Consider the following 175,138-nt stretch of genomic DNA (forward strand, 5'->3'; position numbering starts at 1 on the left):
CCGCCTACGCACCCTTTACGCCCAGTAATTCCGGATAACGCTAGCCCCCTACGTATTACCGCGGCTGCTGGCACGTAGTTAGCCGGGGCTTCCTCCTCAAGTACCGTCATTATCTTCCTTGAGGACAGAGCTTTACGACCCGAAGGCCTTCATCGCTCACGCGGCGTTGCTGCATCAGGCTTTCGCCCATTGTGCAATATTCCCCACTGCTGCCTCCCGTAGGAGTCTGGACCGTGTCTCAGTTCCAGTGTGGCCGATCACCCTCTCAGGTCGGCTACTGATCGTCGCCTTGGTAAGCCGTTACCTTACCAACTAGCTAATCAGACGCGGGTCCATCCTGTACCGCCGGAGCTTTGATATAAAAGCCATGCGACTTTCATATGTCATCCCGTATTAGCATACCTTTCGGTATGTTATCCGTGTGTACAGGGCAGGTTACCCACGCGTTACTCACCCGTCCGCCGCTCTCTTCCGAAGAAGATCGCTCGACTTGCATGTGTTAGGCACGCCGCCAGCGTTCATCCTGAGCCAGGATCAAACTCTCAAATATAATTTAAAAAGTTGTCCAATTGCTCAGCTAATCATTATCTGAATATCTGGCTTGGTTGTTTGTTGTTTAATTCTTTAAAAAGAATTTTTATAATTAACCTACTGTTTAATTTTCAAAGTTCATTTTGTGTTTTTCGTTTTGCCCTTTTCTTAAGGACAAGTAATACTATACTATCATTTTAATTCTAAGTCAATACTTTTTTAAATTTTTTTTTAATTTTTATTATTATTTCTTTTGCAAATGTAGAATATACATAAATTCCATTATTTTTTAGTACCTCTTGTTATATTGTTGCATTCTAAAAAAGTAGACTAAGGCAAATTCCCCTTAGTCTACTCATTCATTTTTAAATATTAATTAAATATTTCATAATCATTATATAAAGGATATTTATTAGTTAAAGCTATTACTTTCTCTCTAGCTTCTTCATTTTTATTATAAGTCAAACATAAATCTATAGCTTCTGCAATTTCTATCATATCTTCTTCCTTCATACCTCTCGTAGTTACAGCTGGAGTTCCTAATCTTATACCACTAGTCACAAATGCTCCATTAGGATCAAATGGTATAGTATTTTTATTTGCTGTTATATATGCTTCATCTAGTCTTATTTCAGCTTCTTTTCCTGTTATATTTTTATTAGTCAAGTCTAATAGTATTAAATGATTATCTGTACCTTCTGTAACAAGTTTAAAATCTCTTTTTATTAATTCTTCTCCTAACTTCTTAGCATTCTTTACTACCTGATGTTGATATTCTTTGAATTCAGGTTCTAAGGCTTCTTTAAAAGCAACTGCCTTTGAAGCTATTATATGTTCTAATGGTCCACCTTGAGTACCTGGGAATATAGCTTTATCTATAGCCTTTGCGTATTTTTCTTTACAAAGAATTATTCCTCCTCTTGGTCCTCTTAAAGTTTTATGTGTAGTACTTGTTACAAAATCAGCTACGTCACAAGGATTTTGATGAAGTCCAGCAGCTACAAGTCCAGCAATATGAGCCATATCAACCATAAGCATAGCTCCTACTTCATCTGCTATTTCTTTAAACTTTTTAAAATCAATTTCCCTAGGATATGCACTAGCTCCAGCTACTATCAATTTAGGTTTTATTTCATTAGCTTTTTTTCTTATATCTTCATAGTCTATTCTCCCATCTTCAGTACTTACTCCATATTCAGTAAACTCAAAATATTGTCCAGATATATTAGCAGGTGATCCATGTGTTAAATGCCCACCTTGAGATAAGTTCATTCCCATAACTTTATCGCCTGGCTTTAATATAGAAAAATATACTCCCATATTAGCATTAGCCCCAGAGTGTGGTTGAACATTAGCATGTTCTGCATTAAATATTTTTTTCAATCTCTCTATCGCTATCGACTCTATTTCATCTATGTGTTCGCACCCACCATAGTATCTTTTATTTGGATATCCTTCTGCATATTTATTAGTAAGATGGCTACCCATAGTCTCCATAACTGCCATAGATACTATATTTTCTGATGCTATTAATTCTATATTTCTTTGTTGTCTAACTAATTCTCTTTCCATACTTTCATAAATTTCTTTATCAATTTTCTTTAAATTCTCAAACATATTATTCATCCTTCCTTTGTATATAAATATGTACTAATTAAATTTTTCTTACGCTCTTGATATTTATATATTATTTTTATTTGGACAATATACCCATTTTCACAATTTTTTAAATTTATTTTAATATCTAGGCATACTAAATAATGCTATGTATTGTAATCAAATATTTGATATAATCTTTATTATTATATTTATTGTGGAGGTGTAACTTTGGATAGAGATTTAAATGTAGCTCAAGAAAAAAAGAAAAGTATCTTTAGACTTGCACTTTTTGCAGGCGAACTAATGCTTAGAAATGGAGCTGAAACCTATAGAGTTGAGGATACCGTTCTTAGAATTTGCAACTCTAGAGGGTATGATCATGTAAATGTTTTTACCTCTCCTACCGTTATAATCATTTCAGATGAAAGATTTGATGGTATAACTTTTATGAAAACAATTAAGAGTAGAGGTATTAACCTAAATAAACTTGATCTTTTAAATACATTTTCTAGGGAGTTTGTTTCAAATAAAGACTTATCTATAGAAGATGCTATTGCAAAACTTAAAGATATTGAAAAGGTTAAATCTTATAACCAATGGGGGGTTTATATAGGAACAGGACTTGGGTCAGCTTGTTTCTCTGTCTTATTAGGGTGTACCCTTTTAGATTTTGTACTTACATTTATAACTTCTATATTTGCAGTTATAATTTACGATAAAATGTTTGGAATAAGTTCAATTCCTTCATTTGCTACACTTACTTCAGCAATATTTATAGCTATAGTCGGAACCTCATTATCTAGTATAGGCCTTCTTAGCCAGCCTAATACACTTATAGTAGGTTCTATAATGCCTTTACTTCCTGGTGTTTCTCTTATAAAAGGACTAAGAGATTTAATTGCAGGAGATTTAATTTCAGGTGTCGCTAGAGCTTTTGATGCTACATTGACAGCAGTTGCAATTGCTGTTGGAGTAGGTTTTATACTTGAAGTATGGCTTAGATTTGGAGGTGTATTGTAATAATGAGTAGTATGTCACTTTCTCTACATTTTGTATTTAGTTTCTTTTGTACTATAGGTTTTTCAATTTTCTTAAGTGCACCCAAAAGATCACTTCCTTGTGCTGGTCTAATAGGTGCTATAGGATGGGTTTTATATGTGTATTTATTTAGATTAACTAATAACCCTATACTATCAAACTTTGTTCCTGCTGCAATTGTAGGTATATTAAGTGAAGTATCTGCAAGATATTTAAAACAACCAGCTATAGTATTTGTTATACCTGGTATAATACCTTTAGTTCCAGGGCTTGGAATGTATAATACTATGCTTTATTTAGTCCAAGAAAATTATGAGTTAGCCGCTTCTACAGGTGCTACTGCATTTTTAGTAGGTGGTGCAATATCACTTGGAGTATTACTTGTAACTTCTTTTGTTAAAACTATAAATAGAATAAAACTAAATAAGGCTATATCTAGTTTTAATCATGTCATAACAAAAAAAGATTCTGGTTACGAAAATAACATTATGTCTGAAGATGCAAGTATAGATTTAGATGATAATAATAATGATAATGGTGATAATGATAAATAAATAAATATTAAAATAAAAATGAGATAATCACTAATTGGTGATTATCTCATTTTTATTTTAATATTATATATTTATTTGGTTAACTACCTTAGTTATTACTGGAATATATTTTCTACTTTTTCTAAATTCATTATCTTTCTTTTTTATACATACATAAGATAAAGCAGTTAGACAAATACCTACAATTGCACTTATTAACTCTTTATTAAAAGATATATTTATATATTGTAATATGCCATAAGATACAATTGTTCCTCCTAAAAGAGCTACTAATGGTACTATATATACAATAGATGCAGCTTTTACAACATCTACTGCTTCCATATTTACTTCTACATAATCTCCCACTTTTGCTCCAATAGTATTATCCACTTCCACAACTATATCTTTTTTGTCTGTAGATGATGCACACTTTCCACATGATGCACATGCAGAATGTTTCTGCATTTTTATTTTTGCAGTTATATTGTCTACTATTTCTACTACATATCCACGTTGATTCATAATGTCCCCCTATTTAGTAAATTTATTTATCGTCTCCATCAACTCAGAAATTAGTTCTTCTGATTTTTCTACTTCTCCATTTTTTATAGAATTTGATACGCAACCTTTAATGTGATTTTCTAAAATAATATTACCAACTTTATTTATAGCAGATCTTATTGCTGATATTTGAACCAAAATATCAACACAATACCTTTCTTCTTCTACCATTTTTTGTATACCTTTTACTTGTCCCTCTATCCTATTTAATCTTTTTATAAGCAACTCTTTGTCATTGTTGCTAGATAACTTTTTCTCCATATATCAGCCTCTTTTCATTCATATATTATATTATATACTATTTTGGTATAAAAAAATAAATACTGTTGAATTATTCAACAGTATTTATTTATTAATGTACTATTCTTCTTCTTTTTTATCAACTTTTATATTTAATTCCTCTAATTGAGATTCCTCTGCAACTGCAGGTGCATTAGTCATAGGACATACTGCACTTTGGTTTTTAGGGAATGCTATAACATCTTTTATGTTAGTAGTTCCTGCAAGTATCATTATAAGTCTATCTAGTCCAAATGCCATTCCTGCATGTGGAGGAGTTCCATATTTAAATGCATCTAATAAGAATCCAAATTTTTCATGAGCTTCTTCTTCTGTGAACCCTAATGCTTTAAACATTTTTTGTTGTACATCAGCGTTAAATATTCTAACACTTCCGCCTCCAACTTCATATCCATTTATAACCATATCATAAGCCTTAGCTCTTAAAGATGCCTTATCATCACCTTCTAATCTATCTATATCCTCATCTAATGGAGATGTGAATGGGTGATGCTTAGCTATCATTCTTCCAGTTTCTTCATCTTCTTCAAATACCGGGAACTCTGTTACCCATAACATTTTGTAAGTTGAATTATCTAATAAGTCTAATCTTCTAGCAACTTCTAATCTTACTTGTCCTAGCGCATCAAATACTACATTATTTTTATCAGCTACAAATAATAATAAATCTCCTGCTTTAGCATTCATTTTATCTAGTATAGCTGTCATTTCTTCTTCTGTAAAGAACTTAGCTATAGGAGAAGTAACTTCTCTGTTTTCTCCAACTTTCATCCACGCAAGACCTTTAGCTTTATAAGTCTTAGCATGATCTTCTAATTTACCAATTTGTTTCTTACTAAATTCTTCAGCTTTACCTTCTATATTTATACCTCTAACACTCATACCATCTTTAGTAGCATTAGCAAATACTCCAAATCCACAGTTAGCCACAACCTCAGATATATCTGTTAATTCGTATCCAAATCTAGTATCAGGCTTATCTGAACCATATCTGTTCATAGCTTCAGCGTAAGTCATTGTAGGAAGTGGTAATTGCACCTCTACATTTAAAACTTCTTTAAATATTCTTTGTACCATTTTTTCCATTATAGCCATAACATCTGCTTGCTCTACAAACGACATTTCGCAGTCTATTTGCGTGAACTCTGGTTGTCTATCAGCTCTTAAGTCCTCATCTCTGAAACACTTAACTATTTGGAAGTATCTATCCATACCACTTACCATTAATAATTGTTTAAATAATTGTGGAGATTGTGGTAATGCATAAAATTTACCTTCATTAACTCTACTTGGAACTAAGTAATCTCTAGCTCCTTCTGGAGTTGGTTTTATTAAGAATGGTGTTTCTATTTCAAAGAAGTTATTTTCACTTAAGTAGTTTCTAACTATGTTAGCTACTCTACTTCTTAACATTAAATTCTTTTGCATAGAAGGCTTTCTTAAATCTAAGTATCTATATTTAAGTCTTAATTCTTCAGAAACATTATCATCATCTTTTATGTATATAGGTGGTGTTTCTGATTTATTTAGTAATCTTAATTCAGTTGCAAATATCTCTATATCTCCTGTTGGTAAATTAGGGTTTTTAGAAGATCTTTCTGCAACTTTCCCTTTAACTGCTATAACATATTCAGATCCTAACTTTTCAGCTTTTGTAAAAGCCTCTTCATTTACATCTGTATCAAATATTATTTGACATAATCCACTTCTATCTCTTAAGTCAACAAATACTAATCCACCTAAGTTTCTTTTCTTTTGTACCCATCCCATAAGTACAACTTCTTCACCTATGTTACTTTCTCTTAAGTCTCCACAGTAGTGAGTTCTCTTTAATCCATTTAGAGTCTCCATAACTTGCCCTCCATATTATTTTGCTGTTGATTATAATCTATTTTTTAATTCTTTTACTATTTCACTTAGTTTTATAGTTGTTTGCTCTGATGTAGCCATGTCTTTTAACTTAACTTCATCATTAGCTAATTCATCATCACCTATAACTATAGTATATTTTGCATTTAGCTTATCTGAATATTTAAATTGAGCTTTTAAACTCCTATCTAAATGATCCTTATCTGCACTTATGTGATTTTCTCTTAAATCTTTTAATATCTTAAAACTCTTAGTCTGAGCATTTTCTCCTATAGTTGCTATAAATATATCTGTAGCTTTAGGGTTTGGTATTTCTAGATTATTATTTTCAAGAGTTAATAATAATCTTTCAACTCCTAGTGCAAATCCTATACCACTAACACCTTTAGGTCCTCCAAGTTGTTCTACTAGACCATCATATCTTCCACCACCACAAACTGTACTTTGAGCACCTATATCTGTTGATATTATTTCAAAAGCAGTTTTTTTGTAGTAATCAAGACCTCTAACTATAGTTTTATCAACTTTAAAGTTTATACCCATCTCAGTTAAGTACTCTTGAACTTTTGCAAAGTGATCCTTACATTCATCACATAAGTGATCTATCATATATGGTATATCCACTAAGTTTTCTTTACAAACTGGATTTTTACAGTCTATAACTCTCATTGGATTTTTTTCTTTTCTTTCATTACAAGTTTCACAAAGCACATCACTTTTAGCATCTAAGTATGCTTTTAATATTTCATTATACTTTGCTCTACATGTTGGACATCCTACTGAGTTTATACAAGTTTCTAAGTTATTTAATCCAACTTCATTGAAAAACTGTACAGCTAAAGCTATAACTTCTGCATCTATAGAAGGCTTATCACTACCTAAAGTTTCTATTCCAAATTGATGGAATTGTCTTTGTCTCCCTGCTTGTGGTCTTTCATATCTAAAACATGGAGTTTGGTAGAATAATTTAGTCGGCTGAGTATCAGCATACATTTTATTTTCTATGAATGCTCTTACTGCCCCAGCTGTTCCTTCTGGCTTTAAAGTTATACTTCTATTTCCTTTATCTTCAAAAGTATACATTTCTTTTTGAACTACATCTGTAGTTTCTCCAACACCTCTTTGGAATAACTCAGTGTGTTCAAATATAGGAGTTCTTATTTCTTCATATCCAAATAATGCGCAAACTTCTCTAAATTTATTTTCAACATAATTCCACTTATATGCATCTTTTGGAGTTATGTCTTTTGTTCCTCTTGGAGCTTTAGTTAACATTTTTATATACCTCCTTTTCCTTTCTTGATATCATTTCATCAACTCTATCTATGTATTGTTCTACATTTTTAACATTGTCAGTTCTTTCTATTCTATCTTCATCAACATATACATACTTACTTATTGCACCTGCACCTACTGCAAAGTTACTTTGTTTTTCTTCCATTATTTGAATATTATATATACATTCAAATCCTTCTTTTGCATATCCAATATTTTCTAGGTTGCCAAGCATATGTTTTTGTCTATACATATAATATGGATTTAATCCCATATCCTTTGCATATTCCATTGATAAATTTATCATATTTATCATTTCTTCATATCTTGTAAGTTCATATTTATCAAGGTTTTCTTTTAAAGTCGAAGCTCTTTTTATAGCTAAAGTATGTACTGTTAAACTTTCTGGAGAAAGTTCTTTTATCTTCTCTAGTGTATTTTTAACCATATCTACATTCTCATCAACTAAACCTAAGATAATATCCATATTGATATTATCAAATCCTAATTCTCTAGCCATATTAAAACACTCTACTATATCATTAACATTATGATCTCTACCTATTTTTACTAAAGTTTCATCATTCATAGTTTGAGGGTTTATACTTATTCTACTTACATTATGCTTTTTCATAACTTCTAACTTTTCTCTAGTTATAGTATCTGGTCTTCCAGCTTCAACAGTAAATTCTTTTATTTTACTTAAATCTAATTCTTTAAATAAAGATTTAATTAGTTCATCTAACTGACTAGCCTCTAATGCAGTTGGTGTTCCTCCACCTATATATAGAGTTTCTATTTCTTTATTAGTATCTTCTAGTATTTTAGCTAATCCTTGTATTTCTCTTATAAGAGATTTTACATAGTCTTGTCTTAGATGTCCAAATTGCTTCATAGGATTAGCAGGGAATGAGCAGTATACACATCTTGTAGGACAAAACGGTATACTTACATATAAAGATATCTTATTTTTATCTATTGGGTATATAAACACTCTTTCTCTTTTTGCTATATCTAAAGCTAAATCTATTTTTTCATCTTTTATGAAATACTTATCTTTAAGAGTTTGTCTTATTTTCTCGTCACTTAATCCTTGGTCTAACAAATTATGCACTATCTTAACCGGTCTTATTCCAGTTAAAATCCCCCAAGGAACATACGTGTCAAATAGTTCATCTAAAACTTTAAATATACTTCTCTTTATAGTTGTTTTAGTTCTTTTTTTAATTTCTTCACTATTTAAAGATTTTATATCTACAATCTCTTCTTTAGATATTTTCAAATTATCATCTTCATAATATTTTGTTGTACTCTTGATTTCATTGTCAGTTATAATGACTTCATTTATTATATTATTTTTAAATTCATCATTATTATTTTCAAGTCTAAATTGAGTAGTAAATAACTTGCATAATTCTGCAACTTCATACTTGTAGTCATGTCCTTTTAACTCAATACCTAACATTTACACTACTCCTTTTTTATTGATCGTGACAAAGACTCTTATACAAGATATGGATTTGTAGCCTTTTCGATACCCATAGTTGTATTTGGTCCATGTCCAGGATATACAATTATATCATCTTCATAATTTTTTAATCTATTTAACGATTTTTTCATTTGTTTATTATCACCACTAAATAAATCCGTTCTACCCATACTACCTGCAAATAAAGTATCACCTGAGAACATATGATTTCCAATTTTTATACACATACATCCCTTTGTATGCCCTGGTGTATGTATAAATTTAAGTTTTAATCCTCCAAGCATCAGTGTATCTCCATCATTTACATATCTATCTGCATCAAATTCTGTTGCTCCACAATGCATTCTATAACTTAAATTTTTCTTTTTATCTAATAATATTTCTTTTTCATCAGTGTGCGCTATTATTTCTGCATTTGTAGCTTCTTTTAGCTCCGGAACACATCCAATGTGATCTCCGTGTCCATGTGTAAGGATTATATATTTAACATTTATAAAATTATCTTCTACATATCTCATTAAATCCTTTATTTCTCCACCTGGATCTATAACAGCACCTTCTCTTGTATTTTTATCTGCTATTAAATATGTGTTCTCACCAAATAAATGATCTGTAAATTTTTCTATTATCATAATTCAATCCCCCTTAAAAAATTTTTTCTGAATCTATAAGCATTGTAACCGGTCCATCATTTGTTAGCTCTACCATCATATGAGCTCCAAATTTCCCTGTTGATGTAGTTATATTTTGCTTTTTAGCTTTCTCTATAAATTCTTCATAAAGTTTATTTGCTAAGTCAGGCTTTGCTGCATTAGTAAAGTTAGGTCTTCTACCTTTTTTACAATCTCCATATAATGTAAATTGCGATACTACTAAGAGTTCACCCTCTATATCCTTAAGTGATAAATTCATTTTTTCATTTTCATCTTCAAAAATTCTTAAGTTTACTATTTTTTCTAATAAATAATCCACTTCGGCACTAGTATCTTCATGAGTTACTCCAAGTAATACTAGTAATCCTTTTTTTACACTTCCAATTGTATTTTCATCTACTGTAACTTTAGATGATGATACTCTCTGAACTACAGCTCTCATCATTGCCTCCTTAATTTATAACTCTATAAATATCTTCTACTCCAGGTATAGCTTTAATTTTTTTCATTAAAAAGTTTAAAGTTTCAATGCTTTCTACTTCTACAAGTAAATTAACATTGACAATATTGTGTTTTCCTTTTCTAGCATTTATTCCATTTAAAGATACTTTTTCCATGACAACTATATGAGTTATATCATTTATTATACCTCTTCTATCATCGGCTTTTATTTGTATCTCTGCTTCAAATTTAGCATTATTAGCTGTTTCCCACGAAACTTCAACTAGTCTATTTCTAAAATATTCATCTTCTAAATTAGAATTAGGACAATCTTTTCTATGAACAGCAACACCTCTACCTTTTGTTATATATCCTATAACCTCGTCTCCAGGAATTGGATTACAACACTTAGCAAATCTAATAAGTATGTTATCTACACCTTTTACTCTTATTCCTTGTGGAGATGATTTTTTTCTTTTTTTAGTAAATTCCTGTTCACCTATATTGTGCTTATTTATATCATCTATAACTTTTGATTCTGCAGATTTTTTTATATAATCCTTCTCATACAGTTCTTTAACTTTAGGAACTACCTGAGATGGCATTATTCCACCATATCCTATAGTAGCTACTAAATCTTCAACTGTTGGTTGGTTAAATTTTCTAGCTATTTGAATCATATATTTTTCAACTATAGAATCCTTAGTAGGAATATCATATTTTTTAAATTCTTTCTCTAATATAGCATTTCCTCGTTCTATATTTTCTTCTCTTCTTTCTTTCTTAAACCATTGTCTTATTTTAGACTTGGCATTAGGAGTTTGTACTATGTTTATCCAGTCTCTACTTGGCCCACTCGAATTTGCTGATGTTAGTATTTCTACTATATTTCCATTTTGTAATTTGTAGTCTAGTGTAACTATTCTTCCGTTAATTTTGGCTCCTACACATTTATTTCCTACATTTGTATGAACTCTGTATGCAAAATCTATCGGAGTAGATCCTGCTGGCAACTCTATTACATCTCCTTTTGGAGTAAATACGTAAACTTGGCTATTAAATACATCGTCTTTTAATGCATCCATAAACTCTTGAGGGTCTTTTAAGTCTTTTTCCCACTCCATCATTTGTCTTAGCCATTGTAATTTTTCTTCTAATTTATCTTTTACGTTATTTTTTCCTTCTTTGTATTTCCAGTGTGCTGCAATACCATATTCAGCTATGTTGTGCATTTCCTTAGTTCTTATCTGTATTTCTACAGGCTCTCCATCTGGACCTACAACTATAGTATGAAGAGATTGATACATATTAGGTTTTGGCATAGCTATATAATCTTTAAATCTTCCAGGAATCGGCTTCCACAAAGTATGTACCATACCTAAAACTGCATAACAATCTTTTACAGAATTTACAATTATTCGAACTGCCATTAAATCGTATATCTCTTCAAAATCCTTATGTTTATTCTTCATCTTTCTATATATACTATAGAAATGTTTAGGTCTTCCATATATATCACACTTTATATTTACCTCTTCAACTTTTTCTTTGAGAATGTCTACAATTTTTTCTATATAAGCTTCTCTTTGACTTCTTTTTTTAGCTACTTTTTCTACTAAATCATAGTATCCTTCACTATCAATATATCTAAGTGCAATATCTTCTAATTCCCATTTAACTTTATATATTCCTAATCTACTAGCGATTCCACCATAAATTTCTAATGTTTCAGTCGCTTTAGATTTAGCTTTTTCAGGAGGCATAAACTTTAAAGTTCTCATATTGTGTAATCTATCTGCTAACTTTATAAGTATAACCCTTATATCTTTTGACATTGCCAAAAACATTTTTCTTAAATTTTCAGCTTGTGTCTCTTCTTTTGACTTATACTTTATTTGTCCAAGTTTTGTAACTCCATCAACAAGATCTGCGATTTCTTCCCCAAAATCATTTTTAATATCTTCATAAGTATATTCTGTATCTTCTACGACATCGTGTAATAAACCTGCTGCTATAGTCTGCATATCTAATTCCATATCACAAAGTATATTTGCAACAGCTATCGGATGTATAAAATATGGCTCCCCAGATTTTCTTAATTGGCCATCATGTGCATTTTTCCCATAATAATAAGCCTTTTCAATTAAATCTATATCTCCGTTAGGGGCATATTTCTTTATTTTATCTATTAATTCTTGTAATTGCTTATCTTGCATAATACCACCTATTTTATAGTATAAATTTTGATATATATGAAAATAGTTGGCTTTTTACCAACTATTGAACTTTTCTAATATTTTATAAGTGAGTTTACATGATAGTTAGATAATTTTTCTTTACCATTTAACTCTTCTAATTCTATTAAAAATTGCATCGAAACAACTTCTCCTCCTAGCTTTTCTATAAGCTTAGCAGCAGCTTCCATAGTTCCACCTGTAGCTAATAAGTCATCTACTATAGCAACTCTTTGACCTGGTTTTATTGCATCTTTATGGATTTCTAATGTATCAGTTCCGTATTCTAATCCATATTCATACTTTTCTGTTTCTCCTGGTAATTTACCTGGTTTTCTAACTGGTACAAATCCTATACCCATACCATAAGCTACTGGTGTTCCCATTAAGAATCCTCTAGCTTCTGGTCCAACTATAACATCAACTTGCTTGTCTTTTAGATCTGCTATTATCTCATCTACCGCAAATTTAAATGCTTCTCCATTATTTAATAAAGTTGTTATGTCTTTAAATCCTATACCTGGTTTTGGGAAATCTTTAATCTCTCTTATTGAATCTCTTAAGTTCATCTAAATCCTCCTAATAGCTCTGCTTATATTTATCTTTAAGTTGATTTAACCCTTGTAGTAATTTACTTGATGTTAAATCTATCTTGACACTTGGTCTTGGCATCATTTCCATTATTAAAGTATTATCTTTGTAATTTGCATTAAAGTTAATTAAATCTAACTCTTTAAATACGTTTAACATAGCAAATAACTTAATAGGTGCTATGTTTAATTTCGATTTAATATCTAATATATTAAGTTTAACTTCTTTATACTTAGATATTAATTTATATAAAGTTATAAATTCTTCTCTACTTGGAATTACATTATTTACTATGTTTTGTATATATAATAAATCTTTTTTATCATAATACTTTATAATTTCACATTGATTGTTAGTATATTCATATAAACGCGAATATTCTTCTACATTATATAAATAATCATAAAGAATAATATTATTATATCTTTTTAAATCTATTTTATCAATATAAGGAAGGAATATAAGTTGAACTTTGTCATTTATACCTTCTATTATATTGTAATTTATATCAAATTCATATTCTGTAAGTGATACATCTGATATAGCTCTAAAAAATCCATTTATAGAATTAATAATAATTAAGCTTTTATCATTTATATAATCAAATATATTTATATTTTTACTTCCTTTAGTATCTATATCTTTGTGTATACTTATTTCTTTATTTTCTATGCAGGGTTTCATATTTTCAAACAAACGTATACAATTTATATTTTTACTTGTATCCTTGGGATATGCAAGTCTTATATCCTTTAATAAAAATTGTATTTTCCTATTCCCCATATAATTATTTTCATCTAACTGAAATAAAATATCTACCTTATCTCCTACATCATAATTTTCTGATAAGTAGGCCATATTAAATCCTATACATTCATATATTTTATCCTTTTCTAGATTTAACTTTAAATGGTTTTTTTCTTTTCCTAATCTAAATATTCCTCTTATCTCCATGTCTCTTATGATAAACCTAGGACTTGGATTACTCATTCCAAATGGCTCCAGGCTATGTAATTCTTCTATTAAATTAAAATCAATAGATTTTTCATTTAGTTCAAACTCTACTGAAATATTTTCAATCATATCTTCATCTGTAAGATTGTAATCAGCTATTTCATTAACTCTAGATCTTAATTCTTCTACATTTCCTTCATCCATAGATAATCCTGCAGCTTGTTCATGCCCCCCAAATCTTCCTAATAAATCAGAACATTTGACTAATGTATCAAATATACTAAATCCTTTTATAGATCTAGCCGAACCAGTGGCTTCTCCATCTTCTATAGTTAAAAGTATAGTTGGCTTATAATATTTTTCAGTAAGTTTTGAAGCAACAATACCAATTACACCATGTTGCCAACCCTTATTGGCAATTACTAACACTTTATCATTCATATACCTATCATCATTATTTATTATTTCTTCCGCTTCTTGATACATTTTAGCTTCTATCATTTGTCGCTCATTATTTTTTTCTTCTAATAAATTAGCAATTTCTATAGCTTCTGGTTTTGACTTTGTCGTAAACAATTCAACTCCCAAATACGAATAACCTAACCTTCCAGAAGCATTTATTCTAGGTCCTATAGAAAACCCTACATGAGATGATCCTATTTTATCATTATCTATCCCACATACATTTATAAGCTCTTTTAGTCCTAAGTTTTTACCTTCTTTCATTAGCTTTAATCCATTTTTTACTATTATTCGATTTTCATCTACCAATGGAACTATATCACAAATAGTAGCTAAGGTTACTACCTCTAAGTAATTATACATTGAACTTTTAAACTCTTCTTCTGGGGTAAGTGCTTGTATTAATTTAAATGCTACTCCACATCCACATAACATATCAAATGGATAATTACAATCTTCTTGCTTAGGATTTATAACTGCATATGCATTTGGTACCTGGTCTTGAACTTCATGGTGATCTGTTACTATAACATCTATACCTAATTCATTAGCTATATCTACTTCCTTAACTGAAGTTATTCCGCAGTCTACACTTATTATTAAATCACACCCCTGCTCTTTTAGCAGTCTTATTGCATCTTCATTTATTCCATACCCTTCCTCTAATCTATTAGGAATATAGTATTTCACTGGATATCCTATAGAATCAAAATATATACATAGAATAGACGTTGATGATACTCCATCTACATCATAATCTCCATATATCCATATATTTTGATTATTTTCTATAGCATATTCTATCCTTTCAACTGCTTTTTTTACATCTTTCATTAAAAAAGGATCTCTTAGGTACTCTAATGATGGATTTATAAAAATTTCTGCATCATCTTTATTATTTATACCTCTATTTTTCAGTATTTGTCCTATTTCCGGGGAAATTTTCATTTTTTCGCTCAAATCATACTCTTCTATTATTCCTTTATATTTAAGGTTCCATTTTTTATTAAACATTTAGTTCACCCCCTATTTCTTTATGTACTCAGATCTTATTATCTTTATAACTAGTAATATACCTACTAAAAATGATACTACAAATCCTGAAAAAGCCAGTATCTTAACCCAAAAACTACTATTTACATTTGGAGAAGATATTATTAATGATGATCCAACTAATAAAGCAGCTAGTACCAAACTCAACGATAATTGAGTTGCTAAATCTGTAATTATCTTCTCTAATTTAGAAAATTTGACGTCTTCTATATGGATTTTTATATTATTCTTTTCTATATTTCTAAGTATACCTTTTAATTGTTTTGGTATAACTCTAACATCAGCTATAGCTTCTTGCACTCCTTGTTTTGACTCTTTCAATATATTTTCGGGATTTAGCCTATTTAGATAGTAATATTTCATAAATGATTTTCCTGCAACAGTTATAGAAAAATTAGGATTTAATTCTCTGGCTGTTCCCTCTAATGTTATTAAAGATTTTACTAGTAATACCATCTGAGGAGGCAATGCTACTTTATAATTTCTACAGAACCTAAATACTTCATTTAATATATCTCCCAAATTCAACTTGTCTATAGGAACATCATAGTAATAGTGCATTAAATATAGTAAATCTTGTCTTAATCCACTTACATTTGTATCATAAGATATTACATCTAATTCCATAAGTAAGTATATTATTCTATCTATATTTCTATCTACAGCTGCTAAAGTAATTGAATTAAGTAAATTCAACATTTTTTTATCTATTATTCCTATCATTCCAAAATCAATATAAGCTATACAGTCTTGATTTATAACAAATATATTTCCTGGATGTGGGTCTGCATGAAAAAAGCCATATTCAAATATTTGTTTGAATAAAGATCTAATTCCAATTTCACTAATCTTCTCTGTATCCCATCCAAGTTTTTTCATTTTATTTATATCACTTAATTTGACTCCAACTATTTTCTCTAATACCAAAACTTTTTGAGTTGTATATTCCATAAATACCTTAGGTATATAAACTTCATTACTATCAGAAAATATATTTTGAAACTTTAGGGCATTTGTAGCTTCAAAATTGTAATCCAACTCTCTTAATAGTTGTGTTTCAAAATCTTCTACTATGCCTTCTATATCTACATTTAAATCTTTATTAAAATCTTTAATCGCACCAGCTATTGCCTTTAAAATTTCTATGTCAGATTTAATTGTGTTTTCTATGTTAGGTCTTTGAATTTTTATAATTACACTATCACCAGTTTTTAGCTTAGCTTCATAAACTTGTCCTAAAGAAGCTGCTGCTATAGGCGTATCATTGAATTCTAAGAATACATCATTTATATTCGTATTAAGTTCTTCTTCTAATATATTTATAGCTATATTGGTATCAAATACTTCTACATTATCTCTTAGCTTTACTAGTTCATTTATAATATCTTGGTCTAATAAATCTTTCCTTGTACTTAATATCTGACCTAACTTTACATATGTTGGACCTAGCTCTTCAAAGGCTCTTCTTAACCTTTCTCCAGTTGACATATTTTTTATCTCTGCTGGTGGGTTAGTTATTGGTATTTTATATGCTACACCTTCTATATTAAGTTTTTCTACTACAATACTGAATCCATATTTCAAAAGTATTTGAACTATTTCTTTGTATCTTTTTAAATGCCTATAACTTACTTTCATTTTATACACCTAGCCTTAGTTTAGATAATATTATTTATAAGATAAGAAAGGACAATATAATCAATATTGCCCCTTTCTATAGTCTATTTATAATTATTTGCAGTTTCTACATATTTTAATGCAGAATTAACAAGATTTTGTTTTTCTTCTTCAGTAAGCTCTCTTACAACTTGAGCTGGCGATCCCATTGCAAGTACACCAGATGGTATTTTTTTGTTAGGAGTTACTAAACTACCTGCACCTATTAGAGTGTATTCTCCTATTTCAGCTCCACCTAATATAATAGACCCCATACCTATTAAAGTATTATCTCCTATTTTACATCCATGGATAAGAGCTTTATGCCCTACTGTTACATTGTTTCCTATTATAGTTGGTGAATTGTATTCTATATGAACAACACTTCCATCTTGTATGTTAGTATTTTCACCTATTACTATAGAATTTTCATCTCCTCTTAGAACTACATTGTACCATATATTAGCATTCTTACCTATTTCCACATCACCTATAATATCTGCTGATTCTGCAACAAAAACACTTGGGTCAATTTGAGGTTCTTTTTCTTTATAGCCTCTTATCACTATACCTACTTCCCTTCTATCATTAATCTTGCTTGTATCATTATAGAACATTCAGTACGTTTCTTTTGCATTTCACAACCTAATTCATAAGGTTTCATTACATCTCCATTAAAGTTTACTGCATTTGCATGACATCCGCCTGAGCAATAAAACTTATTCCAACAATTTTGACAATCTTCTTTACTATATACGTGAGCATTTTTGAATGTATCTGTTAACTCTCTAGGAATTATTATTTCTTCATCATTTATGTTAGCAAGTTTATATTCATCTTTTCCAACAAATTGATGACATGGATATATATCTCCATTAGGAGTTATTGATAAGTACTCATTCCCTGCACCACATCCTGTTATTCTTTTTATAACACAAGGTCCTTGGTTTAAGTCTATCATGAAGTGGAAAAATTTAAAATTCTCTCCATTTAATAATCTATCTGAGTATTTAACAGCTAGTTTTTCATACTCATTAAATACAGTTTCCATGTCCTCTTTTCTTAATGCAAATGGATTACTCTCATCATCTACAACCGGTTCTACTGATGTAAGTTCAAATCCTTCATCTGCAAAATGAAGTACGTCTTCTGAGAAGTCTAAATTTTCTCTAGTGAAAGTACCTCTTATATAGTAATATTTATCTTTAGGTCTACTTTCAACTAATTTTTTAAACTTAGGCATTATTATATCGTAACTTCCCTTATCATTTAATGTAGGTCTCATTCTATCATTAACTTCTTTTCTTCCATCTAAGCTTAAAACTACATTATGCATATTCTCGTTTATATATTTTATCTTTTCATCATCTAATAATATACCATTTGTAGTTATTGTAAATCTTATATTTTTATTATTTTCTTTTTCAATACTTCTACCATATTCTACAAGTTGTTTTACTACTTCAAAGTTCATTAGTGGTTCTCCACCAAAGAAGTCTATCTCTAAGTTTCTTCTATTTCCTGAATTAGCTATTAAGTAATCTATTGCTTTTTTACCAACTTCAAAACTCATTATTTCTTTTGCTCCACCAAAATCACCTTGCGCTGCAAAACAGTATTCACACTTTAAATTACAATCATGTGCAACATGTAAACATAAAGCTTTTACAACTTTCTTTCTATCTATAAAGTTTGGATGGTGTTTATATGTATCTTCTGTATATAACAATCCTTCATCTTCTAGTGTTTTTATTTCATTATATGCTTCTCTTACTTGCTCTTCTGTATAATTTTCCTTTAATATTTCTATAACTTCTTCTAAAGTTTTTTCTTTATAGTGGTCTAATAAATTATATGCAACTTCATCTACTACATGTACTGCTCCACCATTTACATCTAAAACTATATTATATCCGTTCATTGAAAACTTATGTATCATACTCATAATCTGTCCTCCTCGTTTGTTCTATCTATATATTATCATATAAATAGGCTTATAGCCTACCTATCTTTTCTCTCCCGTTTTTTAAAGTTTACTCAAAAAAAGCAGCTATGTAAGCTGCCTTTCTTTGTTAAATAATAAATTTATTATCTCTCGCACTCTTGGTTTGCAACTGTACAAGAAGTTTTACAAGCAGATTGACAAGATGTTTGACATTCTCCACATCCACCTTTTGCCGCACTTTCTTTTAAAGTAGCTTTAGATAAAGTTTTTATATGCTTCTTTTCCATTTTAACTACCTCCTATCTTAATAAACCTCTAATGATTATATCATAAAATTTACATATGTGGAAATTTATTTAAAGTTAACCCCTAAAACTCCACCTATTCCTCCTGCTAAAGATGTAAGTATAATTTTATATAAAGTAGTCATTTCAAATACAAATGAATCATTTGCTAAAAATACAACGATCATTAAGCATAATATGTAAAGTAATCCAACTGAAACACCATATAATAACCCTTTTTCTTTTATTTTCATAGATGCATAAAATCCTCCAATAGCAGCAGATATTGTAGTTATTATCGATGTAGCTACTGCTATGCTATTAGCGGACATACTTGTAAATGTAAGCATCAAATTATATATTAGTAGACAAGCTAAGGTTATTATATATGCATATCCTAAACCTTTAAAAATATTATTTGATTTTTCCATAAAAAAACCTCCCCTCTCATATAAAATATATTCAAGGGAAGGTTTTGTAATTACAAATATTATTTATTTTCTTTTGTTTCAGTTGAAGCTATAGCCCATTTTTCAAATGGTACTTTAGTTCTACTTGGTCCTATTTCTAATACAACAACATCTTCTTCAACTTTAGCTACATTAGCTACTATACCACCTATAGTAACAACTTTATCTCCTACATTTAAGCTTTCTCTCATAGATTTAAGTTGTTTATCTTTTTTCTTTTGTGGTCTTATTAAAAAGAAATAAAATATTGCAAAGAATACAACCCACATAAGTATACCTGTTACAGCTTGCATAGTTCCTTGAGGCATATCTCTCACTCCTTTATACATTCATTAAACCCTTAAGTTTTTATTCATAATAATCATTATAACTTAAAACGTTTATAATTCATAGCCATATTTTTGGAAAAATTCTCTTCTAAAGTCTAATAATCTATCTTCCATTATAGCTTGTCTTACCTGTTTCATTAAATCTAATAAGAAATGTAAATTATGAGTAGTTATAAGTCTAGCAGCTAATATTTCATTAGCTTTAACTAAATGTCTTATATATGCTCTTGTGTAGTTTTTACAACAGTAGCAGTCACAATTAGGATCTAATGGTGAAAAATCTCTTGCATATTTTGCATTTCTAACTACAACTTTACCTTCACTTGTCATAGCTGTACCATTTCTAGCTATACGTGTAGGTAATACACAGTCAAACATATCTATTCCTCTTATAACACCCTCTATTAAGTCGTCAGGACTTCCTACACCCATTAGATATCTTGGCTTATTTTCAGGCATTAGAGGCACTGTGTAATCTAAAACTTCATACATAAGTTGTTTAGGTTCTCCAACACTTAATCCTCCAACTGCATATCCTGGTAAATCTAACTCTAATATTTCCTTTGCAGATTGTTCTCTTAAATCCTTATACATTCCACCTTGAATTATACCAAATAATGCTTGATTTTCTGTATTCTTATGTGCTTCTTTACATCTTTTTAACCATCTTGTTGTTCTTTCTAAAGAGTTTTTAACATACTCTCTATCCGCTGGATATGGTGCACATTCATCAAATGCCATCATTATATCTGAACCTAATGCATTTTGTATTTCCATAGCTTTTTCTGGACTTATAAAATGCTTTGATCCATCTATATGAGATCTAAAGTGAACACCTTCTTCAGTTATTTTTCTAAGTGGACCTAGACTAAATACTTGGAATCCTCCACTATCTGTAAGTATTGGTTTATCCCAATTCATAAATTTATGAAGTCCACCTGCTTCTTTAACTAAGTCATGTCCTGGTCTCATGTATAAATGATAAGTATTACTTAATATTATTTGAGATCCTATTTCTTTTAACTCTTCCGGTGTCATTGATTTTACAGTTGCTTGAGTTCCAACTGGCATAAATATTGGAGTTTCTATTACTCCATGTGGAGTGTGTAATCTTCCTAATCTTGCTCCACTTTGCTTACAAGTTTTTATAAGTTCATATCTTATTGCACTCATGATGATTCTCCTTATTTTTATCTATTGTTTATCTTGAAAGTTTAAAGCTTGTTCTAAGTTCCTCTGATGACATTCGCAATCTTCCTCTTCGCAATCTTCATAGTGAATACTAGTAACATTCATTGCGCTATTATCATCTGTAACTAAATATTTTCTTATTGCAAATAATCCAGCTATTGCCATTATCCCTAACAGTAAATCAAACATTCCTTCTGTCTTAGGTAATAATAATAACTTTCTTGCTATTGCATATAATAAAACTTCTATTAACGCCCCTGGAATATGTAGTGATAACATTACTACTAACTCTACCCCTATAACCAATAATAGTATTTGACCTAATAAATCGTTAAATTGGGCATATTGCACAGGTGTTTGATATTCTACAATATATGAATGCCATATCATTCTTAAAACATCAATTGTACCTAAAAATACTGCTAATAATACAACCATTGCTAATAGTGATTCAAATATATACGCTATTTTTAGCGCTAAACTTTTTTCAGCTAGTTTTTTCATATTAGCCCCCTATTATTTTTATTTTATTATCATTGCATCTCCAAAACTAAAGAATCTATATTTTTCTTTAACTGCAGTATTGTATGCATTTAAAACAGCATCTTTTGAAACTAATGCACTTACTAGCATTATTAATGTAGATTCCGGTAAGTGGAAGTTTGTTATCAGTCTGTCTACTATTTTAAATTTATATCCTGGGTATATAAATATATTCGTCCATCCACTTGATTCTAATATTTCTCCATTTTCATTACTTGCTGACTCAACAGTTCTACAACTAGTTGTTCCAACACATATAACTTTATTTCCATTTTTCTTAGCTGTATTTATTTTATCAGCAGCTTCTTTCTCTACCATATAATACTCTGAATGCATTTCATGTTCTAATACATCATCAACTTTCACAGGTCTAAATGTACCTAATCCAACATGTAATGTTACAAATGCAATATCTACACCTTTTTCTTTTATTTTCTCTAAAAGATCTTGAGTAAAGTGTAGCCCCGCTGTTGGTGCAGCAGCAGATCCATTATGTTTTGAATATACAGTTTGATATCTTTCTCTTTCTTCTAATCTTTCTGTTATATATGGAGGTAGTGGCATATTTCCAAGTTCATCTAGAACTTCTTCAAATATACCTTCATAATAAAACTTAACTAATCTTGATCCTTCTTCTGCAAGCCCAACTACTTCACCTATAAGTTTTCCATTTCCAAAAGAGAACTTAGTTCCTACTTTAGCTCTCTTTCCTGGTTTAACTAATGCTTGCCATATATCTTTATCTGTTCTTTTTAATAATAAAAACTCAATTTTACCACCAGTATCAACTTTTTCACCTATAAGTCTTGCCGGTATAACTCTTGTATTATTAAGAACTAAGCAATCCCCTGGATTTAAATAATCTATAACATCTTTAAATATCTTGTGCTCTACTTCACCTGTTTGTCTATCTAAAACCATAAGTCTAGAATTAGATCTATCTTTTAGCGGTGTTTGAGCTATTAATTCTTCTGGTAAATCAAAGTAAAAATCACTAGTTTTCAATTTAAACGTCCTCTCTATATTTTAGTACAGATTACATCATAACAAAAATAATAATATTTTTCTATATTAATGCTGTTTATTCCATATCTTCTTAGTATAACAAATTATTTTTTTGTAGGGTATGGAATATTCAAATGTTCATATGCTAATGGCATTGCTATTCTTCCTCTAGGGCCTCTATTTATAAACCCTAACTGTAATAAATATGGTTCATAAACATCTTCTATTGTATTTCTATCTTCTCCTATAGAGGCTGCTAAAGTATCTAAACCAACTGGACCGCCTCTAAACTTTTCAATAATAGTATTAAGTAATTTTTCATCTACATAATCAAGTCCTAAGCTATCTACTCCTAGCAATTCTAAAGCATCATTTGCTACTTCATCAGTTATATTCCCATCAGCTCTTACTTGAGCATAATCTCTAACTCTCTTTAGCAATCTATTAGCAATTCTTGGTGTACCTCTAGATCTTCTAGCTATTTCTGTAGCTCCTCCAATTTGTATTTCCGCTCCTAATATGCTCGATGATCTAATTACTATTTGTGCTAATTCTTCAACCGTGTAATAATCTAATTTACATATAACTCCAAATCTATCTCTTAAAGGATTTGTTAACATCCCTGCTTTAGTAGTCGCTCCTATCAGTGTAAACTTAGGTAAATCAAGTCTTATACTTCTAGCTGATGGACCTTTTCCTATAATTATATCCAAGCAGTAATCTTCCATAGCTGAGTATAATACTTCTTCTACAGTTCTACTTATTCTATGAACTTCATCTATAAATAAAACATCATTCTCATTTAAATTTGTAAGTATTGCAGCTAAATCTCCTGCTCTTTCTATTGCAGGCCCTGATGTTATTCTAAGGTTAACACCCATTTCACTTGCTATAATAGATGCTAATGTAGTTTTTCCTAAACCTGGAGGTCCATATAATAAAACATGATCCAATTGTTCATTTCTTGCTTTGGCTGCTTCAATAAATATTTTTAAAAGTTCTTTAGCTTTATTTTGTCCTAGATAATCGTCTAGGCTTTTAGGTCTTAAATTATTTTCTATATCTACATCTTCATTTTGCATTGCAGATGTTATTATTCTATTTTCATCTTCAAACATAACATTCCCCCCTATCTAAGAGACTTACTCATTATATAACTTAAAGATTTTTTTATTATATCTTCAGTGTTCATACCTGTTTTTTTACACTTTTCAACTGCTTCTTTAGATTCTTGTGTTGAATATCCTAATGCTATAAGTGCATCTACAGCTTCATCTTTAGAGACAGATATAGGAGATTGAGATAAAAGAGTAGGTTCAAACTCAATATTATTTTTATCTATTTTATCTTTTAGTTCTAATATTATTCTCTCAGCTGTTTTTTTACCTACACCTGGAGCTTTCGACATTTTTGCAACATCTTCACTTACTATATAAGCTCCTATTTGCTTTGGAGTTGCAAAAGATAGTATTCCTAATGCAACTTTAGGTCCTATTTTAGACACTGAGTTTAACATTTCAAACATATTAAGTTCTTCTTTAGTTGCAAAACCACAAAGACTCATATCATCTTCTCTTACTATTAACTTCGTGTATATTTTACACTCATTTCCTATTTTTACATCTGCTAATGTGTTTGAAGATACATTAATTTTATATCCTATATTATTAGCTTCAATTACTAAGCCATCTAAATTTATTTCTTCTATAATTCCTTTTATATAACTATACATATTGCCCCCCTATATTCTTTAGTGTTTTTTCTAGTTTATTCGAATGACAATGACATATTGCAACTGCTAATGCATCTGCAACATCATCTGGTTTAGGAATAGCCTTTAGATTTAAAAATGATTTGACCATTTGTTGTACTTGAGCCTTTTGTGCTCTTCCATATCCTACTACACCTTGCTTTACTTGAAGTGGTGTATATTCATAAACTGGCTTATTATTATGTGCACATGCAAGCATTGTAACACCTCTAGCTTGAGCAACTGTAATAGCTGTTTTAACATTTTTATTGAAAAACAGTTCCTCTATTCCAACCTCATCTATATTGTAATTTTTAATAAGCATGTCTATGCCTTTGTATACAAGCTCTAACCTTTTTAATATATCCATATGAGCAGGTGTAGTTACTGCTCCATAATCAATAACTCTAAATTTATTATTTTTATATTCTATAATACCGTAACCCACTATTGCAATTCCTGGGTCTATGCCTAAAATAATCATATTTTAAATAACTCCTTCTAAGAAACTTACGTTCTGTATTAATATATAATACCACATTTCTTAGTAAACTATAAAGAGATGAAAAGTTTCCTTTCCACCTCTTTTATAATTTAGCCTCTTTTAAGTTTTTAATTATTAACTTCCAAAATCCTCTAAATTAGAGTATATTTCATCTTGAGTTTCAGCTACTATACCTGTTTTTACTTTATCTTGTACTTTTTTAGGTAGCGATTGTGTTTCTATTTGAGTATTTTCTAGTAATTCTCTATTCCCATTTTCATCATATTTACAAACTATTATAATGCCTTCACTATCCTCTATTGTAAATTGATTAGCTTTCTTAGGATCATTAAAGCTATACTCTTCTAACAAAGTTATTTCATATTTATCTAATTTTTTTATTGTTCTGCTGGGATATTTGTCACTTAGATATTTTGTTATTTCATCTTTAGATTTACCTAAAAGTTCACTTGGTACTGTTCCTATCATAGTAGGAGCTTCTTTACTAGGTGTGCCATCTTCATTTACTTTTTCTACCCAAATTTCACAATCTTTGCTTAAATTAAATGCATTTTTTGTTACTTCTTCTTTCTCTTGTTCCTTTTGCAATTCTACATTATTTTCTTTAGAAACATCTTCATCTGATGTTTTAAAGCCTACATAAATTCCTCCAGCGAGAACTACTATGCCTATTGCTATAATAATTGGTATTCGCCAAGGAAATTCTTTTTTCTTTTCGAACATTAAAAACAACCTCCTTATAACGGTTATTTTTTCCAATTATATTTTTTTCATACATATTCTAATTTTATTTGTTTATTATTTAAAATTATTTTTATCTAATCGTTCCATTTATTGAACATTTTTCATAAGATAGTCTATAAACCTAAAAAAGGAGATGATTTTTTGAATATAGATGCTAATTTATTATCAAGACTTGAATTTATAGAGTTCAAACAACAAGTCCTTTTATTAAAACAACCTAATCACAGAGTAAATGTTTTTGCAAATTTATCATTAATAGATTTCTTAAATATAAAAGAATATGTAAAAAAATTTGAAGGTACAATGTTAGAATGTGAAGCTTATTGTTTTAAAGATTTCGAATTAGGATTATATGAAATTTGTCCATTGATAAAAACTTATCCAGGAAGTTCTATATTGATAGCTAGAATATTGATGAGTTTAGAAAACTATGATTTACTATTTTCATCTAATAATTAAATGTTTATAGCAATATAATGGATTCATTAATCTATTTATATTGCTTATTTTTTACGCTTAAGGAGTTTATGATTAACGGATATCTGTAAATAGGTTATAAAGTATAATCACACCAACATCTTGCTGAAAGTAAAAAAAGTTTTTGAACAACGGATGAAGTCATTTACGATATAAACAAAGTGAATTTTTTATTTTACATATATATTTTTTTTTAGGAAATACTTTTAATAGATTACTATTAAAGGAGGTTTATTATGGGTAAGATAAATTGTAATGTATGTAATTGTTCTCATAATAATAAAAATATTTGTTATGCAAATAGAATAGATGTTCAAGGTGTAGAAGCTAAGACTATAGAACACACTGCTTGTGCTTCATTCTTAGAAAGTTTTGTATATAGTGATTTAACTAACAATACAAATGACAATGGACCTTGTTCTTGTGTATGCTGCAAGGTAAATACATGTACTTATAATACTAATAATTTATGTACGTTAGACATTATCAATGTTTCTTCAGATACAAAAAGACCTAATATGTATTCTGAAACAAGCTGTGCTAGTTTTAAATGTAAATAAAAAAAGGAGATACTTTTTAGGTATCTCCTTTTTTATTATTCTTCTATTTCCCAGTTATGAGCTATAGATTGTACATCATCATCATCTTCTAACATATCAACTAATCTGTTCATGAACTTTAATTGTTCTTCTTCAGTTAATTTAGTTGTTGTTTGAGGTAATAATTTTACTTCTGCAGATATAAAAGTATATCCTTTAGCTTCTAATTCATCTCTAACTGCTTGGAAATCTTCTGGTGTAGTTACTACTTCAAATCCGTCCTCTTCAACTATTAAATCTTCTGCTCCAGCTTCTAAAGCAGTTTCCATTAATTCGTCTTCTGATACTTCATCTGTTGCTTCTATTAATATTTGTCCTTTTCTATCGAACATAAAAGATACACATCCGCTAGTACCTAAGTTTCCACCGTTTTTATCAAAGTAATATCTAACGTTTCCTGCTGTTCTGTTTTTGTTATCAGTTAATGTTTCTACTATAACTGCAACTCCACCTGGTCCGTATCCTTCATAAACTATAGTTTCGAAGTTTTCATTAGCTCCACCACCAGCACCTTTAGCTACAGCTCTATCTATATTATCATTAGGCATATTATCCGCTTTAGCTTTATCTATAGCTGTTTTTAAAGCTGCATTGTATTCTGGGTTTCCTCCACCCTCTTTAGCTGCAACTGCTATTGCTCTAGCATGCTTTGTAAATATTTTTGCTCTTTTAGCATCTTGTTTACCTTTTTTGTTAATTATGTTTCCTATACGTCCCATAATTCCACTCCTTGCTATGTAAATTATTTTATCTAAATAAAATTGCGTTATGCTTATATAGGTATTGTTAATACGAAATATAAATTAATATAAATTAATATTAATTTATACTATATACACACCGTAATTTTAGCACAAAACTCTAATTTAGTAAATTAGAACTTAGGAGGAGCTGCTGCAGTATGTCTTTTATGCTCACTTATCCTGTGTAATCTTGCTATTATTTCTTGATCCTTTTGAGGAACCTTATCTAATTCTCCTTTTACAACAGAATCTATCATATCATAAGTAGTTCCCATCTCATTTTCATCAGTTTGTCCTTCCCAAAGTCCAGCAGATGGTGCTTTATTTATTATATCTTTGTGAACCCCTAGCTCCTTAGCCCATTCATAAACCTCTCTTTTTGTTAGATTTGCCAATGGAACTAAATCCACTCCTCCATCACCGTATTTTGTAAAATATCCAGTGTGAATTTCAGCTGCATTATCTGTTCCCACAACTAAGTATCCCATATTATTAGCAACAGTATATACTGTACTCATTCTTACTCTTGCTCTTAAATTTGCATCACTCATTCTATCATTTTCTTGATTATATAAGTTTTTATTTTTTAATCCATCTGTAACTTTTCTATATATACCTTCTTGTTCTTCTGTTAAATCTAGATCTAAATATGTTATATCACATCCCTCAATAACCTTAAGTGCATCTAGTCTATCTTGAGGGTTACTTTTTATACTCATAATTACTCCCATTGAATTTTCTGGAAAAGCTTTTTTTATCAAATATGCAACTACTGCAGAGTCTATTCCACCCGATACCCCAACGATAAGTCCTTTAGTATTTGACTCCTTAACTTTTTCTCTTAACCAATCTACTGTTTTACTTATTTTTATATTTATATCTTTCATCTCGACCGCTCCTCCTTACATTTTTTGGATAACCCAATTATATCAGATATTTTTATTTTAATTAAATATAATTTATGCTTTATGTGAAAAATAATTCAAGAAGGTGATTATTATGAACAAAAAATATTTTAACTTTAATATTAAGAACTCTTTTATAGGTTCTATGACCGGATTTATAAATGGAGTTTTCGGTTCTGGGGGTGGAACTCTATTAGTTCCTATATTAAATAATATATTAAAAGTTGAGGAGCATAAATCTCATGCTACAGCTCTAGCTATAATAGTATTTTTAACTACTGCCAGTTCTGTTGTATATGTATCTAAAGGTACTTATGACTTAACAATTACATTTAAAGTTGCTTTAGGTAGTGTTATAGGTGGTGTTATTGGAGCTAAAATTTTATGTAAATTAACTAGCAGATTCTTAAGAATTTCATTTGGTCTAATTATGATTATAGCTGCATTAAGGATGGTGTTTTAATGTTATTTGTTATATTAGGATTTTTTGCTGGAATTATAGGTGGTATGGGGATGGGTGGTGGAACAATTCTTATTCCTGCTCTCATATTACTATTAAATGTAGATCCTAAAATAGCTCAGAGTGTAAATTTATTATCTTCTGTTCCTATGACTATATTTGCTTTAATAGTTCACATAAAAAATAAAAATGTTATATTAAATTTAGTTATACCTATTGCCACTTTTGGTATATTAGGAGCTGTATTAGGATCCTTAATCGCTAATTATATTTCTTCAGAGATGCTAAGAAAAGTTTTTGGTGTATTTTTACTCATTGTTGGTGTTATGGAAATTAAAAATGGAATCTTTAATCCTAATTCCGGAAAATGTAAAAAATAAAAAGAAGACTCAATTATATTTTTCATAAAAATTGAGTCTTCTTTTTATTTAAAGAATTACTTGTCCATCTTTTTCCGATAAATAAAACTCTTCTCCTAAAGTAATATTAGCAGTTGCACTAGTTATATTAGTTATTTTTTCTATAAGATTGTCCATTTCATTTTTTCTAGAGTATACAATTATTTCTACATTATCCTCATAAATAGTATCTTTTATAAAGTATCCCATATTCATTATTTCATTTTGTACTTTTCCAAGTTGATTATAATCTATCTTTATTTTAATTTCTTGATACATAACTTTTTCTATTATTTTAGCTGATTCAAGACCTATTTTCGCTCCTTTAGTATAAGCTCTTACTAGACCTCCAGCGCCTAATTTAACTCCACCAAAATATCTTGTAACAACAACTACTACATCTCTTAAATCTTCCTTTTTTATAACTTCCAAGGTAGGTATGCCCGCTGTTCCTTGAGGCTCTCCATCATCACTGTATCTTTGTATATTCATACTTTTACCCACAGTATAAGCCCAAACATTATGTGTTGCATCTTTATGTTTTTTCTTTATTTCATTTATAAATTCAACAGCTTCTTCTTCCGTTTTTATAGGTTTTGCATATCCAATGAACGTAGATTTTTCTATTATAATCTCGTCCATCCCAAATTCATGTAACGTTTTATACATATATGTCCTCCTAAACTTATTTATATACTAATTATATTCATAAAAATAGAACAAGGCAAATTCCTTGTTCTATCTTTTCTAAATTAATAGATATTAAACTTCTAAATTATGCTTTTTAAAATCTTTATACTTTCTGTAGGAAATATCCACAAGAGATTTTTCTCTATTATGAGTTAACATATCTATAGCATCCTTAACTTTGAAAAAGCCAGCCTCTACAATATTTTCATCATTTATGTTATATACCGTATTATTCGTTTCCATTATATACCACATAATAGCATTACATACTTTCTGCTGTCTACTTTTCGAATAGAATTCATACATTGTATCTCCTGCCATATCTAGTACTTTAGCCTCAACCTCTACTTCTTCTTTTACTTTTATTGGAGCTGCTTCACTCGGGATATCACTATCACTTATTTTACCTTTAGGTATAGTCCATTCTCCCTTATCATTTTTTATTATTAATACTTTGTTTGCATAAAACACTATGCCCCCTGCACAACGTCTTAATATCATATTAAACGCCTCCTACTTAACTATATTTTCACACCAAGCTATGGAGCTACATTTATAAGTAATTTCTTTTGTTAATCCATTATATGTGAATTTTTTTATGTTTATGTTATATAATTAAGTAGTTTTTTCTAAAGCATCTATAGCTTCATCGTATGCTCGTATGACATACGGTTTTTCATCTATTTTTTTAAATCTAAGTCTTTTTATCATTTTTAAACTATTAGAGTTTCCAACTTTAGATAATGCTTTAGCACAATATTGTCTTGTTTGAGCATTTGAATCATATAGTCCTCTTTGAAAATAATCACGACTTTCGGTTGAGGAAATTTTTCTAAGTGCAGAGTATGTTATACGTCTAACATCTGAGTGTCTATGTGTGGTTAATGGATGTAAAATCCCTAAAAATCTATCATCATTTAATTCTCCAGTTGCCCAAATCAATATCATAAGATCTTCAGCATTTTTTTCTACAAGAATTCTTTTATACAATTTCCTTTTGAACTCCAATAATCTTTCATCATTTAATGTGTTCATAAATTCAAGTCTTTGGTCTTTATTTTTTTCTAAGAATTTATCAAGTATATCTTTTGATAACTCTAATTGGTTTCTTAATAATGATTTTATTTCCATTTTAGCTTTTATTAAATGTTCATTTACTTCTTGTATTTCAATATTTCTTATTTTCCCTATTTGAGATACTGTCTTAGATTCCTTGTATAGAAGATATGTTATAAAATAGTCTTCTAAGTTCTCTATATTCTCCCAAGATATATTCATTTTTCTACCTACTCATTTATTATATAGTTTTTATATATATTATAATCTTCATCATCTAAGCTTACATTTAATTCTATTCCATTTTCTACATATTCAAACTTCTCAACATTATATTTATTTTTTAGTTTACTAAATATATCACCTTTATCATATGGTAATAATAAATCTACATTATGAGTATCTTCCATAACAGCTTCTTGTATCATATCTATAAGTTTATCCATATTTATGCCTTTTTTAGCTGATATGTAAACTGTATTTTCTTGATTTTTTGGATATATATCTAATTCTAGTCTATCTATTTTATTATACGCCATTATTGTTTTTTTATCTTCAGCATCTAATTCTTTTAATACCTTTTTAGTAGTATTTTCTTGAATTTCAAAACTTTCATTTGTAGCATCTACAACATGAACTATTAAATCAGCATAGTGAACTTCTTCTAAAGTAGCCTTAAATGCTTCTACTAAGTCATGAGGAAGTTTACTTACAAATCCAACTGTATCTACAACTAAAAATTCTTTTTTATTAGGTAGTAATGCTTTTCTAAGCGTTACATCTAATGTTGCAAACAGCATGTCTTTTGATAAAACTTCTTTTTCTTCACTATAATCTTTATGAGTTTTTATAAGTTCATTAAGTAGTGTAGATTTACCTGCATTTGTATATCCTACTAATGCTACTATAGGCATATTAGATTTTAATCTTTGAGCTCTTTGAGTTTCTCTATTTTTTTTAACTTCTCTAAGCTCTTTTCTTATATCTGCCATCTTATTTAATATATGTCTTTTATCTACTTCTAACTTTTGTTCTCCTGGTCCTCTTGTTCCTATACCTGCTCCAGTTCTACTCATTTCTCCACCCATACCGTATAGTCTTGGTAATCTATATTTTAATTGGGCCAATTCAACTTGTAATTTACCCTCTTTGCTTAATGCCCTTTGTGCAAATATATCAAGTATTAGTGTAGTTCTATCTATTACTTTTCTTTGAACTAATTCTTCTATATTTCTTATTTGAGCTCCTGATAATTCATCGTTAAATACAACAACTGTAGCATCTAAAGACTCACAATATGCTCTTATTTCTTCTACCTTCCCTTTTCCTATGTAAAATGCTGCTTCTCTTGCAGGTCTATTTTGTATTATACTACCTACTACTTCTGCACCAGCTGCTTTAGCAAGTTCCTTTAATTCTTCCATAGATTCATTAATATCTATATCATCAACTTTTTTTATATTAGTAGTTATATTAAGTCCTACTAATAATGCTCTTTCTACGATTTTTTCCATTGTAACACCTCATTTAATGTACTTTTTTTTATTATACCACTCCTATAAATTTTTAGTATAATTATATTAAAGCTCTAAATATTTTAGGAGGTATAATTATGTCTGAAAACTATAAGTTTTTTAGTAATGATAAATGTGAATATTTTCCTTGTCATAAAGTAAGTAACCCTGAAAATTTTAATTGTCTATTTTGTTATTGTCCCTTATATGCATTAAAAGAAGATTGTGGAGGAAATTTTAAATATACCGAAAATGGCATTAAAGATTGTTCTAATTGTTTAGTTCCTCATAACAAAAATAGCCATGACTATATAATGACTAAAATAGGCGATATCATTAACTTAGGCAAAAAATTATAATATTTATTTATAAATTAAAAGGAGTAGAATTCTACTCCTTTTTTATTAATAATTTATATATAAATATACATATAATACTAAATATAAGTATTAAACTTAATATTAATATTCCAGCGTGAAGAAAAAATTCTGCTGGAAGAATGTTTATAACTGGATCAATACTTGGATCAAATATCCAATAATCATTATCAAATAATATTTCATGGAATATTCTAAAACTAACTTCAAAATTCATTATAATTGGAATCATCAAAAACAATGGGATTGAAATTAGAGCTATTCCTATATGCTTTAATATTTTAATATTTTTCTTTTTTATACATATAAATATACCTATTATAGAAATTATTCCAGTTATAAGATTTATGAGTTTTATATTTTGAAATATTTCTCTAACTTCCTCAAAATGAATTTCACCTTCTGTTGAAGATTTCAATGTAGGTAATTTAAAATCAAGTTCTCTATTACTTGTATTATATTCAATTAAATAGTCATAATTAAGCTTTATATCTTCCTTTGTCATATTACTGATTTTTGGTATGTTTAAATAGTCAATATCAAAATAATATAATGTTTTACATTTCACTGTAAAGATAACAATTGAAGTAATTATAAATAAGCTTATTGACAGTGAAATTATAAATTTCAAAATTTTACTCATAGTTATCCCCTATAGTTTTTTTATACAATTTTAGTTGTAAAATCTTCTATATTCCATACATCATCAACTATATCCATATAGAACTCTGGTTCATGTGATACTAGTAAAACAGTTCCTTTAAACTCTCTTATAGCCTTTTTAAGTTCATCTTTAGCTTCTACATCTAAATGGTTTGTAGGCTCATCAAGAACTAAGAAATTAATCTTTTTTAACATTAGCTTACATAGTCTTACTTTAGCAGCTTCTCCTCCACTTAGTACTCTCATTTGACTAGTTATATGGTCATTTGTAAGCCCACATTTTGATAATGCTTGTCTTACTTCAAAATTAGTAAGTCCTGGATATTCAGCCCATACTTCATCCATAGGAGTATTACTATTTTCTCTTGAACTTTCTTGTTCAAAATAACCAACTTCTAAGTAATCTCCTAATTCAACTTTACCATCAAATGGTTTTATTATACCTAAAAGAGTTTTTAATAAAGTTGATTTACCTATACCATTCATACCTCTTAAAGCTATCTTTTGATTTCTCTCTAAAGTAAAGTTAAGTGGCTTAGTTAAAGCTTCATCATAACCTAACACAAGGTCTTCTGTAGTAAATACAAATCTGCTTGATGCTCTTGATTCCATAAAGTTAAATGTTGGCTTTATTTTTTCTTTAGGTCTTTCTAATATTTCCATTTTGTCAAGTTTCTTTTGTCTACTATTTGCCATACCTCTTGTTGCAACTCTAGCTTTATTTCTAGCAACAAAGTCTTCTAATTTTTTTCTTTCTTCAACTTGTTTTTCATAAGCACTTTCTTCTTGTCTTTTCTTTATATCTCTAAGTCTTTCAAACTCATCATAGTTTCCTTTATATCTGTTAAGTTCCCCATTTTCCATATGATAAATTACATTACATGTATCATTTATAAATGGTATATCATGTGATACTAATATAAAACTATTTTCATAATTTTGTAAATATCTAGTTAACCACTCTATATGCTCTACATCTAAGTAGTTAGTTGGCTCATCTAGTATTAATATTACAGGATTTTCTAATAATAATTTTGTAAGTAAAACTTTAGTTCTTTGTCCACCACTTAAGTCAGTTACATCTTTGTCTAAACCTATTTCACCAAGACCTAATCCATTAGCTACCTCTTGGATTTTTGCATCTATCATATAGAATCCACTATTTTCTAATATAGTTTGTATTTCAGCAGTACCTTCCATTAGCTTAGCCATTTCATCTTCATCAGCTTCACCCATTTTATCATACATTCCTATCATTTCTTGTTCTAGGTCAAACATTGGCTTAAAAGCATCTCTAAGTACTTCTCTTATTGATTTTCCTTTTGTTAATACTGTATGTTGATCTAAGTATCCTACAGTTACTCTAGATGACCATTTTATATTACCTGCATCAGGCATAAGTTTTTTTGTTATTATATTTAAAAATGTAGATTTTCCTTCTCCATTAGCACCTATAAGAGCTATATGCTCACCTTTTCTAAGTCTAAATGACACGTTCTCAAGTATAGTTCTTCCACCAAATCCATGGCTAACATTTTCAACTACTAGCATCTAAACACCTCTTCATTATTTTATTATCTATACCATAATATCTTCTTTCTTTAATCAAATCAAGTAATACAAATAATTTCATATAATATTTAATAATGAATAAAAGCTCTCTTTTAATAAAAGAGAGCTTTTATTCATTATTAAATATTTCTTCAAAAAACATTAACATAAATCCAGCCGATGTTTTTTGTGCTAATGGTAAACACTTAGTTCCTAGCATATAAAATTTATTTTTTAAACTTGTTACATTTTTATACATATTATCATAATTTATTGCATGTGTAGAATTGTAAACCACATATTCTTCAACTGTATTTTTTCTTACTAAACCCTGTTTTACTGTCAATCTAGGTATTCTCATATAATTATTTTTTATATATACTTCAAACTGTCTATGATTATCTAGTAACTTTCCTTTTGCATGTTGTGGAATTGTCATATCTTGAACTATGTGGCATGCTACTCCAAAGTAAAAAAGCCCTAGTTCAAACTTATCTAAGTTAAAAAATTTTACAGCTTTATTATAATATTTTGTAGCTACAGTTAATGCATTTTCCTCATAACCAAACTTACCTCTTTTTAAATTAGGATTATAAAAATGATGGTAACTTTTAAAATCTTGATCAGCCCATATTAACCCTTTATTAATTTGAGGTAAATAACTTTTAAAAAAATTAGCTTCCCTTACATATCCTTCATTTTTTAATATTTCAATAGCGTTAGCTTGTATAAATACATGAACTTCACAATCAGTATTTATAATACTTTTTTTTACAGGATTTACAACTTTAAAAGTTCCCGTTAAAGCTTTTCCATAAGCATTTTCTAGTTTTTTTCTCATAATAATCACCTAATAGTTGTATTTACAACTTAATTTTAATTTCACTATTACCAATATATTACTTTTTGTATTATTTGTTAACCTCTATATTTATTTTTAATTGTTATTTTCCCTATCTTTTAGGTATATTTCTATACCATCTGCTACACTTTGCATCATTTTTCTTTGATATTCAGGGTTAGACATCATTAAATCTTCATTGTAGTTACTCATAAATCCCATTTCTATTAAAACCACAGGTACTTTTGACCAATTAAATCCTGTTAAATCTCCTCTTTCAAATATTCCATTTACTTTTATATTCATTCTTTCTAATTCATTTTTTATTAAATCAGCACATTTATTGCTTGATTCATAGATTGTGCTAGTATACTTACCATCCTTTTGAGGAACAAGTATACTAGCTCCAGTTTTAGATGAATTGTCTAAGCTATCTGCATGAATCCTTACTACCATATCTGATTTTTTTTCATTTCCAAATATAGCTCTTTCGGAATTACTAATATTAACATTATGACTTTCTCTAGTCATAACAACATTGTACCCTTTACCTTCTAATATATTTTTTAAAACTATAGATGCTTCTAAGTTTAATTTATACTCCGGCTTTTTAGTTGCTACTCCAGTTGTTCCAGATGATACTCTAGCTTTTTTTGAACTTGCCCCTGGTCCTATAGGCTCTAAGTTAGAATCTCCTTTTTCTTGGTGTCCTGGGTCTATGCAAATTGTGTAATTCTTATTATCTGAATTACTATCCTTATCTTTATTTATAAAATTAGTTGATTTATATAAATTAACTATTGGATTAGATGTTCCTATAAATATAATGCCTATTGCTATAATACCCATAACTAATATTTTATAATTTTTCATTGTTTTTCTCCTTCCTATTTTTGTCTATATATAATTTAAACAACACCCTTAATTTTTATGTACGTTTATATAAAAAGCCGTTAATTTATTTTATAGTTGTGAGTACTTAGTTTCTCTCATATATATTTATTAAAGCTTTAATTCTTTGGAGGTTAAAATGCCTAAAGTTCGTAAACATAAAGCAATCCATAGAAGTAATAATAAAAAATCTAGGTTATGTTACTTTGGATATGTAGATTATTTAGTTCTTGCATCTACACTAGCTGTAGCTATATCAGAAGAAGTAAGCTCAACCGATTTGAGTATCCTATCTACTTTTTTTGCTGTACTATCAGATGAGTTGGCTCTAATAGAATCGGTTAAGGATTGTTCAGAATCCACCGATTCTGATAATGATGATTCTTTTGTATTTCCTACACCCGTTCCTAGTACATCTTCTTCTCGCAACAAACCAAAAGTCAAAAAAATTAAAAAAATTAAAAAACAAAAAAAAAGATAAAATGGTATTAATTAATATCATTTTATTTTTTTGAAAAGTATGGTTTTATTGTGTCTGTTTTCTATGGATTAAAATTTTTATCCTGCACAATCTATTATTAAAGAAGCACCATTTAATATCATCATGAATTTGTCAGAAAGAAGGTGTTTTAGTGAAATTAAGAAACTGTATTGTATTATCTTTGTTTCTGTATTTTTTCTCAATAGGATTTATTTATGCAGAAACAAATCCATATTTTAAAGATAAATACTTAATACCAATAGGAAATGTAACTCAAATTGATGCTGAACTTCAATCTTTAATGGTTAAAAATACTTTTGAAAATTCTCCTTTTAAAGTGGGAGATTCCTTAGTATCTATAAATAGTAATAAAATAAATACTTATGCAGATTTTTCAAATTTATTGAATAACCTAAGTCCAAATAGTTCTTTAACAGTAAATATATTAAGACATAATGAAAATTTAAATTTAATAGTGAAAAAAGAAATATTAGAAAAAACCAATTTTAATAATATTGTTTCTGGATTTGCAACTTTAACTTACATCGATCCCCAAACTAACAACTTTGGAGCCGTTGCTCATCCTATAAGTGTAGGATCTAATAAAAATTTATATATTAGAAATGGTTATTTATCATCTACCTCTAATCTAATAATAGATAAGTCATATAGAGGTTCTGTTGGATGTATAAATGCTCAAAAAGATGAATTTATAGGAAATTTCAATAAAAATACTGATTTTGGAATAAAAGGTAATATTCACAAAATAGACTTATCTAAATTTAAAAAATATAAAGTTGCAAATTTAGATGAGGTTAAAACAGGTAAAGCTTCAATACTTTTACAAACATCTAATAATTCATCTAAGGAATATGAAATAAAAATATTAAATGTAAAAAATCAGAAAAATCCAGAGTCAAAAACTTTTAAAATAGAAATTGTAGATAAAGAATTGTTAAAAATCACCGGTGGGATAGTTCAAGGAATGAGTGGTACTCCTATAATACAAAATAATAAAATAATCGGTGCAATATCTCATGCAGTTGAAAATAACCCAGCTATAGGGTATGGAGTGTATATAGGATGGATGTTAGAGGGAGAATAAGCTCCCTCTTTATTTTAATTCATCTGTACTTATATCTGGTATTACATTCATCATATCTTTTTCAGGTACATTTACATAACTTTGTGGAACATCTCCTACAATTATAGTTTCACATATAGGTATTTGAGTTTTTACTTCTTTTGTAGATGTTGTAAGTGGAACTACAACTTTCACTTCAGTTTTAGCTTTCAAGTAAATTCTATGTCTAGTTTGATTTATTCCTGATGATTCAAAGTCTGTTCCAAAATCTACATATACATTTCCAATTGGTTCTATAGAAACTTTAATTTTTGGTCCATATTTTGCTAGTAATGGACTCCCCAAAGCTGTTCCTATTGGTATATATGTTGATGTAGTTTTTATTTTTTTCATTTCATCTTGTATTTCTAAAGCTACTTCAGAAGCTATTTCATTCATCAGTACTGAATTCGCTTGCATCATAGTTATTTTTCCATTTTCGCCTGTTTTTACGCTAATCAAATCTTCATACTTTATATTATTATCTACTACATTTGATACAGCTTTATTTATAGATTTATTCGCTAGCTCTTCTGCTTTTGTCTCAGCTATTAAAGTAATAGTAGGTCTAAGTTTATTATCTATATATATAAAACTACCTATAAGCGTTGATATTATAAATATTATTAAGAAAATTAATATATTTTTTTTTATAATATCTTTTCTTTTTTGAATTAGTATTTTTTTCATGTAAAAGCCCCCCTTAACATTTTATGTAAGGAGGGCTTGTATTTAATTATTTAATTATTAATTTTGCAAATTTTCTTTTTCCTACTTGAATTGTATCGCCATCTTTTATAGCAACCTTATCAGCTTCTAACTTCTCTCCATTAAGTTTTATTCCACCTTGCTTTAATAATCTTCTAGCTTCACTTGTAGATGGTGATAATTTTAATGTAGCTACTAACTTAGGTATAAAGAATAATCCATCTTCAGAATCTTCTAAAGATATTTCCATCTCTTGTATATCTTCTGGCATATTTCTTTTTTGGAATACAGATTTAAAATATTGTTCTGCTTCTTCTGCCTTTTCTTCTCCATGGTATAATCTTACTACTTCTTTAGCTAATTTCATCTTTAAATCTCTTGGATTTACTTTATCTTGCTCCATATCATTTTTCATAGCTTCAATTGAATCTGGATGCTCATCTGTAACTAGTTCAAAATATCTTATTATTAATTCATCTGGTATAGACATAGTCTTTCCATACATATCATTTGGAGCTTCACTTATTCCTATATAGTTTCCAAGTGACTTACTCATCTTTTTAACCCCATCAGTTCCTTCTATTATAGGCATTAATAAAGCAACTTGTGGCTCTTGATCGTACTCTTTTTGAAGAGTTCTACCCATTAATATATTAAACTTTTGGTCTGTTCCACCCATTTCTATATCAGCTTTTATAGCTACTGAGTCATATCCTTGCATTAATGGATAGAAAAATTCATGTATTGATATTGATTGATTAGATGCAAATCTCTTTTTAAAATCATCTCTTTCTAACATTCTTGCAACAGTATATTTAGATGCTAAGTTTGCAACATCCATAAAGTTCATAGATTGAAGCCATTCGCTGTTAAACTTAACTATCGTCTTATCTCTATCTAATATTTTAAATATTTGTTCTTGGTAAGTCTTAGCATTTTCTAAAACCTGTTCATGTGATAATTGTTTTCTAACTGCTGATTTTCCAGTTGGATCTCCTATCATTCCTGTAGCATCACCTATTATTATTACTACTTGATGTCCTAAATCTTGAAATGCTTTCATTTTTCTTAAAACTACTGTATGTCCTAAATGGATATCTGGAGCAGAAGGGTCTAACCCTAACTTTACTGTTAATGGTTTATTTTCTTTTGCAGACTTTTCTAGTTTCTTAACGATATCTTCTTCAGATATTATTTCAGCTGCACCCTTTTTAATTATTTTGACTTGTTCATTTATTTCGATCATATGTACACCTCACACATATTTTTTTGATACTTAGTTAAAAATAATTAATATTTTATCATAGTTATATTCTAAATTCAATCAAACCAAACTATACAATGTAAATTAATTACATAATATTCATTTTTATCTATAAAATACAAAATTATTCTTAATTATGATATAATATATTCTTAATATAAGGAGGTTAATAGCATGGGAAATGTTAACAATGACAAAAATAAAATCCGTAGAAAAAAAATTAGTTCCTCTAGTTCTAAGCCTGCTCCCTCGTCGAAAAAGACAGTCAAAAGTAGCAATAAAAAAAGTACTAGCAGGTCTAATAAAAAAGATAAATTTAAAGTATTAAGAGCTATAGGAGTAACACTTTTAGTTGTACTAGTTTTAGGTGTGGCTGCCTCAACAGCATTAGTTTTTGTAGCATTAAAAGATGTACAACCTATAACTAAAGCTTTACTAGACAAAAAAGTTAATACAGTAACTGAACTTCTATATTCTGATGGAACCTTAATGGGTAATCCTCCAACAGACAATAAAAAAGTGCCTATATCTATAGAAGATATGCCAGTCCATCTTCAACATGCACTTGTATCTATAGAAGATGAGAGATTCTATGAACATAAAGGTGTAGATTTTAAAGGACTTGCAAGAGCTGCTGTAGCAAATTTATTTACATCATCTTCTCCTGGTGGAAGTACTATACCTATGCAGGTATCTAAAAACTTATTAACTTCTAAGGAAGTTTCTGTCGTTCGTAAAATTAAAGATATCTATTATGCATTAGAAATGGATAAAGAACTATCTAAAGAAGAAATACTAGAGCTTTATTTAAATAGTGCTTACTTCGGTAGAGGAGCTATAGGTGTTGAAGCTGCTGCCAATACTTATTTTGACAAGCATGCAAAAGATCTTTCAGTTGCAGAATCAGCTATGATTGTTGGTATAACTCAAAACCCAAATAAATATTCAGCATATAATACTGCTAAATTAACAGGAAATGAAACTAAAGAAGATCTTGAAGGTAAATTAAAGTTTTATGCAAATACACAAAATGATAACTTTGATGATCCATCTCAAGTTGAATTAGAAATGATAGACAAGATTCATGCATGGGGTCTTTTACCTGATCCTGATTATTATAGTCAACTAAAATCTGGAGCTATGGTTTGCAGAAAAGTTGAATTAAATCCAGAAGCTAAAAAAAGACAAGAGACAGTTTTAATGAAGATGTTAGAACTTGGTTACTTAACTCAAGAAGAACATGATAAAGCTGTTGCTGAGAAAATAAATATTAAATTACCTAAACCAACTAAAAAACCAGCTTCAACAGTTGAGGACCTTATAGAAGAAGACGTTATAAACAGTCTTATAGCCCAAGGTTATACTGATTCAGAAGCTAATAGTTTATATTTTAATGGTGGTTTAAAAATACGTACTACAATTGATAAAAATATGCAAGGTAACCTAGAAACTGAGTTTAATAATAGAGAAAACTTCCCTGGTACTATAGAAGGTTCTGATGGAATACCTCAACCACAAGCTGCAATGGTTGTTTTAGATTATAGAACAGGTCAAGTCAAAGCTCTAATTGGAGGAAGAGAGATAAAAGCTAGAAAAGTCTTAAATCGTGCTACTTCTCCACATCAACCAGGTTCTACAATAAAACCACTATCTGTTTATACTCCAGCTATAGATAATGGTCTTAATCAAGCGGATACATTTAGTGATGTACCTGGCGGTTACAAATTTGCTCAAAATAACAAATGGGATCCAAATACAACTACAGCTGGAACAGGTAGTATGACAATGCGTAAAGCTTTAGCATATTCTTCAAACTCAATTGCTATCAAAGTTGCCGAAACTCTTGGTGACTCATATGAGGAATGTGTAGATGTAATGCTTGATTATCTAAAGAACTTTGGATTATCAGACTTAAAAGATGGTCCTGGTGGAGAAGATAGAACATTCCCATCACTTACATTAGGTGGTATGACAAAAGGAGCTTCTCCTCTTGATATGGCTGCAGCTTATGGTACTTTAGCAAATGGAGGTACTTATGTTGAACCTATTACATTTACTACTGTAGAATCTTCTGACGGTCAAACACTTATACAAAATACGCCTGAAGAGCATAAAGTGGTAGATGCAGATGTTGCATATGTTCTTACAGATATGATGCAAGCTGTTATAACAGAAGGTATAGGTGGAGCTGCTAGCATTGGTGATATGCCTGTTGCTGGTAAAACAGGAACTACAAATGGAAATAAAGATGCTTGGTTTGTAGGATACACACCTTATTATGTTGGATCAACTTATATAGGTGATGACTATAGAGTAGATCCAGATACTAAAGCTACTATACCTCGTAGAGGTGTTGTTAAAGGAAGTTCTACTTCAGCTAAGTTATGGGCTAAGGTAATGAAAAAAGTTCATGAAGACCTAAAGCCTACAGACTTTAAAAGACCTAGTGGTATAGAGTTCTATAATATAAATTTATTAACTGGTGACATAGTAGGTAAAGGTGCTTATAATTCTGCAACTGCAGCATTTATAAAAGGTCATACACCTAGTAAAAGTTCCTATACTCCTTCTCCAGTTATACCTGAAAAACCAGCTGTAGAAGAGAATAACACAAATACAGAGAATTCAAATACAGAGACTAAACCTCCTGAAAATCCAAATCCAGGAGATAATAACACAGGTACTGACGGAAATACTGGTAATAATACAGGAGATAATAATAATAATACTCAAACTCCTGATTCTGGAAATAATACAGGTGGAAACAATGGTGGAGCAACTACTCCAGATACTGGAACAGGTGGTGGAGGAACAGTTCAGCCTCCAGTAACAACACCTACAAATCCGACTACACCACCTGCTAATAATCAAAATCCAGCTCCGGCAGCATAAAAAAAAAGAACTATATGATAAATCATATAGTTCTTTTTTTTATGGTTTTGCTTTTGGAGTAAATACTACTGCCATAACATATCCAAAAAATATAGCTGCTGCTACACCTCCAGCTGTTGCTGTTATTCCTCCAGTAAATATTCCTATAAATCCATCCTTTTCTATTCCTTTTATAACACCATTATAAAGAGAGTATCCAAAACCTATTATAGGTACTGTAGCACCTGACCCTCCAAAATTTACTATATACTGATAAATACCTAAAAAGCTTAGTACTACTCCACTTGTCACATATGTAACCATTATATATGGAGTTTGAATTTTAAAGTAATCCATCATTATTTGTGCTATTAAGCATATTGTCCCTCCTACAAGAAAGACTTTAAAATATTCTATTAACATAATATATTAACACCTCTTATTCATTAGCTATTATGACCGCATGTGCTATACTTGGTATACTTTCCTTTTGCAATGTACTTGTTGGTGATAATAATGCTCCTGTTGATACTAACATAACTTTATTGAATTTTTTTTCTTTTAACATTTTAAAAATATATCCATTAAAAACTGTAGCTGAACAGCCACATCCACTCCCACCACAATGTACATCTTGTTCTTCTAAATTAAAGATTTCAACTCCACAGTCAGTATACACCTTTGATATATCTAAACCTTTTTCCTTTAATAAATCTATAGTTATTTTCATTCCTAGTTTACCCAAATCACCAGTAGCTATAATATCAAAACTATTTGGATCATCATTGGTATCTTTAAAGTATGAATAAATAGTATCTATTGCTGCTGGTGCCATTGCTGCTCCCATATTATTTGCATCACTTATACCCTCATCTATAACTTTTCCTATTGTTACATATTTTACCTTAGGACCATTTCCTTTACTAGAAAGTAAAGAACATCCGGCACCAGTAACTGTCCATTGTGCAGTCATAGGTTTTTGATTTCCTAATTCTAAAGGAAATCTAAATTGTCTTTCTGCTGTACAATAATGACTAGAAGCACTAGCTACTACTAAATCTGCAAATCCTCCATCTACTATCATAGATGACATACATAAAGATTGAGCCATAGTTGAACAAGCTCCATAAATCCCTAAAAAAGGTATCTTCAATGATCTAGCTGCAAATGAAGTTGATAATAATTGATTTAATAAATCTCCTCCTACCATATAATTTATATCATCTATAGATTTATTAGATTTTTCTATAGCTTTTTTTACAACAGTCTCAACCATTTTACTTTCTGCAAATTCCCAGCTCTTTTCACCAAATAAATCGTCTTCTATTTTTATGTCAAAGTACTCACTTAGTGGACCTTCAGCTTCTTTAGGTCCTACTATAGAAGCTGTTTCCAGTATTACTGGTCCATTTTCTAATTTAACAGTTCTACTTCCTATTCTTTTCTTAGCCAACTAATTCTCCTCCCTTACTTAACTAAATTTACTACATAATATATAAATCCACACAAAATAGAAGATCCTATTCCATATACTAATACAGGCCCTGCAATTTTAAATAAATTAGCTCCAACACCTAATACATATCCTTCTCTCTTGTATTCCATAGCAGGAGATACTATAGAGTTTGCAAATCCAGTTATAGGTATGATTGAACCTGCTCCTGCTCTTTTTCCAATTAAATCATATACACCTATTCCAGTTAAAAAAGCACCTATAAATATTAAAGTCATTGATGTAGCACCTGCTGCTTTTATCTTATCTAGACCAAAGTTCATGTAAATATCATTTATAGCTTGCCCAATACAACATATTATTCCTCCAACAATAAATGCTAAGGTGTAGTTCTTTGCATATTTTGGCTTTGGACTAATCTCATCAACATATTTTTTGTAGTCTTTATCCATTTAATTACCTCCTATATAAATAATCTCTATAGTGTTATTATTTTACAAAACAAAAAAAATAAACCCTTAATTTAAAGGGTTTATCCTATATATGTTTTTAATTTTGAAAGAACTTTCTTCTCTATTCTGGATACCTGAACTTGAGATATATTTAATAGTTCTCCTATTTCACTTTGAGTTTTATCTTCAAAGTATCTAAGCATTATTATTTGTCTTTCTCTTTTTTCTAGTTTTCCTAATACCTCTTTTAGTAATAAATTATCTATAACTTTTTCTTCTTCATCTTCTCCCTTTAAGCTGATTTTATCAATCAAACATATAGGAGATCCTTCTTCTTCATGTATAACTCCATGCAAATATTCTACAGAGAAGTTTGATTCTAAAGCCATAACTAACTCTTCTTTGTCAACTCCTACAACTTTAGCTAGTTCATCTATAGTAGGCTCTCTTCCTAATTTTTTTGTTAAAATCTCAGTTTGGGTTTTAGCTTTAATTGCAACTTGTTTTAATGATCTCGATACCTTTATCATTCCGTCATCTCTTAGATATCTTTTTATCTCTCCTAAAATCATAGGTACCGCATATGTAGAAAATTTTACATTGAATTTTGGATCAAATTTATAAATAGATTTTATTAATCCTATAGATCCTAATTGAAATAAATCATCTCTTTCATATCCTATATTTAAAAATTTAGATACCACACTTCTTACTAATCCTAAATTACTTTCTATTAGTATTTCTTTTGCTCTTTCATCTCCATTTTGTACAAGTTGTATTAATTTTAAAGTCTCTTCATGGCTAAGCAATCCCTTTCTTTCTTCCTTATTGGTAGTTATCCCCATAACAAAACCTCTATTCTATATTAGACGAATCTATTTTCTTTTTCATGATGACCTTAGTTCCTTCTCCTTTTATAGAAGTTACCTCTATGTTGTCCATAAAACTTTCCATAACTGTAAATCCCATACCAGATCTTTCTAACTCTGGTTTAGAAGTATATAAAGGTTGCATCGCCATATTTAAATCTTCTATTCCATTTCCAAAATCTTCAACTGTAATTATTATTGTTTTATCATCTATTTCACATCTTATATGAACAAATTTGTTTTCATCCTCATCATACCCATGTATTATCGAGTTTGTTACAGCTTCAGATACAGCTGTTTTTATATCAGCAATTTCATCTAATGTTGGATCTAATTTAGATGCAAACGATGCAACAATTACTCTCGCAAAACTCTCATTTTCTGATTTAGCTGAAAACTTAACTTCCATAATATTATTCATTTGTTACCCCTCCTAAAAAAGAACTTATAGCGTCTTCATAAGTGTTATGTATACCTATGATTTTATTCATTCCTGATAATTCGAAAATCTTTTTTACTCTTGGATTTATATTTATTACTGCAACCTTTCCACCTTCGCTAGATATTTTTTTATATCTTCCTATAACAACACCTATACCCGATGAATCCATAAAATTCATATTTTTAAAATCAAAGACTATATTTTTCACTTGCTTTTCTTGTATTACATAGTCTATTTCTTCTCTAACTTCATTAGCTATATGATGGTCTAACTCTCTAGTTAAAAGCTCTATTTTTAAGTTTTTATTTTCTAATGAATAATTTATCATTTAGTTTCCCTCCCTACATTTTTAAAAATGATACTTTTTATTCAATTCTATAAATTAAATTATTATCCTTCAATGAAATTCAAATACTTTTGTTTTCTTGTATCAAAAAACTGTTTAAATAAATATTATGTACTATACTAAATTTACCTTGGAGGGATAATAATGGATTTTATCGACAACAAAGTATCAAACCGACTTGGAGGTCCTTCTTTTTTTGAAAATAATAATAAACTGTATAAGTTTGAGAAAATAAAAAAAATAACTCGTGAAGTTAAATCTAAACATCCAAATAAGAAACTAATTGATATGGGTGTAGGTGAACCTGATAAAATGGCTAATATGTCTATTGTTGATATATTAGCCATAGAGGCCCGCAAACCTGAAAATAGATTTTATGCAGATAATGGAATAGCTGAGTTCCAAGAAGCTGCTTGTAGATATTTATATAATATCTATGGATTAAATAATATTTCTGTTAAAAATATAATCCATGGAATTGGATCTAAGCCTATATTAGCAATGCTTCCTATTTGCTTTATAAATCCTGGCGATATATGTCTTATGCCTAGCCCAGCTTATCAGGTTTTAGGAACATATTCAAAATTCCTAGGTGGAGATATTTATAATATGCCATTATGCGAAGAAAATAATTTTTATCCTGATTTAGATAGTATTCCTATTGAAATAAAAAAACGTGCTAAATTACTTTATTTGAATTACCCAAATAACCCAACTGGTCAAGTTGCTACTAAAGAATTTTATGAATATGCAGTTAAATTCGCTAAAGAAAATGATGTATTAATAATCTCAGACCTTGCGTATGGAGCATTAACTTATGGTGATTACACACCCCTTAGTATTTTGAGCATAGATGGAGCTATGGATGTTTGTCTAGAGATACATTCACTTTCTAAATCATTTAATATGACAGGATGGAGATTAGCTTTTGTAGTAGGATCTGAAAAAGCTATAAATGTTTATTCTACAGTTAAGGGACATACTGACTCTGGCCAATTCAGAGCAATTCAAAAAGCTGGGGCTTATGCTCTTGATAACTATAGCTTGATATTAGAAAATAAGGAACGATATTTAAGACGTTTCAAACTATTAGTAAATGTCTTAAATGAAATTGGATTTGATGCCAAAATGCCTAAAGGTGGATTTTATTCATATGTTAAAAGTCCTATAGGTATAAAAAATGGACTTAAATTTGAAAATGCTGAACAAGCTAGCCTTTATATACTTTCAAATGCATTAGTATCTACAGTTCCATGGGATGATTGTGGAAGCTTTTTAAGATTTTCAGTTACCTATGATGCAAATTCAATTTCTGAAGAAATCCAAGTAATGCAAGATTTAAAACAAAGATTATTATCTTTAAACTTAGAGTTTTAATAACTTAAAAAGGGATTCCTGAATTAGGAGTCCCTTTAGTTTATCTATAAATCACTTTCTTTTATCATCTTTTTTATTTCATAAACTGCAGCTTCTATGAGCCTGTCTATTTCTTCTTCATTTAATTTACCATTCGTAACTTGTATAAGTTTGTCTACTGCTAACTTTTTCTTTTCTTCACCTATTAAGGTTCCTTGAGTTTGTTCAATGCTCATTACTATAGTTTTTGCTATTGAATAATATTCTTTTAACTTTGTAGTTCCTATAGCTCTTTTTAAATAACCTACTAAATATCCTCCAACTATTGTAATAACTAAACTAACTATACTTAGTAGTAACTCAATTACAGTTTCAGACATAAAAACACCTCCTTTTGAATGTCTATTATAATTTATTCAAAAGGAGGTGAACTTGTACCTAATTTATGCTCTTTTTCTTCTATTGTTAGCTTTTTCTATATTAACTTTATTTCCTTTTATCTTTATGTTCTTCATTTTATCAAGAACTTTTCTAGCATGCTTTTTCGGAACCTCTACAAATGTATACTTATCGTATATATCTATTGTTCCTACTAATTTACCAGGTATACCAACTTCTCCAGCTATAGCTCCAACTATATCTCTAGCTTGAACTCTTTGCTTTCTTCCTACGTTTATAAATAGTCTAGTCATACCAGATTCAGCACCTGTATCATGCTTTTCTTCTATTATTTCTTCCTTAGCTTCATCACCTAAAGCTAATTTTATTAATGCTGCTGCTATATCTAAAGTATCATAATCTTCTTCTTTACAGAAGTTTTCTAACCACTGTACTTGCTTAGTTAAATGACCTTCTTCTATAGTAGATTTTACTTGTTCAAAGAATGCATTAACTTTCTTTTCTTCTACATCTGCTATAGATGGTATATCATGCTTTTCTAACTTTGATTTAGTGTATCTCTCTATATCTTTCATCTTTCTCTTTTCTTTTCCGAATACAAAAGAGAATGATATTCCATTTCTACCAGCTCTACCAGTTCTACCGATTCTGTGTACATAATACTCTTCATCTTGTGGTAAATCATAGTTAAATACAGCCTCAACATCATCTACATCTATTCCTCTAGCTGCAACATCTGTAGCAACTAGTATATCTATAGTACCACTTCTGAACTTATCCATTACTATATCTCTTTGAGTTTGCTTTAAATCCCCATGTAATGCATCTGCAAAGTATCCTCTAGCTTGTAAGTCACTAACTAATTCGTCTGCCCCTCTTTTTGTATTAGTAAATACTACTGAAAGTTTTGGATTATATACATCTACTAATCTACATAAAACTTCTAATTTATTTGCTGACTTAGTTTCTATATAGTATTGTTTTATATTTGGAACAGTAAGCTCTTTTCTAGCTATTTTAACATGCTCTGGATCATTTTGGTATTTTTTTGTTAAGTCTAATATTCCTTTTGCCATAGTAGCTGAGAAGAAAGTAGTTTGTCTATTTTCTGGAGTTTTATTTAAAATCATTTCTATATCTTCTCTGAACCCCATATCTAACATTTCATCCGCTTCATCTAATATAACCATTTTTACATTATCAAGTTTTAAAGTTTTACGATTTATATGATCTATGACACGTCCTGGTGTTCCTATAACTATTTGTACTCCACCCTTTAAAGATCTTATTTGTCTGTCTATAGGTTGTCCTCCATATACAGGTAAAGCTTTTATTCCGTGCATGTACTTACCTATTTTTCTTATTTCACTTGAAACTTGTATTGCTAATTCTCTTGTTGGACATAATACCACAGCTTGTAGACTCTTGTCTTCTTGGTCTACCATCTCTAATATTGGTATACTAAATGCTGCAGTTTTTCCCGTACCAGTTTGAGCTTGTCCTATAACATCTACCCCTGTTATTATTTTTGGTATTGCTTGTGCTTGTATTGGAGATGGCTCTTCAAACCCCATTTCTAATACAGCTTTTTTTATATTTTCATTTATTGGTAAATCATCGAATTTAACTATATTCATATATTATTTCCTTTCCGTAATCAATTTATTTAACTTCATCAATTATATATTTATTTTAGATATTATGCAATTAATATTTTATCCTCATTACAAATAAGGTATTCATTACAAATAAAAAAAAGGTGTAGTTTTATACACCTTTTTTCTAAATATATGTAAAGTATAAAGTTGTTATATAACATATATATGTAGCTAGCATAGCAATCCCTTGCCATCTAAAAATTTTTTGCTTAATAAATGTAGGAATTATTAATATTAATAAAAGTAATATCATAAATGGAAAGTCAATCATTGATGTTTGTTTAAGTATTGGGATGTCATTTATAAAAGCTGAAAATGCAATTACCGAAACAATATTTAATATATTTGCACCTAATATATTACCTACAGATATAGCATTATGATTTTTTCTTATGGCAGTCAAGCAAGATACTAATTCTGGTAAAGATGTTCCTAAAGCTATTACAGTTAAACTTATTACAGATTGTGGCACTCCTATGAATTGCGCAATCTTTATTCCATTGTTAACTAAAAATCTAGATCCAATAACCATCATTGATATTCCTAATATAAAATACATGGTTGTTTTAACCCATTCTTTAGAACTATAACTACTATTTAATTTTGATTTTCTACTAGTTTTTGTATTTGACTTGGGTATACTCTTATAATTATTTATCATATATATACCTAAAAGTATTATAAGTACCATGGAATCCACTCTATTTATACTCCTATCAAATCCTAGAGCAATTAAAACTGTTACTGATAATAATAATAATATAGCTTTTGAGTTAAAACTAGATTTACTTACCTTAAATGGTTTTATCATTGCTACCAGCCCTAATGCTAATCCTGTGTTACATATTATAGATCCTATTGCATTTCCTAAACTCATAGTAGTATGTCCCTCAATAGATGCAAATAAAGAAACTGTTAATTCTGGAAATGTAGTTGCTAGACTAACTATAGTTGCACCTAGAACAATCTCTGGTATATTAGTTTTTTTAGCCACAGAGATAGTCGATTCAATAAAAATATCGGCTCCTTTAGTAATTAATATAAACCCCAGTAAAAATAAAATTATTGTACTTATCATTTTTTCACCCCCATATAAATAGATATTCAATAATTTTATTTTTATATGTATTTTTAATATTAAAATTATTTTTAAAATTATTGTTTATTACTCATTTTATAGGGTAATATATTAATATACAAAAGATGTCAAAAAAAATCAGCATTACTCAAAATGTTGTATACAAAATACTAATTCTGTGTTATGATTATATTGTTTAAAAAATATCTAGCTAGATTTTATTTTATAAATATAAATTTAAATTGAACACACAAAACTTAAGGAGGCTATCAACATGAATGCATGGCAAGGATTCAAAACTGGTAGATGGACTAAAGAAATAAACGTTAGAGAGTTCATACAATTAAACTACACTCCATATGAAGGAAATGATTCTTTCTTAGCTGGAGCTACAGAAAACACTAAAAAATTATGGGAAGAAGCTATGGCTCTTTTCAAACAAGAAAGAGATAACGGAGGAACATTAGACGTTGATACTAAAACTGTATCTATGATAAATGCTTACGCTCCTGGATACTTAGATAAAGAAATAGAAACAATAGTTGGTTTCCAAACTGATGCTCCTTTAAAAAGAGCTGTTATGCCATTCGGTGGTATAAAAATGGTTGAAAACTCTTGTAAAGCTTACGGATACGAGTGTGATCCTGAAATAAGCGAAATATTCACTAAATACAGAAAAACTCATAACCAAGGTGTATTCGATGCTTACACTGCTGAAATGAGAGCTGTTAGAAAATCTGGTATAGTAACTGGACTTCCAGATGCTTACGGAAGAGGTAGAATAATAGGAGACTACAGAAGAGTTGCTTTATACGGAGTTGATGCTTTAATAGCTGATAAAAACGTACAAAAAGATTCTTTAGACGTTTCTACAATGGATGAAAATGTTATAAGAGCTAGAGAAGAAATAGCTGATCAAATAAAAGCTTTAAATGAATTAAAAGCTATGGCTGCTACTTACGGATTTGATATATCTAAACCAGCTACTAACTCAAGAGAAGCTGTTCAATGGTTATACTTCGGATACTTAGGAGCTATAAAAGATCAAAACGGAGCTGCAATGTCATTAGGTAGAACTTCTACTTTCTTAGATATATACTTCGAAAGAGATTTAGCTGCTGGAACTATAACTGAAGAAGAAGTTCAAGAAATAATGGACCACTTCGTTATGAAGTTAAGAATGGTTAAATTCTTAAGAACTCCTGAATACAACGATTTATTCTCTGGAGACCCAACTTGGGTAACTGAGTCTATAGGTGGTATGGGAATAGATGGTAGAACATTAGTTACTAAGAACTCATTCAGAATGTTAAATACTTTATATACTCTTGGACCATCTCCAGAGCCAAACTTAACAGTATTATGGTCTACTAAATTACCTCAAGCATTCAAAAACTTCTGCTCTAAGGTATCAATAGATACAAGTTCTGTTCAATATGAGAACGATGATTTAATGAGACCTTACTGGGGAGATGACTACGGTATAGCTTGTTGTGTATCTGCAATGAGAATAGGTAAGCAAATGCAATTCTTCGGAGCTAGAGTTAACTTAGCTAAGACTTTATTATACGCTATAAACGGTGGTGTTGATGAGAAGTCAGGAGTTCAAGTTGGACCTAGATTCGAACCAATAACTTCTGAGTACTTAGACTACGACGAGGTTATGGCTAAGTTTGAACCATTCACTGATTGGTTAGCTAACTTATACGTAAATACATTAAATATAATCCATTACATGCATGATAAGTACTCTTATGAAGCATTAGAAATGGCTTTACATGATAGAGATATATTCAGAACTATGGCTTGTGGTATAGCTGGTTTATCAGTATGTGCTGACTCATTATCTGCTATAAAATATGCTAAAGTTAAAACTATAAGAAACGAAGAAGGCGTAGCTGTTGACTTCGAAATCGAAGGAGACTACCCACAATTTGGTAACAACGATGATAGAGTTGACCAAATAGCTTGTGACTTAGTTGAAAACTTCATGAATAAAATAAGAAAGAACAAAACTTACAGAGATTCTTATCATACTCAATCAATATTAACAATAACTTCTAACGTTGTTTACGGTAAGAAGACTGGTAACACTCCTGATGGAAGAAAAGCTGGAGAGCCATTCGCTCCTGGTGCTAACCCAATGCACGGAAGAGATAATAGTGGTGCATTAGCTTCATTATCATCAGTTGCTAAATTACCATACGAGCATTCTCAAGATGGTATATCTAATACTTTCTCTATAGTACCAGGTGCTTTAGGAAAAGATATGGATGAGAGAATAAACAACTTATCATCAATGATGGATGGATACTTCTCTCAAAATGCTCATCACTTAAACGTTAACGTATTTGATAGAGCTACTTTAGAAGATGCTATGGAGCATCCAGAGAAATACCCTCAATTAACTATAAGAGTTTCAGGATACGCTGTAAACTTCATCAAGTTAACTAGAGAGCAACAAATGGACGTTATAAACAGAACATTCCACGGAAAAATGTGCTAATTTATAACTAGATAATTTGTAAACATATTATAAACAATCAATCATCAAAGTATATTACGAGTGCAAACCTCATCAGTTTGCACTCTTTTTTTAGAAATTATTACATTAAATCCCTTTTAAATAGACAATATAAGTTTAATACCTTATAATAAGGGTATTAAGTATAATGTATACATTTAATTGATAAATATAATTTTAATATAAATAATTCATAATTAATGAGGTGGATAAAATGATAAAAGGTAGAGTTCATTCAATAGAAACATTCGGTACTGTAGATGGTCCTGGTATAAGATTTATATTATTTATGCAAGGATGTCCATTAAGATGTAAGTACTGTCATAATAGAGATACTTGGGATGTAAAAGGTGGTAAAGAATATACTGTAGATGAGATAATGACAGAAGTAAATAAATACGCTCCTTACATGAAGTTTTCAGGCGGTGGATTAACTGTATCTGGTGGTGAAGCTACTCTTCAACCAGAGTTTTTAAAAGAGCTATTTAAAAAAGCTAAAAAAGATGGTGTTCACACATGTTTAGATACTTCAGGGTTTGTTAATATAGAAACTATAGATCCTGTACTTGATTATACAGATTTAGTTTTACTTGATTTAAAACATATGGATAATAATAAAGCTAAAGATTTAACAGGTGTAGGTATAGAAAAAACTTTAGAACTTGCAAAGCATTTAAGCGATAGAAATATACCAGTTTGGATAAGACATGTTCTTGTTCCAGGATATACTGATGACAGAGAAAACCTTGAATCATTAGGTAAATTTGTATCAACTTTAAAAAATGTTGATAGAGTTGAACTATTACCTTATCATACTTTAGGAGTTCATAAATGGGAAAACATGGGGTTTGATTATGAGTTAAAAAATGTTCCTGATGCAACTAAAGAAGATGTTGCTAAAGCCGCTGAAGTTTTAGCTGAATATGGAGTTAAAGTTCATACTAAATAGATAAGCTTCGCTCATATCGCCAACGACTTCGTCCGTTGCTCAAAAATGTACTTTTTTACTTTCAGCAAATTGTTGATATAACTATACTCTATAAGTTATTAACAGATATTCGTTAATCATAAATTCCTTAAGCGTAAAAAAAGTCGTAGAATTTTCTACGACTTTTTTATTTATTAAAATTCAAATACTTCAACTTCCATATTGTCTATAGCATCTTGTATTAACTTCTCAACATCTAATTTAGATTCAGACTTCTCTATTCTATCTAATTTAGGTTTAGTTACAGGATTCTTTGGTGAGAATACTGTACAACAATCTTCCTCTGGTATTACTGATGTTTCAAATGTTCCTATAGTTTGAGCTATTTTTATTATCTCTGATTTATCCATAGCTATTAATGGTCTAAATACTGGTAAGCTTATAGATGCATTTGTACAAGTTAATCCTTGTATTGTTTGAGATGCAACTTGTCCTATACTTTCTCCTGTTACTAAAGCATCACAGAATCTCATCTCTCCTACTCTTTGCGCTATTCTCATCATAAATCTTCTAGATATTATAGTCATTTCTTCTTCTTTACAAGATACGCCTATAGCCTTTTGTATTTCTAATATATTAACTTTATGAAGTCTAACTTTACCACAGTACTTAGCTAATATTTGAGCTAAATCTCTAACCTTTTCTTGTGACTTTTCACTAGTAAATGGATAACTATGGAAGTGAACCGCTTCTATTTCAACTCCTCTTTTAGCAACCATCCAAGATGCAACAGGACTATCTATTCCACCTGATAATAAAGACATTGCTCTACCATTAGTTCCAACTGGTAAACCTCCATACCCTGGTACAGTATCACTATATACCATTACATGATTTTGTCTATATTCACAGTGTATAGTAGTTTCTGGGTTTCTTACATCAACCTTTATTCTATCTTTTACATTAAATACTAAGAATCCAGCTATATCTTTACTCATCTCTTGAGATGTTAACTCTAAGCTCTTGTCACCTCTTCTAGATGTAACTTTAAACGACTTAGATCCTGATTCTATTTTTTCTTCTAATAGTTTTAATGCTAATTCTTTTAATTTATCATAGTCCTTCTCTGCTCTTATACCAGGACAAACTCCAACCACTCCAAATACTTTCTTTATTTCTTCTAGTACTTCTTCATAATCTTCCGCAAACTCACCTAAATCTACATATATTCTTCCGTACTCTTTATATACATTAAATTTTCCTATAGGAGATAACATACTTTTTATATTTTTTATAAGTTTGTTCTCAAATATATATCTATTTTTACCTTTTACACCTATTTCTCCGTACTTTACTATTGCTATATTATACAAATTTATCACCTCTTAATTATCTTCTTTTTATTATCATTCTAAGTTCTTCTACAGATTTTCTAATTATTTCAAAAGCTTCATTTATCTCTTCTTCTGTTGTCATATCAGATAAACTAAATCTTATAGCCCCATCTATTTCTTCTGGAGTTAATCCTATCGCATTTAAAACATGGCTTCCTTTTTTCTTTGATGAGCATGCTGAGCCTGTAGAAACAAATATTCCTTGCTGAGCTAAGTGATGTAATAAAACTTCACCTCTTACTCCTCTAAATGATATATTTAATATATGACAAACTCCATCTTCTGGAGAATTTACTTTTATATCATCTATATTTTCTACTATATAGTCTTTTAATTTATTTTTTAATTTATTTATTTTTTCTATTTTCGCATTTAAATCTGATGTAATTATTTCAACAGCTTCTCCTAGACCATATATACCAGCAACATTTTCAGTTCCTGATCTTATTCCGATTTCTTGTCCACCACCAGTTAGCATAGGTTTTATCTTATTGCTATCTTTTATATACATAAATCCTATACCTTTTGGTCCGTGTAGTTTATGTCCACTCACACTCATAAAATCTATATTATATCTAGATGGTCTAAAGTTTATCTTTGCAAATGATTGAACTGCATCTACATGTAAATATATTTTTTCATTTAATGTAGTTAGATACTTCCCTATTTCTTTTATAGGTTGTACACTTCCTATTTCATTATTTACATGCATTATACTAATTAATATAGTATTGTCTTTTATAGCTTTTTTAACGTCGTCTATTTCTACTATACCTTTATTATTTACATCTAGGTAAGTTACTTCAAATCCTTGTTCTTCTAAATCTTCCATCGTTCTTAAAACTGATGGATGTTCTATCTTAGTTGTTATTATATGATTTTTTCTTTTTTTATTAACATTTGCAATACCTCTTATTATAGTATTGTTTGCTTCTGTTCCTCCTGATGTAAATATTATTTCTTTATCTTTACATCCTATACTTTTAGCTATTGCTTGCCTTATCTTTTTTATGTTTTTTTCAACTTCTACGCCCTTTTTATGCACAGCTGAAGGGTTTGCATAGTCTATAGTAAGTGCATATACCATTTTATCTACAACTTCTTTATATGGTTTAGTTGTGGCACTATTATCTAAGTATATATCCATACTATTACACCAACTTTCTTTTTATATTAATATTATTTATTTTATTGTCCCAATTAACTATATAAATTATCATATGAATTTAGTGAAACTTTTACTATTATACCACTATTTACTCCTTTTTTATATAGAAAAGCAACTATAATTCGCTAGTTACTGCAGTATATACACTTTTTTATACATTATATATAAACTAATCGAAATTTTTTAATTTTTTTATTAAAAAATATTGATTTTTATGTCGAATATTGTTATTATATATTTATGGTTATCCCCCTGATAACCTTAATTAAAATCTCTATTCCCAATACCCCTTTTAAATGAATATACTACATTCATTTAAATCCTACTTCTTAACGGAAAAGAAGTAGGTTTTTTTATGTTTAAAATAATTTTTAAAATTTTAATTAAATATATTTTCAAAAACTATTGATTTTTCTGTCGAATATTGTTATTATATATACATGGTTATCCCCCTGATAACCTTAATTAAAATCTCTATTCCCAATACCCCTTTTGAACGGATAGACTTTATATCCAATATTAAGTTAACATCGGAAGTTAGCTTAATGTAAAAAAAAGAGCTTCCCCAAGCTCTTTTTTTTATGTTTATTTCTACATTTATTCCACTTTTTTTGATATAATTTTCTATGTACTATAATAAAATTTAGGGGGTCGATCCTATGAATAACAAGAAAAAAGTTGCTATAGTGTTTACAGGCGGTACTATTTCTATGACTGTAGACGAAAAAATAGGCGCTGCTATACCATCTTTATCTGGTGAGCAAATAATGTCTATGGTAACTAACATAGATAAAGTTGCTGATATACAAGTATATAACTTCGATGAAATCCCTGGGCCTCATATGACTCCAGAAAAAATGTTAAGTCTAAGAAATTATATAAATGATATACTTTCAGATGATAGCATTTCAGGTGTTGTTGTCACTCATGGAACTGATAGTTTAGAAGAAACTGCTTACTTCTTAGATTTAACATTAGATACACCTAAACCTGTAATAGTTACAGGTGCTATGAGAAGTAGTGATGAACTTGGATATGACGGACCTAGCAACCTTGCAGGTGCTGTTTGTACGGCAATTTCTGATGAAGCCTATAACAAAGGTGTTTTAGTTGTTTTAAGTAATGAAGTTTTATTGGCATCTGAAGCTACTAAAACTAATACACTTACATTAAATACATTTAAGTCTTTAACTTGTGGACCTTTAGGTATAATAGATTGCGACAAGCTTGTTTTATCAAGAAATATAGTTGATAGACAGACAATAGTTGTAGATAAAGTTGAATCTGATGTAGCTCTTATAAAATCAGGTGTTGGCATGGATGAATCTTTTATAGAGTTTGCAGCTGATAAAGGTTGTAAAGGAATAATTATAGAAGCAATGGGTAGAGGTAATATACCTCCTGGTATGCTTAAAGGTGTAGAGTATGCTAGAAGTAAAAATATACCTGTCGTAATAGCTTCAAGATGTCATTCTGGTAGAGTTTTCGATAGTTATGGTTATTTAGGTTCAGGTAGAGATTTAAGAAATTTAGGATGTATATTTGCAGGAGAATTACCAGGTCAAAAAGCTAGAATTAAATTAATAGTTGCTTTGGGTAAAACTACTTATGAAAATGAATTAAAAGATATATTCGAAAAAGGAATATATTATTAAATATAATAAAGAGGTATATAGATACAAAGTTTTAACTTTGTATCTATATACCTCTATTTTATTTTATTTATAATTTCATTCTTAAAACATATAGAATAATCTAATTCTTTAGTCCCAGATTTAAATTTTACTTCTATCATCTTTCCATCTTTTCCTATTATAGTTCCTTCTCCAAATTTCTTGTGCTCTATCCTATCCCCTATTTTTACCGAGTTTAAATCTTCTTTAGTTGGTGATTTAATATCATCTAAAAATCTTGATTGAAATACTCTTTTTCCATACTTATTTTTTGGTGAGCTTATATAAACTTCATCTTGTGCTCTTGTTATTCCAACATATAATAATCTTCTTTCCTCTTCTATAGCAGATTGTCTTTTTTCTTCATCATCTATATCATAAGATTTTTCATGAGGTATAGTTCCCTCGTTTGCTCCTATTATATATACATATGGGAATTCCAGTCCCTTCGCACTATGCATAGTTGTAAAAATTACACCTTCTGAGTTTTTATTTTTTCTATTTTCTACTATCTCACTTTTTACTTTTTCTATATGTTCCAAGTATTCATTTATAGTTTTAAAATTAGTAGAAGAGCTTTCTAATTCATTTAAAATTTCTACTAATCCATTTGGCTTTATCTTTCTATTACTACAATAATCCAGTACATATCTATCATAATCTAAACTAGTTCTTATATAAGATATAGCATTTTTAGGAGATAGAGATTTTAAATAGCTTAAGTCTATTTCCAAATCATTTAAAGTTTTTATTTGTTTAGGATGCAATCCACCTTTATTGATTAATGCCCCTATAAAATCTCTGTCTTCACTAGCTAACTTTATACAATCTTTAGATATATATCTAAAAGGCTTATTTATAATTCTTATCCAATCTTCATTTAATGTAATATCTATTCCTAATCTTAAATATGCTAATAAATCCTTAGCTACCCAGTGGTCATATATAGTAACAATAGAATCTCTAACTACAAAAGGTATATGCATGTCCATAAATACATCAACTAATGCTCTTGATTGTATATTAGTTCTGTATATAACTGCGAAATCATCATAATTTACACAATTATCTTCACATTTATTTAATATATCTTTAGCTATAAATTTAGCTTCCTCTTCTGCATCTTCTGTTTTTATGTATTTTACAATTCCATTTTCTTCTCTATCACACTTTATTGTTTTTTCATATCTATTTTTATTATTTTTTATAAGCTTATTAGCAATATCCGTAATACCTTTTTTAGATCTATAGTTTACATCTAGTACATATTTTTTACTATTTTTAAAGTATTGTTCAAACTCTAATAAAAAGTCTGGTCTAGAACCTCTAAATCCATATATACTTTGATCTTCATCTCCTACAACAAATATATTATTACTAGGACTTGAAATTAATTTTATAACCTCAAATTGAACTTTATTTATATCTTGAAACTCATCAACCAATATATATCTATATGCGTTTCTTATTCTCTCTAATATCCTTTTATTGTTTTTAAGTAAATAATAAGTCTTTATAAGCATATCATCAAAATCTATTTTATTTAGATTTTCTTTATACTCTTCATACATAGTATATGTTTTATTAAACTCGTCTTTACTTAATATTTCTGAGTTAAAGTCCATCTTATCCATTAATTCATTTTTCACATAAGATATCTCATTTATTACACTTAATATAGTATCATCATCTTCTGCATTTTCTACATTTAGGTTCTTTAATATCCCCTTTATAGCAAACTTCTTATTTTTTTCATCTAATATACAATCTAATTCATACTTTTCAAAAAATCTTAAAATCCTAAAAAATACAGAGTGAAAAGTTCCATAATTAACACTATTTAGCCTAGTATCATGACTCAAGCTAAGTGCTCTATTTTTCATTTCCATTGCAGATGCTTTTGTAAAACTTATTGCCAAAATATTTTTCGGATTTATATTATTATTAATTACCATATTTAAAATCCTATATGTTATTACTCTAGTCTTTCCTGAACCAGGACCTGCTAAAACCATACACGGTCCATCTATGTGCATAACTGCACTTTTTTGATTTTCATTTAATTTATTTATATCTATCATTTATTTATCACCTTGAACTATATTTATATTATTTTATAATTAATATTATATATCATATTTTTAAAAAGGAGTAACCATATGCAAGTTATTACTAAAACTTTAGATAAACTAATCGATATACCCAATAATCACTTTGTCTTTGATATAGAAACAACAGGACTCAATTCAAAGTATTGTAAGGTTATTTTAATTGGAATATTATATAACTTTGAAAATAAAACAATAATAAAGCAATATTTCGCTTCATCTGAAGAAGATGAAAAAGAATTGCTTTTATCCTTTGTTAAAGATATTAATAATTTTGATTATCATATAAGCTTTAATGGAATTTCATTTGATATTCCTTTTCTAAATTCTAGATTTAAAAAACATGAAATAGATTTTTATATAGATAAATCTAAAGATATTGATATTTTAAGAATTGTAAAACCTCACAAAGAAAAACTCTCTTTATCTGATTGTAAACTAAAAACATTAGAAAGATACATTGGAATACAAAGAGAGGACACTATCTCAGGAAAAGAAAGTGTAAAATTATACAAAGAGTTCACTTTAAACAAAGACCCTTTCATAAAAGAAAAAATTTTATTACATAATTATGAAGATATATATTACCTAGCTAAGCTATTAAAGATTAATTACATACTAGATGAAAAATTAGATTATATAAATATTTCAGTAAACAACTTAGATTATAAAATTTTAATTAGTAAATATAAGTTATCTAAGTCAAAACTTAATTTAATTTTTACATCCAATTTTGATTTCAACTTAGATATAAATATCTTCAATGAAAATTATAGTATACGCTCAAGTGGAGCTACTTTATATATCGATATCGATATTGACTATGCTGTCGACAATAACAATAATAAAATATATTTTTACCATTTGGGTAAAGCAATTCCATTGAAAGTAAATGACAATTTTATTAACGATAATATTTTAGCTTTATCCAAATATATCTTATCTAAAGAATTTAAATAAAAAAAGACTGTTGATAAAATCAACAGTCTTTTAAACTGGCGGAGAAGGAGGGATTCGAACCCTCGCACCGGTTAACCCAGCCTAATCCCTTAGCAGGGGATCCTCTTGAGCCACTTGAGTACTTCTCCGTATTAATTGTTTCTACAATTAAATTATATAATTTTAATGTACATATGTCAATATTTTTATTTATTTTATTTTGAATTTTATTAAAGCTAAGAAGTTTTTAATTTCTTAGCTTTCTATTTATTTATATTACATATGTTTCTTAGCCTCTAACAAGCTTTCATTAGCTTTTCTTAAATACTCTATAGCTTGCTCTATATTATTAGCAGTTTCTTCTTTTCCCATTTCTCTAGCTTTATCTACCCATTCTCTAAAACCTTCTTCATGAGATTCATTGTGATTTACCCAGTGAACAAGTAGTATATTTAGAGTCTTTTCATCTTTATTTTCTGCTACAGCTGCACCTGAATGTCCACAACAATCATGTTCATGGTCATGATCATGTCCATGATGATTTCTTATACTAGTTTTATTAAAAATCATAGTAAATCCCCCTTATTTTATATTAAATTCTTTCTTTATTACCTTTACAGCATCTTTTATCAATAAAGATAGAGGCTTACCTTCTAAACCTACCATCTCTACATCTTCTGGCATTATCGGTAAAAGTATCTTTAATGCTTCACTCCCTGAAATAGCTTCACTTATTTTAGATGTCACTTCTCCCATCATAGAGTTAGGTATAACTACAGATACTGGAGCTACTACTATACTTGCTTTTTTTGATGATACCATTATAGCATTTTCTCCTGTAGCTCCCTTATTAGCATGTGCCTTCATCATAGCACTTGTTGCTATTGAGTTTGTTCCTAGTGCGTATATTTCTATATATGATGGTAGCTCGTCTCTAAGAACTGATACAACCTGCGCTCCTATTCCGCCTCCCATTCCATCTACAACTGCTATTACCATATTTTCTTCCCCTTAATTACATTCTTATGTAAATTTTATTTTAATTTATACAGACTCTTTGATTATTATTTTATGATCCATTAGTCTTATTTCTTTTATTTCTCCATCTATTATTTTTTGCTCTCCTAGTAAATCTGTTAAATATACCTTTCCCTCATATGGATCTACACTAACAACATTATCCATAACTCTTTCAAGATTATTATTTTTTAAAACATAAGCTGCTGATTCACACATAGCTTAATTCCCCCTTAATCTTTTATTTAATCAAAAAAAAGATTCCTCCGAGGCATTTCAAACCCTCAAAGAAATCTTCATGATTTCAAATAACTCTATATATTTTGAGTATAGCACCAAATTTTGTAAAAAGTCAATTGATTTAACTATATAAATTATCTTTTGTTATTATATTCATAAGATGAATATTTTTCATATAATTTATTTGCTAAATCCAATTCATATTGACTTAGTTCTCCTTCTACAAAATCAACCTTAAATACATCTTTCATTCCACAAACTATAGATTTTTCTAAACTATTAATATCTATCTTCTTTCCAATTTCATTTTCTATACCACTAGCTTTACTAAGTGTAAATCTCTTAGCTCTTTCTTTGACTTCTTCATTTTTTGTTTTTATAACTTCATACAAATCATCAATATTAAAATCTAAAACTATTGATCCATGTTGTAAAATAACACCATCATTTCTATGTTGTGCACTTCCAACAATTTTTTTACTATTTATAGTTATTTCATAAGAAGCATGTGCATTAAAGCATGCTGCTGATAACTTTTCTCTCGTTATTCTTTCACCTTTACTTAATTCGTCAACTTTTATATTTGCTAACTCTAATCCTTTTGCAATACCTTCGCTTATAAATTTATATGATGTGTTTATACTCTTATCCATTAACTCATTATCTTCACCTACAATTATTGAATAAGTCAACTCATTTTGATGTAATACAGCCCTTCCACCTGTTGCTCTTCTTACACAATCTATTCCTAACCTTTTACACTTATCTAGGTCTACTTCTTTTTCTAAATTTTGAAAATACCCTATTGTTAAACAATGTGGATTCCAAGTGTAAAATCTAAGAGTAGGCTTTGATTTACCTTTTTTATAAGATATCATAATAGCCTCATCTATAGCCATGTTCATTGCTCCATCATAAGCTTTATTATTTATTAATCTCCACTCTTGCATATTTACATATCCCCTATTTTTAAATTTATTTCTTTTATCCCCAAATTTATTTCATCTTCATTCAATTTTCTAGAATAATTATAAATCGTATGCCCTGGCCTTTCATTGTAATAAGGTCTATTACAGTTTTTACACCCTTTTATTTCAAATGGATATCCCTTTAATATATCAGCTTTTATATGTTCATCTATAATTATATTTTCTAAATATCCATTTTCATTTAATTTAAAATAGTCTTTACAATATCCTTTGTCTATCATATACGTCATTAATTGAACTCTTCTATAACTTTCTATATCTGGTTGTTCTATGTCTTCCATCCTTGTTCCTTTTATAGGTGTAAAAGCAAATAAACTAACAGTTATATTATGTCTTTTTAAATAACTATACAGTTCAAATATATCTTGATGTGTTTCTCCTAATCCAACTATTATATGCGTACTTATAGTATTAGGATATTTATCTCCTAATTTAGTTATAAACTCAACTTTATCTTCATAACTATTGCCTTTTATATTTTCATATAATTCTTTATTTGCAGCATCTATCGCTATTCCTATTTTTTCTATTCCATAACTTAAAAATTCATCTACTGATTCTTCACTTTCTAACTTTGCAGATAAAGATATAGGAATATCTATATCTCTTTTAATATAATCAATAAATTCTTTTACTTCTTTATGAGCTTCTAAGCTATACATAGATTGAATACATATTCGCTTTATATTGTTACCTTTATATTCTTTAAACGCCTCTAGGACTTCTTCTTTTTCGAATTTAGGCCATAATACCCTAGATAGTTTATCTTTTCTACTACTGCTTTCCATAGATTGAGAACAGAATGCACAGTTATTATTACAATTATTACCTATTAGTATATAAGCAGTTGTTGGAGCTATGTCACTTTTACCATTTTTTATTCCTAGTTCTATTGCTGTTCCAATTGATAATCTAATCATAATACACAACACTCCCTACTTTCTAAAATATTTAACTGTAATGAGTTTACTAATTCTCTGCATTCTTTTGATGGCAATACAATATTATTTACACCACACTTTACAGCAAGCTTATCTAAAGAGTTTCTATATTCACCTCTAGGTCTCATACACCCTAAATTTATTTTTGTTTTTGGAAGTCTTATTCTAGCATCACATATAACATCTATGACTTCTTCAATTTTAGGTGGCTCAACAAATTCATACTCAGTGTTTTTCGTAGGTATCAATACTATAAAAGTTAATTGCTCTGGCTGATTTTTCTCTAAGTAATCAATAATTTCATATTCTCCTTTTATTTCTCCACCCTTTAGTCCTATGCATATATGTGGTGCTACTTTTGTGTATTTTTGTATAGTCTCATATACTTTTATATACTCTTCTCTTTTTTTATTCATCTTATATACTTCTTTTATAGTATCTTCGTCAAATATCAAGTCAAAAGATACATAATCTAAGTATTTTCCTATCTCTTTTAATTTATATCCATCCATAAGCCCAATATGCGAATTTAATTTATATCCATCTTTTTTAAGTTCTATTAATTTATCTATTTGCTTTTCAATAGGTACATCTCCATCAGAGTTGCATCCTCCACTCAGTAAAATACTAGTTATATTTCTTGTTTTAGCTTTTTCTTTATATTCGATTATAGGTGTCATATTTTTTAAGTATTGACCATTACAGTGTGCACATCCTAAACTACACTCAGTATTAGTTACACTTACAGCTAAAGTTTGATTAGGGTATGAAAAAACTATGTCATCTCCAAAATTTTCTAGCTTTATTTTATATGCTAAATCTATTTTTTCATCTAAATTCATATCTTTACTCTCCTAATAATTCTTTTACAGTTGGAAATTGCTCTATATTTGTATGTGGTAAAAAGCATGCTGATACAAATTCATCCATATACGTAGGGTATACACTTAATTCTACATAGGTCATTTGATTTGCAATTTCTTCTAATTTTTCTTTAGCTCCATCACTTATAAGAGTTAAATATGAACCAATTAAAGAACTATTTCCTATATATTTAAATTTTTCTCTATCTATATCTGGAAGTAAACCAATCATAATTGAATTTTCTATATTTAAGCTATTTCCTATTCCGCCCGCTATTAACACTTTATCAATTATACTAAAATCCATTCCTAAACTTTCTATAAGAGTTGCAGCTCCTGAATATATAGCTCCTTTAGCTCTTATAAAATTATCTATATCAACTTCATTTACAGTTATATCATTTTCGATATTGTACTCATCCTTAAAAGCTAAAACATACTCGCCGATATCATGCTCATTAAATCTAATTCTCTCACTATTTAAATCTCTATTAATTTTTCCTCTTCTATCAATTATTCCACTTAAAATCATTTTGCAGATTAAATCTATAATTCCAGATCCACATATTCCTACAGGTTTATTATCACCTATAATTTTTAAATCTGGCATCAAGTTCTCTTTGTTTATGTCGACTTTTTCTATCGCTCCCTTTGAAGCTCTCATTCCACAACTTATACCCCCACCTTCAAATGCAGGACCAGCAGAACATGCACAAGTCATCATGTAGTCTTGATTCCCAAATACAATTTCTCCGTTTGTTCCTAAATCTATAAAAAGTATATTTTCTTCACTAGTCCATATACCTGATGATAAAACTCCTGCGGTTATATCTCCCCCAACATAACTTGCTACTGATGGAGCCAAGTAAACTGCTCCATTAGGATTAATATTTATTCCAATTTCTTTAGCTTTAATATTAGGAGATTTTATAAAAGGTGGTATATATGGCTCTTGTCTTAGAAAATCAGTATATACACCTAAAAATAAACTACTCATAGTTGTATTTCCTGCTGCAACAAACGTAACTATATTATTTTTATCTATATTATTTTTAATATAAATTTTATCTAATAACTTATTTATAGTGTCTTCAACTATAGATTTCCTTAAAATTTCTAATCCATCTTTTTTAGTAGAATATATTATTCTATTTATAACATCTGCACCATATTTTATCTGAGCGTTTCCAGATGAAGCTTTATCTATAATATTATTTGTATTTAAATCTACCAAACATGCTACTACTGATGTAGTACCTATATCTACACATATTCCATAAATTTCATTTTCTGTATTGTTAGAATTTATATCAAATACATATATTTTTTCTTTTTCTATCATGTAGGTTATAGTAACATTAAAATTATTTTTTCTAAGCTCTACAGGTGCTTTTCTTAAAACTTCTAAACTAAATTCTATATAAGTGCTGCCTATATTATTTCTAATATATCTTTCTAACCTATCTATATCACTTATATTGTCATCTAAATTAGGCTCATCTAATTCAAGATACTTCTTGTATATATTTTTATCAAATCTAAGATTATTTTCTCTTACTTTAGTAACTGCTTCTTCAAATATATTATCATCTTTATTTTTATTACTTCCCTCTATTTTCATATCATTAATAGATGTATCCATATTTGAAGGAATCTCAATATCTATATCTTCAATAACACTACTTGCACATGATAATATATACCCTTGACTAATCTCTTCTTTGCTTATATGTACATTTACCTTAGATTCTACCTTTCCTTTTGTTAACTTTACCTTACATTTTCCACAAACCATATTTCCATTACAAGGTGCATCTATAAATATATTGTTTTCTCTTATTATATCTAGTAGATTATCTCCTGCTTTGCATGTAATTTCTTTATTATGGGATAAAACATTAACTCTAACCATAAGATTTCCCCCTTATATAATAACCTTTCCTATAACAATATAAATTCTATATAAAACATAAAATTTCCTTGATTTTTGTCATATCATTAATAAATAATTATAAAAATTTCACTTCATAAGTTATCTAAATATTTGTTAATCATAGTTCCTTAAGCGTAAAAAAACTGCCCTAAGATGAATATTATTTGATTCCTCTTAAGGCAGTTTTATTTATTCTACTCTAAACTAGACTCATATCCATCTGAAGTTAATAATTCTTCAAGTTCATCTAAATCAGATATTTTTACTTTTATTATCCACGCTTCATATGCATCATCATTTATAGCTTCTGGTTCATCTTCTAATAATTCATTTATTTCAACAACTTCACCAGATATAGGAGCTATTAAGTCTGATGCTACTTTTGAAGATTCTACAACTCCAAAGTCTTCACCTTTAGTTATTTCATCTTCTACTTCAGGCATTTCAACAAATAATATCTCACCTAATTGGTCTTGTGCAAAATCTGTTATTCCTATATACGCATACTCGCCTTCTATTTTAGCCCATGTATGCTCTTTACAATATTTTAAGCTTGGTATAACTTTCATTTTTCCACTCCTTAGAATTTACTTAAATTACATTACACATTCCATATTTAAAGCTGGATGACCTTTTTCTTCAAGGTATGCTAACACTCCCTCTGAGTCACTTGCTATAGTTTCATCACATATCATATCTGTGAAGTTTTCTATACCATGTAATTCTTGCATAGTAGCATTCAACTTATCTGCTACATAGTCTTTTAATTCTTTTGGCATCCATACTATTCTTGATGGTCCACCCTCTGCATAAGCAAATTTCTTAGAAGATATGAACTGTCTTCCATGACCCATAAATCCTGGAGTTTGAACTCCTCCACCTGTCATAGATGCAAGTTCTCCAAATGTCATTCCAACAGGAGTCATACCCGCAAATTCTCTATTAACTATAACAAATCCATTAGCTTCTGGCATTATACCGCATATACATTCGAAGCATCCACAAGAAGTCATTGGATCTTCTAATATAGAGTACAATGTAACACTTTCAACAGCTCCTTGAGATATATTAGCTACCTCTTCATTTACTGATTGCCATATACCTTTTAAGTCATCTAAGCATTCACCTTTTACTATAGGTTGACATGGACCTGTTTTATCTAATTCTTTTGTTGCTTTAGCATCTAACCAACTAACAGCTCCACAAAGTCCTAATCTTTCTGGTGTTACAACACAAACATGTGCTGGTGCAAATGATTGACATAAATTACAAGTGTAGAATTCTTCAACACTTTCATCTACTAATGATGCTAATCTTTCATCTCTAGCAGTATATCTAGGAATAGCATACTCTTCTTTTAATTTAGCTACTTCCTCTGCATCAGTGATTAAAGTTACTTGGCACTTATCAACAACTGATTCAAACTCATCTAGCATTTTAGCATATATAACTTCTCCTATATGGTTTAATCTAAATCCTTTTTCTACTGCATCTTTAGATATTCTAACCCAAGTTATATCTCTTTGGCCAACATGCATTATACCTTCTATATAATTTAAGAAATAATGTAGTCTTCTTTCTAAAACTGGTTCAAAGTCTTCTTGCATATTTTTACCAGCTATATCAACTAAAACTGCAAGAGGTAATCTTACAACTCCATTTTCAACTTCTACTTCATCTATGTCTTTACCAATTATTTCTATCTTATGGTCTTCAACCTCAGATAATTCTTTCTTTCTAACTAACTCCCAAGCTTCTGTTTTATTTCCACCAAACTCAGCATACATATCGTTCTTTCTTATTCTTTCACCTTCAAATGCTGCTGCAAAAGATACAGGTATTGGGATTTCAGTTATTTTTATTTTTATATTTCTAGCTTCTAAAGAAGTAGCTACAAATTTATCATAATCCTTTTGAGTTAATAAGTTCATTGGAACTTCTAATACATCTTGATCAGTTATAACTGGGAATCCTAAAGCTATAGCTCCAGCTCCACAAGATACAACTAAATCACTTAATGGTCCAAATGCATTTACAAATGCTGGAACTCTCTTCGCAGTATATTCTAGTAATCCATTTAAATCTCCTGGTGTTAATCCACCGAATATTAATGCAGCTCTTATTGCAACTGATACAACGTGTATAACACTTGTTACATCATATCCTAAAGGTATAACTCTTAGTTCAAGACCCATTTTAACTCCAGCTTCTATAGCTTGATCTATTACCTTTCCAACTAAGAATGTTAATAATCCTTTAGATTGATAATCCTTTATAACTTTAGCTGCTGTTTCTGCATCTGGACATTCTCCAAGAACAACAGCAACTCCTGGTATATCTCCTGTAACTAGTGGAACTCCTAATGATCTTATTATTGGGTCTGTTATATGACCTGCACAAGGCTCACTATATGGACTTTCCATTGTAGAATATTTTATTGCTTCTATAACCTCTGCAGATAAAGCAGTAGCTAATCCTGAATTAAATACATGCTCTAATAAATGAGTTTTATTTATTAGACTTTCAATTATTTCTAATGCAGCTTCTAAATCTCCTAGATTATTTATTTTCTTTCCTGTTGCAGCATATATACATGGTAATGAATATGCTGTATCTGGGAATCCAACACTATGTTCTCTTCCATTTTTTTCTATAGCTTCATTAAGTAATCCTTTTGCAGCTTGTAGAGCTTGCTCAGATCCATTAAAAACAGTACTGTACAAATTTTTCACTCTATTTCCCCCTTATTAAAAAAATATATCTATTTATACGTTATATGCAAATCCACCATCATTTAATTCTAAATAAGAGTCTGCATATAAACTTGAATTTCTTATTATATCGCAAGATTTTATCATTCTCATTAATTCTTCATCACATGGATTTACTATAGCTGAACTAAATCCATTAGCCATTGCCATTGCTACAAATGCACTATCTAATATTGGTCTTATATTTTTAGGGCATCCATTTGATACATTAGATAACCCTCCTGTAGTTAATAATCCCATCTCTGTCATCATTCTTATAGCTTCTAGAACTTCCATTTGCTTATCTTGCATTCCTTTTATAACTAAGCATAATGGATCAAACAACATATCTTCTGGCTCTAATCCTGCCATTAATCCTCTTTCTAACATTTCTTGACAGTATGCCATACGTTCATCATTATCTCTTGGTATACCTTCTTTAGCACATAATGCTATTACCCTAGCTTCATATTCTCCAGCTAAATCTATAAGTTCTATTCTTCCACCTGCATCAGCAGAGTTTATTATAGGTTTTCCATGTTCTCTATTGTAAACTTTAAGACCTGCTTCTATTGCTTTTCTATTCGCAGTATCTAGTGCTAAAGGCACGTTATTGAACTCTGACTGAAGAAGTTGAACGCCCCAAGTCATTACATCTTCTCCATCTCTTTCTGATGGCCCTATATTAAAATCTATATAATGAGCCCCAGCATCTAATTGTTCCTTAGCTCTTTTTAATATTGGAGCAGGATCTCTTTCTTCTAAAGCTTTTCTTATTGATGGAGATATACAATGTATTCTCTCCCCTATAACTATAAATTTTTCCATGCACTTCATCCCCTTATTTAAATTTTCAAATTCTTTAAGCCATAACCTCTTCTTTACTAGCTTTGTATTCTCTTAAGAATTTAGGTAATTCCATTGACTCTTCTGTTCCTATAACTACATTCCATCCTGGTAAATTATCTTCTATATCACCTTTTAAAACAGCTACTTTTCCAGGTATTATTAAATCTCTATTTTTAGTTTTTTCAGCAACTCCACTTTCTTTTATAAAGTTTGCTATTGAACTTCCTCCAAATTTTCCAGCTGCCCAAGCAGTTAAAACTGAGTATCCTCCAGCATCTGGTATAGCTAGCCAAACAGGAACTTTAGATCTTTCTATCTCTCCTGCTATTATGAAATATGTTAATGCAAAGTCAACAGTAACTAAAACCGGCGAATTTTCATCTGGATTATTTATAGGATATAACTTAGTTTCAACTCTCATTGGTCTTTGTGGGTCTGTGTAAATATTTTGTCTAAGTGCAAATAATGGTAAAGCTTTAGCATAATCTATATCATCTAAAACTATTATAGATCCATATTTTATTGTAAATATTGAAGATATAGCTACTTCCATCATAGAATCTTCTTTAGATAATTTATTTGCAAATATTATTGAAGGATATCCAAAAGTTCTATCTTGCTCTTTTAATGATATTCTTCTAACTTGAACTGTATTAGTAAATGTATCTTTTATTGTATCTCCTGTAGTATCTAATAATAACTCTTTGTATCCTAATGATTGTATAGCTTCTACAGTAGCATATAGTTCTTCTAAATTAGATGCACTTACTCCTAGTACTAACTTATCAGATTTAACTACCTCTACCATTTCTTTATAATTTTCTTTGTTTGCTCCATATACTACTGGATTTTCTCCTTTTAATAGTTCTACTGCTTCTTTAGCAATTTGAGCATCATCACAAATTATCATATAAGCTAATGATAGATTACTTTCTTTAACTTTATTTATTAAGTTTATATATGCTTCTTTATTTGATGAATATCTTAAAGCTGCTATTTCTACTTTCATTTCTTCACCTATTCTTATGTAGTTAACAGCCTTTATATTCTCTAATTTTTTATTTACTTCTTCTTCACTCATGCAGTCACAAAATTCTACTGCAAATCTATTTCTATTTACTAAAGTTTTTTCATGTCTAAATAGTACAGTTTCTCCACCTAAATCATATTGTGATTCTCCTGCGCCTATTTTTAATGTTTTCATAAGAGGTGCAGTAGCTTCTGATAATTTATCTAATGCTTCTTGTGACATATGAGGACATTTTTCTATTTCACAAGCCCCTGATGCAACCTTCATACAGAATGCCATACAAGTTGGAAATCCACAATCTTTACAGTTTTTCTTTGGTGTTAATTTAAATATATCTAAAGCTTTTAAAGCCATTTTATTTTCCCCCTAACCTTTAACTTATTAAGCTAATTCGCTAACTAAAGTTTTTATAGTTTCAACAGATTTTGGATGACGAAGTACTACTGCATTAGCTCCTCCTGCCAGTGCACTTGCAGCAGTTGAAACCTCCATAGATATCCCTCTAGCTTCTTGGCATCCCCAAGCAGGTTCATCTTCAATACTAGCTACTGATTCTTTAACATTCCAAGATTCAAAAGAAACAGGTGTTACTATAGGCATTTGTAAAGTTTTATCATTTTGGCTAAGCGCTGCAAGTCTAATTCTATCCATAGTAGATGCAACATACTCATATCCATAACCTACAGCAGAGCATCCAACATTCATTACAATATTTTCTGGTTTAACACCTAATTGTGTTAATAATACATTTAATTGTTTTGCTAAGTTTATATCAACAGAAGACTCTGCTCCAACTTTATGGTTATATGCCATACTTGCTGCAGCCCCAACGCCTTTATAGTTTTCTTCTGTAGCTGACATGAACAAGCAATTATGCCCATCTGTAACTTGTGCAACTTTTTCAAAAACCTTGGCATCCTTTTCAAAATTTCCTGTTCCTGCTATAACTATAGGTAAAGATATACTTGAAGCTATATCTTTAGCTACTTGAGCACATTCTTCTGGAGTTTTATCTAGACCATTGGGATCTGCTCCTTCTAGCTTTAAGCATATAAAATCAGGTTTTATGTTTTCTTCTATATACTTAGCCCATTTCACACTATCATCAGCTACATCTTTGTATATTTCTTTCATTCCTTCAGTCCAATGATCAGGGTATACATCTAACATTTCTACCCCAACTTTTTGAGTATTTTGTTGATTTCCATCAAAGTTATAAAAAGGAAGTATATTTTCTCCGCCTATTTTTATAGAACTTTCTCCTAAACCTATTTCAACCTCTGATATCTTACCAGAGTACTTTTGAACAGACATCTTAAATGCCATTTTATTTTCCCCCTTAGCCTAATTTAATTCCAATTTAGATATAATATCCTTAATAGCTATTCTTGCTTTAGAATCTTCAGGTAGCTTTACTAATGGCGTTCCTGAAGAATCATATTCATATATCATGTCATCTAAAGGTACTACCCCTAAAAGGTCTAATTTATGTTTTTCTATTTCTTCTTTTATTCCATCATTTAATACACCATTTGGAACTTTATTTACAATAAGCTGCATATCTGAAACATTTAGTTTTAGTTCCGTTGCTAAGTCCCTTATTCTTGCAACAGCTTGAATACTACGTCTTGAACAATCACTTACTAATAGCAATTTATCTATATGTTTCGTAGTCTTTCTACTTAAATGTTCCATTCCAGCTTCATTATCTATTACTAAATAATCATAGCTGTCAGAAAGTTTATCAGTCTGCTCTCTTAATATTCCATTTACATAGCAGTAACAACCTTCACCTTCTGACCTTCCCATAACTATTAGATCATATCCTGGTCCTTCAGCTACAGATGTGTTTAATCGATACTGCAGGTACTGAGCTTTAGTCATACCTCCTGGAAAAGCATTCCCTTGTTTTTCTCTTTGATTTATTTCTTCTCTTATTTGACCCAATGTTACGTCTATATCTAACCCTAATACTTCATTTATATTAGCATTAGCATCTGCATCTACTACTAATATCGGTCCTTTATTATCGTTTACTAAGCAGTCAATTAAAAGCCCTGTAAGACTTGTCTTACCAGTTCCACCTTTACCTGCTACCGCAATATTAAATCCCATAAGATTTCCCCCTTTGTTTGTCTAAACAGGACTTTTATCCTGTTTATGCTTTTGCTAATTTTGGAGCTGCATGAACACACTCCCCATGAACATCATGTAAAGCTTCCATTATTCCTTCTGATAATGTAGGATGTGCATGTATAACATCTCCTACTTGTTCTACTGTCAATCCTAAATGAACAGCTAATGATAACTCTGTTAATAAATCTGTTGCGTGAGGTCCTACTATAGATGCGCCTATTATTTTGTCTTCTTTATCTGATAATATCTTGATGAATCCTTGGAATTGTCCCATAGCCTGAGCTTTACCTAATGCTCTAAAATCGAATTGTCCTATATTATATTCTATACCATTTTCTTGAAGCTCTTTTTCAGTTTTACCTACTCCTGCAACTTCTGGTTCAGTATATACACATCTTGGAACTGCTGCGTAATTTACAGTTTTTGAATTGCCACAAACAGCATTTTGAGCTGCTGTTATTCCCTCTTTGGATGCTACATGTGCTAAGAATGGTGTATTTATTAGATCCCCAATAGCATATATACCTTCTATATTTGTTTCTAAATTTTCATTTACTACTATTTTACCTCTATCTAATTCTATTCCTATATCTTCTACTCCCGAATTTTCAAGATAAGGTTTTCTTCCTATCGATAATAAAGCTTTTTCAGCTTTAACTTGCTTTCCATTAGATAGAGTTGCTATAACTTCATTGTCAACTATTTCACATTTTTCGATGCGAATACCTGTCATTACCTTAATTTTATCCTTTTTAAACTGTCTTTGCAACTGTTTAGCTACATCTTTGTCCTCAAGTGGAAGTAATTGGTCAAACATCTCAACTATAGTAACTTCTGTTCCTAAAGTTTTGAAGAATTGCCCAAATTCACAACCTATAACTCCTCCACCTACTATAAGTAAAGATTTAGGAACTTCTTTTAAATTTAAAGCCTCATCACTTGTTATAATAGTATCTCCATCATATGGAAACATCGGTAGTATAACTGGTTGTGATCCGTTTGCTAATATAATTTTATCAGCTTCTACAACTTCTATACTTCCATCATCTTTCTTTACTTCTATCTTATTATTTTCTATAAGTTTTCCAAATCCATTTACTAATTTTATTCCTCTTTTATCAAATAAAAACTCAATTCCACTAATTAATTGATTAACAATTTTATTCTTTCTAGCCATTATATCTTCGAAGTTAGCTTCTACATTACCCTCTATATTAATCCCAAAATTTTTAGCTTCTTTTATAGATGAAATCAATGATGATGATGCTAGTAATGCTTTTGTTGGTATACATCCTACGTTTAAGCAAGTTCCTCCAACTCTTCTTTTTTCTATAACTGTAACATCAGCACCAAGCATAGCGGCTTTTATAGCAGCTACATATCCTCCTGGTCCTCCGCCTATTACTGCTACTCTCATTTCATAATCCCCCTATGATATTTTATATATTTGCTGCATCTAATATAGCAGGTACATTTTCCTCTGCACCAATTGCCATTATATGCACTCCATCACATAAATCTTCATCTCTTAATTGTTGAATTAATTCTCCTGCTATCTTTATACCTTCACTTGCCCAATTTTCTTTTCCTACCGATCTTAACCTTTCGATAAGTTCATCTGGAACATATATTCCTGGAACATTAGCATTCATAAACTTAGCCATTCCTGGAGATTTTAATGGTATTATTCCTGCTAAAACCTTTGTATTCATATCTTTTGTATGTTTTCTAAACTCTCTCATTGTATCTATATCATATACAGCTTGTGTTTGGAAAAACTTAGCTCCAGCATTTATTTTCTTTTGCATTTTTAATAATTGAATTTCAATAGGCGTGTATCTTGGGGTTACGGATGCTCCTAAATAAAAATTAGGTGATCCTTTTAATTGATTGCCTACCATATCTGTTCCTTCTGATAACTTCTGTGCTGTTTTTAATATTCCAACACAATCTAGGTCAAATACAGGCTTTGCTTGAGGATGATCTCCTACTACGGTGTGGTCTCCTGTTAATGCTAGCATATTTTCTATTCCAAAAACTCCAGCAGATAATAGTTCTCCTTGTATTGCAATTCTATTTCTATCTCTTCCAGTTACTTGAAGTACTGGCTCTAATCCTTCATCTCTTAATAACTTACATGTAGTAAGCGATGTTGTTCTCATTACAGCAGATTGAAAATCTGTTACATTTACAGCATGAACTCTCCCTTTAACAGCTTTAGCACACTCTATTAAATGTGATAAATCAGTTCCTTTAGGAGGTGCCATTTCCGCAGTTACTGCAAACTTGCCATTATCTAAGGCGTCTTTTAACAAGCTCATTTTTTTATCCCCCTTAACCTCTAAAAAAATATCTAAGCATTAGCCATTGCTTCTTTTTTCTTTAAGCTTAAACTTCTAGGATTACATGCCTTTGAGTAATCTTTTGGTTCTTTAATTTCCAATAGATTTTCTAATTGATCTATAGATTTTAATCTATCATATATAAGAACCCAAGCACAGTCATTTTCAGGATTAACTTCGCACTTTCCATCTCTTGCTCCACCGCAAGCTCCATTTAATAAACCTTTAGCACACATTGTTACTGGACATATACCTCCAGTCCATGCTAATTCACATTCTCCACATGCTTTACATGCTTCTTCGAACTCTCCTACTCTTTTTACTTCACCTATGAATAAAGTATTATTAGCTGGATATACAGGCTTATTTTTTATATTTTTTACAATAGTTTGTGTTCCATCTCCACAGGCTAAAGATAATATAGCATCAGCTTCTTTGATTTCACTTTTTAATGATTTTAAGTCTTTCTTTGATTTTAAAAGATTACATGCTGGATCTAGTAGTTGATATCCTAGCACTTCTTTTCCTTCTATTTCTAACTTTTCTTTCATTTTTAAAACTTCTTCTTCTCCACCACTTTTACACGTAGCTGCACATTGATTACATCCTATTAAGATAATCTTCTTATCATCTTTAATGTAACCTAAAATCTCTTCAAATGGCTTATTTTCAGAAATTATCATCTCTATTCCCCCTTGAAAATCTCCATTTATTATTTTTTTATTTATTATTTTGTAACTTACAAGCTTTTACTACATGACTTGCTAGTATAGATGTAGTTACTGATCCAACTCCTCCTGGTACAGGAGTTATCATAGAAACTTTTTCTAATAAATTTTCTGTATCAACATCTCCACATAAATTGCCATTATTATCAACATTTATACCTACATCTATAACTACAGCACCATCTTTTACATAATTAGCTGTAACCATTTTAGCTTTTCCTACTGCAGCTACAACTATGTCTGCTTTTGATGATATCTCTGGTAAATTTTTAGTTCTTGAATGACATATAGTCACTGTTGCATTTTCATTTAATAAAAGCATTGATACTGGCTTTCCAACTACCATTGATCTCCCTAAAACAGCTATATTAGCTCCAGATAAACCTATATCATAGTGCTTTAATATTTCTACAACTGCTGTAGGTGTACATGGTGGAAATCCACTTTTATCATTTTCTACTATTTTAGCTGTGTTTATCGGATTAAAACAATCTACATCTTTTTTAGGATCTATATGGTATTTTATTTCATCCTCGTTTAAATGTTTAGGAAGCGGTCTAAATGCTAATATCCCATTAACTTTTTTATCATCATTCAGCTTATGTATTACATTTATATATTCTTCTTGACTTATATTTTCAGGTAATTCTACAACTTCTGTTTCTATACCTATAGTCTGGCATCTTTTTAATGCTCCTCTTTCATATGCTAAATCATCTGGTCTAGAACCTACTCTTACTACAGCTAATTTAGGATTTATTCCTTCTTTAACTAAATTATTAACTTCATTTATAAGTTCTTGACTTATTTTATCAGCTACTGGTTTTCCTTTTATTATTTGTCCTTTAGTTGTTGTATTGTTCATTTTTATGCCCCCTATAATATTAAACTTAAAAATTATAATTTTATTATTTGCTTAATGCTATTTCTACTTTTTTATAAACTTCATCACAAGTTTTAACTCCATCTTCTACAAGGTTATTAACCTCATTTCTAACTTTGTTTACATACTCTTCATCTTTTATTGAGTTTATATTTATAATAACATTTAATTGCCCACTTAATATGGCAGCTCTTAAACATTGTACACCAACACCAACATCACTTATTGCTAGTCTTGATCCTTTATCTACTAAATCTTCATGTAGTTTTATAGCCTCATAACATACCTTAACTATTTTTATAGGCACTTCACATGCTGTTTTAAGTGCACTTTCCATAGTTTCAGCTTTTATTTTCTTTTCTTCCTCTGTAGAGCTTGGAAGTCCATATGCTTTTGATAAAGGTAAAAAGCATTCTGCATCTTCATCTATCATATTTATTAAATCTTTTTCTAACTCTCTTGCTTTTTCTAGTATAGATTTTACACTTTCTTCATACTCAGCATATTTTTTCTTTCCAATAGTTAAGTTACACACCATACTTCCTAAAGCTATTCCTATAGCTCCAGTTAAAGCTGCTGCACCTCCACCACCTGGAACTGCTGATTTTGAAGCTAATACATCAACAAAATCTACACATGTTTTTTCAGATATTCTCATTCACTTTCCTCCATATATATCACATGTTTATTATATTAAATATTATTAATTGAAAGTAGCGAAGTTGTAAATATAGTTGCTGACGTAGCACTTAAAGTACATCTTTTTAGTACTTTGTGCGAAGGAAGCAACTATATTTATAACGAGCGCCCCCATGATTAACTATTTATTAGAATAAACCTGATATTACACCATTTTCGTCTACATCTATTCTTTCAGCTGCTGGAACTTTTGGAAGTCCTGGCATTTTCATTATTTCTCCAGTTAAGGCAACTATAAATCCAGCACCAGCTGAAACTGTTAATTGTCTTACTGTTATTCTAAATCCAGTAGGTCTTCCCAGTTTTGTTTGGTCATCAGTTAAAGAGTATTGAGTTTTAGCCATACATATTGGTAACTTGCTAAATCCTAAGCTCTCTAATGTAGCTATTTCTTTTTCAGCTGCTGGAGTAAAGTCTACTCCATCTGCTCCATATATCTTAGTAGCTATTGCTTCTATTTTTTCTTTAATAGATAAATCATCTTCATAACAGAATCTGAAGTCATTTTCTTCTTCCTCTATTAATCTTATAACTTCTTTAGCTACTTCTATTCCACCTTCTCCACCTTTAGCCCATACTTCAGAAAGTGCAACATTAACACCTAACTCTTTACATTTTTCTTCAACTAATTTAAGTTCAGCTTCAGTATCTAGTGGGAATCTATTTATAGCTACAACTGCTGGTAATCCGTATACTTTCGTTATATTCTCAACATGCTTTAATAAGTTAGGTAAACCTGCTTCTAAAGCTTCTAGATTTTCTTCGTTTAGCTTATCTTTAGGTACTCCACCATTATATTTTAATGCTCTAACAGTAGCTACTATTATAACTGCATCTGGTTTTAAATCTGCCATTCTACATTTTATATCTAAGAATTTTTCAGCACCTAAATCAGCACCAAATCCTGCTTCTGTTACAACATAGTCAGCAAAATGCATTGCCATTTTTGTAGCTATAACAGAGTTACATCCATGTGCTATATTTGCAAAAGGTCCTCCATGAACAAATGATGGTGTTCCTTCTAATGTTTGAACTAAGTTTGGTTTTAATGCATCTTTTAATAAAGCTGCCATAGCTCCATTTGCATTTAGTTGTTTAGCAGTTACAGGATCTCCATTATATGTGTATCCTACTATTATATTACCTAATCTTTCTTTTAAATCCATTATGTCATTTGCTAAACAAAATGCTGCCATTATTTCAGATGCAACAGTTATATCAAATCCATCTTCTCTAGGTACTCCATGTGCTCTTCCACCTAATCCATCAGTTATATTTCTTAACTGTCTATCATTCATGTCAACACATCTTCTCCAAGTTATTCTTCTTGGGTCTATTCCTAATGAGTTTCCTTGGTGTATATGATTATCAAGCATAGCCGCTAATAAGTTATTAGCTGCCCCTATAGCATGGAAGTCTCCTGTAAAATGTAAATTTATATCTTCCATAGGTATAACTTGTGCATATCCTCCACCAGCAGCTCCTCCTTTAACCCCAAATACAGGACCTAATGATGGTTCTCTTAATGCAACTAATACATTTTTATCTAATTTAGAAAATGCATCTGCTACCCCTATAGTAGTTGTTGTTTTTCCCTCTCCTGCTGGAGTAGGATTTATAGCTGTAGTTAATATTAACTTAGCTTTTTTATTTCCATTACCTTTTTTTAGTAAATTGTAATCTACCTTAGCTTTATATTTTCCATAAAGTTCTACTTCATCATCACTTAAACCTAACTTTTTAGCTATTTCCCTTATATCTTGTGGTTTTGCTTCTTGTGCAATTTCTATATCTGATTTAAATCCCATAACTCAATCTCCTCTCATTTTGTTTTGTAATATCTATTATACTAATATACTACTCATTCGTCATTAATCGATTTTTTATTTCATTTATCTGCATCTTAGTATCTGAACTTACATCGTATGGAGATTTACTTGCTCTATCTGAATCTATTACATCTTGATTGTAGTAAACAAACCCTAGTAATTCTCCATCTTGTAGATTACTAGTTACAAACTCCTCATCTGACTTGTTTCTTATTTTATTACCTACTACAAAAACCTTCTTTACACCTATATCATTACCTAATTTTTTTACTTTTCTATATGTTTGTAAACTTCTCTCTCCTGGTTCAACAACAACTATAAAGGCATCTACTCCTTGTGCAGTACCTCTTCCTAGATGTTCTATTCCAGCTTCCATATCCATTATTACAACATCTTTATTTTGTAAAATTAAATGCGAACATAATCTTTTTAATAAAACATGCTCTGGACATACACATCCACTTCCTCCTGAATCCACAGTTCCAAGAGTCAAAAGTTTTACTCCTTTATGTTCTTTACAAAATTTATCTGGTATATCATCTACCTTCGGATTTAATTTAAACATTTTATTAAAAGTTCCAGTCTCTGATGCCGTTCTTTCTGATACTAAATTTTTCATATCAGATATAGGAACTATATCTTCATATACATCTTTAGGAAATCCTAAAGCCAATCCTAAGTTAGCATCAGGGTCAGCATCTACTGCTACCACTCTATACCCATCATCTGCAAATAATCTTGAAAGCATAGACGAAAAAGTTGTCTTGCCTACTCCACCTTTACCTGTTATAGCTATTTTCATATTCTCCCACCTTTTGTTTGTCTTAAGTTTATAATATTTTACACTAGCTATAGTTGCATACAAAAAAAACTATAGCTAGCTTTCATAAACTAATTTATTTTAAATACTATCTTTTCAAAGTAGTACTCCTAGTTTTACATAAATAATATAAATTTTTAAGCTTCTGCTGGCTCAGCTTCGTTTTCAGCTTTTTTCTGTGCAACTAAATCTTCAAAGTGTACACGTTTCTTTTCTATATCCTCTATTATCATCTTAGCTAATTCTTCTGGATTTTCATTTACTTTAAATGTTGCTCCCATACTATCTTGAAGTGTTTCTGTTAATATTTCTACTGTCTTAGAAGACCCTGATATAGGAGGCATTATTCCTAAATAAGTATCTATTCCTGATCCTACTACATAAGTACCTATTGCAACTGCTTTTTCAGACATCCACTCTGGTGCAACTCCAGCTACAGGTATATCACACATATCCATATCTAAGAATTTAGCAACTTCTGATACTACGTTTAATATACGGCTACAGTCAACACAAGAACCTAAATGTATTACTGGAGGTATATCAACTAATTCACAAACTGTAGCAAGACCTTTACTTGCAAGTTTTCTAGCTTCTTTATTTAATAATCCAAATTTACCTGCTGCTGATGCTCCACATCCTGTTGTTACAACTAATATGTCATTTTTTATTAATTCTTTCATTATAGTTACGTGAGCTTTGTTAGATACAGTTCTTGCATTATTACATCCAACTACACCTACTACCCCTCTTAATACTCCAGATTTTAGACAATCTACTAATGGTTTTAATGTTCCTGGCTTATCTATTTGAGAGTTTACAACTCTATCTAATTGACCAATTATTGCTTGCTCACTAAATCCTACTGTTGTACTTGATTTTAATTCTGGTATATAAACTTTTTCTTTATCTCTATTTTTATAATTAAGTATAGCTTCTCTTACTATTGATTTTGCATTTTCAAGTGCTGTTTCTTCATTAAATTCTATATAAGTTGATCCTGATATTTTAGCTTTTGGAGATGTTGTTATAAATTTAGTGTGATAACATTCAGATACCTTAGCTAATGCAGGGAATATACATTGAACATCAACTATCATAGCTTCAACAGCTCCTGTTACTATAGCTAATTCTTGTTGATGGAAATCTCCTGCAGTTCTTACTCCATGTCTCATCGTTACCTCATTACCTGTACAACACATACCTGCTAAGTTTATACCATCTGATCCAACTTCTTTAGCTAAAGCTACAAGTTCTGGATCTTCAGATGCTAATACTATCATTTCTGATAGTGAAGGCTCGTGTCCATGTAATATTATATTTACTTTATTTTCTTCTAATACCGCTAAGTTTGCTTCTGATTGTCTAACTGTTGGTGTGCCGAATAATATATCACTGAATATAGTTCCTATCATAGATCCTCCCCAGCCATCTGCTAGCGAAGTTCTTAATGATAAATTTATTAAACTATCGATGTCTGCTGTACATCCCATATGAGTTGAATGCATGATTGTCGCTATTTCTCTATCTATTGCTCTTGGTTCTATATCATATTTCTTCCATCTATCTTGTCTTTGATGTGGTGCTCTACTTAAGAAGTTTAATTTGCCATGAGGTTTACCAAACTCCATTAAAGCTATATCTGCAACTTCATGAGCTATATCATATATATCTCTATTTTCTGTTTCTACTTCCCATTCTTTAGCTAAATTTATTAATTTAGCTTCATCCTTTATTGTGTAATTTCCATCCCTACTTGCTAATGCCATTGTATGAGCTATTCCTCTTGCATGGTCTGAATGTGCCGCTGTTCCCCCAGCAACCATTCTTGCATAGTTTCTACCAACTATTACATGCTCATCAGCCCCACATAGTCCTAATGGTGTTTTAGGCGTTATTCTACAAGGTCCTGCTGCACATATTCTACAACAGACCCCTTGAAGCCCAAATCCACATTGTGCTTTCATAGCAAGCTTTCTGTCATACATAGTTTCTACGCCATCTTTTTCAGCCTTTTCTATCAGCTTTTGGCTGTTTAAGTCGATAGTCATCATCTTTTTATCCATACTTCTATCCCCTTTTTATAAAATTTTTAATAGAACTAAGTATGTTTCTGCATCTAAGCTATATATGTTTCTGCATCTAAAATAATTTTATTTACCTAAATTATAGCAATTATGTTCCACACTTTCACTATAATTTAGGTAATTTTTTAACAATTTTTGGATATCCTATTTATTTTTTCTAGATATCAAGGCTCCATAAGCTATTGAATATAGCTTTGACTCATGTGTATCAGCCCTTGATACTAGTACAATTGGAGCCTTTGCACCCATTATAATTCCTGCAGATTTAGCATCTGCTAAATATGTTAAAGTTTTTCCTATTCCATTTCCAACTTCTATGGTAGGTACCAATATTATATCTACTTCTCCAGATACTTCACTTTTAAAGTTTTTTACTTTAGCAGCTTGTGAAGATATTGCTAAATCAAATGCTAATGGACCTTCAACTATAACATCTTCTCCAAATACATTAGACTTACTAGCTTCTTGTAACCTTCTCGCATCTACTGTTGCTTGCATTTTTCCATCTACTTTTTCTTTTGCTGCTAATGCTGCTACTTTTACATTATCAATTTTAAGTGCTTTACATGCTCTTACTGCATTTTCTAATATTTTTTCTTTTTGATCATAGTTAGGACTTATATTCATGCCTCCATCTGTAAGTATAAGAAGTTTATGATATGATGGAACTTCATATACCATAACATGACTTAATAAACTATCTGTTCTTAATCCATAATCTTTATTTAAAACAGCTTTTAGTAATATCGGTGTATCTAAAATACCTTTCATAACAAAGTCAGCTTCATTATTGCTAACTAATTTCACAGCTACTTCTGCACATTCTTCATAGGTGTTAGCTTCAATTATATTAATACCATCTAAACTTAAATTTAATTCTTTAGATATTTCTCTTATTTTGTTAACATCACCAACTAAAATAGGTTCTATTATATTCATATTCATAGCATCTAAAACTGCATGTAAAACTTCCTTATCTTGAGCTGCCGCTACAGCTAGCCTAACTTTTTTATTTAGCTTTAGCTCTTTTATTATGTCTTCTAATTTTTTTATCAATGTAACTCCTCCTTATATTTTTACTTTGGTCAATTTATAAATATGTATATAAAATAGTTAACACCATAATTAATTTAATTTGACATACCGGTACCTACTCCCTTTTTATTTAAGCAAAAAAGCTATAAGGATTTATCCTTATAGCTTTTGATTTATCTATATTTATCTAATTCTCTTAAACATGCTACTGTTACTTCATCTTGTGGGTCTATTTCATAAGCTCTTTCAATATAATAAATTGAATTGTCTAAATCACCATCGTTTAAGTATGCCATTCCTAGATTACATAATATTTCAGGGTCTTCTTTCTTTAATTTTGCTGCTTTTTCAAAATGCTCGATAGCCCCTTTCATATTGTAAGTAGATGCTTCACATAAACCTAATTCAACTAGTGTATCTACTTGATTAGGTCTTATTATAAGTATTTTTTCAAAATATTTTTTAGCTTGTTCAACATCATTCATATTTCTATATGCTAGACCTATCATAAATAAAAGGTTCCACCAGTCTCCATGTTCATCTGCTAGTGGCAATAACTTTTCTAATCCCTCTTCATTTCTTCCTTGGAACACTAAGTTATAACCTTCTTCATATTGTACTTTAAAGTCCATTTTACCTATAATTTCTTGTAACTCTGCACATAAATCATCATCAATTCCTAATTTCATAGCTTCTTCCCAAGTTACTTTACTTTTTATATACTGATTCTGATTATAATAGTGATATCCTAAGTGATAATATGCAAGAGCAAAAGATTCATCTAAGTCTCTTACTTTTTCTAAAGCTTCTATTGCATCTAATAAAAATGCTTCCATTGGTTTTTCATCACCATTTTTTTGGTGTTGCTTAGCTAACTCCTGACAAACTATAGCATAATGATAAAGAGCATCTATATCTTCAGGGTATAAGCTTACACTGCACTTTAAATATATTAAAGCGTCAGTATATTCACCTGCTTCAAAATACTTTCTAGACATATATCCCATATATGATTTTAAATCTAAATCAAGGTTTTCTTCTATTGCCTTAAGAAACTTTTTATATTCATCATTATATTTGAATTTGCTGTCAATTCCCATGATATACATCATTGCATCAGCTATAGACATTGAACTTAATCCATCTTGAGCTGTATTAGTTTTTATACCTTTTACTAATACATCATTTTTTATAGGTACATCTAGTCCTTCTTCCGGAAATTCATACCCTTTTAATTTAAAATCCGCGCTATTTTTTATTCTTAAAAATGCTAACTCTTCAGCTTTTTTTAATATATATTTTTCAACTCTAAACTTCATTTTATTCCTCCTATATCTCTATTGTGTATGATTTAGATTTCTCAAACACCTTTTTGTCATCGTAAACAAATAATATCATAGTTTCATCAGGATTTAAGCATGCATTGATATCTTCTTTTAATTTTAAAATATCGTATTTGAAATTTTCAAAATGTACATATTTAATTATTTGTTTTGCAGGAGTATTCTCAAATCTAGGTATATATTTTAATACATTTTCTTCATTTTGTAAAAATAAATGACATCTATTTTTAAAATCTTCAACTTCAAATTTTTCCATATATCCAGGTAAATTTGAAGTTTTTCCTAAAGATATATAGTCGTATTTTAAAATTTCTTTAAATAGCTCAAAGTTAGTATTTATTTTTTCTTCATAAAAATCTAATAAAATTTTGTATAATTGATTTTTACCTTGTGATGCATTGAAATATCCATTGTCATTGTAGTAAGTTGCAAATGCTTCAAAGAATTTAAACGGACTTTCTTTATAATAATTATGAATTATATATCTCATTGATAAAACAAAATTTTTAGAATTAAAGTACTTCTCAAGTATTTCCTCTATATCCTTTAACTTTAATATTTCATTATAACTTATATATTTATTGTATAAAACTTCATATGGAGGATAATCCTTATATCTAAATTCATGTTCATCAGCTTGATTTCTAATTCCCGTTCCTTTTATCATTTTTAAGAATCCAAGCTGTAAATGCTCTATCCCTAGATTGAATACATCATTAAATGAATTTTCAAAACTACTGTAATCTTCATAGGGAAGTCCTGCAATTAAGTCTAAATGCTGATGTATATTTCTAAATGATGCTATTTTTTGAACTACATATGAAAGTTTAGAAAAATCATCTCTTCTTCCAACAGCTTCTAATACTCTTTCATTAGTTGATTGAACTCCTATTTCAAATTGAAATAATCCTTCTTTGCAATCCTTTAAAAATTCCAGCATATCATCTGTAAGCAAGTGTGCTGTAACTTCAAAATGATAAGTTGTATAATCATTATCATTTTCCATTAAAAATCGCATTATCTCCATAGCAAACTTTTTATTTGCATTAAACGTTCTATCTATAAATTTAATTTGTGATACTCTTGCATCTATAAGAGCTTTTAAATCTTTTTTTACTCTATCTATACTAAAATATCTTAACCCTTGTATTGTCGAAGATAAACAATACTGGCAATTGAATGGACACCCTCTTGATGTCTCATAATAAACTATTCTATTTTCATATTCTGCTTTGTCTAAAGTCTCGTATGGGCTAGGTATTAAGTCTAAGTTTTCTAATAACTTCATTGGTTTATTAGTTATTATTTCATCATTTTTTCTATAAACTATCCCATCAACTTCTTCAACTTTCATATCTCCGTTAAGATATTTTACAAAATCTCTAAAAATAAGTTCTCCTTCTCCATAAAGTATATAATCTACAAAATCATATTTTTTCATAGCTTCTTCACTATCATAAGTTACCTCAGGTCCACCTAATGCGATTTTAACATTTGGATTTACTTTTTTCAGATTATGACAAAGCTTGACTATATCATTTACATTCCATATGTACGTTGAAAATAAAATTACATCATAATTATTTGTATATATATCTTTTAATATAAAATCTAATTCATTATTGATTGTATATTCTCTTATATCAGTATCTACACCTTTAATATCTTTTACCATTTGTTTAAGATATCTTATTGCTAAATTTGTATGTATAAATTTTGAATTTAATGTTGTTAAAAGTATTTTCAATTAATTCACCTCTTTTTTTCAATTTTTTTGCCTATAATTATATATATTTTGTTAAAATACTATTATATATGATTTTTATTTCTAACATTATGTATATAAAAAGAAGGTTTTTTTATATTATTGTAGAATTATATGCTATTGTAAATTTTCTCATTAATAAATAACATACGAAAGGGAGTTTTTTATGAAATTGTTCGACAAAGTATCTATTGATGCACTATCTAAAAGAGATTTATTGCTTATTGTAAAAGCATTAGAATATACCTATGAAAACACTAATTTAGAGGATTTCATAGACCTTAGAAATAGCCTTATAAAAGAACTTTGTTTCTTAACAAACACTAAAGAAGAAGTGTTTGTCGAGTACTTAGAATCTGATAATTAAGCTTTTCTAAATTTAAAGTTGTAGCTACCTGATTTTGATACTAATCCAACTGTTAATATGTTGTTTTTAAAATCTTTTGATACAACTTTTATATTATTTAATATAGGGTCAGATTTTATATCACCTATATCTAACCCTATTATATACCTTGGATCAGATTTTATATTATATTCTTTTTTGGATATTTTATATTTTCTAAGTTTTACAATATACTCTGACATAGAATTTATAAAATCTATATTATCTATCTCGTTATTAATTTTAAAATTAAGAATGGATAATATAGTTTTTTTTATGCTATTAATCCCATCTATTGTTACTTCCCTATCCTCTACATATACATCATATATAGCGTTTAATAAGTTTATTATTATATCATTATCTTTATAATCATCTATTTTTAAATCTATGTATCTATCTATAAGTTGGATAATTTGTATCCTTTTCATTTCAAATTTTATTATTTCTGCTTTTTCACCATTATATTTAAATGCAATTATTGAAGACTTAATACTTTGCATTAAATCTACATATTCTATATTTTGATTTTCAATTATAGAATGCATAATAGTATTATACATTAAAGCCGCTAAAATATATTCATTCATAAATTTCTCATTTTTGTTATATAAAATATGATACCTTATAAGGTTTATTACCTCATCTTCACTTTTTTTAATATTTGTATTAGCCAATATAACAGGTAATACTATATTTAAAATATTTACATCTCTTAATTTTTCTCCATAAAACTTATAATACAATAATTCATCTTTTAATCTATTTTTATCTACTTTTACATATCTTTGCGCTATATCATCAATTAAAGATTTAGTATTTATAATAATCATATTTTTTATATATTTATCACTTATACTAAATGCATTTATATATGCTTTTTTTAATAATTCTTCTTTCATAAATACTACCTTCCTAACGCATAAACTATTTTCTAGTTTTATCAATTAATTAACTTAGTATACTTAATTACATACTTATGATATCTATCTAAATTAATCACTTTTAAGTTACTAAAAAAAATAGGCAGCTATTAGCTGCCGTAAATGTAGGGGGGGAGTAGAATATTCAGTATACTCTACTTCCATATATATCTCTTTTGATTGTAACTAGCTCAAGTTATCGAGCTATTTCTTAACTTAATTATACAATAACCGAAATTTAGATGTAAAGTATTATTTTTCGACAAATGTATATTGAGTTTATTACATTCTCTCCGGAGCACTCATTCCTAATAATGCAAGTCCATTCTCTATAGTCTGCTTAGTAGCTGCAACTAAAGCTACCCTAGCTTTCTTAGTTTCTACATCATCTACTAATATAGGATTTTCATGGTAGAACTTATTGAATGCTTGCGCTAAGTCTAATACAAATCTTGTTATTATATGTGGCTCATTTTTTCTTAATGAAGCTAATATACTATTATTAAATGATGCTATTAATTTTAATACTTCTGAACTATCAGCATCTGTTAATAAGTTATAATCTATATCAGAATTTATTTCCATCTCAGCTTTTCTTAAAACTGAGCAACATCTAGCATGTGTATATTGAACGTATGGTCCAGTTTCTCCTTCAAAGCTTAATGTTCTTTCCCAAGAGAAAGTGTAATCTTTGATTCTACTATTTGATAATTCTTGGAATACTACAGCTCCTACTCCAACTTGCTTAGCTATTTCATCAACATTTTTAGCATTAGGATTTTTAGCTAACATTGTCTCTTTTGTCTTTTCTATAGCTTGTCTTAAAACATCTTCTAAAAAGACTACTCTACCTTTTCTTGTAGACATTGTACCTTCTTCTAATGCAACCATTCCAAATGGAGTATGTACCATATCTTTAGCCCACTCAAATCCAACTAACTCTAAAACTTTAAATAATTGTTGGAAATGTAAGCTTTGTTGTGATCCAACTACATATATACATTTTGCAAAGTCATAAGTTTCTTTTCTATATAATGCTGCTGCTAAATCTCTTGTCATATATAATGTAGATCCATCTTTTTTAGTTATTAAAGCTGGTGGCATATTAAATTCTTCTAAATCAACTATGTTAGTTCCTTCAGACTCCTTTAATAACCCTTTATCTTTTATAATATCTATTACTCTATCCATTTTATCTGAATAGAAACTTTCTCCTGCATATGAATCAAATTCTATATCTAATAAATCATATACTCTAGAGAATTCTTTTAAACTTTCATCTCTAAACCATTTCCATAAATCATATGCTTCTTTATCTCCATTTTCCAACTTAGTGAACCAAGCTCTCGCTTCATCTTCCATTTCTGGATGCTTTTCAGCTTCATCATGGAATTGTATGTATAGTTTTAATAATTCAGGTATTGGATTAGCTTCTACAGCTTCTTTACTTCCCCACTTTTTGAAAGCTACTATAAGTTTACCAAATTGAGTTCCATAATCTCCAAGGTGATTTATTCTTACTGTATTATATCCTTGAGAATCATATATTTTATATAAAGAATTTCCTATAACAGTAGTTCTTATATGACCTATATGGAAAGGCTTAGCTATATTAGGAGATGAGAAATCTATTACTACAGTTTTTCCTTCACCTAAGTCACTATGTCCGTAATCCTTACCTTTAGATAAAACATCAGTTATAACATTTTTAGCTAATGCTGACTTATTCACGAAAAAGTTAACATATCCTCCAGCAGGCTCAACTTTTGATATGGCATCATTTATTTCTATAGCCTCTGATAAATCAGCTGCTATCATATTAGGTGCTTTTCTAAATACTTTAGCTAATCTAAAGCAAGGGAAAGCATAGTCTCCCATATCACTATTTGGTGGTATTTCTATTAATCCAACTATTTCTTCTAAAGTTAAATCTTCTATTTTTTCTTTTAAAGATTTAGCTACTTTTATTTTAAAATCTTGCATATTGATACTCCTTCCTTATTCTTATAACACTTTATGATAAAACAAATTATAGTTTTTTTCAAGTATATGTCTATTTTTCCAATTCTTTCTCGCTCATTATTCTAATTCCTTCTTTTTTTAAAAGAGATGCCGTTATCCCCATTCCATATATTTTAATTCCTGTAAAAGTTCCATCATATATTTTATTACTTCCACAAGATGGACTTCCTTCTTTTAAAATAGCTTCTTTGCATCCATATAATTTAGCTATTTTTAAACTTTCATTAGCACCTTTTATAAAATTATTTGTCACATCTATACCTTCTTTATTCATAACCTTATCCTTAGTTATTTCTGATGGTATTCTAGGTGTTGGTAATCCCCCTAGTTGTTCTGGACAGATAACTACAAACTGTTTATCTTTTAAGTAGTCTTTAACACTTTCATGATAGTTATTATCGCCATCATATTTACAGTTTATTCCTAATAAACAAGCTGATACTAATATCATATGTTCATCCCCTTAATTATTTTAAAGTTACTATAGTAACTCCCATACCACCTTCACCATATTGTCCTGGTCTTTGTGATTTTACATGCTTATGTTTTTTTAACATCTCTGTTATTCCTGTCTTTAATACTCCTGTTCCGATTCCATGAATTACAGTTACATTTTCAAGACCTGCTAAACAGGCATCATCAAGATACTTATCCACTTCTTCCCTTGCTTCTTCTAGTGTCATTCCTCTTAAATCAACTTCACTCTTAACTCTTCCTGATTTTGATTTAATTACATTTCTTGTTGCATTTGTAACCGTTGACTTAGCATCTTTTTTAGCTTTTTGTAAAGACTTAAATGGAAGCGTCATTTTCATTATACCAATCTGAACAACAGCTTCTTTTTTCTTATTATCTGCAGAAATTACTGTTCCTTGTTGATTTAAAGTTATAACTCTTACTTCATCTCCTGGATTCAAGTCTTTTATTTCTTTTGAAGATGTTTTTGGTACAATCATACTCTTAACACTTGGTTGCAGTGCTCCCATTGAACTTGATATCTCTTTTCTTAGTTCTTCTATTTTTCTATTTTTTTCTTTAGATATACTTTCTTTTTCTAATTTTCTTAGCTCTTTTATAACTACATCTGTTTCTTCTTTTGCTTGCCTTGTTATTCTAAACGCTTCTTGTCTTGCTTCCTCTAGTAATCTCTCTCTTTGAGCTGATATTTTATCTAACTTTGATTCATATTCTTCTTTTAATTTTTGAATTTCTTTTCTAAGTCTTGTAGCTTCTTCTTTTTCTTCTACAGCCTCTACTCTAGATTTTTCCAGGTTATGAATAACATCTTCTACAGCTATAGTGTCTGAATCTATAAATTCTTTTGCTCTATTTATTACATAATCACTTAATCCTAGCCTCTTTGATATAGCAAATGCGTTTGATTTACCAGGAACTCCAATAAATAGTCTATAAGTAGGTCTTAAATTTTCTAAATCAAACTCTACAGCAGCATTTTCAACACCATCTTTAGTTAATGCATAATGTTTTATTTCACTATAATGTGTTGTCGCTATACATTTAGCTCCTGCCATATTTACATCTTCAAGTATTGCTATTGCAAGTCCTGCACCTTCCACAGGATCTGTTCCTGCACCTAATTCGTCAAATATAACTAATGAGTTTTCTGTAACATCATTTAATATAGAAACTATATTAGTCATATGTGACGAGAACGTAGATAAGCTTTGTTCTATACTTTGCTCATCTCCTATATCTGCAAATACATTATCGTATACACACATACTTGTTCCATAATCTGCAGGAATATGTAATCCACTTTGTGTCATAAGTGCAAATAAACCTACAGTCTTTATTGTTACAGTTTTTCCTCCTGTATTAGGTCCTGTTATAACTAATGTGTGGAAATCTTCACCTAATCGTATATCGTTTCCTACTACAGATTTTTCATCTAATAATGGATGTCTTCCATTTTTGATATTAATATTTTTTGCTTTATTTAATTTAGGTTCTATTCCCTTCATTAATAAAGATAATTTACCTTTTGCAAATGCGAAATCTATTTTTCCTAAAATCTCTTGATTACTTAATATATCATCACTAATCTCTCCTACAAGTGCTGATAGTTCACTTAGTATTCTTTCTATCTCTTCTTTTTCTTTAAGTTTTAATTGTCTAAGTTCATTGTTCATTTCAACTATACTCATAGGTTCTATAAATAGTGTTGCTCCTGATGACGATTGATCATGAACTATACCTGAAACTTGAGATCTATATTCAGATTTTACTGGAACTACAAATCTATCGCCTCTTATTGATATTATTGCATCTTGTAAGTATTTTTGATATGTCGATGAGCTAATTATTCCATTTAATTTAGATCTTATAGATTGATTTTTTTGTATTATTTTTCTTCTTAAACTTCTTAATTCACTAGATGCATTATCAGATATTTCTATTTCGCTAATAATTGCGTTAAATATTTTATCTTCAATATCTCTGTATGTATATAATGCATTAGATAATGATTGTATTATAGGATAATTAAAATCTTCTTCTTCAGATGATGACAATGTAGAATTTAGTATTCTAGCTACTCTAAGAGTATCTGCTATCATAAGTAAGCTTCCAGCATCTATCGATGCCCCTACCTTAGCTCTTTTAACTTTATCTTCTATATCGTGTAAACCTTGTAGGCTTACTCCTCCTCTTTTTATAAGGATAGATTGTGCCTCACTAGTTTCTTCTAACATGTATTTAACTTCTTCATAATCTGAACTAGGCTCTAATTTATTAATGTATCTTAATCCTAAAGAAGATGAAGCCCTTTCTTTTAACAAGGCTATGATCTTATCAAACTCTAAAACTTTTAATGATCTTTTATTCATACTTCCTCCTTAAGTAAATTTTTATGTAAATTTTAAGTGTATTTTATGTAAATTTGTACTATACTATTTATATATTATACATAATCAATGCTATTTTGTGATATATATAATTTAATTTAATTTTTAGCAAGGAGATGTTTTTAATGAACAATGTTTTAAATGATTTACAACCTAGTTTAGTTTTTAAATATTTTGAGGAGATATCTCAAATACCAAGAGGCTCAAAAAATGAAAAAGCTATAAGTGATTATTTACGTAATTTTGGTGAGAACTTAGGTTTAGAAACTATTCAAGATGAAAGTCTAAATATAATAATTAGAAAGCCAGCAACTCCTGGTTATGAAAATGCACCTGGTGTAGTACTTCAAGGTCATATGGATATGGTGTGCGAAAAAAATAAAAGCACTAATCATGACTTCATGAAAGACCCAATAAAGTTAAGAATAGATGGAGATTATGTATATGCAACTGATACAACTTTAGGTGCTGACAATGGTATAGCTGTAGCTATGGGACTTGCAATACTTGCTTCTAATGATGTAGCTCATCCCGCTTTAGAAGTTCTTATAACTGTTGATGAAGAAGCTGGTATGACTGGTGCTATGGCATTAGACGGAAGTTTAGTAAAAGGTAAATATATATTAAACTTAGATTCAGAGGAAGAAGGTTACCTTTTAGTAAGTTGTGCTGGTGGTGTAACTGCTTTATCAACATTACCTGTTGACTTTATAAAACCTGAAACTCCTAGAGATGCTTACTTAGTAGAGGTAAAAGGTTTACTTGGTGGACACTCTGGTATGGATATAATAAAACAAAGAGCTAACGCTAATAAGTTATTAGGAAGATTATTAAACTTATTAGATGTTGATTTTGATTTAGCTAAGGTTGAAGGCGGTTCAAAAAATAACGCTATCCCTCGTGAAGCTGATTGCGTAATAATGGTTAATAATGATCAAAAAGATAAATTCATGGCTTGTATAAAAGAAATCACTAGTACATTTAAGCATGAGTTCCAAACTTCTGATCCAGGATTAGAAATAGTATGCTCTGAAACTGCTACTCCTGAACTAATACTTGACTCTACTTCTAAAAATAGAGTTATAAAAATGCTTAACTTAATGCCTAATGGTATACAAACTATGAGTATGGATATAGAAAACTTAGTTGAAAGTTCTACTAACTTAGGTGTTGTTAGAACTACAGATTCTACAGTTACTTTTGAGTGTGCAGTTAGAAGTTCTGTAAAATCTCTTAAAGAAGATATAACTGAAAGAATGAATCTTTTAGTATCTGAGTTTGGAGGAAGCCTACAGTTAATAAGCGACTATCCAGCTTGGGAGTATACTAAAGATTCAGAATTAGAAAAAATATGTATACAAGCTTATAAAGATCTTACTGGAAAAGAACCTATAATAATGGCTTTACATGCAGGTCTTGAGTGCGGATTATTATTAGATAAAATCCCTAACGCTGAAGCTATATCATTTGGACCTAATATGTATGATGTACATACTCCAAATGAACATTTAAGTATATCTTCTACTGAAAATACTTGGAAATACTTATTAGAAGTATTAAAATCTATGAAATAATAAATAAAGAAACTCCTCTGAAAATCAGAGGAGTTTTTATTTATTTTAATTTATTTACTGGCTTTTCAGCTATAAGTATAATCTGTAATGCTGTTGTAAGTATAGATGTTCTTTTTTTATAAGCCATATACTTACCTTCCCAGATATCACAATATTTTTCTTTAAATCTTTTTAATCCTTTAAAAGAATAGAAATTTTGTCCATGAGAATAAATTTGTGCAGCTAATTTTTCTGATAAGAATGAGTATTTAGACCTACCTACATTAGATAAAGGTGCCATTCCCATATTAAATCTAGCATAACCTTCTTCTTGTCCCCACTTAAATAAGTTTACAAACATAAAGTCCATTATCCCATTGCACGTGTCATGAGAAAACCTCATCAGATCTATCGATAATGTATTTTTATTATCATACATAGGCATTAAGTTACTAAATCCTTTTATTTCATTATCTTTATTTCTAACTACAGCTATAGGTTGTTTGCTCAAATATTCTTTATCAAAGAACCCAATATAGAATCCCTTTTCTACCCTTCCACATAACCATTCATCTGAAACTAATTTTATTTCATTAAAAAATTCATCTGTGAAAGGTGGTTTTACAAGTTCAAAAGTGTAATTTTCTTTTTCAACTCTAGATAATGCATTTCTTACACTTTTCATTTTTCTTCCTTCTAATGTAAACTTAGTCAAATCTACTAATGCATCTTCACCTAGTTTCATAAACTCATATCCTGTTTCATGTAACTCTGGCATCATAGTTTTATCTATTGCTGTAAATACAGGAACATATCCATATAAATCAGCTAATTTATAAAACTCTTGAATAGTTTCAAATACTTTTTCTTTGTTTCCTACAGGATTTCCAAGAATAACTATTTTATTTGCTGATACTTGATATTGTAAAACAACATCTTTAGAGTCATTTATATATACATATTTATCCTTTAAATAAACATAATGTATTAATGGAGATCCTCCAAATTTATCTATTATAGACTTTACAGTTTCTTCACATTCCTCTAGTTTTATTTTCGGGAAAGTCTTGTTTTTATTTATTTTATATAAAATCCAAAGTACAAGTAATGCAATTATAAAGCCACTAATACTGAATCCTAATAGTGATGCTCCATAATGCTTAATAGATTGTATTTTGTAATTTGTAACGGGAAGTTTTCCTATCTTACCACTTAAGTTTGCATATACTGTGTATACATATAATATTAAAAATCCTACTAATAATATTATATCTTGGATGAATACACCCCATCTCATTACAAAACTTTCTCTGTAAAATTCCTTTTTACTCGCCCATATAAGAAGTGCTACTATAACTAAGTAAATAGTTCTGTAATAATATGGATCTTTTATACAAGTTAATACTATAGCCCCAATTATCAACGCTAGTGTCATATTGTAGATTCCTTTGGATTTATAACTCATAACTCTAGACATTGCAATAAGTAGGAATCCAATTATTATAGCTGCTCTTTGCGGAATATGAATTATAGAGAAATATGAAAATTTATTTACAATATAAAATTTCCTAGCTAAATCTGGTGTTGCTTCTGATATTAATAAACTTACTCCTGATAATAATACTAATAAAACAATACCTATATGTGCTATTTTAGATAATACAGTCGTTATTATATCTTTTATATCTTCATCCATATGCTCATAATAGTCTTGTGCATATAGTATAAGCCCTATTGCTAGCGGAACTATATAGTAAGAAACTCTATATAAAAATATAGCTAAAAGTACTTTCTCTGATGGTATTCCTAGAGCTTTCAATCCTAGTATTAATGTTATATCAAAAGATCCTATTCCACCTGGTGCCATACTTACAATAGCGGCTACTATAGCTATTACAAATATAGGTAAAAATTTAGCTATAGGAACTGGTTCTCCCAAAATTCTCATTATATTATATATTAAGAATATCGTAGTTGCCCACTCTAATGCTGATATAATCATTATCTTAACAGCATCTATGGTATCTATCTTTTCTTCATCTGTTGATTTAATATATTTTACTATTAAGTATATTGTTAATATTGGAAAATACGTACTTATTAGTAGCGTCATTATACTTACGAAATCATTCATTCTTAAGCTACTAAAATTTGTTATAACATATACAAAACAAACCATAGAAAAACCTGTTAAATTTAAAGCTACTATTTTAGATATTTCTTTTACTAGTAATTTAGTATCTTTAACATGATCTTTATAAAAATTAGTTTTTAAAGCTATAGCTGTACTTCCTCCGAATCCAGCTATACTAGCTATAGAACTAGCGATCCAAGAATATTTATACAATTGTATATTATTTAATTTTATTCCAACTCTTTTTTTAAGTACAAAATCATAAAAACTTAATGGTAGATATGATACAATACCTAAAATAGCTATGATAATCATATTTGATACAGTTAGCCTATGTGCATATTTTTTAAATATACTCATATTAAAAGATTCGAATACATGTTTAAATTCTTTCATTACTATTAAGAAAATTGCTAAAGCAAAAATTATCTTGGCCCATTTTAGCAACTTATGTTTATTCATACTTTTAAATCCCTCCTTAAACTTCAAAACCTAAAAACAAATTATATTTATAATACAAATTTTTACAAATAAATTACCACAATAATACTATTATACATTACTTATACAATTGTATAAAATTTAATTTATAAAATCCACTTACATAATTGTAATATTATATATACATTTGTAATTTTTTTGTTTTCCATATAAAAATATAGGAGATAAATATAATATATTTATCTCCTATATTTTTATATCTATTCTACACCTTTATAGTAATGCCCAGTTGTAAAATCAATTCTATCTAAGTATTTATATAGTTTTTTAGACGTATTTCCTAATTTAAAATCATTGTCTATAACTTCTAAATATGACTCTATTATACTTCTAATATCTTCTAACTCTTCAAAGGTAAAATCTAATCTAAATATGTTTATTCCTGAATTATTTAATTCACCTAAATCTTCCAATACACAAAGAGATTTTGAGTTATATATACTTGTTCTACAGAACATGTCTTGTGATAACCTATAAACTTCCTCTTTAGAGTCTTTTAACGCATATAAACTTTTATTGCATACTGAGCTTCTCTTATTTTTTTTGCAATCTCTAACTAAAACTCCCATAGGGCAGTATTCACTAATCATTAACGGTGTGTATCCATATGTTACACTCTCTATGTCTATTTCTGTATATTTTAACATTTGTTTAATTTCTGTTAGATTTAATTCTTGTGAAATACATATAGCTTTTGCTCCTTCATTTTCATAATGCTTTATTGTTTCACTATTAAATGAGTTTAAGTAACTATCTATATAAAGTTCATTTTCTTTGAATAAGTTTACACATCCTAAATTACTAGCTTGTACAAATAATTTATCATCTTTTACTATTTTATTAAACATATTATACTCATTATTTCTAAGTATTCGTGGAGTTGAATATATTAATTTAATTTTGCCTTCTGTAATTTTTTTAGCTTCTTCTAAAGAATTTATATCCTCATAGTATATAGCATCTAAATCATACTCCATAGCTACTTTTAATTGCTCTATTGACTTAACTTTTACTCTAAGCTTTATGTCATTATTTCTATTTACTATCTTAGGAATATATTTAACCTCTTTATTCTTGAAACTTCTTCCTTTTATTTTTACTCTTTCTTCATTTAGTTTCTCTATAGCATCTCTTCTTAATTGATTTAATATACTTATAGGTAAACTAATATTTTCATCTATTTCAACATCTATATTATCTAATATATATGATGTATTTCCTAACTTACTTAACTGAGATACAACTTTTTCTTCGCTTAAGGCTACTTTCATAGCTTTCTCTATAATTTTATCACAAGTAACAGAAATCTCATTATTTAAGTTATCTTTTAAAGATAGTATAGGTTCTTTTCCTAAATTTAATTGTATTTTAGCATCTATTGGTATTTTTATATTTTCTATGTCTTCTTCAAAACTTTTTTTAACCGAATTTAAAAGATCACTGTCAGAAGTTTTGTATACTATTTGACCTTTTTTTGCTTCACCAATAAAATCTAGCTCAATAAGCTCTCCGCTTTCACCTCTATCACATATTTGATTATTAGATTTTATAATTCTTCCAATAGTTCCTCCACCTAAATTTATTCCATCACCTTTTTTAAGTGTATTTTCTAACATTATTTTTAATCTTTTAGCTTTTCTATTATAATCTACTACTTTACCTATATATAATCCCACATTATTAGGTCTATTTGAGTTCATTATATCCACTCCAACTTCACCTAATATATATCCCTTGGTAAATTTTCTATTGAATATAGTATATAGATTATTCATTGTATCCTCAGATATATCCATTATCTTATCATCAATGTATTTATCTATAGTTTCTCTGTAACTTCTTATAACTGTACCTACGTATTCAGGTCTTTTCATTCTTCCTTCAATTTTTAATGAGTGAACTCCAGCATCTATTACTCTATCTATTTCTTCTATAGTATTTAAGTCTCTAGGGCTTAATAAATATTCTCCATCTGTAGATATTTTTTCACCTGTATTTATATCTATTAACTCGTATTTTTGTCTACAAGGTTGAGCACATCTTCCTCTATTTCCAGATCTATTTCCTATCATACTACTCATTAAACACTGTCCTGAATAGCATACACATAGTGCTCCATGAACAAATATTTCAATATCAACATTAGTATTTTTACATATATGCTCTATTTCTTCTATATTAAGTTCTCTAGCCAAAACAACTCTATCAAATCCTATATTCTGTAAGTACAATACATCTTCTAGTGAATGTGCAACCATCTGAGTACTAGCATGTAATTCAAAATCTGGAAGCAAGCTTTTTATTAGTTTTGCCATCCCTATATCTTGAAGTATCACTGCATCTATATCTATATCATATAAATACTTTATATAATGTACAAAATCTTCTATTTCATTTTGTTTTATAAGTGTATTTGCTGTTACAAATACTTTTACATTTCTTATATGTGCATATTTAACAGCTTCCTTTAATTCTTCTCTATCAAAGTTATTTGCAGAGGCTCTAGCACTAAATTCTTTTCCACCTAAATAAACTGCATTTGCTCCATTTTGTACGGCTGCCTTTAATGCATCAAAACTACCTACAGGCGCTAGTAATTCTGTCTTCATAATTACCTCCTTAAAGTCATTAAAAACTAAAACCTTCAGGTTATTTTGCCTGAAGGTTTTTTTAATTATTCTATTATTTTAAAAGTTTTCCAGAAGCCTTTATATAATTTAACTCTTGTTCTAACTCAATGTTCTTTAATTGTAAATCATATAATTTATTTTGAAAATCTGATGCTAACTTTTCAGCTATTCCAGTTTTTTCATTTGCTTCTTCTAACATTTTTTTAAGATCTTCTATTTCTTTTTTTAATGGGTTCATTTCTTCTAAGTCATTTGATTTATTTTCTAAATCAGACTTTAACTTATCTATTTCAGCTTGTTTTTTATTAAGCTCTTCAACTTTATTATTAAGGTTCATTTTAACCTTTTTCATTTCCAGTTGAATCTCTTGGTTAGGCTTTTCTGCCTTCTTAGCTAATTCTTCATTTTCTTTTACTAGCTTATCATTTTCTTCTGAACACTCAAATAGTAAGTCTGTAACAGTTAAAGCTGATAATATTGCAACTTGAGATGTACTTAATAATGAGTTTGCTTCAGCTATTCTACTCATTTCTTCATCTACATAATGTGCTATTTTTATCATATAATCTTTTGATTTATCAGATACCATAGGATATTCTGATCCATGTATCTTCACTGTAACCTTGTTCATCCTAACCCCCCCTACATTAGTTTCTTAATTAGTTTGATCTTAAGTTTGCATTTAGTTTTTCACTTAGTTCACTTACTATTTTATCATGAACTTTAGCTACTTCTTCATCAGTTAAAGTTTTATCTTTACTTCTATATGTTATTGAGTATGCTATAGATTTATGTCCTTCTTCTATTTGAGCTCCTTTATAAACATCGAATAATTGATAACTTTCTAATATATCTTCACCATTTGCCTTTATTATATCTTCTATCTGCTTAACAAATACTTCATCTTTAACTAGTAAAGCTATATCTCTAGTAGTAGCTGGATATTTAGGTAATGGATTATAAACTTTCGAATTATCTAAGTTCTCAAATACTAAGTCTACATTTATTTCAGCAATGTAAACTCTTTGATTTAAATTATAATTTTCTAATACATCTGGATGTAATTCTCCAAAAGTACCTACACATATATTATTATACACTAATTTAGCGCATCTTCCAGGGTGGAATGTTAAATTTTCAGTCTCCGGTTCAACTTCATAACCTTTGAATCCAACGTTATTTAATATAGTTTCTACTGAACCTTTTATACTGAAGAAATCTACATCTTTTCCATACATACCTATAGATAATTTCTTTGTTTCTACTGGTAATCCTTCTTGAGGTCTGAATGTATTTCCACACTCAAACGCATATGCTTCTTCAACTTTGTGTGATAAATTTGTAGATATTACATCTATCATATTAGGTATTAGAGTAGTTCTCATAACAGAAGTTTCTTCACCTAGAGGATTTATTATTTTAACAAATTCTCTTTTTTCATCACCTTGTGATAAGTTTATTCTGTCTACTCCTTTAGGGCTTACAAATGAATATGTTAATATTTCATTTAATCCTACTGCTATAGCATTAGATTTTATGTTATCCATAAACTTTTGCTTTTCAGTTTTTACACCTGCTGTAGCATTACCTTCTAAAGTTGCAGATGGTATATTATCATATCCGTATATTCTAGCTATTTCTTCTAATATGTCCGCATCTTCAATTATATCTAATCTAAAACTTGGAACTTCTAATTCTAATTTGTCAGAAGATACTAAGTTACATTTAAACTCTAATCTTTCTAGTATATTTACAAATTGTTCCATAGGTACATTAACACCTAATAATTTGTTTATTCTTTCTGGGTTAGCAACTATTTTTTGAGCTTCTACCTTCGTAGGATAGTTATCTACCATTCCTTTAACAACAGTTCCGCATCCTAACTCTTCAATTAATTGTGCCGCTCTATTTATAGCTACTTCTGGTAAATTAACATCTATACCTTTTTCAAATCTTGAAGATGCCTCACTTCTTAATCCTAATTTTTTAGATGCCGCTCTTACATTTTCCTTAGCAAAGTTAGCTCCCTCTAATAATATAGATGTAGTTGTCTCTGATATTTCAGAATTGGCTCCACCCATTATTCCTGCTAAGTCTAATGTAGTTTCCCCATTTGTTACAACTATCATATCAGATGTTAATTCTCTTTCAACACCATCTAATGTAACAAACTTTTCTCCATCTTCAGCACACTTAACTACCATCTTATTAGTTTTAACCTTATCTAAATCAAATGCATGAAGTGGTTGCCCTTGCTCTAACATAACATAGTTAGTTATATCTACTATATTGTTTATTGGTCTTATTCCAGCTTCTATAAGTCTTCTTTGCATCCAATATGGAGATGGCCCAACTTTAACATCTTTAACAACTCTTGCACAATATCTCTTACATAAGTCTGTTTTTATTTCTACATCAAAGTCTATTTCTTCATCAGATTCAGATACATTTATTTCTGGGTATTTTAAATCTTTTCCTAAAGTTACAGCTGCTTCTCTAGCTATACCTAATATAGATCTACAATCAGGTCTATTTGAAGTTATTTCAAATTCTATTAATGCATCATTTATTCCTAATACTTCTCTTACATCCATTCCTAATTCAAATGAATCTTGATGATCTAGTATATATATTCCATCCTTTTTATGTTCTTCAACATATTGAGAAGGTATTGTTAATTCTTCAGCTCCACAGAACATTCCTTCTGATAAAACTCCTCTTAACTTACCTTTTTTTATTTTAAAGTTTTCAGGTAATACTGCACCTATTCTTGCAACAGGAACATGGTCTCCAACTTTTATGTTTGTAGCATTAGTAACTATTTGAAGTATTTGCCCATCTGCAACCTCAACCTTAGTAACTTTTAATCTATCTGCATCTGGATGTTGCTCTATTTCAAGTATTTTACATACTTCAACTCCATTAGTTTCATTTCCAAAGAATTCTACTTTCTCAACTTTCGACCCAGTCATAGTCATCATATCTGCAAATTCTTTAGTATCTATGTCTATATCAACATAATCTCTAAGCCATTTTAAAGGTACTAACATATTAAATCCTCCTAATTAAAATTGATTTAAAAATCTCATATCATTTTCAAATAATAATCTTATATCATCTATTTCATACTTAAGCATAGTTATTCTATCAAGTCCCATACCGAACGCAAACCCACTATAAACTTCTGGATCTATTCCACAATTTCTAAGTACATTCGGATGAACCATACCTGCACCTAATATTTCTATCCAACCTTCACCTTTACACATTGGACAACCTTCACCATCACACTTGAAACAAGTAACATCTACTTCTGCACTAGGCTCTGTAAATGGGAAGTTATGTGGTCTAAATTTAGTTTTTGTATGTTCTCCAAATAATTTTTTTACAAACATATCTAATGTACCTTTTAATTGAGCCATAGTAACATCTTTCCCAACTACAAGTCCTTCTATTTGATGGAACATTGGTGAATGTGTTGCATCTGGAGCATCAAATCTAAAACATCTACCTGGTGATATTATTTTTATAGGTAACTCTTCATTTTTCATAGTTCTAACTTGAACTGGTGAAGTTTGAGTTCTAAGTAATAATTCATCATTTATATAGAAAGTATCGCTCATATCTCTTGATGGGTGATCTTTTGGTGCATTTAATGCATCAAAGTTATTTGCAACAGTTTCAACTTCTGGTCCCTCTGCTATAGAGAATCCCATTCCTACAAATATATCACTTACTTCATCTATTATTTGAGATATAGGATGTTTTTTTCCTACTTTAAATTCTTTAGCTGGCATAGTTACATCTAGTACTTCTTCAGCTAATTTTCTTTGTTTTTCTATGTTGTGTAATTCTTCTTTTTTATTAGATATAGCATCGTTTATAGCCTCTCTAACTTCGTTAGCAACCTTTCCTATAACAGGTCTTTCTTCAGCTGATAACTTACCCATTTCTTTAAGTATACTTGTTATCTCACCTTTTTTTCCTAAGTACTTAACTCTTAAAGACTCTACTTCATCTATATTTTGCATGTCTTTTATTTCACTTAACGCTGCTTCTTGTAAATTAAGTAATTTTTCTTGCACTATAGTCACCCTTTCATTTTTAATTTTTAAGTATTAAAAAAAGCCCTTCATCCCTATCTAGGGACGAAAGACTATTATTTCGCGGTACCACCCTAGTAGCTTGAATTATTTATATAAATATTCCAAACCACTCGAAAAACTTAACGCGTTTTATAACGTCATAACCTACTATTTTTCAGCTATGCTACTCCAGAGTGAACTTCTTTTAATATCTTAGAAAGTACTTTCAGCCTAGATACTTATCTCTGCACTAAGTTTTATTAAAATACTTTTCTCTTTCATAGTATTTAAATATATATAACTTTTGGTTTTACATTATATCATATATAACATATTTTTTCAATATAGGTCTATTATACCATATATTTTTTAATTTCATACATTAATATTGCAGAACTTATAGCAGCATTTAATGATTCTGCTTTTCCATATATAGGTATTTTAACTAATGTATTTGACTCTTTTATAAGTTCATCATTTACACCATTAGCTTCATTTCCTATAACCAGTGCTGTTTTATAATTATATTCAACTCCATCATAAAAGTTGTCTGTATCTAAATAACTAGATACTATTTCAAAGTTTCTATTTTTCAATTCTTTAACAGCATCATGTTGAGTCATATTTATTATTTTCATATCAAATATAGACCCCATAGTAGATCTTATAACTTTACTGTTATATATATCTACACAACCTTTCAAGTTAATTATTGCATCTACTCCAGCTGCATCCGCAGTTCTAATTATTGTTCCCATATTACCTGGGTCTTGTATTCTATCTAAGATTAATACAAACCTGCAATCTTCACTTAAGATTTCTTCTATTTTTCTTTCTTTAGTTCCAACTACCCCAACTATTCCTTGAGTGTTTTCTGTATCTATAAAATCATTAAATATCTTATTTGTAGTTTTGTATATTTTTATATTTCTAGATTTTAAAACTTCTAGAAACTTTTTATGTTCTTCTTTTATTTCAAAATTTTCATTTATAAATACATATTGTAAGTCAGCATTACAATCAATAGCTTGAGTTACAATTCTAAATCCTTCTATCAAAAATTTAGATTCTTTTATTCTATTTTTACTTTTTAACAAAGATTTTGTTAATTTTACTTTTTCATTATCTTTACTACTTATAGATATTATCATTTTTTATTTTCTCCTAAATGTAAAATCATTATCTGAAGTTATAGTACTTATTTTGCTATTTTGACCTATAACAACTAGTATACTTCCAGATTTTAATTGTTCTTCTGGCGATGGAGTTACATTTATATGTTTACCACATTTTATAGCTAAAACAGTTATTTCGTATTTTGCTCTAAGGTCTAACTCTATTAAAGTTTTTCCTTCCCATTCTTTAGGTGTAACAATTTCGACTATAGAATAGTCTGGATCTAACTCTATATGGTCTAGTATATTATTTGATACTAAATTATGTGCTACTCTAACTCCCATATCTCTCTCTGGAAATACAACTCTATCTGCACCTATTTTATATAAAACTTTTGCTTGTAATTCATCTTTCGCCTTACAAACAATTTGCTCTACACCCATTTCTTTAGCTATTAGTGTAGCCATTATAGAAGCTCTTATATCTGAACCTATTGCAATTATCGCTACATCAAAATTTCCCATTCCTAAAGCTCTTAAAGCCTGCTCATCTGTAACATCAACTATAGCTGCATGAGTTACTTTTTCAGCTATTGATTGTACTGCATCATCACTTTTGTCTATAGCCATTACCTGATGTCCTAATAAATGCATTGTTGTTGCTACTGATGATCCAAATCTTCCACACCCTATAACTATATATTGTTTCATATTTGTTCTCTCCTAATCTTTTATCCTACTATAATTTTACCTTCTGGATATCTTATTACTTGTTTTTTGCCACTGTTTTTAGACATTAATGCAAGGAATATAGTTAAAAGTCCTACTCTTCCCATAAACATATATAACATTATTAAAATTTTACCCACAATTGTTAAATTAGGACTGCCTCCGATGCTTAGTCCTACCGTTGCAAATGCTGACACAACCTCAAATGCAGATTCTATTAAGTCAAATGAATTTTCTGTTAAACTTATCATTACTATACCTATAAGTACAGCTGCCATACCTATAAAAAATACACCTATAGATTTTCTTACTGTAGATAGGCTTACTCTTCTTTCAAATACTTCTATATCTTCTTTTCCAAATAAAAAGCTTCTCACTGAAAGTATGATTGTAGAAAGTGTAGTTACCTTGATTCCACCTCCAGTAGAACATGGAGCTGCTCCTATAAACATTAATAAAATCATCACAAATAAACTACCTTGATGTAATAATGTCAGATCTATAGTATTAAATCCAGCAGTTCTCGTAGTTACTGATTGGAAAAAGGATGATAATAGTTTTCCTTTTAATGAAAGACTACCTAATGTTTTTGGATTAGTGTATTCTACAGCTAATATAAATATCATACCAACTAAAATAAGTACAGCTGTTGATACTAAAACAACTTTGGTATGTATATTAAACTTAGATGGTTTTTTATTTTTCACTACATCTAATATAACAGGGAAACCTATCCCTCCTAGTATTATAAGTCCCGATATTGTAATACTTATAGTTACGTTATTTACATATTTAGTTAAAGACGTAAATGGACCACTAACAGTTCCCATAAGATCAAATCCTGCATTACAAAAAGCTGATATAGCATGGAATATACTATACCATATACCTTTTATTATACCAAACTCAGGTATAAATACAGTTGATAATATTAATGCTCCTATACCTTCTATTGTAAATGTCATTAATAATACATATCTACTAAGTTTTACTAAACCTGATAAATCTATTTGATTTAAAGATTCTTGTATCAGAAGTCTTTCTTTTAGATTTATTCTTTTTTTAGTTATTAGTGCAAATAACGTTGATATTGTCATAAATCCTAACCCTCCAACTTGGATTAGTAAAATTATAACCACTTGCCCAAATGTACTCCAATAAGTAGCTGTATCCACTACTACAAGACCAGTTACACAAACTGCTGATGTAGATGTAAATAAAGCATCTAAAAACGGAATTCTTTCTCCTGTTTGAGTTGCAATTGGTAATGATAATAATATAGCCCCTATTAGTATTACCGTTGCAAATCCAATAACCATTATTTGAGATGGATTTAATCTACTTACTGGCTTTTTTATGCTAGAAATAAATTCTTTCATTTGCTTTATTTCCTCCCTCCATCTTTATATATAAAATTATGTTATTATATTAGCTTATCTCATTGCACTTATATTTATAATAAATTACATTATATACCTTGTGTTTAAATATATCTACACTAATATCAAAATTTATCATGTTTTTAACATTACATTTTTGCATACAAAAAAAACTCTGAGTACTAACTCAGAGTTTTATATAATTAAGCTAATTTTGAATTAGCAACTTCTACTAATTTAGCAAATCCTTGAGGATCGTTTATAGCCATTTCAGATAACATTTTTCTGTTAACTTCAACACCTGCTAATTTTAATCCATTCATGAATCTTGAATAAGACATTCCGTTAGCTCTAGCAGCTGCGTTTATTCTTTGTATCCAAAGTTTTCTGAAATCTCTCTTCTTTAATTTTCTACCAACGTAAGCGTGCTTTAACGCCTTCATAACGAACTCGTTAGCTGGTCTATATAATTTACTTCTTGATCCTCTAAAACCTTTTGCAAGTTTTAATACTTTCTTATGCTTCTTACGAGCGTTCATAGCTTTTTTAACTCTTGCCATCGTCGTAACCTCCTTCGTTTTTCTCTTATTAAATAAATTTTTCTATTTTATATTCGATCTTATAAATATGGTAATAATTGTGCTATTCTTCTAGCATCTCCTTCACTAACCATTCCAGACTTTCTTAATTGCATTTTAGTCTTAGCATCCTTCTTAGTTAGTATATGTCTTCTGAAAGCTTTAGCTCTCTTTAATTTTCCACTTGCAGTCTTTTTGAATCTCTTAGCTGCACCTCTGTGAGTTTTCATTTTAGGCATATTAATATCCTCCTCTCAAATATATATCTATTTTTTTGGATCTATCATTACAACCATGTTATTACCCTCAAATGCCGGGGCTTTAGTTGGTTCACCAAACTCTTTTACTAAGTCTATAAATTTAAGCATTACTTGTTTTCCTAAATCCTTATGACCTAACTCTCTACCTCTAAATCTAAGTTCAACTTTAACTTTGTCTCCTTTTTTAAGGAACTTTATAGCGTTCTTAGCTTTAGTATTTATATCATTTTCTTCTATTCCAGGTCTTAATCTAACTTCTTTAATAGTTACAATTTTTTGCTTTTTCTTAGATTCTTTTTCTTTTCTAGCTTGTTCGTACTTAAACTTACCGAAATCCATTATCTTACATACTGGTGGATTTGCGTTAGGTGATATTTTTACTAAATCTAAGTTCTTATTATTTGCCATCACTTGAGCATCTCTAGCAGACATTATTCCAAGTTGCTCACCAGTTTCTGAGATAACTCTTATTTCTTTATCTCTTATTTGATCATTGATTGCTAATTCCTTACTAATAGTAGGACACCTCCAATTTTATATTAAAAAAGACGAATGATATAATCATCCGCCATATAAGTTATCATAATTAAATAAAACACTTTGAAACATTAACTTATATTTACCTTACTAACTAATTTGTTGTAAGGTGAGAAGCGGACTTCTTCTTGTTTTTTATTACTCTATATACTATATCATCCATATATATATATGTCAATATTTTTTCAAACTTTTATTAATTAATTATCAAATTTATGGTTATACTTTTACTAAGTATTAGTATTTTAATATTAAAATGTAAAAATTTTATAATATTTAATTCAAAAAGAGGCAAATATATCTAGTAACAACAATTTTTATAACTGAGGTGTTTGACTATGAAAATGTTAGATAATTTTTTTAAAAAAATCAATAAACCTGTACCGGCATTCAATCATACTAAATTAGAAAAAGAAACTTCTAATGACAATTCAGATTCAACTAAGCCTAAAACAACTTTTAATGATGTTGCAGGTTTAGAAGAAGTAAAAGAAGAACTTTTTGAAATAGTAGATTTTATGAGAAATCCAGACAAGTATAAAAAGATGGGTGCTAAAATACCTAAAGGAGTATTATTTTACGGTCCTCCTGGTACAGGTAAAACTTTACTTGCCTCAGCAATGGCAGGAGAAACAAATGCATCATTTTTTAATGTAACAGGTTCTGAATTCGTAGAAAAATATGTTGGTGTTGGTGCCAAGAGGGTTAGAACATTATTTGAAAAAGCTAGAAAAGATGCTCCTAGTATAATCTTTATAGATGAGATAGATGCAATTGGAGCAAAAAGACATTTGGAAAGCAACAACGAAAAAGATCAAACTTTAAATCAATTATTAGTAGAAATGGATGGTTTTAATAAAGATTCCAATATACTTATAGTTGGCTCTACAAACAGACTAGATTTATTAGATGACGCTCTCCTTAGACCTGGAAGATTTGATAGACATATTCATATAGGAGATCCTAATTATCATACAAGATTAGAAATTTTAAAAGTTCATACTAAGAATAAACCTATTGATAATTCTGTAGATTTAAACTTATTAGCTAAAAAAACCCATGGATTTAATGGTGCTCACTTAGCTAATATAGCAAATGAGGCTGCGATATTTGCCGTTAGAGATAATAGCGAAATAATAACTAACCTTCATTTCGATAAAGCAATAGAAAGAGTTATAGCAGGGCTCGAATCTAAAAACGCTAAATTAATAGAAAAAGAAAAACGAATTGTATCTTATCACGAAGCTGGACATGCATTGGTCAGCAATACATTAGGTATAAACCCAATACAAAAAATTTCCATAATACCTAGAGGCCAAGCTCTTGGTTATGTTCTTCAACTTCCAGATGAAGATAGATATATTTATACTAAAGATGAGCTTTTAGGTAAGATTAAAATTTTACTTGCAGGTAAAGCTGCTGAAGAAATTATATTTGGGCATAAATCTACTGGAGCTAAAGATGACCTAAAAAAAGTAACAGATATTGCAACCCAAATGGTTTGCGATTATGGAATGAGCAGCCTAGGATCAATGACAATAGATAATAATCAAAAAAATTTCTTATCTAAAAAAATACAACAAGAAACAACTACTATAATAGATAGTTGTTATGAAGAAACATTAAATCTTTTAAATTCTAGCCTTAATGACTTACATTTAGTTTCTCAACATTTATTCGAAAAGGAAACTATGACTCATGAGGAATTAAAAGATATAATAAGAAAAGAATGTGTATAAATAAAAAAGTTAGCCTTAAGGCTAACTTTTTATTTATTATGCTTGTATTACATTAGTTCTCTCTTCTACTTCTTTTAAAACATTAGCTATGAACTCTTCTACTTCTATAGCTCCCATTTCACCATTGTCTCTAGATCTTACTGATACTTTCTTCTCGTTAAGTTCTTTTTCACCAACGATTAACATATAAGGAACTTTTTCAAGTTGAGCTTCTCTTATCTTATATCCTATCTTCTCAGCTCTATCATCAAGTTCTACTCTTATACCCTTTTCAAATAATGCCTTTTTAACTTCTTCTGCATAATCTTTAAATCTATCAGATACAAGTAATATTTTAGCTTGAACTGGAGCTATCCAAGTTGGGAATTTACCAGCATAATGCTCGATTAATATACCTATAAATCTTTCTATACTTCCTAATGCAACTCTGTGTATCATAACAGGTCTATGCTTCTCTCCATCTTCACCTATATAATTGATATCAAATCTTTGAGGTAATTGCATATCTAATTGTATAGTTCCACATTGCCAAGTTCTTCCTAAACAGTCTTTTAAGTGGAAGTCTATCTTAGGACCATAGAAAGCTCCATCTCCTTCGTTTATTACATAAGGAAGGTTTAATTCTTCTAGTGCTTCTCTTAATCCATTTTCTGCAGCTTCCCACTCTTCGTCTGTTCCCATTGAATCTTCCGGTCTAGTTGATAATTCTAAATGGTATTCGAATCCAAATGCAGAATATACTTTATCTATTAATGAAACAACACCTTTTATTTCATCTTTTATTTGAGAAGGTAGCATGAATATATGTGCATCATCTTGAGTAAACGCTCTAACTCTCTTAAGCCCGTTTAAAGCTCCAGATAATTCATGTCTGTGAACTCTTCCTAACTCAGCAACTCTCATAGGGAAATCTTTATAAGAATGTTGTTTGAAGTTATAGTATAACATTCCACCAGGACAGTTCATTGGCTTTATAGCAAATTGTTGTTCATCTATATCTACAGTATACATGTTCTCTTTATAGTGATACCAGTGTCCTGAAGTCTCCCATAATTTTTGATTTAATATTATTGGAGTCTCTATTTCAACGTATCCATCTTGTCTGTGTAATTCTCTCCAGAATTTTAATAATTCATTTTTTAATTCCATACCTTTTGGTAAGAATAATGGGAATCCTGGACCTTCTTCTGGTATAAAGAATAACTCTAATTCTCTTCCTAATTTTCTATGATCTCTCTTTTTAGCTTCTTCTATTAAATGTAAGTGAGCTTCTAAATCTTTATTCTTTTCAAATGATGTTCCGTATATTCTTTGTAACATCTTGTTCTTTTCATCCCCTCGCCAATACGCTCCAGTTACATTTTGTAATTTAACAGCCTTAACTTTTTTAGTACTTGGTAAATGAGGACCTCTACATAAATCAGTAAAATCTCCTTGCTTATAGAATGATATTACTTCCCCTTCTGGTAATTCAGATATAAGCTCTACCTTATAAACTTCCCCTTGTTCTTCCATTAACTTTATAGCATCTTCTCTAGTTAATTCAAATCTCTCTATTTCTAAATCTTCTTTAGCTATCTTCTTCATTTCAGCTTCTATTTTCTCTAGATCTTCAGGTGTTAATCTATACTCTAAATCTATATCATAATAGAATCCATTTTCTATACTTGGTCCTATAGCTAACTTAGCTTCTGGATATAATCTCTTTATAGCTTGAGCTAACATATGAGCTGACGTATGTCTAAATACATCCTTACCTTCTGCATCATCAAACTTAAATAAGTTTAATTCACAGTCTTCATTAACTTCAAAATCTAACCCAACAACTTCTCCATTTATAGATGCAGATACTATACTTCTAGCTAAACCTTCACTTATAGACTTTGCTATATCCATAACTGTTGTTCCCTTAGCGTACTCCTTTACAGATCCATCTTTTAAAGTAACTTTTATCATGTTTTTACCTCCTTAAAATTTTTGTATAAAATAAAAAAACTCGGCCCATGAAAATCATGGGACGAGTACTATTCGCGGTTCCACCCAAGTTGGTATGCTTACACATAACCCTCTTGATGACTATAAGGTCGTCAACCGAGTACTTTCACTTCTAAAGCTACTAAACTCCGCTCCAAGGTAGTTTTCAAATAGTCATATCTAGATATACTTTCAGCCGGTGATATATCCTCTCTGTAAAATTGTTTCTATCCTACTTTTCCTCTTCATTGCAATTTTTATTATATTATTTAACATTATAGCAAATCACAATTAATATATCAACTAATTTTTTATATAAATATAGTTATTATTCCTTGAATTATTCCAATCAAGAATCCTAACAGTAATCCTAATAATTCTATATGCTTTAACTCTTTGTCTGCAATACTTAAAATTATTTCTTCTAACTCAATTAAATCTAGTGAATTAACTTTATCTTCAACAATTTCCTGTATATTAACTCTTTCATGTGCTTTTTTTATAATATCATCACTTATCTCATCGATAGAATCTTTAACTTCTTTTTCTATAATTTCATCTATATACCCTTTTATAACAGATTTTATATAACTAGGTATTAATGTAGCTTTTTCATCAATTATAGTGCTAACTTTTTCTTTTATGTAATTTACAGCTTTTTCTTTATCTTCTTCTTTAACTATATTTTTAAGAATATCATCTACTGATACAAACTCATTTTGTATTATTTCCCCTATTTTTAAAGCTATTTCACTTTTTCTCTTAGGTATCAATCCTATTATCTCTATGTTTAAAATTGGTATTTTTATAGGATTTATAGGTCTGAATATAAGCTTTATAGCTAATTTATTAGTTATATAACCTATTATCCCTCCGATAATCCCCATAAGTATTATTATATATATATTGCTCATCTTCTTAATCTCCTTAATATTTTAATAAGAAACAATATATATTTTATACTTTAATATATTTTTTTCAATACATTTATAAATTTTTTAATATAAAATTATTATTTTTAAGATTTATTACTTTCTTCTACCTTCTCTTGAAAAATAGATTTTATAGTTTCTATAACCTCTCTTGATGCGTTTGTTTTTAATGAATCATATATTTGTATATGTTTCGGGCATAAAGATAATAATGTACTTATTAAAAAATCTTCATAGTTTAAATTTTCTTTTATGAACATATTCATAAGTTCCTCATCATTTTCATTTTGGATTATATTATTATATTTATCATATAAAATAAAAGAACTATCTTTCCTTATATACACTTTAAGTGTGTCTATTTTTGAGTCTTGAACTTTTATAAAGTATCTTAATACATTTATAAACTCATCATAATCTTTTTTTATAAGATATTCTTCTAATGCTATATCACAAATATTAGATATATAACTTAGCAAATCTTTCATTCTAAATTTTACAAATCCATCAATATCTATATGGTTATTATTCGATATGTAATTATTTAAATTATAAAATATTGACTCTCTTATTAAAATCTCTTTGTCAGTAAAAATTTCTTTAGATTTTTCATAAATATCATTTTCATTATCTTTGTATATAATTCCGTAAGATTTGTGAACATGTTCTTTTAATATAACCTCTTGAATCAGTTTCATCATCATGTTCGTTAACTCTCTTACTATACCTATTTGAGAACTTACTTGCCCATTATTCACTTTTATTTTTATTTCTATAGTATCTTCATTATAGTTTATAACATTTTCAAATCTAGTAGATTCTATAAATTGATTTACTGCTGTACCATACTTAGGTAATAGACTCAAGCAAATCTCTTTATTATTCATAGTCATCACTCCTTTCTAGTCATAAGAGGAATTATAGAACCTAAATCTAATAGTTTTTCATTACTTAAATTGACTATCTTCTTACCTTTAGATTTAATAAACATATTTATTTTTTCATAATCTGGATGCCTTGATACATCTCCTAAAAACGCAATTTCATTTTTACTTATTAACCCTGTACAACCTCCTATAAATCCATAGTTTAAATCAAACAAATCTATATGCCCCGGAGTAATAAGTAAACAATCAATACCATGTTCTATTACAGAATTATATATACCTTCATCCGAAGTGATTATAGAATTTTCATCAACTACACATATAGAACATTTACTATATCCTTGTTTAATATTTATTTTGATTAATTTTTTATCATTTATGTATTCAAGTATTTTTTTATCAGTATAATCAAAATTATGTATTGCATATTTACCCATTATAACTATATTGTATTGAATATTATAAGGATATTTACTTTTTATATAACTACCCCCTTTTATAACTTCAAATCCTTTTTTAGATAATAAATCCAAATAATATTTATATACATTCGGTGCAACTACAATTTTGCCATTCCCTAAATTGCATACAGTTATATCTGGATGAAATTTTATAGCCCCATAGCACTCATTACATTCTATAGTTTTTATTATTTGTATATTTCTCTTTTTTAATTCCAATTCCATATCGCAAGTAATTCTTTTATCTACCAATGCTAGACATAAATCTTCATTAACTATAAAAGGTTCTTTATTATAATGCGCAATCATATTACCATTCCTTTTTTAATTATTTCCTCCTAATTAAATTATATAAATCATATTAATATTTTATATCTATGTTATAAAATTACAACAAAAAAAGATGATAGCTATAGCTATCACCTTTTTATTATAATTATCTTTCACCTTTTTTATATGGATTTCCAAGCGCTGTCGGAGCCTTAGAAGTTTTTATAAATAACACTAATACTATTAGAGTTATAACATAAGGTATCATAGATAATAAGTTTTCATTTATTCTAAATGGTAATTCTGGATTTCCGAAGAATACAGATAAAGCAGTAGAGAATCCAAATAATAAACAAGCTCCCATAGCTCCTTGTGGTTTCCACTTACCAAATATAACTGCTGCCATAGCTATATACCCTTGTCCTGATATTAATGTAGGTCTAAACGAAGATACTATTGCTAAACTCATAGATGCTCCTCCAAAACCAGCAAGTATACCAGATGCAATTACCGCAATATATCTTACACGAGCTACATTTACTCCAAGAGTATCAGCCGCACCCGGATGTTCTCCAACTGCTCTTATTCTTAAACCTAACTTAGTTTTATATAAAATAAACCATACTAATCCAACAAATATAAATGCTAAAAATACTGTTGCATATGTATTAAATACCGTATTTAATATACTTCCATCAGCAAATAAACCATTTAACGGTCTAGGCATTTTATTTTCCATCGGTATTGTAGGAGTCATAGTTGCTCCATCAAATAATATTTTAGATGTAAATAAAGCTACCCCTGGTGCAAGTAAGTTTATCGCAACCCCTGATATAGTATGATCTGCATTAAAGCTTACAGTAGCTATAGCATGTATTAAAGCAAATAATCCTCCAGCTAATCCGCCAACTAAAAATGCGATCCAAGGATTTCCTACAAGATATCCTGCAGCCGCTCCAGCAAATGCACCTATAGTCATCATACCTTCTAGCCCTATGTTAACTATACCTGAGTTTTCTGATAGTACTCCACCTAACGCAGTAAATATAAGGGGAGTAGAGTACATTAAAGTTGTACTTAAAATTAAAGCTATATCTTCCATTATTCATTTCCCCCTTGCTTTTTCTTATTCATATACTTCATAAATACCATTCTTATAACACTGCTTAACGCTATAAAGTAAACTATAGAACCTATAACTATATTTATTACCTCTGATGGAGCTTGTATAGTTTGCATTTTTGTTCCACCATATTTAAGTGCTCCAAATAATAATCCTGAGAATATAACTCCAATCGGATTACTATTTGCTATAAGCGCAACAGCTATACCATCAAATCCATTACCTTCTGGAGCTGCTAAGACTGTTATATTTTGAGATACACCCATAACTTGTATAGCTCCCGCTATAGCTGCAAGTGCTCCTGCTATAGCCATAGATTTAAATATAGATGAATTTACATTTATTCCTCCATATTCAGCTCCAAATTTATTATATCCAACACCTCTTAGCTCATAACCTAAAGTTGTCTTAGATAATATAAATGCTATTATAAGAACTAAAATTATCGCTATTATTATACCCCAGTTAACCTTTGTCGCCGGTCCTACAAGTCCCGTTAACCAATCTATACTTAAACTTGCACTTTCATTTATCATATGAGATGCTTCACTGTTACCCTCTCTTAACCAAGGTTGCATTATTAAATAGTTGTTTAAGTAAAATGCAATCCAGTTAAGCATTATCGTAGAGATAACTTCATTAACTCCAAACTTAGATTTTAAGAATCCTGCAATTCCTCCCCAACATGCTCCCGCTAATGTAGCTGCAGCTAATGTAAGAGGTATATGAATTATAGCAGGTAATGAAACCCCATATCCTACTAATGTTGCAGTCAAAGCTCCTATAATAAATTGCCCTTCTGCACCTATGTTAAATAATCCTGTCTTAAATGCAAATGCTACAGATAAACCTGTTAATATAAGCGGAGTTGCCTTTATAATTGTCCATGCTATATATTTTGGTTTTCCAATTATACCCTCAATCATTACAGAGTATGCCTCTATTGGGTTAAATCCTGCTATAGTTAAAGCTATAGCTCCCACTAATAATCCAAGCAGTATAGATATAAGAGAGAATACTATAGTATTATTAGCTAAAGACAGTTTCTTTTTAGTCTTAGTATTATTACTCATGCTCACTACCTCCTGCCATCATAAATCCTAATGTGTTTTCATCAGCATCTTTCGCATCTACGATACCAACTATTTCACCTTCATATATTACAGCTATTCTATCTGACACATTCATAACTTCATCAAGTTCTAATGAAACTAAAAGAACTGCATTACCTTCATCTCTTTGAGTTATAAGTGCCTTATGAACGAATTCAATAGCTCCAACATCTAATCCTCTTGTAGGCTGTGTAGCTATTAATAATTGTGGTTCCCCCGTAGATTTTCTATCTACTCTAATATTATCAACTTCTCTACCTATTATTATTTTTTGTTGGTTTCCTCCTGATAAAGCTCTAGCTTTTAAAGTATGATCAGTTGGTCTTACATCAAATTCCTCAATTATCTCATCTGCATGTTTTTCTATTTCGTGTTTATTTAATACTCCAGTTTTAGAAAATCTCGCTTCTTTATATCTTTGAAGAACAGTATTTTCTGCAACTGTAAAATCAAGTATAAGTCCTCTTTTATGTCTATCTTCCGGAATATTTTTTATACCTTTTTTAAATATATTTAAAGGTTTTTGATTTATAACTTCATTTCCATTTATCTTTACACTACCTGAGTCAGCTTTTCTAAGTCCTGTTAGTATTTCAACTAATTCAGATTGTCCATTTCCATCAACTCCAGCTACACCTAGTATCTCACCAGCTCTAACTTCTAATGATAATTTTTTTAGTACTTGAACTTTTCTACTATCCTTAGCACTTAGATTTTCTACAGAAAGTACTACATCTCCTATCTTAGGAGGATTTTTCTCAACCTTAAAGCTAACTTCTCTACCTACCATCATAGCCGCTAGTTCATCTTCTGTTGTATCTGAAACCTTAACTGTTCCTATATATTTACCTCTTCTGATTATTGTACAGTAATCAGCTGCAGCTTTTATTTCTTTTAATTTATGAGTTATTATTATTACTGATTTACCTTCTTTAGTTAAATTCCTTATTATTTGCATAAGTTCATTTATTTCTTGAGGTGTAAGCACTGCAGTAGGTTCATCTAATATTAAGATATCTGCACCTCTATATAAAGCCTTTAATATTTCCACTCTTTGTTGCATCCCTACACTTATATCTTCGATTTTAGCATTTGGGTCAACGTGTAATCCATATTTTTTAGATATATCAGCCACATCTTCTATAGCCTTCTTTATATCTATTACTCCTCCACCTTTTGTAGGCTCTGTTCCTAATATTATATTTTGTGCAACTGTAAATGGTTGAACCAACATAAAATGTTGATGTACCATTCCTATCCCATGAGATATAGCAACATTAGGGTTTGCCATCTCAACTTTTTCCCCATTTATATGTATTTCCCCTGAAGTAGGGTGGTATAATCCATATAATATATTCATTAATGTTGACTTTCCTGCACCATTTTCTCCTAAAAGAGCATGCACTTCTCCTTTGTGTACAGTCAAGCTTATATTATCATTAGCTGTAAAACTTCCAAATTTTTTAGTTATATTTTTCATTTCTACAACTTTTTGACTGTAATCTACATTACTATTAATCATAGTTTACTATAACCCTCCTTATTTGCTAATCGCCAATTTAATTATACTAAAAAATAATCCTTATAACAATTTAAATTTAACAATTAGTAGGTAATATTTTAATTATTTATCACACTTTTTGTTGGTTTTTGTTGTTTTTTGTATTTTTTATCAATTTTATACCGTATTTACTGTATACATTTTTTTCTTAGAAACATTTTCATATGTTAAAAACACTAACATTTTTAATTTTAATGCTATTCAAATTATATTTTATTTTTAGTTATCTTTTTTAATAAGTATGTTTTTCTAAGAATAAAAAAAAGACTAGCCAAGCTAGTCTTTTTTAATCTATTTTTGTGATTCTTCTAATTCAGCTTTTGTAGCTGGTACTTTTATTTCCCCACTCTTTATCTTTTCACCTTGTTGATTAACAAACTCTAATACATCTGGTTGAACATCTTCTTTTGTAGTAGGAGCTATTCCAACACCGTCTTCATTTAATCCGTAAGTTATTACTGTTCCACCTTCAAAATCTCCATCAACTAAACCTTTAACTGTATTGTAAACTCCAACATCAACTCTCTTCATAGCTGAAGTTATTACAGTTTCTGGAGCAACATCATTTTGATCTCTATCAACACCTATAGCTTTCTTTCCTGCTTCTTTAGCAGCCTCTATAACACCATTACCTGTATCTCCTGCAGCATGGAATACTATATCAACTCCATTAGATATCATTTGTTGAGTTATAGATTTTCCTTTAGCTGGATCTGCGAAGTTATTAGCATATTGAACAACTACTTCTGCATCTGGTCTAGCAGCCTTAACACCAGCAGTGTATCCAACCTCGAAAGTCTCTATTAATGGACCTTCCATACCACCAACAAATCCTACTTTTCCAGTTTCTGTCATTTTACCTGCAACTAATCCAACTAAGTATGAAGCTTCTTGAGCATTAAACATTATACTCTCTACATTTTTAGGAGGATTTCCACCGAAGTTAGCATCAACTAATGCAAATTTTTGTTCTGGATAAGCTTTAGCAGCATCACCTATAGCCTTTTCTAATTTAAATCCAACCCCTATTACTAAATCAGCTCCATTATCTACTGCTGTTTCAACGTTAGTAGCATAATCTGATTCTTGTTTAGATTCTATATAGTTAGCCTCTACTCCTAAATCTTTTTCAGCTTTTTCTAGCCCTTCCCATGCACTTTGGTTGAATGATTGATCATTAACTCCACCAACGTCAGTTATCATAGTTACTTTTAACTTGTCATCCCCACCTGCTGCTCCTTCTTTTTCATCAGAAGAACTACATCCAACTAACATCGATCCTGCTAATATAGTCACAAGACCTAAAGATAATAACTTTTTAAACTTCATAATTACCTCCCATGTATACCGATTATAATTTCTTTAAGTTGATTTTACACTATATAGAAATTTTTTTCCATATAATTTTGTAAATTTGTTCACTTTTTTTAATATTTAGTGTATACAATATAAAAAAATAAGAAGATAGGAAATCTTTATCATAATCATAATTAGATTTCTTACCTTCTTTATTGTATACAATATTTTATTTGTTATACACTTTATCTTAAATCTGGATATCCTATTTGGCGTAAAGCTTCAAATAAAACTACAGCTACACAGTTTGATAAATTAAGAGATCTAGCTTTTTCTATATCAACCATAGGTATTCTTATTGCTGTATCTAAATTTTCCATTATTAAACTTTCTGGCAACCCTTTAGTTTCCTTTCCAAAAACTATAAATGAATTCTCTTCATATTCTACATCTGAATGTGTTTTTTTAGCTTTTGTTGTTGAATAAAAGAACTTTGCATCTGGATTTTGTTCTCTAACTTCATCAAAACTATCATAGTATTTTATATCAACTAAATCCCAATAATCTAATCCAGCTCTTTTTAAATGCTTGTCATCCATGCAAAACCCTAAAGGTCTAACTAAGTGCAATTTTGTTCCTGTTGCTGCGCAACTTCTTATTATATTCCCTGTATTTTGTGGTATTTCAGGTTCTACTAAAACTATATTTAAAGACATAAAAATTCCTCCTTAATATTTTATAAAGATAATTATATCAAAAGTTTATATTTCTAAAAACTTGTTTAAATAAAAATAATATAAATCTCTTAAAGTATTTTAAGAAATTTATACTATTTTAATTTAAACTTTATTTAATTTCTTTCTTATCAATGCCTATTAAAAGTATCTTTTCTTTAGGTGGATAATAGCTTTCATTTATAAGTTCTTTTCTTTCTACAATTTCATTATTTTTATATACCCTATAAGTATTTACCTTATATCCATCTCTACCTTTATCTTCTATCTTTCTTTTCCCTAACATTAAATCTTCACTATTTTTTATAATAATACGCTTAGGTATAACTTCTACTAGTTCTGTTTCTATACCTATATTTCTTTTATCTTTATCATTTCCATATATAATAGAAATTAATTTATTTTCTTCTATAAAATGTTTTATTAATATAGGATGATTATAATTATTTCTAAAAACCAAATCTATACTCCCATAAGATACAGTTGCATCTCTTCCCTTATCTATATATCCACTTGGAATGCTATGATTTTTAACTTGTACAATTTCTAAACCAGAATATAATGCAGCGTTATATACAGTACTAGAAACTTGACAAACCCCTCCACCTAAACCTTCTTTCATTTCTCCATTTATTATAACTGGAGCTTCTTTAAATCCTTGTTTCAAACTTCTATCGCCTATAATTTTGTTAAACGAAAATTTTTCTTTTGAGTCTATAATTGTATTGTTAATTTTATCTGCTGCTAATCTAATATTATCCACTCGATTATAATTTTTAGGATTAAACTTAGTTTCATAAATACCTAGTACAGAATTAATCTTACTAAGTTTTTTAAAAGTGTATTTAGGTTCTATATTATAAATAGGTATATTTTCATCAGAATAATCTCTTATATTTATTTTATTATCAATAATACGAATCAATTTATCTTTATCTACATAAATTCCTATTTTTTCTTTACTTACACTAAATTCATTTGTATCTTTATTAACACTAATGGATGCGTTGATTGGATTTGTATTTATATTTTTAGATATATCATCTATATATGAATTTAGTTTTTCTTTATCATAACTAACCTTTAATATAAAATTAAATTTCTCACCAAAACTTAACTTTAATTTACTTTTAATATTATCAATTAAATTTGAGTTTTTATCTAATTTTAGCGCTTCACCTACAATACTATTTATATTATAGTTAAGGTTTATATTTCTTAAGTTTAAGTTATAAGTTTTATCTTTATACTTTAATGTAATTTTACCTTCTCCATAAATATGTTTTTCTATTTTATTTATAGCTTCTTCTTTAGTTAATCCCGACACATCAATATTTTCAATATATATATTTTTGTATATTCGATCATCTTTGCCTAGCGCATAAGATTTACCAATTAATCCAAAACAAATTAATATAACTATTATTAGAAAATATAATCCGTGTCTTTTCAAAGTTAGTCATTCCCTTCTTGATAGTAATCACAATACTTAATCAGTGGACATATTGCACAGTCTGGTTTTCTCGCTTTACACATTCTTCTACCATGAAATATTATTAAATGATGAGCTTGAGACCATCTTTTTTTAGGCAAAACTTTCATAAGTTCAAATTCTGTTTTTTCAGGAGTGTCAGTTTTTACAAATCCAATTCTATTAGATACTCTAAAAACATGAGTATCAACTGCTATTGCGTCAACTCCAAAAGCATTACTTAAAACTACATTAGCAGTTTTTCTACCCACTCCTGGTAATTTTGTTAATTCCTCCATCGTACTAGGTACTTCTCCTCCATATTCAGAACATAATATAACAGATGTTTCTTTTATTTTTTGAGCTTTACTTTTATAAAGCCCACAACTCTTTATTTCTTCTCCTATTTCATCTGTACTTAGTTTTGCAAATGCTTCAGCTGTATTGTATTTCTTGAACAATTCTTCAGTAACTTTATTTACCCTAACATCTGTACATTGTGCTGATAATATAGTTGCAATTAATAACTCAAACGCTGTAGTGTGATTCAATTCACATTTAGCATCTGGATAAGTTTGTTCTAGTATATCTAATATTTCCTTTATATTTTGTCGATTTTTTTTCTTGGCTTTAGCCATCTTTATTCCCCCTATCATATTCATCATATACTAATATATAACAATTTTACGTATACTTTAAACATTTATATAAGCAAATCTTAAAAGGTTGTACTTATTTATATTATTTATCAAAATATAACTTTATATATATATAAGTTTAATTATATATATGTAATTTTTTCTATTAATTGAAAAAGATTGTATCTATAATAGATACAATCTTTTTTACTAATCATTATTTATATCATTGAATTTTTTTAATTTTTTCATAGCTAATTCCTTAACTTCATCAAAAGTTTTTTCAGTTAATATTTCTACAGCTTCTTCTATTCTATTTACCGGATATATATGAAACTTTCCATTTTTTATTGCTTCATTTACTTCTTCAATTAAAACTAAATTTCTCAAATTATTTTTAGGTAGTATAACTCCCTGAGTTCCATCTAAACCTTTCTTTTTACAGGCAAAGTAAAAACCTTCTACTTTTTCCGTTACTCCGCCTACTACTTGTATATCTCCTTTTTGATTTATAGACCCTGTAACTCCAATATTTTGTTTTATAGGTATATCACTTAAAGATGATAATAATGCGTATAGTTCAGCTCCCGATGCACTATCTCCATCTACACCTCCATAATTTTGTTCAAAACAAATATTAGCATTAAGTGACAATGGAAATTCTTGAGCTAAATTTTCTAGTAAAAATCCACTTAAAATCAAAACGCCCTTACTATGAATAGGACCACTCATTTCAACTTCTCTTTCTATATTTACAATTCCATTACTACCTGGTCCAGTAGTAACTGTTATTCTAGATGGTCTCCCAAATGAATATTCGCCCATATTAAGAACAGATAACCCATTTATTACTCCAACTTTAAATCCACTAGTTGATATTAATGTAAACCCTTTTTCTAAAGATTCATCCATTTTCTTTTCTATCTTACTAAATCTTTCTCTTCTTTCTCTTATAGCCTTTAATACATCTTCCTTATCAACAAAATTAGAACCCCTTATATCTGCGTACGCATCTCCTTCTACTAAAATCTCTACTATTTTATTAAATTTAGTAGATAATTTATCTCTATCTCCAGTTATTCTAGTACTATACCTTATGATTTCTTGTACTCCTTCATAAGTAAAATGCTTTAATTTATTCTTATTGCAATAAGATGATATAAACTCGGCTACTCTATCTTCATTAGAACTATCCTTTTTCATTTCATTATCAAAGTCTACAAATATCTTAAAGTATTTATTAAACTCAGCATCATAATGGTACATCAAATTATACATATAGTTACTTCCTATTAAAATCACTTTAATATTAACAGGTATTTTTTCTGGTTTTATAGCCGTTTGTGTATCTAATGTTATTTCTCCTTGTTGTATTGTCTTTTTTAATATATCCCAGGATAAATTATATCGTAATAATTGATCTACGTATAAAATTAAATAACCGCCATTAGCTTTATGAACAGCTCCAGGTAGTAATTTTGTAAAATCAGTTTTTATAGTTCCATTATAATATTCGTATTCTGCTTTACCAAATAAATTTCCTGGACTAGGATTTATTTCTATAATTACAGGAGCAGTAGACTTATCAGCTCCATTATCAACTAATAAATTAACTTTATATCTAGAGAAATGATCTTTGTCATACTTTTCTTTTAAATCTTCTTCATCCATATAAAACAAATATACATACTCTAATATGTCATTTTTTACATTTTCTAAATATGTTTTTACTTTCTCAAATTCACCATACTTCTCTAAAAGATTATCTATATGAGGATCCACTACATATTTTCCAACTTCATACTCCAAATCTAAAAGTGCATCTTTTGCTTCATCTTCTATATCTTTTATTTTATAAGCTACTTGTATAGCCATATTTTCTAATTCTTTTTTTACTTTGTAAAATTCTTCTGAAGATGTATCTACATCTTCATCTTCAGGCATAAATATCATTCCAACTTTGCTACTTTTTAATTTGAACCCTTTTTCTTCCCCATATTTTTTAATCTTTTGAAGCAATGCGTCTTTTTCTATCTCATAATCATCTAATAGTTCATTTTTATTAAGTTCAAAGTCTTCACTTTCAAATGCATCTCTTAATTCATCTAGTAAATTTTCAATTAATTTTTCCATATCTTTTTTGAATAGTTTGCCCATTCCTCTATCTAATGCTATAGCAATTGGCTCTCTACTATTTTCAAAATTATATACATAACACCAATCTTTATGATCATTCTTTTCTTTCGCATAATCTTTTAAAGCATTAAGTACATAAGTTGATTTTCCAGTTCCGCTGTCTCCAGCTACAAATATGTTATAAGCAGGGTTGTTTATCCTTAATCCAAGTTCCATAGCCTTTATTGCATTTTCTTGGCCTATGATCCCATTTAAGCCCTTTAATTCAGAAGTGTTAGAATATCTACTCATATCCATCCCCCTTTCATTCCCTTTTTATATAATATGTTTCTTGAATATTAAATGTTAAGTAAAAAATAAAAAACTTCTAACTATAATTAGTTAAAAGTTTTATTTTTTTAAAATCTCCATATTTCTTTGTATTATTTTTTTCCCTCTCCAACTAAAAGCTTTTTCCTTATATCTTCTTTTAAACTCCTTGTTAGATATATTTAATATTTCATCTTCATCTAAACTATACATAAGATTTTCATAAAATTCTTTTATATTAGTTTTAGATATATTTTTATTGTGAGGACATATATCTTGACATATATCACAACCAAATACTTTATTACTCTTGTTTAATATGTTTATTTCTTCTTCATCTAACTCTTCTTTCTTCTGTGTTATATAAGATAAACACTTCTTAGGATTAAATTCAAAACTCCCAAGTATAGCTCCTCCAGGGCAACTATCTATGCACTTTCCACAGTTAATACATTTTTTTTCATTTTTATCATCTACTTCAAATTTATAATTATTCAATATATAACCTATAAACACATATGACCCATATTTATCAGTTATTATATTATTATTTATGCCATAATACCCAATACCTGATATACTTGCTAAATATCTATCTACTAAAGGTCCATTATCCACAAAAACCATATATTCAAATCCTTCAGTTTTATCACTTATATATTTAGCTATCTCTTCTAATTTTTCTTTTACTACTATATGGTAATCTTTACCATAACAATACTTTGATATATTAGATTTATTATTATCTTCAGTGTAATACGGAAATGCACACACTATGATAGATTCTACATTTTCCATAGTAACTTTTGGATTTATACGTTTTTCTATAACAGTTTCTTCCATCCCAGTAATATAATCTTTATCTATTCTTTTTTTTATAATTTTTTCTAAATCATAGTAAGGACCTATTCCTGCAACTCCTACAGTATCAACGCCTATACTTTTACAAAATTCTTTTAAACTATTTGTGTTCATATTTTTCCCTTTCATTAATTTAATTTTCCCTTTATAATAACTAAAGTATAAAGGATGGTGATATATTTGATAAAATTAGTAATTCCAGGAAGACCCATCAGTAAATCTAATTTTAAATTACACAATGTTCATGGTCAATCATGGATGCCTTCTAAAGGTAAACACTCTAAGTACTTAGCATATGAAAATATGATTGCTGGATATATAAATACTCAATACGAAGGACCCTGCATCGAGGAAGACCTAATTACTGTTATGAAACTATATTTTCCTAATAAAAAAATGGGAGATTTACACAACTATCCTAAAAGTATTTGTGATGGTATAGAAAAAAGCGGTATTATAAAAAATGATAAACAGTTAAAACCTGTACTTTTATTTGACTTTATAGATAAAGAAAATCCTAGAGTTGAAATCGAACTCTATCCTTTATCCGAGTATAAAGTTGATTATCATATTTCAAAATTATAGATAAGAGGCTGCCTTAATGATAGACAGCCTCTTTAAATGTCTATTTTAGTCTGCAAGCCACCTCTTTTAACATATCTCTAATAGGTAAATCATATGGACATTTTTCTTCACACTTTCCACATCCTATGCAATCTGATGCTTTTTTATCAAAAGTCTTGTATCTATCTATTGCCCACTCTTTTAAATTATATCTAGTATAATACCCTTCCATTAAAAAGTTCATAGGTATATTTATTCCTATAGGACATGGCATACAATATTCGCATCTTCTACAAAATCTATTCCCTAATCTTTTTCTTATTTCTTCTATATCTTTTATATCTTCTTGGCTAAGATTTATATCATTTAATGCTGATACATTTTCTATTACTTGTTCTGCACTATCCATACCAGGTATAACAACATCTACATATTCTTTAGATAATATATATTTTATAGCTAATTTTGCATTGTCTATAGCTCCACCAGCTAATGGCTTCATAACTATTACTCCTATATTCTTTTTATTTGCCTCTTTAAATATTTCATCAGCTTGATCTTCAACTATATTGTATGGAAATTGTATTGTGTCAAATTTACCACTATGAACAGCTTTTTTTATAACATCTACATTATGGCTTGTTATCCCTATATGCTTTATTTTCCCTTGTTTCTTACAATCTAAAAGAGCATTATATGCCATATTATCATTAAATATATTATCATATTCATTTATTTTTACATTATGTAATTGATATAAGTCTATATATTCAGTTTTTAAATTTTTAAGACTTATTTCTACATCATTTATCATATCCTCATATTTTCTAGACATACTTTTTGTAGCTAAAATAAATTTATCTCGCTTTCCATAGATAGCATTTCCTATATACTCCTCACTTATAGTATATCCCCTTGCTGAATCAATAAAATTTATACCTTGTTTTACTAGTTCATCTATAACTATATTAGTTTCTTCCTGACTAATTCTTTGTATTGGTATTCCCCCAAATCCAACTCTACTAATCTCCATATTTGTTTTACCTAAATTTCTCATATAACTCTATCCCCTTTCTAAAATTATATATTACTTAAAAATAAAGACGATATAAATATATCGTCTTTATTTTTATTATATTATATATTAACTTATTGTATTTGTTTTACAATATCTTTTATCATTTTTATTTCTCTCTTATGACCTTCATCTTCTAGTGGTGTTTCTAAGAAAAATGGTAAGTGTTTTAACTTAGGATGAGTCATAAACCTTATAATTGCATCCATTCCTATTTCACCTTCACCTATACATGCATGTCTATCTTTTTTAGCTCCAAAAGGCATCATACTATCATTAAGGTGAACAGCCTTTAATTTATCTAACCCTATAATTCTATCAAATTCATCTATTACATTATCTAAATCGTTTACAATGTCATATCCTGCTGAAAATATATGACATGTATCTAAACATACTCCTAATTTTTCATTATGATCTACTTTATCCATTATTTCTTTTATTTGTTCAAAATTAATTCCTATTTCAGTTCCTTTCCCTGACATAGTCTCTAATAACACAGTTATATTTTCATTTCCTGTTATTGCTTCATTTAATGCAGCTGCGATTTTTTCTATCCCTGTTTCCACACCAGAACCAACGTGGCTACCGGGGTGAAAACACATATATTCAATTCCTATAGAATCCATTCTTTTAATGTCTTCCTTTATAACCATTCTTCCAAATTCATATACTTCTTCTTTAGCACCTGCTAAATTCATAGTATATGGAGCATGTGCTAAAATTGGTCCAAAATTATTTTCTGTTCTTATTTTTTGAAATTTCATTATATCTTTTTCATCAAATGCTTTAGCATTCCCTCCTCTAGGATTCCTGCTAAAAAATTGAAATGTATTTGCACCTATATCTACAGCTGTTTGTGCAGCTTTTGCAAATCCTTTTGATATCGATATATGCGGTCCTATTACTATCACTAAATTTCCTCCTAAATTCGTTTTGTCTATTATTTTAATATACCCAAAAAAATAAGTATCAACAATTTTGTTGATACTTTATGCTCTACATTTTACTTCTGATGGTATTGTTATTAAAGATAAATCATATTTCGTGTCCGATTCGTCATTTTTTCTATTTAAAATAATATCATTTATCTTCGAATCTACCGTCTCCAATAATTCTTTAATTTCATCTTTACTTAAAGTTATTTGATTATAATTAGTTATATTTTCATCATCTAGTGTATTTCTTTCAATAGCATCATAAAAAGAATCACTCATATTTTCAAACTTTGATATACATATATCCCCAATATCTGTACTTTCTAAGTCATTATTAAAATTCAAAGCTTTTTTACCTATTACAATATGTTTTGCTCTAGGGTAATAATATTTCTCCACTATTCCAGACTTTACTTTTTCTTCTACTAAGTCTAAAACTCCTACTTTATATAAAGTTTTTATATGATAGTTTATTTTTGCATGAGGTTCATCTAATAATTGGGACAATTGCTTTGCTGATAATGGAGTTGCCTTGAATGCATTTAATATATCTATTCTCCTTGGATGTGCTATAGCTTTTATACACTCTAAATCTCTTAGTACTAATACTTCTTTCATTCCCCCACCACCCATAAAAATATTTAATTATATAAATAATTATATATTATTAGGTGGTAATTGTCAAAAAATTCTCTATTTTAGAATATATTTATTTTATATTTTTCACTCAAGTTTTGTAATATTTTTATACCAGCTATACTATTGCCTTTTTTATCAAGCGCAGGTCCATATATACCTATTCCCATCTTTTTAGGTACAGATGCCATTATACCTCCACCAACTCCTGATTTTGCAGGAATACCTACTTTTATTGCAAATTCACCTGATGCATCATACATTCCACAAGTTACCATAAATGTTTTAACTATTCTAGATATTCTTTCATCTATAAGTCTTTCTCCCGTTTCTATATCTAATCCATATGATGCTAAATTAACACCCATTCTAGCTAAGTCTATACAATCTATTTCTATAGAACATTGTTTAAAGTACAAGTCTAATACTTCCTCTACATCACCTTCTATAAATCCATCATTCTTTAATAAATATGCCATTGCTCTATTTCTATCGCCTGTAGCTTTTTCCGATTCATATACATCATAATTTATTTGTAAATTATCATTTTTAGCTAACTTCCTAAAGAAATTCAACATTTTTTCTTCTTTTTCTTTAAGGTCTTTACCCTTTATCATAGAAGTTGTAACTATTGCTCCTGCATTTATCATTGGATTGCACGGTTTTTTTGTATTATTAGTTTCTAATTTCATTATCGAGTTAAACGGATCTCCACTAGGCTCCATTCCCACCTTAGAGAATACATATTCCCAATCATTTTCACTAAGAACTAAAGCTAGCACTATGGGCTTTGATATACTTTGTATAGTGAATTTTTTATCATAATTCCCAGCTTTATGAACAACATTATTCATATCTATCATACATATTCCTAAGTCATCCTGTCTAGCTTTCTTTAATTCTGGTATGTAACTTGCCACATGTCCATAGTTAGTATATTTTCTATTGTCTTCAAGTATTTGTTCTAATACGTTTTCCATACGCATTCCTCCTTATTTATGTTATACGATATATTGCTGTAATAAATATAATACAAAAAATCCTGGGGGTATGTCAACTTCCCAGGATTTCAACCTTAATCTACAATTCTACTTCCACCTATAAACTCTCTAATTATAGATGTTGGTGGTATATCTAACTCATCATCTAATGCCACAAAATATTGTAAAAATTTAAGAATTCTATTAGCTTCTATAAACGCCTCGTTATCTTCTTTTATTTCTTCTAATAAAGGCTTTGCATATTTTTTAAGCACCGCTAATTCATATAAACACGCTGAGTTAAACATTATATCTGCTTCTTCTTGATAAGGGAATATATTTTTTTCTTCTCCTCTTCTCACAGACCCCCAGTTTAATATAGTCTTTTCAGCACTATACCCTCTAAAATTATAATCTCTTACCATCCTTCTAATTAATCTTAAATCAGTAGTAGGTATTCTATTATGATTATCTAAGTTTATTTGAGTAAGAACACTTATATATATCTTAAATTTATCTTTATCATCGATACTTTTAGTTAACATTGGATTTAAAGCATGTATACCTTCTAGTATAATAGGTTGATCTTTATCTATCTTTAAAGTCTTTCCACTAAACTCTCTTTTTCCTGTTTTAAAGTTAAACTTAGGAAGTTTTATTTCTTCTCCATTAAGTAATTTTTCTAAATCACTATTAAATAGTTCTAAATCTATAGCATATATAGATTCAAAGTCATAATTTCCAAACTCATCTAAAGGAGTATCTTCTCTATCAACAAAATAATCATCTAAAGATATTGGCACTGGGTTTAGATTATCAACTTTAAGTTGTATAGATAGTCTATGTGCAAAACTAGTTTTTCCAGATGAAGATGGTGCGGCTATTAATATTACTCTCTTATTATTATCCTTTATCATATCTGCTATTTGAGATATTTTTTTTTCATGTAATGCTTCTACTATACTAATTATTTCACCATATTTTCCATCTGTTATAGCTTTATTAAGACTTATAACTTTATCTACTCCTATAAGTTCTGACCAAGTTTCCGACTCTTTATATATATTAGATAGTTTTGGTTGCGGTATAAATTCTTGTACTGTATTTTTATCAAACTTACTAGGTCCTAATATAACTACTCCTGATTGCCATTTCTTAATATCAAAAACAGTTACACATCCTGTAGATGGCAACATATATCCATAAAAGTGATTTATATGATTTTCACATTTATATATCTTTACATCATCATATTCTTTATACTTTAATAATTCAGCTTTTATAGTCCTATTATTTTCATTAAAAATTCTTATTCCATTTTCTTTGTTTGTAACTATCTTTTCTATTTCTAAGTTTTTATCTATAATATCCTTAATCTTAGATTTTATTTCATCAACTTCAGTATCAGTGAATTCTTTTTTTCGCCCAGCAAATTCACAGTACAGTCCATTAGATAACGAGTGTTCTATCGTTACATCATACTGAGGATATATTTCTTCACATGCTTTTATAAAAATTAAAGCTAGTGTTCGAGTATAAACTCTCATTCCATCAGCATTTGTAGTATCTATAAATTCAATCTCACAATCTTTGTCTATTTTTGTACTTAAATCTTTTAATTTATTATTTATTTTTCCTAAAGTTATTATTCCTTTATAATTTTCATTTAAATCTTTAGCTATATTCTCTAAAGTAACTTCTTTTTTATATTCATATGACCTGTTTTTAACTTTTACATTATACATCAAGCATCCTCCTGCATTATAACTTTTATGTTTATAAATTTAGAACGATTTATTTTACATAAATCGTTCTAATATTTCGATAGATTCATTTATATATTTATACCCCACTTCTAATATTATAAAATTAGGATTTAAATTTAATATTTCTTCTATCTTATTTAATTCTATTTTTCCATTACCTATTCCTATGTGAGAATCTTCTTTCCCATCATTATCACTTAGATGCACTATACCAATATTATTTCTTAATTTTGAAACAAAATCACCTTTACTTATTAACTCATGTCCTGTGTCATAACAAAATTTCACTTTATTTGTATTACTAAATATATATTCAAACTCATCTGGCATTGTTCCTATATTACATAGATCTCCACCTTTTGTATACGTATTCTCTATAAATATAGCCTTACTACATTCTAGTGTTTGTATGAAATTTATAGTATTATCCAAATACTTTTTTTTGTTATTTTCAAATCTATTTTTCATTACATATCCTACATGCATATTAAAATACTTTATATCAATGCAAGTCAGGCTTTGATCCATATTTTCTATGAATGAAGCCCATGATTTTCTTATGTATTCTATATTTTCACATGTGTTAAGTTCCATAGGTAAGTGAATACCTATACTTATATCATATTTTAAAAATTCATTAGAAAATTTCATTATTTTATTACATTCATATAAATTATCAATACCAATTTCTATATGTTTTATTAAGTCATTGTTTTTACAGATTAAAATAGCTTCTTCCAATTCATGGGTTAATGCAGATATTCCAATTTTCATATTTATACCTCTACGAAACTTTTCCTATCTTATTAAATGGATATAATCTAACCATAACTTTTCCCATTATATCATTTTCATTTACTATTCCTACCTCTGAATCCCTACTATCCATACTATTTTCTCTGTTATCTCCCATGGCAAATACATAACCCTCAGGAATAACCATATCTATATCACCTTCTGTTTTTTCACCATGTACGTATTTCTCATCTTGAAGCTTTCCATTTAAATATACTTTATCATCAGTTATCTTTATATGATCTCCAGGAAGCGCTATAACTCTCTTTACCAAATCTTTTTCTTTTCCATTAGGTTGTAGTAAATCAGTCTTAAAAACTATTATATCTCCTCTTTTAGGTTCTTTATGATTGTATGCAACTCTATTTATTATTAAATAATCTTTTTCTTCTAAAGTAGGATACATAGATGACCCTTGTACTAATGTTGGTCTCACAAAGTGAGTTATAACAAGTGCTATAACTAGTGATGTAACTATTATCTTAGCCCACTCTATCATTTCCTTTTTAATGTTTTTGCTCAAATTCATCATCTCCTCCATATTCTACATATCTAGATAAAAGCTCTATGATTATATCATTTATATGTTCATACTTCTTAGTATTAACTCCTAAGTCTAGAAGCTCACAAGCTTTTATTAAATCATGAACAACTTCCATTGGGCTTCCGTAAATATCTTCTATATCTTCTTTACTTACACCTCTAAACCCATGTCCTACCGGGCTTTCATTTCTTAATTTTATTAAATTTTCAAGTCTTTCTCCATTTAGTATTTCTAAAACCTTGTCCATTCTTTTAGTTTTCTTTAAATATCTCTTTATATATTGAGTTACACCATGTATTAAATTACCATTATATATATTATACTTCTTTTTAAGTGTATATAGTATATTTTTCTTAGATACCATATGCCCATGCATTGATACTTTATATTTTTTATCTTCTTTGCTATTTACAAATATATATTTAAATAAAGCTTCTTTTAATCTATATAATCTTCCTAAAAAATCTATATATTCTTCATTAACTATTTGAATTTTTATATTTTCAATTAGCTCAGACAGTATATCTTCTGGATCTCCATTATTTAGGTTTTCTAAATTTGTTATGAGGTTTTTTATTTCTTTTCTTTCTAACATAGATTCGCTTAATTCTTTGATAATCTTTAATGAAGTTTTAAAATCAAAATTAGTAGCATACTTACACGATTTTAATAACTTATATAAATCTCCACTTTCTATTCCTGCCTCTATTAATATATCTAAAACTCCGTCATAATCGTAACGTTGTAAAAATTTACATATAACTAATTCCTGACTTTTATTTATATAACTCATATAATCACTCCTGCCAATTTATTTTTTCCTTTTTCTTAATCTAATAAATCTTTTTCTAGCGTAATCAGTATATTGGTCTAATTTATCTAAACTTATTTTCCATAAATATACTAAGTAAATAATAAATACTACAGTAGCCCCTCTAGTTTTAATCATTAATATAAAATCAAAAACTCCATGTAAAAATATAGGAATCAATATCATTTTTAATATATATTTATATCTATTCTCTTCTTGATTGAACTTATACATAGATAAATAATATCCCATAGTTATTGCAAACATAATATGAGCAGGTATAGAGATTATAGCTCTAGTTAATCCAATTTCAAATATGTTTAAATATACTTCATAAAAAATATATATAATATTTTCAATTGTAGCAAATCCCAATGTTATAAATATGCTATATACAATTCCATCTAGCTTTTCTGTATAATATTTACTTTTCAGACAGTAGGCTATTAAAATACTAGCTTTTAATATTTCTTCTGTAAATGCTGCAACTATAAATGCAATATAAGCTATATTTAAATACTTATTAGAAATATCTACTTTCATTAATATATCTTCTATCGCTATAGCCGGTATACTTACTAATGTTCCTAAAATAAATAAATTTATTAAATATCTTATAGGTTCCTTTTCATATTTATCTTTAAGATATATCCATATTAAAAAAGCTATACTTGGCGATATAGATATAATTAATAAATCTAATCTCATTTATCCATTACCTTTCTGTTTAATTATTTTCTTTATTATATTATTTCCAAATATCTTAACAAAATAATCTTATTCTTCATACTATGTATTGATAGCACCATTTTTATAAGAAAGGAGTTTTTTTATGCAAGATGGGTTTCTAACTGTTAGCGTAGTAGATTCAACAAATAATTATCCAATTGTAGATGCTACCGTTAATATCTATTCAGTTGGATCTGATAACAAAGTTTCTAAAACTATTTATCAAAATTTAAAAACTAATATCTCTGGTCAAGTGGTAGGTTTAAATTTAGAAGCTCCAGATTTAATTTATTCTCAACAACCTAGCGATGTACGACCTTACAGCCAGTATGTTGTTGAAGTTATAAAAGATGGATACGAGACAATTTTAATAAATGGAACTCAAATTTTAGCAACAGTTCTAGCTCAGCAGAACATTTTGATGTTTCCTAAGAAAAGAGGCAGACGTTCTTATTCTAGACAAAATGAAGTTGTAATAGATATAGGAGAACATACTTTATGGGGAACATATCCTCCCAAAATTCCAGAAAGTGACTTAAAACCTATACCTCCTCCAACTGGATTTGTTGTTTTAGATAATCCTGTAGTTCCAGAGTTTGTGGTTGTTCATGATGGACTCCCTGAAAATAAAGGCGCAAAAGATTATTGGGTGTATTTTAAGGACTATATAAAAAATGTTGCTTCCTCTGAAATTTACTCAACATGGCCTAAAGAAACTATATTAGCAAATGTTATAGCTATAATATCATTCACTTTAAATAGAGTATTTACTGAGTGGTATAGAAGTAAAGGTTATAGTTTTACAATAACCTCAACTACTGTATTTGATCATAAATATATACATGAAAGAAATATATTCGATACTATAAGTATATCTGTAGATGAAGTATTTAATACTTTTATAAAAAGACCCCCTACTGCTAGGCAACCACTTTTAGCTCAATACTGTGATGGTGTAAAAACTCAATGCCCTGGACAAATGACTCAATGGGGAAGTAAGAATTTAGGTGATCAAGGCCTTAGTTATGAAGAAATAATTCGATCTTTCTATGGAGAAAATGTGGTTTTTGAAAAAGCACCTATTGTGAGCGGTGTACCTGTTTCTTTTCCTGGTGAAATTCTTCAAACTGGCTCAAAAGGAAAAGATGTTAGAACTATTCAGAACCAATTAAACGCTATATCAAAAGCTTATCCTGCGATTCCTAAAGTTAAAGAAGATGGTATATATAATGAAGCTACCGCTAACTCTGTAAAGGAATTTCAAAAAATATTTGGTCTTCCTGAGTCTGGCATAGTGGATTTTAAAACTTGGTATGAAATATCTAGAGTTTATGTAGCAGTTACTAAAATAGCTTCTTTAAATCCTACAATTTAATAAATATTTAAATAGTGTAGTAAGATTTACTACACTATTTAAATATGTCTATATACTTTGAATTTACTATATGGCTAATTTCATTTATATCTATTTTAAATTCCGGAATACCAGCTACAAAAGGTGCTATTTCATACAAATCATAATATATAACCAACTTATTATCTTCTATAAAAAATTTTTGATTATCAGATATTTCTTTAAAACTATACATATCTTCTTTATTTTCTTTTATTTGCTTTAGTATTATGTCGTTTATAACTTTTTTGTAATCTATATTTTCTTTAAATAAATCTTTTAGTTTTAAATTTTTTCCATTTTCCATAAATATATTATATGATTCATTTTCATAAAACCCATGAGCTCCACCACTATATTGATAATAACTAACTAAAATACTTAACATATTATCACTATTTTTTTTAACTTTGAAATCTACATTATATATATATGGATTCTCATATCCTTCAGGAGTATTTTTCAAATATGCTTTTGCATCTTGTTCAACTTTATTATAAGCGCTCATTATATCATTTTTTATCATATTATTTATGGATTTTTCTATATCTTTATTTTCAGTTATAATTATAGGTATGTTAACTATACTATTTATATATTTTGTATCATTCGTTATAGTTTGTAAATCTATATGCGCTACTATAGGAGTAGTATCTACTTCTTTAATTTTTTTCTTAAATGCAGTCACTGGTATTTTAAATTCATATATCTCTTTTCTATCACTAATTTGATATGGATTGAAATAAACTCCTATGCCTTCATCAGTTATATAGTAATTAGTATATTTATTTATATTTATTTTTTCTTTTTCTATATCCAAACCATCTCTATCTATCTTATTCAAAATATAATTTTCTAATATATATTTATAATCCTCATTATTTTTCAAAAAATTATCTAAATATATTCTTTGTCCAGTTTTCAAATCAAATATATAACTATCCTTAATTCTTTCATACTTTTTATCATTTATATACATATCCTTGTATATTATAATATTTAAAATATTTTTATCTTCAAATACCATATGATAGTTTATAGATATATCTGAGTAATTATTTTTAGATATATCTTTTTCTTGTTTCTTCAAATTTACAAATTGATTTATATTTCTTCTTATATATGTATTTATATATCGTTCTACACTAGTATCTTCATAATTTATTACAGGCATATTTATAGAAAATTTAATTCCTTTATAATCTATATCACTCTTTTCATTATTTATTTTTATATTTTTAAAACCATTAATTATATGCGTTTTTATATTATCTATAAAAATATCATCATTGTATATATAATTTATATAAGTTATACCAATCAGTACACATGCAATATATAACGTATATATATTTCTTTTTTTACGAATCATATCACATATTCCTCCTAACATCATATATATAATATTTTCTTACTATAATTAAGAAATTATTATATATATTTAATAGAAATATATTCATATTAATCCATAAAAAGAAAATTTAACTTTATTTGATTCATTATATGAAAAAAAGCCTTAAAGTAATATTACTTTAAGGCTTTTTAAATCTATCTTCCTAAGATTTTATTTATTTGTTGTTTATATGCATCAGCTTTTGCTCCATATATAACTTGTATTCCTTTTCCAACTTCCATTACTCCAACTGCACCTAAAGCTTTGAATTTATCTTTATCCACTTTAGATGTGTCTTTAACTTCTACTCTTAATCTAGTTATACATGCATCTACTGAAACTATATTTTCTTCTCCACCTAATGCAGCTAATACATATGGTGCATTTTCTTCTATTTCACTATTTGCTGATTTACCTTTACCTGCTTGGTAGTCAGCTTTTGTATATAATTTAGTTTCTTCTTCATTTTCATCTCTACCTGGAGTTTTTAAGTTAAACTTAAGTATTAAGAACTTAAATAAGAAGTAGTAAACTACTGCATATACAAGTCCAACCATTACAGCTTTTAACCAGTTAGTTGGTACTCCTGCTCCTGCTGGAAGTATACCAAATAATGAGAAGTCTATAAATCCTCCTGAGAATGTCATTCCTATGAATACATTTAGTAAATCCATTAATAAGAATGATAAACCTGCAAGTACACAGTGTACTGCATATAATACTGGTGCTACGAATAAGAATGTAAATTCTAACGGCTCAGTTATACCAGTTAAGAAAGATGTAACTGCTGCTGATAGTAATAAACTTCCTACAACCTTTTTCTTACTTGGAGCAGCTGTATGATACATAGCTAATGCTGCTGCAGGTAATCCAAACATCATGAATGGGAATTTACCAGCCATAAATCTTGTAGTTCCTGAAACTATCTCTGACATAGTTTGTGGTGAAGCTCCAACTATATCTTGCATACTTCCTAATTGTGCAAAGTATGCATAGTTTGCACCTTGAACAGTTTGCCAAGTTCCATCTATTAAAACATGCCCATCTACGAAAGAACCGAACCAGAATGGTGTATAGAATACATGGTGTAATCCAAATGGTATTAATGCTCTTTCTATTAATCCAAAGAAGAATGTTCCTATTATTCCTGCATTATTAACACCTAGTGCTATATATGCTATTCCATCTTGAACAAAAGGCCATACATATGCAAGTATTCCACCTACAACTGCCATTGCTAAAGATACTACTATAGGAACAAATCTTGATCCTGAGAAGAATCCTATAACTTGTGGTAACTGTATATTGTAATATTTGTTGTGTAAAGTAGCTGTAACTATACCTGTTATAATACCACCAAACACAGACATATTAAGTGTGTATATTCCTAATGTTGTAGTTACATATGTTGCATATTGAGCAGGAGTGCTATCTGGTGTTATAACACCTAGTTGAGTAACTCCTAATCCTAATAATACACTTATAACTTTATTCATTATTAAGAAACCAAATACTGAAGCTAATGCAGAAGTACCTTTGTCTTCTTTAGCAAGTCCTACTGCTGTACCTACTGCAAATAGTAGAGGTAAATTTCCAAATACTATATCTCCTACTCCTTGCATTATTTTTAATATTACAGTAACTGCTGGAATAGATACAAAACCTATAAGTGGTTGATATATAGCTGGTGCATTATCTAATGCCGCTATATTAAGTAAAGCCCCACCTACTCCTAGTAATATACCAGCAACAGGTAATGCAGCAATTGGAAGCATTATCGCTTTACCGATTCTTTGTAAAAATTGAAGCATCTTATAATTCCTCCTTATTTAACTTATTATGTGTAATTAAATTAAATTTAGTTAATATTACGTGCGTTATTACTATGATAAATAAAAAAGAGCTAAAATATTCATATTTTTAGGTACTATAAAAATAGTCCTATAAATAAAATATCTTAGCTCTTGCCTGCTTTACCAGTAACACGCTCATTTGTTTAAATTATGATTTTAGTATACCATGTAAATTATTCCTTGTAAACAGTTTCCCGACTTTTTTCTACATTTTTTTAGTCTTAGACATTAGTCTATCTATGTGTAATGCTATAAATCCTATTTCACTATCATTTAAAGCTATCGAATGATTATCATATAAATAATCACATAACATTTTTGATATATTATATGATTTTTGTAATTTTTCTTTTATATGATCTAGTAACATATTTTCTTCTGAAATACCTTTAATTGATCTATTTATAGCTAGTCTTAAATGTATTATAAGTCTGTTATAATAAATAGAATCTTTACTTATGTTTATATCTAGTTCATTTTCTAAAAAATCTATTGCTTCTTTTATTATCACGGCTTGCTTTGCACTATCTACAACCTTAGTTTTATTTAGTATTCCATTTATATGCATAGTAACAAAAGCTACTTCATCTTCCGTAAGTTTTATATCTAATGAATTGTTTATAAAATCAACTATTTTTTTAGCTAAGTTCCATTCATATTCATACAAAGCTTTTAATTCTGATTTAAATTGATTCTCTAAATATATATCATCATAATATCTTTCTATAGCAAATACTAAGTGATCTAGTAATGCCATATGTGACTTATTGTTTATATCTAATTGTATGCTACTATCTAATGCTGATAAACTTTCCGTAGCTACACCTATGAAACTTGGATTAATGTTATTATATAATTCCTCTAAATTTTTATATCTATCTTCATTTATAACAAATATCTTTTCTATTTTATCTACTTTTGTAAAAATAGAATCAACAGTTGCTTTAAATCCAATTCCACTTCCTACCAAAATGTACTCTTTATTATTGCTTTCTTCAATACATAAAATAACATTATTATTAAAGCTTTTTATAATTCTGTACATATATTCCCTCCTTAGCTATAAATTGTATGAGAGTTTGCTTAAATACTGTTTTCCCTTATATAATATACAATATTTCCTTCTTTTAGTATACCTGTTTATTTGTATTAACTATAAACTTTAAAGAATATTTAAATTTTTTTATAAAATTAGTTTAACTTTAAATCTAATTTAATATTTTATTTTCATTTTTCATTTTTTAGGGTATAATAGGCATTAGATATATACATAACTTTTTAACAATGTTGTTAAAAGTTAATTTTCTTATGGAGGTTTTTAATATGTTAGTTTCAGCTAAAGAAATGTTAAACAAAGCTAGAGAAGGTAAGTATGCTGTTGGTCAATTCAACATAAATAACTTAGAATGGACTAAAGCGATATTACTTACAGCTCAGGAAAACAATTCTCCAGTTATATTAGGGGTATCTGAAGGTGCTGGTAAGTATATGGGAGGATATAAAACTATAGTTGGTATGGTTAATGGTATGTTAGAAGAATTAAACATAACTGTTCCAGTTGCTCTACACTTAGACCACGGTAGTTATGAAGGAGCTTTAAAAGTAATAGAAGCAGGATTCTCTTCTGTTATGTTTGATGGTTCTCACTATTCTATAGAAGAAAATATAGCTAAGACAAAAGAAGTTTTAGAAATAGCTCATGCTAAAGGAATATCTGTAGAAGCTGAAGTAGGTTCTATAGGTGGAGAAGAAGATGGTGTTGTTGGTGCTGGTGAAGTTGCTGACCCTAATGAGTGTAAATTAATAGCTGATTTAGGTGTTGATATGTTAGCTGCTGGTATAGGTAATATACATGGTCAATATCCAGAAAATTGGGCAGGATTAAACTTTGATGCTCTAGAAGCTATAAATAACGCTACAGGGGATATGCCATTAGTTTTACATGGTGGAACTGGTATACCTGCTGAAATGATACAAAAGGCTATATCTTTAGGGGTATCTAAAATAAATGTTAATACTGAGTGTCAATTAGCTTTCGCTGCTGCTACTCGTAAATATATAGAAGATGGAAAAGACTTACAAGGTAAAGGTTTCGACCCTCGTAAAGTTTTAGCTCCAGGATTTGAAGCTATAAAAGCTACAGTTAAAGAAAAAATGGAATTATTCGGTTCTATAAACAAAGCTTAATTAATATATAAAAAGCTATCTCTTAATTGAGATAGCTTTTTTGTATAAATTCAATTTATTATTAATTTTTCTTTTGTATCTTAACTACTGTTTCAACATGAGGAGTGTTAGGGAACATGTCCATTAGCTTAACTTTTTCTACCTCATATCCATATTTCTTAAACTCAACTAAATCTAAAACTAATGTCTTAGGATTGCAAGATATATAAACTATTTCTTTTGAATCAAAATTAGCAATATCTCTTATAGCATCTTTATGAACTCCTGGTCTTGGAGGGTCAACTATTATTATATCTGGTTTAGCTTTTAACTTATTTACAGTTTTAGCAACATCTCCTGCTATAAATTCACAGTTAGTTAGTCCATTTAACTTAGCATTTTTATTAGCTGCATCTACAGCTTCTTCTATTAATTCTATTCCATAAACCTTTTTAGCTTTACCTGCCATAACTTGTCCTATTGTACCTGTTCCACTATATAAGTCAAATACAACCTTATCATTGTGCTCTCCAACAAACTCTCTAGCTATTTTATATAATTCTTCAGCTCCTTTAGTGTTTGTTTGGAAGAATGAGAATGGAGATATTTTAAACTTAAGACCTAATAACTCTTCTTGTATATAATCTCTTCCATGTAAAACCATTAACTCATCGCAGTTAACTGCGTCTGCTAATCCATCATTTATAGTGTGTAATATACTTACTAATTCTGCTTCTAACCCTAATGATAATAACATTTCTTTATACTCTGTCATATCAAAATCTTCTTGAGACGAAGTTACAATGTTTACCATCATTTCATTTGTATTTATACCTTTTCTAACTACAAGGTTTCTTAAATATCCCTTATGGTTCATATTTCTATAGTAAGGAACTTTTTTATCATTAAAATATTCTACTGTAGAAGTTAACACTTTTATAAAGTCATTATCAACTAAGTAGCATCCATCTACTGTTAATATATCTATATGTTTTCCTTTTTTATGAAGACCTAATGTTAAAGGACCATCCTTCATTTCATCTCCAAATGTATACTCCATCTTGTTTCTATATTCTTTTTGCTTAGGACTTCTTTCTATACCTTGAAAATTAAATCCAAATATATCTTGTTCTAAAAATAAATCCATAACTTGTCTTTCTTTTATTTCAACCTGCTTATCATAAGGAACTGATAACATACTACATCCACCACATACGTTAAAATGTTTACATGGTGTTTCTGTTTCTAAAGGTGAATTTTCTAATAGTTCAAGCATCTTAACTTCAGCCTTAGCACTTCTAGCTTTCTTTACTGATGCTCTTACCTTTTGACCTGTTATTCCACCTTTCATATGTATATCTCTTTTTCCTAAACGACTTATAGAGTTTCCTCCAAATTCCATTTTATCTATTTCAAATTCTATGATATCTCTTCTCTTCACGCTTTTATCCTCCGTATTTAAGACTATCTTTGTTCTATAAGCTTTATTTCTTCTTCTGTTAGTTCTCTATATTCACCTAAAGCTAAATTATTATCTAACTTTAATCCTCCCATAGATATTCTTTTTAAATAAGTTACTTTTTTATCTACACTTTCAAACATTCTCTTAACCTGATGGAATTTTCCTTCATGTATTGTAAGTTCTATTTCTGAAATTTCTCCACTTTCAAGTATTACAAGCTCTGCTGGCATAGTTTCATATCCATCATCTAGTACTACTCCACCTTTAAAAGCTTCTATATCTTTTTCTGTTACAACTCCATCTATCTTAGCATAATAAGTTTTAGGCACATGACTCTTTGGAGCTAGTACCCTATGTGCTAATTGTCCATCATTTGTTAATACTAATAATCCTTCTGTATCCTTATCTAATCTTCCAACTGGAAAAGGTTCAAATACTAAAAACTTTGAGTCTATTAAATCAAGTACTATAGGATCATATTTATCAAAAGTCGCAGATATATATCCATCTGGCTTGTTTAACATAATATATACGTACTCTTTGTAATCAATAGTTTCTCCATCAAATACAATAATATCTTTATCTGTATCAACTTGAAGTCCTGGATTATTTTCAATTTTTCCGTTAACTCTAACTAATCCTTTTTTGCAATCTCTCTTAATCTCTGCTCTACTTCCATAACCTAAGTTTGAAAGTACTTTATCTAAACGTTGCTTTTTAGCCATAGATTATCCCTACCTTTTAGAAGTGTTCTCCATTTTCATAGTATTTTTCTTTTTCAAATACTGTAAATGCCAAGTCCATGCTTTCCACATTTAAGTTTTCTCTTATACTATCTGTTATTATTTTTGCTACAGTGTCTTGTACTTCTTGTCCTCTATCAAACCATGCAACTTCTACAAAAGGATATACATCTGCTATTTTACCTTCTCTTATAGCTACTGATTTTATACATTCAATTTCAAAATAATCTCTTGGGCATTTTACTGCATCAACTAATCTATCAACCATGTTTTCACTTATCTTACATATATCATTTTCATTTATTCCTCTTATTTTTATTTGTGGCATATTTGTCATCCTTTCTTTTAATTATTTTTATACTTTATATAAGTATTATTATACTTTTAATTTTTCCTTATTACAATTTATGCTTTTTTACATCATAAAAAAGTCGCTTCGCTCCTGTCGCCAACGACTTCGTCCGTTGCTCAAAATGTCATTTTTTACTTTCTCCAATATATGGGTATACCTATACTCCATAAGTTATCTACACATATTTATTAATCATAAATTTCTTAATCGTAAAAATAGGGCTATCTTAAATATACTTTTAAGACATCCCTACTAAGTACTTTTAACTATAAAACTTAGATGCTCCATTTAATTGTTTTTTAGCTAATATATCAGCTAAACTAGTTAATGATGCTATACCTATCGCTTTAAAACTTATTACAAATACTAATTTAAAATCAGTAAATGTATCATCTATACTATAAACGTTAAAAAAACATCTTATACTATCATCTTTATAGATTTCTCTCAAATCTGACTCTATCTCATCTGTAATATCTTTTACAACCGCTCTTACATCGTCAAATAAAATTTGAATATCATCAAGCTTAGCCTCTTCACCTAATTCTTCTAACAATTCATTTATTTCATCTATTGAAAATATACCATCATCTAATTGACAATCAAAAGCCATAACTTTATCTTCTTTTATATTATTAGATATATCTTGAACGCTAGTAAAATCTTCACGTTTACCTAATATGTCTCTTATATCTTTACTTTTTATATTTAGGGTTTCTTCTTTTTGTTTTAGTTTCACTTCTAACAATTACTTACCTCCCCCTATTTTTAATATTTATTTCATATTAATTATGAATTCTTTTATATCATTCCAATTTTTAACTCTTATTATATTATCATTTATAACATCTTTATTATAGTTATTTTCTATTAATAGTACAGTTAATCCTTCCTCAGCTAATTGGATTGCATTTGTAGGATTATCTTCTATAAATATATTACATTCTAATTCCCTAGCTTTTTTAACTTTGTAATCACTACCTAATAGGTGTACATCTATATCACCTAATTCATTATCTTTTAACCAAGTTTTAGTAATACTTTCAAGTATCTCACTTCTAGCTGTTACAAAATATAGATTATGATTTTCATAAAGTTCTTTTATAATTTCTTTTGCACCTTCCACTACTACAGCTTCACTATATGCATGTATGAAATCTGAGTGAAATGACTTTAATAAATCATCTAGCTCTACTTCATATAATTCTTCTAACTTATGTGTTATACATTCATCCTCTTTTACTTGTTTATTATACATATCATTCAAATACGGAATAAAATGATATGGGTTAGTTATTGTTCCATCTATATCTATACATATATTTAATTTAATCATCTCTACCTCCAAATGTTGCCTCTATATTATACAGTTAAGACATTATAACATATTCAATTATATAAATCAAAATACTACTGTATACTATATGTATATATGCAAAAAAGCTTGTATATATACAAGCTTTTTTTGTTTCACGATAAACATTTTATCTATATTTCTTTTATAATGTCCAAAAACTTTTCTATTTCTATATCTGATAATCGTAAGTATTCTTTTATTTCACTTATATATTTAAGATTTTTACTGTCTATCAAGTCTTCTGCACATTCCATAGCTTTTCCTCTAAGTATATATGCTTTTTGTACACATATTTTTGAAGTTTTCAGCTTTTCAGTATCTTCTTTATTTGAAAGATTTGGAACTTCCATGTTTTCATATATACTAACAACTTCATTACACATATCTTTAGTATAAGAAACATGATCTTTCGCAGTTTTTATTGATTTTAAACTTAAATCTAATTTTTTCATATCAGGCATACATTCTCTCATTGGAATCAATGCTTTTCTTTCTATATCATATATATCCGTTTTAAACTCTTTTATAATTTCTTCATCACTTTTTTTATTTTCCTGTATTTCTTTATTTAAATCTTCTTTAGCCTCTATATTTATAGTTTCTTTTGATATATAAATTTCTTTTTGTTCATGTATTTTTTCATCTTCACGCTTTGATAATTCTTCATGCTTTTCATCAATCGCGAATTTCCTGTTATCTAAAATATGCTCCATTTTATTTAATGTACTTATATATATGTTACTAATTACTATAACACTGGCAACTACCATATACATACTTCCATATATACTAGCTCTCTTAAAATCCTTCTTATTTTTAAATAGAATTACTATAGGTAGTATATATAAAATTAAAATTACTAATGTCCATCTCACATTAACAACTCCTTTACCTAAATTTAGTATATTAGGCTAAATATATCCTATAGTATTTACCATATTCTATTAATTAATCCATAATTTTTATTAAATTAAAATCTACATAGTCACATGATACTAATTTATACTCTACTCCTTCATGAATTCCTTCTAATCCCATTTTGAAAGATTCCTTTCCATGAAGATGTCCATATATAACTTTTTCAACATTATATTGTTCATATATATCTGTAAATATTGATGGTTCCAATTTATCATTAGTGGGAGGGTAATGTGTAATTACTATTGTTTTTTTTAATCCTGCTTTTCTAGCTGCCTCTAATGAAAGTTTTAATCTATGAGCTTCTCTTTTATAAATTTTTTCATCTTCTTCAGTGAACTTAACTTCATTAGGACATATCCATCCTCTTGTTCCACATATAGCATAATCTTTGTAAGAGTAAAAATTATTTTGTAAAAAGCTCATATCATCATAAAGTTTATTAAGTTTAGTTACTGTAGTCCACCAATAATCATGGTTTCCCTTCACATATATCTTTTTTCCTGGTAATTCATGAATAATATTTAAGTCTGCTTCAGCTTCCTTCATATTAATACCCCAAGATGTGTCTCCAACTATTAAAACTGTATCATCTATATTAACTGTGCTTTTCCAATTACTTATTATTCTTTCTTGATGATTTTCCCAGTTATCTCCAAATATATTCATAGGTTTATTAACTGCAGTTGAAAAATGTAAATCTCCTATTGCATATAAACTCATATTAATATCCTTTCTGTCTTATCTATTTAAAAATAAAAAAAGAAGTGAGATTATTACTCTCTTCTTTTTTTATTATACCCTTCTAACAAAGTATCTATCTCTTTTTTTAGAGCTATTATTTCAGTTATATCTCTTTCATTGTCTATTTTATCTAATCTTCTTTGATATAATATAGCTTTGTGAGTTTCACCTAAATCATACAACTCTTGTATCTTTCCTAGTACATCTCTAACTGTTATAGATTTTACTTGATACATAACTTGAGCTTTCATTATATGTTCTCTTATTTCACTCATTTCTTGATCTAGTAAAAATGCCGCATCAGCTGCTCTTCTTAATCTCATAGCTAAATCTTCTGGTATGTAATGTTCATATTTATATTTAAGTGAATGTTCTATAGTAGCCCAAAAATTCATCGCTAATGTTCTAATTTGTATTTCACATAATACTTCTTTATATCCTTGTGCCGTATTTATAGGATACCTTATTATTACATGATAACTTCTATATCCACTATCTTTAAAATTTGCTATATAGTCTTTCTCATAAACTATTTCCATATCATTTCTCGATTTAATAAGTTCTACTATAGTATATATATCCTCAACAAACTGGCACATTATTCTTATTCCAGCTATATCTTCCATATCGTCCAGATCTGAAATATCTAATCTTTTTGCTTTAGATATTATAGATGAGATTTTCTTTGTTCTTCCAGTTACAAATTCAATTGGAGAGTACTCTCCTCTTTTCAAAAACTCTTTTCTTATGTTTTTAAGTTTTACTTTTAGCTCTTCTACAGCGTGTTCATAAGGAACAAGTATCTTATCCCACTTTTCGTATTCCATTATTTCTCACCCTTTATTTTAGTATTTGCCAACTCCTATATTTTAACATAATTTATAATGTTTTTGTACAATAAAGAATATCCCCTTCAAATAGTTCGCATTCTATTTCACCTAATTTTATTAAGTAACTTATAATACCAACTACTGTTGACTTAAAAAAATGATATTCTTTATAGTTATAACTTAATTTGTTGTCAGTTAGTATTGTTTTCAGTATTACTTCTAAAGTTTTAGGATTATTAGTTATATTTCTCACTTGATTTATATATTTATTTACACATAATTTGTGTTTTTTTATTAAATCTAAAGTTTCTTTTTTATTTAGAATATTTCTTCCATGTCCTAGTACTACATAATTAAAATCAATATTTTTTATTAAATCTAAAGTATTTAAATATTCCTCTATATCAAATAAAAATAGTAAATCAAATTTATTTAAAAGCTCGTCTCCTATCAATGCATCGCCTACAAAAAAAACTTTGTCTTCAGTTAGAACTCCTATTGATCCTATCGTATGCCCCTTTAATTCTATTATTTCTATATTCTTATCGTTTATATTTAAAATTCCAGGATTTACTACTTTATCTATTTTCACAGGCTTCATATTTCTATTTATCAATATATTTTCTAATATATTATTAGTATTACCACCCATAATATAGCTTGCAAATAAAATAGGATTATCTATATAAATTTTACTATACTCACTCGACATATTAATTGCCTCTGTATATCTTTCCTTAAATTGATATCCTGCACCATAGTGATCATTATGTTCGTGAGTATTTATTATCCACTTTACTTCTATGCCTTCTTTTTCTAAGTCTCTTATTATATTTCTAGGTCTAACTCCCGGTAATCCTGGATCTATTATTAAAGCACTTTTGTCATTAAATAAATATAATCCTGTGTTAGTTCCGCCTCTTATATAAAAAGAGTTTCCATATACATTTAATAGTCTCATTAGAATCACCTTATAATAATATTTTTTTCAATCTCTTTAATGCTGTATTTCTAATATTTTCATCTTTAGATACCTTTACTTTTATATCATATGCTACTTTTTCATGCAGTAGCGATTCTATAAAGTATTCAACAATCCCTCTATCTTTAAATTCTATATCAATTACTCCACTTGCATATATTTTAGAATCTAATATCATTAATGAATCTGCAAAGCTTAGTCTTTCTTCCTTCTCTAGATATCTTTCATGAGGCTTAAAATCTTCACAATAATTTATTTTATAATTTACCACTTCTTCATTAACTTCTATTCCATATTCATTTTTTATCAAATTAGCATATTCTTTATTTCTTTTGTTTATATTTTTTAAATTGCTATTATAATCATTTTTTGTCCAATGCCCATATATTCTACAATTAAGAGGTCTAACTTCATATATTAAACATCTATTGTCATCATCTTTAAATGGGCATGAATTTTTCTTAACATACTCTAGCATATAATAATCTATAACTTTATCTAAACATCTCTTTCTCAATTCTTCTTTGTTTTGCAAATACCTATATATATTTATAAACTCAACTAAATTTATTCCTACAGATTCCATACAACAACTTCCGCACCCTGTACAATTTCCACTTGGTACAGTACTGTATATTTGATTTAATTCATTAATTAAACTATTTTCTTGTGTAAACTCTATACTTTTCTCTATATCAATCTTTTTTAGGGTAGCCATTATTATTACTCCTTGTTATAATTATTAGGTTAATACAAACAATTATTATAACACATTTTTTTGAAACTTATAGGAGGGCTTTTATATGAATAGATATACTAAAGTTATAAATATGATGGAAAGTTACTATACAAAAGACTACGAAAAAAAGAAAAAGAACGTAACTAAAATTAGAGAAGTAAGAGAGGAAACTGTTAGAAAGTTTTTCTTACAAGGAAATTGCGAGGTTTTAGTTATTCTAGAAGATAGCGACAGAGAAATATTAATAGATGATTTTTCTCCTGAGGAAGATATAAGAAAATACTTAGGTCCTAAGTTTGTAAATAAAAGATAAACTTTATATTCCTCATAATTATTAATTGGAGAAGATTTTTAATTTTTTTACTTTTTGTGTATAAAAAATTTAATAGAGTTAATAATACTAATATATAAACAATATTTAACTCAATCTCCCCCAATTATGAGCTTTCGTTCCCCCGATGAAAGCTCTTTTTTTATTTATAAATAAATTTAAATTGTTTTCTATCTACATTATTTAGGGTATAATATTTTATTAACTAATTTATTAAGGAGTTGTTGCTTATGCTAAAGATAGGAAACTTAAACTTAGATACAGATTTTGACTATAGAATTATTAGAGAAGATGAAAATGATATTGATTTATTTATAGATATTAATTATAGAAGTGTTGATGTAAATTGTGATAAAGACAATTTATTTGCTTCTAGACTTCAATTTCCATTTGTTCGATCTATGATACTTAGATTAAACAAATTAAATAATATTTTAACTGTTCATTTTATGAGAGATATAGATTTGTTTTCTGCATTTGCAAACTTCGAAATCGATTGTACTGATTCTTGTATTAATATTAAAAATCAAAATGAAAAAGTTATATTTGGTAAAGATAAATTATCTATTTAAAACTTGTCCTTTAAATAATAAGGGGGCCTTAATAGGCCCCTTTATTTTTATATCTTTAATCAAAGTATAGTATATAATTTTATAGTAGTCAATTTATTTTTCTGAAAATTCTAATTATTTTTATTTCTTATCTATTTTACCAAAAGCTGTTATATATATTTCTTTTAATTCAGATACTAATGGGTATCTAGGATTAGCTGGTGTACATTGATCATCAAATGCATCTAATGCTAATTTATCAACTGATGCCATGAATTCTTTTTCACTAACTCCACACTCAGCAATTGTTTTTGGTATATTTAGCTCAACTAATAAATTGTTTACTGCATCTATTAAGCTCTTAACACCTTCTTCAGTAGTTGTAGATTTAAGTCCTAAATATTTAGCTATCTCTGCATATTTCTTATCTGCAATAAACTCTTTATATTTAGGGAATGCAGCAAACTTTGTTGGCTTAGTTGCGTTATATTTTATTACATGAGGTAATAATATTGCATTTGATCTACCATGAGGTATATGGAACTCTCCACCTAACTTATGAGCTAATGAGTGATTTATTCCTAAGAATGCATTTGCAAATGCCATACCTGCCATACATGATGCATTATGCATTTTTTCTCTAGCTTCTTTATCGCTACCATCTTTATAAGCTCTTGGAAGATAATCAAATACCATTTGTATAGCTTTTATAGCCAATGCATCTGTATAATCCGTAGCCATAACTGATACGTATGCCTCTACTGCATGAGTTAATACATCTACTCCTGTATCTGCTGTAACTGCTTTTGGAACAGTCATTACAAAATTTGGATCTATTATAGCCACATCAGGTGTTAACTCATAGTCAGCTAAAGGATATTTTATATTATTAACCTTATCTGTAACAACTGCGAAAGATGTTACCTCTGAACCAGTTCCTGAAGTTGTAGGTATAGCTACTAATTTAGCTTGTCTTCCTAATTTAGGGAATTTAAATACTCTTTTTCTAACATCCATAAATCTTAATCTTAAATCATCAAAGTCTATTTCAGGATTTTCATAGAATAACCACATTCCTTTAGCAGCATCCATTGAAGACCCTCCACCTAGCGCTATTATAGTATCTGGCTTAAATTGTCTCATTTTTTCTGCACCATTTAATACTGTATCTACTGATGGATCTGGTTCTACATCTGCAAAAACCTCTATCATAACAGGATTTCTTCTCTTTCTTAAATGGTAAGTTAATTTATCAACATATCCTAGTTGTACCATCATTCTGTCTGTAACTATCATAACTCTATTTGTATCTGCTATTTTTTCTAAATAACTAACTGATCCAAATTCATGGTAAACTCTTTCTGGAATTCTAAACCATTGCATGTTATTTCTTCTCATAGTAACTTTTTTAACATTTATTAAGTTTACCGCTGATACATTGTCTGTTGTTGAGTTATTACCCATAGATCCACATCCTAACGTTAATGATGGCATATTTACATTATATATATCACCTATTGCTCCATGAGTAGAAGGTGCATTTACTAGTAATCTACCTGTTCTAACCTTTTTACCAAATTCTAATATTACATCATCATTGTTTGAGTGTATAACAGCTGAATGTCCTAACCCTCCAAACTCAGTCATTTCTACACATTTTTGTATTCCACCCTTATAGTCTTTAACTTTATAACAAGCTAATACCGGGCTTAATTTTTCTTTAGATAATGGGTAATCATACCCTACCCCTTCAAGTTCTGCGATTAATATTTTTGCATTTTTAGGTGCATTTTTTATTCCTGCCATTTGAGCTATTTTATAAGCGCTTTGCCCAACTATTTCTGCATTTATAGTGCAAGTTTCCTTATTTATAACTAGTCCTTCTAATAATTTCTTTTCTTCTTTATTTACAAAGTAGCAATCATACGCTTTCATTAAGCTTACTACTTCATCATATATTTCTTCATCTATTATAACTGCTTGCTCTGAAGCACATATCATTCCATTGTCAAATGTCTTTGATAATATTAAATCATTTACTGCTTGTTTTACATCAGCAGTTTTTTCTATATAACAAGGTACGTTTCCTGCTCCAACTCCTAATGCTGGTTTCCCAGAAGAGTATGCAGCTTTAACCATACCTGGTCCCCCTGTTGCTAGTATTAATGATACTCCATCATTTTTCATAAGTGCATTTGAAGCTTCTATAGAAGGTTCTTCTATCCATTGAATGCAGTTTTCTGGTGCTCCTGCTTCTATAGCAGCATCTCTTACTATTTTTGCAGCTTCTGCTGAACACTTTTGAGCTGATGGATGGAAGCTAAATATTATTGGATTTCTACTTTTCATTGCTATTATAGATTTAAACATTGTTGTTGAAGTTGGATTTGTAACCGGTGTAACCCCTGCTATAACACCTATAGGTTCTGCTATCAATTTATAATTTTCTTCTTCATTTTCTTCTATAACTCCAACTGTTTTGTTATATTTTATACTATTATAAACATATTCTGTTGCGAATATATTTTTAGTTACCTTATCTTCAAAAACTCCTCTTTGAGTTTCATCAATAGCCATTTGAGCCAATTCTATATGCTTATCAAGCCCCTTTTTTGCCATTTCTTTAACAATCTTATCTACAGCTTCTTGGTCCAGTTTAAGCATTTCTTCTTTTGCCTTATTAGCTTTCTTAACTAGCACATCTACTTTTTCACTTGCTGTTAAGTCTTTCTTTGCATCCATATTTAATACTTTTTTAGCTTCTTTAGTCATTTTAAAATCCTCCCAAGATATGATTTATTTATATCAATGTTAGTTATTTAACAATCTTTCTGTTTATATAATATACCTACGTTATTTTTTTGTCAATATATTTTGTTATTTTTTTATCTATTTTTAAATATTTTTTTATATCGTATTTAATATCCTAATTTTAAATAAAAATTCCTATATTTTCATACAAAAAAATGATAATAATTATATTTTTTTAAAAATATAATTATTATCATAAACTTAATCATTGACTAAAATTTATCAAAACGTTTTCATATCCTAAATCTTTTAAACTTTTCTCCAAACTAACTTTTATCCCTTCCTGTATTTCTTTCATAAAACCTTCTTTTATAACCTTTTCTTCATACTCTTTCTTACTATTAGCTAATTCTTCAATTACTTCATTTACTTGAACCTTATTAAATAATGCATTTTTTATATCATAAACATAAATATTATTCTCATCTATATAATGATCTATAATGCTACATTTTGATATATCTACTGTTATAGAATTTCTAGTATTATTTGATATGCTAATATCTTTTGCATTAACTCCACCCTTTATTATTCCATTGTATTTTATAATGAATGATTTTTCTGTAAAAGGGATCTTTATATTTTTAAAGCTTTTATCTTTAGTTATCGTTGTTATATTACTGTAATTATATTTAGATGTTGAAATTTCTACTACTTCTTCTATTGTATTTAATACTTTAGATGTATCTTTTGGTGGCTTTTCGGAAAAAATCATTCCTGAGGATATAATTATTCCAGATATAATTCCAAACATTATAAATAATACTATGATCTTATTCTTATTATTTTTTTTATATTTTTGTAACAAAATTTAGCCTCCTTTTGATATAATATAAGTTACGATTAAAAGGTTAACAATTTGTAGTTTAAACAAATTAATACATAAATTTTTTCAAATATGAAAGGAGATTTTATAATGACTTTATTAGTTTTCGGTCATAAAAATCCTGATACAGACTCAATCTGTTCAGCAATATCATTAACATACTTAAAAAATCAATTAGGACAAACTGCTAAAGCTTATGCTTTAGGAGAAGTTAGAAAAGAAGCTCAATTCGCTTTAGATTATTTTAAAGTTGATGCTCCAACTGTAATAACTTCTATATCAAATATATGCAATGAAGATACTAACTTATTACTAGAAGGTAAAGCTAAAGTTGTATTAGTTGACCACAATGAATACGGACAAAGTATAGATGGTTTAGAAGATGCAGAATTAGTAGAAGTAGTTGACCATCATAAATTAGGTGGTATGAAAACAGATACTCCTTTATCAATGAGATTAATGCCCGTTGGATGTACTTGTACAATAGTAACTCAAATGTTTAAAGAAAATAATGTTGAAATACCTTATGAGATAGCAGGTCTTTTAATGTCTGCTATATTATCTGATACATTATTATTTAAATCTCCAACAACTACTGAAATGGATAAAAAAGCAGTTGAAGAGTTAAATAGTATAGTAAAATTAGATGTTGAAAAATACGCTATGGATATGTTCAAAGCTGGTACATCTTTAGATGGATTTACTGTTGAAGAAATAGTAAATATGGACTTCAAACCATTCGATATGGAAGGTAAAAAAGTAGGAATAGGGCAAGTATTCACTTTAGATATAGATGCTGTTCTTAATAAGCAAGATGAATTTTTAAGTTATATAAACGGTACTGACTTTGATATGTTATTATTAGCAGTTACTGATATAATAAAAGAAGGTTCTTATTTAATATACAAAGCTGAAGATAAAATAATATCTGATGCATTTAATGTGGAAGCAGCTCAAGGAGTATTCGTTGAAGGTGCTGTTTCAAGAAAGAAACAATTAGTTCCAAACTTAACTGAATCAGTTAAAAAAAATATATAATTAAATAAAACACTGAAAACACAAAAAGAGATTCTTAAATTTTAAGAATCTCTTTTTTATGTTATGCTTTTGAGGTTTTGTAAAAAATTCGCTTCGCTTGAGCCACTGCGTGTGCGAACCACTTCATGTCGCCAACGACTTCGTCCGTTGCTCAAAATGTCCTTTTTTACTTTTACCAAAACATTGGTATGACTATGCTTTATAAGTTATTCACAGATATTTGTTAAGCATAATTTCTTTAGCGTAAAAAATTACATCTTTTCTACGTCAGAGTAATCTTTTCCAAATGTTTCAACAGTAACTTTTTTCATTACTTGTGGAGTTTGAGGCTTATCCATTCTATCAGTTTTAACTGAAGCTATTTCATCTACAACTTCGATTCCCTCTATTATTCTTCCAAATGATGCATATTGTCCATCTAAGTGTGGAGAATTAGCATGCATTAAGAAGAATTGTGATCCAGCAGAGTTTGGAGCCATAGTTCTTGCCATTGATATTACTCCTCTTTCATGCTTTAAATTATTAGTGTGTCCATTTTGAGTGAATTCTCCTTTTATAGAGTATCCTGGTCCACCCATTCCATTTCCATTAGGGCATCCACCTTGTATCATAAATCCAGGTATAACTCTATGGAATGTTACTCCATCATAGTATCCTGATTCTACTAAAGATACAAAGTTTTTAACAGTGTTTGGAGCTATATGTGGATATAACTCAACTTTTATTTGTTTCCCATTTTCCATTTCTATAGTTACTATAGGATTTTTATTTTCCATCGTATGTACTTCCTTTCTTATTAACTTTATATTTCATTTTATATTATATACTAATAATATAAAAAAATCACAAAAATAAGCTACTTAATTTCAGTAGCTTATTTTTCATCTTGTGCATCTAATAATGCAGTTTCTTTATAATCTATATCTAATAACTCTAATATTTGTTTAGCTCTATCTTTTGTAGATCCTGAAACTTCAATATAATTTATATTTTCAGCTTTTAAGAAACTTAATATAGCTTCATCAATTTGAATAGCTATACTTTCATCTTGCCATCTTACTCCATCTTTAACATATCCAAATTCTCTAGGAACATAAATTATCATGTCGTAGTTTTGCATATCTTCTATAGCTAAGCAATATAAATCTTTTAATATTTGTATTTCTTTTTTAGTTCTTTGTCTATCACCTAGCATAAATCTACCATATATGTAAGGTACAAATGTAGCATAATCTGTAAGTGCATAGTCAAAACCTGATAAATCATCTTCTATTTTCTTTTGACCTAAGTATATTCCATATTGTTCAGATATAGTTTCAATCATTCCCTTGTCTCTTAAGTAATCAGTTGAGTATTCTAGTGCATACCCTACATCTAAACCTGCTATTTTCATTTCAACATATAAATGTTGTATTAATGTTGTCTTTCCACATCTAGGTCCACCTAGTACAGCAATTCTTTTAGTTGCCATAATTTATATCAACTCCATATTTTTTATTTCAAAATCAGAACCTTTTTATTATACTAATATTCGACATTTTATTCAATATTTTTAGGATAATTCTATTATTTACAAAGCAATGTCTATATTTTTAGCTATTTCATAACCTTCATTGAATATGGATTTACAAAACTCACCTTCAAAATTTAGAGTTGCATTCTTATCAAATGGAGTTTTTCTTTTAATTACAATTATATTTTCCTCATCATATATAGCCTTCATTTCTTCTGGTATTTCATAATCATGTTTCATACTGATTATTATTATTTTATCCATTTTTTCATCTATTAACGGTTTTATAAGTACATTATTTAATAATCCTCCATCCAACTTATATCCATCGTATAACCCTTCCATTAAATCCTTTCCAAACTGTTCAAATGGCTTTAGCTCTTTTGATGGTCTATAAGGTAGCAATGAACTATATTTTATACACATTAGACCTTCTTCATAACTTAATTTTGAGATATCCACTATTTTTTCTTCCATTTTTGAATCTGAAACCTCTACATAGTTGATATATAAGGGTTTCATTGATTTTGAATTGTTAGTTAGTGTTCTTAATACGTCAATAGCCAAAGAGTTATCCACAGTGTTATCTATTATTTGGACACCGTTTTCACCAATTGTCTGAATATTTATCCACATTTCCTTTAACTTGTTAACATTTTCTGTGAATATAAAATATCCATTTATAGCACCTATAGATGTGCCTGATACAACATCAAATTTTAATCCTTTTTCATATAATCCATATATAACACCTGCTTGAAATGCTCCTTTAGCTCCTCCGCCTGCTAAGCATAATCCTAATTTCATTTAAACCAACTCCTCTTTTATTATATTGTTATTTATTATTGTAAATAATTTTAGGGGGATGTTTAAAAGTTTATAACCTTTTATAACATCCCCCTGATATTTTATAAATTGTTTATTTTATAGTTCATAAAATTTCTTGAATGTCTTGTATATATCCATATGATCTTCAACACATCCTAGTTCTCTTATAGAATGCATTGCAAGTATAGGACTTCCAACATCAACTGAAGGTATGTCTATATGTGTTGATGATATAGGACCTATCGTACTTCCACCTCTTACATCTGATCTATTAACAAACTCTTGGTAGTTAACTCCAGCTTCTTTACATATAGATTTATATACAGCTATAGATTGACTATCACTTGTGTATGCTTGATTTGCATTTATTTTTATAACAGGACCTTTCCCCATAACAGGTCTACTTGTTGGATCATGCTTCTCTGTACAGTTAGGATGAACTGCATGTGCAAGATCCGCAGATATTATAAATGAAGAATATAAACTTCTAAAGAAATCTTCTCTATTTTGACCTAGTGCAATAGATATTCTTTCTAATACATTTATTAACATATTAGAATCAGCACCTTGTTTAGTTGAACTTCCTACTTCTTCATTATCAAATACAGCTACAACATTAACTCCATTTAATGCTTTTGCATCTATAAGAGCATGTAAACTTGCATGTGCCATAGATAAATTATCTAATCTTCCACAAGATATCATTTCTTCATTAGGTCCTATTAACATTCCCTTTTCATATTCATATAAGAATAAGTCAAAATCTATTATTTCATCTATTTTTCTTCCTAATTCATTAGCTACTGTCTTTAATAAGAAATTATCTTTTTCTAAAGTATCATTTAATAGCCCTACTAATGGTAACATATCTTTTTGCTTGTTTAATGCTACTCCCTCATTAACATTTCTATTCATATGTATAGCTAAATTAGGTATTATACATATTGGTTTATTAATGTTAACTAATGTTTCTATAGGTCTTAATGCATTTTCTCCCTTTAAAACAACTCTACCTGCTATAGCTAAAGGTCTATCTAGCCAAGTATTTAATATTGGTCCTCCATAGCACTCTGTGTTCAATTTTAAATAAGTTTTTTCAACTTCCATTTCTGGATTTGGTTTAACTCTAAATGATGGAGAATCTGAATGTGACCCTATTATTCTAAATCCATCTTCTTTTAAGTTGTCAGTATCTACACTAAAAGCTATTATTGCTGATGAGTTTTTAGTCGTATAATACTTTCCTCCTTTTTCTATATTCCAATTATCTCTAGCATCAAGTTTTTTAAATCCATTTAACTTTAATAGTTCTTCGCTTGTTTCAACTGAGTGAAAAGCTGTAGGACTATTGTCTATAAACCCTATTAGATTTCTTGCAAATTCTTTTGAATTCATTTTAAATCCCCCTTAAATATTTAATTTTATAATAAATCTAATGTTGTATATTCTTTATTTATTTTCTTTATCCCTTGGTTATTAAAAGCTATTGTTAAGTCTGATCCTACAGCAGCAACTACAGTTCCAACTCCAAACTTAGGATGATGTACTTTAGATCCAAGTTTTATATCATCAACATTAGATTCAGGTTTACTTTCTTTTATAGTAGCATTAACTTTATTTGCTACACTAGCTTTATTCATAGATTTCATATATTTTTGTTTGTATTTATCTAAAATATTATAGTTAGCTTTAGAATAACTTAATTCATGTTCTTCTTTATTAAGCTTTTCTATACATTCTTCTGGGAGCTCTTCCATAAATCTTGATTGTATAGATGGATTAGTTTTTCCATAAAGAGTTCTCTTTTTAGTAAGAGTCATAAATAGTTCTTTCTTAGCTCTTGTTATACCAACATAACAAAGTCTTCTTTCCTCTTCTATATCTGATTCATTCATAGACCTTACTGCTCTTGATATCGGGAATAATCCCTCTTCCATACCTACTAAATATACAACCGGAAACTCAAGTCCTTTTGATGTATGTATAGTCATAAGAGATACTCTATCATTTTCTTCATCTTCACTTGCTGTAGATGTAAGAGCTACATTAGTTAAAAATGTCTCTAAATCTTTCTCTTCACTACTATTTTCAAATTCTATAGCTATAGATATAAATTCTTTTAAGTTATCTATTCTATCTTGAGCTTCCTCACTTTTATCGTTTTCAAGTTCATCTAAATATCCAGTTACATCAAGAACTTTTTCTATAAGTTTACTTACAGAGTAAGCATCTTTTATTACTCTAAGTGTTCCAACTAAATCTACAAATCCATTTATATTAGACCTAGCTTTTGTAGATATGTCTGAGTTTGTATCTACATCTAAAAGCACTGAGAATATACTTTCTTGTCTTAAACTAGCTCTATCCTCTATCTTTTCTATTGTTCTAAGTCCAATACCTCTTTTAGGAACATTTATTATTCTTTTTAAAGATATATCATCTTGTACATTTTGAAGTACTCTTAAATATGCAACTAAATCTTTTATTTCTTTTCTTTCATAGAACTTTGTACCACCATATATATTGTATGGTATCTGACTTCTATTTAAAGCATCCTCTATAGCACGTGCTTGTGCATTAGCTCTATATAATACTGCAAAGTCTTTAAATGGCTTATTTTCTTTTCTATGAATTCTCCATATATTATCTGCTACAAAGTCAGCTTCTTCCATTTCATCTGCTGTAACCTGTATTTTTATCTTTTCGCCTTCTTTTTGTTCACTCCAAAGTTTCTTTCTTTTTCTTTCTATATTGTTAGATATAACAGTATTTGCAGCATCTAGTATAACTTGTGTTGATCTATAATTTTGCTCTAGTTTTACAACATGAACATCATCATAATCTCTTTCAAACTCAAGTATATTTCTTATATCAGCACCTCTCCACCCATATATACTTTGGTCATCATCTCCAACAACACATATATTTTGGTGTTCTTTTGCTAAAAGCTTTATAAACTCATACTGAGCTTTACTTGTATCTTGGTACTCATCTACCATTATATATCTAAACTTACTTCTATAATAAGCTAGTACACTTTCTTCTGATTTTAATAACTCAACAGTTTTTATTATTAAATCATCAAAGTCTAGTGCACTATTTCTTTTTAATCGATCTTGATATAGTGTGTATACATCTGCAATTTTACTCATTCTTGCATCACTTCTGTGCATATCTTTGTATTCTTTAGGTGTTAATAACTTATCCTTAGCACCTGATATATAACTTATAACTACCTTAGGTTCAAAAGCCTTATCACTTAAATTAAGTTCTTTTAGGCAATCTTTAACTAATGTAACTTGGTCCGAACTATCATATATAACAAAAGATCTATTATATCCAATTCTATTTATATCTTTTCTAAGCATTCTAACGCAGCATGAGTGGAATGTAGTTATCCACATATCTTTTACATCCGAGTCTATAGTTTCTTCTACTCTTTCCTTCATTTCATTTGCTGCTTTATTAGTAAATGTTATTGCTAAAATATTACTAGGATGAACACCTTTATTTTGCATAAGGTGAGCTATTCTAGTTGTTAAAACTCTAGTTTTTCCTGATCCAGCTCCTGCTAATATAAGTACTGGACCTTCTGTTTTTAGTACCGCTTCTTTTTGGGCGGGGTTTAGTGAATCTATATCCATTATTACCTCCTATTTATCGATGTTATATGTATATTTTAATCTATTATTTATATTAATTCAAATTTATTAACCTACATATTAATGATATCCATATTTCAAATCATTTAAAATTTTATTATCTATAATATATAAATTTTTTTTGATTATTTTCATTTCATATTTTATTCATATCTTTAAAGTAAAGTTAAGATATAAATTATATGGAGGTAATTTGATATGAATAAAAATTTTTTAAAAGGTATTTTATCGATATCACTATGTTGTATAATTCCTATATTATTAATTGTTTCACTTCCTATTATAGGTTTTTCTAGTCCTAATGTAGCTTTAACTCTATCTTTTATTGCACCTTTTATTTGTCCTATAATTATGGTTGTTGCATTTCTCTTTTTTAAAAAAGCTTGCTGTGATAAAAATACTAATTCTAATTAAGATAAAAAGCCTTAGATTATATCTAAGGCTTAAAACTAGACTAAGGTATTACTTTTATATTTATATTAATCTAATAAGATTAGGGGCTAATTTATTTGTATTAGGTTTATATCAAAAAAAATCCTAATACTGGGATTAGGATTTTAAATATCTTATTAAAGCATATAAATAAACTTAGTTTATCTAAAATATATGCTGTATAAAATTATATTCTCCCCTCCCGAAGAAATTAATTTATCTATTATAGGCAGGTCTCCTGGCTTAGCTTCGCTTTACTCCTTTTCCTTCCCGTATAAAAATACAGTGGTATTTTAAAAGTTTCATCAGCATAACAGTAGCGGGGGCTGCAGAGGATTCACACCTCTTTCCCTATTAATTTTTATAAAAACCTAAAATAGTTATATTTAATTTTTCATATATTACTATTTTCTATAAAAAAGTATATAATCCTTTATTTTTTATAAATTTTAATAAATATTTATAATTATATATATTTATTCTAGTTATAAATTATTACTAAAATCCAAATTTAATTTTATATACAATGTTTTAGTTCATGCTTATAACAATCTCCATTTAAATGTATGCTATCAATACTTTTTGAACTAACAATATTAACGCCTGTACCTAAAATATCTTTTACTATAATATCCCCTACACTAATTGGAGCCTCTACACAAACTTTATCTAAAACTTTCATAATATCAAACATAAGCTCTTTAGGAATAGATTCATTAGTTTTAACAGGAAGTAAATTTAAGTAAGATCCGCTTAATTTAACAGTAGTTGTTATAACTCTTCTAGGATTAGTAACTTCCTCAACGCCATACTTAGCTCCTCTTTTACATGTATTTCCCTCTACTTTATATTCTCCATCAACTTTGCTGACAACTAAAGAACATCCCATAGGACAAACAGTACAAGTTACATTTCTCATAATTATGCCTCCTCAACACTTACACTTATATTTTCTTTTATATTTTTAAATAGATCTTTACTAATCTTTATATTTTCCATTTCTGAAGGTATCATATGAAGTCTTTTTTTCTCTAAAATAACTTCTTCTCCACTTCTAACTACTAATTTTTTATTTTTATATATTTCTCTTACTCTCATGAATAAGTTAACATCTTCATCACTATTTACATCTATATTTTGAGGAACTACATATATAATTCCATCTCCTGCAACAGTCTTAGCTTCTTGCCCTTTATTTAACTTATCTAAAACATATAGTGCTGCATTTTTACCTGCTATCTTACTTTCTTTAGTAACAAAATCTACTAAGTCATGTACATGAACAACATTACCACAAGCAAATACTCCGTCTATATTAGTAGCCATAGAATTATTTACTATAGGTCCACTAGTTTTTCTATCTAGTTCTACTCCAACTTCAGCACTTAATTCATTTTCTGGTATAAGCCCTACTGATAATAAAACTGTGTCACAGCTTATATATTCTTCTTCACCTTTTATTGGGTTTCTATTTTCATCTAACCTGCAAATAGTAACTCCCTTAACTCTTTCTTTTCCATCTATATGAGTTATTCCAGTACTTAACATTAAAGGTATACCAAAGTCATCTAAGCATTGCACTATATTTCTAGTTAATCCACTTGAATGTGGGTTTATTTCAACTACAGCTTTTACTTTTGCTCCTTCTAATGTCATACGTCTTGCCATTATAAGTCCTATATCTCCAGAACCATATATAACTATTTCTTTACCTACCATATATCCTTCCATATTAGCAAGTCTTTGTGCAGCTCCTGCATTATATACTCCTGCTGGTCTATATCCTGGTATATCTATAGCTCCTCTAGTTCTTTCTCTACATCCCATAGCTAAAACTATAGCATCTGCTTTTATATTTATAATTCCTTCTTCACCTAAAGCTTCTATAGTTTTATCTTCACTTATATTTAAAACCATAGTATCTAGCATGTATTCTATATTTTCTTCTTTTACCATCTCTATAAATTTATGAGCATATTCAGGTCCAGTTAATTCTTCTTTAAATTCGTGTAGTCCGAATCCATTGTGTATACATTGATTAAGTATACCGCCTAGTTCTCTGTCTCTTTCTATTATAAGCACATCTTTTGCACCATTTCTCTTAGCTTCAACTGCCGCTCCTAACCCTGCAGGGCCTCCTCCGATAACTACAACATTATATTTCAACTAACTCACCTCTTAATTCTTTTGATTTTCCTACTACTGTTTTAGAGTTTTTATGGTCTTTTAGTACATCTTCAACATCTATATTAAGTTCTCTTGCTATTATTTCTATTACTTTAGGTCCACAGAACCCACCTTGACATCTTCCCATTCCAGGTCTTACTCTTCTTTTTACTCCATCAACTGTTCTAGCTCCACATAGTGAATTTATCGCGTCTACAATTTCTCCTTCTGTTACACTTTCACATCTACAAACTATTTTTTTATATCTTGGGTCTTTTTTTATTATTTCTTCTTTTTCTTTTGCTGTCATTTTCATAAATGGCTTATTTTTCTTTCTTTTTGCCTTAAAGTTAATTTTTTGATTTAATTCTAATCCTTCTTTTTCAAGAATTTCTACAACGTATTTTGCAACTGCTGGTGCTGATGCTAAACCTGGTGACTCTATTCCTCCAACATTTATAAAGTTTTTACATTTATCTGAAGCAAATATCATGAAATCACCTGTATTTGGTGTCGCTCTAAGACCTGCAAAACTTGTTATAGTTTTTCTAAAATCAATATTCTCTATAGTCTTTCTTGAGTTTTCTGTAATTTCTTTTATGCCTTCTCTTGATGTTGATATATCTTCTTTATCTTCAACTGGTGTAGCATTAGGTCCTACTAATAAGTTTCCATGTACTGTTTGAGTAACTAATACACCTTTTCCTTTTTCACTTGGACATTGGAATAGAACGTGATTTGCTATTTTCCCTTCGCTTTTATCTAATATCTTATATTCACCTTTTCTAGGTATTATAAAGTATTCATCTCCACCTATCATGTTGTTTATTTTATCTGCATAAACTCCAGCTGCATTTATAACATATTTAGCTTTTATATCTTTTTTATTTGCAATCTTTATATTAAAGTGTTCATCTTCTTTTGTTATATCTATAACTTCTGACTCAACTTCTAAGTCTACTCCATTTTCCATAGCATTTTCCATAAGTGCTATATTTAAGTTAAATGGACAAACAATACCTGCACTTTCGCAAAGTAATGCTCCAACTACATTTTTATTTACATTTGGTTCTATTTCAATTACTTGCTCTTTACTTAATATTTTTAAGCCAGTAGCTTTATTTTCTAATCCTCTATCGTATAAACCTTTTACATGATTCATCTCTTCTTCGTTAAATGCTAAAACTAAAGATCCTATTTGTTTAAACTCTACATTTAAATCATCACATAAATCTTTGTATAATCTATTTCCTTCTACATTTAATTTAGCTTTTAAGCTTCCAACTTTAGCATCGTATCCACCATGTACTATAGCACTATTTGATTTAGTAGTTCCTTGACATACCTCAGTTCCCTTTTCTATTACTACAGTTTTCAAATTATATTTTGATAACTCTCTTGCTATAGAGCTACCACTTATACCTGCACCTATTATTGCTATATCATACATAATTCTGCCTCCTTGAAAAAAAATAGAGAGCCCCCCTATACATTGTATAGAAAGGCTCTCTTATCTCTTCGCCATAATATTCTCTTTAAAAATCGTTTTCCTTATTTATATTTCCATTTTATCATACTATTTTTTATTTGTCACTAATTTTTTATGCTTGCTAATTCTTTTTCAAATTCTTCATCTTCTTTAGCCCATAAAAGAGATCTATTTACTGCTTTTTTCCATCCCTTATATAATACAGTTCTTTTTTCTCCACTCATGTTAGGAGTAAATTCTTTTTCTACTGTTACAGATTTTTTTATATCTTCCTTATTTTCATAGAATCCTACAGCAAGACCTGCCAAATATGCTGCCCCTAATGCAGTAGTTTCTAAAACTCTTGGTCTATTTATATTTACATCTAATATATCTGATTGGAATTGCATTAAGAAGTTGTTTGCACTAGCTCCTCCATCTACTTTAAGGTTTTTAAGGCTAAGTCCTGAATCTTCTTGCATAGCATTTAATACATCTTTAACTTGATACGCTATAGATTCAAGTGTAGCACGAACTAAATGAGCTCTATTTGCTCCACGAGTAAGTCCCATTACACATCCTCTAGCGTACATGTCCCAGTAAGGAGCTCCTAATCCTGCAAATGCTGGTACTACATATACCCCATTAGTATCTTTTACACTTTGAGCATAAAATTCACTTTGTTTTGCATCGTATAAGATTCTTAATTCATCTCTTAACCATTGTATAGATGCTCCACCTATAAATATACTTCCCTCAAGTGCATATTCAACTTTTCCATCTACACCCCAAGCTATAGTTGTTAGTAATCCATTTTTAGATTCAACTATATTTTCACCTGTATTCATAAGCATGAAACATCCTGTTCCGTAAGTATTTTTAGCACAACCTTCTTCAAAACAAGTTTGTCCAAATAATGCTGCTTGTTGGTCTCCTGCACATCCTGCTATAGGAATTCTAGCCCCTGCTAACATATACTCATCAGTATGTCCATATATATGACTAGATGGTTTTACTTCTGGTAACATACTCTTTGGTATACCTAGTAATTCTAATATTTCATCATCCCATTTTAACTCTTTTATATTATATAGCATAGTTCTAGCTGCATTTGAGTAGTCAGTTGCATGTACTTTACCTCTTGTTAAGTTCCATATTAACCATGTATCAACTGTTCCAAATAATAATTCTCCATTTTCAGCTTTTTCTCTAGCACCTTCAACATTATCAAGTATCCATTTTATCTTTGTACCTGAGAAGTATGCATCTAAAATTAATCCTGTTTTTTCTTTTATCTTATCTTTATATCCTTTCGCTTCTAGCTCATCACATATTTCAGATGTTCTTCTACATTGCCAAACAATAGCATTGTATACTGGTTTACCTGTATTTTTATCCCAAACAATAGTTGTTTCTCTTTGATTTGTTATTCCGATCCCACAAACTTGCTCTGGCTTTATTCCGTTAGTTTCTAAAACTTCTCTCATTACTCCACTTTGACTTCCCCATATTTCCATAGGGTTATGCTCTACCCATCCTGGCTTTGGATAAAATTGAGTAAATTCTTTTTGTGATGATGCTACTAAATTTCCTTCTTTATCAAATAATATCGCTCTTGAACTTGTAGTTCCTTGGTCTAATGCCATCATATATTTTTTCATAATATAGCCTCCAATAGTTATTTATTTAAAACTAGTTAGTATTTATTTCATATATTTTTTAATTCCTTTATCAAATACAAAACCTGCAAGAATAGCTCCTATTATAGGTCCTACTATAGGTACCCAGAAATACATATTAGGTCCTAATGCTCCACTTCCCCAACCAGCTAAAACAGCAAACATCTTTGGTCCAAAATCTCTTGCTGGATTCATTGCAAATCCTGTTAATATTCCAAAACTCGATCCTATTATTGCTATTGTTATACCTATAAAAACTGGTGCTAAATTTGACATAGGCTTGTTAGAATTTTTTTCTTCACCTACTGCTAATATTACAATTACTAGTAACATAGTTATTAACGTTTCTACTAATAATGCATCAAATGAATTTAGTGCTGAATTTGGATAAGTAGAAAATATAGATGCTGTAGAGATACCATTTGCACTTGCTCTTACTATACCATTTGCACTTTCAAAAGATATAAATAATTTATTAAATAATAGGTAAACTGTTGCAGCACCTGCAAAACATCCTAATACTTGAGATATTATATACGGTATTACTTTATTTTTTGGAAAATCCCTGTGTATCATCATTGCTATTGTTACGGCTGGGTTTATATGAGTTCCTGAAACGGCACCTGTTACATATATAGCTATTGTTACAGCTAATCCCCATATTATACCAATTTCCCACTGAGAAATACTAGCTCCACTTAGTACCATAGATGCTACTGCTCCACATCCTATAAATATTAATATCCATGCTCCAATAAATTCAGAAATACATTCTCCTAACAGAGTCTTCTTCAAATTAAATACCTCCTTTGATATTTTATATGATTAGTCAAATATAGCAAAAAAACAGAGAGCTCCTATAATATTTATAGGGCTCTCTTTTCTCTAGCCAATATTTAATTTAATTAAATGCTATCACGAAAACATTTTCCCGTCAATAAAATACTTTGTTAGATATTTAATAAACTAAATAGTTACAAGTGTTGAAATTACTAATTAATTCCATTTACCACATATCTATATCTGTAGTAGAAATTGCCATAGCTCCTGCTGATAATCCACCTATTATTTCTTCTTTTCTATCAATAAGTCCACCACATATTATAGGTACATTTGGATAAGTTTTATTCATTTTTTTTATTACTTTTTGTATTACACCAGGCATGATTTCTATTGCATCAGGTTTTACTCTTCTTAAACTTTCAATAGCATTCTCAAGTGACATAGAATCTATAAAGAAAAATCTCTGAACAACCTTCAAATCTAATTCTATAGCTCTTTTTACTATATTAGTTTTCGTAGTTATTATTCCGTCTAAATTAAATTCATTTTTCATATAATCTACAGCTATTGGACTTGAAGAAAGTCCTGTTATCATGTCAATATGAACAAATACTTTCTTATTATGTTGATGTAGAAAACTTATTTTTTCTTTTAAGTTAATGATATCTTCATTTAATAAAAATATAATATCTCCATCTGAATTCGCCGCATCATTTAAATGTTCATCACTTTTTATCGCACAAATTATAGGATTTAATTCTAATAAGTCTTTCATATATGCCTCCTCGCTTTTGTTTGCATTTTATTTTAACTTATTTATAATCCAGATAAGATTTTTCATATTATAAAACCTTTTCTTTTTTATTAAATTTATTATATCATTTTTTTAAAACTATATTATAATAAGTTTAATATATATCAAAAAACTTAGTTTTAAATTAATATTAACAAATTAAATTTTGTTATTTTTTTATCATATCTATATATATTTAAGCAAATATTTTTTAATTTATTTATTCTAAATAAAAAAGACCTAACATCAGTAGACTTTTACTACTAATATTAGGTCTTTTTATATTAATTATTATTTTCCAAAGTGTCTGTTTAATAATCCTAAGAATGCTTTACCATGTCTTGCTTCATCTTTACACATTTCATGAACTGTATCATGTATAGCATCTAGTCCTAATTCTTTAGCTTTCTTAGCTAATTTTAATTTTCCATCAGTTGCTCCATACTCTGCTTCTACTCTAGCTTTTAAGTTAGCTTGTGTATCTGCTACTACTACTTCTCCTAATAACTCTGCAAACTTAGCTGCATGCTCTGCTTCTTCAAATGCTATTCTCTTGTATGCTTCTGCTACTTCTGGGAATCCTTCTCTATCTGCTTGACGGCTCATTGCTAAGTACATTCCTACTTCTGTACATTCTCCTACGAAGTTAGCTCTTAATCCTTCTACTACTTCTGGATCTACCCCTTGAGCTACTCCTATTCTATGCTCATCAGCCCAAACCATTTCACCTTTCATTTCTTCGAACTTGTCAGCTCCTACCTTACATACTGGACAAATTTCTGGTGCTGTTTCTCCTTCATGTATATATCCACATACTGTACAAACAAATTTTTTCATATTAAAATCCTCCTAAATTTATATATTATATCTTATTAATTTCAACCTTAATTTTTTAAATATTATTAATCTCTAACTTTCTAGTAATATATATATCCCATGTACATATATATTAAACATTTTAATTTATTTATTAAAATCTAATTATTATTTTTCAAAATGTCTATTTAATAATCCTAAGAACGCTTTACCATGTCTTGCTTCATCTTTACACATTTCATGAACTGTATCATGTATAGCATCTAGTCCTAATTCTTTAGCTTTCTTAGCTAATTTTAATTTTCCATCAGTTGCTCCATACTCTGCTTCTACTCTAGCTTTTAAGTTAGCTTGTGTATCTGCTACTACTACTTCTCCTAATAACTCTGCAAACTTAGCTGCATGCTCTGCTTCTTCAAATGCTATTCTCTTGTATGCTTCTGCTACTTCTGGGAATCCTTCTCTATCCGCTTGACGGCTCATCGCTAAGTACATTCCTACTTCTGTACATTCTCCTACAAAGTTAGCTCTTAATCCTTCTACTACTTCTGGATCTATTCCTTGAGCTACTCCTATTCTGTGCTCATCAGCCCAAACCATTTCACCTTTCATTTCTTCGAACTTGTCAGCTCCTACCTTACATACTGGACAAATTTCTGGTGCTGTTTCTCCTTCATGTATATATCCACATACTGTACAAACAAATTTTTTCATATTAAAATCCTCCCTTTGAACTTCTCTATATTAATTTTAATTTAATTCTTATTTATTATCAACTTGTTATAGTATATATATACCCGATGCATTTTTAATTAAACATAAATTTTTAATTTTTTTAAATTTTAGTTAATACCAAATTTTAAATTAATTTCTGATTATCTTTTTTAGATAAATAGAAACTATATCCGAAAATCTATCTATGTTCTTAATATATACAAAATCTTTACCATATATATATCTTTGTGATTGCAAATCACTTTCACTGCCTGTGAAAACACCTAAAACTAATATACCTTGTTGTCTAGCTCTTCTTATTTCACTAGCAGTGTCTTTTATCCCTACAGTTCCCTTGTATACCTTTTGTGTGTTTATGATGCGCTCTCTATCTTTACCTATTTTTACATCATTAGGTTTTCCATCACTTAAAACTATTAGTATTTTATTTTCTTCTCTTCTCTTCTCTCTAATAATTTATCACAAACAGATTTAATTGCTAGTCCATCTCTATTATTTCCTGCACAAAAATATTCAAATATATTTTCAGTTTCTGATAGTTTATCCTCATAGTCCTTAAACTTTTTTATTATTGTGTAATCCATAAAACTCGAAAAACCCATAACCCTATTTGGTATACCCATCATAGTAAGTGCACAAGCAATTGTATATGCTTGTATAGCAACACTAGCTTGATTTCTAATTTGAGATCCACTTGAGTCTAGTAATATATCAATTACAAATTTTCCTTTTTCATTTTTAATATCTTTATAAAAAATTTTTTTATTATTACTTTTTATCACTCTCCATACTCTATTTGCACAAACTGTTCCATAATCTGGGTATACTCTACTGCTTTCATTTTCTTCTATAAGTACTCTAGATAAACTTTCTTTCAATTTTAATATATTTCTTTTATGTATCTTTACATTATCACTAAACTTTTTTATATTATTTTCTTTTTGCCTAATTACATATTTAACTTTAGCAGTATTTTCACACTTACTTCTTAATACTCCATCTGTAAAATGAACCCTACATCCTTCATGTATCTTTCTACAATTTCTACTTTCTATTTTCTTTACTTCGCTTTTACTTAAATAAGATTTTCCATAGTAGTATTCCATTTTTCTATATATCTTATCTAAACTTTCTTTATCTATATATATGATTCTATCATTAGAGTTAATATTTATATTTTCATTTGCTTCAATACTACCTTCAATTAGCATCTTTGGTGATAATTTATTAATTTCATTTTTTATCATCTCTGATTTATCTTTTTCGTAGAGTTCTTCATACATAAAATCTGAAAATGTACTAATACTTGATTTTATATTTTTTTCTATGTAATTTTCTTTTTCATTCTTGTTTCTATCAACTTCAACTCTAAAAAATTGTAAATAAATTTTATCAATATCATTTAAAATTTCTATAATAGGTTGATTTAAATCAATAGATTTAATACTATTTACAACCTTTAAGCTAACCCCATCTATTACTGGATGTTTTCCCATACCTTCTAACATAAAAACATATTTTATTTTCTGTATTAAATCATCTTTATATATTAACTTTAATTTATCTAAAATATCTTTATATGCTTCTTTCCTTATATCTTTTATACCCGGTCTATCATTTATTAATTTTTCTTCTACAATTTTATTTAAAATAACTTGAACTAATCCTATTATTATTTTTGAATCATATCCTTTACTTATCCTATTACTCAAGTATTTTTCAACTTCATCCCATTTTACATATTTATATCTAGCACCTGACATAATCGCAATATACAGTTCTATATTTTTTGATCCATAGTATTCTTCAGATATAAATATATCTTTATTATAATTTCCTGAAATAGTCCAAGCTAAGTTTTTAACTCTATTCTCAAATTCATAATCATTATATATCCATTCCATAGTTTCACCAGCTATTTATATATTATTTATATTTGGAAATATATCTTTACTTGTCCATTCTTTTGGTATTCTTGTTTTTATAATATCTCCTACTATTTCCTTTTCATATGAATCAAAAGTTTTACCAGTTATGCCCATGTCAATAGCTAATAATGGTCTCAATCCTCTTTTTATTGTTTTTAGAGAAGCGATAATACCTCTTAAATCAATAGGTTTACTTGATATCTCTCCATTTTGAGATTTTAATTGTAAATCTAAAAATATTCCTGCAAATTGACTTAACTTATCAATATCAGCATCTTTAAACTCATTATTTAAAATCAGCATTAATTTTTCTTCTTCTATTTCAGGTATATCTATAACCATAAACCTTGATACTAACGCTTCATTTAATTCTTTTGTACCTGCATATTCATAATTCATAGTTCCTATAAATCTAGTTGCAGGATGTAAATTTATGCATTGATAACCTGGAACATCAATTATTCTTCTATAATCTAGTGCTGAATGCAGAACTGCAATAGCATCATTCTTAGCCATGTTTATTTCATCAAATATTCCAAATCCTCCATGAATCGCACATTCATATACAGAACCTCTTCTTAACTTAACCTCATTGTCTATAAATGTATCAGTTCCTATTAAAGTTGAGCTATCCGTATTTACATGAAATGAAGTATTCCATTTAGGTCGCCCAAATAATTCAGATAAATTATCAGCTAATAAATTTTTTCCTGTTGCTTTTGGACCTGATAACAGTATGTTTTCTCCTTCAAGTATTGCACATATACACATCTCCCATATTTTTTTGCCATAAAAATAATTTTTCGATTGTGAAATTCTATAACTTAATGAACTATCTAATTTATGATACTTTTTAAAATACAGTGCATCTTCTAGCAATTTGGTATTTATGTCTTGTTGTTTTAAAGCCTCTAATATTCCCATATTTATCACGCCTTTACAATATATAATATACACTTTCATTCTAGCACAAAATAATTTTAAAAACATAAAAAGCCTAGAATATACAATTCTAGGCTAAAATAAAAACTTGATTTTCTAAATATAAAAAAGATTACGCGGCTACGTCCTACTCTCCCAGGCAGCTTCCCACCAAGTACCATCGGCGCTAAAGAGCTTAACT

The 175,138-nt window shown here is 28.9% G+C and carries 164 protein-coding genes, 1 tRNA gene, 1 rRNA gene, 1 riboswitch and 2 other annotated features; of the genes, 25 read left to right on the forward strand and 141 right to left on the reverse strand.

Annotated elements, in window-relative coordinates; genetic code table 11:
• Nucleotides 1–550, reverse strand: a 16S ribosomal RNA gene (locus ACEXNK_RS13535); the annotation flags it as partial.
• A gap of 353 nt (nt 551–903) precedes the next feature.
• A complete protein-coding gene (glyA, locus tag ACEXNK_RS13540; RefSeq protein WP_373599673.1) occupies nt 904–2,148 on the reverse strand; it encodes a serine hydroxymethyltransferase in 1,245 nt (414 codons plus the stop codon).
• A 210-nt stretch (nt 2,149–2,358) separates the two neighbouring features.
• On the opposite strand from glyA, the gene ACEXNK_RS13545 reads away from it, so the two are divergent.
• Both ACEXNK_RS13545 and ACEXNK_RS13550 read left to right on the forward strand, forming a co-directional pair.
• Entirely contained in the window at nt 2,359–3,150 is a 792-nt protein-coding gene (locus tag ACEXNK_RS13545) for a threonine/serine exporter family protein (protein WP_373599672.1), read from the forward strand.
• 2 nt (nt 3,151–3,152) lie between these two features.
• Nucleotides 3,153–3,722 (forward strand): threonine/serine exporter family protein, encoded by a 570-nt coding sequence (locus ACEXNK_RS13550; protein ID WP_373599671.1) that lies wholly within the window; start codon nt 3,153–3,155, stop codon nt 3,720–3,722.
• A 63-nt stretch (nt 3,723–3,785) separates the two neighbouring features.
• Here the strand turns inward: ACEXNK_RS13550 and ACEXNK_RS13555 are convergent, their stop codons facing one another.
• The 23 genes from ACEXNK_RS13555 to ACEXNK_RS13665 all read right to left on the reverse strand — a co-directional run bounded on the left by ACEXNK_RS13555 (nt 3,786) and on the right by ACEXNK_RS13665 (nt 25,987).
• Nucleotides 3,786–4,226 carry a SoxR reducing system RseC family protein gene (locus tag ACEXNK_RS13555; RefSeq protein ID WP_373599670.1) on the reverse strand — a complete coding sequence of 147 codons (441 nt, stop codon included), beginning with the start codon at nt 4,224–4,226 and terminating at the stop codon, nt 3,786–3,788.
• Nucleotides 4,227–4,235: 9 nt separating this feature from the next.
• Nucleotides 4,236–4,526 carry a metal-sensitive transcriptional regulator gene (locus tag ACEXNK_RS13560; RefSeq protein ID WP_373599669.1) on the reverse strand — a complete coding sequence of 97 codons (291 nt, stop codon included), beginning with the start codon at nt 4,524–4,526 and terminating at the stop codon, nt 4,236–4,238.
• Between the two features lie 99 nt (nt 4,527–4,625).
• Nucleotides 4,626–6,416, reverse strand: coding sequence for an aspartate--tRNA ligase (gene aspS, locus ACEXNK_RS13565; RefSeq protein WP_373599668.1), 1,791 nt, complete (start codon nt 6,414–6,416; stop codon nt 4,626–4,628).
• 30 nt (nt 6,417–6,446) lie between these two features.
• Complete coding sequence (gene hisS, locus ACEXNK_RS13570; RefSeq protein WP_373599667.1) at nt 6,447–7,709, reverse strand: histidine--tRNA ligase; 1,263 nt, start codon at nt 7,707–7,709, stop codon at nt 6,447–6,449.
• Complete coding sequence (hemZ, locus tag ACEXNK_RS13575; protein WP_373599666.1) at nt 7,699–9,174, reverse strand: coproporphyrinogen dehydrogenase HemZ; 1,476 nt, start codon at nt 9,172–9,174, stop codon at nt 7,699–7,701. Before hemZ ends, hisS begins: the two co-directional genes overlap by 11 nt.
• Nucleotides 9,175–9,212: 38 nt before the next feature.
• Complete coding sequence (locus tag ACEXNK_RS13580; protein WP_373599665.1) at nt 9,213–9,830, reverse strand: MBL fold metallo-hydrolase; 618 nt, start codon at nt 9,828–9,830, stop codon at nt 9,213–9,215.
• Nucleotides 9,831–9,843: 13 nt separating this feature from the next.
• On the reverse strand, nt 9,844–10,293 hold the full coding sequence (gene dtd, locus ACEXNK_RS13585; RefSeq protein WP_373599664.1) for a D-aminoacyl-tRNA deacylase: 450 nt from the start codon (nt 10,291–10,293) through the stop codon (nt 9,844–9,846).
• A 10-nt stretch (nt 10,294–10,303) separates the two neighbouring features.
• Nucleotides 10,304–12,508, reverse strand: a complete 2,205-nt coding sequence (locus ACEXNK_RS13590; protein WP_373599663.1) for a RelA/SpoT family protein — start codon at nt 12,506–12,508, stop codon at nt 10,304–10,306.
• Nucleotides 12,509–12,582: 74 nt separating this feature from the next.
• Nucleotides 12,583–13,095, reverse strand: a complete 513-nt coding sequence (locus tag ACEXNK_RS13595) for an adenine phosphoribosyltransferase (protein WP_373599662.1) — start codon at nt 13,093–13,095, stop codon at nt 12,583–12,585.
• A 10-nt stretch (nt 13,096–13,105) separates the two neighbouring features.
• Nucleotides 13,106–15,547: a single-stranded-DNA-specific exonuclease RecJ gene (gene recJ / locus ACEXNK_RS13600; RefSeq protein ID WP_373599661.1), complete on the reverse strand. Its 2,442-nt coding sequence runs from the start codon at nt 15,545–15,547 to the stop codon at nt 13,106–13,108.
• Nucleotides 15,548–15,559: 12 nt separating this feature from the next.
• The gene (locus ACEXNK_RS13605) at nt 15,560–17,224 is read right to left on the reverse strand and encodes an ABC1 kinase family protein (RefSeq protein ID WP_373599660.1); all 1,665 of its coding nucleotides are present in this window, start codon (nt 17,222–17,224) and stop codon (nt 15,560–15,562) included.
• An 83-nt stretch (nt 17,225–17,307) separates the two neighbouring features.
• Nucleotides 17,308–17,808 (reverse strand): gamma carbonic anhydrase family protein, encoded by a 501-nt coding sequence (locus ACEXNK_RS13610; RefSeq protein WP_373599678.1) that lies wholly within the window; start codon nt 17,806–17,808, stop codon nt 17,308–17,310.
• Nucleotides 17,809–17,813: 5 nt separating this feature from the next.
• Nucleotides 17,814–19,187 carry a thioether cross-link-forming SCIFF peptide maturase gene (gene scfB, locus ACEXNK_RS13615; RefSeq protein ID WP_373599659.1) on the reverse strand — a complete coding sequence of 458 codons (1,374 nt, stop codon included), beginning with the start codon at nt 19,185–19,187 and terminating at the stop codon, nt 17,814–17,816.
• A 143-nt stretch (nt 19,188–19,330) separates the two neighbouring features.
• On the reverse strand, nt 19,331–19,474 hold the full coding sequence (gene scfA, locus ACEXNK_RS13620) for a six-cysteine ranthipeptide SCIFF (protein ID WP_021122491.1): 144 nt from the start codon (nt 19,472–19,474) through the stop codon (nt 19,331–19,333).
• 65 nt (nt 19,475–19,539) lie between these two features.
• Nucleotides 19,540–19,902 (reverse strand): TIGR04086 family membrane protein, encoded by a 363-nt coding sequence (locus ACEXNK_RS13625; RefSeq protein ID WP_373599658.1) that lies wholly within the window; start codon nt 19,900–19,902, stop codon nt 19,540–19,542.
• Between the two features lie 59 nt (nt 19,903–19,961).
• Nucleotides 19,962–20,249 carry a preprotein translocase subunit YajC gene (gene yajC / locus ACEXNK_RS13630; RefSeq protein WP_373599677.1) on the reverse strand — a complete coding sequence of 96 codons (288 nt, stop codon included), beginning with the start codon at nt 20,247–20,249 and terminating at the stop codon, nt 19,962–19,964.
• A gap of 72 nt (nt 20,250–20,321) precedes the next feature.
• Complete coding sequence (gene tgt, locus ACEXNK_RS13635; protein ID WP_373599657.1) at nt 20,322–21,443, reverse strand: tRNA guanosine(34) transglycosylase Tgt; 1,122 nt, start codon at nt 21,441–21,443, stop codon at nt 20,322–20,324.
• 21 nt (nt 21,444–21,464) lie between these two features.
• Nucleotides 21,465–21,965, reverse strand: coding sequence for a phosphate-starvation-inducible PsiE family protein (locus tag ACEXNK_RS13640; protein WP_373599656.1), 501 nt, complete (start codon nt 21,963–21,965; stop codon nt 21,465–21,467).
• Nucleotides 21,966–21,983: 18 nt separating this feature from the next.
• The gene (queA, locus tag ACEXNK_RS13645; RefSeq protein WP_373599655.1) at nt 21,984–23,009 is read right to left on the reverse strand and encodes a tRNA preQ1(34) S-adenosylmethionine ribosyltransferase-isomerase QueA; all 1,026 of its coding nucleotides are present in this window, start codon (nt 23,007–23,009) and stop codon (nt 21,984–21,986) included.
• Nucleotides 23,010–23,113: 104 nt separating this feature from the next.
• Nucleotides 23,114–24,127 (reverse strand): Holliday junction branch migration DNA helicase RuvB, encoded by a 1,014-nt coding sequence (gene ruvB / locus ACEXNK_RS13650; RefSeq protein WP_373599654.1) that lies wholly within the window; start codon nt 24,125–24,127, stop codon nt 23,114–23,116.
• 11 nt (nt 24,128–24,138) lie between these two features.
• Nucleotides 24,139–24,741, reverse strand: coding sequence for a Holliday junction branch migration protein RuvA (gene ruvA, locus ACEXNK_RS13655; protein ID WP_373599653.1), 603 nt, complete (start codon nt 24,739–24,741; stop codon nt 24,139–24,141).
• The gene (gene ruvC, locus ACEXNK_RS13660) at nt 24,734–25,243 is read right to left on the reverse strand and encodes a crossover junction endodeoxyribonuclease RuvC (RefSeq protein WP_373599652.1); all 510 of its coding nucleotides are present in this window, start codon (nt 25,241–25,243) and stop codon (nt 24,734–24,736) included. Before ruvC ends, ruvA begins: the two co-directional genes overlap by 8 nt.
• A gap of 135 nt (nt 25,244–25,378) precedes the next feature.
• Complete coding sequence (locus ACEXNK_RS13665; protein WP_373599651.1) at nt 25,379–25,987, reverse strand: hypothetical protein; 609 nt, start codon at nt 25,985–25,987, stop codon at nt 25,379–25,381.
• A 162-nt stretch (nt 25,988–26,149) separates the two neighbouring features.
• Between ACEXNK_RS13665 and ACEXNK_RS13670 the strand changes: the two genes are divergently transcribed.
• Nucleotides 26,150–26,467 carry a hypothetical protein gene (locus ACEXNK_RS13670; protein WP_373599650.1) on the forward strand — a complete coding sequence of 106 codons (318 nt, stop codon included), beginning with the start codon at nt 26,150–26,152 and terminating at the stop codon, nt 26,465–26,467.
• Nucleotides 26,468–26,721: 254 nt separating this feature from the next.
• Complete coding sequence (locus tag ACEXNK_RS13675) at nt 26,722–27,045, forward strand: DUF1540 domain-containing protein (RefSeq protein ID WP_373599649.1); 324 nt, start codon at nt 26,722–26,724, stop codon at nt 27,043–27,045.
• Between the two features lie 35 nt (nt 27,046–27,080).
• Here the strand turns inward: ACEXNK_RS13675 and ACEXNK_RS13680 are convergent, their stop codons facing one another.
• Both ACEXNK_RS13680 and nadE read right to left on the reverse strand, forming a co-directional pair.
• Nucleotides 27,081–27,803: a YebC/PmpR family DNA-binding transcriptional regulator gene (locus ACEXNK_RS13680; RefSeq protein ID WP_373599648.1), complete on the reverse strand. Its 723-nt coding sequence runs from the start codon at nt 27,801–27,803 to the stop codon at nt 27,081–27,083.
• A 155-nt stretch (nt 27,804–27,958) separates the two neighbouring features.
• A complete protein-coding gene (gene nadE, locus ACEXNK_RS13685; protein ID WP_373599647.1) occupies nt 27,959–28,714 on the reverse strand; it encodes an NAD(+) synthase in 756 nt (251 codons plus the stop codon).
• 112 nt (nt 28,715–28,826) lie between these two features.
• On the opposite strand from nadE, the gene ACEXNK_RS13690 reads away from it, so the two are divergent.
• Both ACEXNK_RS13690 and ACEXNK_RS13695 read left to right on the forward strand, forming a co-directional pair.
• Complete coding sequence (locus ACEXNK_RS13690; RefSeq protein ID WP_373599646.1) at nt 28,827–29,195, forward strand: sulfite exporter TauE/SafE family protein; 369 nt, start codon at nt 28,827–28,829, stop codon at nt 29,193–29,195.
• On the forward strand, nt 29,195–29,572 hold the full coding sequence (locus ACEXNK_RS13695; RefSeq protein WP_373599645.1) for a TSUP family transporter: 378 nt from the start codon (nt 29,195–29,197) through the stop codon (nt 29,570–29,572). Before ACEXNK_RS13690 ends, ACEXNK_RS13695 begins: the two co-directional genes overlap by 1 nt.
• A gap of 48 nt (nt 29,573–29,620) precedes the next feature.
• Here ACEXNK_RS13695 and ACEXNK_RS13700 read toward each other — a convergent pair whose 3' ends face one another.
• The 4 genes from ACEXNK_RS13700 to hflX all read right to left on the reverse strand — a co-directional run bounded on the left by ACEXNK_RS13700 (nt 29,621) and on the right by hflX (nt 32,850).
• Complete coding sequence (locus ACEXNK_RS13700; RefSeq protein WP_373599644.1) at nt 29,621–30,259, reverse strand: YigZ family protein; 639 nt, start codon at nt 30,257–30,259, stop codon at nt 29,621–29,623.
• 93 nt (nt 30,260–30,352) lie between these two features.
• Nucleotides 30,353–30,781, reverse strand: a complete 429-nt coding sequence (locus ACEXNK_RS13705; RefSeq protein ID WP_373599643.1) for an NUDIX domain-containing protein — start codon at nt 30,779–30,781, stop codon at nt 30,353–30,355.
• A gap of 114 nt (nt 30,782–30,895) precedes the next feature.
• Nucleotides 30,896–31,558, reverse strand: a complete 663-nt coding sequence (locus ACEXNK_RS13710) for a HEAT repeat domain-containing protein (RefSeq protein WP_373599642.1) — start codon at nt 31,556–31,558, stop codon at nt 30,896–30,898.
• Nucleotides 31,559–31,566: 8 nt separating this feature from the next.
• Entirely contained in the window at nt 31,567–32,850 is a 1,284-nt protein-coding gene (hflX, locus tag ACEXNK_RS13715; protein ID WP_373599641.1) for a GTPase HflX, read from the reverse strand.
• Nucleotides 32,851–32,948: 98 nt separating this feature from the next.
• Between hflX and ACEXNK_RS13720 the strand changes: the two genes are divergently transcribed.
• Nucleotides 32,949–33,209, forward strand: coding sequence for a cysteine-rich small domain-containing protein (locus ACEXNK_RS13720; RefSeq protein WP_373599640.1), 261 nt, complete (start codon nt 32,949–32,951; stop codon nt 33,207–33,209).
• Nucleotides 33,210–33,240: 31 nt separating this feature from the next.
• On the opposite strand, the gene ACEXNK_RS13725 is transcribed toward ACEXNK_RS13720, so the two are convergent.
• From ACEXNK_RS13725 to ACEXNK_RS13740, 4 genes are all read right to left on the reverse strand, one after another.
• Nucleotides 33,241–33,870, reverse strand: a complete 630-nt coding sequence (locus ACEXNK_RS13725) for a TIGR01906 family membrane protein (protein WP_373599639.1) — start codon at nt 33,868–33,870, stop codon at nt 33,241–33,243.
• 20 nt (nt 33,871–33,890) lie between these two features.
• The gene (locus ACEXNK_RS13730; protein ID WP_373599638.1) at nt 33,891–35,441 is read right to left on the reverse strand and encodes an ABC-F family ATP-binding cassette domain-containing protein; all 1,551 of its coding nucleotides are present in this window, start codon (nt 35,439–35,441) and stop codon (nt 33,891–33,893) included.
• Nucleotides 35,442–35,571: 130 nt separating this feature from the next.
• Nucleotides 35,572–36,282: a zinc dependent phospholipase C family protein gene (locus ACEXNK_RS13735; protein WP_373599637.1), complete on the reverse strand. Its 711-nt coding sequence runs from the start codon at nt 36,280–36,282 to the stop codon at nt 35,572–35,574.
• A 96-nt stretch (nt 36,283–36,378) separates the two neighbouring features.
• Entirely contained in the window at nt 36,379–37,155 is a 777-nt protein-coding gene (locus ACEXNK_RS13740; protein WP_373599636.1) for an N-acetylmuramoyl-L-alanine amidase, read from the reverse strand.
• Between the two features lie 157 nt (nt 37,156–37,312).
• Here ACEXNK_RS13740 and ACEXNK_RS13745 point away from each other — a divergent pair, with 157 nt between their 5' ends.
• A complete protein-coding gene (locus ACEXNK_RS13745; RefSeq protein ID WP_373599635.1) occupies nt 37,313–37,654 on the forward strand; it encodes a hypothetical protein in 342 nt (113 codons plus the stop codon).
• Between the two features lie 151 nt (nt 37,655–37,805).
• Nucleotides 37,806–38,759, forward strand: a complete 954-nt coding sequence (locus ACEXNK_RS13750) for a SpoIVB peptidase S55 domain-containing protein (protein ID WP_373599634.1) — start codon at nt 37,806–37,808, stop codon at nt 38,757–38,759.
• Nucleotides 38,760–38,768: 9 nt separating this feature from the next.
• Here ACEXNK_RS13750 and yunB read toward each other — a convergent pair whose 3' ends face one another.
• Both yunB and tyrS read right to left on the reverse strand, forming a co-directional pair.
• Nucleotides 38,769–39,467: a sporulation protein YunB gene (gene yunB, locus ACEXNK_RS13755; protein WP_373599633.1), complete on the reverse strand. Its 699-nt coding sequence runs from the start codon at nt 39,465–39,467 to the stop codon at nt 38,769–38,771.
• Nucleotides 39,468–39,513: 46 nt separating this feature from the next.
• The gene (gene tyrS / locus ACEXNK_RS13760) at nt 39,514–40,731 is read right to left on the reverse strand and encodes a tyrosine--tRNA ligase (RefSeq protein ID WP_373599632.1); all 1,218 of its coding nucleotides are present in this window, start codon (nt 40,729–40,731) and stop codon (nt 39,514–39,516) included.
• A 192-nt stretch (nt 40,732–40,923) separates the two neighbouring features.
• On the opposite strand from tyrS, the gene ACEXNK_RS13765 reads away from it, so the two are divergent.
• Nucleotides 40,924–43,641, forward strand: a complete 2,718-nt coding sequence (locus ACEXNK_RS13765; protein WP_373599631.1) for a transglycosylase domain-containing protein — start codon at nt 40,924–40,926, stop codon at nt 43,639–43,641.
• Between the two features lie 39 nt (nt 43,642–43,680).
• On the opposite strand, the gene spoVAE is transcribed toward ACEXNK_RS13765, so the two are convergent.
• From spoVAE to spoIIAA, 6 genes are all read right to left on the reverse strand, one after another.
• Nucleotides 43,681–44,043 (reverse strand): stage V sporulation protein AE, encoded by a 363-nt coding sequence (gene spoVAE, locus ACEXNK_RS13770; protein WP_373599630.1) that lies wholly within the window; start codon nt 44,041–44,043, stop codon nt 43,681–43,683.
• A 16-nt stretch (nt 44,044–44,059) separates the two neighbouring features.
• A complete protein-coding gene (gene spoVAD, locus ACEXNK_RS13775) occupies nt 44,060–45,073 on the reverse strand; it encodes a stage V sporulation protein AD (protein ID WP_373599629.1) in 1,014 nt (337 codons plus the stop codon).
• A gap of 14 nt (nt 45,074–45,087) precedes the next feature.
• Nucleotides 45,088–45,525, reverse strand: a complete 438-nt coding sequence (spoVAC, locus tag ACEXNK_RS13780) for a stage V sporulation protein AC (protein WP_373599628.1) — start codon at nt 45,523–45,525, stop codon at nt 45,088–45,090.
• An 80-nt stretch (nt 45,526–45,605) separates the two neighbouring features.
• Nucleotides 45,606–46,370 carry an RNA polymerase sporulation sigma factor SigF gene (sigF, locus tag ACEXNK_RS13785; RefSeq protein WP_373599627.1) on the reverse strand — a complete coding sequence of 255 codons (765 nt, stop codon included), beginning with the start codon at nt 46,368–46,370 and terminating at the stop codon, nt 45,606–45,608.
• 10 nt (nt 46,371–46,380) lie between these two features.
• A complete protein-coding gene (gene spoIIAB / locus ACEXNK_RS13790; protein ID WP_373599626.1) occupies nt 46,381–46,815 on the reverse strand; it encodes an anti-sigma F factor in 435 nt (144 codons plus the stop codon).
• On the reverse strand, nt 46,808–47,164 hold the full coding sequence (gene spoIIAA / locus ACEXNK_RS13795) for an anti-sigma F factor antagonist (protein WP_373599625.1): 357 nt from the start codon (nt 47,162–47,164) through the stop codon (nt 46,808–46,810). Before spoIIAA ends, spoIIAB begins: the two co-directional genes overlap by 8 nt.
• Before the next feature lie 162 nt (nt 47,165–47,326).
• Between spoIIAA and ACEXNK_RS13800 the strand changes: the two genes are divergently transcribed.
• A complete protein-coding gene (locus ACEXNK_RS13800; protein WP_373599624.1) occupies nt 47,327–48,559 on the forward strand; it encodes an LL-diaminopimelate aminotransferase in 1,233 nt (410 codons plus the stop codon).
• Nucleotides 48,560–48,603: 44 nt separating this feature from the next.
• Here the strand turns inward: ACEXNK_RS13800 and ACEXNK_RS13805 are convergent, their stop codons facing one another.
• The 3 genes from ACEXNK_RS13805 to ACEXNK_RS13815 all read right to left on the reverse strand — a co-directional run bounded on the left by ACEXNK_RS13805 (nt 48,604) and on the right by ACEXNK_RS13815 (nt 51,673).
• A complete protein-coding gene (locus ACEXNK_RS13805) occupies nt 48,604–48,918 on the reverse strand; it encodes a phage holin (protein WP_373599623.1) in 315 nt (104 codons plus the stop codon).
• A 63-nt stretch (nt 48,919–48,981) separates the two neighbouring features.
• Nucleotides 48,982–50,574, reverse strand: coding sequence for a DEAD/DEAH box helicase (locus tag ACEXNK_RS13810; protein WP_373599622.1), 1,593 nt, complete (start codon nt 50,572–50,574; stop codon nt 48,982–48,984).
• Nucleotides 50,575–50,719: 145 nt separating this feature from the next.
• Entirely contained in the window at nt 50,720–51,673 is a 954-nt protein-coding gene (locus ACEXNK_RS13815) for a calcium/sodium antiporter (protein WP_373599621.1), read from the reverse strand.
• A 274-nt stretch (nt 51,674–51,947) separates the two neighbouring features.
• Between ACEXNK_RS13815 and pflB the strand changes: the two genes are divergently transcribed.
• On the forward strand, nt 51,948–54,179 hold the full coding sequence (gene pflB / locus ACEXNK_RS13820; RefSeq protein WP_373599620.1) for a formate C-acetyltransferase: 2,232 nt from the start codon (nt 51,948–51,950) through the stop codon (nt 54,177–54,179).
• 232 nt (nt 54,180–54,411) lie between these two features.
• A complete protein-coding gene (gene pflA / locus ACEXNK_RS13825; protein ID WP_373599619.1) occupies nt 54,412–55,146 on the forward strand; it encodes a pyruvate formate-lyase-activating protein in 735 nt (244 codons plus the stop codon).
• A 173-nt stretch (nt 55,147–55,319) separates the two neighbouring features.
• Here the strand turns inward: pflA and thiI are convergent, their stop codons facing one another.
• Both thiI and ACEXNK_RS13835 read right to left on the reverse strand, forming a co-directional pair.
• Entirely contained in the window at nt 55,320–56,498 is a 1,179-nt protein-coding gene (gene thiI / locus ACEXNK_RS13830; protein WP_373599618.1) for a tRNA uracil 4-sulfurtransferase ThiI, read from the reverse strand.
• 16 nt (nt 56,499–56,514) lie between these two features.
• Nucleotides 56,515–57,666 carry a cysteine desulfurase family protein gene (locus ACEXNK_RS13835; protein WP_373599617.1) on the reverse strand — a complete coding sequence of 384 codons (1,152 nt, stop codon included), beginning with the start codon at nt 57,664–57,666 and terminating at the stop codon, nt 56,515–56,517.
• A 680-nt stretch (nt 57,667–58,346) separates the two neighbouring features.
• Between ACEXNK_RS13835 and ACEXNK_RS13840 the strand changes: the two genes are divergently transcribed.
• The gene (locus ACEXNK_RS13840; RefSeq protein WP_373599616.1) at nt 58,347–59,342 is read left to right on the forward strand and encodes an asparaginase; all 996 of its coding nucleotides are present in this window, start codon (nt 58,347–58,349) and stop codon (nt 59,340–59,342) included.
• 53 nt (nt 59,343–59,395) lie between these two features.
• Here the strand turns inward: ACEXNK_RS13840 and ACEXNK_RS13845 are convergent, their stop codons facing one another.
• Nucleotides 59,396–61,441, reverse strand: a complete 2,046-nt coding sequence (locus ACEXNK_RS13845) for an ATP-dependent helicase (RefSeq protein WP_373599615.1) — start codon at nt 61,439–61,441, stop codon at nt 59,396–59,398.
• A gap of 78 nt (nt 61,442–61,519) precedes the next feature.
• Between ACEXNK_RS13845 and ACEXNK_RS13850 the strand changes: the two genes are divergently transcribed.
• A complete protein-coding gene (locus ACEXNK_RS13850; RefSeq protein ID WP_373599614.1) occupies nt 61,520–62,428 on the forward strand; it encodes a ribonuclease H-like domain-containing protein in 909 nt (302 codons plus the stop codon).
• Nucleotides 62,429–62,464: 36 nt separating this feature from the next.
• Here ACEXNK_RS13850 and ACEXNK_RS13855 read toward each other — a convergent pair.
• The 25 genes from ACEXNK_RS13855 to ACEXNK_RS13975 form a co-directional block, all read right to left on the reverse strand.
• A tRNA-Ser gene (locus tag ACEXNK_RS13855) sits at nt 62,465–62,556 on the reverse strand.
• A gap of 127 nt (nt 62,557–62,683) precedes the next feature.
• Nucleotides 62,684–62,977 carry a hypothetical protein gene (locus ACEXNK_RS13860; protein ID WP_373599613.1) on the reverse strand — a complete coding sequence of 98 codons (294 nt, stop codon included), beginning with the start codon at nt 62,975–62,977 and terminating at the stop codon, nt 62,684–62,686.
• A gap of 12 nt (nt 62,978–62,989) precedes the next feature.
• Nucleotides 62,990–63,406 (reverse strand): DUF3842 family protein, encoded by a 417-nt coding sequence (locus tag ACEXNK_RS13865; protein WP_373599612.1) that lies wholly within the window; start codon nt 63,404–63,406, stop codon nt 62,990–62,992.
• 45 nt (nt 63,407–63,451) lie between these two features.
• On the reverse strand, nt 63,452–63,643 hold the full coding sequence (locus tag ACEXNK_RS13870; RefSeq protein WP_021428376.1) for a CooT family nickel-binding protein: 192 nt from the start codon (nt 63,641–63,643) through the stop codon (nt 63,452–63,454).
• A 155-nt stretch (nt 63,644–63,798) separates the two neighbouring features.
• Nucleotides 63,799–64,614, reverse strand: coding sequence for a lipoate--protein ligase family protein (locus ACEXNK_RS13875; protein WP_373599611.1), 816 nt, complete (start codon nt 64,612–64,614; stop codon nt 63,799–63,801).
• 2 nt (nt 64,615–64,616) lie between these two features.
• Nucleotides 64,617–65,573, reverse strand: a complete 957-nt coding sequence (locus ACEXNK_RS13880; RefSeq protein ID WP_373599610.1) for a radical SAM protein — start codon at nt 65,571–65,573, stop codon at nt 64,617–64,619.
• Nucleotides 65,570–66,436 carry a radical SAM protein gene (locus tag ACEXNK_RS13885; RefSeq protein WP_373599609.1) on the reverse strand — a complete coding sequence of 289 codons (867 nt, stop codon included), beginning with the start codon at nt 66,434–66,436 and terminating at the stop codon, nt 65,570–65,572. The genes ACEXNK_RS13880 and ACEXNK_RS13885 overlap by 4 nt, the downstream gene beginning before the upstream one ends.
• A 4-nt stretch (nt 66,437–66,440) precedes the next feature.
• Nucleotides 66,441–68,369: a corrinoid activation/regeneration protein AcsV gene (acsV, locus tag ACEXNK_RS13890; RefSeq protein ID WP_373599608.1), complete on the reverse strand. Its 1,929-nt coding sequence runs from the start codon at nt 68,367–68,369 to the stop codon at nt 66,441–66,443.
• A gap of 215 nt (nt 68,370–68,584) precedes the next feature.
• A complete protein-coding gene (gcvH, locus tag ACEXNK_RS13895) occupies nt 68,585–68,959 on the reverse strand; it encodes a glycine cleavage system protein GcvH (protein ID WP_373599607.1) in 375 nt (124 codons plus the stop codon).
• A gap of 27 nt (nt 68,960–68,986) precedes the next feature.
• Nucleotides 68,987–71,122 (reverse strand): acetyl-CoA decarbonylase/synthase complex subunit alpha/beta, encoded by a 2,136-nt coding sequence (acsB, locus tag ACEXNK_RS13900; RefSeq protein ID WP_373599606.1) that lies wholly within the window; start codon nt 71,120–71,122, stop codon nt 68,987–68,989.
• A 33-nt stretch (nt 71,123–71,155) separates the two neighbouring features.
• A complete protein-coding gene (gene acsE, locus ACEXNK_RS13905) occupies nt 71,156–71,968 on the reverse strand; it encodes a carbon monoxide dehydrogenase/acetyl-CoA synthase methytransferase subunit (protein WP_373599605.1) in 813 nt (270 codons plus the stop codon).
• 34 nt (nt 71,969–72,002) lie between these two features.
• The gene (acsC, locus tag ACEXNK_RS13910) at nt 72,003–73,373 is read right to left on the reverse strand and encodes an acetyl-CoA decarbonylase/synthase complex subunit gamma (protein ID WP_373599604.1); all 1,371 of its coding nucleotides are present in this window, start codon (nt 73,371–73,373) and stop codon (nt 72,003–72,005) included.
• 27 nt (nt 73,374–73,400) lie between these two features.
• Complete coding sequence (gene acsD, locus ACEXNK_RS13915; protein ID WP_373599603.1) at nt 73,401–74,345, reverse strand: acetyl-CoA decarbonylase/synthase complex subunit delta; 945 nt, start codon at nt 74,343–74,345, stop codon at nt 73,401–73,403.
• 18 nt (nt 74,346–74,363) lie between these two features.
• Nucleotides 74,364–75,134 (reverse strand): ATP-binding protein, encoded by a 771-nt coding sequence (locus tag ACEXNK_RS13920; protein WP_373599602.1) that lies wholly within the window; start codon nt 75,132–75,134, stop codon nt 74,364–74,366.
• A gap of 43 nt (nt 75,135–75,177) precedes the next feature.
• Nucleotides 75,178–76,572: a dihydrolipoyl dehydrogenase gene (gene lpdA, locus ACEXNK_RS13925; RefSeq protein ID WP_373599601.1), complete on the reverse strand. Its 1,395-nt coding sequence runs from the start codon at nt 76,570–76,572 to the stop codon at nt 75,178–75,180.
• Between the two features lie 22 nt (nt 76,573–76,594).
• Entirely contained in the window at nt 76,595–77,476 is an 882-nt protein-coding gene (locus tag ACEXNK_RS13930) for a methylenetetrahydrofolate reductase (RefSeq protein ID WP_373599600.1), read from the reverse strand.
• Between the two features lie 32 nt (nt 77,477–77,508).
• Complete coding sequence (locus tag ACEXNK_RS13935) at nt 77,509–78,180, reverse strand: methylenetetrahydrofolate reductase C-terminal domain-containing protein (protein WP_373599599.1); 672 nt, start codon at nt 78,178–78,180, stop codon at nt 77,509–77,511.
• Between the two features lie 37 nt (nt 78,181–78,217).
• Nucleotides 78,218–79,090 (reverse strand): bifunctional 5,10-methylenetetrahydrofolate dehydrogenase/5,10-methenyltetrahydrofolate cyclohydrolase, encoded by an 873-nt coding sequence (locus ACEXNK_RS13940; RefSeq protein WP_373599598.1) that lies wholly within the window; start codon nt 79,088–79,090, stop codon nt 78,218–78,220.
• Nucleotides 79,091–79,133: 43 nt separating this feature from the next.
• Complete coding sequence (locus ACEXNK_RS13945) at nt 79,134–79,766, reverse strand: cyclodeaminase/cyclohydrolase family protein (RefSeq protein ID WP_373599597.1); 633 nt, start codon at nt 79,764–79,766, stop codon at nt 79,134–79,136.
• A 169-nt stretch (nt 79,767–79,935) separates the two neighbouring features.
• A complete protein-coding gene (locus ACEXNK_RS13950; protein WP_373599596.1) occupies nt 79,936–81,615 on the reverse strand; it encodes a formate--tetrahydrofolate ligase in 1,680 nt (559 codons plus the stop codon).
• Nucleotides 81,616–81,664: 49 nt separating this feature from the next.
• The gene (locus tag ACEXNK_RS13955; RefSeq protein ID WP_373599595.1) at nt 81,665–82,438 is read right to left on the reverse strand and encodes an ATP-binding protein; all 774 of its coding nucleotides are present in this window, start codon (nt 82,436–82,438) and stop codon (nt 81,665–81,667) included.
• A gap of 155 nt (nt 82,439–82,593) precedes the next feature.
• Nucleotides 82,594–84,522, reverse strand: a complete 1,929-nt coding sequence (gene cooS, locus ACEXNK_RS13960; protein WP_373599594.1) for an anaerobic carbon-monoxide dehydrogenase catalytic subunit — start codon at nt 84,520–84,522, stop codon at nt 82,594–82,596.
• A gap of 165 nt (nt 84,523–84,687) precedes the next feature.
• A complete protein-coding gene (locus ACEXNK_RS13965; protein ID WP_373599593.1) occupies nt 84,688–85,599 on the reverse strand; it encodes a bifunctional enoyl-CoA hydratase/phosphate acetyltransferase in 912 nt (303 codons plus the stop codon).
• 152 nt (nt 85,600–85,751) lie between these two features.
• Complete coding sequence (locus ACEXNK_RS13970) at nt 85,752–86,897, reverse strand: tetratricopeptide repeat protein (RefSeq protein ID WP_373599592.1); 1,146 nt, start codon at nt 86,895–86,897, stop codon at nt 85,752–85,754.
• A 10-nt stretch (nt 86,898–86,907) separates the two neighbouring features.
• The gene (locus ACEXNK_RS13975) at nt 86,908–88,668 is read right to left on the reverse strand and encodes a B12-binding domain-containing radical SAM protein (protein WP_373599591.1); all 1,761 of its coding nucleotides are present in this window, start codon (nt 88,666–88,668) and stop codon (nt 86,908–86,910) included.
• A gap of 184 nt (nt 88,669–88,852) precedes the next feature.
• Here ACEXNK_RS13975 and ACEXNK_RS13980 point away from each other — a divergent pair, with 184 nt between their 5' ends.
• Nucleotides 88,853–89,053 (forward strand): hypothetical protein, encoded by a 201-nt coding sequence (locus tag ACEXNK_RS13980; protein ID WP_147547079.1) that lies wholly within the window; start codon nt 88,853–88,855, stop codon nt 89,051–89,053.
• Here ACEXNK_RS13980 and ACEXNK_RS13985 read toward each other — a convergent pair.
• From ACEXNK_RS13985 to ACEXNK_RS14000, 4 genes are all read right to left on the reverse strand, one after another.
• On the reverse strand, nt 89,050–89,973 hold the full coding sequence (locus tag ACEXNK_RS13985; protein WP_373599590.1) for a hypothetical protein: 924 nt from the start codon (nt 89,971–89,973) through the stop codon (nt 89,050–89,052). The two genes, ACEXNK_RS13980 and ACEXNK_RS13985, sit on opposite strands and share 4 nt — an antisense overlap.
• Nucleotides 89,974–90,276: 303 nt before the next feature.
• A complete protein-coding gene (gene argS / locus ACEXNK_RS13990; protein WP_373599589.1) occupies nt 90,277–91,977 on the reverse strand; it encodes an arginine--tRNA ligase in 1,701 nt (566 codons plus the stop codon).
• 70 nt (nt 91,978–92,047) lie between these two features.
• Complete coding sequence (locus ACEXNK_RS13995; RefSeq protein WP_373599588.1) at nt 92,048–92,467, reverse strand: DUF523 domain-containing protein; 420 nt, start codon at nt 92,465–92,467, stop codon at nt 92,048–92,050.
• Nucleotides 92,468–92,483: 16 nt separating this feature from the next.
• A complete protein-coding gene (locus ACEXNK_RS14000) occupies nt 92,484–94,862 on the reverse strand; it encodes an endonuclease MutS2 (protein ID WP_373599587.1) in 2,379 nt (792 codons plus the stop codon).
• A gap of 143 nt (nt 94,863–95,005) precedes the next feature.
• Here ACEXNK_RS14000 and ACEXNK_RS14005 point away from each other — a divergent pair, with 143 nt between their 5' ends.
• Entirely contained in the window at nt 95,006–96,454 is a 1,449-nt protein-coding gene (locus ACEXNK_RS14005) for an aminoacyl-histidine dipeptidase (RefSeq protein ID WP_373599586.1), read from the forward strand.
• Nucleotides 96,455–96,494: 40 nt separating this feature from the next.
• On the opposite strand, the gene mprF is transcribed toward ACEXNK_RS14005, so the two are convergent.
• The 11 genes from mprF to infC all read right to left on the reverse strand — a co-directional run bounded on the left by mprF (nt 96,495) and on the right by infC (nt 110,360).
• Complete coding sequence (gene mprF, locus ACEXNK_RS14010) at nt 96,495–99,029, reverse strand: bifunctional lysylphosphatidylglycerol flippase/synthetase MprF (RefSeq protein WP_373599585.1); 2,535 nt, start codon at nt 99,027–99,029, stop codon at nt 96,495–96,497.
• A gap of 239 nt (nt 99,030–99,268) precedes the next feature.
• On the reverse strand, nt 99,269–101,680 hold the full coding sequence (locus tag ACEXNK_RS14015; protein ID WP_373599676.1) for a DUF3656 domain-containing U32 family peptidase: 2,412 nt from the start codon (nt 101,678–101,680) through the stop codon (nt 99,269–99,271).
• 70 nt (nt 101,681–101,750) lie between these two features.
• The gene (gene zapA, locus ACEXNK_RS14020; RefSeq protein WP_373599584.1) at nt 101,751–102,329 is read right to left on the reverse strand and encodes a cell division protein ZapA; all 579 of its coding nucleotides are present in this window, start codon (nt 102,327–102,329) and stop codon (nt 101,751–101,753) included.
• A 28-nt stretch (nt 102,330–102,357) separates the two neighbouring features.
• Nucleotides 102,358–104,748 carry a phenylalanine--tRNA ligase subunit beta gene (gene pheT / locus ACEXNK_RS14025; RefSeq protein ID WP_373599583.1) on the reverse strand — a complete coding sequence of 797 codons (2,391 nt, stop codon included), beginning with the start codon at nt 104,746–104,748 and terminating at the stop codon, nt 102,358–102,360.
• A 15-nt stretch (nt 104,749–104,763) separates the two neighbouring features.
• The gene (pheS, locus tag ACEXNK_RS14030) at nt 104,764–105,783 is read right to left on the reverse strand and encodes a phenylalanine--tRNA ligase subunit alpha (RefSeq protein WP_373599582.1); all 1,020 of its coding nucleotides are present in this window, start codon (nt 105,781–105,783) and stop codon (nt 104,764–104,766) included.
• A gap of 56 nt (nt 105,784–105,839) precedes the next feature.
• Nucleotides 105,840–106,074 (reverse strand) — a binding site (T-box leader).
• 62 nt (nt 106,075–106,136) lie between these two features.
• The gene (locus tag ACEXNK_RS14035) at nt 106,137–106,934 is read right to left on the reverse strand and encodes a TrmH family RNA methyltransferase (RefSeq protein ID WP_373599581.1); all 798 of its coding nucleotides are present in this window, start codon (nt 106,932–106,934) and stop codon (nt 106,137–106,139) included.
• A 3-nt stretch (nt 106,935–106,937) separates the two neighbouring features.
• Nucleotides 106,938–107,609, reverse strand: coding sequence for a potassium channel family protein (locus tag ACEXNK_RS14040; protein WP_373599580.1), 672 nt, complete (start codon nt 107,607–107,609; stop codon nt 106,938–106,940).
• A 20-nt stretch (nt 107,610–107,629) separates the two neighbouring features.
• Nucleotides 107,630–109,006 (reverse strand): TrkH family potassium uptake protein, encoded by a 1,377-nt coding sequence (locus tag ACEXNK_RS14045; RefSeq protein WP_373599579.1) that lies wholly within the window; start codon nt 109,004–109,006, stop codon nt 107,630–107,632.
• A gap of 203 nt (nt 109,007–109,209) precedes the next feature.
• Nucleotides 109,210–109,566 carry a 50S ribosomal protein L20 gene (gene rplT / locus ACEXNK_RS14050; protein WP_373599578.1) on the reverse strand — a complete coding sequence of 119 codons (357 nt, stop codon included), beginning with the start codon at nt 109,564–109,566 and terminating at the stop codon, nt 109,210–109,212.
• Nucleotides 109,567–109,625: 59 nt separating this feature from the next.
• Nucleotides 109,626–109,823 carry a 50S ribosomal protein L35 gene (gene rpmI, locus ACEXNK_RS14055; protein ID WP_373599577.1) on the reverse strand — a complete coding sequence of 66 codons (198 nt, stop codon included), beginning with the start codon at nt 109,821–109,823 and terminating at the stop codon, nt 109,626–109,628.
• Between the two features lie 27 nt (nt 109,824–109,850).
• Nucleotides 109,851–110,360, reverse strand: coding sequence for a translation initiation factor IF-3 (gene infC, locus ACEXNK_RS14060; protein ID WP_373599675.1), 510 nt, complete (start codon nt 110,358–110,360; stop codon nt 109,851–109,853).
• 359 nt (nt 110,361–110,719) lie between these two features.
• Between infC and ACEXNK_RS14065 the strand changes: the two genes are divergently transcribed.
• Nucleotides 110,720–112,120, forward strand: a complete 1,401-nt coding sequence (locus tag ACEXNK_RS14065; RefSeq protein WP_373599576.1) for an ATP-dependent metallopeptidase FtsH/Yme1/Tma family protein — start codon at nt 110,720–110,722, stop codon at nt 112,118–112,120.
• Between the two features lie 36 nt (nt 112,121–112,156).
• Here the strand turns inward: ACEXNK_RS14065 and thrS are convergent, their stop codons facing one another.
• The 13 genes from thrS to queG all read right to left on the reverse strand — a co-directional run bounded on the left by thrS (nt 112,157) and on the right by queG (nt 127,999).
• Complete coding sequence (gene thrS / locus ACEXNK_RS14070) at nt 112,157–114,076, reverse strand: threonine--tRNA ligase (RefSeq protein WP_373599575.1); 1,920 nt, start codon at nt 114,074–114,076, stop codon at nt 112,157–112,159.
• A gap of 54 nt (nt 114,077–114,130) precedes the next feature.
• Nucleotides 114,131–114,352: a binding site (T-box leader), on the reverse strand.
• A gap of 53 nt (nt 114,353–114,405) precedes the next feature.
• Complete coding sequence (locus ACEXNK_RS14075; protein ID WP_373599574.1) at nt 114,406–115,008, reverse strand: DUF445 domain-containing protein; 603 nt, start codon at nt 115,006–115,008, stop codon at nt 114,406–114,408.
• 104 nt (nt 115,009–115,112) lie between these two features.
• Nucleotides 115,113–115,913, reverse strand: a complete 801-nt coding sequence (locus tag ACEXNK_RS14080) for a putative sporulation protein YtxC (protein WP_373599573.1) — start codon at nt 115,911–115,913, stop codon at nt 115,113–115,115.
• Nucleotides 115,914–115,918: 5 nt separating this feature from the next.
• Nucleotides 115,919–116,683 (reverse strand): DUF6873 family GME fold protein, encoded by a 765-nt coding sequence (locus tag ACEXNK_RS14085; protein WP_373599572.1) that lies wholly within the window; start codon nt 116,681–116,683, stop codon nt 115,919–115,921.
• Between the two features lie 127 nt (nt 116,684–116,810).
• A complete protein-coding gene (locus ACEXNK_RS14090; protein WP_373599571.1) occupies nt 116,811–117,746 on the reverse strand; it encodes an ABC transporter permease in 936 nt (311 codons plus the stop codon).
• Nucleotides 117,746–118,840 (reverse strand): ABC transporter permease, encoded by a 1,095-nt coding sequence (locus ACEXNK_RS14095; protein ID WP_373599570.1) that lies wholly within the window; start codon nt 118,838–118,840, stop codon nt 117,746–117,748. Before ACEXNK_RS14095 ends, ACEXNK_RS14090 begins: the two co-directional genes overlap by 1 nt.
• The gene (locus tag ACEXNK_RS14100; RefSeq protein ID WP_373599569.1) at nt 118,833–120,401 is read right to left on the reverse strand and encodes an ABC transporter ATP-binding protein; all 1,569 of its coding nucleotides are present in this window, start codon (nt 120,399–120,401) and stop codon (nt 118,833–118,835) included. The genes ACEXNK_RS14095 and ACEXNK_RS14100 overlap by 8 nt, the downstream gene beginning before the upstream one ends.
• A 330-nt stretch (nt 120,402–120,731) precedes the next feature.
• Nucleotides 120,732–121,769: a BMP family lipoprotein gene (locus tag ACEXNK_RS14105; RefSeq protein ID WP_373599568.1), complete on the reverse strand. Its 1,038-nt coding sequence runs from the start codon at nt 121,767–121,769 to the stop codon at nt 120,732–120,734.
• A gap of 212 nt (nt 121,770–121,981) precedes the next feature.
• Nucleotides 121,982–122,452, reverse strand: a complete 471-nt coding sequence (gene trmL, locus ACEXNK_RS14110) for a tRNA (uridine(34)/cytosine(34)/5-carboxymethylaminomethyluridine(34)-2'-O)-methyltransferase TrmL (RefSeq protein ID WP_373599567.1) — start codon at nt 122,450–122,452, stop codon at nt 121,982–121,984.
• 130 nt (nt 122,453–122,582) lie between these two features.
• On the reverse strand, nt 122,583–123,923 hold the full coding sequence (locus ACEXNK_RS14115) for a VanW family protein (protein WP_373599566.1): 1,341 nt from the start codon (nt 123,921–123,923) through the stop codon (nt 122,583–122,585).
• A gap of 2 nt (nt 123,924–123,925) precedes the next feature.
• Complete coding sequence (gene nth / locus ACEXNK_RS14120; protein ID WP_373599565.1) at nt 123,926–124,579, reverse strand: endonuclease III; 654 nt, start codon at nt 124,577–124,579, stop codon at nt 123,926–123,928.
• Between the two features lie 210 nt (nt 124,580–124,789).
• Complete coding sequence (locus tag ACEXNK_RS14125) at nt 124,790–127,006, reverse strand: Lon protease family protein (protein WP_373599564.1); 2,217 nt, start codon at nt 127,004–127,006, stop codon at nt 124,790–124,792.
• A gap of 99 nt (nt 127,007–127,105) precedes the next feature.
• Nucleotides 127,106–127,999, reverse strand: coding sequence for a tRNA epoxyqueuosine(34) reductase QueG (gene queG / locus ACEXNK_RS14130; protein ID WP_373599563.1), 894 nt, complete (start codon nt 127,997–127,999; stop codon nt 127,106–127,108).
• A gap of 66 nt (nt 128,000–128,065) precedes the next feature.
• Here queG and ACEXNK_RS14135 point away from each other — a divergent pair, with 66 nt between their 5' ends.
• Nucleotides 128,066–128,470, forward strand: coding sequence for a RusA family crossover junction endodeoxyribonuclease (locus ACEXNK_RS14135; RefSeq protein ID WP_373599562.1), 405 nt, complete (start codon nt 128,066–128,068; stop codon nt 128,468–128,470).
• A gap of 40 nt (nt 128,471–128,510) precedes the next feature.
• Here the strand turns inward: ACEXNK_RS14135 and ACEXNK_RS14140 are convergent, their stop codons facing one another.
• From ACEXNK_RS14140 to ACEXNK_RS14180, 9 genes are all read right to left on the reverse strand, one after another.
• Entirely contained in the window at nt 128,511–129,506 is a 996-nt protein-coding gene (locus ACEXNK_RS14140; RefSeq protein WP_373599561.1) for an aldo/keto reductase, read from the reverse strand.
• Between the two features lie 92 nt (nt 129,507–129,598).
• Nucleotides 129,599–130,438 carry a deoxyribonuclease IV gene (locus ACEXNK_RS14145; RefSeq protein ID WP_373599560.1) on the reverse strand — a complete coding sequence of 280 codons (840 nt, stop codon included), beginning with the start codon at nt 130,436–130,438 and terminating at the stop codon, nt 129,599–129,601.
• Between the two features lie 78 nt (nt 130,439–130,516).
• Nucleotides 130,517–131,080 carry an ArsR/SmtB family transcription factor gene (locus ACEXNK_RS14150; RefSeq protein ID WP_373599559.1) on the reverse strand — a complete coding sequence of 188 codons (564 nt, stop codon included), beginning with the start codon at nt 131,078–131,080 and terminating at the stop codon, nt 130,517–130,519.
• 80 nt (nt 131,081–131,160) lie between these two features.
• A complete protein-coding gene (glsA, locus tag ACEXNK_RS14155; RefSeq protein ID WP_373599558.1) occupies nt 131,161–132,078 on the reverse strand; it encodes a glutaminase A in 918 nt (305 codons plus the stop codon).
• Nucleotides 132,079–132,173: 95 nt separating this feature from the next.
• The gene (locus ACEXNK_RS14160) at nt 132,174–133,823 is read right to left on the reverse strand and encodes a nucleoside kinase (RefSeq protein ID WP_373599557.1); all 1,650 of its coding nucleotides are present in this window, start codon (nt 133,821–133,823) and stop codon (nt 132,174–132,176) included.
• A 54-nt stretch (nt 133,824–133,877) separates the two neighbouring features.
• Nucleotides 133,878–134,618 carry a sugar phosphate isomerase/epimerase family protein gene (locus tag ACEXNK_RS14165; RefSeq protein ID WP_373599556.1) on the reverse strand — a complete coding sequence of 247 codons (741 nt, stop codon included), beginning with the start codon at nt 134,616–134,618 and terminating at the stop codon, nt 133,878–133,880.
• Between the two features lie 10 nt (nt 134,619–134,628).
• Nucleotides 134,629–135,162: a signal peptidase I gene (lepB, locus tag ACEXNK_RS14170; RefSeq protein ID WP_373599555.1), complete on the reverse strand. Its 534-nt coding sequence runs from the start codon at nt 135,160–135,162 to the stop codon at nt 134,629–134,631.
• Nucleotides 135,146–135,976 carry a hypothetical protein gene (locus ACEXNK_RS14175; RefSeq protein WP_373599554.1) on the reverse strand — a complete coding sequence of 277 codons (831 nt, stop codon included), beginning with the start codon at nt 135,974–135,976 and terminating at the stop codon, nt 135,146–135,148. The genes lepB and ACEXNK_RS14175 overlap by 17 nt, the downstream gene beginning before the upstream one ends.
• Nucleotides 135,977–135,994: 18 nt before the next feature.
• Nucleotides 135,995–136,702, reverse strand: a complete 708-nt coding sequence (locus ACEXNK_RS14180; RefSeq protein WP_373599553.1) for a PrsW family intramembrane metalloprotease — start codon at nt 136,700–136,702, stop codon at nt 135,995–135,997.
• 124 nt (nt 136,703–136,826) lie between these two features.
• Between ACEXNK_RS14180 and sleC the strand changes: the two genes are divergently transcribed.
• Nucleotides 136,827–138,098 carry a spore cortex-lytic germination protein SleC gene (sleC, locus tag ACEXNK_RS14185; RefSeq protein ID WP_373599552.1) on the forward strand — a complete coding sequence of 424 codons (1,272 nt, stop codon included), beginning with the start codon at nt 136,827–136,829 and terminating at the stop codon, nt 138,096–138,098.
• Between the two features lie 34 nt (nt 138,099–138,132).
• On the opposite strand, the gene ACEXNK_RS14190 is transcribed toward sleC, so the two are convergent.
• From ACEXNK_RS14190 to ACEXNK_RS14200, 3 genes are all read right to left on the reverse strand, one after another.
• The gene (locus ACEXNK_RS14190; protein WP_373599551.1) at nt 138,133–139,488 is read right to left on the reverse strand and encodes a DUF3298 domain-containing protein; all 1,356 of its coding nucleotides are present in this window, start codon (nt 139,486–139,488) and stop codon (nt 138,133–138,135) included.
• A 176-nt stretch (nt 139,489–139,664) separates the two neighbouring features.
• Complete coding sequence (locus tag ACEXNK_RS14195) at nt 139,665–141,320, reverse strand: PTS transporter subunit EIIC (RefSeq protein WP_373599550.1); 1,656 nt, start codon at nt 141,318–141,320, stop codon at nt 139,665–139,667.
• 247 nt (nt 141,321–141,567) lie between these two features.
• The gene (locus ACEXNK_RS14200; RefSeq protein WP_373599549.1) at nt 141,568–142,407 is read right to left on the reverse strand and encodes a PRD domain-containing protein; all 840 of its coding nucleotides are present in this window, start codon (nt 142,405–142,407) and stop codon (nt 141,568–141,570) included.
• Nucleotides 142,408–142,685: 278 nt separating this feature from the next.
• Here ACEXNK_RS14200 and fba point away from each other — a divergent pair, with 278 nt between their 5' ends.
• Nucleotides 142,686–143,549 carry a class II fructose-1,6-bisphosphate aldolase gene (gene fba, locus ACEXNK_RS14205; RefSeq protein WP_373599548.1) on the forward strand — a complete coding sequence of 288 codons (864 nt, stop codon included), beginning with the start codon at nt 142,686–142,688 and terminating at the stop codon, nt 143,547–143,549.
• 61 nt (nt 143,550–143,610) lie between these two features.
• Here the strand turns inward: fba and rlmD are convergent, their stop codons facing one another.
• The 10 genes from rlmD to ACEXNK_RS14255 all read right to left on the reverse strand — a co-directional run bounded on the left by rlmD (nt 143,611) and on the right by ACEXNK_RS14255 (nt 151,634).
• Nucleotides 143,611–144,969 (reverse strand): 23S rRNA (uracil(1939)-C(5))-methyltransferase RlmD, encoded by a 1,359-nt coding sequence (gene rlmD, locus ACEXNK_RS14210; RefSeq protein ID WP_373599547.1) that lies wholly within the window; start codon nt 144,967–144,969, stop codon nt 143,611–143,613.
• Between the two features lie 23 nt (nt 144,970–144,992).
• Nucleotides 144,993–145,715 (reverse strand): pseudouridine synthase, encoded by a 723-nt coding sequence (locus ACEXNK_RS14215; RefSeq protein ID WP_373599546.1) that lies wholly within the window; start codon nt 145,713–145,715, stop codon nt 144,993–144,995.
• A 16-nt stretch (nt 145,716–145,731) separates the two neighbouring features.
• Nucleotides 145,732–146,061, reverse strand: a complete 330-nt coding sequence (locus ACEXNK_RS14220) for a DUF1904 domain-containing protein (protein WP_373599545.1) — start codon at nt 146,059–146,061, stop codon at nt 145,732–145,734.
• Between the two features lie 286 nt (nt 146,062–146,347).
• A complete protein-coding gene (locus ACEXNK_RS14225; RefSeq protein WP_373599674.1) occupies nt 146,348–146,824 on the reverse strand; it encodes a hypothetical protein in 477 nt (158 codons plus the stop codon).
• A gap of 36 nt (nt 146,825–146,860) precedes the next feature.
• Nucleotides 146,861–147,421, reverse strand: a complete 561-nt coding sequence (locus ACEXNK_RS14230; RefSeq protein ID WP_373599544.1) for a 5' nucleotidase, NT5C type — start codon at nt 147,419–147,421, stop codon at nt 146,861–146,863.
• Nucleotides 147,422–147,573: 152 nt separating this feature from the next.
• Entirely contained in the window at nt 147,574–148,317 is a 744-nt protein-coding gene (locus tag ACEXNK_RS14235; protein WP_373599543.1) for a hypothetical protein, read from the reverse strand.
• A 73-nt stretch (nt 148,318–148,390) separates the two neighbouring features.
• Entirely contained in the window at nt 148,391–149,083 is a 693-nt protein-coding gene (locus ACEXNK_RS14240; RefSeq protein ID WP_373599542.1) for a metallophosphoesterase, read from the reverse strand.
• A 53-nt stretch (nt 149,084–149,136) separates the two neighbouring features.
• Complete coding sequence (locus ACEXNK_RS14245) at nt 149,137–149,931, reverse strand: GTP pyrophosphokinase (RefSeq protein WP_373599541.1); 795 nt, start codon at nt 149,929–149,931, stop codon at nt 149,137–149,139.
• Between the two features lie 52 nt (nt 149,932–149,983).
• The gene (locus tag ACEXNK_RS14250) at nt 149,984–150,895 is read right to left on the reverse strand and encodes an MBL fold metallo-hydrolase (protein WP_373599540.1); all 912 of its coding nucleotides are present in this window, start codon (nt 150,893–150,895) and stop codon (nt 149,984–149,986) included.
• A gap of 10 nt (nt 150,896–150,905) precedes the next feature.
• Nucleotides 150,906–151,634 (reverse strand): YkgJ family cysteine cluster protein, encoded by a 729-nt coding sequence (locus ACEXNK_RS14255; protein ID WP_373599539.1) that lies wholly within the window; start codon nt 151,632–151,634, stop codon nt 150,906–150,908.
• A gap of 85 nt (nt 151,635–151,719) precedes the next feature.
• Here ACEXNK_RS14255 and ACEXNK_RS14260 point away from each other — a divergent pair, with 85 nt between their 5' ends.
• Together ACEXNK_RS14260 and ACEXNK_RS14265 are read left to right on the forward strand one after the other, a co-directional pair.
• Entirely contained in the window at nt 151,720–151,968 is a 249-nt protein-coding gene (locus tag ACEXNK_RS14260; protein WP_373599538.1) for a hypothetical protein, read from the forward strand.
• Nucleotides 151,969–152,216: 248 nt separating this feature from the next.
• Nucleotides 152,217–152,558, forward strand: a complete 342-nt coding sequence (locus ACEXNK_RS14265) for a hypothetical protein (RefSeq protein ID WP_373599537.1) — start codon at nt 152,217–152,219, stop codon at nt 152,556–152,558.
• 120 nt (nt 152,559–152,678) lie between these two features.
• Here ACEXNK_RS14265 and adhE read toward each other — a convergent pair whose 3' ends face one another.
• Nucleotides 152,679–155,309 carry a bifunctional acetaldehyde-CoA/alcohol dehydrogenase gene (gene adhE, locus ACEXNK_RS14270; protein WP_373599536.1) on the reverse strand — a complete coding sequence of 877 codons (2,631 nt, stop codon included), beginning with the start codon at nt 155,307–155,309 and terminating at the stop codon, nt 152,679–152,681.
• 244 nt (nt 155,310–155,553) lie between these two features.
• Nucleotides 155,554–156,156, reverse strand: coding sequence for a DUF4230 domain-containing protein (locus ACEXNK_RS14275; RefSeq protein ID WP_373599535.1), 603 nt, complete (start codon nt 156,154–156,156; stop codon nt 155,554–155,556).
• 108 nt (nt 156,157–156,264) lie between these two features.
• Here ACEXNK_RS14275 and ACEXNK_RS14280 point away from each other — a divergent pair, with 108 nt between their 5' ends.
• Nucleotides 156,265–157,212 carry a manganese-dependent inorganic pyrophosphatase gene (locus ACEXNK_RS14280; RefSeq protein ID WP_373599534.1) on the forward strand — a complete coding sequence of 316 codons (948 nt, stop codon included), beginning with the start codon at nt 156,265–156,267 and terminating at the stop codon, nt 157,210–157,212.
• A 251-nt stretch (nt 157,213–157,463) separates the two neighbouring features.
• Here the strand turns inward: ACEXNK_RS14280 and ACEXNK_RS14285 are convergent, their stop codons facing one another.
• The 5 genes from ACEXNK_RS14285 to ACEXNK_RS14305 all read right to left on the reverse strand — a co-directional run bounded on the left by ACEXNK_RS14285 (nt 157,464) and on the right by ACEXNK_RS14305 (nt 163,197).
• The gene (locus ACEXNK_RS14285; RefSeq protein WP_373599533.1) at nt 157,464–157,988 is read right to left on the reverse strand and encodes a peptidylprolyl isomerase; all 525 of its coding nucleotides are present in this window, start codon (nt 157,986–157,988) and stop codon (nt 157,464–157,466) included.
• 98 nt (nt 157,989–158,086) lie between these two features.
• On the reverse strand, nt 158,087–158,683 hold the full coding sequence (locus ACEXNK_RS14290; protein ID WP_373599532.1) for an AAA family ATPase: 597 nt from the start codon (nt 158,681–158,683) through the stop codon (nt 158,087–158,089).
• A gap of 99 nt (nt 158,684–158,782) precedes the next feature.
• The gene (locus tag ACEXNK_RS14295) at nt 158,783–159,532 is read right to left on the reverse strand and encodes a patatin-like phospholipase family protein (protein WP_373599531.1); all 750 of its coding nucleotides are present in this window, start codon (nt 159,530–159,532) and stop codon (nt 158,783–158,785) included.
• 117 nt (nt 159,533–159,649) lie between these two features.
• Nucleotides 159,650–160,948 (reverse strand): M18 family aminopeptidase, encoded by a 1,299-nt coding sequence (locus tag ACEXNK_RS14300; RefSeq protein WP_373599530.1) that lies wholly within the window; start codon nt 160,946–160,948, stop codon nt 159,650–159,652.
• A 26-nt stretch (nt 160,949–160,974) separates the two neighbouring features.
• Complete coding sequence (locus ACEXNK_RS14305) at nt 160,975–163,197, reverse strand: DUF3553 domain-containing protein (RefSeq protein ID WP_373599529.1); 2,223 nt, start codon at nt 163,195–163,197, stop codon at nt 160,975–160,977.
• A gap of 216 nt (nt 163,198–163,413) precedes the next feature.
• Between ACEXNK_RS14305 and ACEXNK_RS14310 the strand changes: the two genes are divergently transcribed.
• Nucleotides 163,414–163,629: a hypothetical protein gene (locus tag ACEXNK_RS14310; RefSeq protein WP_373599528.1), complete on the forward strand. Its 216-nt coding sequence runs from the start codon at nt 163,414–163,416 to the stop codon at nt 163,627–163,629.
• A gap of 229 nt (nt 163,630–163,858) precedes the next feature.
• A riboswitch (cobalamin riboswitch) is annotated at nt 163,859–164,037 on the reverse strand.
• A 127-nt stretch (nt 164,038–164,164) separates the two neighbouring features.
• Here ACEXNK_RS14310 and ACEXNK_RS14315 read toward each other — a convergent pair.
• The 10 genes from ACEXNK_RS14315 to ACEXNK_RS14360 form a co-directional block, all read right to left on the reverse strand.
• Complete coding sequence (locus tag ACEXNK_RS14315) at nt 164,165–164,566, reverse strand: DUF1667 domain-containing protein (RefSeq protein WP_373599527.1); 402 nt, start codon at nt 164,564–164,566, stop codon at nt 164,165–164,167.
• Between the two features lie 2 nt (nt 164,567–164,568).
• On the reverse strand, nt 164,569–165,813 hold the full coding sequence (locus tag ACEXNK_RS14320) for an NAD(P)/FAD-dependent oxidoreductase (protein ID WP_373599526.1): 1,245 nt from the start codon (nt 165,811–165,813) through the stop codon (nt 164,569–164,571).
• A complete protein-coding gene (locus ACEXNK_RS14325) occupies nt 165,803–167,263 on the reverse strand; it encodes an NAD(P)/FAD-dependent oxidoreductase (RefSeq protein WP_373599525.1) in 1,461 nt (486 codons plus the stop codon). The genes ACEXNK_RS14320 and ACEXNK_RS14325 overlap by 11 nt, the downstream gene beginning before the upstream one ends.
• Nucleotides 167,264–167,406: 143 nt before the next feature.
• Nucleotides 167,407–168,942: a glycerol kinase GlpK gene (glpK, locus tag ACEXNK_RS14330; protein WP_373599524.1), complete on the reverse strand. Its 1,536-nt coding sequence runs from the start codon at nt 168,940–168,942 to the stop codon at nt 167,407–167,409.
• Between the two features lie 42 nt (nt 168,943–168,984).
• Entirely contained in the window at nt 168,985–169,755 is a 771-nt protein-coding gene (locus ACEXNK_RS14335) for an MIP/aquaporin family protein (RefSeq protein WP_373599523.1), read from the reverse strand.
• Nucleotides 169,756–169,966: 211 nt separating this feature from the next.
• On the reverse strand, nt 169,967–170,518 hold the full coding sequence (locus tag ACEXNK_RS14340) for a glycerol-3-phosphate responsive antiterminator (RefSeq protein WP_373599522.1): 552 nt from the start codon (nt 170,516–170,518) through the stop codon (nt 169,967–169,969).
• A 309-nt stretch (nt 170,519–170,827) separates the two neighbouring features.
• The gene (locus ACEXNK_RS14345) at nt 170,828–171,373 is read right to left on the reverse strand and encodes an NADH peroxidase (protein ID WP_373599521.1); all 546 of its coding nucleotides are present in this window, start codon (nt 171,371–171,373) and stop codon (nt 170,828–170,830) included.
• Between the two features lie 147 nt (nt 171,374–171,520).
• Nucleotides 171,521–172,066, reverse strand: coding sequence for an NADH peroxidase (locus tag ACEXNK_RS14350; protein ID WP_373599520.1), 546 nt, complete (start codon nt 172,064–172,066; stop codon nt 171,521–171,523).
• Between the two features lie 437 nt (nt 172,067–172,503).
• Nucleotides 172,504–173,991: a nitric oxide reductase activation-like protein gene (locus ACEXNK_RS14355; RefSeq protein WP_373599519.1), complete on the reverse strand. Its 1,488-nt coding sequence runs from the start codon at nt 173,989–173,991 to the stop codon at nt 172,504–172,506.
• A 15-nt stretch (nt 173,992–174,006) separates the two neighbouring features.
• Entirely contained in the window at nt 174,007–174,939 is a 933-nt protein-coding gene (locus ACEXNK_RS14360; RefSeq protein WP_373599518.1) for an AAA family ATPase, read from the reverse strand.
• Nucleotides 174,940–175,138: the final 199 nt, after the last annotated feature.

Origin of the sequence: Paraclostridium bifermentans, from assembly GCF_964259345.1 — a bacterium.
In the GTDB taxonomy this organism is placed as follows: domain Bacteria; phylum Bacillota; class Clostridia; order Peptostreptococcales; family Peptostreptococcaceae; genus Paraclostridium; species Paraclostridium bifermentans_B.

Coding starts and splice junctions, on each gene's coding strand:
- ACEXNK_RS13675 (WP_373599649.1), top strand. CDS start 26,722: ATGGGTAAGATAAATTGTAATGTATGTAATTGTTCTCATAATAATAAA.
- ACEXNK_RS13815 (WP_373599621.1), bottom strand. CDS start 51,673: ATGATAAGTACAATAATTTTATTTTTACTGGGGTTTATATTAATTACT.
- ACEXNK_RS13810 (WP_373599622.1), bottom strand. CDS start 50,574: ATGAATATAGTTAAATTCGATGATTTACCAATAAATGAAAATATAAAA.
- rpmI (WP_373599577.1), bottom strand. CDS start 109,823: ATGCCTAAAATGAAAACTCACAGAGGTGCAGCTAAGAGATTCAAAAAG.
- ACEXNK_RS14165 (WP_373599556.1), bottom strand. CDS start 134,618: ATGAAAATTGGAATATCTGCATTAACCCATGAATTGGAAGAAGCTATT.
- ACEXNK_RS14075 (WP_373599574.1), bottom strand. CDS start 115,008: ATGAGCAATATATATATAATAATACTTATGGGGATTATCGGAGGGATA.
- ACEXNK_RS13885 (WP_373599609.1), bottom strand. CDS start 66,436: ATGAATTTAGATGAAAAAATAGATTTAGCATATAAAATAAAGCTAGAA.
- ACEXNK_RS14265 (WP_373599537.1), top strand. CDS start 152,217: ATGCTAAAGATAGGAAACTTAAACTTAGATACAGATTTTGACTATAGA.
- ACEXNK_RS14150 (WP_373599559.1), bottom strand. CDS start 131,080: ATGAAAGAAGTATTAGTACTAAGAGATTTAGAGTGTATAAAAGCTATA.
- ACEXNK_RS13560 (WP_373599669.1), bottom strand. CDS start 4,526: ATGGAGAAAAAGTTATCTAGCAACAATGACAAAGAGTTGCTTATAAAA.
- ACEXNK_RS13985 (WP_373599590.1), bottom strand. CDS start 89,973: ATGAAAGAAGAATTATTAAAAAAAGCATATATAAATGCATTTAGTATA.
- tyrS (WP_373599632.1), bottom strand. CDS start 40,731: ATGATCGAAATAAATGAACAAGTCAAAATAATTAAAAAGGGTGCAGCT.
- ACEXNK_RS14125 (WP_373599564.1), bottom strand. CDS start 127,006: ATGAGTAGATATTCTAACACTTCTGAATTAAAGGGCTTAAATGGGATC.
- ACEXNK_RS14215 (WP_373599546.1), bottom strand. CDS start 145,715: ATGGCTAAAAAGCAACGTTTAGATAAAGTACTTTCAAACTTAGGTTAT.
- ACEXNK_RS14195 (WP_373599550.1), bottom strand. CDS start 141,320: ATGCTTCAATTTTTACAAAGAATCGGTAAAGCGATAATGCTTCCAATT.
- fba (WP_373599548.1), top strand. CDS start 142,686: ATGTTAGTTTCAGCTAAAGAAATGTTAAACAAAGCTAGAGAAGGTAAG.
- ACEXNK_RS14295 (WP_373599531.1), bottom strand. CDS start 159,532: ATGAAATTAGGATTATGCTTAGCAGGCGGAGGAGCTAAAGGAGCATTT.
- ACEXNK_RS13745 (WP_373599635.1), top strand. CDS start 37,313: ATGCCTAAAGTTCGTAAACATAAAGCAATCCATAGAAGTAATAATAAA.
- nth (WP_373599565.1), bottom strand. CDS start 124,579: ATGGCTAAAGCCAAGAAAAAAAATCGACAAAATATAAAGGAAATATTA.
- ACEXNK_RS13590 (WP_373599663.1), bottom strand. CDS start 12,508: ATGCAAGATAAGCAATTACAAGAATTAATAGATAAAATAAAGAAATAT.
- ACEXNK_RS13920 (WP_373599602.1), bottom strand. CDS start 75,134: ATGGGATTTAATATTGCGGTAGCAGGTAAAGGTGGAACTGGTAAGACA.
- ACEXNK_RS13950 (WP_373599596.1), bottom strand. CDS start 81,615: ATGGGATTTAAATCAGATATAGAAATTGCACAAGAAGCAAAACCACAA.
- ACEXNK_RS14140 (WP_373599561.1), bottom strand. CDS start 129,506: ATGAGAAATTTAGGTAAAACAAATATGGAGATTAGTAGAGTTGGATTT.
- ACEXNK_RS14105 (WP_373599568.1), bottom strand. CDS start 121,769: ATGAAGTTTAAAAAGTTATTATCTTTAGGTCTTGTGACTATATTAGCA.
- ACEXNK_RS13735 (WP_373599637.1), bottom strand. CDS start 36,282: ATGAGAAAAAAACTAGAAAATGCTTATGGAAAAGCTTTAACGGGAACT.
- ACEXNK_RS13665 (WP_373599651.1), bottom strand. CDS start 25,987: ATGTTCGAAAAGAAAAAAGAATTTCCTTGGCGAATACCAATTATTATA.
- ACEXNK_RS14245 (WP_373599541.1), bottom strand. CDS start 149,931: ATGGAATACGAAAAGTGGGATAAGATACTTGTTCCTTATGAACACGCT.
- ACEXNK_RS13995 (WP_373599588.1), bottom strand. CDS start 92,467: ATGATATTAGTATCAGCTTGTTTATTAGGAATAAACTGTAAATATGAT.
- ACEXNK_RS14315 (WP_373599527.1), bottom strand. CDS start 164,566: ATGAGAAATGTAACTTGTACTGTTTGTCCTATGGGATGTTCTTTAGTT.
- ACEXNK_RS13930 (WP_373599600.1), bottom strand. CDS start 77,476: ATGAGCTTGTTAAAAGACGCCTTAGATAATGGCAAGTTTGCAGTAACT.
- ACEXNK_RS14325 (WP_373599525.1), bottom strand. CDS start 167,263: ATGTATGATATAGCAATAATAGGTGCAGGTATAAGTGGTAGCTCTATA.
- acsC (WP_373599604.1), bottom strand. CDS start 73,373: ATGGCTTTAAAAGCTTTAGATATATTTAAATTAACACCAAAGAAAAAC.
- ACEXNK_RS13805 (WP_373599623.1), bottom strand. CDS start 48,918: ATGTCTGAAACTGTAATTGAGTTACTACTAAGTATAGTTAGTTTAGTT.
- ACEXNK_RS14355 (WP_373599519.1), bottom strand. CDS start 173,991: ATGGAATGGATATATAATGATTATGAATTTGAGAATAGAGTTAAAAAC.
- ACEXNK_RS13945 (WP_373599597.1), bottom strand. CDS start 79,766: ATGAGAATATCTGAAAAAACATGTGTAGATTTTGTTGATGTATTAGCT.
- hemZ (WP_373599666.1), bottom strand. CDS start 9,174: ATGTTAGGTATTGAGTTAAAAGGACATGACTACAAGTATGAAGTTGCA.
- ACEXNK_RS14305 (WP_373599529.1), bottom strand. CDS start 163,197: ATGGATATAGATTCACTAAACCCCGCCCAAAAAGAAGCGGTACTAAAA.
- ACEXNK_RS13695 (WP_373599645.1), top strand. CDS start 29,195: ATGTTATTTGTTATATTAGGATTTTTTGCTGGAATTATAGGTGGTATG.
- adhE (WP_373599536.1), bottom strand. CDS start 155,309: ATGACTAAAGAAGCTAAAAAAGTATTAAATATGGATGCAAAGAAAGAC.
- acsD (WP_373599603.1), bottom strand. CDS start 74,345: ATGGCATTTAAGATGTCTGTTCAAAAGTACTCTGGTAAGATATCAGAG.
- ACEXNK_RS14345 (WP_373599521.1), bottom strand. CDS start 171,373: ATGAAAAAATTTGTTTGTACAGTATGTGGATATATACATGAAGGAGAA.
- ACEXNK_RS13980 (WP_147547079.1), top strand. CDS start 88,853: ATGAAATTGTTCGACAAAGTATCTATTGATGCACTATCTAAAAGAGAT.
- ACEXNK_RS13605 (WP_373599660.1), bottom strand. CDS start 17,224: ATGAAAGTAAGTTATAGGCATTTAAAAAGATACAAAGAAATAGTTCAA.
- ACEXNK_RS13725 (WP_373599639.1), bottom strand. CDS start 33,870: ATGAGTAAAATTTTGAAATTTATAATTTCACTGTCAATAAGCTTATTT.
- acsV (WP_373599608.1), bottom strand. CDS start 68,369: ATGGTTAGAGTTAATGTTTTATCCCATAATAAAGAAATTACATGCAAA.
- ACEXNK_RS14200 (WP_373599549.1), bottom strand. CDS start 142,407: ATGTACAGAATTATAAAAAGCTTTAATAATAATGTTATTTTATGTATT.
- yajC (WP_373599677.1), bottom strand. CDS start 20,249: ATGCCTCAAGGAACTATGCAAGCTGTAACAGGTATACTTATGTGGGTT.
- ACEXNK_RS14100 (WP_373599569.1), bottom strand. CDS start 120,401: ATGATTAATAGTAATGTAGATTACAGTCAAAAAGTTGTAGAAATGAAA.
- spoVAC (WP_373599628.1), bottom strand. CDS start 45,525: ATGGATAAAGACTACAAAAAATATGTTGATGAGATTAGTCCAAAGCCA.
- mprF (WP_373599585.1), bottom strand. CDS start 99,029: ATGAATAAACATAAGTTGCTAAAATGGGCCAAGATAATTTTTGCTTTA.
- pflA (WP_373599619.1), top strand. CDS start 54,412: ATGATAAAAGGTAGAGTTCATTCAATAGAAACATTCGGTACTGTAGAT.
- ACEXNK_RS13940 (WP_373599598.1), bottom strand. CDS start 79,090: ATGAACAATACAACAACTAAAGGACAAATAATAAAAGGAAAACCAGTA.
- lpdA (WP_373599601.1), bottom strand. CDS start 76,572: ATGAGAGTAGCAGTAATAGGCGGAGGACCAGGAGGATATGTAGCTGCT.
- ACEXNK_RS13625 (WP_373599658.1), bottom strand. CDS start 19,902: ATGGAAAAATCAAATAATATTTTTAAAGGTTTAGGATATGCATATATA.
- glpK (WP_373599524.1), bottom strand. CDS start 168,942: ATGAAAAAATATATGATGGCATTAGACCAAGGAACTACAAGTTCAAGA.
- trmL (WP_373599567.1), bottom strand. CDS start 122,452: ATGTCTTTAAATATAGTTTTAGTAGAACCTGAAATACCACAAAATACA.
- ACEXNK_RS13680 (WP_373599648.1), bottom strand. CDS start 27,803: ATGGGACGTATAGGAAACATAATTAACAAAAAAGGTAAACAAGATGCT.
- ACEXNK_RS14240 (WP_373599542.1), bottom strand. CDS start 149,083: ATGAGTTTATATGCAATAGGAGATTTACATTTTTCAACTGCAGTTAAT.
- ACEXNK_RS14085 (WP_373599572.1), bottom strand. CDS start 116,683: ATGATTGCGCATTATAATAAAGAACCTTTTATAGTTAATGAAGATTTA.
- ACEXNK_RS14310 (WP_373599528.1), top strand. CDS start 163,414: ATGAATAAAAATTTTTTAAAAGGTATTTTATCGATATCACTATGTTGT.
- ACEXNK_RS14300 (WP_373599530.1), bottom strand. CDS start 160,948: ATGAATTCAAAAGAATTTGCAAGAAATCTAATAGGGTTTATAGACAAT.
- ACEXNK_RS14350 (WP_373599520.1), bottom strand. CDS start 172,066: ATGAAAAAATTTGTTTGTACAGTATGTGGATATATACATGAAGGAGAA.
- ACEXNK_RS13800 (WP_373599624.1), top strand. CDS start 47,327: ATGGATTTTATCGACAACAAAGTATCAAACCGACTTGGAGGTCCTTCT.
- ACEXNK_RS13555 (WP_373599670.1), bottom strand. CDS start 4,226: ATGAATCAACGTGGATATGTAGTAGAAATAGTAGACAATATAACTGCA.
- ACEXNK_RS13935 (WP_373599599.1), bottom strand. CDS start 78,180: ATGATAATTTCTGAAAATAAGCCATTTGAAGAGATTTTAGGTTACATT.
- ACEXNK_RS14260 (WP_373599538.1), top strand. CDS start 151,720: ATGAATAGATATACTAAAGTTATAAATATGATGGAAAGTTACTATACA.
- tgt (WP_373599657.1), bottom strand. CDS start 21,443: ATGAGTGCAATAAGATATGAACTTATAAAAACTTGTAAGCAAAGTGGA.
- ACEXNK_RS14095 (WP_373599570.1), bottom strand. CDS start 118,840: ATGAGTAATAATACTAAGACTAAAAAGAAACTGTCTTTAGCTAATAAT.
- sleC (WP_373599552.1), top strand. CDS start 136,827: ATGCAAGATGGGTTTCTAACTGTTAGCGTAGTAGATTCAACAAATAAT.
- ACEXNK_RS13955 (WP_373599595.1), bottom strand. CDS start 82,438: ATGAAAATAGCTATAACAGGTAAAGGTGGAGTAGGCAAGACAACTTTT.
- ACEXNK_RS14360 (WP_373599518.1), bottom strand. CDS start 174,939: ATGGGAATATTAGAGGCTTTAAAACAACAAGACATAAATACCAAATTG.
- ACEXNK_RS14285 (WP_373599533.1), bottom strand. CDS start 157,988: ATGGAAAATAAAAATCCTATAGTAACTATAGAAATGGAAAATGGGAAA.
- spoVAE (WP_373599630.1), bottom strand. CDS start 44,043: ATGTTAATAGAATATTTTAAAGTCTTTCTTGTAGGAGGGACAATATGC.
- ACEXNK_RS13880 (WP_373599610.1), bottom strand. CDS start 65,573: ATGATTAGATTATCAATTGGAACAGCAATAGAACTAGGAATAAAAAAT.
- ACEXNK_RS13865 (WP_373599612.1), bottom strand. CDS start 63,406: ATGGTAATAGCAGTTGTAGATGGAATGGGAGGCGGAATAGGAGCGCAG.
- ACEXNK_RS14290 (WP_373599532.1), bottom strand. CDS start 158,683: ATGGCAACTAAAAGAATTGCTGTACTAGGTGGACCTAGATGTGGAAAG.
- ACEXNK_RS14190 (WP_373599551.1), bottom strand. CDS start 139,488: ATGATTCGTAAAAAAAGAAATATATATACGTTATATATTGCATGTGTA.
- ACEXNK_RS13720 (WP_373599640.1), top strand. CDS start 32,949: ATGTCTGAAAACTATAAGTTTTTTAGTAATGATAAATGTGAATATTTT.
- aspS (WP_373599668.1), bottom strand. CDS start 6,416: ATGGAGACTCTAAATGGATTAAAGAGAACTCACTACTGTGGAGACTTA.
- ACEXNK_RS13740 (WP_373599636.1), bottom strand. CDS start 37,155: ATGAAAAATTATAAAATATTAGTTATGGGTATTATAGCAATAGGCATT.
- nadE (WP_373599647.1), bottom strand. CDS start 28,714: ATGAAAGATATAAATATAAAAATAAGTAAAACAGTAGATTGGTTAAGA.
- dtd (WP_373599664.1), bottom strand. CDS start 10,293: ATGAGAGCTGTAGTTCAGAGAGTATCATCATCTAAAGTTACAGTAGAT.
- thrS (WP_373599575.1), bottom strand. CDS start 114,076: ATGATAAAAGTTACTTTAAAAGATGGATCTGTAAAGGAGTACGCTAAG.
- hisS (WP_373599667.1), bottom strand. CDS start 7,709: ATGTTAACTAAAGCTCCAAGAGGAACAAAAGACATAACTCCAAAAGAT.
- sigF (WP_373599627.1), bottom strand. CDS start 46,370: ATGGGGATAACTACCAATAAGGAAGAAAGAAAGGGATTGCTTAGCCAT.
- ACEXNK_RS13690 (WP_373599646.1), top strand. CDS start 28,827: ATGAACAAAAAATATTTTAACTTTAATATTAAGAACTCTTTTATAGGT.
- scfA (WP_021122491.1), bottom strand. CDS start 19,474: ATGGAAAAGAAGCATATAAAAACTTTATCTAAAGCTACTTTAAAAGAA.
- ACEXNK_RS13730 (WP_373599638.1), bottom strand. CDS start 35,441: ATGCTAGTAGTTGAAAATGTTAGCCATGGATTTGGTGGAAGAACTATA.
- ACEXNK_RS13845 (WP_373599615.1), bottom strand. CDS start 61,441: ATGATAGATATAAATAAATTAAATGAAAATCAAAAAAGTGCAGTTATG.
- acsE (WP_373599605.1), bottom strand. CDS start 71,968: ATGGAAAAATTTATAGTTATAGGGGAGAGAATACATTGTATATCTCCA.
- ACEXNK_RS13840 (WP_373599616.1), top strand. CDS start 58,347: ATGAATAACAAGAAAAAAGTTGCTATAGTGTTTACAGGCGGTACTATT.
- ACEXNK_RS14065 (WP_373599576.1), top strand. CDS start 110,720: ATGAAAATGTTAGATAATTTTTTTAAAAAAATCAATAAACCTGTACCG.
- ACEXNK_RS14255 (WP_373599539.1), bottom strand. CDS start 151,634: ATGGCTACCCTAAAAAAGATTGATATAGAGAAAAGTATAGAGTTTACA.
- ACEXNK_RS13580 (WP_373599665.1), bottom strand. CDS start 9,830: ATGATAATAGAAAAATTTACAGATCATTTATTTGGTGAGAACACATAT.
- ACEXNK_RS13850 (WP_373599614.1), top strand. CDS start 61,520: ATGCAAGTTATTACTAAAACTTTAGATAAACTAATCGATATACCCAAT.
- ACEXNK_RS13860 (WP_373599613.1), bottom strand. CDS start 62,977: ATGATTTTTAATAAAACTAGTATAAGAAATCATCATGGACATGATCAT.
- ACEXNK_RS13835 (WP_373599617.1), bottom strand. CDS start 57,666: ATGGATATATACTTAGATAATAGTGCCACAACTAAACCATATAAAGAA.
- ACEXNK_RS14250 (WP_373599540.1), bottom strand. CDS start 150,895: ATGAGACTATTAAATGTATATGGAAACTCTTTTTATATAAGAGGCGGA.
- ACEXNK_RS14220 (WP_373599545.1), bottom strand. CDS start 146,061: ATGCCACAAATAAAAATAAGAGGAATAAATGAAAATGATATATGTAAG.
- argS (WP_373599589.1), bottom strand. CDS start 91,977: ATGCAAGATTTTAAAATAAAAGTAGCTAAATCTTTAAAAGAAAAAATA.
- ruvA (WP_373599653.1), bottom strand. CDS start 24,741: ATGTATAGTTATATAAAAGGAATTATAGAAGAAATAAATTTAGATGGC.
- ACEXNK_RS13765 (WP_373599631.1), top strand. CDS start 40,924: ATGGGAAATGTTAACAATGACAAAAATAAAATCCGTAGAAAAAAAATT.
- cooS (WP_373599594.1), bottom strand. CDS start 84,522: ATGGATAAAAAGATGATGACTATCGACTTAAACAGCCAAAAGCTGATA.
- spoIIAB (WP_373599626.1), bottom strand. CDS start 46,815: ATGAATAATATTATGGAAGTTAAGTTTTCAGCTAAATCAGAAAATGAG.
- ACEXNK_RS14045 (WP_373599579.1), bottom strand. CDS start 109,006: ATGAAAGAATTTATTTCTAGCATAAAAAAGCCAGTAAGTAGATTAAAT.
- ACEXNK_RS13870 (WP_021428376.1), bottom strand. CDS start 63,643: ATGTGTGAATCAGCAGCTTATGTTTTAAAAAATAATAATCTTGAAAGA.
- pheT (WP_373599583.1), bottom strand. CDS start 104,748: ATGTTAGTACCTTTAAAATGGCTTAGAGATTATGTTGATATAGACATA.
- ACEXNK_RS14040 (WP_373599580.1), bottom strand. CDS start 107,609: ATGAAACAATATATAGTTATAGGGTGTGGAAGATTTGGATCATCAGTA.
- ACEXNK_RS14180 (WP_373599553.1), bottom strand. CDS start 136,702: ATGAGATTAGATTTATTAATTATATCTATATCGCCAAGTATAGCTTTT.
- ACEXNK_RS13700 (WP_373599644.1), bottom strand. CDS start 30,259: ATGTATAAAACGTTACATGAATTTGGGATGGACGAGATTATAATAGAA.
- ACEXNK_RS14175 (WP_373599554.1), bottom strand. CDS start 135,976: ATGAGTTATATAAATAAAAGTCAGGAATTAGTTATATGTAAATTTTTA.
- scfB (WP_373599659.1), bottom strand. CDS start 19,187: ATGAGTATGATACATAAGTTTTCAATGAACGGATATAATATAGTTTTA.
- ACEXNK_RS14340 (WP_373599522.1), bottom strand. CDS start 170,518: ATGAAAGACTTATTAGAATTAAATCCTATAATTTGTGCGATAAAAAGT.
- glyA (WP_373599673.1), bottom strand. CDS start 2,148: ATGTTTGAGAATTTAAAGAAAATTGATAAAGAAATTTATGAAAGTATG.
- ACEXNK_RS14280 (WP_373599534.1), top strand. CDS start 156,265: ATGACTTTATTAGTTTTCGGTCATAAAAATCCTGATACAGACTCAATC.
- ACEXNK_RS14090 (WP_373599571.1), bottom strand. CDS start 117,746: ATGGAAGATATAGCTTTAATTTTAAGTACAACTTTAATGTACTCTACT.
- ACEXNK_RS13550 (WP_373599671.1), top strand. CDS start 3,153: ATGAGTAGTATGTCACTTTCTCTACATTTTGTATTTAGTTTCTTTTGT.
- ruvB (WP_373599654.1), bottom strand. CDS start 24,127: ATGTTTGAAGATGAAAATAGAATAATAACATCTGCAATGCAAAATGAA.
- rplT (WP_373599578.1), bottom strand. CDS start 109,566: ATGGCAAGAGTTAAAAAAGCTATGAACGCTCGTAAGAAGCATAAGAAA.
- ACEXNK_RS13875 (WP_373599611.1), bottom strand. CDS start 64,614: ATGCAAGAGTGGAGATTAATAAATAATAAAGCTTATGATGGAGCAATG.
- yunB (WP_373599633.1), bottom strand. CDS start 39,467: ATGAAAAAAATACTAATTCAAAAAAGAAAAGATATTATAAAAAAAAAT.
- ACEXNK_RS13595 (WP_373599662.1), bottom strand. CDS start 13,095: ATGAACTTAAGAGATTCAATAAGAGAGATTAAAGATTTCCCAAAACCA.
- spoIIAA (WP_373599625.1), bottom strand. CDS start 47,164: ATGATAAATTATTCATTAGAAAATAAAAACTTAAAAATAGAGCTTTTA.
- gcvH (WP_373599607.1), bottom strand. CDS start 68,959: ATGAAAGTTATACCAAGCTTAAAATATTGTAAAGAGCATACATGGGCT.
- ACEXNK_RS14005 (WP_373599586.1), top strand. CDS start 95,006: ATGAACAATGTTTTAAATGATTTACAACCTAGTTTAGTTTTTAAATAT.
- ACEXNK_RS13640 (WP_373599656.1), bottom strand. CDS start 21,965: ATGAAAAAACTAGCTGAAAAAAGTTTAGCGCTAAAAATAGCGTATATA.
- ACEXNK_RS13710 (WP_373599642.1), bottom strand. CDS start 31,558: ATGAATATATCTTGGGAGAATATAGAGAACTTAGAAGACTATTTTATA.
- ACEXNK_RS13705 (WP_373599643.1), bottom strand. CDS start 30,781: ATGATATTAAGACGTTGTGCAGGGGGCATAGTGTTTTATGCAAACAAA.
- pflB (WP_373599620.1), top strand. CDS start 51,948: ATGAATGCATGGCAAGGATTCAAAACTGGTAGATGGACTAAAGAAATA.
- ACEXNK_RS14160 (WP_373599557.1), bottom strand. CDS start 133,823: ATGTATAATGTAAAAGTTAAAAACAGGTCATATGAATATAAAAAAGAA.
- zapA (WP_373599584.1), bottom strand. CDS start 102,329: ATGAACAAGGTTACAGTGAAGATACATGGATCAGAATATCCTATGGTA.
- ACEXNK_RS14035 (WP_373599581.1), bottom strand. CDS start 106,934: ATGATAATATCTATAAGTAGTAAAGATAATGAAAAAGTAAAATTAACA.
- ACEXNK_RS13970 (WP_373599592.1), bottom strand. CDS start 86,897: ATGAAGTTTAGAGTTGAAAAATATATATTAAAAAAAGCTGAAGAGTTA.
- queG (WP_373599563.1), bottom strand. CDS start 127,999: ATGAACACAAATAGTTTAAAAGAATTTTGTAAAAGTATAGGCGTTGAT.
- recJ (WP_373599661.1), bottom strand. CDS start 15,547: ATGTTTAATAAAAAATGGAACCTTAAATATAAAGGAATAATAGAAGAG.
- ACEXNK_RS14000 (WP_373599587.1), bottom strand. CDS start 94,862: ATGAATAAAAGATCATTAAAAGTTTTAGAGTTTGATAAGATCATAGCC.
- ACEXNK_RS14230 (WP_373599544.1), bottom strand. CDS start 147,421: ATGATTAAATTAAATATATGTATAGATATAGATGGAACAATAACTAAC.
- ACEXNK_RS14080 (WP_373599573.1), bottom strand. CDS start 115,913: ATGAATAATAAAGAGATTTGCTTGAGTCTATTACCTAAGTATGGTACA.
- glsA (WP_373599558.1), bottom strand. CDS start 132,078: ATGGAAAACGTATTAGAACAAATACTTGAAGACAATAGAAAATATACT.
- hflX (WP_373599641.1), bottom strand. CDS start 32,850: ATGGAAAAAATCGTAGAAAGAGCATTATTAGTAGGACTTAATATAACT.
- ruvC (WP_373599652.1), bottom strand. CDS start 25,243: ATGATTATTTTAGGCATAGACCCAGGAATTGCAATAGTGGGTTACGGT.